This is a genomic window from Streptomyces sp. NPDC045846, assembly GCF_056431605.1.
Genome location: NZ_JBWKKJ010000007.1, coordinates 241,958 through 467,928, shown reverse-complemented (window position 1 = coordinate 467,928; position 225,971 = coordinate 241,958). Strand labels below are relative to the sequence as shown.

Sequence of the window (225,971 nt, the reverse complement as noted above, 5' to 3'; positions counted from 1 at the left end):
TAGACGGCCTGGCTCTCCGCCGACTCGGGGTGCATGACGGTGACGAGCAGCACCTTGCCGTTCCGCTCGGCGACCCCGGTGAAGGTGGCGCCCGCGTTGGTGGTGTTGCCGTTCTTGACGCCCGCGATGCCCTTGTAGGGGCTCAGCCCGAAGTCGCCGGTGAGCAGCCGGTTGGTGTTCTGGATCTCCAGGGTCTCGCGCTTCTTGTCCTTGCCCTCGGCGCCGGGGAACTTCGCGGTGGCCGTCGAGCAGTACTCGCGGAAGTCCTTGTTCTGGAGCCCCGAGCGCGCGAACAGCGTCAGGTCGTACGCGCTGGAGACCTGGCCCGGCATGTCGTAGCCGTCGGGCGAGACCACCCGGGTGTCCAGGGCCTGGAGCTCGTCCGCGTGGTCCTGCATGTCCTTGACGGTCTTGGGCACGCCGCCGTTCATCGAGGACAGCACGTGCACGGCGTCGTTGCCGGAGCGCAGGAAGACCCCGAGCCACAGGTCGTGCACGGAGTACGGCAGGTTCGGCTTGACCCCCACCATGCTGCTGCCCGGGCCCATCCCGGCCAGGTCGGCCGGGGTCACCGTGTACTGCTGGTCCCGGGGGAACTTCGGCAGCACGGTGTCCGCGAACAGCATCTTCAGGGTGGAGGCGGGCGGCAGCCGCCAGTGCGCGTTGTGCGAGGCGAGCACCTGGCCGCTCTCGGCGTCCGCGACGATCCAGGACCGGGCGGTCACGTCCTTGGGCAGCACGGGCGCCCCGGCGCCGAGCCGCGCCTGGGTACCGGCCTGGCCCAGCTGGTCCCCGCCCACCTTCGACATGTCGCTCGGCGGCGGGTCGTTGGCGGGCTTGCCCGGCGCACCCGGCGTGGCGGAGGCGGCCGGCTTCTCGTCCCGCGGCAGCGCGGCGGCCGGGACGGCGGCGAGTGCGGGCAGCGCCGCGGCGGCGGCCACGGCGACGGACAGGACGAGCCCGGCGGCCCTCTTCGACGCGTGCGGGCGCGCGGTGAGGGGATGCGGTGCGCTCTTCTTCGAAACGTTCACGGCAGACACGTTCGAGAACGTACAGGCTGCGGCCATCGATCCGATCATCGTATGGATGACCCGCCGTGAGCTCCCACCCGGCCGGAGGTGTCGGGAGGCGATGCTGAACACGGGACCGGCCCCGAGGACGCGGCACGGCTACGCGACGTCGGGGGCTGGAGCGAGTCAGCCCCGGCTGTCCCGACCGTCGTGGAGAGCGGACTCCTCCTTGTTCGCGCGGACCCCCCGGAGCCCGATGACGCCGATGACCGTCCCCAGGATGAACGAGACGATCGCGAGCGTCAGGTGGACCCAGAAGTACGCCGTGGGCCGGCCGTGGTCGAAGGCGAGCCCGCTGGCGTCGGCCCACAGGTTCTTCGCGAAGGTCACCCAGACCACCCAGGACCAGGCTCCGAACGCGAGCAGGAACCAGGAGACGCGGCGGCTGAGCTTCATGGGGAGTCCTTCGGGGTGGGCGTGGCGTTCACTGCCAGTATCGAACCGGCCCGGCCGGGCCCTGCGAGCGGGGCTCGGTCCAGTCGTGAAGAACCTGTGGAAGGACACCGGCGGGCCCGCGCTCGACGGGCCGGGAGCCACCGCCTCCTGCTGGGGGTCCTTCGCAGCTCGCCATCACCTGGTGTCCTCTGGGGACGGCCGTGGGAATGACCGGGTTCCGTTCGCCGCGACGACCGCGACGTGAACGCATGGCTACGGAGAGCTCCGTCACGCTCGGCTAACGAGTAGCTGTGAGAGGAAGGTTGACCCTTCCACAATGTGAAGGTCGTGTGATTGGGTGAGCGTCATCACAGGCGCAGCGTGCTGACTCCGCGCGCCGATCAGGGGTGGGGCGTTCCGAGGAGAGCACGGCGATGCGGTCGATCCGTATGCGAATGGTGGCCATAGGCGCGGCGGTGGTGGTCGCGGGGGTCGGTGGCTGGCAGCTGCTGCCGTCCGACCAGGGCAAGAAGGACCCCATCGTCGTCGGCACCACCGACGTGATCACCTCGCTCGACCCGGCGGGCGCCTACGACGCCGGATCCTGGTCGATCTACAACAACGTCTACCAGTCGCTGCTCACCTTCCGGCAGGGCAGCACCACCCCGGTCCCGGACGCCGCGAAGAGCTGCGCGTTCGTCGGGCAGAAGCTCCAGACGTACCAGTGCGTGCTGCGCGACGACCTCAGCTTCTCCAGCGGGCGCACGATGACAGCCGAGGACGTGAAGTTCTCCTTCGACCGGATGCTGAAGATCGCCGACAAGCTGGGCCCGGCCCCGCTGTTCTCCATGCTCGGCTCGGTGCGGGCCGAGGGGAACACGGTCACCTTCAACCTGAAGAGCAAGGACGCCACCTTCCCCTCCAAGCTCGCCACCGGCGCGGGCTCGATCGTCGACAGCAGCCAGTACCCGGCGGACTCGCTCCGCAAGGAGAACTCGGTGGTCGGCTCGGGGCCGTACGTGCTGAAGGCGTACGACAAGGACGCCTCGGGGCGGCCGGTCAGCGCCCACCTGGAGGCCAACCCCCGGTACAAGGGCGCGGTCACCAAGACGGGGCTGCCCGTCACGGTTCGCTACTTCGCCGAGGCCGACCAGCTCAACGCCGCCTGGCAGGCCAAGCAGGTCGACGTCACCCACCGCGAGATGCCGCCCGAGGTCCTCGCCAAGCTCTCGCCGGGGCCCGACCTGCGGATCACCACCTCGCCGGGCTACGACATCCGCGAGCTCAACTTCAACGTGAAGTCCCCGAGCCCCGTCTCCAAGGTCAAGGTGCGCGAGGCCGCGGCCGCCCTGGTCGACCGGGCCGCGCTGGCCACCGCCGTCTACAGCGGCACCGTCGACCCGCTCTACTCGGTGATCCCCCAGGGCTTCACCGGGCACAGCACCGCGTTCTTCGACGCCTATCCCAAGCCCGACGCGACCAAGGCGAGGGCGCTCCTCAAGGGCGAGCAGCTCCCGGTCCGCTTCAACCTGGCCTACCGCAAGCTGGGCGCGAACGGCGCGGAGGCCGAGCAGCTCAAGAAGCAGCTGGAGCGCGACGGCCTCTTCCAGGTCGACCTGATCGCCGAGCCGGACTGGCCGAAGATGCAGCAGAACTACGCGGAGGGCAAGTACGACGCGTACACCGCGGGCTGGCTCGCCGACTTCCCCGACCCCGACAACTTCGCCCAGCCGCTCGTCGGCACCGGCAACAGCCTCCACAACAACTACTCCGACAAGGGCGCCGACGAGATCATCCAGCGCACCCAGGAGTTCACCGACCGCGGCCGGGCCGCCGACGACTTCAAGGCGCTCCAGGAGAAGGTCGCGCAGGACGTCCCGCTGATCCCGCTGTGGCAGGGCAAGAACTACGTGCTCGGCAACAAGGACGTCAGCGGTTCGCAGTACCTGTCGGACGGCACGGGCGTGTGGCGGCTGTGGGAGCTGGGCTGGATCTGAGGCCCTGCCGGGCGGGCCGGGAACGGCGGCTTCCGGGTGACGGGTTTGGCACGCGGCTGTTCACCCAAAGGGCTTTTGTCCAAGGAGTCACCGGTTCTGCTCCATTGACCGCGCTCGGACACGCTGCTTCCGTCGGGGGATGCGCCTTTCCCGTCGTACGCTCCTGAGCTCACTCGCCGGATCGGCCCTCGCCCTCGGGGCGGGCACCGAGGCCGGGTACGCCACCGAGGCCGGGTCCGTGGCCGCCCGGGGGCCCGCCGCGCGGGCGCTGGCCCGGCTGCTGCCCGCCCACCGCGACCAGGTCACCTTCCGCACGGTGCCGCGCGCGGCCGGCCGCGACCGCTTCCGGGTCTTCGGCACGTCCGGCCGGATCACCGTCGAGGGCACTACCCCGGCCGTCCAACTGACCGGATTCCACACGTACTTGAGACAGGTCGGCCACGCCCACATCTCCTGGGCGGGCGAGCAGACCCGGCTGCCCGGCCGGCTCCCGGCCGTGGCGGATCCCGTCGAGAGGACCGCCAACGTCACCCACCGCTTCGTGTTCAACGACACCAACGACGGCTACACCGGTGCCTATCACGACTGGTCGTACTGGGAACGCGAGCTCGACATCCTGGCCCTGCACGGCTACAACGAGGTGCTCGTCTACCTCGGCGCGGACTCCGTCTACCACCGCACCTTCCTCGAACACGGCTACGCCGACGCCGAGTTGCGCTCCTGGATCCCCGGCGCCTCCCACCAGCCGTGGTGGCTGCTCCAGAACATGTCCGGCTTCGGCGGCCCCGTCTCGCGGCAACTGCTGGACCAGCGCGCCGAGTTGGCGGTCCGGATCGTCGGCCGTCTGCGCGAACTCGGCATGACCCCGGTGCTGCCCGGCTACTTCGGCACGGTCCCGCCCGGCTTCGCCACCCGCAACCCGGGCGCACACGTGGTGCCCCAGGGCACCTGGGTGGGCTTCACCCGGCCCGACTGGCTGGACCCGCGCTCCGACCACTTCGCCCGCATCGCCGCGACCTTCTACCGGGTGCAGAACGACCTGCTCGGCGCCACCTCCATGTACAAGATGGACCTGCTGCACGAGGGCGGCACCCCCGGCGACGTCCCGATCGGGGCGGCCGCCCGGGCCGTCGAGCACGCGCTGCGCACGGCGCACCCCGGGGCGATCTGGAACCTGCTCGGCTGGCAGGAGAACCCGCACCGCGAGATCATCGAAGCGGTCGACAAGACGAAGCTGTTCATCGTCGACGGCCTCTCCGACCGCTTCCCCTCCGTCACCGACCGCGAGCAGTCCTGGGAGGGCGCGCCCTACGCGTTCGGCTCCATCTGGAACTTCGGCGGCCACACCGCGATGGGCGCCAACACCCCCGACTGGGCCTTGCTGTACGAGAGTTGGCGCACCAAGCCGGACAGCGCCCTCGACGGCATCGCGCTGATGCCGGAGGGCGCGGACAACAACCCCGCCGCCTTCGCCCTCTTCTCCGACCTGGCCTGGACGGACGGCCCCGTCGACCTGGAGAACTGGTTCGCGGCATGGCCGGCCTACCGGTACGGCGCCGCCGACGCCCATGCGGTGGAGGCGTGGGACGTGCTGCGCCGCACCGCGTACGGCACCACCCGGGCCGACTCCTGGAGCGAGGGGGCGGACGGCCTGTTCGGCGCCCGCCCGAGCCTCACCACCACCTCGGCGGCCTCCTGGTCCCCGCCCCAACTCCGGTACGACTCAGACGAGTTCGACCGGGCGCTGCCAGCCCTGCTGGCGGTGGCACCCGCCCTGCGCACCAGCACGGCGTACCGCTACGACCTCATGGACGTGACCCGCCAGACCCTCTCCAACCGGTCCCGGGCGCTGCTCCCGCGGATCCGTGGCGCGTACGAGGCGAAGGACAGGGCGGGCTTCGCCGAGCTCACCGGCGCGTGGCTGCGCTGCCTGGCGCTGCTCGAACGGGTGGTGGCGACCGACCGGGGCCATCTGCTCGGCCGCTGGATCGCGGACGCGCGGTCGTGGGGGACGACCGCCGCCGAGAAGGACCGGCTCGCCCACGACGCGGTGTCGCTGCTCACGGTGTGGGGCCCGCGGGCCGCGGCCGACGGCGGGGGGCTGCGCGACTACGCCAACCGCGAGTGGTCCGGCCTGGTGGGCGGCCTGTACACGCTGCGCTGGCGCACCTACTTCGACACCCTGACCGCGTCCCTGGACACGGGCCGCCCCCCGGCGCCGGTCGACTGGTACGCCCTGGAGGACACGTGGGTGCGGACGCACCCGGCGTACGGGGTGGAACCGAAGGGGGACATCGTGGCGGTCGCGGGGGAGGTGAGGGCGGCGCTGGGGCTGTGAGCCGGCGCTCTACCGCTTCTCGCGCCCGCTCCTGCGGGAGGCGGCCGCCTGCGACATGCCGGGCAGGAAGTCGGTGAACAGCTCGTGCACCTCGTGGACGAGCGGCCGCAGCACCCGGAACCGGGCCAGCGCCACGCCCCGCGTGGTCAGCTTGGCGCCCCGCGCCGCGAGGCGGTAGCTCCGCTCGCGGCCGGGGGACCGGTCGAACACCCAGTACAGGACGAGCCCCATCTGGGAGAGCCACATCAACTCCGGCAGGACGTCGACGAGTTCGGCCGGCACCTTGGTCCTCGTGCCGGCCAGGACCTCCCGGTGCACCGAGATCGCCTCCTGCCGGGCGTGCTCGGACTCCGAGGAGAACGGGCTGAGCGGACTGTCCGGATCCGCCGCGTTCTTGAAGAATTGCGCCGCGAACTCGTGGTACGGCGAGGCGATGTCGAGCCACACCCGCAGCACCCCGGCGAGCCGGGCCTCCAGATCGGTCTCGGTGTCCAGGACCTCCCTGACCGCCGCCTGGTGCTCGGCCGCGATCCGGTCGTAGAAGCCCTGGATGAGGTGCTCCTTGCCGGCGAAGTAGTAGTACGCGTTGCCGACCGAGACCCCGGCCTCCTGGGCGATGGCCCGCATCGTGGTCTTGTCGTACCCCCGCTCCTGGAACAGCCGCATCGCGGTCTCCAGGATGAGCGTGCGGGTCTGCTCGCCCTTGGCGGGCCGGACCTCCGGCCCCTCGTCCCCGGCCGGCCCGGACGCGGCGGGGGCGGTCTCTTCAGGCGCGTTCTCTGCTGGCACGGCAAGAGCCTAATCGGCCACGTGTCGGCCGGGCTCGCTGGGCCCGTGCTCAAGTTCTTCGAGCACCCGGTCTCCCCGCTGGACGAGTGGGGCCGCCGACGGCGATCCCCGGATTCGGCGAACGGCGAGGGCCCCGCACCGGGAAGCGAACTTCCGGGTGCGGGGCCCTCGTCGGAGCCGTACGGGAATCAGAAGCGGCGCGTGATCAGGGCGCGCTTGACTTCCTGGATGGCCTTGGTGACCTCGATGCCACGGGGGCACGCGTCGGTGCAGTTGAACGTCGTGCGGCAACGCCACACGCCGTCCTTGTCGTTCAGGATCTCCAGGCGCTGCTCGCCCGCCTCGTCACGGCTGTCGAAGATGAAGCGGTGCGCGTTCACGATCGCGGCCGGGCCGAAGTACTGGCCGTCGTTCCAGAAGACCGGGCAGGACGACGTGCACGCGGCGCACAGGATGCACTTGGTGGTGTCGTCGAAGCGCTCGCGGTCCTCGGGCGACTGGAGCCGCTCGCGCGTCGGCTCGTTGCCCTTCGTGATGAGGAAGGGCATCACGTCGCGGTACGCCTGGAAGAACGGCTCCATGTCCACGACCAGGTCCTTCTGGACCGTGAGGCCCTTGATGGCCTCGATGGTGATGGGCTTGGACGGGTTGATGTCCTTGATCAGCGTCTTGCAGGCGAGGCGGTTCTTGCCGTTGATGCGCATGGCGTCGGAACCGCAGATGCCGTGGGCGCAGGAGCGACGGAAGGTCAGCGACCCGTCCATGTCCCACTTGATCTTGTGGAGACCGTCGAGCACGCGCTCCTTCGGGTCGATCTCCAGCTGGAAGTCCTCCCACGTCGCTTCCTCGGAGATCTCCGGGTTGAAGCGGCGGATGCGGAAGGTGACGGTGATGTACGGCGAGTCGGCGAAGCCGGGCTCCGGCGCGCCGGCCTTGTCGGCCTTGTCGAGAGTCGGGGTTGCCATCAGTACTTACGCTCCATCGGCTGGTAGCGGGTCTGGACGACAGGCTTGTAGTCGAGGCGGATCGAGTCCTTGCCGCCGTCCGCGACCTCGCGGTACGCCATGGTGTGGCGCATGAAGTTGACGTCGTCGCGGTTGGGGTAGTCCTCGCGGTAGTGACCGCCGCGGGACTCCTTGCGCGCGAGGGCGGAGACGGCCATGACCTCGGCCAGGTCGAGCAGGTTGCCCAGCTCGATGGCCTCCAGGAGGTCGGTGTTGAACCGCTTGCCCTTGTCCTGGACGGACACGTTCTTGTACCGCTCGCGCAGCTCGGCGATCTTCTCGACCGCCGTCTTGATCGTCTGCTCGGTGCGGAAGACCATGACGTTGGCGTCCATGGTCTCCTGGAGCTCCTTGCGGATGACCGATACGCGCTCGGTGCCGGTCGCCGACAGCAGGTTCGCGACCTGCGCCTCGACCATCGCCGCCGGGTTCTCCGGAAGCTCGGCGAACTCCGTGGTGTGCGCGTACTGGGCGGCGGCGATGCCCGCGCGCTTGCCGAACACGTTGATGTCCAGGAGCGAGTTGGTGCCCAGGCGGTTGGCGCCGTGCACGGACACGCAGGCCACCTCGCCGGCCGCGTACAGACCCGGCACGACCGTGGTGTTGTCCGCGAGGACCTCACCCTGGACGTTCGTCGGGATGCCGCCCATGGCGTAGTGCGCGGTGGGCTGGATCGGGATCGGGTCCGTGTACGGCTCGATGCCCAGGTAGGTGCGCGCGAACTCCGTGATGTCCGGGAGCTTGGCGTCGAGCTGCTCCGGCGGGAGGTGCGTCAGGTCGAGGTAGACGTGGTCGCCCTCGGGACCGCAGCCCCGGCCCTCGCGGATCTCGGTGTAGATCGAGCGCGAGACGACGTCACGGGACGCGAGGTCCTTCATGACCGGCGCGTACTTCTCCATGAAGCGCTCGCCGTCCTTGTTGCGGAGGATGCCGCCCTCACCGCGGGCGCCCTCCGTCAGCAGGATGCCCATGCGCCAGATGCCCGTCGGGTGGAACTGGAAGAACTCCATGTCCTCCAGGGGCAGCCCGCGGCGGTAGCACGCGGCCTGGCCGTCACCGGTCAGGGTGTGCGCGTTGGACGTCACCTTGAAGAACTTGCCGGTGCCGCCCGAGGCGTAGATGACCGACTTGGCCTGGAAGACGTGGATCTCGCCGGTCGCCAGCTCGTAGGCGACGACGCCGGCGGACTTCTTGACGCCGTCCTCCTCCACCAGGAGCTGGTCGAGGACGTAGAACTCGTTGAAGAACTCCACGCCCTCCTTGATGCAGTTCTGGTAGAGCGTCTGGAGGATCATGTGGCCGGTGCGGTCGCCCGAGTAGCAGGCACGGCGGACCGGGGCCTCGCCGTGGTTGCGGGAGTGACCGCCGAAACGGCGCTGGTCGATCTCACCCTTGGGCGTACGCCCGAAGGGCAGGCCCATCTTCTCCAGGTCGAGGACGGCGTCGATGGCCTCCTTCGCCAGGATCTCGGCGGCGTCCTGGTCGACCAGGTAGTCGCCGCCCTTGATCGTGTCGAAGGTGTGCCACTCCCAGTTGTCCTCCTCCACGTTGGCGAGCGCCGCGGCCATGCCGCCCTGCGCCGCGCCGGTGTGGGAGCGGGTGGGGTAGAGCTTCGTCAGCACGGCGGTGCGGCTGCGCTTGGTCGACTCGATGGCCGCGCGCATGCCGGCGCCGCCGGCGCCGACGATGACGGTGTCGTACTTGTGGATCTTCATCAGAGAATTCCTCAGTCCCTCAGCCCGTGGCCTAGCGGATGTTCGGGTCGAAGGTGAAGATCACCAGCGTGCCCAGCAGGACGGTGAACACCGTGGCGGTGTAGAGAAGCATCTTCAGCCAGAAGCGGGTGTTGTCCCGCTGCGCGTAGTCGTTGATGACGGTGCGCAGGCCGTTGGCGCCGTGCAGCATGGCCAGCCACAGCATGGTCAGGTCCCAGATCTGCCAGAACGGGGACGCCCAGCGGCCCGCGACGAACGCGAAGCCGATCTTGGAGACGCCGCCGTCCAGGACGAGCTGGATGAGCAGGTGGCCGAGGACCAGGACGACCAGCACGATGCCGGACAGCCGCATGAACAGCCAGCCGTACAGCTCGAAGTTGGTGCGGGTCGACTTCGGGGTCTTCGTGGTGCGCTTGCGCGGGGCCTCGATCAGCGGGGCCGGGTGATCGGTGTCGTACAGGCTCACGCCCTCGACCTCGCCGATCGCGGAAGCGGAAGAGGTTTCGGCAGACATTCAGTCCTCAGCTCCCGAACAGTTCACGTGCGGCGTGCCCGAGCACCGGGTAGAGCGCGCCCGCCATCAGCACGACCCAGATGACCACGACGGTCCAGAGCATCTGCTTCTGGAGACGCGGGCCCTTGGACCAGAAGTCCACGGCGATGATGCGCAGGCCGTTGAGCGCGTGGAACAGGATGGCGGCGACGAGGCCGTACTCCAGACACGCGACGATGGGCGTCTTGTAGGTGGCCACGACCTTGTCGTACGCCTCGGGGGAGACACGCACGAGAGCGGTGTCGAGGACGTGTACGAACAGGAAGAAGAAGATGAGGACGCCGGTGACTCGATGAGCCACCCAGGACCACATTCCTTCCCGGCCGCGGTACAGCGTTCCAGCCGGCACGGAAGAACCCTCCGGGAGCGGTGTTGAGGGCCGGCCGGCTTCAGTGTCGGTCTGACCCGGCCGGGTACGGTCCACCGGCCCCGGTCATCGTAGCGACGAGATGTCGGTTCCCTTGCGCCGGGTCCATAGGTGTGATCAAACAGGCAATCAAACAGGCTCGTACGGCCTAGAGAACGCGATGTGTGGGACTCGGGCTGTCTGGTTCGGGGTGGTTGGACATGAGATGGGCGAGTCGGGCGCGGGCGAGGCGGCGCAGTTCGTCGGCCGCGATCGAGTGCTCCTCGTCCCGTTCGTTGTTCATCCGCACCCGGATCCCGGCGAGCACCTCGTCCAGGTGCTCGGCCGGGCTGACCCCGTCGAGGCAGATCACGAAGGCGTGCCCGAAACTGCTCTCGTACCGCGCGTGCGCGGCGCCCAGCGCCATGTGGGCGGCCTGGGGCGCGCTCTCGTGCAGCCCCGGCGACGGCTCCTCGGCCAGCGCCTCGGCGAGGTCGCCGGCGGACAGGTCGTAGCTGGCCTCGTCGGCCGCCGCGAGCAGGGCGTCCAGGTCGGGGTAGGGGCGGTGGGCCGTGATCCGCGCGGCCCAGCGTCGGCTCGCGCAGCAGGAGAGCAGGGCCGCTTCGGCGGCGCCGACGGAGGCGCGGTTGAACCGGTCGAGCCCGCCGGGCGCCGGGGCGGCCGCCGGAACGGATGTGCCCCGCAGCTGATTCGGTATGGCCGCCCGCCCTTGGGCACGAGGAGTGTGATGGAGTGTCGGCGGTCGCTTCCGGGGGCCGGCGTGGGAATCGCTGGACAGCGTGGGCTCCTCGAACACTGCGCGGGACGCGGTAGTACGGAACGGGACGGGCTGCGGAGCACGGAGACTGGAGTGGCAAGGGAGGTGGGAGTGCCGCCACGCTATCCACGTGGAGCGGGAGGCGCCCGAAGGCCGCGCGAAGTTCACCCGGACGTGCGAGTCGGGTCGCGCGCGGTGGACGGGCGCCCGGGCACTTCGGCGTACCTTCACCCCAGTTGTCCGACCGCTGTCCGGGGTCTCCGGATCGCCCTTACTGTTGTTGGACGGGAGGTTTCTGAGTGATGTCGCGTTTCAGGATGTCACGGGCCCGGACGCCGGAGCCCGGTGACCCGAAGCGGTCGTCCTCGCCGTCGTCCGAGGCGCGCGCCTCCCGGCCGCGTACGCCCCGGTCCCGCCCCGCCTGGCTGCACCGGCCCCGCGGCCGGCGCGCCCTGGTCCTGAAGGTGGCCCTCGCGGGCCTCGTCGTGCTGGCGCTGATCATCGCGGTCTGGCCGGACGACGACACCCACGGCGGGCACGGCGGCCCGGTCGACAACAGGCCCGCCTCCTCGGTGCTGCCGTCCCCGTCGCCGATCTACCCGATCTCCTCGCCGCCCCGCACCATCCCCTCCGTACGCGAACACCGCCCCGCGCGCGGGCCCGGCTTCCGGCCCGTCGACTCGACGCGGGTGATCGTGGCGGCCGGCAGCGAGAGCCTCACCGACGAGGGCAAGCTGCTCGCGCAGGAGCTCGGCGCCGACTACGCGCAGGGCGGGCAGCCCCGCGAGGGCGACATCGAGCTGGCCCTGACCCCGCCGCCGAAGGGGCGTAAGGCGGTGGCCGACTCGTACACGCTGACCACGCGCGACCGCCGGGTGCGGATCGAGGGGCCCGACGACGCCGGGGTGTTCTACGGCACCCGCACCCTCAAGCAGGCGCTCAAGGGCGGCGGCGTGATGCCCGAGGGGGTGGTCGAGGACCGGCCGGACAAGCCCCAGCGCGGGCTCAACCTCGACATCGCGCGCAAGCCGTACAGCGCGGCCTGGATCGAGGACCAGCTGCGGCAGATGGCCGACCTGAAGCTCAATCAGCTCGGGCTGCACTTCTCCGACGACCAGGGCTTCCGCATCGAGTCGGCGAGCCACCCCGAGGTCGTCTCGCGCGAGCACCTCAGCAAGCGCGAGGTCCAGCGGATCGTGGCCCTCGCCACCAAGCTGCACATCACCGTGGTCCCCGAGATCGACTCGCCGGGCCACCTCGGCGCGGTGCTCGCCGCCCACCCCGACCTCCAGCTGCGCGACAAGGACGGCAAGCCGGTCAAGGGCGCCGTCGACCTCGCCAACCCCGACGCCGGGCGCATCGTCGACGACCTGCTCCGCGAGTACGCCGACCTGTTCCCCGGGGCGTACTGGCACCTGGGCGGCGACGAGTACCAGGCGCTGGCCGTGAAGGCCCCGGCCACGCCCGACACCGCGTATCCGGGTCTCGCCGACGCCGCCCGCGCCAAGTACGGACCCAGGGCGGGCATCCAGGACCTGGCCGCGGGCTGGCTCAACGACCGTGCCGCGACGCTCCGTTCGGCCGGCGCGGGCCGCACCTTCAAGGCGTGGAACGACGGCTTCTTCCCCGGCGGCAAGGTGGCCGCCGACCAGGGCCGCGAGGTGGAGTACTGGACCGGCAAGGAGCCCGGCGAGCGCGCGCCCGAGGAGTACCTCGCCGAGGGGCGCGCGGTGGTCAACCTCAACGACGAGTACCTGTACTACGTCCTGGGCGAGCCGGGGAGCTACAAGTACCCGACCGGCAAGCGGATCTACGAGGAGTGGACGCCGCTGGTGCTGCGCTCGACCAGGCCCGTGGACGCCAAGTACGCCGGGCAGGTCCTGGGCGGGCGGTTCGCCGTCTGGTCGGACGTGCCCGGCGCGCAGACCGAGGAGCAGGTGGCCCGGGGCATCCGGATGCCGCTGCGCGCGACGGCCCAGAAGCTGTGGGACGCGCGGACGCCGTCGATGGACTGGGAGGAGTTCAAGGCCCTGGCGGACCGCCTGGGCTGAGCCCGGCCGCGACCGGGCCGGGGTGCGGAGGACGACCGGGGCCGCCACCCCCCACAGGAGAGGCCCCGGCCGTCTTCCGGCGGGGCCGTTGTGGCGACCCCGTACCTCCTTCAGCGCCGTGCGTGCGTTTTCTGTCACACCCCGCTGTGTCAGCGGGTTGTTGCAGGTTGTACAAGTCATGGACTTATGGGGCGTCGAGGCCGTAGCGTGCTGACTCGCGTTTGGGGACGCGACGCGATGACCAGCGGTGACATCAGGACAAGTCAGTCAGACAGGGTGCAGGGATTGCTGGGGGACGACGCGGAGCTGACCGCCGCGGTGCTCAGGGCGCAGGACGGGGACGAGGAAGCCTTCCGTGCTGTCTATCGCGCTGTGCACCCGCGCCTGCTCGGCTATGTGCGCACGCTGGTCGGCGAACCCGACGCCGAGGACGTGACCTCCGAGGCCTGGCTCCAGATCGCCCGCGACCTCGCCCGCTTCGAGGGGGACGCCGACCGCTTCCGCGGCTGGGCCGCCCGCATCGCCCGCAACCGGGCCCTCGACCACATCAGGATGCGCGGCCGCAGGCCCGCCGTAGGCGGCGACGAGAGCGAGCTCGTCGCGCGCCCCGCCCCCTTCGACACCGCGGACGAGGCGATGGAGGCGCTCGGCACCGGACGTACGATGGCGCTCATCGCCCAGCTCCCCCAGGACCAGGCCGAGGCCGTGGTGTTGCGCGTGGTGGTCGGTCTGGACGCGAAGAGCGCGGCGCAGACCCTGGGCAAACGGCCCGGCGCGGTGCGGACCGCCGCGCACCGGGGCCTGAAGCGGCTGGCCGAACTGCTCGGCGCCGACGGCTCCGCCGGGGAGGGGGCCCAGGACGTGGAGGAACTGGGTGCCGTGCCGTCGCAGCGTGCGCCGGAACGCGGTGTGACGCAATCGCGCGCCCGGACGCAGAAGGACATGTGATGGCTGACGAGCGGCACGAGTGGCTTGACGGGGATGCCGTCGAGCGACTGCTGCGCGGCGAAGGGGTCGAGCCCGGTGACGAGCGGGCCCAGGCCGAGGCCGACCGGCTCGCGGCGCTGCTGAGCTCCCTCGCCCCCACCGAACCGGCCACCACCGAACTTCCCGGCGAGGCCGCGGCCCTGGCCGCCTTCCGCGAGGCTCGTCCCAAGGACGCCGAGGGGCTCGGTGTCGTACGGGTCGGTCGCGTCGCCGAGGTGCGCGAGGCTCCACGGCGCAGGCGCTTCGCGCCGGTGCGCCTCGGGCTCGCCGCGGCCCTCGCCTGCTGTGCGCTCGGCGGGGTCGCCGTCGCCGCGGGCACCGGTGTGCTGCCGGGGCCGTTCGCCTTCGACGAGCGGGATCCCGCGCCCGCGTCCAGCGTCTCCGCCGAGGCGACCCCGGGCACGGTCACCGCCTCGCCCTCGCACTCCCTGCCCCCGGGCTCCCCGACGCCCGATCGGCACGGCCCGTCGACCGGCGCCGGCACGCCCGGCGACCCCTCGCACCCGGCGAGCCCGGACGGCTCGCCCGCCGGCGGCAGTGGCGACCCGGGCACGAAGGACGGCGCCCAGACCGGTGGTTCGGGGGACGACAACGATGGCACGGGCAACGGACAGTGGCTCGCCAGAACGGCCGAGGACTGCCGGGACTACCGCTCGGGCCGGCTGGACCAGGACAAGCGCCGCAGCCTGGAGTCCGCGGCCCACGGCGCGGGCGCGGTGAAGGCGTTCTGCGACGTGCTGCTCGACGGCGACGGCGGCGGCAGGTCCGGGGGCTCGGACGACCAGGGCCAGGGCCAGGGCCAAGGCCAGGGGCAGGGCAAGGGCCACGGCAAGGGCAAGGGCGACGGTTCCGGCAACAAGAACGGTGGCGGGGGCGGCGACAAGCAGAACTCCGTGACCACCCGCCCCGGCAAGCTCCTGGACTGGATCAGGCCCGGCGCGCTCGGCTCCGCCGTCCCGCACTGACCTGGCCGCCGCGAGGCGCGCTTCCGCGGGCCCGGAGGCCCGGGACCACCAGCTCGGCGGGGCCTTGCCGAGGGCCGAATCCCACCGCCGAAGCGCAGGTCAGAACCCGGAGTAACGTTTTTTGAGACGGCGGCGCAGTACTGAGTGAGCCGACTGGTCATCGGCGGCGCAGAAGAGCCGGGGTTCCCCCCGTACCCATGGCTCCGCGCGAATGGCGCGGGCGGGACACGTTCCCCCGGTCCCGCCCGCGCCCTCCCTTCCTCGGACCGCGACCCGCGGGCCGCCCCCGGACCGGGTCACCAGTAGACGACGACCTTGTCGCCGATGCGCACCTGGTCGAAGAGCGCCGCGATCTTGCCCTTGTCCCGTACGTTGACGCAGCCGTGCGAGGCGCCGTTGTAGCCGCGTGCCGCGAAGTCCGACGAGTAGTGCACCGCCTGGCCGCCGCTGAAGAACATCGCGTACGGCATGGCCGTGTGGTAGATCGTCGAGACGTGGTTGCGGCTCTTCTCGAAGACCTTGAAGACGCCCTCGCGGGTCGGCGTGTACTGCGAGCCGAAGCGCACGTCCATCGTCGACTGCACCTTGCCGTTGACCACCCACGACAGCGAGCGGCTGGTCTTGCTGATGCACATCACACGGCCGGTCATGCAGCGCGGGTCGAGCTTGGCGGCCGGTTTGTTGACCGTCTGCCCCGCCAGCTCCTCGGCCGTCGGCTTCGTCGTCATCGCGAGCAGCCGGTCCCAGGTCACGCTGTCCGTCGTGCCCGTGGCGGCGAGTCCGCGCTTGTCCTGGAAGCCCTTGACGGCCGCGGTGGTCGCGGCTCCGTACGTGCCCGTCGGGGTGTCGTCGAACCAGCCGATCTGCGCGAGCCTGGCCTGCAACTCCTTGACCCGGTCGCCCTTCGCGCCGTTCGACATCAGGACCTGCGGCGCGGGCTTGGCCGCGGTCGTGGCCGAGGCGGGCGCGCCGACCGGCTTGTCGTCGGTGACGGCCGAGACGGGCGAGGCCGAAGGGGTCGGCGCCCCGGGTGTCGCGGGGGTGGCCGCGCCCGCCTTGTCGTTCCCCGGACTGCATCCCACGGCCACCGTGATGACGGCGGTCGCGGCGAGGGTCTTGGCTATGACAGTGGTGCGGTGGTTCCGGCGCATCGGTCGCCCCCCTGAATCTCTCGTGTCCCCAGAGACAGATTCCCGCGCCGAACGGTTGCAAAAGCATTCGGTCGCATCACGGAGGCTGTGAGCAAGCTCCCAGCGTGCGCCTCTCCACCCGCCGCACGCCCGCCGCTACAGTCCGTCGCGAGGGTTGGACCAGCCAGTAGAGCTCTAGCGGGAGGCACAGCACATGGCGCGCGAGTCGGAATCCGGGTTGCCCATCGAGCCGGTCTACGGGCCGGAGACCCTCGCCGGATGGGATCCCGCCGAGAAGCTGGGCGAGCCCGGCTCGTACCCCTTCACGCGCGGTGTGTATCCGTCGATGTACACGGGCCGGCCGTGGACGATGCGGCAGTACGCGGGCTTCGGCACGGCTGTCGAGTCCAACGCCCGGTACAAGCAGCTGATCGCGAACGGCACGATGGGTCTCTCGGTCGCCTTCGACCTGCCCACGCAGATGGGCCACGACTCGGACGCGCCGATCGCCTCCGGCGAGGTCGGCAAGGTCGGCGTCGCCATCGACTCGGTCGACGACATGCGCATCCTGTTCGGCGGGATCCCGCTGGACAAGGTGTCGACGTCGATGACGATCAACGCGCCCGCCGCCCTGCTGCTCCTGATGTATCAACTGGTGGGCGAGGAGCAGGGGGTTGCGGCGGATCAGTTGACGGGCACGATCCAGAACGATGTGCTGAAGGAGTACATCGCGCGGGGTACGTACATCTTCCCGCCGAAGCCGTCGTTGCGGCTGATCGCGGACATCTTCAAGTACTGCAAGGCCGAGATCCCGAAGTGGAACACCATCTCGATCTCCGGGTACCACATGGCCGAGGCGGGTGCCTCGCCCGCGCAGGAGATCGCCTTCACGCTGGCCGACGGCATCGAGTACGTACGCACCGCGGTCGCCGCGGGCATGGACGTGGACGACTTCGCGCCGCGTCTGTCCTTCTTCTTCGTCTCGCGCACCACGATCCTGGAAGAGGTCGCCAAGTTCCGTGCCGCGCGCCGCATTTGGGCCAAGGTGATGCGGGAGGAGTTCGGTGCGAAGAACCCCAAGTCGCTGATGCTGCGCTTCCACACCCAGACCGCGGGCGTGCAGCTCACCGCGCAGCAGCCCGAGGTCAACCTGGTCCGTGTCGCTGTCCAGGGTCTGGCGGCGGTGCTGGGCGGCACGCAGTCGCTGCACACCAACTCCTTCGACGAGGCGATCGCGCTGCCCACCGACAAGAGCGCCCGCCTGGCCCTGCGCACCCAGCAGGTCCTGGCGTACGAGACGGACGTGACCGCCACCGTCGACCCCTTCGCCGGGTCGTACGTCGTCGAGAGGATGACCGACGAGGTGGAGGCTGCGGCCGTCGAACTCATGCAGAAGGTCGAGGAGTTGGGCGGCGCGGTCAGTGCGATCGAGCACGGCTTCCAGAAGGGCGAGATCGAGCGCTCCGCCTACCGCATCGCCCAGGAGACCGACTCCGGCGAACGCGTCGTGGTCGGCGTCAACCGCTTCCAGATCGAGACCGAGGACCCCTACGAACCGCTCCGCGTCGACCCGGCCATCGAAGCCCAGCAGGCGGCCCGGCTGGCCACCCTGCGCGCCGAGCGCGACCAGGCAGCGGTCGACGCGGCGCTGGCCGAACTGAAGAAGGCGGCCGAGGGCGACGACAACGTCCTCTACCCGATGAAGGACGCCTTGAAGGCCCGCGCCACGGTGGGCGAGGTCTGCAACGCGCTGCGCGAGGTGTGGGGGACCTACGTGCCCACGGACGCGTTCTAGGGGGAGCCCGAGGACGCGTCCCCCTACGAGTGACCGGAGGCGGAACCAGGACGCCTCCGGTTACTCTCGGTGGAGAGTGGTCTCCCGAATGGAGGATGCCGTGGCCGTAATACTGAACGAGATGACGATCGGCGAAGCCGCCGACCGCCTCTCGGAGGCGCTGCCCGGACATCGCGTGGAGGTCCTCAAGGGGAGCATCGTCGTGACACCACCGCCTGACGGCCCGCATCAAGAGGCATTGGACGAGGTCGCCTACCTGTTCCGCCAGGCCGGGGGCCGGGACGCGGGCCTCAAGTCACTCCAGGGCATCGGCGTCTGGCTCGGTACGGGGCCCGACGACTACGCCGAGCCGGACTGGGCCATCGTCGACGCCGACTACAAGGATGCCCTGGTCACGAAGAACTGCTACGCGGCGAACGTCTTCCGCCTCGTCCTGGAGGTGACGTCGTCCAACTGGGGCAACGACCTGGTCACCAAGGCCGAGACGTACGCGGAGGCCCGGATCCCGGTGTACGTCGTCGCCGACCGCAAGCACGGCGAGGTCCTGGTGCTCACGGATCCGGTGGGGGACACGTATCGGACCCGCTCCCGCTACGAGCGGGGCGCGACCGTGGTCCTGCCCTCGTCCGTGGGGTTCGCCCTGGAGCTTCCCGTCGACGTTCTGCTCGACGGGGACGGCGACTGACCGGTCGGGGCGGCCCGGTCAGGACGGTGTGGGGGTCCGGGTCAGGGATCGGCGCAGCAGCGGCGTCGCCCAGCGCTCCACGTACCGGTTGAGCAGCCAGGCCAGGAGCAGCATCGCCGCGATGGTGAGGGCGAAGGTGGCCGGGGCGGGGATGTGCAGATCCTTGTGCAGCACGCCGACGACCACCCAGCCCAGGTGTTCGTGGACCAGGTAGAACGGGTAGGTGAGGGCCCCCGCCACGGTGAGCCAGCTCCAGTTCGCCCAGCGGAACCAGCCGAGCGCGATGGCGCCGACCAGTACGAATCCCAGGGTGACGATGGCGATGATCACCGAGGCGTGCCGGTTGGAGAAGGCCGCCGGGTTCGGCTTGTGCCACAGGCCCGCGACCGCCCAGTGCTGGCCGATCGCCCAGCTGACCGCGACGATGCCCCACGCGGTGACGTCGCGCCGGTTGCGGTGCAGCAGGTACAGGCCCATGCCGCCGATGAAGAAGGGCGCGTACTCGGGCATGAACACGGCGTCCAGGAACGGCTGTTTGGTCGTCGCGGTGAGCGCGGCCGCGAGCGTCCAGCCCGCGCAGAACAGCACGACGCGGCGACGGGTCGCGCCCGGCAGGACGACGCACAGGGCGAACAGGGCGTAGAAGCGCAGCTCGGCCCAGAGTGTCCAGCACACCCCGAGCACCCGGTGCACGCCGACCGGCATCTGGAGCATGGTCAGGTTCACCAGGAACTCGCTGGGCGTGACCGTTCTGTAGACGACCCACGGCAGCGCGAACACCGCGGTGACGATGACCAGCGCCGCCCAGTACGCCGGGTAGAGCCGGGCCACGCGCGAGGCGAAGAACGAGCGCAGGGGGCGGCCCCACCCGCTCATGCAGATGACGAAGCCGCTGATGACGAAGAAGATCTGCACGCCGAGGCAGCCGTAGGAGAACCACTCGTGGGTGGCCGGGAACAGCTTCTTGGGCGAGGCGCCCCAGCCCTTGCTGATGTCGCCGGACCGGCCGCCGTAGTGGTACAGCGCGACCATGAGGGCGGCGACCAGGCGCAGCCCGTCGAGCGCGCGGAGCCGGGAGACCGGGGCCGCGACCGGCGCGCGGCCGGCCGCCGGTGCCGGCCGCGGCTGACCGCCGGCGTCGCTTCGTACCCGCGGCAGGGTGTTGGTCACGGCTTTCCTCTTCCCGGCGTCCCGCTGCGGCCCGTCGGGCCTTGGCGTCGACAGAGTAGGACCGCCGCGGCCCGGAATAGGGGCCGCGGCGGTGGTGTTCCGCTGTCCGACGCGGCCCGTTCACCTCGTGCCGGAACGGGTTTGCCTGGGCGTCGATTTCGCCGTCGGGCGAGGCCCGCCGCTCAGTGGTGCCAGGCCTTGCCGTCCACGTTGTGGATCATGCGCTGGAGGACCTTGAGGGTGCGGACGTACTCCTCGTCCGTGATCCCGGCGTGGATCCGCTCACGCGTCTCGCCCTGCCGGGCGGCGCCCGTCGCGCGCAACTCCCGTCCCGCGTCCGTGAGTTCGAGGAACTCGGCGGGATCCTGGGTGAGCAGACCGCGGGCCACGAGTTCGTCGATGCCGTCCCCGATGACCGGGGCGCCCGCGTCCAGATAGCCCTTGAGGACGGCCACCACCTCGGCGCGCGGACGGCCGTCCGCCGCCTGGTTGAGGATCCACCACTGGGGCTGGGTGAGGCCCAGCTCCGCGAGCATGGCGCGGATGTGGGTGACCACCGCGATGTGGGCGGCCCAGCTCCAGTAGCCGATCGGCTGGGCGGCGAGCCCGGCGTCGTCGTGGGAGTAGGTGAAAGCGTCGGTTGGCGGGGTGGCCCGCGTGTCGGTGTCCATGGCTCAGGACCGTAGGACCTCAACCGCGCTTGAGGTCAAGGGCGTTGGGCGGCGCCCACTGCCGCGAGGTAGTCGTCGAGCCCGGTGGCGTCCTCGCCCGCCCAGCCGACGTAGCCGTCCGGGCGGACCAGGAACAGTCCGCGGCCGTACGCCGCGTACGGGGCCAGCTCGTACGTCCGCACCAGGTCCCCGGCGACGGCGGGGGCGGGGGTGTCGAAGGCGAGCAGGGTGAAGTGCGGGCCGCGCAGCAGGTCGAAGACCCTGCCTTCGGGCAGCCTGCCGTCCGGGGCGCGGTCACCGGCCTCCAGGGCGCCCGCCCGGCCCGTGGCGAGTGAGCCGCCGCGGTAGCCGAGGCCGAGCTGGCGGACCTCGGTGCCGCGCCGGCTGTTCCCGCCGATGACGCCCGTGCGGTGCAGCCGCGTGCTCATGCCGAGCACTCCCGCCGCGATGGGGCGGCGCTCCTCCTCGTAGCTGTCGAGCAGGCCCTCCGGGGCGCCGTGGCGGAGTACCTGGGCGAGCTTCCAGCCCAGGTTGTAGGCGTCCTGGACGCTGGTGTTGAGACCCTGGCCGCCGGCCGGGGAGTGGATGTGCGCGGCGTCGCCCGCGAGGAGGACGCGGCCCTCGCGGTAGCGGTCGGCGAGGGCCGCGCGGGGGCGGAAGTCGGAGGCCCAGTGCACCGTGGCGATCTGGTCCGCGGTGACGGCGGTGCGGGCGGCGACCAGCTTGCGTACGCCCGCGTCGGTCGTGTCCGGGACGGCGTCCTCGTCGGCGTACTGGGCGATCAGCTGGAACAGGCCCGCCTCGCCGGGCAGCGGGCAGAGCACCGCCCCGCCGTCCGGACCGCCGCTCCACACGTGCCAGTTGCGGTCGTCGACGACCGCGTCCGGGGTCACGCTCAGGTCCGCGACGAGCATCGGCTTGGGGTCGACGCTCTCGCCGTGCAGGGCGATGCCCAGGGCGCGCCGGAGGCCGGAGCGGCCGCCGTCGCCCGCGACGAGGTAGCGGGCGCGGACGGTCCGCCCGTCGGCGAAGGTCGCGGTGACGCCCTCGGAGTCCTGGGCGACCGCGGTCACCTCGGCGTTGAACACCACGTCCCGGCCGAGGCTCCTGAGGTGCGCGTACAGCAGCTCCTGGAAGCGGGCCTGGCCCAGGAGCAGGGTGTTGGCGTAGGGGGCCTGCTCGGTGGGTTCCGCGGGCGCGATCATGTCCCACTCGCGGCCGGGCTCGGTGCCGCCGGGGCCCGCCCATTCGCGCATCCGCGGGTAGTCGCGGCCCGCCTCCAGCGCGGCGTCGACGAGCCCGAGGTCGTCGAGCACCTCCAGGGTGCGGGGTTGTATGCCCTTGCCGCGCGAGCCGGGGAAGAGCCGGTCCGCCTTCTCGACGAGCAGGGCGGGGACGCCGCGGCGGGCCAGGTCGATGGCGAGGGTCAGGCCGGTGGGCCCGGCGCCGACGACGAGGACCTCGGTGGTGACGGGGAGCGGGCTCGCCGCGGCGGCGGTCGTGATGGTGGTCGCCGCAGCGGTGGCCGGGACCGTTTCCTTAACGCCGTTAAGTTCCATGTCCGGAAGCATCGACTTAACGGTGTTAAGTTGTCAAGGTGGCTACGACGAAGATCGACCGGACGCAGGTCGCCGACACCGCGCTGCGGCTCCTGAACGAGCTGGGCCTGGACGGCCTCACGCTGCGCGCCATCGCGAAGGAACTCGGCGTCCAGGCGCCCGCGCTGTACTGGCACTTCAAGAACAAGGAGGCACTGCTCGACGAGATGGCGACGGTCATGTACCGCCGTCTCATGGCGGACGGCGTGCCCGGCGCGGACGCGGACAGCTGGCAGGACATGATCCGGGGGGCCAACCGCGCCCTGCGGGCCATGGTGCTCGGCTACCGCGACGGCGCGAAGGTGTACGGAGGCGCCCGCTTTACCGGCACCGACCACGCGGAATCCCTGGAGGCGTACATCGGGACGCTGGTGCGGGCGGGCTTCGAACCCCGGGACGCGACGCGCGCCCTGGCGACGTCGTACGCGTACACCATGGGCTTCGTCGCCGAGGAGCAGGGCACGCGGCCGCGTCCGGGCGAGCGGGGCCCGGGGATCGACGTGGCCGACCGCGCGGTGCGGCTGGCCGCCTACCCGCTGGCCGCGGCGGCGGGAACGGAGCTCTTCGAGCACCTCGACGAGCGGTTCGACGAGGGTCTCGACGTGCTGGTGGCGGGCATCGAGGCGACCTATCCCCGGCGGGGCTGATCCGGCGCGGTCCAGCGGCTGTGCGACCCCGTGGAATGACCCTTCGGGGCGCACGGGAAGGCGGCTGCCGGGGAATTGGGCATGCCATCAATGTGAGGGTGAATAAGAGGGGCGCTTTTTCGGGGGCGTGCGTGGTTTAACTCGCAACCTCTTTGCGCTCCCGCGCGCCGCACCGTTCCTTGAATTCCGCCGGGGCCGTCGATACATCGGTGATAAAACTGTCGTTGTCCAGCTCGTCGGATGGTTCTACTAAAGCAAAGGTGGAGTCATGATTTCAGGTATCAAGCGAGCGATCGCTCTCGGCACCGCTACCGCCGCCCTCACCGCGGGAGTGGCTTTCTCCTCGGTCGGTGTCGCGGAAGCCGCGCCCTCCCACGCGGTCGCCGTCGCGGCGTTCCACGGGGGCAAGGAGAGGTGCCACGTGGTCAAGGGGTACTGGACGAAGACCTGGCACAAGCCCACTCGCGACCGGCACGGCAAGGTCCACCCCGGGTACTGGACGAAGACCTGGCACAAGGCGCGCAAGGTCTGCTCCCGCTGATTCGGGTGACCGTCGCAAAGAGTATGTGAGACCTCTTCAAAAAGGTCGTCAAAATGGGTGCGGGGCCTCCAGGAGAAAACCTCCGGGAGGCCCCGCACCCCTTTCCCGGCCCGATTCTGTGAATGCGCTGTGAATTGCCCGAGTCATGGGCTCGCGGTCGAAATATCTCTTCTTTTGTTTCCGAGCCCGAGGTGATGTGGGGCCCTTGGGGCTGAGGGGGCCCGAGTCGAATGCCCGGTTCATCGCTCGGGATTGCGGAAATCCTCTCATCGGGCGCGGGCAGAAAACGCGCCCCCGCCCTACGCCCCCCGCCGCACCACCGCCCGGGCCCGCCGGGCCACCCGGCGCACCGTCGCGTTGCGCGGGATGAAGGCCAGCTGGGACGGGATCGCGCCCGGCAGGGCGAGCGCGGTCAGGCGGCGGCGCTTGAAGTACCGCCAGGTGTGCGCGTCCAGGGATCGCGCCAGGTACTGCTCGGCCGCACCCCGCAGATCCGGGCGCAGCTCCGGCTGCATGGCGTAGCCCACCGCGCCGAGCAGCCCGGCCAGGTCCACGAAGGGGGTCGAGACCTCCCCCTCCAGGGGCGGGAGCAGCGCGTCGGCGATGGTCACCGGCACCCGGTTGCTGTTCTGGTAGGGCGCGAGCCGGTCCAGGAGGAGCTCGGTGCCGACCCGGGCGACCGGGATGTCGTAGAACGTCGACGCCGTGAGCAGCGCCGTGGAGAAACAGCCCACCACGAGCGCGGGGGAGATCCGCTCGTACAGCACCTCGGCCAGCAGCGGCCGCTCCAGCACGGTCAGTCGAACCTCCAGCGCCTGCGCCTCGCGGGTCAGGGCGTGTGACCACGCGGGCGGCGCCGAGGGATGCGGCTTGAAGACGATCCGGCGGTACCCCCGCTTCGCCGCACCCCGCAGCATGCGCAGGTGAAGCTGCTCCTCCTGCTCCGGCGTGAGGATGGACAGCGCGGAGAGGTACTGGCCGAGGAGCAGCGCCACCGGCTCGTTCGCGTCGGCGGTCACCTCCAACTCGGCTTCCGCAGCCGCCAGTTCACCCACGGTCTTGATGAACGCCGCCGTCGGCACCGTCTCGCTCCGCACCCCGAACTCGCCCAGCAGCAGTGGCCTGAGGCCCGGGACCAGATCCAGGTGGAGCACCCGCCGGACCCGTGACCCGATCAACGGGTCGAGCTTGTTGCGGGTGGGGCCGTACGTCATCAGGCCGTCCGCGTACACGGTCAGGGGTGCGTCCGGGAAGATCTGGGCGACCGCCTGGGCCGGGTTCACCTGGATGGACTCCAGAGCGAGCTCGACCCGGTCGTCGCCGAGGCCCCACAGGGCCCTCAACTGCCGCTCCCACAAAGGGACATCGTCCGGGCGGGGCGACCAACCGCCCGGATGGAAGGGGGCGATGGTGTCGTTCCAGGAGAGCACCCCGTCGAAGCGGCCGCGCAACTGCGCGAAGCCCGGCATGGTGTCGAGCGGGGCCGAAGTCTCCGGCACGGGCGCGTTGTTGCTGACGAGCAGCAGCCGGCGGTCCGCGGCCGGAAAGCAGTCGCTGTCGAGCGCTGCGGCCAGCGTGGCCACCCCGTACAGCGTCGACGCCGCGAAGATCTGGGTCGTGGGCATCAGGCGGCCGCCCCCGCCGAGGAGACGGCCGGGCGGTGGCGCAGTCGGCGCAGGCGGGCGGCGCGGCGGGAGTCCATCGAGTTCAGCGCGTCCTTGAGGTGGTCCTGCGGCATCCGCCGCAGGGCGGCCGCACTCATGGTCCGCAGTTTTCTCGCCACGGCCGGTTCGAACCTTTCGATGGTGCTCATGTGGTGGGAAATGATCGCGCAATACGTCCGTACCGCTTTCGGCAGCAGTTCGGCCGCGTCCGGGTCCTTCGCCGTGTCGGCGATTACCTGGTCGAAAGCGCGAATGAAATCGAGTTGTCGCACATCACCGATTTGAGTCAGTGAGGACGCGACCCCGCGGCGGTAGAAGACGCCGAGTTGTCCGGTCACCGCGAACGACTCCGCCTCGCGGTGCAGCCGCCAGATCCACGGCCGGTCCTCGGCGGTGCGCAGGCCGTCCGTGAAGTGCAGCAGACCGCGCTCGGCGAGCCTGCGGTGGTACATCCCGGCCCAGGCGTACGCGTAGTCCACCGAGGTCGAGCGGGTGGTGGGCAGTATGGCGTCCCGCGGCGACATCACCTCCCCGCGCCGGCCGTGCGGAACGCGGTGCACCGTGCGCTCCTGGCCGGTCACCTGGACGTGGTCGGTGCGGATGAAGTCGCACCCCAACTCCTCGATGGAGGACAGGAGTTGGGCGAAGTGGCCGGGCGCCAGCCAGTCGTCGCCGTCCAGGTACGTCAGGTATTCGCCGCGGGCCGCGTCCAGGCCGGTGTTGCGCGCGGTGGCGAGGCCGCCGTTGCGTTCGTGTCTCAGCAGCACCGCCCCCGGCAGCTCGCGCTCGGCGCGTTCGAGCAGCTCGATCGTGCCGTCCGACGAGCAGTCGTCGACGAGCAGGAACTCGAAGTCGTCGCGGGCGTTGGCGCGCAGACTTCGCAGGGTGTCGGGTGCGTAGGCGCGCACGTTGTAGAACGGCACGATGACGGAGAGCTTGACCACGGCGGTGACGCTATGGCGGCCGCCCGTCATTCGTCCTGTCCGGGACAGGGATGCGGGGTGAACGAAGAATGGCGGGACTGTTAACCGGCCCGTCCGCCCGTCCCGCACGCCTTTCGTAGTTGCGCTGTTAACCAGTTGTTGCAGTCGAGTTGGGCCGCGAATCCGCGGGGCTTTCTAGTTTCTACGGCGTGCCATCACGTACCGATTCAAGGCTGCGGATCGCGGTTCTCGCGGATTCGGACACCCGGTGGAAATGGGGTGCGCTCACCGCGCGCCGCCTCGTCGAACAGGCGCCCGGGGCCGAAGCCGCCGCCCCGGCGCCCGCCGCCCCCGAGCTCGACGGCTTCCTGCTGCGCGGCCGCGCCACCCCCACCCCTCGCCAGCTCGCCGAGGTGGGGGTCGCCACGGACGCCCTGCGTGAAGTGACGATGGCCCAATTCCTCGACGCGGCAAGTAAGTTGGACTCGGCGGACGCGTACGACGTCATCGTGCTCGCGCTCGTCGGCGGCGCCGCCCAGGCCGCGCTGCACGGGCTCGCCGCCCGGTGGCCGGGGCACACCCGGCGGCCCGTGATCGTCACCGGCTATGTGGGCGTCGTCTACGAGAAGCTCGCCGACGGTCTGCTCCTGCGGCACGGCGCGGACGTCGTGCTCGCCAACTCCCGCCACGACGCGGCGCGTTTCCGCGCGGTGTACGAGGGGGTGGGCGCGGACGCGTCCGCCGTTACGGAGGCCGCCCTGCCTTTCCTCGGCGGCGCCGCCTACGCGCCGGAGCCCGGCCGCGACACGGTCGTCTTCGCCGCCCAGCCCTCGGTGCCGGAGAGCCGCGCCGACCGGCAGTACCTGCTGCGCCGCCTGGTCGAGCACGCCCGGCGCCACCCCGGCCGCGAGGTCGTCCTCAAGCTCCGCTCCAAGCCCGGCGAGCACACCACGCACCTTGAGGAACACCCCTTCCAGAAGCTCGCCAAGGGCCTGGAGCTGCCGCCCAACTTCTCGCTCGCGTACGGGAACATGGGCGAGATCCTGGACCGCGCCGACCTCCTGGTGACCGTCTCCTCGACCGCCGCACTGGAGTCCCTGCACCGCTCGGTGCCCACGGCCGTCCTCACCGACCTCGGCGTCCGCGAGGTCCTCGGCAACCACCACTTCCTCGGCTCCGGCTGCCTCGCCTCCTGGGACCGGCTCGACGCCGGACACCGGCCCACCCCCGACGCCGACTGGCTCGCCGCCCAGGGCGTGGCCCCGGGCGAGGCCTACCACCGCGCCTTCGATCAAGTACGGGCGCGCATGGGCGAGTTGCTCGCAGAGGAAAGCCTGCCGCCCATCGCGCCCTACTACACCGCCGCCACCGCGCCCGGCTACCTCCCGGGCATCCTCGCCCGCCACCACCTCGCGCCCGACGGCACCCCGCTGCCGGGCGCGGCCCCCGCGCACGAGCCGACCGGCCTGCGCCGACTGGTCCGGGACGCCGTGCGCGACGCGGCCCGCGGCGCCTACCGCCACGGCGTACAGCGGGTCGCGCCCGTGATCCGCCGGATGGGAGAACTGTGATGCCCCCGACCAACGGCGCCACCGACGCCGCGAACCGGCCCGCCCCGCGGCCCCCCGCGCCCACCGCGCCTCCCAAGGTCCTTGCCGTCATCCCGGCCCGGGGCGGCTCCAAGGGCGTGCCCGGCAAGAACCTTGCCCCCGTCGCCGGGGTGCCGCTCGTGGTGCGGGCCGTGCTCGCCTGCCGCGCCGCCCGCCACGTCACCGACGTCGTCGTCTCCACCGACGATCCGGCGATCGCGGCCGCGGCCCGCTCGGCCGGCGCCGAGGTGGCCGACCGCCCGGCCGGGATCTCGGGCGACACCGCCACCAGCGAGGCCGCCGTGCTGCACGCCCTGGACGCGTACCCGGCCACCGACGTGGTGCTGCTCGTGCAGTGCACCAGCCCGTTCCTGACCCGCGAGGACGTCGAGGGCGTGGCGGCCGCCGTCGTCGAGGACGGCGCCCAGAGCGCGGTGACCGTCGCCCCCTTCCACGGCTTCCTGTGGCGCGAGGGCGAACTCGGCGAGGGCCAGGGCATGGGCCACGACAAGTCGGTCCGCCCGCGCCGCCAGGACCGCCCGCAGGACTTCCTGGAGACCGGCGCCGCGTACGCCATGGACGCCGAGGGCTTCCGCACGCACAAGCACCGCTTCTTCGGCCGCACCGCGCTCGTGCGCACCGACCCCGCCCGGGTCCTGGAGATCGACGAGCCGCACGACCTGGAGCGGGCCCGCGCGCTCGCCCCGCTCCTGGACCGCCCGGCCACCCCGGCCCGCGACGACGTCGACGCGGTCGTCCTCGACTTCGACGGCACCCAGACCGACGACCGGGTCCTCATCGACTCCGAGGGCCGCGAACTCGTCGCCGTGCACCGGGGCGACGGCCTCGGCATCGCCGCCCTGCGCCGGGCCGGACTCAAGCTGCTCATCCTGTCCACCGAGCAGAACCCGGTCGTCGCCGCCCGCGCGCGCAAGCTGAGGATCCCCGTGCTGCACGGCATCGACCGCAAGGACCTCGCCCTCAAGCAGTGGTGCGAGGACGAGGGCGTCGACCCCCAGCGCGTGCTCTACGCCGGCAACGACGTCAACGACCTGCCCTGCTTCGCGCTCGCCGGCTGGCCCGTCGCCGTCGCGGACGCCCACGACGCGGTGCGCGCCGCCGCGCGCGCCGTCACCCGCACCCCCGGCGGCGAAGGAGCGGTCCGCGAGATCGCCGCCTGGCTCCTCGGACCCGAGCTCGACCCCACCCCGCGGGCCCCGCGCCTTCCCCAGACCCACCGGGCCCCGCAGTCCGACCACACCCCCGCTTAGCTAAGGAACACCCTCATGAGCAACCGTCTGCGCACCCTCGGCAGCCGCACCGCAGGACCGGGCCACCCCGTCTACGTGACCGGCGAGATCGGCATCAACCACAACGGCGACCTCGACAAGGCGATCGCCCTGATCGACGCCGCCGCCGACGCGGGCTGCGACGCGGTCAAGTTCCAGAAGCGCACCCCGGAGATCTGCACCCCGCGCGACCAGTGGGACATCGAGCGGGACACGCCGTGGGGCCGGATGACCTACATCGACTACCGCCACCGGGTGGAGTTCGGCGAGGCCGAGTACCGCGCCATCGACGAGCACTGCCGCACCCGCGGGATCGACTGGTTCGCCTCGCCGTGGGACACCGAGGCCGTCGCCTTCCTGGAGAAGTTCGACGTCCCGGCCCACAAGGTGGCCTCCGCCTCGCTCACCGACGACGAGCTCCTGCGCGCCCTGCGCGCCACCGGGCGTACGGTCATCCTCTCCACCGGCATGTCCACGCCGAAGCAGATCCGGCACGCGGTGGAGGTGCTCGGCAGCGACAACATCCTTCTGTGCCACGCCACTTCGACCTACCCGGCCAAGGCCGAGGAGCTCAACCTGCGCGTGATCAACAGCCTGATGGCCGAGTACCCCAACGTGCCGATCGGCTACAGCGGCCACGAGACGGGCCTCCAGACCACCCTCGCCGCGGTCGCCCTCGGCGCCGCCTTCGTCGAGCGCCACATCACCCTCGACCGCGCCATGTGGGGCTCCGACCAGGCCGCCTCCGTCGAGCCCGGCGGCCTCACCCGCCTGGTCCGCGACATCCGCACCATCGAGGCCGCGCTCGGCGACGGCGTCAAGAAGGTGTACGACTCCGAGCTCGCCCCCATGAAGAAGCTGCGCCGCGTCGCCGGGGTCGTCGCCCAGGCGGAGGCCGCCGAGGCCGCCGACGTCCACGCCGCCGGGGGCCGCGCTCCGGCCGCGGTCTGAGGGGGCGGGCCCGCCGTGCCTCGGGACACCTCCGCCACCGTCGCCTTCGTGGAGAGCCCGGTCCAGCTGCTCAACGTCCTGGAGTGGGCCCATTCGCCGGGTCCGCTGCTCGACGGCGTACCCGCGCAGCAGCGTCCCGGGGCGCCGGACCTGTCGGAGCTGACCGTCGTCGTGCTCTCGCCGACCGACCCCATGTCGCGCGGCCAGCTGCGCCGGATGGCCGAACTCGCCCGCGACGCGGGCACCCGGGTGCGCTGGGAGGAGGCCCGCGGCGGGCTCACCGCCCCGCTGCACACGATAGGCGGGCTCACCCCGATGCTGCGGCGGGCCGACCGGATCGTCATGGGCGACCCGTTCTCGCGCTACGTACAGCTGCTGCTCACCGTCGCCCGCGCCCGTGACCTGGTGGTCGTCGACGACGGGACGGCCACCATGGAGTTCGTCTCCCAACTCGCCCGCGGCGAACGCCTGGTGCGCTGGCACCGGCGGGGCAGCCGGGCCGGCGCGCGCGACCTGCTGTTCGCGCCGGTCTCCGCGGCGGCCCGCCGCCGGCTCACCCCCGCGCCCCGCCGCGACGTCGAGGTGTTCAGCGCGATGCCGGTCGAGGCGCCCGAGGGCATCACCGTCACCCCCAACACCTTTGGCTGGACCCGGGCGAACTTCGGGCCGCCGCGCCTGACCAAGGGCGCCGACCTGGTGGGCACCTCCCTGGTGGAGACCGGCGTCGTCGACCCGGAGAGCTATCTCGCCGCCGTCGGCATGCTGGCCCGGGCCCACGGCGTGACCCGGTACTTCGCGCACCGCAGGGAGTCCGCCGAGAAGCTGCACACCCTGCACGCGCGCACCGGCCTGGAGGTCGTACGCCCCGACCTGCCGCTCGAACTCATAGCACGCCGGGGGCCGGTGGGCCGGACCGTCCTGAGCTTCCCCTCCACCGTCGTCCACACGCTTCCGCTCGCGCTCGCGGGCACCGGCGTCTCCGTGGTGGTCTGCGACATCGACCCGCGCTGGCTCACGGACAAGGCCTCACCTCGGGCGCAGGGCTTCCTCGACGGGGTGACCGGGACGGCCCGAGCGGCCCACGGCCTCGCCACGGTGGCGGCCTAGCCGGGATCTTCGCGCTGCGGTTCGCGCCCGCGTCTCCTACCCTGGGGAGTACGCCCCCTCATCCTCGGGGGGGGAACGCCAGTTCCAGGGCATCGGGCACAAGGACGAAATAGTTTACCCAGCCCACGCGATCGGCATGCGCCAGGCGACCAGGTTTCTTTCCCCTATGCGGCTGAACTTTTGTTGATCGCGCGCCAGTTGACCCTTCAAGAGGCCTACCCTCAACGAGTGAACCAGTTGATGTCCCGTGAGTCGTACGAAGCCGATCTGCCCGGCGAAGCACCGCTGCCCGGCGAGCTGAGCGAGGCCCTGTGTGCCGAACTCATCGCCTTCCGCCGGGACTTGCACATGCATCCCGAGCTCGGCAACCAGGAGTTCCGGACCACCGCGGCGATCAAGGCCCGGCTCGAGGCGGCCGGGCTCGAACCGCGCGTGCTGCCGTCCGGCACCGGGCTCATGTGCGACATCGGGACCTGGGACGGCGTACACCCGATGCTCGCCATCCGGGCGGACATCGACGCGCTGCCCATCCCCGACGCCAAGGCGGGCGTGCCCTACCGCTCCACCGTCCCCGACCGCGCCCACGCCTGCGGCCACGACGTGCACACCACCACCGTCCTCGGCACGGGCCTGGTCCTCGCCGAACTGGACCGTGAGGGGCTGCTGCCCGCGCCCGTGCGGCTGGTCTTCCAGCCCGCCGAGGAGGTGCTGCCCGGCGGCGCCGCCGACGCCATCGTGGCGGGCGTCCTCGACGGGGTGGGCCGCATCATCGCGGTGCACTGCGACCCGCGCGTGGACGCGGGCCGGATCGGGCTGCGCCACGGCGCCATCACCTCCGCCTGCGACCGCCTCGAAGTCTTCCTGGACGGCCCCGGCGGGCACACCGCGCGCCCGCACCTGACCACCGACCTGGTGACCGCCGTCGCGCGGGTCGCCTCCGACGTGCCCGCGCTCCTCGCCCGCCGCATCGACGCCCGCGCCGGGCTCGCGCTCACCTGGGGCCGCATCGAGTCGGGCCACGCCTGCAACGTGATCCCGATGCACGCCGAGCTGGCCGGAACCGTGCGCTGCCTGGACCTCTCGGCGTGGCGCGACGCGCCCGACCTCGTACACGCCGCGATCGACGAAGTGGCCGCCCTGCACGGCGCCAAATCGGAGATCAACTACGTCCGCGGAGTGCCTCCGGTCGTCAACGATCCGGTCGTCACCGAGCTGCTCCGCGACGCCATGACGGCGCGCCGCGGACCGTATGCGATCGAGGACACGGAGCAGTCACTGGGTGGCGAGGACTTTTCGTGGTACCTGGAGCATGTACCTGGGGCGATGGCCCGCCTCGGGGTCCGTACGCCCGGCTCGAATGCCCGGCTTGACCTCCATCGGGGTGATTTCGACGCGGACGAAGCCGCCATCAAGGTCGGGGTGGAGCTGTTCACCGCCGCAGCGCTCCTGGATGGCAACCGCTCGTAACCGGACACTTCATCCCCTGTTCGCGGCGATTCGATAACGGCTTCCGAACAGGGCTTTACGCGACATCTACGCGCGTTACGATCCGACGCGAAACCAGCGCCGGTAGGGGCGCCTCGGTTCAGGTTTGAAGGGACCTCCTCTTGCGCCGGGTATCCAAGATCGCTGCGGCCGGTATCGCCACCGCCGCGCTCGCGCTTTCCGCCACCGCCTGTGGCTCCACGTCCTCCCAGAAGGACTCGGGCACCTCGTCGTCCTCCGCGGGCGGCAAGGGCGTCAAGATCGGTGTCGCGTACGACGTCGGCGGCCGTGGCGACCACTCGTTCAACGACTCCGCCGCGCGCGGCATCGACAAGGCCAAGTCCGAGTTCGGCGGCTCCGTCAAGGAGCTGACCGCCAAGACCACCGACACCGAGGCCGACCGCGAGCAGCGGCTGACCGACCTCGCGGGCGCGGGCTACAACCCGGTCATCGGCATCGGCTACGCCTACGCGAACTCGATGAAGAAGGTCGCGGGCAAGTACCCGAACGTCACCTTCGGCATCGTCGACTCGGTGGTCGAGGGTCCGAAGAACATCGACAACATCGTCTTCACCGAGGAGCAGGGCTCCTACCTCGCGGGTGTCGCCGCGGCGCTGAAGACCAAGACGAACCACGTCGGCTTCATCGGCGGCGTGGACGTCCCCCTGATCAAGAAGTTCGAGGCGGGCTTCAACCAGGGCGTCAAGGACACCAAGCCCGAGATCAAGGTCGACAACCAGTACCTGTCGCACGGCTCGGACACCTCCGGCTTCGCCAGCCCCGACAAGGGCAAGGAAGCCGCGCAGGGCATGCTCGACAACGGCGCCGACGTGATCTACACCGCCGCCGGTTCCTCCGGCACCGGTGCGATCGAGGCCGTCGCGGGCAAGAAGGGCGCCTGGGCGATCGGTGTCGACTCCGACCAGTACCAGCAGGCCTCGCTCGACAAGTACAAGAACTCGATCCTGACCTCGGTCGTCAAGAACGTCGACATCGGCGTCTACGACCTGATCAAGTCGATCAAGGACGGCAAGCCGCTGGTCGGCACCAACAGCTACCCGCTGGCCAAGAACGGCGTCTCGCTCGCCACCAGCGGCGGCTTCATCGCCGACATCCAGCCGCAGCTCGACGCGGCCAAGAAGAAGATCGTCGACGGTTCGATCAAGGTCAAGACGACCCCGTGACCCACGGCGGTCGCTGACCGCCTCCCGTCACAACCGGCCCGGTGAGCAGGGACCGCCCTGCCCACCGGGCCGTAACGAAGTGTCAACTCTACGCGCGTAGGCCGGAGTTGGCGCGCCAGGAGTGTGCTGAACTACTACGCCGGGAGCCCGGCGTGGCACATCAGTACGCTTCCCGGCTTCCCCGGAAGCTCCCCGCCCCCCTGCTCCTGCCCACGAGGAGAGTGCGCCATCAACGCGTCCAGCCCTCCCGCCGTCGAACTGCGCGGCATCACCAAACGATTCCCCGGTGTCGTCGCCAACAAGGACATCGACATCACCGTCCGCAAGGGCACCGTGCACGCCCTGTGCGGTGAGAACGGCGCCGGCAAGTCGACCCTGATGAAGATCCTCTACGGCATGCAGAAGCCGGACGAGGGCACCATCACCATCGACGGCGCCCAGGCGTCCTTCTCCAGCCCGGCCGACGCCATCGCGCTCGGCATCGGCATGGTCCACCAGCACTTCATGCTGGCCGACAACCTGACCGTCCTGGAGAACGTCGTCCTCGGCGGCGAGAAGCTGTACGGCATCGGCTCCAAGGCCCGCAACAAGATCAAGGAGATCTCGGACGCGTACGGCCTCGGGGTCCGCCCGGACGCCCTCGTCGAGGACCTCGGGGTCGCCGACCGCCAGCGCGTGGAGATCCTCAAGGTCCTCTACCGCGGCGCGCGCACCCTCATCCTGGACGAGCCGACCGCGGTCCTGGTCCCGCAGGAGGTCGAGGCGCTCTTCGACAACCTGCGCGAGCTCAAGGCCGAGGGCCTGACCGTCATCTTCATCTCGCACAAGCTGGGCGAGGTGCTCTCGGTCGCCGACGAGATCACGGTGATCCGGCGCGGCACCACGGTGGGCACCGCCGACCCGCGCACGACCACCACCAAGCAGCTCGCCGAGCTGATGGTGGGCAGCGAGCTGCCCTCGCCCGAGACGCGCGAGTCGACCGTCACCACGGTCCCGATGCTCCAGGTCGACGGCCTCAGGCTCGCGGCCACCGACCCCGACGGCGTGGTCCGCGAGGTGCTGTCCTCGGTCTCGTTCACGATCCACAAGGGCGAAGTCCTCGGCATCGCGGGCGTCGAGGGCAACGGCCAGGCCGAGCTCGTCGAGGCCATCATGGGCATGCGCATCCCCGACGGCGGTGTCATCACCCTCGACACCGCCGACATCTCCACGGCCCCCACGCGCAAGCGCCGCGAGGACGGCATCGGGTACATCCCCGAGGACCGCCACCGCCACGGCCTGCTCCTTGAGGCACCGCTGTGGGAGAACCGCATCCTCGGCCACGTCACCGAGAAGCCCAACTCCAAGGGCGCCCTCCTCGACAACAAGGCCGCCCGCACCGACACCGAGCGGATCGTGCGCGAGTACGACGTGCGCACCCCCGGCATCGAGGTCACCGCCGCGTCCCTGTCCGGCGGCAACCAGCAGAAGCTGATCGTCGGCCGGGAGATGAGCCACAACCCCAAGCTGCTGATCGCCGCGCACCCCACCCGGGGCGTGGACGTCGGCGCGCAGGCGCAGATCTGGGACCAGATCCGCGAGGCCCGCCGTGAGGGCCTCGCCGTACTCCTGATCTCCGCCGACCTGGACGAGCTGATCGGCCTGTCCGACACCCTGCGGGTGATGTACCGGGGCCGTCTGGTCGCCGACGCCGACCCCGCCACGATCACCCCCGAGGAACTGGGTTCCGCCATGACCGGTGCCGCCACCGGCCACCTGGAGCACCAGCAGAACACTGGGGGAGAGGACCGATGAAGAAGCTCACCTCCCGCATCGACAAGGAGAAGCTGCTCCTCGCGATCGCGGCCCCCGTGCTCGCGCTCGTCGCGGCCCTTGTCGTCACCGCGCTGGTCATCCTCGCCACCGGCAGGAACCCGTTCCCGGCCTTCAACGACATGCTGTCGTACGGCTCCGCGAGCGACAGCCAGGTCTACATCCTCAACAAGGCGACGACCTACTACCTCGCGGGCATCGCGGTGGCCATCGGCTTCCGGATGAACCTGTTCAACATCGGCGTCGACGGCCAGTACCGTCTCGCCGCGTTCCTCGCCGCGGTGGTCGGCGGCGCGCTGAGCCTGCCCGGCATCGTGCAGATCCCGGTCATCATCATCGTCGCCATGCTGGTCGGCGCGGTGTGGTCGGCGGTCGCGGGCATCCTGAAGGTGACCCGGGGCGTCAGCGAGGTCATCTCGACCATCATGCTGAACGCCATCGCGACCGCGATCATCGCCTATCTGCTCCAGCCCGACCGGCTCGGCCAGCTCGACGAGGCGGGCACGCTCGTCTCGACCAAGCCGCTGCCCAGCTCGTCGTGGTTCTTCACCATCGACATGGGCCCGGCCGGCCAGCTGTGGGGCTTCATCATCGTGGCCGCGCTCGTCGGCGTCGCGTACTGGTTCACGCTCGGCCGCACCCGCTTCGGCTTCGACCTGCGCGCGGTCGGCCAGTCCGAGTCCGCGGCCGCGGCCAGCGGTGCCAACGTCAAGAAGATGATCGTCACCAGCATGATCATCTCCGGTGCGGTGGCCGGTCTCGTCGGCATGCCGACGCTGCTCAACGACAGCCACCAGTTCGACAACAGCTTCCCGCTCGGACTCGGCTTCACCGGCATCGCCATCGCCCTGCTCGGCCGCAACCACCCGGTGGGCGTCGCGCTCGCCGCCCTGCTCTGGGGCTACCTGGAGCGCACCACCGGCCACTTCGAGGTGATCGGTTACGACAAGGAGATCCTCGGCGTGATCCAGGGCGTCATCGTCCTGTGCGTCGTGATCGCCTACGAACTCGTCCGCCGTTACGGCCTCAAGCGCCAGCAGCAGCGCGTCGGCGCCGAGCTCGCGGCCCAGGCCGCCAAGACCGAGACGGAGGTGACGGCATGAGCGTCACGACTGACACGACCACGACCCCACCGCCTCCGGCCGGGGTCAAGCGGGGCAACGCCAAACGCAAGTTCTCGCTCGCGCAGGTCCTGATGATCATCGCGGGGGCGCTGATCCTCGTCTCCGCCGTACGCATGATCACCGGGGCCGACCAGCTCACCAGCGAGGGGCAGATCAGCGCCGCGCTCGGGCTCGCCGTGCCGATCGGGCTCGCGGGCCTCGCCGGTCTGTGGTCCGAGCGGGCCGGCGTGGTCAACATCGGCCTCGAAGGCATGATGATCCTCGGCACCTTCGGCGCCGGCTGGGTCGGCTGGCAGTCCAGCCCCTGGCTCGGCCTGCTCGCCGGTGTCGGCTTCGGCGTCGTCGGCGGTCTGATCCACGCGGTCGCCACCGTCACCTTCGGCGTCGACCACATCGTCTCCGGTGTCGCGATCAACCTGCTCGCGCTCGGTGTGACGCAGTACCTCGCCAAGCTCTTCTTCAACGGCGGCGAGGCCCAGGTCAAGGGCGGCAACCCCAAGCAGTCGCCGCCGGCCGACTCGCTGCCGAGCTTCAGCATCCCGGGCCTGTCCTCCGGTTTGGAGTCGGTCCAGAACCACCACTGGTTCCTCGTCTCCGACGTCGCGGGCATCCTCGGCGGCCTCTTCACCGAGGTCTCCTGGGTCACCGTCATCGCCGTCGCGCTGTTCGTCGGCACCTGGTGGGTGCTGTGGAAGACGGCCTTCGGTCTGCGCCTGCGCTCCTGCGGCGAGAACCCGATCGCGGCCGAGTCCCTCGGCGTGAACGTGTACTCCTACAAGTACGCGGCGGTCGCCGTCTCGGGCGGCCTGGCCGGCCTCGGCGGCGCCTTCCTCGCCCTGGTCACCTCGCACATCTACCTGGAGAACCAGACCGGCGGCCGCGGTTACATCGGCCTCGCCGCGATGATCTTCGGCAACTGGCGTCCGGGCGGCCTCGCCATGGGCGCGGGCCTGTTCGGCTTCTCCGACGCGCTCCAGCTGCGCAACGGCGGCACCACCGTGCACGCCCTGCTGCTCCTGCTCGTGGTGCTGCTCGCGGCGCTGGCCGGCTGGAAGGCGTACAAGAAGGCGATGCTCCAGGCCGCGATCAGCGCGGTGATGGCCGTGCTGATCCTGGTCTGGTACCTGGTGACCGACGACGTGCCCGGCGACTTCGTCGGCGCGACCCCGTACGTCGTGACGCTGCTCGTCCTCTCGCTCTCCGCGCAGCGCCTGCGGATGCCCAAGGCCGACGGCATGCGCTACCGGAAGGGCCAGGGCAAGTGACGCCCGACTGGGAGGCGCTGCGCACGGCCGCGCGCGAGGCCATGTCCCGCGCGTACGCGCCGTACTCGGGCTACCCGGTCGGCGCGGCCGCCCTGGTCGACGACGGGCGCACCGTGACCGGCTGCAACGTGGAGAACGCCTCGTACGGCATCGGCCTGTGCGCCGAGTGCGGGCTCGTCTCGGCGCTCCAGCTCTCCGGCGGCGGCCGCCTGACGCACTTCACCTGCGTCGACGGCCACGGCGACGTCCTGGTGCCGTGCGGCCGCTGCCGCCAGCTCCTCTTCGAATTCGGCGGCCCGGAGCTCCTGTTGGAGACACCGGGGGGCATCCTCAAGCTGTCCGAGATGCTGCCCCAGGCCTTCGGCCCGGACCACCTGAAGTAACCCCGCGGCCCCCGCACCTGGTGCGGGGGCCGCTCTCTCAACACCCCTCTATGCGCGTAGAGTCGCGTACGTAACGTGCACCAAGCCGGAAGGAATGCCATGGACGTCATCTCCGTCATCCGCACCAAGCGAGACCGGGGCGAGCTGTCTCCCGAGCAGATCGACTGGGTCATCGACGCGTACACGCGCGGCGTGGTCGCCGACGAGCAGATGTCCGCCCTGGCCATGGCGATCCTCCTCAACGGCATGAACCGCACGGAGATCGCCCGCTGGACCGCGGCCATGATTGCCTCTGGCGAGCGCATGAACTTCGACTCGCTCTCGCGCCCGACCGCCGACAAGCACTCCACCGGCGGCGTCGGCGACAAGATCACCCTGCCGCTCGCCCCGCTGGTCGCGGCCTGCGGCGCGGCCGTGCCGCAGCTCTCGGGCCGGGGCCTCGGCCACACCGGCGGCACCCTGGACAAGCTGGAGTCGATCCCCGGCTGGCGCGCGCTGCTCTCCAACGAGGAGATGCTGAACGTCCTGGACACCACGGGCGCGGTCATCTGCGCGGCGGGCGACGGCCTGGCCCCCGCCGACAAGAAGCTGTACGCGCTGCGCGACGTGACCGGCACGGTGGAGGCGATCCCGCTGATCGCCTCGTCCATCATGTCGAAGAAGATCGCCGAGGGCACCGGCTCCCTGGTCCTGGACGTGAAGGTCGGCACCGGCGCCTTCATGAAGAACATCGAGGACGCGCGTGAACTCGCCTCCACGATGGTCGCGTTGGGCACGGACAGCGGCGTGAAGACGGTCGCCCTGCTCACCGACATGTCCACCCCGCTCGGCCTGACCGCGGGCAACGCGCTCGAAGTCCGGGAATCCGTCGAGGTGTTGGCGGGCGGCGGCCCTGCCGACGTCGTCGAGCTCACCATCGCGCTGGCCCGCGAGATGCTGGACGCGGCGGGCATCAAGGACGCCGACCCCGCGAAGGCGCTGGCCGACGGCTCCGCGATGGACGTGTGGCGCCGGATGATCGCGGCCCAGGGCGGCGACCCGGACGCGACCCTGCCCGTCGCCCGCGAGCAGCACGTCATCACCGCGGCGTCCTCGGGTGTCCTGACCCGGCTCGACGCGTACGACATCGGCGTGGCCGCCTGGCGTCTGGGCGCGGGCCGGGCCCGCAAGGAGGACCCGGTGCAAGCGGGCGCCGGCGTGGAGCTCCACGCCAAGCCCGGCGACACGGTCACCGCGGGCCAGCCCCTGCTGACCCTGCACACGGACACGCCGGAGAAGTTCGAGTACGCCCTGAAGTCGCTGGAGGGCTCGTACGACGTGGCCCCCGCCGGAACGGAGTTCTCGGCCAACCCGATCGTGCTGGAACGTATCGCCTGACCTGCGGTTCCGCGGGTCTCGCGGGGTTTCACGGAAACGGGTGAAGGGGGCCGGAAGCGCCATACCAGCCCCCTTCGGCGTGCTGAAGTCGGTCCCACCGATGCGAGGGAGACCGTCGTGAGCACACCCGTCGTCGACCCGGAGCCCGGCCAGGCATGGGACGACCTCGTCCGGCTCTGGTTGGCGACGGAGGCGCCCAAGGGGTGCAAAGTGGAGATCGTCGAAGGGGTCGTCACCGTCGCGCCCCTCGTGTCGGTCAACCACCACTGCATCGCCGACGAGACGCAGAGAGCCCTCTACCCGGCGATCCGCGAGGACTGGGGCATCTACCAGAGGCTCGCGCTGGCCGTCCCGTCCCGGTACGGCATGTACGTCCCCGACCTGCTGGTGTTGCGCAGAGCCCTCTTGGGCACCGGCCTCTTCACGTCCGCGCACGCGGCCGAGCTGGTCGTGGAGATCACCTCGGAACTCAACGCGGGCCACGACCGCATCCACAAGGCGGCGGGCTACGCGGAGGCCGACATCCCGCTCTACCTCCTCATCGACCGCTGGGCTCACGGGGGCCCCACGGTCACGCTCTACGGGGAGCCCGAGCACGATGTCTACCGTGTCCTCCAAACGGGCGGGTTCGGCGCGCTGATTCGCCTTCCCGAGCCGTTCGGGGTCGTTCTGGATTCGGGAGTGTTCCCCGTCGACCACGCAGGGCCCGACCCGTGTCTTCCTCGTACGGGTGAACGGGACCGGTGGACCTCCGCCGGTCCCGTTCGGCATGCTGGACTGCGTGACGAACCGACGTAGGGAGACCGCCGTGGGCGCACTCACCGTCGACTACGACCCTGGTCAGGGCTGGGACGATCTGGTCCGCCTGTGGGGGGAGTCGAACTGGCCCGAGGGTTGCAAGGTGGAGATCATCGAGGGGATCGTCACCGTGTCACCAGCTCCGGCGAACCGGCACAACAGCATTGCGGCCAAGGTCCATCGAGCTCTCCTCGGTGTCATCCCGGACGACTGGAACCCGCACCAGACCCTGGGGGTGGCCGTTCCTTCCCGGCTCGGTCTGTACATCCCCGACCTCGTCGTCGTGCCGGACGCGGTGGTCGACGCCGAGCCGGGCAACTTCGTCCCGGCGGCCGCGGCCGAGCTGGTCGTGGAGATCACCTCGAAGGCGAATGCCGTCCACGACCGTGTGACGAAGGCGGCAGGCTATGCCGCGGCGGGGGTTCCGCTCTATCTCCTCATCGACCGGTGGGCCCCGTCCGGCCCCATGGCGACCCTCTACGGGGAGCCGAAGGGCGGCGTCTACCGGGTTCTGCAGGCGGCCAAGTTCGGCGAGGTGATCCGGCTTCCCGAGCCGTTCGGGCTCGCTCTGGACACGGGGGTGTTTCCCCTCGACTAGACGACGGACTCGGTGGTGTCGCCCCACCGATGAGTTCCGCGGCCCGCCCCGGTCTCATCGGTGTGGAAGCCATCGATCCCCCGGAGCAGCCCGCCGTCCTGTCCCTCCCCGACCCCCTCACCCTCGCCGACGTCCCCCTCCTGTGCGAGCGGCTGCTCGGGCTGTACGGGGACGGGGCGCGGGAGGTCGTGTGTGATCTCGGGGCGTTGACCCGGGCCGACCTCGCCGCCGTCGAGGCGGTGGCCCGGCTGCGGCTCACCGCCCGGCGGGCCGGGGGGCGGGTGCTGCTGCGCAATGCGGGGGCGGGCCTTGTGGCGCTGCTTGAGCTGACGGGGCTGGGGGGCGACTGAGGCGTTCGCAGGTCGTCCTCCGTCCGCCGTGCCTGCTACTCGCGCGGTTCCTCGCGCCCCCTCGCCGTACGGGTGGCGGTTCAGCGGGCCGGGGCCGGGTCGCCGTCCTCGTCCAGGCGGGCCGGGAGGTTGAACAGGGGGAACCAGCGGGGCGTGTCCAGGAAGGACGTGATGCCCGAGACCTTGCCCCCGCTCGTCTCCAGCACCATCAGGGCCCAGGGTGTGAAGCCGCCCTTCTCGTGGTCCGGGTGGTAGTGGGCGAAGGCCGGGGTCCCGTTGGCCACCGTCGGCAGCAGGCGGGAGCCGCGGCAGACCGAGCCCACCCCCAGCATCCAGCCCACGATGTCGTCGTGGCCGCGCAGCCACAGGTCGTACGGCGGCATCGACAACGTGGCGTCCTCGTGGAGGAGGGCGGTCAGGGCCGTCATGTCGTAACCCTCGAAGGCCGCCACGTACCGGTCGAGGAGCTTCTGCTGCTCCTCGTCGAGCGGATCCGCCGCGTCGGACTCCTTCGGCGCCGACTCCGCCAGCGTCGAACGGGCGCGCTGGAGCGCGGAGTTGACCGAGGCGACCGAGGTGTCGAGCAGCTCGGCGACCTCCGACGCCTTCCAGGCCAGCACCTCGCGCAGGATCAGGACCGCACGCTGCTTGGGCGGCAGGTGCTGGAGGGCCGCGACGAAGGCGAGCCGCACCGACTCGCGGGCCAGCGCCGCCTCGGCCGGGTCCTCCACGGTCGGCAGCACCCGGCCGTCCGGCACCGGCTCCAACCAGGTCACCTCGGGGCGGGAGTTGAGCTGTGCGTTCGCCACCGGCGTGGCCGCTGTCAGGTCCATGGGCCTGGCCCGCTTGTTGCCCGCGCTCAGCATGTCCAGGCACACGTTCGTCGCGATGCGGTACAGCCACGAACGCAGCGAGGAGCGGCCCTCGAACTTGTCGATGCTGCGCCACGCCCGCACCAGCGTGTCCTGCACCGCGTCCTCCGCCTCGAAGGCCGAGCCGAGCATCCGGTAGCAGTACCCCGTCAGCTCCGTGCGGTGTCCTTCGAGGCGTACGTCCAGGTCCGTCGCCGCTGCCAGATCACTCATCGGTCCACCCCATGTCGCGCCCTAGTGGTGCCAGCACTTCGGAAGCTACCGGACCCCACTGACAATCGCGCGGCTACGGGCAAAGGCGCAGGTCAGTGGCGGGCGTGCGCCAGCCGCAGCGAGTGGGTGCGGCGCTCGGCGCGGGCCGCGTGCGAGCCGTACAGGGTGACCGAGACGACGCCGAGCACGGCGAGGACGCCGAGCAGCACCGTGGCCGGCCAGCCCGCCGCGTGGAAGGCGACCGCGCCGAGCGTGCCGCCCGCGCTGGAGCCCAGGTAGTAGGCGGACTGGTAGAGCGCGGACGCCTGGGCGCGGCCCTGCTTGGCGGTGTGGCTCACCGAGGACGAGGCGACCGCGTGGCCCGCGAAGAAGCCCGCCGTGATGAGGACGAGCCCCGCCAGGATCGCGGGGAGCGAGGCGGCCAGCGACAGGAGCAGACCCGCCGCGGTCGTCGAGACCGCCAGGTACAGGGCGCCGCGGCGGCCCACCCGGGCCACCAGCTTGCCGGCCGCCGCGGAGGAGACCGTACCGACCAGGTAGACCAGGAAGATCGAGCCGATCAGGCCCTGCGGCAGGTGGAACGGCGCCGCGGTGAGGCGGTAGCCGATCACCGTGTAGACCGCGCCGAACACCGTCATGAACAGCGCGCCGATCGCGTACAGGCGGACCAGGAGCGGGTCCGCGAGGTGGCCGCGCACCGTGCGGGCCAGGGCGCGCGGGTTCAGCGAACCCGGCGTGAAATGGCGGGCCTTGGGCAGGAGCAGGCGGAACACCACGGCGCACACCGCGGCGAGCGCGCCCACCGCGAGCAGCGCGGCCCGCCAGCCCCAGGCCTGCGCGACCCAGCCGGTCAGGATGCGCCCGCTCATGCCGCCGATCGAGTTGCCCGCGACGAACAGGCCGATCGCCGCGACCAGCGCCTTCGGCTTCACTTCCTCCGCCAGGTACGCCATCGCCGAGGCGGGCAGACCCGCGATCGCCGCGCCCTGGACGGCGCGCAGCGCCACCAGCCAGCCCACGCCGGGCGCGAACGGGACGAGCAGGCCCACGGCCACCGCGACCGCCAGCGACACCGTCATCATCCGGGTCCGCCCGAACCGCTCCGACAGGGCGCTGAGCGGCAGCACGAACAGGGCGAGGGCGCCGGTCGCCGCCGACACCGTCCAACTGGCCGCGCTCGCCGTGGCTCCGAGGTCGGCGGAGATCAGCGGCAGCAGGGCCTGGGTGGAGTAGAGGAGGGCGAAGGTGGCGACACCGGCGGCGAAGAGCGCGAAGCTCATCCGGCGGTAGCCGGGGGCGCCCGGGGTGAGCTGGAGCGGGGACGGCGCGGGGGAGGCGCCCACGGTGGTGGACGCCCCGGTACTGGCAGGAGGCATGGGTCGACCGTAGGGCCGCCCGCATTCATGCGTCCAATGCACAGATGGGCGACAATCGATCCACTCCTGCATCAGTGAAGGTCAGAGGCGCGCGTGTCATCGAACAGTTACGAAGAATCCATGGAAGAGGCGGCGATGGCCCTCGCCCCTCGCCTCGCCTACTTCGCCGGGGTGGCGCGCCACGAGCACGTCACCCGGGCCGCCCACGAGCTCGGCGTGCCCCAGTCGACCCTCTCGCGCGCCATGGTCCGCCTCGAAGAGGACCTGGGTGTCGCCCTGTTCGCGCGCAAGGGCCGCACCGTCTCGCTCACCGCCGCGGGCCGCGCCTTCCTCGGCTCCGCCGAGCGGGCGCTCGCGGAGGTCGGCCGGGCCGCCGAGTCGGTGCGCGCGGACGCCGACCCGGCCGCGGGGCGGGTCGCCTTCGGCTTCCTGCACACCATGGGTTCCGAGACCGTGCCCGGCCTCATCCGCGCCTTCCGGGTCGACCATCCCCGCATCCGCTTCACGCTCGTACAGAACTACGGCGAGGCGATGATCGAGCGGCTGCGGGCCGGGGAGCTCGACCTGTGTCTGACCTCGCCCGTGCCGGACGCCCCCGACCTGGCGGCCCGGCGCCTGGACGAACAGCGGCTGCGTCTGGTGGTGCCCGACGACCACCGCCTCGCGAGCCGCAAGCGGGTGCGGCTGGCGGAGGCCGCGGACGAGACGTTCGTGACCCTGGAGCCCGGCTACGGGCTGCGCCGCATCACCGACGACCTGTGCGCGCAGGCCGGGTTCGCGCCGCGCATCGCCTTCGAGGGCGAGGAGGCCGAGACGCTGCGCGGTCTGGTGGCGGCCGGGCTCGGGGTGGCGCTGCTGCCGCCGCCCGCGGTCGCCCGGCCCGGGGTCGTCGAGCTGACCGTCACCGCGCCGCGCGCGGTGCGCGAGATCGGGGTCGCCTGGCTCGACGGGCACCCGGACACGCCGCCGGTCGCAGCCTTCAAGGCCTTTCTGCTGTCCCGGCGCGGAAAGCTCATTCCCCAGTAACCCGGCTACGGACGCAGGAACTTGCCGAAGCCCGCGGCCAGCGGCATCCGCAGCCCGAGGGGCGGGGGCGCGGCGAACGCGTCGGTGACCGGGCGGGCGTACGGGCGCGAGAACAGGGCGCCGAAGACGAAGTCCACGGCCAGCGCGTGGACTTCGGGCCGGTGCTGGCGCATCGCGTGACCGTCGGAGTGCACCTCGAAGCGGCAGGTGTCCCGGTTGGCCTTCTTGGCGCGCTCGGCCAGCCGGTAGGACAGCTCCGGGTTGCTGCGCGCGTCATTGGTGCCGTGCACGATCATCACGCGCCGGCCCACCAGCTGCTTCACCGGCTCCGGGTCGGCCGCCACGTCGTCCTCGGGGAGCCAAGGGGCCAGCGCGAGCACCGAGTTGACCGCCGGGTGGCCCGCCGCCCGCAGCGCCGCCCGGCCTCCCATGCCGTGTCCGGCCAGGCACACCGGCACGTCTCCGTAGCGGCGTACGACCTCGTCGGCGGCCCATTCGGCGTCCGTGGCGAGCCGTGCGTCGCCGCCGTTCCAGCCCTGGCCGCGGTAGTGCACGGCGTGCGTCACCAGGCCCTCCGCGCGGCCGTCCCTGGCCAGCCTGCGGGCCAGCGGCAGCGCGGCCGCGTAGGCGAGGGGGGAGGGCCGACGTGCCGAGACGGGGTCGCCGTCCGGGAGCACCAGGACCACACCGCCGACCGTCGCGCCGGCGCCGGTCGCACCGACGGCCCGTCCGAGCCGGGCAGCAGGCAGGGGAATCGCTTGCTGTGCCATGGCAGAACAGTCTCAGAAGCCGAGGTGTACGCCACCCGTCCGCGCGGTCACTGTTACGTATCGACGGTGTTCGTACGCCGGGCGATCTACGCGCGTAGGGGCTAGAGTGCGCAAATGACGAGCCAGACCGCATCCGTACCCACCCCGGATCAGATCAGCCGTGCCCCGAAGGTGCTGCTCCACGACCACCTCGACGGGGGTCTGCGTCCCGGGACCATCATCGACATCGCCCGCGAGACGGGCTACCAGGACCTGCCCGAGACCGAGGCCGACAAGCTCGGCATCTGGTTCCGCGGGGCCGCCGACTCGGGCTCCCTGGAACGGTACTTGGAGACCTTCGCGCACACCTGCGCCGTCATGCAGACCCGGGACGCGCTGTTCCGTGTCGCCGCCGAGTGCGCCCAGGACCTCGCCGAGGACGGCGTCGTCTACGCCGAGGTGCGCTACGCGCCCGAGCAGCACCTGGAGCGGGGGCTCACCCTCGAAGAGGTCGTCGAGGCCGTCAACGAGGGCTTCCGCGAAGGCGAGCGCAGGGCCCGCGCCAACGGCCACCGCATCCGCGTCGGCGCGCTGCTCACCGCGATGCGGCACGCCGCGCGCGCCCTGGAGATCGCCGAACTCGCCAACGCCTACCGGGACTCGGGCGTCGTCGGCTTCGACATCGCCGGCGCAGAGGCGGGCTTCCCGCCCACCCGGCACCTGGACGCCTTCGAGTACCTCAAGCGCGAGAACAACCACTTCACCATCCACGCGGGCGAGGCCTTCGGACTGCCCTCGATCTGGCAGGCGCTCCAGTGGTGCGGCGCCGACCGGCTCGGCCACGGGGTGCGCATCATCGACGACATCGAGGTCGCCGAGGACGGCGCGGTGAAGCTGGGCCGGCTCGCCTCGTACGTGCGCGACAAGCGGATCCCGCTGGAGATGTGCCCGACCTCCAACCTCCAGACCGGGGCGGCGACCTCGTACGCCGAGCACCCCATCGGGCTGCTGCGCAAGCTGCACTTCCGGGCCACCGTCAACACGGACAACCGGCTGATGTCGGGCACCAGCATGAGCCAGGAATTCGAGCACCTGACGAATGCCTTCGGCTACACCCTCGACGACATGCAGTGGTTCACGGTCAATGCGATGAAATCAGCATTCATTCCTTTCGATGAACGACTGGCCATGATCAATGACGTGATCAAGCCCGGTTATGCCGAGCTGAAGTCCGAATGGCTGTTCCAGCAGACCGCCACGACCAGCGGTTCTGCGGTCGCGGGCGGCTGATCTTAGGTATAGGAAAACCGCCGGGAGTGTGAACTCCCGGCGGTTTTCCCATGTTTGCGGCCGGGGCGGTCGTCTGACTAGCTTGGCGAGCCGCTCACCTTTCCCACCCCAAGGACACATTTCTGATGAAGCAGTCTGCCAAGACGCTCGGTGTAGTTGCCCTCGGTGCCGCCTTCGCCGCCGCTGCCGCCGGGACGGCGTCCGCCGCCCCCGCGCTCCCGATGGGAGCGCTGTCGACCGTGACCGCCGGGACCCCGCTCGGCATCGTCGCCAAGGCGCTGCCCGCCGCCGCCCCGCAGTCGGGTCAGAAGAGCACGAGCTCCGACCCGGTCTCGGGTCTGCTCGGCGGCCTGCCGACCGGCCCGGTGGCGAGCAACCTCGCCGGTGGCGGACTGCCGGGCGGCCTCGCCGGCTGACCCCAGCACCACGCGCCGCCGGGGCGCACACCCGTGAGCCGGGTGTGCGCCCCGGCGGTGTGTGAGTAGGGTCCTGATCATGCGCCCGAAGGCGTCCGTCCTCGCGACGGGGCTCACCGTGACCGCGTTGCTCGCCGCCGCGGCCTGCACCGGGCCGCCGGACGGCCCGGTCGAATCCGTGAGCGGCCCGGGCGGCACACCGGCCGCGCTGCGACGGGCGGCCCTCGAAGCGGGCGACGTGCCCGGCTACCGGATCTCCGGCGACGCCTCGCCCGGTGACACCCAGGGCACCCCGAGAGCCGACCGCGCCGCGTGCGCGCCGCTGGCCGAGGTGATGGGGGAGCGCCCCGACGACCGGGCCCGCGCCACGGTGAGCCGGGGCCTCGGCTCGCAGCGCACGCCGGGCCTCGCGGTGTCGGCCTCGCTGTCCGCCTACGCCGCGCCGGACGCCCACCGCCTCATGGCCGGGCTGCGCACGGCGCTCGCCCGCTGCCACGCCGGATTCGCCACCCTGCTGGACGGCCGCAGAGCTGTGTACCGCGAGGTGCGCGAGGCGCCGTACGCGGTGAAGGGCGACGAGTCCGTCAGCTGGACGGCGTCCGCGCTCGCCCAGGGGGCTCCGGCCCCGGTGCACATCGTCGTGGTGCGCCAGGGCACGACCGTCGTGCGGTTCATGGCGATCGACCTGTCCGGACGGCCGCCCTCGACGGTGACCGTCCCGCACGAGATCACCGACCGGCAGCTCGACAAGCTGGCCGGGACCCTCGGGGGCTGACTACCAGGCGGTGCGCGGCGCCTTCTCGGCGGGGATCAGCGCCCACAGGGCGAGGTAGAGCAGGAACTGCGGCCCCGGCAGCAGGCACGAGAGCACGAAGATCACGCGCATCGTGGTGGCGGAGGTGCCGAAGCGCCGTGCGAGCGCGGCGCACACCCCGCCGATCCGGCGGCCTTCGGTGGGGCGGAGAAGAGGGGCGCTCATGGAAGGCTCCTTCGGAGCTGGAGTGGGAGAGCCGCTCGTGGTGGGCTCCCTCGTGATGTCTCCATGGTCCCGCCCCGGCGCCGCCCGGCCGTCGGGCTACGGGGCGATCCCGACCCTGGGAATCCTCGGGGTGCGCCCCTGAGGGGTGTCATCCCGAAGGACGGGGGCGGGCCTTTCCCGCTGGTTCCTGCGGCGCAGCCCCCTGCGGCCGGCCGGCACCACCGCGAGGTGCGCGAGCGCGACGCCGGTCGTGTTCAGGAGCAGCGAGTCCACGTCGGGGACCTGGCCGGGCACCGCCGTCTGCAACAGCGCGATGCCGAGCGAGATCAGCGCGCCGGCCAGGACGGTGCGTACCAGCGAGGCGAGCGGGGAGACCTGGAGCCGGCCGCCCACCATGGGCAGCAGCACGCCGAGCGGGGCGAGCAGCAGCAGGCCCTCGCCGATCTGGTGCGCGGCCTCCAGCGGGCCGAGCGCGAGGTCGGCCTTGATGCCGGCGAACGGCGTCAGATTGGTGGCCGTCACCCACATCACGTTCCGTGGCCGCAGCGAGGTCCACGCCACGAGCAGCAGATGCGCGAGGAGGAGGACGAACCCCACCACGCGGAACCGGATGACGGCGCTGCCGCCTTGACCATGAAGCTGCTGCACGCCCCCCAAGACGCCGCCCGCGGCGGGAACGGTTCCGCCGCGGCCGGGTGATTTGGCCGGGCCGTTCCGTTAGGTGCGGGTGGGCCGGGGGATGTCACCCAGGGTCGCCGCGCTGTCCGGCCGGGACTTCATCTCCGACGTGCAGGTGTAGCCGCGCGCCGGGTCCTCGCCGGGCCCGCCGAGCACCACCTGCTGGCTGCCGGGCGCCGTGGGGGTGTTCTCCGCGTACGTGCAGACCACCTGCGACAGCGCGAGCGCGGAGAGGTCCGCCGGATTGCGGCTCAGCCGCAGCGCGCCCGCCGGATCGTTCTTGTGCGCCGCCGTGACGGTGAGCGGGCCCTTCACCTCGGTGGTGAACCCGGCGTCCTTCTCGTCGCCCGACGGCTGCGCGATGAGCTCGTCGAGCAGCGCCTGCGCGAAGCGGAGCCGGTCCGCGGCGCCCGTGCTCTCCGGGACGCGCACCGAGCGCCGGGCCGTGACGAGCTGCGCCCCGCACACCAGGTAGACCTGGGCGGTGACGCCCTCGAACTGCGGGGTGACCGCGTTGTCCGGCACCTCGCACGGCACTCGGGAAGGGGCCGGGCCCGCGTCGACCGGGACCGAGGTGGGCCGGATTCCGCAGCCGGTGGCGGCCGCGCCCAGCGCGAGCAGCCCGGCCAGCGCGATGGCTGCCCGGCGAAGTCGTCCTCTCACTGCGCCGCGCCTCCTTCCGGCGTCTCGGTGGTGGCGGGCGGGGTGGCGTCCAGCGGAAGCCGCAGCACGAACACCGCGCCGCCCTCGGGGGAGTTGGACGCGGAGATGTCGCCGCCGTGGATGTGCGCGTTCTCCATCGCGATGGACAGGCCCAGACCGCTGCCCTCGGAGCGCGGCCGCGAGGCGCTGGCCTTGTAGAAGCGGTCGAAGACGTGCGGCAGTACGTCCTCGGGGATGCCGGGCCCGTGGTCGCGCACCGCGATGACCAGCTCGTCGCCCTCGACGCGGACCGAGACCCGCACCGGGGAGCCGCCGTGCTTGAGGGCGTTGCCGATGAGGTTGGCGAGCACCACGTCCAGACGGCGCGGGTCGAGGCGGGCCATGATGCCGCGCTCGGCGTCCAGTTCGACGGCGTCCAGCCAGGCCCGGGTGTCGATGCACGCGGTGATCTGGTCGGCGATGTCCACGTCGTCCAGGACCAGGCGGGCGGTGCCCGCGTCGAAGCGGGTGACCTCCATCAGGTTCTCGACCAGGACGTTCAGGCGCCGGGTCTCGGAGACCACCAGGCGCACCGCGGGCGCGATCATCGGGTCGAGGCTGTCCTCCTCCTCGTCGAGGACCTCGGCGACCGCGGTGAGCGCGGTCAGCGGCGTACGCAGCTCGTGCGACATGTCGGCGACGAAGCGGCGGCTCGCCTCCTCGCGCGCGCTCATGTCGGTGACCTTCTTCTCCAGGGCCTCGGCCGTGCGGTTGAACGTCCGTGACAGATCGGCGAGTTCGTCCGTGCCGGAGACCCGCAGCCGGGTGTCGAGCTTGCCCTCGCCGAGCCGGCGCGCCGCGTCCCCGAGCCGCTGCACCGGCCGCAGCACGGTGGTGGCGGCCGCCTGCGCGAGCAGCGCCGAGGCGAGCAGCGCGAGGAAGGTGGCGATGCCGAGCGACCAGGCGAGCGAGTTGAGGTCGCGCCGCTCCTGGTCGAGCGGGGCCAGCATGTAGCCGGTCGGCCCGGCGCCGATGATCTTCGTCCCGCCGACCAGGTACGGATGGCCGTGCAAGGTGATCCGCTGCCAGAACAGGTGGTACGGGTAGGCGTTGTTCTGGGTGACCTTCTGCTTCTTGGTGACCGCCTCCTGGAGGGAGGTGGGCACGTCGTCGAGCGTGAAGCCGTCGACGTTCGACGCTCCTACGATCGGCTTGCCCGGGGCGCGCTCGGCCACCAGCAGCACGTTGTAACGGGAGTTGCTGCTGTCCGCCATCTGCTTGGCGGCCACCTGCAGATCGCGCTCGGTGGGCTGCAACGGCAGCGAGGCGGCCCGGTTCTGCATGCCCTGACGGAAGTCGTTGAGCGCCGAGTCCTGGGTGCGGACGAGAACGGCCTCACGGTTGAGCCAGTACGCGATGCCGGACGCGGAGACGGCCGCGGTGAGCGCGACGAGCGCGAACACGACAACGAGACGCAGCCGCAGACTGGTCCAGCGCAGACCGGCGAGTATCGCTCGCTTCACATGTCCTGCTTATCGGAGGTGCGGAGGTGGTGCGACAGGTTCACGAGGGGGTGTCCAGGCGGTAGCCCACGCCACGGACCGTACGGATCAGCGTCGGCGAGGACGGCACGTCCTCGACCTTGGCGCGCAGCCGCTGCACACAGGCGTCGACGAGCCGGGAGTCGCCCAGGTAGTCGTGCTCCCACACCAGCCGGAGCAGCTGCTGGCGGGAGAGCGCCTGGCCGGGGCGGCGGCTCAGTTCGAGCAGCAACCGTAGCTCGGTGGGCGTGAGTTGGAGGTCCTCGCCGTTCTTGGTGACGGTCATCGCGGCCCGGTCGATCACCACGTTGCCGAACGCCGCCGAGTCGGTGGCCTCGCGCTCCCCCCGCCGCAGCACCGCCCGGATCCGGGCGTCCAGGACCCGCCCCTGGACCGGCTTGACCACATAGTCGTCGGCGCCGGACTCGAGGCCCACCACCACGTCGATGTCGTCGTTGCGCGCGGTCAGCAGGATGATCGGCAGCTGGTCGGTGCGCCGGATCCGGCGGCACACCTCGAAACCGTCGATCCCGGGCAGCATCACGTCCAGCACGATCAGGTCCGGCCGCTGCTCGCGCAGCAGTTTCAGACCATCCTCGCCCGTCGCCGCGGTGGCCACACGGTGGCCCTGGCGGGACAGGGAGAGTTCGAGGGCCGTGCGGATGGCGTCGTCGTCCTCGATCAGCAACAGGAAAGGCACAGAGGTCATTCTGGCCCATGGGGGACAGGAGCACGACCCCCGTCCGGCCCCCGGCCCGCGACCACGTGCGACGCGGCCGCTGTGACAGGCCTGTGACACTCGGCGGACAGCTCGATGAAGTCGCCCGGGCAAGCTCTTCCTCGTAACCCAGCACGGCACGAAAAACAGACTCCACCGACGGGGGGCGCGAGATGAACGCACTGCACAGCACCAACTCCGGCGCAGTTGTGACGCGTCTCCACGACGTCGTACGGAGCACCGAGAAGTCCGGTGCCGCTGTGAGCGGGCGGGGGTGCGCTCGCGGCACCGGGCGCCAGCACACGTCATCTGCGCAGCAGGGGCTTCCGCCCTACATGACGGTGATGGACGCCTCCGCGGTTCCGGCCGCGGGGAACAGGCCGCAGGGCGGCGGGGAGGCGGCGTACCGGGAGGTCTCGGGGGAGCGGCAGAGCCTGTCGGAGGCGGAGTTCACCGCCTACGTCCAGGAGCGCCGCGCCTCCCTGTACGCGACCGCCTACCACCTGACCGGCGACCGCTACGAGGCGGAGGACCTGCTCCAGAGCGCGCTGTTCTCCACCTACCGGGCCTGGGACCGCATCAGCGACAAGGCGGCGGTCGGCGGCTACCTGCGCCGGACCATGACCAACCTGCACATCAGCGCCTGGCGGCGGCGCAAGCTCAACGAGTACCCGACCGAGGAGCTGCCGGAGACGGTCGGCGACACGGACGCGATGCGCGGCACCGAACTGCGCGCGGTGCTCTGGCAGGCGCTGGCCCGTCTGCCCGAGACGCAGCGCACGATGCTGGTGCTGCGCTACTACGAGGGTCGTACCGACCCGGAGATCGCGGAGATCCTGGACATCAGTGTCGGCACGGTGAAGTCCAGCATCTGGCGCTCGCTGCGCCGGCTGCGCGAGGACGAGGTCCTCAGCTTCGGGCGTGACGAGGAGGAGTCCTTCGGCGAGTTGGTGGCCTGAAGGTCTGGGGGAGGGGCACGGGAGGTCCACGGGGGGACACGGGGACCGCCCACGGGGGAACGGGGGAAGCGGCGGGGCCATCGGCCCCGCCGCTTCATTGTGTGCGCCCGCTCAGGCCGCGGCGGCCGTGCGGCAGCGTCCGGCCGCCGCGCCCGCGATCCGGCCCAGCGCCTCCTCCTTGCCGCAGGGGTGCGCGCCGAGCGCGGTCTGGCGGGCGACGATCGCCCGCTCGGCGCGCATCAGCCGCCAGCCGCGCCGCAGCAGGAACGCCACCGACTTGCGGCCCTCCTTCAGGTCGCGCAGCAGCCTGCGGCGGAAGGTGGTGGAGGGCCGGCCCCGCAGGCAGATCGCGTCGGCCAGCACCCCGAGCTCCTGGCAGCGGGCCACGATGTCGGCGGCGAAGATGCCCTCCGCGATGAACAGCGGGGTGCGGTCGATGCCGAGCGCGGTGGTGCCGGTGATCGAACTCGTCGCGATCGAGTAGACCGGCACCGCGGTGCGCCCCGTGCGGCACAGGTCGGTGATGGCCCTGATCGCGGCGTCCGCGTCCCAGGACAGCGGGGAGTCCCAGTCGATGTCCGAACTGCCCGCCACCAGCGGCAGGGTCGGGTCGTCACCTTCTTTGTAGAAGTCGTCGAGGCGCAGCACGGGCAGGTCCGTGCGGGCGGCGAGGGACGACTTGCCGGAGCCGGAGGGCCCCGAGAGCAGGACGACGCGCGTCGGAATGGCAGATGAACTCACGGGACACCAGTGTGGGCCATGCACCCGGGAGTGGGACCCCTCGGGGAGGCCGTTGGTATCCAGCATCACACCTCAACTACGCTTCGTGATCGCGTGATGACGCGCCCTTCGTACGAGAGTGAGTGGGATCCCATGGGACAGCACGAGGCCCCCGAACCCGCCAGGACCCGGCGCCGCCGGGCGCTGCTGCGGGCCGGGCTCACCGTCACGGCGGCCGGCGCGGCCCTGGTCGGCGCGGGATCGGCCGCCCAGGCCGCGCCGGTGGCCCCCGCGCCCGCAGTGGGCCCGAGCGCGACGGCCACCGACCTCGCGGCCGCCGCGGACGGGCTGACCGGTGCGGTCGGCCACGCGATCGGTCCCGCCAAGGGGCTGCGCCTGGACCCGCTGGCCAACACCGGGGTCGACCCGCTGACCAATGGCGTGGGCACCCAGGTCGCGGACTTCAAGCCGGTGTCGACGGCGATGGCCACGACCCCGCTGACCAGCGGCGGCGCCCTCAAGGACCTTCCGCTGGCGGGCTCGGTCACCAGCCTGCTGCCGGGCTGACGGGCGCATGCGAAGGGCCCCGCCGTCGACTCGACGGCGGGGCCCTTCACGCGGCTCAGTAGGCGGAGCCGGACGCGCCCAGGGAACCCGTGGGGTGCCAGACCGTCTTGGTCTCCAGGAACGCGGTGAGGCGCTCGGTGCCCGGGTCCGCGGTGAAGTCCACGGGCTTGGCGCGCACCACACGCTTGAGGTTGTCCGCCGCCGCGATCTCCAGCTCGCGCGCCAAGTCGGCGCCGGCGCCGGTCAGGTCGATCGCGTTGACGTCCTGGTGCGCGGCGAGCGGGGCCGCGATCTCGGCCGTCCTGCCGGACAGCACGTTGACCACGCCGCCCGGCAGGTCGGAGGTGGCGAGCACCTCGCCGAGCGAGAGCGCCGGGAGCGGCGCCTTCTCGGATGCGACGACGACCACGGTGTTGCCGGTCGCGATGACGGGGGCGATCACCGAGACCAGGCCCAGGAAGGACGACTCCTGCGGGGCGAGCACCGTCACGACGCCGGTCGGCTCGGGGGTGGAGAGGTTGAAGAAGGGGCCCGCGACCGGGTTCGCCCCGCCCACGACCTGGCCGATCTTGTCGGTCCAGCCCGCGTACCAGACCCAGCGGTCGATGGCCGCGTCCACGACCGCCGCGGCCTTGGACTTCGAGAGCCCCTCGGCCTCGGCGACCTCGCGGACGAACTGGTCCTTGCGGCCCTCCAGCATCTCGGCGACGCGGTAGAGGATCTGGCCCCGGTTGTACGCGGTCGCGCCCGACCAGCCGCCGAACGCCTTGCGGGCCGCGACCACCGCGTCCCGCGCGTCCTTGCGGGACGACAGGGGTGCGTTGGCCAGCCACTTGTCCTTGGAGTCGGTCACCTCGTACACCCGGCCGCTCTCGGAACGCGGGAACTTCCCGCCCACGTACAGCTTGTAGGTCTTGAAGACACTCAGTCGTGCCGGGGAATCAGACATCGAGGTAGCCCTCCAGACCGTGCCGGCCGCCCTCGCGGCCGAAGCCCGACTCCTTGTAGCCGCCGAACGGCGAGGTCGGGTCGAACTTGTTGAACGTGTTGGCCCAGACGACTCCGGCGCGGAGCTTGTTCGCGACCGCGAGGATGCGCGAGCCCTTCTCCGTCCAGATGCCGGCGGACAGGCCGTACTGGCTGTTGTTGGCCTTGGCGACGGCCTCGTCCGGGGTGCGGAAGCTCAGTACCGACAGGACCGGGCCGAAGATCTCGTCGCGGGCGATGGTGTGCGCCTGGGTGACGTTGGTGAAGAGCGTCGGCGCGAACCAGTAACCCGACGAGGGCAGTTCGCACGGGGCGGACCAGCGCTCGGCGCCCTCCGCCTCACCGGTCTCGGTGAGCGCGGTGATCCGGGCGAGCTGTTCGGCCGAGTTGATGGCGCCGATGTCGGTGTTCTTGTCCAGCGGGTCGCCCAGGCGCAGCGTGGACAGGCGGCGCTTGAGCGAGTCGAGCAGCTCGTCCTGGATCGACTCCTGGACCAGCAGGCGCGAACCCGCGCAGCAGACCTGGCCCTGGTTGAAGAAGATGCCGGTGACGATGCCCTCGACGGCCTGGTCGATGGGGGCGTCGTCGAAGACGATGTTGGCGCCCTTGCCGCCGAGCTCCAGGGTGACCTTCTTGTCGGTGCCCGCCACCGAGCGGGCGATGGCCTTGCCGACGGCGGTCGAGCCGGTGAAGGCGACCTTGTTGACGTCCGGGTGCTCGACCAGGGCCGCGCCCGCGTCGCCGTACCCGGTGAGGATGTTGACGACGCCCTTGGGCAGGCCCGCCTGGCGGCAGATGTCCGCGAAGAACAGCGCCGAGAGCGGGGTGGTCTCGGCGGGCTTCAGGACGACCGTGTTGCCGGTGGCGAGCGCCGGGGCGATCTTCCAGGCCAGCATGAGGAGCGGGAAGTTCCACGGGATGACCTGGCCGGCCACGCCGAGGGGGCGGGGGTTGGCTCCGAACCCGGCGTGGTCGAGCTTGTCGGCCCAGCCCGCGTAGTAGAAGAAGTGCGCGGCGACCAGCGGGAGGTCCGCGTCGCGGGTCTCCTTGATCGGCTTGCCGTTGTCCAGGGTCTCCAGGACGGCCAGCTCGCGGCTGCGCTCCTGGATGATCCGGGCGATGCGGAACAGGTACTTCGCGCGCTCGGAGCCGGGCAGCGCCGACCACTTCTCGAACGCCCGGCGCGCGGCCTTCACGGCGCGGTCCACGTCCTCGGCGCCCGCCCGGGCGACCTCGGACAGGACCTCCTCGGTGGACGGCGAGACGGTCTTGAAGACCTTGCCGTCGGCGGCCTCGGTGAACTCGCCGTCGATGAACAGGCCGTAGGACGGCGCGATGTCGACGACCGAGCGCGACTCGGGGGCCGGTGCGTACTCAAACAGGGATGCCATGGTGATCAGTCCACCGTCACGTAGTCGGGGCCGGAGTAGCGGCCGGTCGCCAGCTTCTGACGCTGCATCAGCAAGTCGTTGAGCAGCGAGGAGGCGCCGAAGCGGAACCAGTTGTTGTCCAGCCAGTCCTCGCCCACCGTCTCGTTGACCAGGACCAGGAACTTCACTGCGTCCTTGGTGGAGCGGATGCCGCCGGCCGGCTTCACGCCGACCTGGATCCCGGTCTGGGCGCGGAAGTCGCGTACGGCTTCGAGCAGCACCAGGGTGTTGGGCGGCGTGGCGTTCACGGCCACCTTGCCCGTGGAGGTCTTGATGAAGTCGGCGCCGCCCATCATGCCGAGCCAGCTGGCGCGGCGGATGTTGTCGTACGTCGACAGCTCACCGGTCTCGAAGATGACCTTGAGGCGGGCCCGGTCGCCGCACTCGGCGCGGACGGCCGCGATCTCCTCGTAGACCTTCAGGTAGTGACCGGCGAGGAACGCGCCCCGGTCGATCACCATGTCGATCTCGTCGGCGCCGGCCTCGACCGCGTCCCGTACGTCCGCGAGCTTGACCGGCAGTGCCGCGCGGCCCGCCGGGAAGGCGGTGGCGACGGACGCGACCTTGACGTCCGAGCCCTTCAGCACCTCCTTGGCGGTGGCCACCATGTCCGGATAGACGCAGACGGCGGCGGTGTGCGGGGTGGTGCGGTCGGTCGGATCGGGGTGGACGGCCTTGGCGGCGAGCGCCCGGACCTTGCCCGGGGTGTCCGCGCCTTCCAGCGTCGTCAGGTCGATCATCGAAATGGCCAGGTCGATGGCGTACGCCTTGGCCGAGGTCTTGATCGAGCGGGTGCCGAGGGACGCGGCGCGCGCTTCCAGGCCCACCGGGTCGATGCCGGGGAGCCCGTGGAGGAAGCGGCGCAGCGCGCCGTCGGACGCGGTCGCGTCGGCGAAGGCAGCTGCGGGTGCATTGGTGGGCATGGTCACCAGATGAGCATATCTACGCGCGTAGCTGCCTGTACAGCCCTCGCGGTGCAGGTGGCCGGGGGTGAGCTCTGTCACGCGCTCGTGACATGGAGCGGACGGTTCTCGCACGCATGATCCATAGATTTCTTCTTGCAGCCCCGCCCAGCCTCAACGGCCCCACCCGGCAGAGGAGGCGGCATGCAACCTCTCCTCCTTTCTCGTCTTCCGGCCGCTCGGCCGCCCTGCTTCACGGAGTCGTTCATGTCGACCTACGCCCGCACCCCGCTCCGCGCCGCCATCGCCACCGCCGCCCTCGCCGGAGCCCTCCTCACCCCGGCCGCCGCCTTCGCCGCCACCCCGGCCGGTTCGGCCACCTCCGCCGACGCCTCCTGCCACGTCACCAAGGACGTCGCCTCGGTCCAGCCGTTCCTGTTCGTCACGCTCACCAACGACCTGGCGAACGGCCCGAAGGCGGAACTGCGCAACGACCAGGGCACGGTCGTCGCCAGCGTCGACCGGGCACACCCCACCGACCTGAGCGCCGGCATCAAGCTCACGGCCGGCACCGGCGGCAAGGCCGTCTTCTTCCAGCGCAGCCAGGGCGGCGACACCCCCTGGAAGTCGCAGGACTTCCCGGCGCTGCCCAAGACCTGCACCGACCCGGGTGACGCCACGTACAAGCTGGTCGACGGCGAGACGCTCGCGGTGCACCGGTTCGCGACGAACCACTACCGCGCCGAGTTCCGCACCAACGGCAAGGTCGTCAAGGTCATGGAGACCGAGAGCGCGGAGCGCGACGAAGACGCGTACGTGCACGGCATGCACGTGACCCTCAACTCCCGTACCGGCAAGGTGAAGTCGGAGTACATCAGCGGGCGCTCCGGCTGCACCGTCACCGAGGTCGTGCCCAGCGTCTTCCACGACGGGATGTCGGTGAAGCTCACCCGCAGCCCCCAGGGCGTCAAGGCGGTGCTGCGCGACAGCGGTTTCGCCACGCTCGGCTCCGTCGACAACGCCGCGCCGGGCGAAATCGACCAGGGCATCCGCATCGAGAACGCGGGCACCGCCGCGCCCAAGCTCGGCCAGCGCACCCAGGGCGGCGACGCCCCGTTCACCTACACCGCCTTCCCGAAGCTCCCGGCCGGCTGCGCGAGCGGCACCGCCGGCACCAGCCCCGCCGCGGCCACCCCCGCCAACGCGCCCACCCAGAACGGCGGTCAGACCACCGTCGTGCCCAAGGGCGCCGTCGCGGCCGGTGCCGAGATCAAGCAGTCCGGTGACGACACGACCGCGCTGATCGCGGGCGGCGCGGGTCTCGCGGTCGTCGCGGCCGGTGGATACGTGGCGCTGCGCCGCCGCGCCGCCGCCCGCATCTGACCCCCGGGCGGGCCGCCACCCCGGCGGCCCGCCCTCCTCACGGCCCTTCCGGAGCACCCCATGTCCCGCACCCGTGCGGCCCGTTCGGCCGCCGCCGCCCTCTTCGTCCTCGCCCTCGGCGTCTCGGCCGCGGGCTGCGGCTCCGCATCCGCCAAGCCCACCCCGCCGCCGACCGTCTCGGCCGCCTCCAGCGCCCCCGCCGCCGCCAAGGCCCCGGCCGCGCTGCCCGCCTCCAAGCCGGTGCGGGTCGAGATCCCCTCGGCCGGGGTCGACGCGAGCCCCATCCTCGACCTCGGGCTCGCCGACGACGGCACCGTCGAGGTGCCCTCCGTCGCCGACGCCGACCGGATCGGCTGGTACGACAAGGGGGTCACCCCGGGCCAGACCGGGCCCGCCGTGCTCATCGGGCACTTCGACACGGTCAAGGGCCCCGCGGTCCTGAAGAACGTCTCCAAGGTCAGGGTCGGCGACCTCGTCTCGGTCGTCCGCGCCGACGGGAAGACCGCGAAGTTCACGGTCCGCGCGCTCGAACAGGTCGACAAGAAGACCTTCCCGACCCAGAAGGTGTACGGCAACACCGACCGTCCCGAGCTGCGGATCATCACCTGCGGCGGCGAGCTGACCGGCGGCCACCGCCCCGACAACATCATCCTGTACGCGGATCTGGTGGCCTGAGCACAACCGGCGCGAGGGGCGTGAGGCAGAATCGGGCCATGACGAGCCCCACGCCGCCCGCCGAGCCGGCCTACGCCGACCGGACCTACCGTTCCGCCCCCGGTATCGCCGGCGGCGCGCTGCTGCTCGTGATCGGCGGCTGGCTCGGCGTCGACGCCGTGCTCCAGGGCCACGGCAACGCCCCCTGGCTGGCCCTCGCCGTGCTGCTGTGCGCGGTGCCGCTGATCGTCGCCTTCAGCTTCCGCCCCGCGGTGTTCGCGAGCGCCGACCGGCTCCTGGTGCGCAACCCGTTCCGCACGATCACGCTGCCCTGGGCGGCCGTCGCGGACGTACGGGCCGGGTACTCCAGCGAGGTCTTCGACCAGTCGGGCGGCAAGTACCAGCTGTGGGCCATCCCCGTCTCGCTGCGCCAGCGCAAGCGGGCCGCCCGCCGCCAGGTGCGGGACGCGACGGTCGACGGGCAGATCGGGGTGTCCGTGACGGCCGACGTCACCGACGCCAAGGCGCGCATGGCGCCCACCGACCAGTCCATCCGGGACCTGCGCGAGCTCGCCGAGCAGGGCGCCGCGCGCGAGAGCGCGCAGGGCGCGGTGAGCGTGCGCTGGGCCTACGAGGTCATCGCGCCCGCGATCGCCGGCGCGGTCCTGTTCGTCGTGCTGCTCGCCATCGGCTGAGCGCGCTCACGGCGGGCCCGGCCACACCAGCAGCATGTACGCGCCGAGCCACGCCGAGGACAGGGCGGCGGCGCCGAGCGCCAGGACCGTGACCGTGCGGCGGGCCCGCGCGAGCCCCACCGCGACCGGGAGCAGCAGCGGGAAGGCGGGGACCAGGAAGCGGGCCCGCGGGAAGTAGACGCCGCCGCTGCCGAGGACCACGAACAGCAGGGCGCCCGAGAAGACCAGCAGGACCAGCGGCTGACGGTCGGCGAGCGAGAGCAGGTAGAGCGCGCCGGACAGGATCAGGACCAGGGTGACGAGCACCAGGAACAGCGGCGGCCGGTTCGCGTACACCAGGATCGAGCGGATGTCGCGCAGGGTGCCGATGCCGCCGTCCCACTCGTTGTCCCACAGCTTCTGCACCGCGAAGTAGCCGTCCCAGCGGCCGAGCCGCAGCCCCACCCAGGCCACGTAACCGCACCAGCCGACCGGCGCGAGCAGCCCGCCGAGCACCAGGCGCGGCTCGTACGCGCGGGCGCGTACGAGCGTGACGAGCGCGGTCAGCGAGACGGCGGCCGCGATCGCGATGCCGGTGGGTCGGGTCAGGCCCGCGAGCGCGGCGAGCGAGCCCGCCCACACCCAGCGCCGGGTGAGCACGCAGTACAGCGCCCAGGCCGTCAGCGCGGTGAACAGGGACTCGGTGTAGCCCATCCACTGCACGACGCCGACCGGGAGCGCGGCCCACAGGACCGTGAGCCAGGTGCCGGTGCGGCGGCCGTGCAGGCGGTCGCCGACGGCGAACACCCCGCACGCGGCGACCAGCGAGAACCCGATGGCGAGCAGCAGTCCGACACTGGCCCGCGAGCCCGGCGTGACGGCGGCGACGGCCTTCACCAGGTACGGGTACAGCGGGAAGAAGGCCAGGTTGTTCAGCTGCTGCGTGTACAGGGTGCGGACGTAGCCGTGGTCGGCGATGCCGAGGTACCAGTTGGAGTCCCAGGACGTGGCGAGCGCCGTCCAGACGCCGTGGTGGCGCACGTGCGCCCACTTCGCGAGGACGAGCACCCCGAAGAGGCGGACCGCGAGATAGCCGAGCAGCGCGGGCCCGGCATGTCCGAGCGCGGTGCGCACCCGCTCCCGCACCGGCGGCCGGCCGGCGGCGCCGAGCGGGGCCGGGTGGCGGCGGGCGGCGGGGACGGGATGGTGACGGACCGGGGTGGTCGCCGGTGACGGCGCGGTCGGTGGCACGGCGACAGCTCCTTGCTCGGGCGCGGCGAGAGGTACGGGTCACCCTTTCTCGCAAGTCCCGCCCGCTCGCCGCACCGCTGCGTCAACTGCCGTACGAAATCACCCGAAAGCAGGACCGGGGCGGTGGTCGTCCGACCACCGCCCCGGTCTTCGCCGCTCGGGTTCCTCGTGCGCCGCCGGTCAGATTCCGGCGGCCGCCGCGAGGTCCTTCTTGATGCCGGCCAGGAGCTCGGCGCCCCTGGCGCGGGCCGCGCCGAGCTCGTCGGCCGAGCCCACCGGGACCACGACCTCCAGGTAGCACTTGAGCTTCGGCTCGGTGCCGCTCGGCCGCACGATCACGCGCGCGCCCTCCAGGTAGTAGCGCAGGCCGTCGGTGGGCGGCAGGGACTCGGTGCCCTCGGTGAGGTCCTCGGCCCGGGTGACGGCGAGGCCGGCGAGCGAGGTCGGCGGCTGCTCGCGCAGCCGCGCCATCGCGTCCGAGATCACCGTCAGGTCCTCGACGCGGACCGACAGCTGGTCGGTGGCGTGCAGGCCGTGCGCCAGGGCCAGTTCGTCGAGCAGGTCCAGGACCGTGCGGCCCTGCTCCTTCAGGACGGAGGCGAGCTCGGCGAAGACCAGGGCGGCCGTGATGCCGTCCTTGTCGCGCACGCCCTCGGGGTCGACGCAGTAGCCGAGCGCCTCCTCGTAGCCGTAGCGCAGACCGTCCACACGGGCGATCCACTTGAACCCGGTGAGCGTCTCCTCGTACCCGAGCCCGGCGGCCTCGGCGATGCGGCCGAGCAGCGAGGACGACACGATCGACTCGGCGAACACGCCGGTCACGCCCTTGGCGACCAGGTGGGCGGCGAGCAGCGCGCCGACCTCGTCGCCGCGCAGCATCCGCCACTCGCCGTCCCGGTCCTTGACCGCGGCCGCGCAGCGGTCGGCGTCCGGGTCGTTGGCGAGGACGATGTCCGGGTCCGCGCGGCGGGCCGTGGCGAACGCCAGGTCCATCGCGCCCGGCTCCTCCGGGTTGGGGAAGGCCACGGTCGGGAACGCCGGGTCGGGCTCGGCCTGTTCGGCCACCAGCACCGGCTCGGGGAAGCCCGCCCGCGCGAACGCGGCGAGCAGCACGTCCTTGCCGACGCCGTGCATCGCCGTGTAGACGACGTTCGCGGTGCGCGGGGAGCCGGGGGTCAACACCGCGTCCGTACGCGCCAGATAGGCGTCCAGGACCTCTTCCCCGAGCACCTCCCAGCCGCTCTCGGGGCGCGGCACGTCGTGCAGCGAGGCGACCGCGGCGATCTCGGCGGCGATCTCCGCGTCGGCCGGCGGCACGATCTGCGAGCCGTCGCCGAGGTACACCTTGTAGCCGTTGTCCCGCGGCGGGTTGTGGCTGGCCGTCACCTCGACGCCGGCCACGGCGCCCAAGTGCCTTATGGCGTAGGCGAGTACGGGCGTCGGCAGCGGGCGGGGCAGGACCGTCGCCCGGAGCCCGGCGCCGACCATGACGGCCGCCGTGTCCCGCGCGAAGTCCGCGGACTTGTAGCGGGCGTCGTAGCCGATGACGACGAGGCCGTCGCCCTGGCCCTTCGCCTTCAGGTACGCGGCGAGCCCGGCGGCGGCGCGGATGACGACCGAGCGGTTCATCCGCATGGGGCCCGCGCCCAGCTCGCCGCGCAGCCCGGCGGTGCCGAACTGCAGCGTGCCGCTGAACCGCGCGGCCAGTTCCGCGGCGTGCTCGGCGTCCGCCGAACTCTCGATGAGCTTGGCGAGCTCCTCGCGCGTCTCGCTGTCGGGGTCCTCGGCCAGCCAGGCCCGGGCCCGCGCGATCAGGTCCTGCGTCACGTTGTCAGCCTTTCGCGAGAAGGGATCAGATGCGGTCGAGTACCCGGGTGAGCAGCTCGCCCATGCGCGCCGCCGAGTCGCGGCCCGCCTGGAGCACCTCTTCGTGGTTGAGCGGCTCGCCGGTCAGGCCCGCGGCGAGGTTGGTGACGAGCGAGATCCCGAGGACCTCCGCGCCGGCCTCGCGGGCGGCGATGGCCTCAAGGACGGTCGACATGCCGACCAGGTCGCCACCGAGCACGCGGACCATGTTGATCTCGGCCGGGGTCTCGTAGTGCGGGCCGGGGAACTGGACGTAGACGCCCTCTTCCAGGGTCTCGTCGACCTCCTTGCACAGCGCGCGCAGCCGCGGCGAGTACAGGTCGGTGAGGTCCACGAAGTTCGCGCCGATGATCGGCGAGGTGGCCGTCAGGTTGATGTGGTCGCTGATGAGGACCGGCTGGCCGGGGCGCATGCCCGCGCGCAGACCGCCGCAGCCGTTGGTCAGCACGACGGTCTTGCAGCCGGCGGCGACGGCGGTGCGCACGCCGTGCGAGACGGCGGCGACGCCGCGGCCCTCGTAGTAGTGCGTGCGGCCGAGGAAGACCAGCGCGCGCTTGTCACCGATCTTGTACGAGCGGATCTTGCCGCCGTGCCCCTCGACGGCCGGCGGGGGGAAGCCCGGCAGCTCGGTCACGGGGAACTCGGCCTCGGGGGCACCGAGGGCGTCGACGGCCGGCGCCCAGCCGGAGCCCATCACCAGGGCGACGTCGTGGGTCTCGGCGCCGGTGAGCTCGCGCAGGCGCGCGGCGGCGGCGTCGGCGGCGGCGTGGGGGTCCTGGAGCAGGTCCGGGGTGGCAGATGCGTTCACTGAGTCTCTCGCCTCGCGAAGGAACGTCGTCCCGCCCGGTGACTGTCCGGCCGGGTCCGGGGGTTTTCCCCCGGTAAAGAAGAATTACGCGCACGAGCGTAACCGCTGAAGTCCTACGCGCGTAGATGTGCAGGATAACGGACCTGTCCGATCCCTTTGTGGCTTCGCACGAGAGCGGCGTCGCACACGGGCGAGGCCCGGCCCCCACTCGGGGGCCGGGCCTCGGTCCGGCTCAGCAGGGCCGCTTGCGCAGTTCCATCACGTAGTCGTGCGGCGCGCCCGCGGACTCCGCCGCGTCGGCCAGCTCGCCCAGGTACCGCGCCGAGGGCAGGCCGCCCTCGTACCCGTTCAGGACGTACAGCCAGGCCGCCTCCTCGCCGTCGAGGGTGTGCACCCGCACCCGCATCCGGCGGTAGATGTCGAGCCCGACCCCCTCCCAGCGGTCCATCGACTCCTCGTCGAGCGGCGCGATGTCGTACAGGGCGACGAAGACCTGCGAGCGGGGTGCCTCGACGATCGTCGCGAGGGCGCCCTCCCAGCCCATCTGCTCCCCGCCGAACGTCAGGCGCCAGCCGTTGAGCCAGCCGGTGCCGCGCAGCGGTGAGTGCGGGGCGCGGCGGGTCATCAGCCGCGGATCCAGGTTGCCGGCGTACGCGGCGTAGAGCGACATGGTGACGAGGGTACGACAGTGGCCCGCGGGGGCACTTCGCGCGGCCCGTTCGCACCCGGGCCCCGCCGGATCCCGCCAGGGCGGCCGAATGGCGCCCCCGGGGCGAGGACACTTGAAGCGTGCGGGACAATGAGGTACGTACTGCGTTCCCCCGGGGCCCCGCCCCGGACCCCCGGCCGGGCGGGCAGGCAGGCCGGGATCGACACTACGAGGCGGACTTTTTCGTGACGCGGATCGTGATCATCGGTGGCGGACCGGGCGGATACGAGGCGGCCCTGGTGGGCGCCCAGCTCGGCGCGGAGGTGACCGTCGTGGACTGCGACGGTCTGGGCGGGGCGTCGGTGCTGACCGACTGCGTGCCGTCGAAGACCCTGATCGCGACGGCCGAGGTGATGACCACCTTCGACTCTTCGTACGAGGAGTTGGGCATCCTCGTCGCCGACGACACGCCTCCCGAGGAGCAGTCCGCCCGGGTCGTCGGCGTGGACCTCGGCAAGGTCAACCGCCGCGTCAAGCGCCTCGCGCTCGCCCAGTCCCACGACATCACCGCCTCGGTGACCCGCGCGGGCGCCCGGGTCATGCGCGGCCGCGGCCGGCTCGCCGGGCCGCAGGGCATCGACGGCACCCGCGACGTGATCGTCACCGCGGCCGACGGCACCGAGGAGATGCTCACCTGCGAGGCCGTCCTCATCGCCACCGGCGGAAGCCCGCGCGAGCTGCCCGACGCACAGCCCGACGGCGAGCGGATCCTCAACTGGACGCAGGTGTACGACCTGGACGAGCTCCCCGAGGAGCTCATCGTGGTCGGTTCCGGCGTCACCGGCGCCGAGTTCGCGGGCGCCTACCAGGCGCTCGGCTCCAAGGTCACCCTCGTCTCGTCCCGCGACCGGGTGCTGCCCGGCGAGGACCCGGACGCGGCCGCCGTCCTGGAGGACGTGTTCCGCCGCCGCGGCATGAACGTCATGGCCCGCTCGCGCGCCGAGTCCGCCAAGCGCGTCGGCGACCGCGTCGAGGTCACCCTCTCCGACGGCCGCGTCATCAGCGGCTCCCACTGCCTGATGGCCGTCGGCGCGATCCCGAACACCGCGAACATGGGCCTGGAGGAGTCGGGCGTACGCCTCAAGGAGTCGGGCCACATCTGGACCGACAAGGTCTCGCGCACCTCCGCCCCCGGCGTGTACGCGGCCGGCGACGTGACCGGCATCTTCGCGCTGGCCTCGGTCGCCGCGATGCAGGGCCGGATCGCCATGTACCACTTCCTGGGCGACGCGGTGGCCCCGCTGAACCTGAAGACGGTCTCCTCCAACGTCTTCACCGACCCCGAGATCGCCACCGTCGGCTACACCCAGGCCGACGTGGACGCGGGCAAGATCGACGCCCGGGTCGTCAAGCTGCCGCTGCTCCGCAACCCGCGCGCCAAGATGCAGGGCATCCGGGACGGCTTCGTCAAGATCTTCTGCCGCCCGGGCACCGGCATCATCGTCGGCGGCTGTGTGGTTGCGCCGCGCGCCAGTGAACTGATCCATCCGATCTCGATCGCGGTCGACAACAATCTGACGGTCGAGCAGATCGCGAATGCGTTCACCGTGTACCCGTCACTGTCCGGCTCGATCGCCGAAGTGGCCCGTCAGCTGCACACCCGGAAGAAGGCCGGGGAGGCGTAACTTCCCTGGTGGGACGGGGGGTTGTCGAGTGGGCGCCGGGCCACGTGGGTTTCCGGCGGGCATATACCACTCGGTGACCCCCTTTGGGTGCACCTTCTGTTATTCGGCGCAAACTGCTGAAAAGATTCGGCCGCCCAGGTTACTGTCAGTTTCGTGTTCGCTGCAGAACGTCGCCAATTGATCCTCGAAATGGTGCGCGCCAACGGTGCGGTATCGCTCCGTGAGCTCGCCCGCGTCGTCCAGACCTCCGAAGTGACCGTACGGCGGGACGTGCGGGCGCTGGAGGCCGAAGGACTCCTCGACCGCCGGCACGGCGGTGCGGTGCTGCCGGGCGGGTTCACCCGCGAGTCCGGCTTCCCGCAGAAATCCCATCTAGCGACCGCGGAGAAGACGGCCATCGCCGATCTCGCCGCCGGTCTCGTCGAAGAGGGCGAGGCCATCGTGGTCGGCGCCGGGACGACCACGCAGGAGCTGGCCCGCCGGCTCGCACGGGTCCCGGGCCTGACCGTCGTCACCAACTCCCTGCTGGTGGCACAGGCGTTGGCGCACGCCAACCGGGTCGAGGTCGTCATGACCGGAGGCACCCTGCGCGGCTCCAACTACGCCCTGGTGGGCAGTGGCGCCGAGCAGTCCCTCCAGGGCCTGCGGGTCTCGCGCGCCTTCCTGTCCGGGAGCGGGCTGACCGCCGAGCGCGGCCTGTCCACCTCCAACATGCTCTCCGCGAGCGTGGACCGCGCGCTGGTCCAGGCGGCCGCCGAGGTCGTGGTCCTGGCCGACCACACCAAGCTCGGCACCGACACCATGTTCCAGACGGTGCCGACCGACGTCATCACCCGCCTGGTCACCGACGAGCCCCCGGCCCACGACGACCGGGCCGTCACCGAGTTGCAGGCCCTCGCCGACCAAGGGGTGCAGATCGCCGTGGCGGGCCCCTCGGGCGCGGCCGGTGAGAACGGCCCGGGCCGGCCACCGCGCCGCGACATGCCGCTGCCCGGCCAGCGCCGCAGCCACGGACCCGGTGCGGGCCCGCAGTTGCGCAGCGCCGCGGCGATGGGCGAGCCGCAGGGGCCCGGCGAGCGGGCCCGCGTGGCGGACCTGCGACGGCGCTGACCCGGCTCAGTCCTTGAGGCCCCGGTAGGTCAGGGCCAGCAGCCGATCGGCCAACTCCGGGTCGTCCGGGGACTGTTCGGCCGCCAACGCGATGGCGTTGGTCAGCTGCATGAGGTCGGCGATGGTGACGCCTGCCCGTACGGAACCGGCCTCCCGGGCCCGTACGAGCAGGGCGTCGCCCGCCTCGCGCATCGGCTCGCTGCACCGGGAAAGGGCCGAACTCGCGTCGCCCGACGCCGACATGAGGGCCCGGGCCAGGCCTCGGTACACCCCCGCGTGCGTGATGGTGGCGCGCAGCCACTCGATGAGGGCGGTGCAGGGCTGCTCGGCGTCCAGCAACTCCCTTGACCGGGCCAGGAGTACGTCCACCTCGCTCTGGAACACCGCGCTCAGCAGGGCGTGGCGGGTGGGGAAGTGGCGGTACAGGGTGCCGATGCCCACGCCGGCCCTGCGGGCCACGTCCTCCAGGGAGGTGTCCGTGCCGTGTTCCGCGAAGGCGGTTCGGGCGGCTGCCAGCAGGCGGTCGTGGTTGCGTCGTGCGTCCGCCCGCAGGGGCCGGGCCCCTGCCCCCGTTTTCCCATCCATCCCCCCAGCATGCCACCCGGGCTCCCTGGGGCTCCGCCCCAGACCCCCTTCCGCTGAGCCACTCTGCGGCTCCGCCGCGTGGCCTCCGGGGGAAGACGCCCCTGGGGCTCCGCCCCGGGCCCCTTCGTCTGCGGACCGTGCGTGGTTGCTCGCGCAGTTCCCCGCGCCCCTTGGCAGTACCGGTGCTGGCCTGCATGGGCATCTTCAGCCCGTCCGGCATTTGAGGACGAGCGCCGTTCAGGCGCGAACGGGGGGGGCTGGGGGCGGAGCCCCCGGGGGTTGGAACGCGGGAGCCCCGGCCGAGGTCGGCCGGGGCTCCTGGGTGGGGCGGGTCAGTCCTTGATCTCGCAGATCATCGCGCCGGACGAGACCGAGGCCCCGACTTCCGCCGCCAGCCCCTTGATCGTGCCGGAGCGGTGCGCGTTCAGCGGCTGCTCCATCTTCATGGCCTCCAGGACGACGACGAGGTCGCCCTCCTTGACCTCCTGGCCCTCCTCGACCGCGACCTTGACGATCGTGCCCTGCATCGGAGAGGCGAGGGTGTCGCCGGAGGCGGCGGAGCCCGCCTTCTTCGCGGCACGCCGCTTGGGCTTGGCGCCACCCGCCGCGGCGGTCCGGGCCAGCGTCATGCCGAGCGAGGACGGCAGGGAGACCTCAAGACGCTTGCCGCCGACCTCGACGACGACCGTCTCGCGGCCCGGCTCCTCGTCCGTGTCCGCGTCGGCCGGGGCCGTGAACGCCGGGATCTCGTTGACGAACTCGGTCTCGATCCACCGGGTGTGGATACGGAACGGGTCGGCCGTGAACGCGGGGTCGGCGACGACCGCGCGGTGGAAGGGGATCGCGGTGGCCATGCCCTCGACGTTGAACTCGGCGAGCGCGCGCGCCGCGCGCTGGAGGGCCTGCTCACGCGTCGCGCCGGTCACGATCAGCTTGGCCAGGAGCGAGTCCCAGGCGGGGCCGATGACGGAGCCGGACTCGACGCCCGCGTCCAGGCGCACGCCCGGACCCGAGGGCGGCGCGAACACGGTCACGGTGCCGGGCGCGGGCAGGAAGCCGCGGCCCGGGTCCTCGCCGTTGATGCGGAACTCGAAGGAGTGGCCGCGCATGACCGGGTCGCCGTAGCCGAGTTCCTCGCCGTCGGCGATGCGGAACATCTCGCGGACCAGGTCGATGCCGGTGACCTCTTCGGTGACCGGGTGCTCCACCTGGAGGCGGGTGTTGACCTCAAGGAAGGAGATCGTGCCGTCGGCGCCGACGAGGAACTCGACGGTGCCCGCGCCGACGTAACCGGCCTCCTTCAGGATGGCCTTGGACGCGGCGTACAGCTCCGCGTTCTGAGCCTCCGTGAGGAACGGGGCGGGCGCCTCCTCGACCAGCTTCTGGTGGCGGCGCTGGAGCGAGCAGTCACGCGTGGAGACCACGACCACGTTGCCGTGCTGGTCGGCCAGGCACTGGGTCTCGACGTGGCGGGGCTTGTCGAGGTAGCGCTCGACGAAGCACTCCCCCCGGCCGAAGGCCGCGACGGCCTCGCGCACGGCGGAGTCGTACAGCTCCGGTACCTCTTCGAGGGTGCGGGCGACCTTGAGGCCGCGGCCGCCGCCGCCGAAGGCGGCCTTGATCGCGATGGGCAGGCCGTGCTCCCGCGCGAACGCGACGACCTCGTCGGAGCCCGAGACCGGGTCCGGGGTGCCCGCGACCAGCGGAGCACCGGCGCGCTGGGCGATGTGACGGGCCGCCACCTTGTCGCCGAGGTCACGGATGGCCTGCGGCGGCGGGCCGATCCAGGTCAGGCCCGCGTCGAGTACCGCCTGGGCGAACTCGGCGTTCTCGGAAAGGAATCCGTAACCCGGGTGGACGGCGTCCGCCCCCGAGTCGGCCGCGGCCGCGAGCACCTTGGCGATGTCCAGGTAGCTGGTCGCCGGGGTGTCACCGCCCAGGGCGAATGCCTCGTCCGCTGCCCGGACATGCAGTGCATCCCGGTCCGGATCGGCGTAGACGGCTACGCTCGCGATTCCGGCATCCCGGCAGGCCCGGGCAACGCGGACAGCGATTTCGCCACGGTTGGCGATGAGCACCTTGCGCACGATGGCTCCCTCCTTGAAACAAGCTGAGTTTAGGGAAGCCGCACACTGGCTTACGACCCATCCCCAATGGTGAGCTTGCCCACACGGAGTGTGATTCGAGGCACGCTCAAGTCGCGAAATCCCTTGTCGCACCACGGTACGCCGGGCTCCCGTACCGCACAGTAGCGGTGCGGTGTGGTCAAGGTCTCTGTCCCGGCGGCCAGCAGGTCCGTGCGTTTCTTTGTGGAGTCCCTACGAATGGCCGAATGATTCTTTGCGGCCCGGTGCCCGCGCGGCGAGGGGCGGGGTCGCGGACCGGCCACGGTTGTTGTCCAGACTCTTGTACGAAGCATTACCGGTTAGTAGCGTGCGCAACCCAGCCGTACTAGGGGTAACAGGGGGTGTCGCGCGGTGTTGCGCCGACCGATCGCCATCGTGGCCGCGCTCGTTCTCTTCGCCGAGGCGTGTGCCGTGGTGCTCGTCAACTGGGTGCTGGGCAAGGTCGCCGACAGTCAGCACATGTCGATGGCGGGCCTCGATCCGCACGCGATATCCACCGGAGCGTGGGTCGCGGGCGCCCTGTTCGGACTCTTCCTCGCCGCCTGCGGGGTGATCCTGCTGATCACCGGCGTACGCGACCGGGCCCCCGGCCGCGTCGCCCGCATCGCGGTGATCGCCTGCGCGGTGGTGCACGGCGTGCTCGGCGCGCTCACCGTGGGTCTGGTCGGCTGGCCCGCGTTCGCCTGCATGATGGTCGTGCTCGCCCTGCTGGTCTTCGTCCTCCTGGCGTACGTGAAGGAACGGCCGGTGCCGCAGGACGGGGCGCCGGACGGCACCCCCGCCGCCGCCTGAGCGGGGGCGTCAGGCCCAGAGGTCGGTGATCGAGACGCCGAGCGCGGCGAGCAGCCTGCGCAGCAGCGGCAGCGAGAGGCCGATGACGTTGCCGTGGTCGCCCTCGATGGAGTCGACGAAGGGTGCCGAGCGGCCGTCGAGCGTGAACGCCCCCGCCACGTAAAGGGGTTCACCGCTCGCCACGTACGCCGCGATCTCCGCGTCGGTGGGCTCGCCGAACCGTACGACTGTGGACGCGGTCGCCGAGGCGCGCTCGCCGGTCGCGGTGTCGATCACGCAGTGCCCGGTCTGGAGCACCCCGGACCGGCCGCGCATCGACTTCCAGCGGGCCGTGGCGTCCTCGGCGTCGGCGGGCTTGCCGAGCGCCTGGCCGTCCAGTTCGAGCACCGAGTCGCAGCCGATGACCAGCGCGTCGGCGGCCTCGGGGCGGACGGCCACCGCGTCGGCCTTCGCCTCGGCGAGTACGAGGGCGAGTTCGGCGGGGCTGGGCGCGGTCAGCGCGTCCTCGTCGACGCCGCTGACGATCACCTCGGGGGCGAGCCCCGCCTGGCGGAGCAGCCCGAGCCGGGCGGGTGATTGGGAGGCGAGGACGACGCGGCGCTGAGCAGTCATGGGCGCCATCGTAGGCGTCCCGGCCACCGCCGTGGGCCTCAGTGCAGGCCGACGACGAGCATCGCGGCCACCATGGCCAGCGCGAGGAACAGCCCCGCCCGGCGCATCATCGCCTGGGCGTCGCGCAGTTCCTTCGGCGGCTCGTTCTCCGGGTCTGACCACAGCATGCCCTCGATAGTGCGACCGGCGCTCGAAGTGCGCCTGAGTACGGGTACTCAGGCCGCCCGGTGTCCCGTACTTCATCTCCCGTTCGACCGGAGGCATTTACTCCCGTCCCGCTAAAAGGTTCCCAGGTTCCATTAGTCCGACGGGGCTGTTACTGTGCTGACTTAACGGAACCAGTGAACCGTTAGCGAGTGCCACGTCGGCGGTTCGCGGAAGGAACAGGGGAGATCCGCCATGAGTGAATCCGTGAACAAGTCGAGGAACGCGTACGTCCGCGCGGCCGGTCGCCGGGGCGCCGTGCCGCTCGCCGCCGGGGCCGCGGCCCTCGCCCTGCTCGCCGGGGCGCAGCCGTCCTCCGCGCGGCCCCTGGCTTGGGGTGCCGCCTGGGCCGCGTCCCCGCAGCTCGCTGCCACCGGGTTCACGCCCAACTGGTCGCAGGAGGGCTTCTCGCGGCAGAGCGTGCGCCAGGTCGTGCGCGTCACTGAAGGGGGCGACCGGATCCGCGTCCGGCTCTCCAACGCGTACGGCACCTCACCGCTCGCCCTCACCGGCGCCACCGTCGCCCGAGCGGGGAAGGGGGCGGACGTCGAGCCCGGCTCCGTAAGGGAGTTGACCTTCGGCGGCAGCAGGTCGGTGAGCATTCCGGCCCACGGCGAGCTGCGCAGCGACGCCGCGGCGCTCGGCGTCGAAAGGCTGGAGTCGGTCACCGTCACGCTCTACTTCGCCGGGACCACCGGGCCCGCCACCTTCCACGCCCAGGGCTTCACCGACACCTACCGGGCCGAGGGCGACCACCGCGCCGACCCGTCGGGCCGTGCCTTCACCGAGTCGAGCCGGTCGTGGTACTACCTCTCCGGCATCGAGGTGAGCGGCCGGACCAGGGGGAACGGCATCGTCCTGTTTGGGGACTCCCTCACCGACGGCTTCGGCTCCACCCCGGGCGCCAACCGGCGCTACTCCGACGCGCTGGCCGAACGCACCGGCCGGCCCGTCCTCAACGCGGGCATCGGAGGCAACCTCCTGCTCAACGACTCGGCCTGGTACGGCGAGCGGTCGGCCGCGCGGTTCGAGCGGGACGTGCTCGACCAGCCCGGCACCTCCACCGTCGTCGTCCTCGAAGGCCTCAACGACATCGGGTTCAGCGAGGCGCGGAAGGGGGCGAGGCCGCAGCCCACGTACCAGCCCGCGCCGGTCGTCTCCACCGCCCAACTCATCGCTGGATACCGGGAGTTGATCCGCCAGGCGCACGGCAGGGGGCTCCGCGTCGTGGGGGCCACGCTGCTGCCGCTGAAGGGGTCCGACCACTGGGGGGTGCACGCGGCGCGGGTCAGCGGCGAGGTCAACGACTGGATCCGGACGGCCGGTGCGTTCGACGCCGTCGTCGACTTCGACAAGGCGCTGGGCTCCGGGGGCGATCCCGACCGGCTGGCCGCCGCCTATGACTCGGGTGACGCGCTGCACCCCAACGACGCGGGGTACCGGGTCATGGCCGAGGTACTGGCCAAAGCCCTCTGACCCCCTGAGGGGCTCCGCCCCTCGAACCCCGGCGGGGGCTCCGCCCCCACACCCCCGTTCGCGCCTGAACGGCGCTCGTCCTCAATCGCCGGACGGGCTAAAGATGCCAGCACTGGCCCGCCCCAGTACCGCCAGGGGCGCGGGGAACTGCGCGAGAAGCGGGCACGGCGGGCGGACGAAAGCGGGTTTCAAGGGGCGCGGGGAACTGCGCGAGCAACCACGCACGGCCCGCAGCCGAAAGGGGGTTTGGGGGCGCGGGGAAGGCGCGAGCAAGCGGGCACGGTCCGCGGATCGTAGGGGGAAAGGGGCGCGGGGAACTGCGCGAAAGGCCATAGACGGCCCACCGTCGACAGGCCCGCACCCCTCAGCTCGGCGACGCCCTCAGCTCGGCGACGCCCTCACGCCGGCCAGTACGTCCTGGCCCAGGACCGCGCCCCCGGGCTCGGCAGCGCGCGCCGGGCTATCCGGGCCGGGTCGGACCAGCCCTCGGGCGGCTGTGGCGCACCGGGCGCGGCCGAAGCCGTCGCCGCGGCGCGCGCCTGGACCACCGCCAGGGCGGCGGCCAGCTCCTCCGGGGTCGGATTGCCCCGTACGACCTTGATCACAGCGGCTCCTTGCGGGGTGGCTAGAGGGGGATGTTGCCGTGCTTCTTCGGAGGGAGGGATTCCCGCTTCGTCCGCAGCTGACGCAGGCCCCGCACGATGTGGGCGCGGGTCTCGGACGGCATGATCACCGCGTCGACGTAGCCGCGCTCGGCCGCGATGTACGGGTTGAGCAGGGTGTCCTCGTAGTCCGCGATCAGCTCGGCGCGGGTCGACTCCTGGTCCTCGGCCGCGGCGATCGTGCGGCGGTGCAGGATGTTCACCGCGCCCTGCGCGCCCATCACCGCGATCTGCGCGGTCGGCCAGGCCAGGTTGAGGTCGGCGCCCAGGTGCTTGGAGCCCATGACGTCGTAGGCGCCGCCGAACGCCTTGCGCGTGATGACGGTGATCAGCGGGACCGTCGCCTCGGCGTACGCGTAGATCAGCTTGGCGCCGCGGCGGATGATGCCGCCGTACTCCTGGTCCACGCCCGGCAGGAAGCCCGGCACGTCCACGAACGTCAGCACCGGCACGTTGAAGGCGTCGCAGGTGCGCACGAACCGCGCGGCCTTCTCGGAGGCGTTGATGTCGAGGCAACCGGCGAACTGCATCGGCTGGTTGGCGACGATGCCGACCGGGAAGCCCTCCACCCGGCCGAAGCCGGTGATGATGTTCGGCGCGAACAGGGCCTGCGTCTCCAGGAACTCGCCGTCGTCCAGGACGTGCTCGATGGCCGTGTGCATGTCGTACGGCTGGTTCGCCGAGTCCGGGATGAGCGCGTCGAGCTCGCGGTCCTCGTCCGAGGTCTCCAGGTCGGCCTCCTCGGGGAAGGCCGGGGGCTCGCTCAGGTTGTTCGACGGCAGGTACGACAGCAGCGACTTGACGTACTCGATGGCGTCCTTCTCGTCGCCCGCCATGTGGTGGGCCACGCCCGAGGTGGTGTTGTGGGTGCGGGCGCCGCCCAGCTCCTCGAAGCCCACGTCCTCGCCGGTGACGGTCTTGATGACGTCGGGCCCGGTGATGAACATGTGCGAGGTCTGGTCGACCATCACCGTGAAGTCGGTGATCGCGGGGGAGTACACCGCGCCGCCCGCGCACGGGCCGACGATCAGCGAGATCTGCGGGACCACGCCGGAGGCGTGCACGTTGCGGCGGAAGATCTCGGCGAACAGGCCGAGCGCGACCACGCCCTCCTGGATGCGGGCGCCGCCGCCGTCGTTGATGCCGATGACCGGGCAGCCGGTCTTCATCGCGAAGTCCATGACCTTCACGATCTTCTCGCCGTACACCTCGCCCAGCGAGCCGCCGAAGATGGTGAAGTCCTGCGAGTAGACGCACACCGGGCGCCCGTCGACGGTCCCGTACCCGGTGACCACGCCGTCGCCGTACGGGCGGTTCTTCTCGATCCCGAAGTTGGTGGAGCGGTGCCGGGCGAACTCGTCGAGCTCCACGAACGAGCCCTCGTCCAACAGGAGCTCGACCCGCTCACGGGCCGTCAACTTGCCCTTGGCGTGCTGCTTTTCGATCGCGCGCGCGGAGCCGGCGTGGGTCGCCTCGTCGATACGACGCTGAAGATCCGCGAGCTTTCCGGCGGTGGTGTGGATGTCGACGGTGGCGTCGCTCTGGGCGTTTTCCGGCTCGGACATCGGGATGCGGCTCCCTGCCTGGTCACGGGGGTGGTGGCTACTGACTCGTAGGGTAGTGGCGCGGATACGGTTCGGCAGTGCGGCGTTTGCCACACCCGGGGCGGCTTGCAATTGCGGCCTAACCTGGCTGCATGACACCCCCGGACGCTTCCGACAGCCGCTGGTCCGACCTGGACCGGCCGCCCCTGAACACCACCGCGCTGCGCCGCGCCCTGCTGGGGCCGGACTCCCTGTGGACGTCCCTGGACGTGGTCACCGCGACCGGCTCCACCAACTCCGACCTCGCGGCCAAGGCGGACGGGCTCGACGAGGGAGCGGTCCTGGTCGCCGAGGAGCAGACCGCGGGGCGCGGGCGCCTGGACCGGCGCTGGTCGGCGCCGGCCCGCTCCGGGCTGTTCTTCTCCGTCCTGCTCAAGCCCGGTGCGTCGGTCCCGGTGGAGCGGTGGGGGTGGCTGCCGCTGCTCACCGGGGTCGCGGTGGCGACGGGGCTCGCGCGGGCGGCGGGCGTCGACACGGCGCTGAAGTGGCCCAACGACCTCCTGGTCACCGTGGGCGCCGAGGAGCGCAAGGCGGGAGGCATCCTCGCCGAGCGGGCGGGCGCGGAGGGCGTCGTCGTGGGCATCGGCCTCAACGTGACGCTGCGCGCCGACGAGCTCCCCGTGCCCGGCGCGGGCTCCCTCGCGCTCGCCGGTGCCGTCTCCACGGACCGCGACACCCTGCTGCGGGCGGTGCTGCGCTCCCTGGAGCAGTGGTACGGGACGTGGCGCGACGCTGCGGGCGACCCGGCGGCGTCCGGCCTCCAGGAGGCGTACGCCGCGGGCTGCGCGACGCTCGGCCGCTCGGTGCGTGCGGAGCTGCCGGGCGGGCAGTCGGTACGGGGTGAGGCGGTCGCGGTGGACGGGGACGGGCGCCTGGTCCTGGCCACGGAGGAGGGTGTCCGGCGGCCGGTGGCGGCGGGCGACATCGTGCATCTGCGCGCCGGGTGACGGGCGCCGCCTCTCCGCGCCGGAGGGCCCGCCCCACCGGGCCGCGCCCGCCGAGTGGCCGGGGGAGGCGCCCCCGCCAGGGGGAGGAGACGTGAGCTACGGCACACCTGCCGTATCGTTGAGCCCGATCCAGCGACAGATCGGCAGGGCAGTGCGCAGGCAACGGGCAGGAGGCGGCCGGTGACCGTCGACGAGACACGGTCCGGGGCGGGCGCCGGTACCGGTACCGGCGGCAGCTCCAAAGGCGCCTCCGGCACCCCTTCGGACGCCCCGGCCTCGGCGTACCCGACGCCGCACCACGCCGTCGACCACACCGCCGAGCCCACCGACGACCCGCTCGCCATCCGGCTCGAGCAGCTGATCCTCGGCGCGGACCGGCGCTACACCCCCTTCCAGGCGGCCCGTACCGCGGGCGTCTCGATGGAGCTGGCGTCCCGGTTCTGGCGGGCCATGGGGTTCGCCGACATCGGGCAGGCCAAGGCGCTCACCGAGGCCGACGTGCTGGCCCTGCGGCGGCTCGCCGGTCTGGTCGAGGCGGGGCTGCTCAGCGAGCCGATGGCGGTGCAGGTCGCGCGCTCCACGGGGCAGACCACCGCCCGGCTGGCCGAATGGCAGATCGATTCTTTTCTGGAGGGCCTGACCGAACCCCCCGAGCCGGGCATGACGCGTACCGAGGTCACCTACCCCTTGGTCGAGCTGCTGCTGCCCGAGCTGGAGGAGTTCCTCGTCTACGTGTGGCGGCGCCAGCTGGCCGCCGCCACCGGGCGCGTGGTGCAGGCCGCCGACGACGAGGAGATGGTGGACCGCCGCCTCGCGGTGGGCTTCGCCGACCTGGTCGGGTTCACCCGGCTCACCCGGCGCCTTGAGGAGGAGGAGCTCGGCGAGCTGGTCGAGGCCTTCGAGACGACCGCGGCCGACCTGGTCGCCGCCCATGGCGGACGGCTCATCAAGACGCTGGGCGACGAGGTCCTGTTCGCCGCCGACGACGCGGGCACCGCGGCCGAGATCTCGCTGCGGCTCATCGAGACGATGGCCGGGGACGAGACGATGCCCGCGCTGCGGGTGGGCATCGCGTTCGGCACCGTCACGACCCGGATGGGCGACGTGTTCGGCACCACCGTGAACCTCGCCAGCCGCCTCACCTCGATAGCGCCGAAGGACGCCGTCCTGGTCGACGGGGCGTTCGCCGAGGAACTGTCCCGCACCGGCGACGCCCCCGTCTCCGAGGCGCAGGCCGCGCAGGACGCGCTGGCCGCCGAGAAGGCCGGGAAGGAGGGCGAGGAGCCGGCCGCCCCCGCGAAGTACCGCTTCTCGCTCCAGCCCATGTGGCAGCGGCCCGTGCGCGGCCTCGGCGTGGTGGAGCCCTGGCTCCTGCACCGGCGCGAAGCCTAGGCACTGCCCGGAGGCCCATGGCCGCAGCCATCGCCACGCCCTAGGATCGCCCCCGACGTAACGTTCGTTAACGGAGGGGTTGCCATGGCTGAGCAGCGGTTCGGGGAGTTCGTCGTCGTGCGGCGCGAGGGGTACGTCGCCGAGCTGGTGCTCGACCGGCCCAAGGCCATGAACGCCGTCTCCACGGAGATGGCCCGCTCCATCGCCGCCGCCTGCGAGGCGCTCGCCGCCGACCCCGACGCCCGGGTCACCGTCGTGACCTCGACGAACGAGCGGGCCTTCTGCGTCGGCGCCGACCTGAAGGAGCGCAACTCCCTCACGGACGCCGAGCTCGTACGCCAGCGCCCCACCGCCCGCGCCGCCTACACCGGCGTACTCGAACTGCCCATGCCCACCGTCGCCGCCGTGCACGGCTTCGCGCTCGGCGGCGGCTTCGAGCTGGCGCTGGCCTGCGACGTGATCGTGGCGGACGCCACCGCGGTGGTCGGCCTGCCCGAGGTGTCGGTCGGCGTCATCCCCGGCGGCGGCGGTACGCAGCTCCTGCCGCGCCGGGTCGGCGCGGCCCGCGCGGCGGAGCTGGTCTTCACCGCGCGCCGCGTCGAGGCCGTGGAGGCAAGGGAGTTGGGGCTCGTCGACGTCCTGGCCGGGGACGCCCGGACCGAGGCGCTCGCGCTCGCCGGGCGCATGGCGGCCAACTCGCCGGTCGGGCTGCGGGCGGCGAAGCGGGCGATGCGGCTCGGCCAGGGCCTCGACCTGCGGGCGGGCCTGGAGGTCGAGGACGCGGCGTGGCGCTCGGTGGCCTTCTCCGGGGACCGCGCGGAGGGTGTCGCCGCGTTCAACGAGAAGCGGAAGCCGCAGTGGCCCGGGGAGTGATCCGGGTGGTCCAAGCACCCGCTGCCGTCCGGCCGCATGACGGCGTCCCGTGGGTCAAAACCTCCTAAACCTCCCTAAGCTGGAGGAATGGGTGGAGAGGATGCCCGGCTGCGGGCCGTGGTTTCGCTGGCACAGACCATGGCCGCGGCACACACGCCGCGCGAGTCGTGGCGCGCCGCGGCGCTCGGCGCGCGGGACGCGCTCGGCGGGAACTTCGCCGCGCTCTCGGTGTGGGAGCGCGAGCTCGGCCGCCTCCGGGTGCTGGTGAACGAGGGCGAACGGGCCCACGGGGAGGAGGAGTTCCCCGACGACGAGACGTACCCGGTGCACCAGTTCCCCGAGATCACCGAGTTCCTGCACGAGCGGTGGGCGGGCGGCGGCGAGCCCAACGCCTGGGTCGAGACCGCCGTCGCGCCGCCCGAGGGCGAGGTGGGCTACTGCCACGAGCGGGTGACCGCGCTGCGCAGGCGCGGCCGGGGCTGCTGCGTGGTCGCCCCGATCGTGCTGCACGGGCGGGCCTGGGGCGAGCTGTACGTGGCGCGTCCGGTCGGGGTGCCCGTCTTCGACGCGGCCGACGCGGACTTCGCCACCGTGCTGGCCTCCGTCGCGGCGGCGGGCATCGCGCAGACCGAACGCCTCGAAGAGGTGCGCCGCCTCGCCTACACCGATCCGCTCACCGGGCTCGCCAACCGGCGCGCGGTCGACATGAGGCTGGACGAGGCCATCGAGCGGCACCGCGCCGACGGCTCGGTCGTCAGCCTCGTCGTCTGCGATCTGAACGGGCTCAAGCGGGTCAACGACACGCTGGGCCATGCCGTGGGGGACCGGCTCCTGGAGCGCTTCGGCTCGGTGCTCTCGCTGTGCGGGGCGATGCTGCCCGGTGCGCTGGCGGCGCGGCTCGGCGGCGACGAGTTCTGCCTGCTCTCGGTGGGGCCCTCCGCGGACGAGGTCGTGGCCGTGGGCGAGGAACTCTGCCTGCGGGCGGGGGAGTTGGAGCTGGGGGAGGGGGTGGCGTGCGGGGTGGCCTCGACGGGGGACCCGATCGGGCCCGTCCGCTCGGCCCGCCGTCTCTTCCGCCTGGCCGACGCCGCCCAGTACCGGGCGAAGGCGGCTCGGTCGGCGAAGCCGGTGGTGGCGGGGCGGGACGGGGCGGTCCTGCGCCTCGCCGAGAACCCGCCCTCCCCTCCCCACGACCGCCGCCGCTTCCGCGGCCGAGGCTGACCCCCACGCCCTCCGTATCCGCGCCCCGCCTCGCGCAGTTCCCCGCGCCCCCGACCCCTCGTCCGCCTGCGGACCGTGCCCACTTCCCGCGCAGTTCCCCGCGCCCCTAACCCCGTTTTCGTCCGTCGACCGTGCCCGCCTCTCGCGCAGTTCCCCGCGCCCCTGGCGGTACTGGTGCGGGCCGGTGCTGGCATCTTCAGCCCGTCCGGCGTTTGAGGACGAGCGCCCTTAAGGCGCGATCGGGGGTCTGGGGGCGGAGCCCCCAGGAGCGTCTTCACCCCCGGAGGGTTTAGGGAAGGGGCGGGGTGGGGCCTCCGGGGTCTGGGGCGGAGTCCCAGGGGGTGGGTAAGGAGCTACCCGCCGCTCCGCTAGTGACATGACGGGATTCAATCCGTAGGGTGCTGAATATGGATATGCACACTGTCGTGGTGGGGACCTCCGAGACCACCCCCGAGGACGTCATCGCCGTGGCCCGCGGCAACGCGAAGGTCGAGCTCTCCGCCGAGGCGCTCGCCGCGCTGGCCAGGGCCCGCGAGATCGTCGACGCGCTGGCCGCCAAGCCGGAGCCGGTGTACGGCGTCTCCACCGGCTTCGGTGCCCTCGCCTCCCGGCACATCAGCCCCGACCTCCGCGCCCAGCTCCAGCGCAACATCGTGCGCTCGCACGCGGCCGGCATGGGCCCGCGGGTGGAGCGCGAGGTCGTCCGCGCGCTCATGTTCCTGCGCCTGAAGACCGTCGCCTCCGGGCACACCGGCGTACGCCCGTCGGTCGCGCAGACCATGGCCGACGTGCTCAACGCGGGCATCACGCCGGTCGTCCACGAGTACGGCTCGCTCGGCTGCTCCGGCGACCTCGCGCCGCTGTCGCACTGCGCCCTGACCCTCATGGGCGAGGGCGACGCCGAGGGCCCCGACGGGGTCGTGAAGCCCGCGGGCGAGCTGCTCGCCGCGGCCGGGATCACCCCCGTGGAGCTGCGCGAGAAGGAGGGCCTGGCCCTCCTCAACGGCACCGACGGCATGCTCGGCATGCTCTGCATGGCCATCGCCGACCTGAAGAAGCTCTACACCTCGGCCGACATCACCGCCGCGCTCTCCCTCGAAGCGCTCCTCGGCACCGACAAGGTGCTCGCCCCCGAGCTGCACGCCATCCGGCCGCACCCCGGCCAGGGCGCCTCGGCCGCCAACATGCTGGCGGTGCTCAAGGGTTCGGGCCTGACCGGCCACTTCCAGGAGGAAGAGGCGCCCCGCGTCCAGGACGCGTACTCGGTGCGCTGCGCCCCGCAGGTCAACGGCGCGGGTCGCGACACGATCGCGTACGCCCTGACCGTCGCCGAGCGCGAGCTGGCCTCCGCCGTCGACAACCCGGTGGTGCTGCCCGACGGACGGGTCGAGTCCAACGGCAACTTCCACGGCGCCCCGGTCGCCTACGTCCTCGACTTCCTCGCGATCGCCGCCGCCGACCTCGGCTCGATCACCGAGCGCCGCACCGACCGCCTCCTCGACAAGAACCGCAGCCACGGCCTGCCGCCGTTCCTCGCCGACGACGCCGGTGTCGACTCGGGCCTGATGATCGCCCAGTACACGCAGGCCGCCCTGGTCAGCGAGATGAAGCGGCTCGCGGTGCCCGCCTCCGCGGACTCCATCCCGTCCTCCGCCATGCAGGAGGACCACGTGTCCATGGGCTGGTCGGCCGCGCGCAAGCTGCGCACCGCCGTCGACAACCTGGCCCGCATCATCGCCGTCGAGATGTACGCGGCGACCCGCGGCATCGAGCTGCGCAAGGGCCTCACCCCCGCGCCCGCCTCGCAGGCCGCCATCGCCGCGGCCCGCGCGGCCGGTGTCCAGGGCCCGGGCCCGGACCGCTTCCTCGCCCCCGACCTGGCCGCCGCCGACGCCTTCGTACGCGAGGGCGGGCTGGTCGCCGCGGTGGAGCCGGTGACGGGTCGGCTCGCCTGACCGGTTCGCTACTACGGCAGGGGCCGCCCGGGATGTCACATCCCGGGCGGCCCCTTTCCTGTCGTCAACTCCCGTGTACCGAGCGGTAGTCGGCGAGGTCAGCAGGTCCGCGAGCGGCGGACCGAGTACGTCACGAACCCCGCCCCCAGCCCCAGGAACAGGGTGCCGCCGACCAGATAGGGGGAGGTGTCCGCGCCGCCGGTGTCGGCGAGGGCGACGGGGCCTTCGGAGGGGGCGGGGGCGGCCCGGTACGCGGAGTGCGCGGGGGTGGCCGAAGGGCGTTGCTCGTCCGTCGCGTTGGCGGACGGGACGAACCACAGGGCGCAGAGCAGGGTGCCCGCCGCGGTGGCGGTGAGCAGGGGACGACGAGCGACGGACAAGTGAGCGATCCCCTTGCGAGTACGTCGAATTGGCGGGATGCGCTGATGCTAGTGAAAGCAGCGGGTCGCGGGAAAGTCGAGGTTGGCTTGAGCCCTACGCTCCCTGGCATGAGCGAAGAAGAGACATCACGGTATGTGCGGCTCCGCGTCGATTTGGTCCTGGAGATCGAGGACGCGGACCAGTTGGCGGCGGCCGCTCTCGGACGGATCGCCGAGGACCCGGCGATGCGGCCCGAGGAACGCGCGCATGCCGAGGCGGCCGTACGGGAAGACGGAGCGGAGGCCCTCGCCTACCTCGTGGACCCCGTGGACCTCGTGGACGCGCTGCCGGGGGCGGAGCTGGTCCAGGCCTCCTGGAGCAGCGAGCGGGTCGGCTACGACCCCGACGACGAGGAATGGGACCTGGACGAGGAGGACAGCAATGACGAGGAGTGAACAGAGCCGCCGCGAACGGGCGGCGGCCTGACCACGACTGACCGGTGCGCGCGGCCGGTCGGGGCGGGAGGGGCCGGACGCCTTTCGGTGATCTTGCACCGTCCCGCCCCGACCCGTCCGCCCGCGCGTGGTGTGCCCCACATTCACCCCCCGCTGCGGAACCACGGCGAGCGGTCTGATGTTCTAGACGTGATGACTTTCGGGGGACGGCGACGATGGAGAAGCGTGTGAAGACGGAGAGTAAGCGGCGCAAGCAGGGTCTCGCGGCGGCGTGCGCGGTGCTCGGCGGCGTACTGGTCCTTTCTGCCTGCAACGGTGGCGGCGACAAGGGTGCCAAGGCCGACAGCTCGTCGTCGGCCCAGGCGGCGGCCGACAAGGCGGCCGCGAAGGACACCTCGGACGCCAAGATCACCATCACGCCGAAGAACGGCGCCACCAACGTCGGCATCAACAGCGACACCAAGGTCACCGTCGCCCAGGGCAAGCTGACCGACGTCACGCTGACCTCCGCCGACGGCGACAAGGTCACCGGGAAGATATCCGCCGACGGGCTGAGCTGGGCGCCCGACAAGCAGCTGAAGCGCTCGGCCACGTACAAGATCAGTGCGACCGCGGCGGACGCCAAGGGGCGCCAGGCGCACGAGAACGCCTCCTTCACCACCGTCTCCCCGAAGAACAGCTTCATAGGCAGCTTCACGCCCGAGGACGGCTCCACCGTCGGTGTCGGCATGCCGGTGTCGATCAACTTCGACAAGGCGATCACCAACAAGAAGGGCGTGCAGGCCAAGATCACCGTCTCCTCCAGCAGCGGCCAGGAGGTCGTCGGGCACTGGTTCGGCTCGCAGCGCCTGGACTTCCGCCCGCAGGAGTACTGGAAGGAGAACTCGACCGTCACCATGAAGATGGACCTCGACGGCGTCGAGGCCTCCAACGGCATCACCGGTGTCCAGGAGAAGACGGTCACCTTCAAGATCGGCCGCAACCAGGTCTCCACCGTGGACGCGAACACCCACACCATGACCGTCACCCAGGACGGCAAGGTCGTGAAGTCCATCCCGATCTCCGCGGGCTCCCCGGAGCACCCGACGTACAACGGTCAGATGGTGATCTCCGAGAAGTACAAGGAGACCCGCATGAACGGTGCGACGGTCGGCTTCACGGACGACGACGGCAAGGGCGAGTACGACATCAAGGACGTGCCGCATGCCATGCGCCTGTCGGCCTCCGGCACCTTCATCCACGGCAACTACTGGGGCGCCAAGTCGATCTTCGGCAGCGCCAACACCAGCCACGGCTGCGTCGGCCTGTCCGACACCAAGGGCGCCGGCGACGACGGCACCTCGGCCGCCTGGTTCTACAACAACTCGATCACCGGCGACGTCGTCATCGTCAAGAACTCCCACGACAAGACGGTCCAGCCCGACAACGGCCTCAACGGCTGGAACATGAGCTGGGACCAGTGGAAGGCCGGCTCCGCCGTCTGATCCACCACGGGCCCCCGGCGGGGGCCGTCAGTTCGCCGAGGGCCCCGCATGCCGGGGCCCTCGCCCGTGGCGGAGCCCTCAGGCCGCCCGCACCGGCTGGTCGGCGCTCCAGCTGCCGAGCAGCCGCAGCGACTCCTGTGACGCCGAGCCCGGCTCCGCGTGGAAGGTGACCAGCGACAGGTCGTGCGCGTCCGGCAGCTTCAGCGTCTCGTACGCCAGCGTCAGCTCGCCCACCACCGGGTGGCGCAGCCGCTTCACGCCGTGTCCCTTGTCGGCGACGGTGTGCGCCGCCCACATGGAGCGGAACTCCTCGCTCTTGACCGACAACTCCCCGATCAGCGCCGTGAGTTGGGGATCGTCGGGATAGCAGCCCGCGCACAGCCGCAGCACGCTCACCACGTCGACGGCCTTGTTGTGCCAGTCGACGTACAGCGAACGCGACGCCGGGTCGAGGAAGACGTGGCGCGCCAGGTTCCGCTCCTGCGGCGGCAGCCGGGACAGGTCGCCGAGCAGCGCGGCCGCCATCCGGTTCCAGGCGAGGATGTCCAGGCGCGGCCCGACGAGGTAGGCGGGCACGCCCTCCATCGCGTCGATGAGCTGCTGGAGCGCCGGACGGAACTCGTGCGCCCGGGCCGCCGAGGCGCGCTTCTTCTTCGCCTTGCCCTTGGCGAGGTGGGTGAGGTGGTTCTGCTCGGTGTCGTTCAGGCGCAGCGCCCGCCCGATCGCCTCCAGGACCTCCACCGACACGTTCTGCGCGTTGCCCTGCTCCAGGCGCGTGTAGTACGCCACCGACACCCCGGCCAGCTGAGCCAGCTCCTCCCGGCGCAGCCCCGGCACCCTGCGGTGGCGCCCGTGGTCGGGCAGCCCCACGTCCTCCGGCTTCAGCCGGGCCCGGCGGGAGCGGAGGAATTCGCTGAGTTCGGCGCGCTGGTCCATGACACCCCAGTATCCGTGGTCCCCGCCCTGGTCGTACGACCACGAGCCTGACCCTGTCAGTGGTACGCACGCTGGTCGTAGGCAGAACAGGTGTCTGGGTGGCGGGCGCCGACTGGGGCAGGCTGGATGGCGTACCCGAAGATCTGAGGAGAACGGCAATGACCACCGTCGCCGCCTACGCCGCCCCCGCCGCCAAGGCTCCGCTGGAGCGCACCACCATCGAACGCCGCCCGGTGGGCCCGAACGACGTACTCATCGAGATCAAGTACGCCGGTATCTGTCACTCCGACATCCACCAGGCCAACGAGGGCTGGGGCCAGGCCATCTTCCCGATGGTGCCGGGCCACGAGATCGCCGGTGTGATCACCGAGGTCGGCTCCGCCGTCACCCGGTTCCAGGTCGGCGACCGCGCGGGAGTGGGCTGCTTCGTCGACTCCTGCGGGGTGTGCGAGGCCTGCGTGTCGGGGCAGAACCAGTTCTGCGCCAACGGCACCTCCACCTACAACGCCGTCGGCAAGGACGGGCTGCCCACCTACGGCGGCTACTCCACCCACATCGTCGTGGACGCCGACCACACCCTGCGCATCCCCGACAGCATCCCGCTGGACGTCGCGGCCCCGCTGCTGTGTGCCGGGATCACCCTGTACTCCCCGCTCAAGCGCTGGCAGGCGGGCCCCGGCAAGAAGGTCGCCATCCTCGGGCTCGGCGGCCTCGGTCACATGGGCGTGAAGATCGCGCACGCGATGGGCGCCGAGGTGACCGTGCTCAGCCAGTCGCTGCGCAAGAAGGACGACGGCCTCAAGCTGGGCGCCGACCACTACTACGCGACCAGCGACGAGGACACCTTCAAGCAGCTCGCGGGCTCGCTCGACCTCATCGTCTCCACCGTGTCCGCGCCGCTGGACCTGGGCGCGTACCTCTCGCTCCTGAAGACCGGCGGCGCGTTCGTCAACGTGGGCGCCCCCGAGGAGCCGAACGCGCTCAACATGTTCGGCCTCATCGGCGGCAACAAGATCCTCGCCGGTTCGATGATCGGCTCCATCGCCGAGACCCAGGAGATGCTCGACTTCTGCGCCGAGCACGGCCTGGGTGCCGAGATCGAGCTGATCCGCGCCGACCAGATCAACGAGGCGTACGCGCGGGTGCTCGCCAGCGACGTGCGCTACCGCTTCGTGATCGACACCGCCACGATCTGATCCGCCCGGCCCGACCGCGCCGGATCGATCCGGCCCGGCCGAGCCCGCCGACGGCCCCGGAGGAACCCCCGCCTCCGGGGCCGTCGGCACGCCTGCCTTACCCCGGCGGTAATCGACCGCCCCCGCACGGCCGGGACATGATCGGAGCGTTCGCACGGAAGACCAACGCCAGGAGGACGACGTGACCGCTTACGCCATCGGCAACCTGCGCCCGCCCACCCACCTGGACGAGCAGGTCTTCGTCTACATGGAGCGCATCCAGGCCACGCTGGCCCCCTTCGGCGGCCGCTTCCTCGTGCACAACGCGCCCCTGGAGGTCCGCGAGGGCGCGTGGCCCGAGGCGCTCGTGATCATCGGCTTCCCGGGCATCGAGGAGGCGCGCGCCTGGTACGACTCCGCCGCCTACCAGGAGCTCATCCCGCTGCGCGCCGACCACATCCCGGGCGACGTGGTCCTCGTCGAGGGCGTCGCGGACGGCTATGACGCGGGGCGGACGGCCGCCGCGTTCCGCGCGGCGCAGCTCGCGGTCACGGCGGAGCATGGGTAGGGCCCGGCCGCGGTGAGTGCAGGCGCGAGCCCAAGTCCGGTGCTTGTTCAGGGAGTTCGGGCCGACGGCGACCGAGGGACGGGGACGTCCGCACCGGTCGGGACGGCGCCGGTCTCGACGGGGGCCGTCCGCTCGGGCGGCCGGTGCAGGGCGTGCAGGCAGAGCCCGCCGACGATGAGCGCGAGGCCCGCCCACGCGGTCGGGGCCGGGGTCGCGACGCCGGTCACCAGGGCCTCGCCCGCCAGCGTGAAGGGCACCTCGGCGGCCTGGGTCGCCTCCACCGCGCCGAGCGCGGCGGGCCGGTCCCGTACGAGGTCGGTGGCGCGGAAGAACAGGGTGGTCGCCACCACCCCCGACACCAGCGCGACGATCAGGCACTGGACCACCTGGTCCCGCCCCGGGGCACCGGCGCGCAGGCCCGCCGTGCCGGCCAGGGCCAGCCACAGCGGCAGCGAGCCGAGCGTCATGGCGAGCGTGCGCTGCACCCCGTCGAGGCCGTCGCGGCCGAGCAGCCGCCGGTTGCCGAGCGGGTAGGCGACGGCCGCGACCAGGACCGGCACGACGACCCGGGCCACCGAGCCCGCGTCCAGGCCGTGCGCGTTCTGGGTCTGGGCGAGCGCGACCCCGGCCACGATGAGCAGCGAGACCGCGAGGGTGCGGCGCGGCACCCGCCCGCCGATCACGATGCCCGCGACGATCACGAGCTGCCACGTCGCCGCGAGCAGCCACCCCGCACCCTCCCCGCTGGCCCAGGTGAGCGGCGCGTAGAACAGCCCGAACCCGACGGTCGACCAGCCGAGCCAGGTGCCGGGCCGGGCGCGCAGACTCCGTACGACGCCGGGCAGGCCGCCCCGTGCCCACACGAGCAGCACCAGCGGCGGCAGCATGAACAGATAGCGCAGGCTCGCGGTCCACAACCAGGAGCCGCCCGCCACGCTCATCTCGCGGTTGAGCACGAAGCTGGCGGCGAAGCACGCGGCCGCACCCACGCCCAGGGCCATGGGTGCGGCGGTACCGCTGTTCCTGCTCACGCCCGTACTCCCTGCGGCTCGCACCCGGCAACGGACTAAAATGTTAGTCGTGACCGCAGAACCCCCGGCCCCCGCCCCCTCCTCCGCGCCCGAGCGGCCCCGCCGACTGCTGCGCGACGCCGCGTACGAGGCGCTGCTCGCGTCGATCGTCTCGGGCGAGCTCGCCCCCGGCGCGAAGCTGAGCGACGTGGAACTCGCCGCCCGCCTCGGCCTCTCGCGCGCCCCGGTCCGCGACGCCCTGGCCCGGCTGGCCACCGAACGGCTCGTCGTCTCCAAGCCCCAGAGCTACACGCGGGTCGCGCCGCTGGTGGCCGAGGAGATCCGGGGGGCGCTGGCCGTGGTGGGCGCGATGCACACCCTCGCGGTCCGCGAGGCCCTGCCGCGCCTGCGGCCGGACGACCTGGCCCGGATGCGCGCGATCAACGAGGAGTTCGTACGAGCCGTGACCGCGGGCGACGTCGCGGCGGCGATCACCGCCGACGACGCCTTCCACGCCGTCCCGGTCACCGCGAGCGGCAACCGGCCGCTCGCCGACACGGTGGCCCGCTACACCCCGCTGTTGCGCCGCCTGGAACACCAGCGCTTCTCCAGCACGGCGGCCCGCGCCTCGGCCGCCCGCCACGAGGAACTGATCGCGGCGTGCGAGGCGGGGGCCGCGGACCGGGCGGCGGAGATCTCGTACGAGATCTGGGCGGAACTGGAGTGAACCGGGGGCGAGTTCGGGCGCCCGGGCGATAGCGGTGCTCGCCGGGCAGCGGGCGCGAGAGGCGGTCCTCACCGCGCCCGGCCTCGACGCGAGGGGCGAGGGGCGAGGCGATCGGCCTGCTCGCGATGGCGGCCGGGCTCGGCACGGGCATCCTGGTGGGCCGGCGGGACGCGGTGTCGGCGACGGAGGTGCTGAAGCCGCACCTTGCCCCGGTCTTCCGGGCGGGCCAGGAGGTCAGCGCCGGCGTCCCCGGGCGGGGTGGGGGTGGTGGCGGATCTCCACGTCGGCGTCCGTGGCCGCCGAGAGGTCCCCGCGCCCCCGCGCCGCCCGCCGCCGCAGCACCATCTCCGCGCACACGGCACACCCCTGCGCGGGCTGGGGCGGCGCGTGCGGCAGCGCGAGATGTACGGGGTCCCCCATGGTCGTCCTCGGATCGCTCACGCCTACCGCCTGTCCGGCCGATTGTCGCGGTCGCAAGCAATTCACCCGGACCCGCGCCCCGCTATGCCACGAACCGGCCGGACTCCCCCGAACGGTCCCCAGTCCTCGGCTCCGGTGGCCAGGTCGCGGCCCGGGCGGTCGGTCACCGCCCTGTGCCCATCGAGCGGAGGAGGGGACCCACCCCAGGGATCAGCCCTTGGGGAGCGGGCCCGCTCGTCCGGGGCGAAGGGGCCCAACCCCAGGGATCAGCCCTCGGCGCGGGCCACGCCGATCGGGCAGGACACCCCCGTGCCCCCGATCCCGCAGTACCCCGCGGGGTTCTTGTCCAGGTACTGCTGGTGGTACGGCTCCGCGGCGTAGAACGGGCGGCCCTCCGCGGGGAGGAGTTCTGTGGTGATCGTGCCGTGGCCGGAGCCCGTCAGGACCTTCTGGTAGGTCTCGCGGGAGGCCCGGGCCGTGGCTTCCTGGGCGGGGGTGTGGGTGTAGATCGCCGAGCGGTACTGGGTGCCCACGTCGTTGCCCTGGCGGAAGCCCTGGGTCGGGTCGTGGGACTCCCAGAACACCTTCAGGAGCTGCTCGTACGAGACGAGCGTCGGGTCGTAGACCACCCGGACCGCCTCGGTGTGGCCGGTCAGGCCCGAGCAGACCTCCTCGTACGCGGGGTTCACCGTGCTGCCGCCCTGGTAGCCGACCAGGGTCGTCCAGACGCCCGGCAGCTGCCAGAACTTGCGCTCGGCGCCCCAGAAACAGCCCATCCCGAAGTCCGCGATCTCCAGGCCCTCGGGGTAGGGCCCGGCCAGCGGGTTGCCCAGGACCGTGTGCCGGGAGGGCAGGGTGAACTCGGGCTCCGGGCGTCCCTTGAGGGCCTGCTCGGGGGTGGGCAGCTCGGGCGTACGGCGGCCGAAGATCATCGGGGGCTCCTCGAAGTGTGGATGCCTAGGGAGAACGTACGGCCGGGCCAAGAGATTCCGGCCACCGCACCAAGCCGCACCGGCCATCGCACCGGCCGCGACGGCACCGCATCGGCCAACCACCGGCCGCGACGGCACCGCATCGGCCATCGCACCGGCCGCGACGGCACCCCACCGGCCGCTACGGCCGCCGCAGCGTCGCCGGGCTGCCGCCGTTCGCCTCGTACCCCGCGACCGCCAGGGCACGGTGCAGCGCGTAGGCCGCCGCCGGGTCCTCGGAGACCGTCCAGGGGAGGGCTCCCACGTAGCCGTCCAGGGCCACGAACTGGTCCATCGCCTCCGACCAGCGCGCGGCGCCCACCAGGAAGTGGGCCAGCAGGTGGCGGACCTGGGGCAGGACCGGGTCGTCGGGGCGGGCCTGGTGGACGGCGTGCAGCGCGCCCTCCATGGCGCGGCTGACCACCGCCGTGCCGTAGAAGTCGTTCACCATGGCGTCCGTGGCGTGTTCGTACACCGCGAAGAGCGGCAGCGCGGCCAGCAGCGAACCGTGCGGGGCGCGGGCCGCGGAGGCCGTCGCGAACTCGTCGGCCTGGGCGCGCGAGCCGTGCCACTTCTCGCAGTGGTAGTGCAGCGCCGCGAGATGGGCGCCCATGTGGTGCGGGGCTCGGTCCATGACCTTGGCCCACAGCTGGTCGAACTCCGGGCGCGGATAGGCGAGTCCACGGGCCACGGCGAGCTCGATCACGTACGGAACCGGGTCGCCCGGGGCGAGCAGCGCGGCCTCGCCGCAGACCGTGCGCGCCTCCTCCAGGATGATCCGGAAGTCGTCCTGGCCGACCGACGAGGACCGCCAGGCCTGCTGGACCAGGAACTCCGCGTGCACCTGCGCGGCCCCCGCGTCCTTCGGCGCCTCGGAGCGCCAGGTGCGCAGCCAGGCACCGCCGACGCCGGGGCGCTGGGCGAGTTCGAGGGACGCGGCCCCCGCGAACGCCTGGACGCGCTGCCAGCGCCGCTCGCCCTCCTTCGGCGTTCCGGCGAGCAGCTGCGCGGCCGGCTTCCAGTTCTGGGTCTGCTGCACGACCGCGAGCACGTCGAGGAGATCCTGGTCGGGCCCGGGCATGCGGACGTCGAGCTCCTCCTGGAGCAGGAAGCCGTACGCCGCCGGGTCGGCCGCGTCCGGGGCTCCGGGCCGGGACAGCCGGATTCCGCCCCCGCCCCGACGGAACACGAACCGGCCGATGATCGCGAAGAGCACGCACAGCGCGAGCAGGGTCCACAGAATCTCCATGTCCACCAGCGAACCAGACGGCGGCGGGATATGACGAACCCGGCGGGTCGACGAACTAGGCTCTGGAGCCATGAGCCACAAGCACGCAGATGATGCGGTCAAGAGCTTCGAGACCCTCGCGATCCATGCCGGGAACACCGCGGATCCGCTGACCGGCGCGGTCGTACCCCCGATCTACCAGGTCTCCACCTACAAGCAGGACGGCGTCGGCGGCCTGCGCGGCGGTTACGAGTACAGCCGCAGCGCCAACCCGACGCGGACGGCCCTCGAAGAGAACCTGGCGGCCGTCGAAGGCGGCGTCCGCGGCCTCGCCTTCGCCTCCGGCCTGGCCGCCGAGGACTGCCTGCTGCGTACGCTGCTGGCCCCCGGCGACCACGTCGTGATCCCGAACGACGCCTACGGCGGCACGTTCCGCCTGTTCGCGAAGGTCGTCTCGCGCTGGGGCGTCGAGTGGTCGGTCGCCGACACCTCCGACCCGGCCTCGGTGCGGGCCGCGATCACCGACCGTACGAAGGTCGTCTGGGTGGAGACGCCCTCCAACCCGCTGCTCGGCATCACCGACATCGCGGCCGTCGCCGAGGTCGCCTCCGCCGCGGGCGCCCGGCTCGTGGTCGACAACACCTTCGCGAGCCCCTACCTCCAGCAGCCCCTCTCGCTCGGCGCGGACATCGTCGTGCACTCCCTGACCAAGTACATGGGCGGCCACTCCGACGTCGTGGGCGGCGCGCTGATCACCAACTCGGCCGAGATCGGCGAGGAGTTGGCGTACCACCAGAACGCGATGGGCGCGGTCGCCGGGCCCTTCGACTCGTGGCTGGTGCTGCGCGGCATCAAGACGCTCCCGGTGCGCATGGACCGGCACAGCGAGAACGCGGGCAAGGTCGCCGAGATGCTGACCCGGCACCCCAAGGTCACCCAGGTCCTGTACCCGGGGCTGCCCGAGCACCCGGGCCACGACGTCGCGGCCAAGCAGATGCGGGCCTTCGGCGGCATGGTGTCCTTCCGCGTCGAGGGCGGCGAGCAGGCGGCGGTCGAGGTCTGCAACCGTACGAAGCTGTTCACGCTCGGCGAGTCCCTCGGCGGCGTGGAGTCGCTGATCGAGCACCCGGGCCGCATGACGCACGCCAGCGTCGCGGGCTCCGCCCTGGAGGTCCCGGCGGACCTCGTCCGCGTCTCGGTGGGCATCGAGAACGCCGACGACCTCCTCGCCGACCTGCGGCAGGCGCTGGGCTAGAGCCCTTCGACGGGTGGCGTCACCGTAGAGGGCGGCGCCACCCACGGCTGGGCCGTCGAGGCCCAGACCAGAAAGGCGATCACCGCCACCGCGAGCAGCAGCCACAGCGTGCGGCGCACCACGCGCCGCCGGTGCAGCACGCGAAGCCCCAACTCGGCCGCCCGCGCGGCCAGTTCGACGGGGACGACCGGGTGCGGCCCGCTCTCCAGGAGCCTGCGGACCTCGGCGGTCTTGCGATCGGGCATGCTCATCGGCCGGCCTCCCCGTCCCCGTTCACGTGGCCACCCCGGGGGCCGGGGCGGCGGACGCGGGCGGGGTGCTGCGCATCGTGGCGATCGCCCGGGTGCAGATCGCCCGGACCCGGTCGACCGGCAGCCCGACCAGGGCCGCCGTCTGCTCCTCGGCGACCCCCTCGTACAGGCGCAGGACGAGGATGAGCCGCTCCTGCGGGGTCAGCCGCGCGAGGAGCCCGTCCTCGGCGGGCGGCCGGGCCCGGCCGGGCAGCGGCGGCCGGTGGTGGCGCCAGGCGGCCCGGGCGAACCGGGCGGCGAGCTCCTGCCGGGTGCGGTCGTAGGGATCCTCACCGCGCAGCCGGTGCCAGCGGGCGTACGTCTCGGCCAGGGCGGCGGTCAGCAGGCGCCGGGCGCGCGGGTTGTCGTGCGGGGACTCGGCGGTCAGCAGGGTGGCGGCATGCAGCAACCGGCCCCCCGCGCCCGCCACGTACGACTCGAACTCCCGGGTGCGGCGGCGGTGTTGGGTGAAATGCCGCTCGCGCATGAGCCTCATATGAGGGCAGGCGCGAGCCCCCGGTCAAGAGGTCGGCGCGGACGGCTCCTGTGCGGCCGACTGGCGGGCCGAGAGCGCCGAGTTGAAGCGGGTGAGCAGCGCGCAGAACGACTCGCGCTCCTGCTCCGTCCACCCGTCGGTGACCTGGGCCATCAGCTCGCGCCGCGAGGAGCGCACCTCTTCGAGGCGGGACTGGCCGCGCGGGGACAGCTGGAGCACGACCGCGCGGCCGTCCTCGGGGTGCGAGGTGCGCTTGACCAGGCCGGTGTCGACCAGCGGCGCGACCTGACGGGTCACCGTCGACGAGTCGATCCCCATGCCCGCGGCCAGCGCCTTGACCCCCATCGGGCCTTCCAGGTCGAGCCGGTTGAGCAGCAGGTACGCCGCCCGGTCCATCGAGTTGCGGACCTGTCCGACGCCGCCGAGCCTGGTCTGCTCGGCACGGCGGGCGAACACGGCCACCTGGTGCTGGAGGGCATCGAGGAGACCGGGTTCAAGCGGGGGAGTCATGTCCTGAACTGGGGGCATGGCCGGGGCTCTCTCGTGCGGGTGTCGGTGTGGTGGGGGACAGAGTACGCGGCCCGACCGGCATACGTACCGGCGGTGCGCAAACCTGTGGACAAGTCCCGCCCGGATCGGGATCCGGGCGGCCGGAAAGGGGCGTGAGCTGCGAGACTTGCGGTCATGAGCTTCAGTACGTCTGGCCCCTTGCACCACCTGATCCTCGATGACATCCGCGGCGCGCAGAAGATGCTGTCGGGAGTGGCCCGGGCCACCCCGATGGAGGGCTCCCGCCACCTGTCGTCGCTGGTGGGAGCGCCGGTCCACCTGAAGTGCGAGAACCTCCAGCGCACCGGCTCCTTCAAGCTGCGCGGCGCCTACGTGCGGATCGCCGGGCTGCGTCCCGAGGAGCGGGCCGCGGGCGTGGTCGCCGCGAGCGCGGGCAACCACGCCCAGGGCGTGGCCCTCGCCTCCTCGCTGCTCGGCGTGCGCTCGACGGTCTTCATGCCGATCGGCGCCCCGCTGCCCAAGGTCGCCGCGACCCGGCACTACGGGGCGGAGGTGATCCTGCGCGGCACGGTCGTCGACGAGACGCTGGCCGCCGCCGAGGCGTACGCCGCCGAGACCGGCGCGGTGTTCATCCACCCCTTCGACCACCAGGACATCATCGCGGGCCAGGGCACGGTGGGCCTGGAGATCCTGGAGCAGTGCCCCGAGGTGCGCACCATCGTCGTCGGCATCGGCGGCGGCGGGCTCGCGGCGGGCATCGCGGTCGCGGTGAAGGCGCTGCGGCCCGACGTCAGGATCGTCGGGGTGCAGGCGGCGGCCGCCGCGGCCTATCCGCCCTCGCTGGCCCTCGGCCATCCCGTCGCCATCGACCCGGCGCCCACGATGGCCGACGGCATCAAGGTGGGGCGGCCGGGCGACATACCGTTCGCGCTGGTCAGCGAGTTGGTCGACGAGGTGCGTACGGTCACCGAGGACCAGCTCTCCAGCGCGCTGCTGCTCTGCCTGGAGCGGGCGAAGCTGGTCGTGGAGCCGGCCGGGGCGAGCCCGGTGGCCGCGCTGCTCGGCGAGCCCGAGGCGTTCCGCGGGCCGGTCGTCGCGGTGCTCTCGGGCGGCAACGTGGACCCGCTCCTGATGCAGCGGATCCTGCGGCACGGCATGTCGGCGGCGGGCCGCTACCTCTCGCTGCGGCTGCGCCTGACGGACCGCCCCGGGGCGCTGGCCTCGCTTCTCGGGGAATTGTCAGTGCTGGATGCCAATGTGTTGGACGTGAGCCACGTACGGACCGATCCCCGGCTCGGACTCACGGAAGTGGAGGTGGAGTTGCACCTGGAGACCAAGGGCCCGGAGCACTGCGCCGAAGTGTCCGGCGCGCTGCGGGAGGCGGGCTACACCGTGCTGGGCTGAGGCCGGGACCCGCGCGTGGGCAGGGGGGCGAGGAAGCACGCGCAGGACCGCTGACAAGACGCGATGTATCGCGTTATGGTGTGGCTCGATGAAGGTTCCGCCGGGCGATCCCTGCCCGGAAAATCTAGGATTTGTCCAGTACATTCCGGAAAGTCACACCCAAACTGGGGGTACTCACATGCCAGGCGCCATATATGCCGAAGGCCTGGTGAAGACTTTCGGCGACGTCACGGCTCTGGACGGCGTGGACCTCGATGTCCCCGAGGGGACGGTCCTCGGCCTGCTCGGCCCCAACGGCGCCGGCAAGACCACCACCGTGCGTGTCCTGACCACCCTGCTCCAGCCCGACCGCGGCAAGGCCGTCGTCGCGGGCATCGACGTCCTCAGGCATCCCAACGAAGTCCGCCGATCCATCGGCCTGTCCGGCCAGTTCGCGGCCGTCGACGAGTACCTCACCGGCCGCGAGAACCTCCAGATGGTCGGCCGGCTCTACCAGATGAACGGCAAGGCGGCGAAGGCGCGCGCGGGCGAACTGCTCGACCGCTTCAACCTCGCGGACGCCGCCGACCGGCCCGCCAAGACGTACTCGGGCGGCATGCGCCGCCGCCTGGACCTCGCGGCCGCCCTCGTGGTCTCGCCGCCCGTCATGTTCATGGACGAGCCGACCACCGGCCTCGACCCGCGCAACCGGCAGCAACTGTGGGAAGTCATCCAGGAGTTGGTGGCCGGCGGCACCACCCTGCTGCTCACCACGCAGTACCTGGAGGAGGCCGACCGGCTGGCCCACGACATCTGCGTCGTCGACCACGGCAAGGTCATCGCCCGCGGCAGCTCCGACCAGCTCAAGGCCCGTACCGGCGGCGAGCGCGTCGAGGTCGTCGTCCACCAGAGCGACCAGATGACCCCGGCCCGCGACGTCCTGGCGGGCTTCGGCAAGGGCGAGGTCAAGGTCGAGGAGCACACCCGCCAGCTCACCGTCCCGGTCACCGGCGGCGCCAAGCTGCTCGCCGAGGTCATCCGCGAACTCGACGCCAGGGGAGTGGAGATCGACGACATCGGCCTGCGCCGCCCCACCCTCGACGACGTCTTCATCTCCCTGACCGGCCACGCGGCCGAGGCCGCCAAGGAAGAGGACGACGAGCCCACCGATCCCCATGCCAGCCCCAAGTCCCGCAAGGAGGCCGCGAAGTGAGCGCCACCACCGACGCCGTACCCGCACCCCGGGCCCGCGGCGGGATCGGAGGGTCCGTACGGGACTCACTGGTCGTCGCCCAGCGGAACCTGATCCGGATGACCCGGATTCCCGAGATCGTCCTTTTCGGCCTCATTCAGCCAATCATGTTCGTGGTGCTGTTCACCTACGTCTTCGGCGGCTCCATCAGCGTGGGCGGCTCCACGGATCCGAAGCTCTACAAAGAGTTCCTGATGGCCGGCATCTTCGCGCAGACCGTCACCTTCGCGACCGCCGGAGCCGGTGCGGGCATCGCCGACGACATGCACAAGGGCCTCATCGACCGCTTCCGCTCGCTGCCCATGGCGCGCGGCGCGGTCCTGACCGGCCGTACGCTCGCCGACCTCGTGCAGACCACCCTGACCCTGATCGTGCTCGCGGGCGTCGCCCTGCTCGTAGGCTGGCGCACTCACGAGAACATCGGCAAGGTGCTCTGCGGATTCCTGCTGCTGCTCCTGCTCGGCTACGCGTTCTCCTGGATCGGCGCCCTGATCGGCCTGACCGTGCGCACCCCCGAGGCGGCCACCTCCGGCGGACTGATCTGGCTGTTCCCGCTGACGTTCATCTCCAACGCCTTCGTGCCCGTCACCGGCATGCCCTCGTTCCTTCAGCACATCGCCGAATGGAACCCCTTCAGCGCCACCGTGGCCGGCGCCCGCGAGCTCTTCGGGAACACCATGCCCAACATGCCGAAGTCGATCACGGGCGCCTGGCCGATGGAACACCCGGTCTGGGCCTCGCTGCTCTGGTCCGTCCTGATCATCGTGGTCTTCCGCACCCTCGCGGTGCGCAAGTACCGCTCGGCCACCGCCTGACCTCGTACGGCACGGCGAAGCCCCCGGCCGCTCGATGGCGACCGGGGGCTTCGTGCCGGATGACGGGGGTGGGTCAGCCGTTGAAGGGGACGGCCGCGAGGATCTTCACCGAGGCCTTCTTGCCGTTCGGCAGCTCGTACTCGGCGTCCTCGCCGACCTTCTTGCCGTTCACGCCGGAGCCGAGCGGCGACTGCGGCGAGTAGGTCTCGATCTCCGTCGAGGCGTACTCGCGCGAGGCCATCAGGAATTCCAGGGTGTCGTCCGGGTCGCCGTCGAAGGCGATCGTGACGAGCATGCCGGGGGCCACCACGCCGTCGGCCGCGGGGGCCTCGCCGACCTTGGCGTGCTCCAGGAGCTGCGTCAGCTGGCGCACCCGGAGCTCCATCTTGCCCTGCTCCTCCTTGGCCGCGTGGTACCCGCCGTTCTCCCGGAGGTCACCCTCCTCGCGGGCCGCCGCGATCTTTACGGCGATCTCCGTGCGCGCGGGACCAGACAGGTACTCCAGCTCGGCCTTGAGCTGGTTGTACGCCTCCTGGGTCAGCCAGGTGACGTTGTCGCTGGTCTGGGTCACAGGTGCTCCTCGTCGGTACTGGGAATACAAAGCATCGCCCTACCCAGAAGCATGTGCCTTGTTGGGTGGGCGAAACCACGAGCCTAACAATTCAGGCGCCGTAGGGGGAGGACATAAACCGCTAGAACTTCATCAACGCAGGTCAGGGCCGGTGTGTCGGCAACGCTGATCGGCAACTTGAGCCATACGGGGCCCGGCCGGGCTCAGTCGGACTGGCAGCTGACCAGATCCGCGGCCGTCGCGCGCGAGGTCGTGGTGATCGTGACGACCTTGTCGACCTGCTTGACCGGCTCGTCGAACCGGAAGTCCGCCCGGCCCACGTCGTCGCCGCTGGTCTGCTGGGCGCGCAGGGTGCAGGTGCCCTTGGCGCCCTTGTCCTTGACGACTTCGAGGTGCACCTCGACCGACGTGTCCGAGACGACCTTGAACTTGATCACCTGTGCGGAGAGCGACTGCCCGCCCACGTAGTCGTAGCCGATCCAGCCGACCACGCCGAGCAGGGCGGCTCCGAGCACCGCGCCGACGATCTTCAGCTTGCGGTCCGCGCGCTGGTCCGCCGAGCGCCCGTAGCGCCCCTGAGGAAGCTGCTCGCGAACAGCGGCCATGATCGTCCTCCTGCTGGTGGGGGGTCACCGGAATTTTCCGCCCCCCGATTCGGTCACTATAGAAGCCGCCCGTCGCGCCGATCGACAGAGGGCGCCGCATTCGCTTACTGAGTAACCATTCACTTACTGAGTCACCGAGGATCGAGTCTTGACTGAGCAGCTGCGACTGATGGCCGTCCACGCGCACCCCGACGACGAGTCGAGCAAGGGCGCGGCCACCATGGCGAAGTATGTGTCCGAGGGGGTGGACGTGCTGGTCGTGACCTGCACGGGAGGCGAGCGCGGCTCCATCCTCAACCCCAAGCTCCAGGGCGACAAGTACATCGAGGAGCACATCCACGAGGTCCGCAAGAGAGAGATGGACGAGGCGCGCGAGATCCTCGGCGTCCGCCAGGAGTGGCTCGGCTTCGTGGACTCGGGCCTGCCCGAGGGCGACCCGCTGCCGCCGCTCCCCGAGGGCTGCTTCGCCCTGGAGGACGTGGAGAGCGCCGCGGGCCGCCTGGTGAGGTCCATCCGTACGTTCCGTCCGCAGGTCATCACGACGTACGACGAGAACGGCGGCTACCCGCACCCCGACCACATCATGACCCACAAGATCACGATGGTGGCCTTCGACGGCGCGGCCGACACCGAGAAGTTCCCCGAGGCCGAGTTCGGCCCGGCCTTCCAGCCGCAGAAGCTCTACTACAACCAGGGCTTCAACAAGCCGCGCACGGTCGCCCTGCACGAGGCGCTGCTGGCCCGCGGCATGGAGTCCCCCTACGGCGAGTGGCTGGAGCGCTGGAAGGAGTTCGAGCGCGCCGAGCGCACGCTGACCACGCACGTTCCCTGCGCGGAGTTCTTCGAGATCCGGGACAAGGCGCTGATCGCGCACGCCACCCAGATCGACCCCGACGGCGGCTGGTTCCGCGTGCCGCTCGACCTCCAGAAGGAGGTCTGGCCGACCGAGGAGTACGAGCTCGCGAAGTCGCTCGTGGACACTTCCCTCCCCGAGGACGACCTCTTCGCGGGCGTACGCGACAATGCCTGATATGAGCGCAAGCCTCGCAATGACGCACATGGTCCCGCTGGCCGCCGAAATCAACAATGACAAGGTGACGCCCGGCGTCCTCGGCTTCATCGTCTTCGCCGCCCTCGCCCTGGGCGTGTGGATGCTGATGAAGTCGATGAACCGCCACATGGGCAAGGTCGACTTCGAGGAGGCCCCGGACCCGTCCGCGGCGACCCCGGCGGCCTCCGCCCCCGGCAAGGGATCACCGAAGAACGCCTGACCCCCTCGGGTCCGCCGAGCGCCCCGCCGCGTCCTTCCCGGACGCGGCGGCGGGCGCCGTTCGGCCGTGGCGTCAGCGCCCGGACTTCACCGGCACCCCCATGACCTCACGGGCGTGCCGGTCCGGGACCATGCCCAGGTGCCAGGCCTGCCAGCCCGCCTCCAGGGAAACACCGCGCTCCAGCACGAGGGCGAAGGCCTCCGCGCAGTCCTCCAGCTTGCTGTCACGCGCGTCGTGCCGGGCGCGGATCAGCTGGGCCACCTCCTCCTGGGCGACCGCGGTGCCCACCTCCACGCCACCCGCGCCCGCGTACGGCAGCAGCGTGCAGCGCAGGAACCGGGACCAGTCGCCGCCGCGCCGGTCGTCGTACGAGGCGAACAGCGCCGTCGCCTCGTCGCACAGGGCGAGCGCCGGGCCCGGCCGGTTGTTGCCCGCGTCGATCAGGGCGAGCTCCAGACACGTCCAGGCCTCGCCGTGCGCCACCCCGATGCGGTGGAAGTCGGCGCGCGCGTCCACCAGGAGCTGGCGGGCGAAGCCGGAGTTGCGCAGGTTGCCGGTCTGGGCGGCCCGCTGGTCGCGGGTGACCCGGCCCGAGTGGTGGCGGGCGCAGGCCAGCCCGTACACGTCCCGCATCCGCGAGAACATCGTGCGCGCCCGCTCCAGCTCGCGCACCGCCTGGTCGCGGTCGCCGCGCTCCTCCAGGGCCTGGCCCAGGTAGTACAGCGTCCACGCCTCGCCACGCGCGTCCTCCTGCTCGCGGTGGCGCGACAGCGCCTGGCGGAGCTGGTCGACCGCGGCCGACGCGTCGCCGTCCACGAGGCGGGCGCGGGCCAGCTGGGTCATCGCCCAGGCCTCGCCGCGGCCGTCGCGGGTGCGCCCGTACAGGTCGAGCGCGGTACGCAACTCCTCGTCGGCGCGCGGCACTTCGCCGGTGCGCAGATACAGCTGGCCGAGCTGGAAGTGCGTCCAGGCCTCGCCGTGCAGCGACTCGTTCTCGCGGTGCAGGGCGAGGGCGGTGGAGAGCAGGGTCAGCGCGCCCGACAGGTTCGAGCGGTCGCGCTCCACGGCCGCGAGCGCGTGCAGCGACCAGGCGCGGTCGCCGGACAGCTCCTCGCCCGCCTGGAGGTCGATCGCCTCGCGCAGCCGCGCCGCCGCCTCCGCCAGATTGCCCTGGTGGTGCAGGGTGATGCCGAGCGAGCACAGGGCGAGCGCCTGGCCCGCGTCGTGCTGGGCCTCGCGGTAGAGGTTGACCACCGAGGACAGCGTCGTACGCGCCGTGTCGAGCTCGCCGAGCTGGCGGGCCGCGATGCCGGTGCGCCACTGTACGGACCGCACGAGCAGGCCCTGGTCGACGGCCTGCGTCAACTCGCTGATCTCGCCCAGGCGGTAGAGGTCACCGCGCAGCAGGCAGTAGTCGCACAGCGCGCCGAGCAGACTCAGGACGGCCTCCTGGTCGACGTCCTCGGCCTGTCGCAGGGCCGCCGTGATGAAGCTCGACTCGTCGTCCAGCCAGCGCAGCGCCGCGTCCAGGGACGGGAAGCCGTGGCCGCCGAACTGGCCGGCCCGGGTCGACATCTTGCCGTCGACCATGCGGCCCACCGCGTCCGCGAGCTCCGCGTAGTTGCGGATGAGCCGCTCCTGCGCGGCCACCCGCTCGGCCTGCTCCTCCTCGTCCGCCAGGCGGGCCTCGGCGAAGGAGCGTACGAGGTCGTGCAGCCGGTAGCGGCTGCCCCGCACGTGGTCGATGAGGCCCGCCGCGGCGAGCGCGGTGAGCTGGCGCTGGGCCTCCTGCTCGTCGGCGGCGAGCAGCGACGCCGCGGCCGCCGCCCCCAGCGACGCGCGGCCCGCGAGCGCCAGACGGCGCAGCAGCCGGCGGGCCGGCTCCGCCTGGTCGGTGTAGCGCAGCCACAGGGCCCGCTCGGCGGGCGCGACCGGTCCGTACGCCGCGAGGTCGGCGGCCAGTGCCCGCGTCGAACGCGGCCCGAGCGAGGACCCGGCGACGCGCAGCGCCAGCGGGAGCCCGCCGCACAACTGGCGTACCAGCTCGGTGGATTCGGCGTCGTAGGGCCCCGGCTCCTTCTCCTCCGCGGCCTCGCGGAGGAGCTCCTCCGCGCCCGCCGCGTCCAGCGGCTCGACGGCCAGCTGGTGCACCCACGCCGGGAAGTCGGCGGGCAGGTCCAGCGGTTTGGAGGAGGTGACGAGCACCAGGCTTTCGGAGCGCTGCGGCACCAGCGTGCTCACCTGCTCGGCGTCGTCGGTGTCGTCCAGGACGACGGTGACGGCGAGGCCCGTCAGGTGCTGGTGGTAGAGCTCGGCGAGGCGGCGCACCTGCTGCTCGGGGGACGACCTCTCGCGGAACAGGAGCTGTTCGCGCGGGGCGCCGAGCCGGTTCAGGAGGTGCAGGAGGGCGTCCCGGGTGGGCAGCGGGCCCTCGCCGGAGAGGCCGCCGCCGCGCATGTCGACATGGCACGCGCCGCGGAACTGGTCGCGCAGCGCGTGCGCCGCGCGCACCGCGAGGGTGCTGCGGCCCGAGCCCGGCTGCCCGTGCAGCACCACGACCACCGGCCGGGTCTGGGTCGAGGCCCGGGCCGCCTGCACCCACTGGCCGATCCGCGCCAGCTCCGCCCGGCGCCCCGCGAACGGGCCCCGCGGGTCGGGCAGATGGCCGAACGACTGCTCAAGGACCGACCTGCGGCGGGCCGCCGCGCTCTTGTCGGTGCCGCGCAGCTGGGTGGGCACCTTCTTCTGCGGCGGCTTGGGACTCACCGCCCGCTGCTGGTCCAGGAACGGCCGGATGCCGCGCACCTCCAGGGCGGTCAGCCACTGGAGGCGCAGCTGCTCCGGGCCGCCCGGCTGGCCCAGCGCGCCGGCCCGGCGGTGGGCGGCCGGCACGTGCGAGGCCGTCACCTTGGCGACCGTCCCCGCGGCCCCGGCCACCATCACGGCCGCCCCGGCGGCCACCGCGCCGCCCGCGCCGGTCCCGAGCGCCACATCGACGACGACGGCCGCGACCGCGCCGACTCCCGTGGCCAGCAGGCCCGTTGACCCGCCGTCGCGCCGGAAGCGCTCTCCGAACGAGAGCTGCCCGGCCGCCGCCTCGTCCAGGGCGTGGGTGTAGGCCGCGTACTCCTCCGCGGCGCTCTGGGCCAGCGCGTCGAGCGCGCCCCGGCCCCGGGAGAGCAGGGCGCTCCCGTCGGACCGCCCGCCGGAGCGCCGTACCTCTTCCTCCACGGCGCGTGCCAACAGCCGCTCGGCCTCGGCCCGATGGCTGTCCCGCATGTGCGTCCCCCTCCGAGAGCCCGTCGTCCGCCTGCGCCTCCAAGTGTCGTGGGTGACGCGCGTCGGCGCGAGGGAGTCGGCGGATCATCTCTCGTGTGGGGGAGTATGGGGTCATGCCGAACCGCCTCGCCCATGAGACGTCCCCCTACCTCCTCCAGCACGCCGACAACCCCGTCGACTGGTGGCCCTGGTCGCCCGAGGCCTTCGCCGAGGCCCGGGAGCGCGGGGTTCCGGTGCTGCTCAGCGTCGGGTACAGCAGTTGCCACTGGTGTCATGTCCTCGCGCACGAGTCGTTCGAGGACGAGGCCACGGCGGCCTTCATGAACGAGCACTTCGTGAACGTGAAGGTGGACCGCGAGGAGCGGCCCGACGTCGACGCCGTCTACATGGAGGCGGTGCAGGCCGCGACCGGGCAGGGCGGCTGGCCCATGTCCGTCTTCATGACCCCCGCCGGGGAGCCGTTCTACTTCGGCACGTACTTCCCGCCCGAGCCCCGGCACGGCATGCCGTCCTTCCGGCAGGTCCTCGAAGGCGTGCAGGGCGCCTGGGCGAACCGGCGCGACGAGGTCGCCGACGTCGCCCAGAAGATCACCCGCGATCTGGCGGCCCGCGAGCTGGACCACGGCGCGGGCGGGCTGCCCGGCGAGGAGGAGCTCGCCCAGGCGCTGCTCGGGATCACCCGTGAGTACGACCCGGTGAGCGGCTGGCTCGGCAGCGGCGACACGAAGTTCCCGCCGGGCATGGTGATCGAGTTCCTGCTGCGCCACCACGCCAGGACCGGGTCCGAGGCGGCCCTGGAGATGGCCGAGGGCATGTGCGAGGCCATGGCGCGCTCCAGCCTCTACGACCAGGTCGGCGGCGGCTTCCACCGCTATGTGCTGCGCCCGCGGCCGCAGGGGACGCTGGTGCCGCACTTCGAGAAGATGCTGTACGACAACGCCCTGCTGTGCCGGGTGTACGCCCACCTGTGGCGGACCACCGGCTCCGGCCTCGCGCGCCGGGTCGCCCTGGAGACGGCCGACTTCATGGTGCGCGAACTGCGCACCACCGAGGGCGGGTACGCGTCCGCGCTGGACGCCGACAGCGACGATGGTGCCGGGCACCATGTGGAGGGGGCGTTCTATGTGTGGACCCCCGCGCAGCTCGTCGAGGTCCTGGGCGAGCGGGACGGCGAGGCCGCGGCCCGGCACTTCGGGGTGACCGAGGAGGGCACCTTCGAGGAGGGCGCCTCGGTCCTTCAACTCCCCTCCGACGGCGGCCCGTTGGGCGATGGCGTACGCGAACGGCTGCTCGCGGCACGGGAGCTGCGGGAGCGGCCGGGGCGGGACGACAAGCTGGTGGCCGCCTGGAACGGGCTGGCGATCGCGGCGCTGGCCGAGGTCGGCGCGCTCTTCGACCGCCCGGACCTCGTCGAGCGCGCCACCGAGGCCGCCGATGTGCTCGTACGGATCCACATGGACGGCCACGCCCGCCTCGCCCGGACCTCCAAGGACGGTCAAGTCGGCGCCAACAGCGGGGTGTTGGAGGACTACGCGGACGTCGCCGAGGGCTTCCTCGCGCTCGCCGGGGTGACCGGGGAGGGCGTCTGGCTGGAGTTCGCCGGGTTCCTGCTCGACATCGTCCTGGACCAGTTCGTCGGCGAGGAGGGCGTCCTGTACGACACGGCGCACGACGCGGAGAAGCTCATCCGGCGGCCGCAGGACCCGACGGACAACGCGACGCCCTCCGGGTGGACGGCGGCGGCCTCGGCCCTGCTGTCCTACGCGGCGCACACGGGGTCCTCGGCGCACCGGGAGGCGGCGGAGGGGGCGTTGGGCGTGGTCCGGGCGCTCGGGCCGCGGGCGCCGCGGTTCATCGGGTGGGGGCTGGCGGCGGCCGAGGCGCTGCTCGACGGGCCCCGGGAGGTGGCCGTGGTGGGGGCGCCCACCGACCCCCTGACGGGGGCGCTGCACCGCACGGCGCTGCTGGCCTCCGCGCCGGGGGCGGTGGTGGCGGTGGGGTCGCCGGGGGACGAGTTCCCGCTGCTCGTGGGGCGGCCGCTGGTGGATGGGGGTGCGGCGGCGTACGTCTGCCGGCGCTTCACCTGCGACGCGCCGGTAACCACCCCGGACGCCCTGGCCAACGCCCTGACCTGACCCCGAGCCCCTCCGCCCCTCGAACGGCCCGGCGGGGGCTCCGCCCCCGCACCCCCGTTCGCGCCTGAACGGCGCTCGTCCTCAAACGCCGGACGGGCTAAAGATGCCCGCACTGGCCCGCCCCAGTACTGCCAGGGGCGCGGGGAACTGCGCGAGCAACCACGCACGGTCGGCATGCGAAGGACGGCCTGAAAGGGGGCGCGGGGAACTGCGCGAGTGGCCGCGCACGGTCTGCGGGTGAGAGCGGGGCTCAGGCCGGGGGGAGGCCCTGGTGGAGGGTGGTCATCGTGCGGGCGATGAGGTCCAGGAGGTCGTCCTGGTGCCCCCGCTCCGCCCAGTACACCGACGCCTCGTGCAACGCCCCCAGCACCGCCATCGCGAAGACCCGCACCTCCAGGTCGACGGAGTTCCGCCCCGCCCGCTCCGCCAGCACCTCGCACAGGAGCCGGCTCGTCGCCGCCATCGACTCCATCATGCGGGCCCGCAGCGCGGGCACCTCCGCGATCAGCCGCGTCCGCAGCAGCGTCTCCTCGCGGTCGTCCGCCAGCGAGAGGCGGGCCGCCTCGGTGACGACGTGCCGCAGCGACTCCAGCGGCGGCTCCGCCGCGGGCCGGGCCCGCATCTCCCGGAGGAGGATCGGGTCGAACTCGTCGGTGAGCACGATGTCCTCCTTGGTCGGGAAGTAGCGGAACACCGTGGAGGGGGAGACCTCCGCCGCCTCCGCGATCTGCTCGACCGTCGTGGCCTCGTACCCCTGCTCGGCGACCAGCCGGTAGGTGGCCCGGCGGATCGCGGTACGGGTCTTGATCTTCTTGCGTTCCCGCAGGCTCAACTGCGGCTGGAGGCTCTCCACGACGGACACGACCGAGTCGGCCGACTCGGCCGGGCCGACCGGCCCGGTCGGGGCGAGGGGCCCGGCCCCGTCGGACGGGTTGGGGGAGTCGGGCGCGGTGCGGGAGGTGGCGGCCATGGTGGTCATTGTCCGCCATCGGCCGCCGCCGGGGCGACCTCGCCGGGCGCCGGACCTGCGGATTCGGCCTTCGGGAGCAGGGCCGCGGCGAGCAGTGCGGTCGCCAGCGCGGCGACGGCGCAGACGAGCAGCACGACGCCCATGCCGTGCACGTACGCCGAGTCCGCGGCCGACAGGAGGTGCGGGTCACCGGTTTTCGCGGCCACCAGGTGGGCGGCGACCACGGAGTCGGCGGCCGCGTGCGGCGCCCCGGCGGGGAGCCCGTCCGCGTACACCCCGGCGAGCAGCGAGCCGAGCAGGGCGATGCCGACCGCGCTGCCCACCTGACGCACCGTCATGAGGAGCCCGGAGCCGCTGCCCGCGCGCTCGGGGGGCAGGGTGGCGAGGGCGGCCGTCATCGCGGGCACCATCGCGAAGCCGAAGCCGAGCCCGGCCAGCGAGAGCCACAGGGCGGTGAAGGCGTACGCGTCGCCGCTGCCGGTCCGGCTGCCGAGCAGCGCGGCGAAGGCGAGCACCACGAGCCCGGCGCTGATCACGCCCCGCGCCCCGAACCGCGCGCACAGGGACGGCGTTCCCTTCGCGGCGATCATCAGCCCGCCCATCAGCGGCAGCATCCGCAGCCCGGTGCCGAACGCGTCGTTGCCGAGGACGGCCTGGAGGTAGGGCGGCAGCACGAACATGAGGCCGGACAGGACGAACATCACCAGCGTCGCGGCGAGCGTGTTCAGCAGGAACGGCCGGTGGCCGAGCAGCTTGAGGTCCAGCATCGGGCGCGCAGCCCGCCGCTCGCGCACGACCAGGGCCGCGATCAGCCCCGCGCCCGCGCCAAGGGCGGCGAGGACCAGCGGGCTGCCCCAACCCCGGTTCGGCGCCTCGATGATGGCGTAGATCAGCGCCCCGAGCCCGGCCGCGGTCAGCACGGTGGACACGGCGTCGACCCTGGGGGAGGCCGGGTCGCGGGTCTCGGGGAGCAGGAACGCGCAGGCGGCCGTCCCGATGGCGACCATCGGGACGTTGATCAGGAAGACCGAGCCCCACCAGAAGTGGTCGAGCAGGAAGCCGCCCACGATCGGGCCGAGCGGCAGGCCGAGCGCGGAGGCCGCGGTCACGATGCCGACGGCCTTGCCGCGCTCGTCCGGGGCGAAGAGCGAGGGCAGCACCGCGAGCGCCAGCGGCATGACGAGCGCGCCCCCGACGCCCATGACTGCGCGGGCCGCGATGACCGGTGCGACGCTGCCCGCGAGCGAGCCGACGAGCGAACCCGCCAGGAAGATCGCGAGGCCGGTGATCAGCATGCGGCGGCGGCCGAAGCGGTCGCCGAGCAGCCCGGCGGGGAGCATGAGCGCCGCGAACACGACGACGTACGCGTCGGCCATCCACTGCTGCTGGCCGGTGGTGGCCCCGAGCTGGCCCGCCATCGTCGGCAGCGCGACGTTGAGGATCGTCAGGTCGAAGCCGAGCACCAGCATGCTCGCGACCATCGCGCCCAGCGCCCACCAGCGGCGGGGGTCGGGGACGGGTGCGGCCGTGCCGGAGGGCGCCGCGGCGCCGGTGAGGGGTGCGGGTGTGGTCATGGTTCGGCCCCCGTGGGTGAGTTCGTCGGGCTGCGCGGAGTCGCGCAGTGGAAGCTCATATCTTATGACAGTAGCTCTCAAAAGAGTGCGGGTGTCAATGGAGACGTCAACACGAAGGCCCCGGCGCTGGTGCGCCGGGGCCCTTGGAAGGTCGGGGTCGGGGGTTATCCGTGCTGGTAGGCGACGAGCGAGATGCCCACGTAGTGCACGACGAACGCGGCCAGGGTCAGCGAGTGGAAGACCTCGTGGAAGCCGAAGAAGCGCGGCGAGGGGTTCGGGCGCTTGATGCCGTAGATCACGCCGCCCGCGCTGTAGAGCAGCCCGCCCACGACGACCAGGACGAGCACCGCTATGCCGCCGGCGCGCAGGAAGTCGGGCAGGAAGAAGACGGCCGCCCAGCCCATCGCCAGGTAGCACGGGGTGTAGAGCCAGCGGGGGGCGCCGATCCAGAACACCCGGAAGACGATGCCGGCGGCCGCGGCCGCCCAGACCGCCCACAGCAGGACCCGGCCGGTGGAGCCGGGCAGCAGGAGCAGGGTGAGCGGGGTGTAGGTGCCCGCGATGATGAGGAAGATGTTGGCGTGGTCGAGGCGGCGCAGGATCGCCTCGCCGCGCGGGCCCCAGGTGCCCCGGTGGTAGAGACCGCTCACCCCGAACAGCAGGCAGGCGGTCAGGACGTAGATCCCGCAGGCGATCCGCGCCTTGGTGGAACCCGCGAGCGCGGTGAGCACCAGGCCCGAGATCAGTACGGCCGGGAACATCCCGGCGTGCAGCCAGCCGCGCATCTTCGGCTTCACCATCTGGGTCACCGGGTCGATCGCGGATGCCATCACCTGATCAGTCATGGTCCGCATGCTACCTACGGACCCGTAGGTTACGGATAGGTACGGCCGGTCACCGAGCGTCCCCCAGTCGTCTGGTAAGTGAACGGCAAATGGCAGTTAAGAAGGCGGTAAGTGGTGATGCTCACGTGAGAGGCCCCCTGGACATATGGGCGAACGGCGCGGAAGATCAGATGAGTGCGGTCGGCACCGGATGAGCGCCAACAGGATCCACGGGGTCAAGCATCCGGGTCGCAGCCCCCACGGGGCGGCAATGAAGCAGTACGTCAAAACCCTCCCAAGACCCTCATCAAGGAGCGATCGTGGCGCGCGATATCGCGGCTCCCCTCTCGGCCCCCACCAAGCACCAGGAACTGATCTCGTGGGTCAACGAGATCGCGGAACTGACCCAGCCGGACAGTGTGGTCTGGTGCGACGGATCCGAGGCAGAGTACGAGCGCCTGTGCGGGGAGCTCGTCGCCAAGGGCACGTTCAAGAAGCTCGACGAGGCCAAGCGCCCCAACTCGTACTACGCCGCCTCCGACCCCCGAGACGTCGCCCGGGTCGAGGACCGTACCTTCATCTGCTCCGAGAAGGAGGAGGACGCGGGCCCGACCAACCACTGGAAGGCCCCCGCCGAGATGAAGGACATCTTCGCCGGTGAGAAGGGCATCTTCCGCGGCTCGATGCGCGGGCGCACGATGTACGTCGTCCCCTTCTGCATGGGCCCGGTCGGCTCGCCGCTCTCCGCGATCGGCGTCGAGATCACCGACTCCGCGTACGTCGCCGTCTCGATGCGCACCATGACCCGCATGGGACAGCGCGTCCTGGACGAGCTCGGCACCGACGGCTTCTTCGTGAAGGCCGTCCACACCCTCGGCGCCCCGCTGGCCGAGGGCGAGGCGGACGTGCCGTGGCCGTGCAACTCCACGAAGTACATCTCGCACTTCCCCGAGTCGCGCGAGATCTGGTCGTACGGTTCGGGCTACGGCGGCAACGCCCTGCTCGGCAAGAAGTGCTACGCGCTGCGCATCGCCTCCGTCATGGCGCGCGACGAGGGCTGGCTCGCCGAGCACATGCTCGTCCTGAAGCTGACCCCGCCGAACGGCGAGCCCAAGTACGTCACGGCGGCCTTCCCGAGCGCCTGCGGCAAGACCAACCTCGCCATGCTGGAGCCGACGATCCCCGGTTGGAAGGTCGAGACGATCGGCGACGACATCGCCTGGATGCGCTTCGGCGAGGACGGCCAGCTGTACGCGATCAACCCCGAGGCCGGGTTCTTCGGCGTCGCGCCCGGCACCGGCGAGCACACCAACGCCAACGCCATGAAGACGATGTGGGGCAACTCCGTCTTCACCAACGTCGCGCTCACCGACGACGGCGACGTGTGGTGGGAGGGCATGACCGAGACGGCGCCCGCGCACCTCACGGACTGGAAGGGCAACGACTGGACGCCCGCGTCCGACACCCCGGCCGCCCACCCCAACGCCCGCTTCACCGTCCCGGCCGGCCAGTGCCCGATCATCGCGCCCGAGTGGGAGGACCCCAAGGGCGTGCCGATCTCGGCGATCCTCTTCGGCGGCCGCCGCGCCTCCGCGGTGCCGCTGGTGACCGAGTCCTTCGACTGGAACCACGGCGTCTTCCTCGGCGCGAACGTGGCCTCCGAGAAGACCGCCGCCGCCGAGGGCAAGGTCGGCGAGCTGCGCCGCGACCCGTTCGCGATGCTGCCGTTCTGCGGCTACAACATGGGCGACTACATGGCCCACTGGGTCAAGGTCGGTGCCTCCGCGGACGCCGCGAAGCTGCCGAAGATCTACTACGTGAACTGGTTCCGCAAGAACGACGCGGGCAAGTTCGTGTGGCCCGGCTTCGGCGAGAACAGCCGCGTCCTGAAGTGGATCGTGGAGCGCCTGGAGGGCAAGGCCGACGGCGTCGAGACCCCCATCGGCATCCTGCCGACGAAGGAGTCCCTGGACACCGACGGGCTCGACCTGCCGGACGCCGACCTGGAGTTCCTGCTCAAGGTCGACAAGGAGGTCTGGCGCGAGGAGGCGGCGCTGGTCCCCGAGCACCTCAACACCTTCGGCGACCACACGCCCAAGGAGCTGTGGGACGAGTACCGCGCCCTGGTGTCCCGCCTCGGCTGAACCGCCCCCGCTGAACCCCCTCCGGTCACGGCCGCCTGTCCTGGCCCGGCCGGAGGTGTTCGCGGCGGGTCGGTTCGACATCCGCCCTGACCTGTGGGGTCACTCGTGACCCGCCGCGCACGAAGGCCGGCCCCCGGAGTCCCCTCACGGCTCCGGGGGCCGGCCTCTTTTCGCGTACGCCAAGTCGGGCCGGCGTCAAGCGACTTGGGGATGTGTGGCACCCGGTCCGCGGACCTCCGCGGCTCGCGGACCGGGGCCGATCAGGGGCCGCCTCAGGAGGCGGCGGTGAGGGTGGCGGCCGCCGCGTGGACGTCCATGCGCTCGGCGGCGAGGATCGCGGCGGCGGTGTCGGCCCGCGAGGCGGCGACCACGAGGGCGCGGCCCGCGAGGGCGTGGGCGCGCGCGTGCAGGCTGTCGGCGTCGGCCCGGCTCAGACCCGCGTGCCGGACCGGCGGCAGACCGCCGCGCAGCCGGGCCACCTGCCGCGCGATGGCGTCCCCGGCCTCGGTGAGCCCGAGCTCGTCGGTGACGGCGAGCAGGGCCGAGAGGTGTCCGGCGAGCTGGATGTCGAGCTCGTCCTCGCGGGAGCGGTGCGGGATACCGGCGCTGCCGGCGGCCACCGTGCTGTGGACCGACTTGGTGCGGATCGGTTCGTACATGGGAATGGCCTCCTGGACGTTTCAGGAAGCCATCCTAGCTTAGATCCTGTCTAAAGTTGAGTCGGGCCCAGGTGTGCTCCCCGGGGCCCGGGCTACATCTGGCTGTAGCCCTCCAGGAACGTGCCGATCCGTGTCACCGCGTCCGCCAGGTCCTTCGCCGACGGCAGCGTCACGATCCGGAAGTGGTCGGGCTCGGGCCAGTTGAACCCGGTGCCGTGCACCACCATGATCTTCTCGGCGCGCAGCAGGTCGAGGACCATCTGCCGGTCGTCCTTGACCTTGTAGACGTTCGGGTCGAGACGCGGGAACAGGTACAGGGCGCCCTTCGGCTTCACGCAGGTGACGCCGGGGATTTGGGTGAGCAGCTCGTACGCGGTGTCCCGCTGCTCCAGGAGCCGCCCGCCCGGCAGCACCAGCTGGTCGATCGACTGCCGGCCGCCGAGCGCGGTGGCCACCGCGTGCTGGGACGGCATGTTCGCGCACAGCCGCATGTTCGCGAGGATGGTGAGGCCCTCGATGTACGAGGAGGCGTGGGCCTTGGGCCCGCACACCGCGAGCCAGCCGGAGCGGTAGCCGGCCACCCGGTAGTTCTTCGAGAGGCCGTTGAAGGTGAGCACCATCAGGTCGGGGGCGATCACCGCGGTCGGGGTGTGGGTGGCGCCGTCGAACAGGATGCGGTCGTAGATCTCGTCCGAGCAGACGACGAGGTTGTGGCGGCGGGCGATCTCGGTGAGCCCGCGCAGCATCTCGTCGTCGTACACCGCGCCCGTCGGGTTGTTCGGGTTGATGATGACGATGGCCTTGGTGCGGTCGGTGACCTTGCGCTCGATGTCGGCGAGGTCCGGCATCCAGTCGGCCTGCTCGTCGCAGCGGTAGTGCACCGCGGTGCCGCCCGCGAGCGAGACGGACGCGGTCCACAGCGGGTAGTCCGGCGCCGGGACCAGCACCTCGTCGCCGTCGTCGAGCAGCGCCTGCATCGACATCTGGATGAGCTCCGAGACGCCGTTGCCGAGGTAGATGTCCTCGACGTCGAGCTCGATCCCCTTGGTCTGGTAGTGCTGCATCACCGCGCGCCGCGCGGACAGCAGACCCTTCGCGTCGCCGTAGCCGTGCGCGCCCGCCAGGTTGCGGAGGATGTCCTCCAGGATCTCGGGCGGGCACTCGAAGCCGAAGGCCGCCGGGTTGCCGGTGTTCAGCTTGAGGATGCGGTGGCCCGCCGCCTCCAGGCGCATGGCCTCCTCGAGCACCGGGCCCCGGATCTCGTAACAGACATTGGCGAGTTTGGTCGACTGGATCACCTGCATGACGGCCACCTTACGGCCGTGTTTCCCGGGGCGCCTCGTTGTTCTGGGTCCGCTGGGGTGAGGCGCCACCGGGGCGGGCTTTCATCGCAATGCGCGGGTCGGGTCCGGGCCCGGGGAAGTGTGGTCGTGCGGGTGGCGGGGCTTCAAATGCGGGTGCGGGCCCGTGCGGGGTGAGATCTTCCCCACCCCGCCCCTTTCCCGATGGCGTCCGGCGGTTCGGGGCGGCCGCCCGGGCCCGTGCTCGCCCGAAGGGCGCCCGACCTCAAGCCCGCCCGAGTCCTCAACGGCCCGGGCGGGACCCTCGTGACGGCCCGGAGGCCGTGGCGGCGACCCAGGCCACCACCCCCGTGAGCCAGCCCAGCGCCAGCCCCCAGGCCGCACCGAGGACCGCGCCCGCCGCCCCGTACAGCAGCCAGCCCGCCGGGCCCGCCTCGACCATCCGGGCCGCCACCAGGCCCCGCCACGCCCCGGCCGCCGCCGCGCCCGCGATCAGGGCGGTCCAGCCCGCGAGCAGGCGGCGGGCGCGGCCCGCGGCCGGGCGCAGGCGCAGATGGCGCCGCATCCTCAGCGCGGCCACCGCCACCAGGACCGCCGCGGCGAAGTCCTCGCAGAGCAGCTGGGTCCAGCCCGTGCCGCCGAGCGGCACCGCGCGCAGCGCGGGCAGGGCGAGCGGCGCCCCGAGCGCGCTCGGCACCAGCACCGCCCCCTCGTGCGCGGTGACCGAGGTCAGCACCCTGGTGAGGCCCAGGAGCAGCGTGAGCAGCAGGCACATCCCGGCGACGGCGGCCACCGCCGCCTCGATTCTGGGCGGACGCATGGCCGGACCCTAGGGCACCCGGGAGCCGTTGAGAAGATGCTGAACAATTCTCAACTCTGGCTGTCATCAGGGGTGTTGAAGGCGCCGTCGAGCGCTTAGGGTCCGGCCATGCGGCTCTGGGGGACGTCACGGGCGATCGGGTGGGCGGCGGCGGGCGCGGCACTGGCGGTCGCCGCCACCCTTCTGGTGGCGGTCGGCCCCGCCGGGGCGGGACCCGCGCACACGGCCACGGGCCACCGCTGGATCACCGACGACCTGGGCCGCGCCCTCGTCCTGACCGGCCTCAACACCGCGAGCAGCGCCAAGTCCCGCCCGGACGGGCTCCCTTGGATCAAGGAGGCCGACGTCCAGCGCGAGTCGGACGCGCTCGGCTCCGACTTCGTCCGCCTGCTCATCCAGTGGCGCACCGTCGAGCCGAGGCCCGGCGAGTACGACGACGGCTATCTCGCCCAGGTCGCCGAGCGCGTGCGCTGGTACGGGGCGCGGGGCATGCACGTCATGCTCGACCTGCACCAGGACGTCTACGGCCCCGCCGTCAAGGGCAACGGCGCGCCCGCGTGGGCCACCGAGGCGGAGGGTCTGCCGGTCGCGGAACAGGGGCAGTGGGAGCTGAAGTACATCGAGCCGGGCACGGTGCGGGCCTTCGACAACTTCTGGGGCACGCGCCGGGCGAGCCGCGATCTGCGCGCCCACTACGCCGCCGCCTGGGCCCATGTGGCCGCGCGGTTCGCCCACGACCCGGCCGTCCTCGGCTACGACCTGATGAACGAGCCGTTCGGCGGCAGCGTCCAGGGCCCCGCCTTCGAAGCGGGACCGCTGGCCGCCCTCTACCGGCAGACCATCGCCGCGGTCCGCGAGGTCGACCGCGACTCCTGGATCTTCCTGGAGCCCGAGGCGGTGAGCGCCAACTGGGGCCTGCCGAGCGCCCTCCCGTACCTCAAGGACCCCCGCGGCGATGGGGCGGACGCACATATCGCGTACGCGCCCCACCTCTATCCGCTGCCGATGGACCTGGGCGGCGGCTATACCGGGGACGCCGAGACGTGGGTGGACCGCACACTCGTCTCCTGGCGCGAGCAGACCGAGAAGACCGCCCGGCGGCTGGGCGCTCCCGTGCTCATCGGCGAGTACGGTCTCGACACCACCCTCCCCGGCGCCCTGCGCTACGTCGCGAAGGTGCGAGCGATGGGCCGAGGACATGGGCGCGGGCACGGCGTACTGGTCCAACGACCCCGGGTCCTGGGCCCCTTGGGACCAGCGCCTCAAGCCCACCCCGCTCCTGCCGGTCCTGGACCGCCCCGAACCGAGGGCGATCGCGGGGGACCCGATCCGGTACGCCTGGGACGGGGCGAGCCGCACCCTGTCGGTGAGCTGGCGGCCGCGGGCGGGGGTGCGCGGCGACACGGAGGTGTACCTGCCCGCCCGGTTCTTCCCGCACGGCGGCGTGGTCACGGGCGGGGTCGCCGGAGACTGGGACGCCAAGTCCCGTGTCCTGCGGGTGAGTTCCGGGACGGGCGCGGACGGTGAGGTGTCGGTGCGGATCAGGCCGGGGGAGTGAGGGACGGGGGAGCGGCGCGGAATGAGCCACACCGCTCATCGGGGTGTTGTGCGGTCGGCCGGGGTGTTCCTAGCGTCCCGTACGTCCGCACTCCGAACGGCGCCGTCACGTCCGTCGCCCGCGAGCCCCAGGAGGCAGCCGATATGAACGACCGGTCCCGCGGGCGGCTGCGCTGGCGGGGGCTGCTGGCCGCCGCACAGCGGGAGTACGACGCCCCGGCCCCGCACTACGACAAGGTGGTCGAGCTCCTGGACCGCGTGGTGGGGAGCGCCGCCGTGCCCGGCGCGGCCCTGCGCAGCGCGAAGGCGCTCCAGGCCCTCGCGCTCACCCAGCTCGCCTACTCGGCCGACTACGGCCCGCTGCGCACGGTCTATCTGACGGCGGCGCGCGAACTGTCCACCGGGGCCCTCAGCGCACCCCGGGCGTCCGGCGCACCGAACGGCCCGCGAGCACACCGGTCCGCGTGCCGTCCTCGATGACGAACTTCCCGTCGATCAGGACGTGCGGAATGCCGACGGGCAGCGTGCGCGGCGACTCGAAGGTGGAGCCCGCCGCGACCGTGTCCGGGTCGAAGAGCACGAGGTCCGCGCGGTAGCCCTCGCTGACCAGGCCCCGGTCGGGCAGCCGCAGCCGGGCGGCCGGACGGGAGGTGAGGTGGGCGACGGTCTCCTCGAGGGAGAGGATGCCCAACTCCCGCGCGTAGTGCCCGAGATAGCGCGGGAACGTGCCGTAGGCGCGGGGGTGGGGCTTGTCGCCCTGGAGGATGCCGTCGCTGCCGCCGGTGTGCACGCGGTGCCGCATGATCGCCTGGACGTTCTCCTCGTGGCCGACGTGCTGGAGGATGGTGGAGCCGAGCCCGTCCTCGACGAGCAGCCGCCGGGCGGTGACCCAGGGCTCCTCGCCGCGCCGCGCGGCGGTCTCGGCGACGGTCCTGCCCACGTGGTCCGCGAGCGCCGGGTGGCTCACCCCGGAGATCTCGATGGTGGCCCAGTCGATGGGCACCCCGTGGCAGCCGTCCGCGCCGACGACCTCCATGTGGTGCCGGATGCGCTCGGCGGTGGTGTCGTCCCTGAGCCGGGCGAGGATCGCCTCGGGCCCGCCCTCACTGGCCCAACTCGGCAGCATCGCGACGAGCGTCGTACAGCCCGGGGTGTACGGATACGTGTCGAGCGAGATGTCGGACCCGGCGGCCAGGGCCTCGTCGAGCAGGGCCAGCAGCTCGGGCGCGCGGCCCTTGTTCACGCCGAAGTTCATGGTGGCGTGGGCGAGGTGCAGCGCGCAGCCGGCGTCGCGGGTGAGCCGCACCATCTCCCCGTACGCCTCCAGGGCGCCGGCGCCGTAGGAGCGGTGGTGGGGGCAGTAGTAGCCGTCGTAGCGCGCCACGACCCGGCAGAGCTCGGCGAGTTCGGAGTCGGGGGCGTACATGCCGGGCGTGTACGTCAGCCCGGACGACATCCCGACCGCGCCCTGCTCCATCCCCTCCGCCACCAACTGCCGCATGCGGTCCAGCTCCTGGGGTGTGGCGGCGCGGTCGTCCCACCCCATGGCGTACATCCGCACGGTGCCCTGCGGGATCAGGTAGGCGGCGTTGACGGCGATGCCGCGGTCCAGGCGGTCCAGGTACTCGCCGACGTCGCGCCAGTCGAAGTCGATGTCGCCGCCGTCGCCGTTCCACCCGGTGATGGCGCGGCGGACCTCGCCGAGCGTGCGGTCGTCGACAGGCGCGTACGAGAGCCCGTCCTGGCCGAGCACCTCCAGGGTGACGCCCTGGGCGGCCTTCGCGCTGTGGTCGGGGTCGCGGAGCAGGGCGAGGTCGGAGTGGGCGTGCATGTCGATGAAGCCGGGGGCGAGGGCGAGGCCGTGGGCGTCGAGCGTGCGGGTTCCGGTGAGCGGGGGCTCGCCCCGGCGCCGGATGTTCTCGATCCGGCCGTCGGTGAGGCCGAGGTCCGCGGGGTAGGAGGGGGCGCCGCTTCCGTCGATGACGCGGGCGTCCCGGATGACCAGGTCCATGCTGCCTCTCCTTGTCAGTGCTGGTGTTTCCCCCGCCCCGCCCCTTCCCGCAACCCTCCGGGGGAGCCCCGTCAGCCGCGGACCGTGCGTGGCCGCTCGCGCAGTTCCCCGCGCCCCTGCCTGCGTTCGACGTGCGGACCGTGCTCGCTTCTCGCGCAGTTCCCCGCGCCCCTGGCGGTACGGGTGCGGGCCGGTGCTGGCATCTTCAGCCCGTCCGGCGATTGAGGACGAGCGCCGTTCAGGCGCGAACGGGGTCTGGGGCGGAGCCCCAGGGGCTGCGGTCAGAAGTACGTGCGGAGGTAATCCGTGACCTCCCCACCCTCCGCGACCAGCGGAACGAGCTCCCACTTGTCGAACACCGTGCACGGATGCGAAAGCCCCATCCCCACCCAGTCCCCGACGGACAGCTCCACCCCCGGCTCCGTGCGGAGCCACCCGTGCTGGTCGGAGAGCCCCGTCACCGAGATGCCGGAGGCGTCCCGTACCGCACCGGTCCGCGCGTCCCGTACGACCTGCGCCTCGGGCAGATCGAGGTCGTACGCGGCGTCCCGCTTCCCCGCGTTGACGAAGGCCCGCTCCGGCGAGGGACGGGAGACGACCTGGGCCCACAGGCGGAAGGCGGGCCGAAGGGAGCCCTCCGACGGCACCCGGTTGAAGGGGGTCAGCCTGCGGTAGTGCCCGGAGTCGTGCGAGACGTACGCCCCGGAACGGAGCAACTTCAGGACGGGGAGGGAGAGTTCGGGAACACCGGCGAACACGTCCGCGACCGCGTCGAACCATCCGGAGCCCCCCGCGCTGAGCACGATCTCCTCGACGCCGGACGTCGCGAACCGCCCCGCCCGGTCGAAGTCCACCGCGAGCGAGACGAGCCGTCCGAGGTAGGCCCGCACCCGCTCCGGGTCGGGCCGCGGCACCTCGCCCTCGTACCCCGCGACGCCGACGAGCCGCAGCGTGTCCGTGGCCGCGACCGCGTCGGCGACCTCGGCGCACTCGGCCTCCGTACGCACCCCCGTGCGCGCGTCCTCGCCCGCCGCGAGCTCGACCACCACGTCCACGGGCCGGGTGCGGCCGCGCAGGGCCTCGTCCATGAGCTCGACCCCGCGCACGGAGTCGACGTAGCAGATGAAGCGGAACGCCTCGTCCCGCTCCAGCTCCCCGGCGATCCAGCGCAGCGCGGCCGCGTCGACGAGCTCGTTCGCGAGGAAGATCCGCTCGATGCCGAACGCCCGTGCCACGCGCACCTGGTGGGGCACGGCCAGGGTGATCCCCCAGGCGCCGTGCGCGAGCTGCCGGGCGAAGAGCTGCGGCGCCATCGAGGTCTTGCCGTGCGGCGCGAAGGCCAGGCCGTGGCGGTCGGCGTACGTCTCCAGAAGGGCGAGGTTGTGCTCCAGTGCCTCGGCGGACAGCGTCAGGACCGGCGTGGTGAAGCCGCCGGTGAACAGGGAGCGGCGCTCGGCGGCGAGCTCGGCCACGGTGAGGCCGTCCGCGTCCGGCGGCAGCCCCTTGAAGCGGTGGTCGACGCGTTCGGCGCCGAGCGCCGCAAGCCTGTCTTCGCGATCGGTGGCTGCCACGGAAACCTCGCCCTCCTCGGAAGGGTGTTGCATTCTCTGCAACACCCATTGCGCATATCGCTTGATGCTGTCTAACATCCGGGCCAACGCCGGGTCAATGACCAGCCTGTCCGCCCAGCACCGAGGAGCCAGCAGTGACCACCGGATCCCCAGCCGCCGCGGACCTCGACACCCCTGTCGACGTCGTCTGCCTCGGCGAGTCCATGGTCACCTTCCTGCCCGCCCGCCCGGGCCGCCTCGCCGACGTGCCCGCCTTCGCGCGGACGATCGGCGGCGCCGAGTCCAACGTGGCCTGCGCGCTGGCCGCCGCCGGGCACACCGCGAAGTGGGTCAGCCGGGTCGGCGCGGACGGGTTCGGCGACCACCTCGTCGAGGCCATCGGGTCGTACGGGGTCGATGTGCGCGCCGTGCGCCGCGACCCCGACCGGCCCACCGGCATCTACTTCCGCACCGCCGACGACCGGGCCGCCGACGGCCACGAGGTGCTCTACTACCGCGCCGGCTCGGCCGCCTCCGCGATGTCGCCGACGACCGTGCCCCACCGGGACCTGTGGGCCGGGCGCGTCCTGCACCTGTCCGGCATCACCGCCGCGCTCTCCGGGGACTGCCTCGCCCTCATGCGCGAGCTCCTGACCCGCCGCCCCGGCCGCCCCCTGGTCTCCTTCGACGTCAACTACCGCCCGGGGCTGTGGCGCGACGCGGCGGGCCCGCGCGTGCTGCTCGACCTGGCCCGCGGCGCGGACCTCGTCTTCGTGGGCGAGGACGAGGCGGAGTCGGCGTGGGGGCTGCGCGGCGCCGAGGCCATCCGCCAGGCGCTGCCGGAGCCCGAGGTCCTGGTCGTGAAGCTCGGCAGGGGCGGGGCCGTCGTCCTGGAGCGGGCGGACACGGTGGGCATCCTCGTGCGCCCGCCGGTCGTCGACGTCGTCGCCCCCGTGGGCGCGGGCGACGCCTTCGCCGCCGGGTTCCTCAGCGCCACCCTGCGCGGCCTGCCCGTACGCGACCGGATCCGGCACGGTCACCTCATGGCGGCCGCCGTGCTCACCGTGCCGGGCGACCTCACCCAGCCCCCGGCGCGCGCACACGCCGACCGGCTCGTGGCCCTGGACGAGACCGCCTGGGGGAGACTTCGTCTCGGCCCCGGGTGGACGGGGGAGGACCAGGAGGTACGTACGAGATGAGCCAGACCGTCGACCGGGCGCTGAGCATCCTGCCGCTGCTCGCGCAGGGCCCCGCCGACCTCGGGCAGGTCGCCGACCGGCTCGGGGTGCACAAGTCCACCGCGCTGCGGCTCCTGCGCACCCTGCACGAGCACGGGCTCGTCTACCGCCAGGAGGACCAGCGCTACCGGCTCGGCGCCCGCCTCTTCGCGCTCGCCCAGGAGGCCGTCGAGAACCTGGACGTGCGCGAGATCGCCCACCCCCACCTCGTCGCCCTCAACGAGCGGATCGGCCACACCGTGCACCTCGCCGTGTACGAGGAGGGCGAGGTCCTCTACATCGACAAGGTCGAGAGCCGCTACCCGGTGCGGATGTACTCCCGCATCGGCAAGCCCGTCGCCATCACGGTGGCCGCCGTGGCCAAGCTGCTCCTCGCCGACCTCCCGGAGGCCGAGCGCCGCGCCGTCGCGGAGAAGCTCGACTACCCCACCTACACGTCCCGTTCGACGCCCAACGCCGCCGCCTTCCTCAAGGAGCTGGCGACGGTGCGCGAACAGGGCTGGGCCACCGACCTCGGTGGTCACGAGGAGTCCATCAACTGCATCGGGGCCCCCATCCACGGTGCGGACGGCAAGGTCGTCGCCGCGATGTCGGTGTCCGCGCCGAACGTCGTCGTCACCGCCGAGGAACTCCTCACCCTGCTTCCCCAGGTGCGCCGCACCGCGGAAGCCGTCAGCCGCGAGTACTCCGGCACCGCGCCCAACACCCCATCCGCACAAGGAAGTTCCGATGACCGATAAGACCGCCATCACCCCCGCCACGCACACCGCCCCGCCCGCCAGGTTCTCGCACGGCGTGCGCAAGGGGAACATCCTCCAGGTCGCCGGCCAGGTCGGCTTCCTGCCCGCGGTCGAGGGCCAGGCGCCCACCCCGGCGGGCCCCACCCTGCGCGAACAGACCCTCCAGACCTTCGCCAACGTCAAGGCGATCCTGGAGGAGGGCGGCGCGAGCTGGGACGACGTGATGATGATGCGCGTCTACCTCACGGACGTGGACCACTTCGCGGAGATGAACGAGATCTACAACGCGTACTTCGACGAGCAGGGCCTCAAGGCCCCCGCCGCCGCCCGCACCACCGTGTACGTGGGCCTGCCCGCGGGGCTGCTCATCGAGATCGACGCCCTCGCGGTCCTGGACGCGTAGTTCCTTGCTCGCCTTAGTCCCACCGCTCGACCCGCCGCACGGTGCGGCGCCCCGGACCGCCGGGGCGCCGTGCCGCGGTCCCCCCTGCCCTGGAACCCCCCTGCTGTACAACGGAGTTGGCACATGTTGTTCCAAGCTGTCGCGGCCGCCGCCCCGCCCCCGCCCGTCCACACGGGCGGCATCCTCCCCCTCGTCGGCGGCACCGCCGGTCTGCTGACCGTCGCGGTCCTGGGCATCGCCCTGCTGCTCTTCCTGATCATCAAGGTCAGACTCCAGCCGTTCGTGGCCCTGCTCGCGGTCTCCATAGCCGTCGGCCTCGGCGCGGGCCTGTCGGTGACCGAGCTCTTCGGCACGGTCCAGAAGTCGGCCGCCGTCTCGGTCGTCGAGTCCGGCATGGGCGGCATCCTCGGGCACGTCGCGATCATCATCGGGCTCGGCACGATGCTCGGCGCGATCCTCGAAGTCAGCGGCGGCGCCGAGGTGTTGAGCAGCCGCCTGCTCCGCCTCTTCGGCGAGCGGCGGGCACCCCTGGCCATGGGTCTGACCGGCCTGATCTTCGGCATCCCGGTCTTCTTCGACGTCGGCATCTTCGTCCTCGCGCCGATCGTGTACGCGGCCGCCAAGAGGTCCGGCAAGTCGATCCTGCTGTACTGCATGCCGCTGCTCGCGGGCCTTTCCATGACCCACGCCTTCCTGCCGCCGCACCCCGGCCCGGTGGCCGCGGCCGGCCTCTTCCACGTCTCGCTCGGCTGGGTCATCCTGATGGGCGCCCTCGTCGGCGTCCCGTCCGTCCTCGCCGCCTGGGGCTACGCCGCCTGGATCGGCAAGCGCCTCTTCGTCGCCGTCCCGCAGGACATGCTGGAGGCCGCCGAGGAGGCCAAGGCCGCGGTGGCCGCCGAGCAGCGCGCCGCCGGGGTCACCCCGAGCGAGGAGCCCGCCCCGCTGGGCGCGGTCCTGGCCATCATCGGCACGCCGCTGATCCTGATCCTGGCCGCCACGTTCTCCTCGATCGCCCTCGACCCTTCGACCCTCCGCTCGGTCCTGGAGTTCTTCGGCAACCCGTTCGTGGCCCTGACCCTCGCGCTGCTCCTCGCGTACTACCTGCTCGGCATCCGGCGCGGCTGGTCCCGCAAGTCCCTGGAGACGGTGTCGACCTCGTCCCTCAAGCCGGTCGGCAACATCCTGCTCGTGGTCGGCGCGGGCGGCGTCTTCGGCGCGGTCCTGAAGGCCTCGGGCATCGCGGACGCCCTGGCCACCGCCTTCCACAACGTGGGCCTCCCGGTCGTCCTCCTGGCCTGGCTGATCTCGGTCGTCCTGCGCGTGGCCCAGGGCTCGGCGACGGTCGCGATCGTCACCACCGCCGGCATCGTGGTCCCCCTGGTGGAAGGCGCGGGCTACTCCCAGGCCCACCTGGCCCTGATCATCATGGCGATCTCGGCGGGCTCGATCTTCGCCTCCCACGTGAACGACGGCGGCTTCTGGATGGTGGCCAAGTACTTCGGCATCTCCGAACGCGACACCCTGAAGTCCTGGACGGTCCTGGAGTCCGTCCTGTCGGTGGCGGGCTTCGCGGTGGCGGGGGTGCTCAGACTGGTGATCTAGCGGACTCAGGGGGTGGCCGGCGGGGGTTGCCTTCCGCAGGTTGCTCCGGCCACACCCGGACAACTCCTTTTGTCCACTTGCCCGTTGACCAAGAAACCCTCAACAATGCGCATGACAAAACAGCACTCCTTCATCATCCGAGCACCCTCAAAAAGGGAACCCCCACATGAAGAAGTCCTTCGTCGGCGCACTCGGCGCCGTCAGTGCCCTGCTGCTCGCGGCCGCGGGCGCGGTGCCCGCCGTCGCCGCTCCGGTCTCCGACAGCAAGGCGGCCCCCGTCAAGGCGGTCAACTTCGCCGGGACGGTGGCGCTGAGCAACTGTTCGGGCTCCGTGATCCGTACGCCCAGCTCGCAGCCGAGCGACCCCGCGCTCGTGCTGTCCAACGGGCACTGCCTCGAAACCGGTTTCCCCGCCGCCGGTGAGGTCATCACCGACCAGCCCTCCTCGCGCTCCTTCTCGCTGCTCAACGCGTCCGGCTCCAAGGTCGCCACGCTGCGCGCCAGCAAGGTCTCGTACGCCACGATGACCGACACGGACATCTCGATCTACCAGCTCACCACGACGTACGCCAAGATCCAGAGCCAGTACGGGATCAGCGCGCTCACCCTCAACGACACGCATCCGACGCAGGGTTCGGCCATCAAGGTCGTCTCCGGGTACTGGAAGCGGACCTACAGCTGCAACGTGGACGGCTTCGTCTACCGGCTGAAGGAGGGCGACTGGACCTGGAAGGACTCGGTCCGCTACACCCCGTCCTGCAACACCATCGGCGGCACGTCCGGCTCGCCGGTCATCGACACGGCCACCGGCAAGGTCGTCGCGGTCAACAACACCGGCAACGAGGACGGCGAGAGCTGCACGGAGAACAACCCGTGCGAGGTCGACGAGAACGGCAACGTCACCGTCCGCCAGGGCATCAACTACGCCGAGGAGACGTACATCATCGTCCCCTGCATCGGCGCGGGCAACAAGATCGACCTGAATCGCGCGGGCTGCACCCTGCCCAAGCCGTGACCCGCTAGGCACGCGAGCGGCGCCTCCCGGGGGAGCGGGCGGCGCCGCTTGTGTGTGCGGGGTGCGGTTACGGCAGGGCGTGGACGTGCGGGCCCACCGCGCTCGACCAGGCGTTGCCCGACTTGGCGTCCCAGTTGGTGGACCAGGTCATCGCGCCGCGCAGCGTCGGGTACGTCCTGGACGGCTTGAAGGAACCGCAGTTCGTGCCCTGGGTCAGGCAGTCCAGGGCCGCGTTGACCACCGACGGCGAGACGTAGCCGCTGCCCGCGCCGGACGTCGACGCCGGCAGGCCGAGGCCGACCTGCGACGGGTCGAGACCGCCCTGGAGCTGGATGCAGGCCAGCGCGGTGAGGAAGTCGACCGTGCCCTGGGAGTACACGTTGCCGTCGCAGCCGTTCATCGAACCGCTGTTGTAGTACTGCATGTTGACGACGGTCAGGATGTCCTTGATGTTGAGCGCCGTCTTGAAGTACTCGTTCGACGGGGACTGCATGTCGATGGTCTGCGGGGCCATCGTGATGACGAGCTTGCTGCCCGCCTTGGCGGAGAGCGACTTCAGCGCCTGCGTCATGTAGGTGGAGTTGAGCCCGTTCTCCAGGTCGATGTCGACGCCGTCGAAGCCGTACGTCTGCATCAGCGAGTAGACCGAGTTGGCGAAGTTGTTCGCCGACGTCGCGTCGCTCACTGAGATCGTGCCGTTCTGGCCGCCGATCGAGATGATCACCGACTTGCCCGCCGCGTGCTTGGCGGCGATGTCCGCCTTGAACTGGTCGACGGTGTAACCGCCGAGCCCGTTGGTGTCGAGCGTGAAGCTCACCGCGCCCGGCGTGGTCGTGGCGTCCGCGAAGGCGACCGCGATGATGTCGTAGTTCGCCGGTACGTCGCTGATCCGCTGGACCGTCGCGCCGTTGTTGAAGTTCTGCCAGTAGCCGGTCACCGCGTGCTTGGGCACGCTCCCGCCGCCCGGGTTGCCGCCGGAGGCCGAGGTGGTGGCGGTCACGGCCGCCGACTTCGGGGACTCGCCCGCGCTGTTGGTCGCGGTCACCTGGAACTGGTACGAGGTCGACGCGTTCAGCCCGGTCACGGTCGCCGAACTGCCCGTCACCGACTGCACCTTGGTGCCGCCCTGGTAGACGTTGTACCCGGTCGCGTTGGACACCGCGCCCCACGACAGGTTCACCGAGGACGAGCCGACCGAGCCGACCGCGAGACCGCCGGGCGCCGCCGGGATCGTCGGCGCGGGGTCGCCGCCCCCGCCGCCGTCGGGCCCGTACACGGAGATGTCGTCGGCGTAGTACGCGGGCTGGCCGTACCAGCCGTGCGTGTAGATCTGCACCGAGGTCGTCGAGGCCCCGGTGGTGAAGGTCGTGGACAGCTGGCCGTAGCCGCTGCCGGTGCCCGGTGTCCAGGTGGAGACGTCGGTGGTGCCGGTGCCGCTCGCGCCGAGGTAGACGTAACTGCCCTGCACCCAGGCGCTGAGCGTGTACGTGGAGTTGGGCCGCACGGCGACGGTCTGCGCGCACTGCCCGGTGTCGGAGCCCGACGGAGTGGCCTTGAGGGCGGCGGTCCCGCTGTGCACGGGCGAGGAGACGGTGGTGCCGCTGCCCGCCGTACAGCTCCAGCCGCCGAGGCCCGACTCGAACCCGGCGTTCTTGACGTTGTTGACGTCGGCCGCCTGTGCGGTGCCGGAGAGCCCGGCCATCGACAGGGCACCGGCCGCGACCACGGCCAGGCCCAGCCTTGCATGTCTCGCGCGGTTCACTTGCTGCCTCCGGGAGGGGAGTGGGGAGGAAGGGGGAGTGGGGTGGGGCGCCTTGGTGGCACAACATGGTCCAGACCAATTGGGTTGTCAAGACCTGTGGCACGGACCCGGAAGTCCGGGTGGGCGCCGCGCGGCCCCGAGCGCGAAGGATCAATTCCGGCCGCCCCGGTGGCCGACTTCGAACGCACCTTCCGTCCCATGCGCACCAAAACCGGCCGCGGAAGCACACAGGAAAGGAGAAGACGGTTCTCCACCCGGTAGGTCGTGGATAAAGTGCTGAGGCAGGTGGGAATTGCAGGGATCAGTTGCGGTCGTGGGGGCTCGCACAGGCTCGCGCGTCCGCACGGAACGGGGGCCCCATGGCGGCGACCGCGATCAGTGAACGGGGGCCCGCGACGTGCCGACCGCGATAGCCGTCACCAGCCCTGACCTGGTGCTGCCGCCGACCGACCCGCAGACGCCGCTCGCGGCGCTGCTCCAGTCGCCCGACGCCCAGCCCCTCGACTCGGCCCTCGCCGACATGCACCGCCTCCTGGAACAGCACGGTTACGTCATCGCCTGCTATCCGGCATCCCTTTCCCCGGCCCACGAACACCGGCTGCATACCGTTCGGTCGCTCCTGGAAACCGATCGGATCACCCTGATCAAATCCGAACTTCCACCCCTCGGACTCGCCCTTCTGGTAAGGCAGTTGAGGCAACTCTCGGTCTGTGACTTCAGCCCCGGAGTGATCGCGTCGGCCGCCCGGCTGCTCTCGCACTACATCCACGCGGGAGCCGTCCTCAACTCCGTCACCCGCCTGGAGCGCATCCCGGTCGGCCTCACCGCGCACGCCAAGTCCTGGATGCCCGGCAGCCAGTTCGCCGTCGTGGCCCACCCGAGGCCCCAACTCGTCAAGGTCGGCCCCGCCGCCACCCTCACCGGGCCCGACTTCGCCTGCCACCTCCTGCTGGCGAGGGGCACCGCCCACGCCGACTGGGTCACCACCACTCTCGCCCCCGCCTGGCAGGTCAAGGCCGTGCAGGAAACCGCGCTGCCCGCCGACTCGGCCGCCTGGTGGGGCACCGGCAAGCTCACCGAGTTCGCCGCCTACCTGCCCGACATCTCCGTCCTCTACCAGCTCGTCGCCTCCGTTCGGCGCGAACAGTGCCGCTGGTGCGCCATGGAGCTCATCGGCGACCGCTGCGGATTCTGCGCCTCGCCCCAGCCGCCCGAGGAGGAGCACGAGGCCCCCCACGGCGCCGCCGCCCTCGGACCCGTCCCCGCCTCCGCCTACCGCGCCCGGCCCCTCACCCGGGCCGAACGCCGCCGCGCCATCGCCCCGGGCCCCTGATCCACCGCGCCTCAGCAGCCCGCCACTTGCCCGCTCTGCCCCACGTCAGCGAACGAGGTCGTACGGTCAATGAACTCCCGCCAGCGCCGCGGCATCATCCTTCTCCTCCTCTCGGTCCTGTGCGCCCTCGGCGCCTTCGCCGGGGTGCTCACGGTGATCAGCGACGTGAACTCCAAGGTCGGGCCCGAGGTGACGGCGTACAAGCTCAAGGACGACATCGACGCCTACGCGACCCTGAAGGCCGACCAGTTCGCGAAGACGAGCATGCCCAAACGGTGGCTCTCCCAGGGCGCGGTCACCGACCTCTCCGACGTGGTCGGCAAGATGGCCGCGACCCACCTCACCAAGGGCTCGCTGCTCCAGGACGGCATGTTCACCGACCGGCCCCAACTCAAGCCGGGCGAACAGGAGATCGCCATCATGATCGACGCGTCGACCGGGGTGGCCGGAAAGATCAACGGCAACGACACCGTCAACATCTTCGCCACCTTCGCCGCCACCAAGCAGGGCGACACACCCGAGTCCAAACTCATCGTCGCGGGCGCCCGGGTCATCGCCGTCGGCTCGCTCCAGGCCCTGAACCCGAGCGCGTCCGACAAGAACCAGGCCACCCAGGCCGTCCCGATCACCTTCGCCCTCAGCACCCTGGACGCCCAACGGGTCGCGTACGCCGAGTCGTTCGCCACCCATGTCCGCCTCGCGCTCGTCGGCCGCGGCAACGGCGACAGCACGATCCCGCCCGGTGACCGTACGTACCGGCTCGAAAAGGACCAGTGAGGTGCGGATGACCACCCGAATCCTTCCGGCCGTCGCCGACGCCGACGCCGCCCGCTCCGTCACCACCCTGCTCAGCCAGCTCCCCGACGCCGAACCCGCCGTCCCCGTCGGCGACTCCACCCAGCTCCTCGACACCCTCGCCAGACTGGCGGGGGAGTCGCTGGACGAACTCCCCGAGGTCGTCCTCGTCCACGAACGGATCGGCCCCGCCCCCGCCCTGGAGCTCATCCGCGAGGTCGCCCTGCGCTTCCCCGCCGTCGGCGTCGTCCTGATCTCCTCCGACGCCGGGCCCGCCGTCTTCTCCGCCGCCATGGACTCCGGCGCCCGCGGCCTGGTCGCGCTGCCCCTGTCCTACGAGGAGCTGGCGGTACGCGTCCAGGCGGCGGCCCAGTGGTCCGCGGGCGTACGCCGTCACCTGGGCGCGAGCCTCGACGTCTTCACCGGGCCCGGCGGCACCGTCACCACCGTCACCGGCGCCAAGGGCGGCGTCGGCACCACCCTCGTCGCCGTCCAACTCGCCCTGGCCGCACGGGCGTCCGGCCGCACCACGGTGCTGCTCGACATGGACCTCCAGGCGGGCGACGTCGCCTCCTACCTCGATGTGCAGTTCCGCCGCTCGATCGCCGACCTCGCCTCGATCACCGACATCTCACCCCGCGTCCTCGCCGACGCCGTCTTCAACCACGAGAGCGGCCTCGCCCTGCTGCTCGCACCCGGCGAGGGCGAACGCGGCGAGGAGGTCACCGACCGGGCCGCCCGCCAGATCATCGGCGCCCTGCGCACCCGCTACGAGGCCGTCGTCGTGGACTGCGGCACCCAGATGACCGCCGCCAACGCCGCCGCCGTCGAGATGGCCGACGTCGCACTCCTGGTCACCACCCCGGACGTCGTGTCGGTACGCGGCGCCAAGCGCACCGTACGGATGTGGGACCGGCTCCAGATCCGCAAGGCCGAGGAGACCACCACCCTGGTCAACCGGCACACCCGCAACACCGAGATCCAGCCCCCGCTCGTCCAGAAGATCACCGGCACCCGGGTCGCCCAGACCTCGGTCCCCGCCCACTTCAAGGAGCTCCAGGCGGCCGTCGACGCGGGCCGCCTCCACGACCTCGACAGCAAGAGCACCGTCAGACAGGCCGTGTGGGCGCTGGCTGGCGAACTCGGCCTGCTCAAAGCCCCCGAGGGCCGGGCGAAGGCGCGGGCCGCCCGGGGCTCCGGCCTGGTCCTCAGGCGCAGGGGCGGCTGATGCGGATTCCCCAGAGCGAGCGGGACCGTGGACAGACCGTGATCGAGTTCATCGGCGTGGTCCCGCTGATCCTGCTGCTCCTGGTCGCGCTGTGGCAGTGCGCCCTGGTCGGCTACTGCTTCGTCCTCGCGGGCAACGCGGCGGACGAGGGGGCACGGGCGGGGGCGGCGGCGGAGGGGGACGCGGTGGGCGCGTGCCGGACGGCGGCGCTGCGCGAGGTCCCGTCGTCCTTCGAAGCCGATCCGGCCTGCCCCGGCGATGGCGGCGGCATGTACCGGGTCACCGTCACCCTCAAGGTCCCCATCCTGATCCCGGGCGTCCTCAACGGCTTCCCCGTCTCCGGCACCGCAGCCCACGTGAAGGAGCGCTGAGCCGTGCGCATGCCTCCGCACCGAGAGCGCGACCGGGGCCAAGTCGCCCTGGAGTACATCGGGTTCGTCGCCATCCTGCTGCTCGTCGGGCTCGCGGCCATCCAGCTCGGGGTCGCCGCGTACGCCGCGAACCAGGCGGGCACGGGGGCGCGGGCGGCGGCCCGGGCGGCGAGTCTGGACGAGCCGAGACCCGGCGAGGCGAGGCTGGACCCTGTGGCCGCCGGCACGGCGGCGGTCAGCGGCTGGCTCAAGCCGGACGTCTCGCCTGCCGGGGGTGGGGGGGACGGGGTGACGTACACGGTGACCATCAAGATCCCCAGCGTCATCCCCGGCCTCGGCGACGGCTTCTTCGGCACCGCCACCCGCACCTCCACCATGCCGAAACTGCGGCACCGGAACTGACCCGAGACGACTGGAGACGAGACATGAGTCTGCGGGCCCGCATCGCCGCCCCCGAGGAGACCGGCCCCGGCCGGGAGGACGGCCACCTGGTCGCCTCCTACCGGGCCAAGCTCCTGGAGGAGATCGACCTCGCGGAGATGTCCTCGCTGGCCGCCTCCGAGCGCCGGGCCCGCCTGGAGCGGGTGCTCGGGCACATCATCAGCCGCGAGGGGCCGGTGCTCTCCACGGCCGAGCGGGCCCAGCTGATCCGCCGGGTGGTCGACGAGGCGCTCGGTCTCGGCATCCTCGAACCGCTCCTCGAAGACGCCTCCATCACCGAGATCATGGTCAACGGCCCCGACCAGATCTTCGTCGAGCGCGGCGGCCGGGTGGAGCAGCTGCCGCTCCGGTTCGCCTCGCACGAGCAGCTGATGCAGACCATCGAGCGGATCGTGTCGACCGTCAACCGGCGCGTGGACGAGTCGAACCCGATGGTGGACGCCCGGCTGCCGTCCGGCGAGCGGGTCAACGTGATCATCCCGCCGCTCTCGCTGACCGGCGCGACGCTCACCATCCGCCGCTTCCCGAGGTCGTTCACGCTCCAGGAGATGATCACGTTCGGCTCGCTCGACGAGCACATGCTGCTGCTGCTCGCCGGGCTCGTGCAGGCCCGGTTCAACATCATCGTGTCGGGGGCCACCGGCACCGGCAAGACCACGCTCCTCAACGCCCTCTCGGGGCTCATCCCGCCGTACGAGCGCATCATCACCATCGAGGACTCCGCCGAACTCCAGCTCCAGCAGGCCCACGTCATCCGCCTGGAGTCGCGGCCGCCCAACGTGGAGGGCAAGGGCCACGTCTCCATCCGCGACCTCGTCCGCAACTCGCTGCGCATGCGCCCCGACCGGATCGTCGTCGGCGAGGTCCGTGGCGGCGAGTCCCTCGACATGCTCCAGGCGATGTCCACCGGCCACGACGGATCGCTCGCCACCGTGCACGCCAACAGCGCCGAGGACGCCCTGATGCGGCTCCAGACGCTGGCGTCGATGTCCGAGGTGGAGGTCCCCTTCGAGGCGCTGCACGACCAGATCAACTCGGCCGTCGACGTCATCGTCCAGCTCACCCGCCACGCCGACGGCGCCCGCAAGATCACCGAGATCGCGATCCTCGAATCGCACGGCCGCGACCCGTACCGCATCACCACCGTCTGCCGTTTCGACGCCCAGCCGATGGCCGCCGACGGCCGCATCCACGGCCGCTTCCACTACTTCCCGCTGCCCCGCCGCGTGGCCGACCGCCTCTACCTCGCCAACCAGCCCGTCCCGCAGGCGTACGGAGTCGCCGCGCACGCCGAACAGCTCACCGTCCGCCACGCCAACTGAGTCCGCCGGGCCCCCGGGCCCGCCCACGACAACCGACAGGGAACGCGCAGATGAACCTCTCCTTCCTCACGCTCGGCGTCACCCTGCTCGCCGGGGTGCTGGCGGTCCTGGGGCTGCGCTCCTACGGTGCGGGCCGCGCCCAGCGCGAAGCCCTCATCGACCGGCTCAGCAACCCGGGCGCCCCGGCCGCGACGGGCCGGCACCGCCCGTTCCAGGGCGTGGACCGCAGGCTGCGCGGCACGACACTGGGCCGCCGCATCGAACTGAAGCTGGCCGCCACCGGCCTCGACCTCACCCCCGGCGAGTTCTTCGTGTACATGCTGGCCGGGGTGGCCGCCCTGTGGCTGATCGCCGCGTCCGTGCTGGCCGCGTTCTTCGGGCCCATCGCGGGACTCGCCGGGCTGTGGGGCGCCAACTCGTTCCTGAACTGGCAGCGCCAGAAACGCATCGAGCGGTTCATCAACCAGCTCCCCGAGATGTCCCGCATCCTCGCCAACGCCACGCAGGCCGGACTCGCGCTGCGCACGGCGATCGCGATGGCGGCCGAGGAGATGGAGGCACCGGCGGGCGAGGAGCTGGCCCGGGTCACCGACCGGCTCGCGATGGGGGAGTCCCTCGACGACGCGCTCGGCGAGCTCGCGGACCGGCTCCCCTCGCGCGAACTGGTCGTCCTGGTGACGACGTTGGTGCTGTCCAACCGCGCGGGCGGCACCGTGGTCAGCTCGCTGCGCAACCTCACCACGACCCTGGAGGAGCGCAAGGAGACCCGGCGCGAGGTGCGCACCACGCTGGCCCAGGTGACGGTCACCGCGTACGCCGTCCCCGGCTTCGGGATGGCCGCGCTGCTCATGCTGAACGCGGTGATGCCCGGCGCGCTCGACCGCATGACGGGAGCCCTGCTCGGCCAGGCGGCCGTCCTCGTGTCGATCGCCCTGTACGCCCTCGGGTTCTTCGTGGTCCGCCGCCTGTCCCGCATCGACGTATGACCCGGCAGCACGGGTACGGGCATCGGCGTACGAGCCCGCACAGCCGACCGGAGAGAGGGGAGTGAGCCGGACCATGGGACTGCTCTTCGCGGCCCTGATGGGCCTGAGCGTGTACGGGATGTTCCTCGGCATCCGCATGTACCGGGCCGAGGTGAAGCTCCCGAGCGACCTCGCGGTGGCCCTGGAGGTCGGGGCGACCCGCACCACGGCCGTCGGCTCGGCCGTCGACCGGCTCGGCATGCGCTGGGCGCCCGCCGTGCTGCGGATGATGGGCCCCGAGCGGGTCAACCGGAAGCGCCGCAGGATCGACCTCGCGGGAAACCCGGGCGGCCTCACCATCGACCGGTACGCGGCCCGCCGCGCGGTGTACGGGATCCTCGGCGCTCTGGCCGCGTTCGTCATGCTGCTCGGCGGCCACTGGATCATCGCCCTGCTGATGGTGGCCTTCGCCCTGTTCTGGGTGGAGGTCGGCATCTGGTCGGCCGTCCGGATCCGCCGCGACCACATCGAACGCACCCTGCCCGACTTCCTGGACGTACTCGCCGTGGTCGTCAGCGCGGGGCTCGGCTTCCGCCAGGCCCTGGACCGGGTGGCCGACAAGTACGAGGGGCCCTGGGCCGACGAGCTGCGCATCACCCTGCGCCAGATGGACATGGGCGTCAGTCGCCGCCAGGCCTTCGAGGAACTGCGCAGGCGCAACGACTCCGAGCAGGTCGCGATGTTCGTGACCGCGCTCCAGCAGGGCGAGGAGCTGGGCGCGCCGATCGTCGACACCCTGATCGCGATCGCCGCCGACATGCGCCGCACCGACGCGCAGAACGCCCGCCGCAAGGCGGCCCGAGCGGTCCCCAAGGCCACCTTCGCGGTGACGACCTTCCTGCTGCCGGGCACGCTGATCCTGCTCAGCGTGGGCTTCGTGTACGGCGCGAACCTGGACTTCGGCGGCTTCCTGGGAGGCCCCAAGTGACACTCCAATTAGCTTTTGGAACAGGGGCGTTGAGGATGTCGAGCCGGAAGGCGACCGGGACCCTGCCGCCCCCCACCCTCACCCTCCAGATCAACGCGCTCCAGGCGATGTGCCGCCAGGTGTTCGGATTCCGCCTGGCGATGATCGCGACAGGCGCTCCCTTCGCGCTCGCGGGCGCGGCCAAGGGCGCCCCCGGCCTGCTGATAGGGGCGGCGGTCCTGGTCACCTTCATGGGCTCGTACGTCCTGTTCCGCGACTGGGAGCGCTTCGGCCCGCAGCTTCTGCGCCACCCCTGGCTGCTGGCCGTGGACGCCGTGTTCGGCGCGCTCCTGCTGGTCACCGCGACCCCGGAGTCCCCGCTCGGCTACGTCACCATCTGCACCCCGCTGCTCGCGGGCCTGGTGTACGGCTGGCGCGGCGCGGGCGTCTTCGCGGGCCTCCAGGTCACGATCCTGACGGTGGTGTACGCGACGGGCCCCCGCCACCAACTGTCCGACGCATCCGCCCTGCTGCTCCCCGGCTTCTGCGTGATCGCGGGCGCGGTGGGGGTGACGATCCGCAACCTCCTGTTCCGCTTCGGCGCGGCGAGCCAGGCCCTCACGGAGACCCGGGCGCGGCTGGCCGTGCACGACGCCGTGGAGGAGGAGCGGGCGCGGCTCGCACGGGACATGCACGACTCGGTGGCCAAGACCCTGCACGGCCTGGCCCTGGCGGCCGACGGCCTGGCCGCGTCGGCCGACCGCATGGACCCGCTCACGGTGCGCCAGCGGGCCGAGCTGGTGGCCCGCTCCGCCCGCAGGGCCGCAGCCGAGTCCCGGGCCCTGCTGGCGGACCTGAGGCGGGCCCCCGGAACGGTGGATCTGATCCAGGAACTGGCGGCGGCAGTGCGGGACTTCACCGACCGAACCGGGATGCGGGTGGGGTGGACCGACCTAGGGGGCGGCCCGGTACCTGCCGTCCCGGCGGCGGTGGCCCGGCATCTGGTCACGATCGCGAGTGAGGCGATGGACAACGCGCACCGGCACGCCGAGGCGACCGGCATCGAGGTGTCGGCGGGCGTCGAGGGCACGATGTTCCGCCTCGGCATCCGCGACGACGGCCGGGGCCTGCCGCCCGGCACGACCCTGGACGACCTGAAGCGCACCGGCCACTTCGGCCTGGTGGGCATGGTGGAGCGGGCCGCCGCGATCGGGGCCCGCATCAGAGTGGGCCGCGGGGCGGCGCCGAGCGGCACGGAGGTCCGCGTGGAACTCCCCCTGGGCGCGGGCCCGTTGCCCGCTCCTTCGACCCCATGGACTCCTTGAGAGGGGGTGTCATGCCGGACGACATCGCGTACGGCCCGGGCCAGCAGCGGGCGCGGCGGGACCGGGCCCCGGGCCACGTCCCGCAGCACACCTCGGCGTGCCCGTCCGCGCTGGGCCCGGAGCGCACGGGCGGGGTGCCCGGCCCGGCCCGGCCGCTGCGGATCGTGATCGCGGACGACAACCCGGTCGTACGGGCGGGCCTCGCCGCGCTGCTGCACGGGCGCCACGACATCGAGGTCGCCGCGGAGGCCGTCGACGGCCGCGAGGCGTACGAGGCGGCGGTGCGCCACCGCCCGGACGTGATCCTGCTGGACGTCCGCATGCCGGGCGTCGACGGCATCGCGGCGCTGCCCCACCTGGTGGGGCTCGCCCCCGTCATGATGCTGACGTACAGCAGGGAGAGCGAGGTCGTGCGGGAGGCGCTGCGGCTGGGCGCCGGGGGCTATCTGGTCCACGGCGAGTTCACGGCCGACGAACTGATCGCGGCGGTACGGGCGACGAGGGAGGGCCGCCCCGTCTTCACCGCCACGGCGGCGAACGCCCTCCTCGCCCATCTGCGCGAGCGGCCGGACCCGCGACCTGCGACTTCTGTCCCATCTCTTTCGCAACTGCAATCGGTTGTGGCACAGTCTTCAACTGCACAGCGAGCAGTGTCCATGCGCAACAGGGAAGATTTCAGGCTGAGTTCGCGGGAGGCCGAGGTGATGGAGTTGATCGCGGCGGGCATGAGCAATCAGCAAATCGCGGCCACGTGCTTCATCAGCGAGAAGACGGTCAAGAACCACATCAACCGCATCTTCGCCAAGCTGCGGAGCACGACCCGCAGCGAGGCGATCGCCCGCTGGCTGGGGGTGAGCCATGCGTAACCCCCGCCTCTGGGCCCGGATTTGGGCCCCTGGGCCCTCGGCGACCCCCGAACCCCCGGCCTACGTTCCGGGTGACGTACGCGATGCCGCAACCGGAGGAGAGCCGCGACATGCCGCAGGACACGCTGCTGAGGACCGCCGTCGCTGCGCAGATGCGGGTGAGCGGCTGGAGGGACACGGCGATCACCCGAATCCGGCACCGGTACGCCGCGGGGGGCCGCGACCGGGGGCAGACCTCGTTCGAGTACCTGGGGATCATTCTGGTGGTGGTGGCGATCATCGCGGGGATCATGGCCACGGGGATCGGCAACAAGATCACCGATCGCATCAAGGACCAGATCGACAAGGTCAAGGCCGGCGGCTGAGTACAACCCTCCGCGAGGACCGAGGGCAGGCCTTCCCCATCTATGTCGTGATGGTGGCGGGCCTGCTCTTTCTCGCGTTCGCCTTCTTCGCGGTCGGTCAGGCATCCGCGACGCGCAACGGAGCCCAGGGTGCGGCCGACTCGGCGGCTCTCGCGGCTGCGCAACGCGCCCGGGAGGAGCTGGCCCCGAAATTCCTGGCGGCGCTCAAGACCCCCGGCGGACTGGGCGACATCTTCAATGACGAGACCGCCATCGCCCGTGCACATGCTGAGGCGGTGAACTACGCCGCGAAGAACCACTCCGATCTGCTGGAGTCGCGGTGGAACCCTCACCCCGGTCGCGCCGGGCAGTTCAAGTTCACCGTGGGTGTCGAGACGCGCTACACAGTGGGAAAGTCGGTCATCCCGGGTACCGAGCAGGACCACGCCACAGCCGACGCCACGGCCGTGATCGAGCTTCGATGTGATGTCCCGCCCATTGGTGGTTCCGTCGGCCCGACGCCATCAGAGCCCGTAACCATCACCTGCGATGGCAAGGACATGCCCGTCGATCCCCTGCCTGACCTGGAAAAGATCTTCACCGTGAAATTGGTCGACTGACTGCGAGCGATGAGCAGAGGAATGGACCTATGACTGTTCGGCATGCGTTGAAGGCCCGGAGGGGGGCCTTGGCGGCAGCGATGGCGGTCGCCGTGGCGCTCACCGTGGCCGGATGCGGAGACAGCGGTAAGGACAACAAGACGACCGCCGGCAGCTCCGGGCAGTCGAAGTCGGCCTCGTCCGGGACGGCTCAGCAGCCGGACGGGTCATCCTCCAAGAATCCCGCCGTCAAACTGGCGGAGGCCACCGGGCAGGGGGGAGTCGTCCTCACGGTCAACAGCGTGGCCCGTGACGCGGGTGGATTCATCACCGTCTCGGGGCAGTTCAGGAATTCGGGCAGCGAGAACTTCAATCACACGAGCGCCTGGGCCGGGAGCGAACGGGACGTCCTCGCCAGCGGCGACTCCGTTGCGGGGGCGACCCTCGTGGACAAGGTGGGCAAGAAGCGCTACTACGTGCTGCGCGACACGGGGGGCAAATGCCTGTGCACCATGGGGATTTCCAGCGTGGACGCGGGCCAGACCGTCCCCTTCTTCGCCCAGTTCCCCGCCCCACCCAACGGCACCAAGGACGTCGACTTCCAGCTGCCGACCTTCCCCACCATGACCGTCCCCGTCTCCGGGTGATCACGCCATGACCAGAACGATGACCAGAACCGTGACCAGGACCAGGCACGCGGCCGTGGTGGTCGCCGCCGCGCTCGTGCTGACCGCCGGCGCCACCGCCGCGTACGCCGACGAGACGCCGAGCAGTCCGCCGCTGCCCGGCACCGAGGCGACGAGCGACCCCTCGATGAAGGTCGACGCGACCTCGCCGAACCTGAAGCTCCCCGAGGGCGGCACGCTCGCGGCGCCGAAGGTGCTGGACATCAAGTCGATCGTCGAGGACCAGGGCGGCGAGGAGCGGCGGTCTGACACCAATACGAGCGTGACGTTCGCGTTGCAGGCCGAGGTGCTGTTCGCGATGGACAGCGCGGCCCTGTCGCCGGACGCGAACGACCGCATCCAGGGCATCGCCGCGGAGGTCAAGAAGCAGAAGGCGACCAGCGTGCGGGTGTTCGGCTTCACGGACAACCTGGGCACGCACGAGCACGGCGTGGTCCTGTCGAAGGAGCGCGCCGACGCCGTGCAGAAGGCGCTCTCCCTCTCGCTGGGCCCCGACGTCACCTTCGAGATCCGGGGTTACGCCGAGGACTACCCGATCTCCGACAACTCGACGGAGGACGGCCGCAAGAAGAACCGGCGGGTGGAGGTCAGCTTCACCCGGAGCAGCGGCTAGGTCCAGCCTCTTCAAAGAGTGCCCCAAAGGTCCCTCCGCCCGCCCTGCGTGTCCATAGAGTCGCCCGCGCACAGAGTCACCAGGCACCACCCGGGAACGTCGCAGGCGCATCAGCCATGGACCATGGGGGGTCTACATGCGTGTACGTGCACAACTGCGGTGCAGAGCAGGGCTGTTGGGGTTCACCTCGGCGGCGTTGTTGCTGCTGGTCGCCGGAACGGGGCAGGCGGCGGGGCAGCCCGTCGTGCTGGTGTCGCCCGGGGATCCGTACGCCGCCTGCGACATCGCGGCGGACGGCCCCGGGGTCAACTCCCCCTCGGCCGAGGTGGAACCGTACGTCTCGGCGAATCCGCGCGATCCGGGCAACGTCATCGGGGTCTACCAGCAGGACCGCTGGTCCAACGGCGGGGCGCGCGGGCTCTCCGCGAGCTACTCACGGGACGGGCGCCACTTCACCCAGATTCCGCTGCCCTACACCCACTGCGCGCCCGGCGGTCTCGACTACCAGCGGGCGTCCGACGCCTGGGTCAGCTTCGGGCCCGACGGGACCGCCTACTCCAGTGGGCTCGTCTTCGACTCCACCACGCCGCGCAACGGCGTCGCCGCCTCGACCTCGTACGACGGCGGCCGGACGTGGCGGAACACCACTGAGCTGATCAAGGACACGGACGCGGCGTTCACCGACGACAAGAACTCCGTGACCGCGGACCCGCTGCACCCGGGCACCGCCTACCAGGTGTGGGACCGGATCCAGCAGGTCACCAGCGGGCCGGGGGCGGTCTACGACGGCCCGGCGTATCTCTCCGTCACGCGGGACGGGGGCCGCACCTGGTCGAAGGCGCGTCCGTTCGTCGACACCAGCGTGGTGCCGCACTCGCAGACCATCGGCAACGTGATCGTGCCCGACCCGCGCACCGGCACGCTGTACGACTTCTTCGAGTGGCAGACGTACAGCGACGTCACCGCGAGCACCCCGACGGATCTGCACTTCGCCGTCGTCCGCTCCGACGACCAGGCGCGGACCTGGTCCAAGCCCGAGACGGTGGCGGTGGACACCTCCGTCCCCGAGGTCGACCCCAACGCGCCCGGGGACGCGAGCAAGGCGCTGCGCGCCGGGTCCGGGCTGCCGAACGCCGCCATCGACCCGCGGACCGGCGAGCTGTACGTGGCGTACGAGGGGAGCGAGTTCACCGGAGGGGCGTACGACGCCATCCAGCTCGTGCACTCCACGGACGGCGGGCGCACTTGGTCCGGGCCCACCCGCGTCAACCAGGCGCCCGGCGCTCCCGCCTTCAGCCCCTCCATCGCCGTGGACACCCACGGCACCGTGTCGCTGACGTACTACGACCTGCGCTACCTCACCCCGGGCAACACCACCACGCTGCCCACGGCGGCCTGGCTCCTCTCTTTCCCGCGCGGGGGCGAGGAGTACCCGAGCGAGCGGCGGATCAGCGGCGTCTTCGACTGGCTCCAGGCGCCCTACGCCGGCTGGGGGCACTTCCTGGGCGACTACGAGGGTCTGACCGTCGACGGGGGCGGCGTCCGGCCGATCCTCGTCGAGGCCAACGACAACCAGCCGCTGAACCAGACCGACGCCTACAGCGGGCTGTTCGCGCCCGGCGCCCCGGCCGCGGCGCGCCTTCCCGCGGCGGCGCCGCACGCGGTGACCGCGCAGCACGGACTCGCTCGCCCGACCCGGCGCTGAGGGGCTCAACTCCCGTACGGGCCGGACGGGTTGACCGTCCGGCCCGTACGTCGTTGCGCGGCGCCGTTCCGGGGTACTCCGGAACGGTGACGGCAGGACGGGGTGCCTGCGGGCGAAAGCGGCGTGACCGGCCGGTGCCGGGCGGCGGTCCGCCGGATTCGGCCGCTCCGCGCCCAGGCAACGCACAGGAGTGGTTGTTACGGTGCTGGGTATGAAGCCAAGGCTGGTACGGAGCCGTGCGGCGACGGCTGGGGTGTGTCTGATCGCCCTCGCGGCCGCGGCGGCGTGCGGGCCCAGTGGTGCGGGCGGCAAGGGCGAGGACGGGTCGGTGCGCGACACCGCGGCCGCGAGCGACGTCCCCAAGGCGAAGGCGGCCGGGGCGCTCACCAGTGAACAGCTCAGCGCGGCGGCCCTCGCGACCGGCGACGTCAAGAACTTCGCGGCCGAGCCGCTGGAGGGCGCCGCGCCGACCGGCAGTTCCAGGACGGTCAAGGCGGAGTGCATGCCGTTCGTGTCCGTCATCAACGGCACGCCCGAGCCCGCGCCCTCCGCGACCGTCTACCGCCGGCTCGTCGATTCGACCGAGGACGGGCAGTCGGACCAGACCGTCGTCACCGAGGTGCTGGGATCGCATCCCTCCGGGGCCCCCGACGTGCTCGCCCGGCTGCGCACCGCCATCGGCGCCTGCGCGGACGGGTTCCAGACCAAGGGCGGCGACCTGGAGCCGTCGGTCTTCACCGAGGTCAAGGAGCTGCCCGCGCCGAAGGCGGGCGACGAGGCGGTGGCGTACGAGCTGATGGGCGTCGCGCAGGGCGCCCCCGTGCCGATGGTCTTCCAGGTGGTGCGCAGCGGGACGACCGTGGTCACCTATTGCGCCGTCGACGTCACCGGGGACGACACGCCCCGGATCCCGGCCGAGCTCGCCGTTGCGCAGGCGGCCAAGCTCAAGTCCTGAGATCCTGCCCCGCCGCGATGACCACCCGCGCGCCCGGCCGCAGCCCCCACCCGGCCATCGCGCCCGCCTCCGCCTCCAGGACGTACCGGGCGCGCGGCCGGATCGCGCCGAGGCGGCCCGGGCGCATCGTGCGGACCGCGAGCACGCGCAGCCGGCGGTCCAGATGGGCCACGTCGATCGCGAACCGCATCCGGAACGTGTGCACGCTGCTCGCCGGGGTCAGCAGCAGTGCGCCCTCGATCCCGTCGCGGCCGAGCAGGCCCCGCGTGCGGGCCCGGTAGGACGCCGCGATCTCCAGCGGAATGGCCGCCCCGGCGCCGTCGAGCACGCTCAACTCGCCCGTTCCGTCCCTCCATCGGCCCATGGACAAAAGGTAGTGGCTCACGGGGCCGCCGCGTAGGGTCCGCAACATGGGCCGAAACATCAGGAATCACAACAACCGCCCCTTCGAGGAACTGATCGACGAGGCCGCGTCCGTCTCCGTCGACGGCTGGGACTTCTCCTGGCTGGACGGACGGGCCACCGAAGAGCGGCCGTCGTGGGGGTACGCCCGCGCGATGGCCGGGCGGATGGCCAGGGCCACCGCCGCCCTCGACATCCAGACCGGCGGCGGCGAAGTCCTGGCCGCCGTGCCCCAGCTGCCGCCGCTCGCCGTCGCGACGGAGGGCTGGGCGCCGAACGTCGCCCGCGCCACCGGCCTGCTCCACCCGCGCGGAGTGGCGGTCGTCGCCGACGAGGACAAGCCGCCGCTGCCGTTCGCCGACGGAGCCTTCGACCTCGTCGTCAGCCGGCACCCCGTCACCACCTGGTGGTCCGAGATCGCCCGCGTGCTGTCCCCGGGCGGCACCTACTTCTCCCAACAGGTGGGCCCGGCCAGCGTGTTCGAGCTCGTCGAGTACTTCCTCGGACCGCAGCCGCCGGAGGTGCGCGGCGGCCGCGACCCGGGCAAGGCGCGCAAGGAGGCGGAGGACGCGGGCCTGGAGGTCGTCGATCTGCGCCTGGAGAAGCTGCGCACCGAGTTCAACGACATCGGCGCCGTCGTCTACTTCCTGCGCAAGGTGATCTGGATGGTGCCCGGCTTCACCGTCGAGGAGTACCGCGACCGGCTGAAGGCCCTCGACGAGCAGATCCGTGCCGAGGGCCCCTTCGTCGCGCACACGACACGCTTCCTCATCGAGGCGCGCAAGCCCCTGAGGCCCGGCCACTGACCCCTAGCATCCGGATGCATGGGGACAATTGCTGACCAAAGGGTCGGGCGGCGCACACAGCCGCCGATCACGCCCGTACCCACCCTCTCCCGCATCCCACGTGTCCGCATCGGCCGGCCCGCCCTCCTGTGGTGGGGGTGGGCCGCCGCGCTCTTCCTGCTGTACGCGACCGTCTCGGGCCGACGCCAGGCGCTGGTCCGCACCACCGGCTACGACCTCGGCATCTTCGAGCAGGCCGTCCGCGCGTACGCCCACCTCGACGCGCCCGTCGCCCCGCTGCGCGGCGACGGCTTCAACCTCCTCGGCGACCACTTCCACCCCGTGCTCGCCGTCCTCGCCCCGCTCTACCGGCTCTTCCCCACCCCGTACACCCTGCTGATCGCGCAGGCCGCGCTGCTCGCGCTCGCCGTGGTGCCGCTCGCCCGGCAGGCCGCGCGGGTCCTCGGCCGCCGGGCCGCCCACGTCGTCGCCTTCGGGTACGGGCTGAGCTGGGGCATCGCCTCGGCGGTCGGCTTCGACTTCCACGAGGTGTGCTTCGCGGTCCCGCTCGTCTCCTACGCCCTCGAAGCGCTGGCCAACAGGCGGTGGCGCCGGGCCGTCGTGTGGGCGGTGCCGCTGCTGCTCGTCAAGGAGGACCTCGGGCTCACGCTGGCCGCGATCGGGGCGTACGTCGCCTGGCGGGGCCCGCGCCGGCTCGGCATCGCCACCGCCGTGCTCGGCCTCGTGGGCAGCGCGCTCGAATTCAAGGTCCTGATGCCGTTCTTCAACCCGGCGGGCACCTACGCGCACGCCGCCAACCTCGCGCCCGCGCACCACTCGCTGCTCACCACGCTCGCCCTCGCGCCGCTCGACGCGGTACGGCCCGAGGTGAAGGCCACCACGCTCGTCCTCGTCTTCGCGCCGGCCGCGCTCATCGCGCTGCGCTCGCCCCTGGCCCTGATCGCCGTGCCCACGCTCGGCTGGCGGATGCTGTCCACCAACGTCTTCCACTGGGGGACCGCCTTCCACTACACGGCCGTCCTGATGCCGGTGGTCTTCGCGGCCCTCACGGACGCGCTGCGGCCGTACGCCGCCGCGGGCGAGCCGCTCGCCCGGCGCCACGTGCGCGCCTCGATGGCGACGGTGCTGGGGGTGACGCTGGTCCTGGTCCCCTCCTTCCCCCTCGCCCAGATCGCCCACCGGTCGACCTGGCGCACCACCCGGCACGTCACGGCGGTGCGCGAACTGCTCCGCCTGATCCCGGACGGCGCGACCGTCGCGGCCTCCAACCGCCTTGTCCCGCAACTGACTTCGCGCACCACCGCCGTCCTCTTCCCGACCTACCCGGTGCACTGGACGCTGTACTCGACCGACGGGCCCGTCCCGCGTCCGACGGCGCAGTGGATCGCCTACGACCGGGTGCCCCCGGAGTCCTGGCCCTACCCGCCCGGCACCTGGCCCTACCCGGCCCCCCGCCAGGAGCAGGAGTACGCGCTGGCGCTCGCGAAGTACGGGTACGTACGGGTGGCGGAGGCGGACGGCGTCTCACTGCTGCGCCGCGCCGGGAGCGGGCGACCCGGGGCTCCGCCGCGTACACGGTGACACCGGACGGTCACGGGGCGCCGTCGCCTTGACCCAGTGGGGTGACGCGCGGCCGGAACGGATTTTCCGCCGCGATATCCGTCGCCGGGAGAGATGCCGAGGGCGCCGCGACCCCTCTGACCTGCACGGTCAAGGAAAGGCGAGGGGTTGGCATCACCCCTGCGAGGGACCGCCAAGGCGTACCGGCCCGGTTTCGGAGCGTAGTTCCGGAGCGCCGTGGCGCCCAGCACCACTTACGAAGGGTTATGGTGGAAACCCCCCCTCGGGCCGGTCCGTATCCCCCCCACGGACCGGCCCGTTTTTTCTTTCCCGGGGCTCCGCCAGGCCCGGACCACCGCGTCCCGACGGCCGAAGCCCCTCCTCCTCATCCGCCTCAGCCGCGGTCGGCCCAGATGTTGGTGCCCGCGGTGTCCACGGCGAAGGTGTCGATCTCCTTCAGCTCCGCGTCCGTGAGCGCCGGTCCGGCCAGCGCCGCCACGTTCTCCTCCAGCTGCCTGACGCTGGACGCGCCGATCAGCGCCGACGTCATCCGCGGATCGCGCAGCACCCAGGCCAGCGCCAGCTGCGCCAGCGACTGGCCGCGCCGCGAGGCGATGTCGTTCAGCCCGTTCAGGCGGCGTACGACCTCGTCGCTCAGCAGACCCGGGTCCAGGGACTTGCCCTGGGTGGCGCGGGAGCCCTCCGGGATGCCCTTGAGGTACTTGTTGGTGAGCAGGCCCTGGGCGAGCGGCACGAAGGAGATGCAGCCCATGCCGGCCGCCTCCAGGGTGTCGAGCAGCCCGTCCTCCTCCGTCCAGCGGTTGATCATCGAGTACGACGGCTGGTGGATCAGGGCCGGGACGCCCATCTCCTTGAGCAGCCGGGCGGCCTCGGCGGTCTGCTCACTGTTGTACGAGGAGACGCCGACGTACAGCGCCTTGCCCTGCTGGACGGCGGACGCGAGCGCGCCCATCGTCTCCTCCAGGGGCGTCTCCGGGTCGAAGCGGTGCGAGTAGAAGATGTCGACGTAGTCCAGGCCCATGCGGTTCAGCGAGGCGTCGAGCGAGGACAGCAGGTACTTGCGCGAACCCCACTCGCCGTACGGGCCGGGGTGCATCAGATAGCCGGCCTTGGTGGAGATGACGAGCTCGTCCCGGTACGGGGCGAAGTCCTGGCCGAAAATCTTCCCGAAGTTCAGCTCGGCGGAGCCGGCCGGCGGGCCGTAGTTGTTGGCCAGGTCGAAGTGGGTGACCCCGAGGTCGAAGGCGCGGCGCAGGATGGCGCGCTGGGAGTCCAGGGCGCGGTCGTCGCCGAAGTTGTGCCACAGGCCGAGCGAGACGGCGGGGAGCTTGAGGCCGCTGCGGCCGGTCCTGCGGTACTCCATGGAGTCGTAGCGGTCCGGGGCTGCGAGGAAGCGGAGCGATTCAGTCACGTTTCCCTGCTTATCACGGACTTGTGACAGACCGAGTTGGGCCGCCGTCGCCCGTCCGCAGTACTGTGCTTTCCCTGGGGCGGCCGGTGTGCGGGGCGGCGGCGGGCCCCCGGAAGGCAACGAGAGGGTGGAATCGGTGAGTTTGCGCGACCTGGTGTACAGGCTCTATGCGCGCCGGGTGGAAGGCCGCCTCGACCACGACCAGGTGCCCAAGCACATCGGTGTCATCCTGGACGGCAACCGGCGCTGGGCCAAGGCCTCGGCCCGCAGCCCCGAGCAGGGCCACCAGGCCGGTGCCAGCAAGATCCAGGAGCTGCTCGGCTGGTGCGCCGAGACCGATGTCGAGGTCGTCACCCTCTGGCTGCTCTCCACCGACAACCTGGACCGCCCCGAGGACCAGTTGATCCCGCTGCTCGGCATCATCGAGGACGCGGTGCGGGACTTGGCGGCGGACGGGCGCTGGCGCGTGCACCACGTCGGCAACGCGGACCTGCTGCCCGGGCACACGCAGGCCGTGCTCAAGGAGGCCGAACAGGCCACGCACGACATCGACGGGATACTGGTCAACGTCGCCGTCGGCTACGGCGGGCGGCAGGAGATCGCGGACGCGGTGCGCTCGCTGCTCCTTGAGCACTCGGCGAAGGGCACGTCCTTCGAGGAGCTCGCCGAGATCGTCGACGTCGAGCACATCTCGGAGCACCTGTACACGCGGGGGCAGCCCGATCCCGACCTGGTGATCCGTACCAGTGGCGAGCAGCGCCTCTCCGGATTCATGCTCTGGCAGTCCGCGCACTCCGAGTACTACTTCTGCGAAGTGTTCTGGCCCGCGTTCCGCAAGGTCGACTTCCTGCGTGCGCTGCGGGACTACGCGGCGCGGCACCGGAGGTACGGCACGTGAGGTCTGGGTCCTCTTTCTGACCCCCCTTTTGTCCTCAAACGCCGGACGGGCTCGTGTGCTCCCGTCCGGCTTGTCGCTGCCCGCAGTCCGTGGTTGCTCGCGCAGTTCCCCGCGCCCCTGGCAGCGCTGGTGCTGGGCGGCATGGGCATCTTCAGCCCGTCATGGGGGTCCCCCCTGGCCCTTAAGGCCTTGGGGGAGTTTGAGGACGAGCGCCGTTCAGGCGCGAACGGGGTCTGGGGCGGAGCCCCGGAGCGGCGGCCTCAACGCGCGATACGGGGTCTGGGGCGGGGCCCCGGCGGGAACTCCGGGCATATGACGGGGCATGGCTTCGCTTGTTCGAGGGCATAACCCACCCAGGTCGATGTCCGGTCCACGGATGTCGTATCTCAGTGGGCGGCAGCAACGCCGCCCGCCCGGGAGGCCCTTTGCACCAGGACGACCGCGCACCGCGCGCGGGCGACGTGGAGGGCCGGAGCTCGGCCCGCGCAGCGCGGTCGAAGCCCGGTCCCCGTTTCCGCGACGCCGTCGCACCCCGATCTCATGCGCCTCTTAAGAGGGGGTACGTCCTTCCGTGGTGACCAGCACAAAGCGCCGCATGCCCGACCGGCGCACCTACGTCCTCGACACCAGCGTCCTGCTGGCCGACCCCAACGCGATGACCCGGTTCGAGGAGCACGAAGTGGTGCTCCCCATCGTCGTGGTCACGGAGCTGGAGGCCAAGAGGCACCATCCCGAGCTCGGTTACTTCGCCCGGCAGGCCCTGCGCCTGCTCGACGACTTCCGGGTCCGGTACGGACGTCTCGACGCCCCCATCCCGATGGGCGAGCTAGGCGGCACCCTCCGTGTCGAGCTGAACCATTCCGATCCCGGCGTCCTGCCCGCCGGCTACAGGTTGGGGGACAACGACTCCCGGATCCTCGCCGTCGCACGCAACCTCCAGGCGGAGGGATACGACGTCACGGTCGTGTCCAAGGACCTGCCGCTGCGGATCAAGGCGTCGTCGGTCGGCCTGCTCGCCGAGGAGTACCGCGCCGAGCTGGCCATCACCGACTCCGGCTGGACCGGAATGGCCGAACTGCCGCTCAGCGGCGAGCAGGTGGACCTGCTGTTCGAGGAGGAGACGCTCTACGTTCCGGAGGCCGCCGGACTTCCCGTCCACACCGGGCTCGTGCTGCTCTCCGAGCGCGGCAAGGCGCTCGGGCGGGTCTCGCCGGACGGCAACGTCAAGCTGGTGCGGGGCGACCGCGAGGCGTTCGGCATCCACGGCCGCAGCGCCGAGCAGCGGATCGCGCTGGACCTGCTGCTCGACCCCGAGATCGGGATCATCTCGATGGGCGGCCGGGCCGGTACGGGCAAGTCGGCGCTGGCGCTCTGCGCGGGCCTCGAAGCCGTCCTGGAGCGCAGGCAGCACAAGAAGGTGATGGTCTTCCGGCCGCTGTACGCGGTCGGCGGGCAGGAACTCGGCTATCTGCCGGGCTCCGAGGCCGAGAAGATGGGCCCCTGGGCCCAGGCCGTCTTCGACACACTGTCCGCGGTGACGAGCCGTGAGGTGATCGAGGAGGTCACCTCGCGCGGCATGCTCGAAGTCCTGCCGCTCACCCACATCCGGGGACGCTCGCTGCACGACGCCTTCGTGATCGTGGACGAGGCGCAGTCACTGGAACGGAACGTCCTGCTGACCGTTCTGTCCAGGATCGGGGCCAATTCGAGGGTGGTGCTCACTCATGACGTGGCCCAGCGCGACAACTTGAGGGTCGGTCGGTACGACGGTGTCGTGGCGGTCGTCGAGAAGCTGAAGGGGCACCCGTTGTTCGCGCATGTCACCCTCACCCGGTCCGAGCGATCGCAGATCGCCGCCCTGGTGACCGAAATGCTGGAGGACGTCTCCATCTGAAGCGGTACGCACCAGTTGGCGCCGTCCGGCAAGCGCAGCAGCCTAGCCGGGCGGCGCCTTTTCGTGGGCGGGATTGGGAAAAACTACTGGGGTGAACGGGGTGTGAGGTTTCACACGCAACGGGGAATTGCCTCGCGGCATCGGCTTCCGGCAGAGTCTTGCATCCGTCAGGCCCCGCATACGGCACCCCTGTACCCCGGGTACCTCCGTACCCACGCAACTCAATAGCTGAGCCGTATGCCGCCCGCGCATCACGCGGCACTTCCCGCAGGGGAGTTGCCCATCGGGTCAGTTCCTCCCGTGGCCCAGTAGTTGGGAGGAGAGAGCCAGGGGCACGATTGCGTCCGCGAGGTCACCCGTGCGGACGCTGCTGGAAGGAAACCGTGTGAGCCGGATCTCGGTCCGGGGATTCGCGGTGGCGTCTGCCACTGCGGTCACCACCGTTGGCGCCGTCGTCGGCGTTGCCGCGGGCAGCCCCGCCGCTGCCTCGAACGACAACTTCGAGGCCACCGCCTCCGACACGACGCTTCTCGCCGACATCCCCGCCGGCCAGCAGGCCCAGGTGCAGACCGCTTCCCTGACGCAGCAGGCGGACGCCCAGTCCGCCCAGGCCAGCGCCGCGGCGAAGAAGTCCGCCGAGGAGGCCGCGCGCGTTCAGGCCGCCCAGGACGCGAAGGCCAAGAAGGACGCCGCCGACAAGGACAAGGCCGACAAGGACGCCAAGGCCCGCGACCTGGAGACCCAGGCCGCCAGCCGCTCGGCGAGCCGTGCCGACTTCCCGGTCCAGAGCTCCTACTCGGTCTCCGACGTGCAGGCGCTCGCCCGCCAGATCGTCCCCTCCGGTCAGTTCCAGTGCTTCAGCCACATCGTGAACAACGAGTCGAGCTGGAACTACCAGGCCACCAACGGCTCTTCCGGTGCGTACGGTCTCGTCCAGGCGCTGCCCGGCTCCAAGATGAGCTCCGCGGGCTCCGACTGGCAGACCAACCCGGCCACCCAGATCAAGTGGGGCCTCAACTACATGAACGAGCGCTACGGCAGCCCCTGCGGCGCCTGGTCGTTCTGGCAGGCCAACAGCTGGTACTAGCAGTCGGCCGGTGGTTCGGCCGGGCGAAGAAACCAGCCCGCGCCGCTCAACCTTCCGGAGCCCCGCACCGTCCTTCGGTGCGGGGCTTCGCCCGTGTACGGTCAGGTCCGGACGGCTCGGGGGTAAGCGGTGGGGAGACTCAGCGTCGGGGGAAAGGGAAATGGCGGGATCATGTCGAGAGTGCCCAGTTTGCTCGGACGGCTAGGCGCCGGACTGACCCGGATGGGAGAGCGCCTGGACGAGCGCCGGGCCGCGGCGGACGCCGAAGCCGGGCCCGGTCCCGTCGTCGACCCCGCGCCACCCGTCCACCGGGCCCCGAGCCCCGCGCCCGAGCCCCGCTCGGCCGAGGCCGAGGCGCCCGGGCCCGAACCGGATTCCAAGTCGCCGGTGCCGGTGGTGTCTTCGGACGAGCACGCCCCCGACCACGTACCCCCGCCGCCCGCGTACGCGCCCGCGGTGGCCGCCCGGCCCGACCCCGTCGACGCCGTGCCGTGGAGCATGCGGGTCGCGGCCGAGGTCGGCTGGCGGCTGCTCGTGCTGGCCGGGACGCTCTACGTGCTGACTCAGGTCATCAGCGCGATCCGGCTCGTGGTGCTGGCGTTCGTCGCGGCGCTGCTGATCACCGCCCTGCTCCAGCCCACCGTCGCCCGGCTCAAGCGGATGGGCCTGCCGCGCGGGGTGGCCACCGCGGTCACCGCGATCTCCGGGTTCGTCATCATGGGGCTCGTCGGCTGGTTCGTGGTCTGGCAGGTCATGGACAACCTCGACGATCTGTCCAACAAGGTGCGCGACGGCATCGAGGAGCTCAAGCGCTGGGCGCTGAACAGCCCCTTCCACGTCACCGAGGACCAGATCAACCAGATCGCCAAGAACCTCAGCGACACCATCGGGTCCAACACCAACGAGATCACCTCCGCCGGGCTCCAGGGCGTGACCGTGCTCGTCGAGGTGCTCACCGGCATCCTGCTCGCGATGTTCTCGACGCTGTTCCTGCTCTACGACGGCCCGAAGATCTGGCAGTGGGTGCTCAAGCTGGTGCCCGCCGCCGCCCGCCCGGGCGTCGCGGGCGCGGGCCCGCAGGCCTGGCGCACCCTCACCGCGTACGTGCGCGGCACGGTGATAGTGGCTCTGATCGACGCGATCTGCATCGGCGTCGGCATCTACTTCCTGGGGGTGCCCATGGCGGTGCCGCTCGCCGTGTTCATCTTCCTGTTCGCGTTCATCCCGCTGGTCGGCGCGGTCGTCTCGGGTGCGCTCGCGGTGGTGGTCGCGCTCGTCACCGACGGGGTGTTCAACGCCCTGATGGTGCTGATCGTGGTCCTCGCGGTGCAGCAGATCGAGGGGCACGTCCTGCAACCGTTCATCCTGGGCCGCGCGGTCCGGGTGCACCCGCTCGCGGTGGTGCTGTCGGTGGCCGCCGGCGGCCTGGTGGCCGGCATCGGCGGCGCTGTCGTGGCGGTCCCGCTGGTCGCGGTCACCAATACGGTGGTCGGCTATCTGCGGGCGTACGCCCGGGAGAACGCGATGCGCAGCGCCGTCGCCGTGGCGGAGGCGCCACCCGCCGTGGCCGCGGCCGACCGGGAGTAGCCCGGTCGGCCGCGGACAGACGGAAGGGCCCCGCCGGTGCGACACCGGCGGGGCCCTTCTGATGTACGTACGCCTGCTACTCGGCCGAAGCGGCCAGCGCGGCCTCGGAGTCGAGGGTGACGCCCACGGCCTGGATCACCGCGGCGATCTTGAAGGCCTCCTGGATCGTCTCGCGCTCGACACCGGCCTTGCGCAGCACCTGCTCGTGCGAGTCGAGGCACTGGCCACAGCCGTTCACCGCGGAGACGGCGAGCGACCACAGCTCGAAGTCGACCTTCTCCACGCCCGGGTTGCCGATGACGTTCATCCGCAGACCGGCCCGCAGCGTGCCGTACTCCGGGTCGGAGAGCAGGTGGCGGGTGCGGTAGAAGACGTTGTTCATCGCCATGACGGCGGCGGCCGACTTGGCGGCCGTGTACGCCTCGGGCGACAGGTTCGCCTTCGCCTCCGGCTCCAGCTCCCGCAGCACGATCGGGCTGCGCGACGCTATGGCCGTGGCGAGCACCGTGCCCCACAGCTGCTGGGCCGGGAGGTCGGAGTTCCCGATGACCGAACCGAGGTTCAGCTTCAGGTCCTTGGCGTAGTCCGGTACGGCGGACTTCAGCGCGTCGAGGGACATGGGTTACTCACCGGCCAGCAGCGCGACCGGGTCCAGGGTGTTCTCGCCCTTGGTCCAGTTGCACGGGCACAGCTCGTCGGTCTGCAGGGCGTCGAGGACCCGCAGGACCTCCTTGGGGTTACGGCCCACGGAACCGGCGGTCACCATCGTGAACTGGATCTCGTTGTTCGGGTCGACGATGAAGACGGCGCGCTGCGCGAAGCCGTCCTCGCCCTCGATGCCGAGGTCACGCATGAGCTCGTGCTTCGAGTCGGCGAGCATCGGGAAGGGCAGGTCGGTCAGGTCCGGGTGGTCCTTGCGCCAGGCGTGGTGCACGAACTCGGAGTCACCGGAGAAGCCGAGGACCTGGGCGTCACGGTCGGCGAACTCGTCGTTCAGCTTGCCGAACGCGGCGATCTCGGTCGGGCAGACGAAGGTGAAGTCCTTGGGCCACGCAAAAACTACGCGCCACTTGCCCTCGTAGGTCTTGTGGTCGATCTGCTGGAACTCCTTGCCGCTCTCCAGCGACACGCAGGCAGTCAGGTCGTACGTGGGGAACTGGTCACCAACAGTGAGCACGCGCTCTCCTTGCGAACGAGGAAGTCCGAATCGAGCGGATTCGGGAAGCTTCCTACGGGGTTGGACGGATTACCGATCCTGGCACACGGAGCATTGATCAGGGAAATAGCTAGACTGGGTCACCGTGATCGGAGGTGCCTATCAGTGGCCATGAGTAATAGGGGCAAGCAGCCCAGCCTGGCGCAGCTGCGGGCGTTCGCGGCCGTCGCCGAGCATCTGCACTTCCGCGACGCGGCGGCCGCCATCGGCATGAGCCAGCCCGCCCTGTCCGGGGCGGTCTCGGCCCTGGAGGAGGCGCTCGGCGTGCAGCTCCTGGAGCGTACGACCCGCAAGGTGCTGCTTTCGTCGGCGGGGGAGCGGCTGGCGGTGCGGGCCAAGGCGGTCCTCGACGCGGTGGGCGAGCTGATGGAGGAGGCCGAGGCGGTGCGGGCGCCGTTCACCGGGGTGCTCCGGCTCGGCGTGATCCCCACCGTCGCGCCCTATCTGCTGCCGGCCGTGCTGCGGCTCGTCCACGAGCGCTACCCGGAGCTCGACCTCCAGGTCCATGAGGAGCAGACCTCCTCGCTGCTCGAAGGGCTCGCCGCCGGGCGGCTCGACCTGCTGCTGCTCGCGGTGCCGCTCGGGGTGCCCGGCGTCACCGAACTCCCGCTGTTCGACGAGGACTTCGTGCTCGTCACCCCGCAGGACCACTGGCTCGGCGGGCGCAGCGGCATCCCCCGCGAGGCCCTGCGCGAGCTGCACCTGCTGCTCCTGGACGAGGGGCACTGCCTGCGCGACCAGGCGCTCGACATCTGCCGGGAGGCCGGGCGGACCGAGGGGGCGCCGGTGACGACGACCGCGGCGGGCCTGTCCACCCTGGTGCAGCTGGTGGCGGGCGGGCTCGGGGTGACCCTGCTGCCGCGTACCGCGGTGGAGATCGAGACGGGGCGCAACGACCGCCTGGTCACCGGGTACTTCGCGGAACCGGCCCCCTCGCGCACCATCGCCCTGGCGATGCGGACGGGTGCCGCTCGCCAGGGCGAGTTCGAGGAGTTCGCGGCCGCCCTGCGCGGGGCGCTGCGCGATCTGCCGGTACGCGTGCCGAAGTGAGGGGGCTCGCCAACTCCCTTGGTGGTCAAGGGAGTTCGCGACCGCGTCCTGGCTACTCCGTGCGCAGCCCGTCGGGTCGCATCAGCCGCCACAGCGGCGGCAGCGACAGGGCGGTGACCAGGACGACCACGCCCGCGCCGATGCCGACCATCGACACCGCCGGGACCCAGTCGACGGTCACCGAGCGGCCCACCATCCGCAGCAGGACCGAGCCGAGGCCGAGGCCCACCATCGCCGCGAGCGCGAGGCCGAGTGCGACCGGCACGGCGGTCTGCCACAGGACGGACCAGCTCAGCGTGGTGCGCCGGGTGCCGAACGCGATCAGCGCCGAGAGCAGCTTCTTGCGCTCGCGCAGCTGCTCCAGCATCGAGACGAGCAGGCTCGCGCCGATCAGCATCAGCACCGCCGCGGCCCCGATGTAGAGGCCCTTGCGGACTCCGGCGAACCGGGTCGAGGTCTGGAGGTTGTTCAGCGAGCGCGCCGAGGTCAGCGGGTCGAAGCGGGTGGCCGCGTTCAGGACCCGCTCCTTGGCGAGGGCGTCGCCCGGGGCGGTCGAGACGAACACCGTGGAGCGCGTCGGCACCTTCGCCCCCCGCGGGAGCGCGCCCGGGGTGATCAGGACGCCGCTGCGGCGCTGGCCCATCGGGTCGGGCCGGGCAGGGGCCTTGGTCACGGCGGCCGGAACGGTCCAGGGGACCTCCGCACCCCTGCGGACGGAGCCGCCGTTGGTCGGGTCGAGGTAGAGCGTGCTGCCCGGGGTCACGGCGCGCTCGCCCGCCCAGTCGCCGCCGGTCGTGAGGAAGGCGTCGCCGTCCTCGCAGGAGGCCAGGGTGGCGACCTCGCGCAGGTCCGCGCAGGTGCCGACGGTCAGGGAGGTGTAGTGCTGGGGCTCCTTGGCCTTCTCGCCGCCCTCCAGCGATCCGAGGGCGACCGCGTGGGTCACGCCCTCGGTGCTCCGCAGGCTCCGCACCTCACGGGCCTGCTGGTCGGGAGAGACGTTGCCGAGCGGCACGACCAGCTGGGCCCGGCCGGTGTCCTCGCCGCTCGCCTTGACGTAGTCGCCCTCGACGGCGCCGAAGAGCATCTGGAGCGCGATCGCGCCGGCCACCGCGACCGCGATGCCGTTCACCATCCGGGCCGCCGAACCGGACGTCAACTGGAGCCTGCGGACCGCCAGTTGCCAGCCCACCGAGCCGCCGCCCAGTCGGCGCACGACCGCCTCCACCAGCCAGGGGAGCAGCGCGGTGACGCCGATGAGCAGCAGCACCGTGCCGCCGATCACCTGGGCCTGGTTGAACGTCCCCCGGTCGCGGCCGCGGCCCATCATCGGGACGAGCAGGCCGAGACCGGCGAGCGGCGGAAGCACCCGCCACCACATGCGCCGCCTGCGCGGCACGGAGGTGCGCACCACGCCAAGGGGCTCGACGACCACCGAGCGCATCGCGAACAGGGTCACCGCGACCGCCGCCGCGGGCACCGCGAGCGCCACGCCCGCCGCGAGCAGCGGGCTCGGGTCGACGTCGGACGGGAAGACGTTGAGCCCGGCCACCGAGATGTCGCCCACGTACTGGCGGCCGATCAGGAAGAACAGCGAGCCCACCACGACGCCGACCACGGCTCCGGCCAGCGCCTCGCCGGCCGCGATCCACCGGGTCATCCGGCGGTCCGCCCCGGCCAGGCGCAGGGCGGCGAGCCGCCGGTCGCGCCGGTCGCCGCCGAACCGTACGGCGGCCGCGATGAACACGCCGACCGGCATGAGCAGCACCACGAAGATGATCACGATGAGCAGCGCCAGGACCGGGTCGAGCTTCTCCTGGGGCTGCTTGTTCACGAAGGCGTTGACGCGCAGCACCTCGCCGGGGCCGTCCGCCGCGTCCTTGCGCTGCTTGAGAGCGTCACTGCCCGCGTAGTAGGCCAGCTCGTGCGGACCCATCAGACCCTGGTCGGCGATGGTCGCGCTGATCCGGTACGGGAGCCGCTCGCGCAGCAGCGCGCCGTCGGGCGAGGCGAGCAGGTCGCGCAGGGCGGGCGAGACCACCATGGTGCCCGGTGCCGGGAGCGAGGAGACGCCCGGCGGCACCGGCGCCTTGGCGCCTTCGGCCTGGAGGAGACGGCCGCGTACGTCGTCGCCCCGGTACTGGGTGTCCGCGCGGCCGATGAGCAGCGTGTCGGCGGCCGGGCCCGAGTCGACCGAAGCGCCGTAGTCGTTGCGGGCGTTGTCGCGGTCGTGCCGGGCGTTCAGCGCGCCCGGCAGCGCGGTGGTGCCGAGCAGCAGGGCCACGCCGAGGCCGACGCCGACCGCGGTGAGCAGCGTGCGCGTCCAGCCCTCCCGGCCGCCCGAGAGGGCGAACCGGGCGCCGAGGGCGAGATCACGGAGCAGGCTCATACGGAGTGCTCCAGCATCATGTCGCGGGACTTTCCGTCCCGCACGACGATCTCGCGGTCCGAGTAGGCGGCCACCCGGGCCTCGTGGGTGACCAGGACGACCGCCGCGTTGGTGGAGCGGGCCGCCTCGGTGAGCAGCTGCATGACGCGCTCGCCGTTGAGCGAGTCGAGCGCGCCGGTCGGCTCGTCGGCGAAGACGACCCGGGGCTGGGTCACGAGCGAGCGGGCCACGGCCACCCGCTGGCCCTGACCGCCGGAGACCTCGCCGGGGCGCTTGTGCCCGAGGTCGGCGACCTCCAGGCGCTCCATCCAGGCCAGCGCCCTGCGCTCGGCCTCCTTGCGCTTGACGCCGGTCAGGCGCAGCGGCAGGGCGACGTTCTCCACGCAGGTCAACTCCGGTACCAGCTGGCCGAACTGGAAGACGAAGCCGAACTCGGTGCGGCGCAGCGCGCTGCGCTCGGCGTCCGGCATCGCGGACAGTTCGCGGCCGTCGTAGAGGATCTTTCCGGAGTCCGGCGTGACGATCCCGGCGAGGCAGTGCAGCAGCGTCGACTTGCCGGAGCCGGAGGGGCCCATCACCGCGACGACCTCGCCGGGGTGGATGGAGAACTCGGCACCGTCCAGGGCCGGGGTCGGGCCATAGGCCTTGTGCAGGTCCTGGGCGACGAGCAGGGAGCCGGCGGGTGTCATGCGCGTACCTCCGTGGCGAGCTGGGTGAGGCGGGCGGCGGTCAGTTCGAGCCAGCGCAGATCCGCCTCCAGGTGGAACAGGGCGTGGTCGCAGATCAGTTGGTCGCTGAGGTCGCCGCGCCGCTTGCGGTCGGTGAGCACGCGCATCAGGCGCAGGTGCTCGGCGCGCTGGGTGTCGAGCACGTCCCCGGCGTCGCGGCCGGTCAGCAGGGCGAGGACGACCTTGGTGTAGAGGGTCGACTGGAGGTACGGCTCGGGCTTCTCCGGCTGGCGGATCCAGGCCTCGACGTCGGTGACGCCTGCCTCGGTGATCGCGTACCGCTTCCGCTCGGGGCCGCCGCCCGCCTCCACGCCGTCGACCTCGACGAGGCCGTTCTTCAGGAGCCGGGACATCGTCGAGTAGACCTGCCCGTAGTGCAGGGGGCGGTCGTGCCCGAACTTCTCGTCGAAGGCGCGCTTGAGGTCGTACCCATGGCGTGGGCCCGACTCCAGGAGCCCGAGGAGGGTGTGGCCGATGGACATGGGGTGTTCCCTTCTTCTCAACTGCCGCGAGGTGTGGGTGGGTTGTGGAAGGTCATTCGGTGCGCAGCCCGTCGGGGCGCATCAGGCGCCACAGGGCCGGCAGGCTCAGCAGGGTCACCGCGCAGATCGCCGCGGCGCCCGCCCCGGCCAGCGGCAGGAAGAGCCACCAGTCGGTCACGGTCTTGCCGATGATCCGCAGCATCAGGGCGCCGAGCGCGAGGCCGCCCGCCACCGCGAGGCCGATCCCGAGGACGACCGGCACCGCGGTCTGCCACAGGACCGAGCCGGCCAGCGTGCCGCGCCGGGTGCCGAAGGCCACCAGGGCCGCCAACAGGCGCCTGCGCTCGCGCAGTTGCTCCAGCTGCGAGACCAGCATGGCGGCCGCGATCAGGCCGAGCGTGGCGAGGGAGGCGGCCTGGAGGCCGGTCCGGACGCCCGCGTACTGCTGGTCGCGTTCGATGGTGCGCACGGTCCTGACGTGCAGCTGCGGGGAGAGCTTCGCCGCGGTGTTGCGGATGTGCTCGGCGGCGTCCGGCACCTCCTGGTCGACGGTGAGCAGGGCGGAGGTGCGGGCCACCGACGCCATCAGGGAGGTGTCGATGGCGGCGGGCGTCGCGAAGATGCCGTACTGCACCTCGCCCGTGGGGTCCGGGCGGCCGACGACGGTACGGGCGGAGGCGGGCAGCGTCCACAGCTTCGGCGGGACGCCGGGCTCGTCCGAGGCGATGTTGACGGGCTTGCCCACCCGGGCGGTGCGGTCCACCCACGCGGCCCGGTCCGGGTCGTCCAAGGGGTGCACCACGAACGTGTCGCCGTCCTGGCAGGAGTCGATGCGGGCCAGCTCGCGCAGGGTGGCGCAGTCGCCGACGGTCAGCGTGGTGATGGGGCGGAGGTCGTCGGCGGGGACCGGACCGGGCCAGGACACGTAGCTGGTGACGGAGCCGATCGCCTTGCGCACGCCCGGGGTGTTCCGGAAGGACTCGGTCATCCGCTCGGCGAGCTTCGCGTCCGGATAGTCGGCGAGGACCGTGTACTGGGCGCGGCTCGCGTCGGCGCCGGTCGCCTTGTTGAAGTCGTCGTGGATGCCGACGGAGTACATCTGGAGTGCCACCGACCCGGCGACCGCGACGGTGATCCCGCTGACCGCGCGCGCCGCCGTGCCGCTGTTCAACTGGAGCCTGCGCACGGCCAGTTGCCAGGCGGGCGAGCCGCCGCGCAGCCTGCCCACCACCGCCTCGACCAGCCAGGGCAGCAGGGTGATGAGCCCGGCGAGCACGAGGGTGGCGCCGGTGGCGATGCAGATGGAGTCGAGGGAGTCGCTCAGTTGGATCCCGAGGGCCGTGGGCAGGACCGACAGCGGCGCCGTCCGGGTGTCGGGGTTCTGGGACACGAGGAGCAGCCCCACCCCGACGCCGGGCATGGCCAGGCGCCACCACAGCCTGCGGCGCCGGGCGCGAGCGCCCCGTACGACGCCGAGCGGTTCGATGACCACCGAGCGCAGCGCGGCCAGGGTCACCGTCACGGCGAGGGCGGGCACGGCGACGGCGACGAGCAGCGCCAGCCAGGGCAGGGGCCTGAGGTCGCCGGGGAAGAAGCCGAAGCCCCACAGGCCGAGGGGGCCGAGCACCTGGGCGCCGCCCAGGAAGAGCAGGCTGCCCGTCACGAGGCCGAGGGCCGCCCCGGCCAGGGCCTCGCCGCCGGCGATCCAGCGGGTGGTGCGGGCGTCGGCGCCGACCAGACGCAGCGCGGCGAGCCGCCGGTCGCGCTGCTCGCTGCCGAACCGTACGGCGGTGGCGATGAAGATGGCGACGGGCATCAGCAGCACGACACAGATCAGGATGACGAGCACGACCAGCATCGGGTCGAGCGGCTGCACCTCGCCGATGTTGCCGAAGCCGGCCGCCGAGGAGGCGCCGGTGTCGGGGGAGAGGGTGGCGCTGCCCGCGTAGTAGTAGAGCTCGGACGGATCGACCAGGCCCGCGTCGCCGATCGTCGCGGTGATCTCGTACGGGAGCCGCTGGCGCAGCAGTTCGCCGTCGGGGGAGTCGAGGAGGTCGCGCAGCGCGGGGGAGACGGCCATGGTGCCGGGGGCCGGGATCGCGCTCAGGCCGGGCGGGAGCACCGGGTAGGCGTTGGCGGGGCGCAGGAGCTTGCCGCCCACGGTGGCGTCGCGGTACTCGGTGTCGGCGCCCGCATAGAGGAGCGAGGCCTTCAGGCCGCCCGTGTTCTTGTCCGAGCCCGCCGAGAACGGCTGCCGGTCGTGGATGTGGTGCGCCCGCTCGTCGACGAGCCGCGGCACCGAGGCCGCGCCGAGCAGCAGGGCGACGCCGAGGCCGACCCCGACGGCCGTGAGCAGGGTGCGGACCCAGCCCTCGCGTCCACCGCCGAGGGCGAACCGTATGCCGAGGCCGAGATCGTGCAGGCGTCGCTTCATGCGGAGCACTATACGCACTAGGTATACCTGCCGTGTATACCCGGGGTGCATAGCACTCGGTGATCATTCCATTACCGGGCAAATCGGGGCAGCATCCGGAACTCTCGCAACCCTTGGCACCATTCAATCGTCGGTTCCCATGGGGCAGGTGCTCATTCTCACGTACGGAAAAGACGTGATCGAATCCGCTTTGTCCGTAGGTGCGGTGTTAGTTTTCTGAGCTGATCTGGCGAGTCTGGTGAGTCATATGAAGGCGAGCGACTGAGGTTATGGGCCGAGCGGAAGAGCGGCGTGCCCGGCAGAGCGGGGCACGCCGGGGCAAGCAGAAGGTGAAGAAGAAGGGCATACGCCGGTTCTTCACCTGGAAGAAGGTGCTCGGCACCTTCTTCGGCCTCTGCCTCCTCGCGATGGGCGCGTTCTACGTCATCTACCTGATGGTGCCGATCCCCACGGGCAACGACCAGACCCAGCTGGAGAGCAACGTCTACAAGCTCTCCAACGGCCAGGTGCTCGCCCGCTCCGGCAAGGTGAACCGCGAGACCGTCGGCCTCGACAAGGTCCCGGAGCCCATCCAGCACAGCTTCGTCGCCCTGGAGAACAAGACCTTCTACGACGACAAGGGCGTCGACTTCAAGGGCACCGCCCGCGGCATCCTCAAGACCCTGATGGGCAAGGGCGCCCAGGGCGGCTCGACGATCACCCAGCAGTACGTCAAGAACAACTACCTGACGCAGGAGCAGACGGTCACCCGCAAGCTGAAGGAGATCGTGATCTCCCTCAAGGTGGACCAGCGCCACTCGAAGAACGAGATCCTCGCCGGGTACATGAACACCAGCTACTACGGCCGGGGCGCCTACGGCATCCAGGCCGCGGCCCAGGCGTACTACGGCAAGGACGTCTCCAAGCTGACGCTGGAGGAGGGCACCTACCTCGCGGCGCTGCTCCAGGCCCCCAGCCAGTACGACTGGCAGACGGCCGGCCCGGTCGGCAGGGGCCTGGTGCAGGGGCGCTGGAACAAGGCCCTCGACAACATGGTCGAGATGAAGTGGCTGTCCCCGCAGGACCGGGCGAAGCTGAAGTTCACGCCGCCCATGGACGCCAAGCCCGCCCCCGGCATGGAGGGTCAGACCGGCTATCTGGTCGATGCCGCGAAGAAGGAGTTGCAGCGCAACGGCGTGGACGAGGCCGTCCTGGCCCGCGGCGGCTGGACGATCACGCTCAACATCGACCCGGCCAAGCAGAAGCTCCTGGAGAATGCGGTCAAGGCACAGCTGACCAGCAAGCTCGACCCGAAGAAGCGCAAGGTCGACGAGGACCTCCAGGCCGGTGCGGCCTCGGTGGACCCGAAGACCGGCTCGGTGGTCGCCCTCTACGGCGGCCAGGACTTCATCAAGCACCAGATCAGCAACGCCACCAACACCAGCTACCAGCCGGCCTCGACCTTCAAGCCGGTGATCCTCGCGGCCGCCCTCAACCAGGGGGCCGAGACGCAGGACGGCAAGCCGATCAAGGCGAACACCATCTACAACGGTGACAGCAGGCGGCCGGTCAAGGGCAGCGACATCGCCTTCGCCCCGCCGAACGAGGACGAGCACAGCTACGGCCCGATCACCGTCCAGGACGCGATGAACCAGTCGGTGAACTCCGTCTTCGCGCAGATGGGCGTCGACGCCCATCTCGACAAGGTGCGGGACACCGCCGTGGCCATGGGCATGACGTCCATCAAGGGCCTGAAGCCCGTGCCCGCCATGACGCTCGGCTCGTACGGCGCCAGCCCGCTCCAGATGGCCGCCGTCTACGCCACGCTCGACAACCACGGCAAGGAAGTCACGCCGTCGATCGTGAAGTCGGCCGAGCACAAGGACCACAAGTACGACAAGCCCGACCCCATCGGCAGCCAGGTCATCAGCCGGGACGCGGCGGACGCCGTCACCTCGGTGCTCACCGGCGTGGTCGACGACGGTACGGCCAAGACGTCGGTCGCCGAGGCCGACAACCGCAACGGCAAGCAGGTCGCGGGCAAGACCGGTACCTCCGACGACAACAAGTCGGCCTGGTTCACCGGCTACACCCCGGACCTGGTCACCTCGGTCGGGCTGTGGGGCCAGGCCGCCGAGGCGCGCACCGTCAAGGTCGACGGCAAGAACGTGAACATCCCTCCGGGCGGCCAGGTCAGCATGACCAACGGCGCCGGTGAGGACGGCCGCATCAACGGTGGCTCCATACCGGCCCGCATCTGGGCCGCGTACACCTTCGACGCGGTCAAGGACGGTGCCGACAAGTTCGACCTGGAGACCGACCAGGGAGCGGCCAAGGAGCCGGACTACACGCCGTCGGCCCCGGCGTCCCACGCGCCGTCCAAGTCGGCATCGGCCCCGCCCTCGCACACGACGTCCAAGCAGCCGTCGAGCCCGCCGGTGAACACGCCGTCGAGCCCGGTCAACTCGCCGTCCAACACGACCTCGCACAAGCCGAAGCCGCCGAACCCGACGACGTCGACGGGGACGGGGACCGGCGGGGCGAGCCCGCCGGTGGACCCGCTCGACCCCAACGGCGGCTGACACGGCCGACGGCCCCCGCCCGGGAAACCGGAGCGGGGGCCGTCGTCGTGCGGGGCCGGTGCGCGGGGACCGCGTCCACCCCTGCCTTCAGGCACGGGTGGGCAGCTCGAACCAGACCACCTTGCCGCCGGAGAGCCGGGTGGCGCCCCAGCGCCGGGCCAGGCGGTTGACCAGGAAGAGCCCGCGCCCGCCCTCGTCGGTCTCGCGCGCCCGACGCTGCCGGGGCAGCTGCGGGGAGTCGTCGCCCACCTCGCAGCGCAGTACGTCGGTCTTGAGCAGCCGCAGCGTGACCGGGCGCTCGGCATAGCGGACGGCGTTGGTGACGACCTCGCTCACCAGGAGCTCCACCGAGTCGGTCAGCTCCTCAAGGCCCCAGCGCTCCAGGGCCCTGCGGGCGAGCCGGCGGGCCCGGCCCGGGGCGGTCTCCTCCGGGTCGAGGAACCAGTACGCCACGTCGCTGGGCGCGATGCCGTCGAAGCGGGCGGCGAGCAGCGCGATGTCGTCGTCGCGGTCGCCGGGGCCCAGCATGTCCAGCACGTCGTCGCAGAGCGCCTCCAGCGGCGGCGAGTGGTCGGGTCCGGTCAACTGGGCGGTGGCGGCGAGCCGTTCACGCAGCTGCTCGATGCCGGTCCACACGTCGCGCAGCCGCGACTCGACCAGGCCGTCGGTGTACAGGAGCAGCGTCGCGCCCGCGGGCGCGTCCAGCTCGACCGCCTCGAAGTCGACCCCGCCCACCCCGATCGGGGCGCCGGGCGGCACCCGCAGGACCTCGGCGCGGCCGCCGAGGTGCAGCAGCACCGGCGGCGGGTGGCCCGCGTTGGCGATGGTGATGCGGTGCGCGACCGGGTCGTACACCGCGTACAGGCAGGTCGCCATGCGGTCGGTGCCGAGCCGCTGGGCCTGCTCGTCGAGGTGGTGCAGGACCTCGGCGGGCGGCAGGTCGAGACCGGCCAACGTCTGTGCCGTGGTGCGGAGTTGGCCCATGATCGCGGCCGAGGTCATGGAGTGGCCCATCACGTCGCCGACGACGAGGGCGACCCGGCTGCCGGGCAGCGGGATCGCGTCGTACCAGTCGCCCCCGACCCGCGCGGTCTCGGCCGCCGGCAGGTAGCGCGAGGCGAGCCGCACGCCGGTGGGCTGGGGGAGGCTGTCGGGCAGCATGGTGCGCTGGAGCTCGTCGGCGATGTACGCCTCGCGGCCGTACAGGACGGCCTTGTCGATGCCGAGCGCGGTGTGGGTGGCCAACTGGGCCGCCACCAACAGGTCGTTGGCCTCGAAGGCGGGTCGTTCGGGGCCGCGCACGAAGACGGCGGCGCCGATCACCCGCCGCCGCCCACGGAGCGGCGCGAGTATCGCCCGCCGCCCGCCGGGCACCGTACGGTCCGGGCCGAGCAGCTCGGCGAGGGCCGCGCGGGCGGCCGGGGACTCCGCGAAGACGGGCCGCACCCCGCGCAGCACCTCGTTCAGCTCGCCGCCGGTGCGCACCTCGCACAGCTCGGAGGCGGGGGTGAGGTCGGGGCCGGGGCCGCCGAGCACCGTGAGGCCCTCGGCCTCGGCGCTCTCGCTCAGCGCCTCGTCGACTAAACGCAGCCGGTCGGTACGGCGAAGGCGCAGCACGAACGGGGTGGCCGGGCGTTCGTCACCGACCGGCAGCGGGTCGCGCAGATGCACCAGGATGGCGTCGGAGAAGGTGGGCACGGTGGCCCGGCACAGGCCGAGGACGATCTCGTCGAGGTCTATGCCGCGGGCGATCCGCCGTGTCGCGGCGCCCACGAAGCGCAGCCGGTCGCCCTCGCGCCGGGCCACCGCGGCGGCCCCCTCGCCGGGCCCCGCGACCCCGGGCCCGTCACCCGCGCCGCCGCTCTCGCCGTGGCCCGCGGGCATACCCACCGAGGGCACGGCGGAGGCGGCCGCGGCGTCCCGGCCGCCGCGCTCGGGCTGGCCGGGCACGGAGGCGGTCACGCCGCCGCTCCGGTCGCCCGCGCGGGCGCCGAGCGGGCCGCGCCGGGCAGGGCCGCCCGGATCCTGGGCGGCCGCTGCCGGGGCTTCCGCATGGGGCCTCCCCTGCTCCTCAAGTGCGTGGGGAAGGGTCTGCTCGGAGGGCCGGGCGAGTTCCTTGCGCCGGCTCTCGTGCGAGGTGGGCTGGGGCTCCGTCACGCGTCGGGTTCCGTCCGTCCGGGATGAGACATCCGCCCTGCCGCGGGCGGCGGCAGTGGCAGCGACAGGGTAAGGATGCGCGATGCAGTCGCTCCACGCGGTATACCCTCCCCCACGTTCTCGAGGCGCGGGGCAGAATCCGTCCGGGCGGCGGCGACACCGGGCATGCTCCACCCCCCTGTGGTGACATACGGTCAATTGTTGCACCGGGGCCGCCGATCAGTGCCGGTGGCTCCTGCGCGGCCCTGCGGAGGACGATCCTACGTTTGAACCCCGGGGGCGCATCAAGGGTCTCACGACGTCATATGCGCCGGGGTGCGATCCCAGTCCGCCGGGAGTGCGGGAACGGGCCAGTGCGGATCGGGCCGCCACGCCTCCCAGCCGTCCGAGAACGGCCGCCCCCACGCCCTGATCACCTCGACCGCGGCCTGTCCGGCCGCGCGGACCCGCCCGGCCAGAGCATCGTCCATCAGGCCCACCCGCTGCGCCTGGGCGAACTCGTCCTCGTCCAGCCAGCGCCAACTGCGGTCCGGGGCAACGGAGATGTCGAGGAAGTGGTCCGTGGAGTCGATGCCGCCCGACCACCGCGCGCGCGGCTCCTCCAGGTTCACGTACCAGTTCTTGAAGCGCCAGCCCCGCTCCCAGAAGAGCCACACCGACCACGGCTCGCCGGGGCGCGCCAGCTTGAGCACCCCGCTGCCGAACCACTGGGAGCGCGCCGTGGTGCGCGGGGTGGTGTAGCGGGTGGCGAGGGGCTCCCGGTGCAGTGGGCGGCCGTCGGAGAGCACCGGGCGCACGCACTCGGTGCCGGGCGCCATCCACACCGCGAGCACCTCGTCGGTGTCCTCGACGACCGTGACCGGGCGGCAGATGTGGAACCGCCCCCCGGGCCCGCCCTCCAGGCCGGGGGCGTGATCGCGATAGCGCCAGAGGATCTGCTCCCCTGGCGCCCAGTGTGGGGTGCCGCCTCCTGTACCTGTCATGTGCAGATATTACGGAGTGCGGTCAAGGCCCCGCTGCGATACGGGTCACCCCGTCTCAGGGACGGGTCATCCGCAGCACGTCGAGCGCCTCGTCGAGCTGCTCGACGGTGAGGTCGCCGCGCTCCACGTACCCGCCGTCCAGGACCACTTCGCGGATGGTCCTGCGTTCGGCGAGGGACTTCTTGGCGACCTTGGCGGCCTCCTCGTACCCGATGTACTTGTTGAGCGGGGTGACGACCGAGGGCGAGGACTCGGCGTACTCGCGGGCCCGCTCGGCGTTCGCGGTGATGCCGTCGACGGTGCGGTCGGCGAGCAGCCGGGAGACGTTGGTGAGCAACCGGACGGATTCCAGGAGGTTCTTGGCGATCACCGGCAGCATCACGTTGAGCTCGAAGTTGCCGGCCGCCCCCGCCGTCGCGACGGTCGCGTCGTTGCCGACGACCTGGGCCGCGACCATGAGGACGGCCTCCGGAATGACCGGATTGACCTTTCCGGGCATGATCGACGAGCCGGGCTGGAGGTCGGGAAGGCTGATCTCGGCCAATCCCGTGCGCGGTCCCGAGGCCATCCAGCGCAGGTCGTTGGAGATCTTCGTGAGCGAGACGGCGATGGTGCGCAGCTGTCCGCTGGTCTCCACCAGGCCGTCGCGGGCGCCCTGCGCCTCGAAGTGGTCCCGCGCCTCGGTCAGGGGCAGCCCGGTGACCCGCGCGACCTCGGCGATCACGGCGGCGGAGAACCCGTGCGGGGTGTTGATGCCGGTCCCGACCGCCGTTCCGCCCAGGGGGAGTTCGGCCAGCCGGGGCAGCGCGGAGCGCAGCCGCTCGATGCCGTACCTGACCTGCGCCGCGTAGCCGCCGAACTCCTGGCCGAGGGTCACCGGGGTCGCGTCCATCAGGTGGGTGCGCCCCGACTTGACCACGTCCGCGAACTCGGCCGACTTGCGCTCCAGGGCGCTCGCCAGGTGGTCGAGCGCGGGGATCAGATCGCCGGTGACGGCGGCGGTCGCGGCGATGTGGATGGAGGAGGGGAACACGTCGTTGGAGGACTGCGAGGCGTTGACGTGGTCGTTGGGGTGCACGTCGCGGCCCAGCCGCTCGGTGGCGAGCGTCGCCACGACCTCGTTCATGTTCATGTTGGACGAGGTGCCGGATCCGGTCTGGAAGACGTCGACCGGAAAGTGCTCGTCCCAGCGTCCTTCGGCGACCTCCCCGGCCGCCTCCTCGATCGCGCCCGCGATGTCCTTGTCGAGCACGCCGAGTTCGGCGTTGACCTTGGCCGCGGCCGCCTTCACCCGGGCCAGCGCCTCGATGTGGGCGCGCTCCAAGCGCTGCCCGGAGACGGGGAAGTTCTCCACCGCCCGCTGTGTCTGCGCGCGCCACTTGGCCCGCGCGGGGACCCGCACCTCGCCCATCGAGTCGTGCTCGATGCGGTAGTCCTGTTGTTCCTTCTCGTCGGCCATCGCCGATCACCTCCACCTCGGACAGCACCCCGGACGCGCCCACTGTTCCCGCCGGGGCCACCCGGTGGCCGACGGGGCACCCCGGGCGCGCGCAGGTTCGTCCGGGCGGCCCAGTTCGGCGCCGGTTGGTAAAAGTTGAGCGGTTGTCTTGTTCTGGCTATTCCCAACACCCACTACCGGCCAGTAAATACCGGGGGTAACTACCCACCGGGGAGGCGCAATGACGCGCACCAGGCACAGACTTCGCTGTACGCTCGCGGCCGCCGTGGCCGTGGCGGCGGCCTTCGGGGGCATGGCGGCCGGCGCGACCACCGCGCAGGCCGCGGCCGCACCGTCCGGCTACTCCACCCCGCTCCCGCCCGAGCTGGAGAAGATCCGGGCGGCCGAGGCCATCCAGCTGTACGGCGACCCGGCCGAGCGGCCCATGGCCGACCGCAAGACCGGACTGATCTCGCTCGGCGACAGCGAGATCTCCGGTGAGGGCGTCGGCACCTACGAGGCCGGCACCAACGGCCCCGACAACTGGTGCCACCGCTCGCCCGACTCCGCGATCCACCGCACAGGCATCCCGGCCGACGAGACGTACAACGTGGCCTGTTCGGGCGCCTACACCGGCAACATCAGGATCGGCGGGACCAAGCAGTACGCCGACGAGCTCGTGCAGAGCGACAGCCTCGCCGTCAAGGCGCGCAACACCCGCATCAAGATGGTGCTGCTCGTGGCCGGGGCCAACGACGACCTCCAGTTCGGTCCGGTCATGACCGACTGCGTCGAGCGCTACCTGCTGCTCCAGGGCCCGTGCCAGCCCAAGTACGAGCCCGGCTGGCAGGCCCGGGTGGACGCCCTGGTGCCCAAGGTCGAGCAGACCGTGAGCGACCTCAAGACCGTGATGCGCGACGCCGGTTACGCCGACGGCTCGTACAAGCTCGTCGTGATGGGCTACCCGAGCCCCATCGGGCCCGACTTCCACGACAACCCGAACTTCCCGGGCAAGCTCGCCTGCGGCGGGCTCGGCTACGACTCCGACACCGTGTGGGGCCGCAACACCGCGGTGCCCGCCTTCGAGGTCGGCATGCGCAAGGCGGCCGAGGACACCGGAGTGACCTACCTCGACAACTCCAGGCTCTTCAACGGCCACGAGGTCTGCATGGAGGACACCTGGGCCCGCGGTCTCTACATCGACCTCTCCAAGCCGGGACTGCCGGACTCGAACTCGGTCCGCCAGTCCTTCCACCCCAACTACCGCGGCCACGGCGCCTTCGCGTCCTGCCTCACCCAGCTCTACGACTCCGGTGTCCGGGAAGGCAGTTGTGCCGACCCCGCCTCCACCGGCAGCCCGACGCTCTACCCGCTGGCCTGGGACGACGCGTACCGGCCGCTGAAGAACGAGGCCACCGGCACCTGTGTCGACGTCACCGCGGCCAGCAGCGCCAACGGCACGACGGTGGGCGGCTGGGACTGCCACGGCGGACGCAACCAGGGCTGGTGGTACGACAGCGACCGCAAGTCCGTGCACACCCAGCTCACCCAGGACCGCTGCCTGGACGTGCCGGGGGCGAACTACACCGCCGGCGCCAAGCTGATCATCTGGAACTGCTCGGGCTCCGCCAACCAGGAGTGGGTGCGCCAGTCGGGCACCCTGCGCCCGGCGGCGGCGACCGGTCTGTGCGCCACGCTCGGCGCCGCCAGGGACCCGCTCACGCTGCGGCCCTGCGACTCCACCGCGAGCCAGCGCTTCGCCTGACCCGCACGCCCGGCCCCGTCACGGACAGCCGTCCGCGGCGGGGCCGAGGTGTGCCACCTCGATGGCGGACGGGGACAGCGCGGCCGACACCCGGACCTGGGCGCCGAAGGCGAGCGGGGTGCGGGCCCGGGCCGCGTACTTCAGCGGCCTGCCCCGCACGGAGAACAGCACCTCGCCGTAGCCGCCCCGCGGGATCGGTGTGACCACCCGGCCCGCCTCGCCGACCAGCGCGTGGGCCGTCGGCGACGCCTTCGCGCGGCGCTGCGGCAGCACGCGGTCGAGCACCGCCAGTAACCCGCCGGGCCCGTTGATGATCCCCAACTGCGCCACCCCTCCTGGTGGTTGAACCGCCCCGGCCGATGCGGCGGCCGGGGCGATTGCGGACACATGCCAGGATAGGTGGCCAATTCGCCGGGCCCTTAGGGCCTTTGGACCCTATTCGGGTCCGTGCGCGGCTAGGCCTGACCGGCGCCGCGCACCGGGATGTTGAGGAACGTCGGCGGCTCCGCGGGGGCCTGGAAGAAGTCGTTGCCCTTGTCGTCCACGACGACGAACGCCGGGAAGTCCTCGACCTCGATCTTCCACACCGCCTCCATGCCGAGCTCCTCGTACTCGACGACCTCGACCTTCTTGATGCAGTCCTGGGCCAGGCGCGCGGCCGGGCCGCCGATCGAGCCGAGGTAGAACCCGCCGTGCGTACCGCACGCGTCGGTGACCTGCTTGCTCCGGTTGCCCTTGGCCAGCATCACCTTGGAGCCGCCCGCCGCCTGGAACTGCTCGACGTAGGAGTCCATCCGGCCGGCCGTGGTCGGGCCGAACGAGCCGGACGCGTAGCCCTCGGGGGTCTTGGCCGGGCCCGCGTAGTACACCGGGTGGTCCTTCAGGTACTGCGGCATCTCCTCGCCCGCGTCGAGCCGCTCCTTGATCTTGGCGTGCGCGATGTCGCGGGCCACGACGAGGGGGCCGGTCAGCGAGAGCCGGGTCTTGACCGGGTACTTGGTCAGCTCGGCCAGGATCGCGTCCATGGGCTGGTTGAGGTCGATGCGCACCACGTCGCCGTCGGCGTCCAGGTGCTCGTCGGTGGTCTCCGGCAGGAAGCGCGCCGGGTCGGTCTCCAGCTGCTCCAGGAAGACGCCCTCGGCGGTGATCTTCGCGACGGCCTGGCGGTCGGCCGAGCAGGACACGGCGATCGCGACCGGAAGCGAGGCGCCGTGCCGGGGCAGGCGCACCACGCGCACGTCGTGGCAGAAGTACTTGCCGCCGAACTGCGCGCCGATGCCGATCTTCTGCGTCAGCTCGAAGACCTTCTTCTCCAGCTCCTCGTCCCGGAAGCCGTGCCCCAACTCCGAGCCCTCGGAGGGAAGTTCGTCCAGGTAGTGGGCCGAGGCGTACTTCGCGGTCTTCAGCGCGAACTCGGCGCTGGTGCCGCCCACCACGATCGCCAGGTGGTACGGCGGGCACGCGGCGGTGCCGAGCGAGCGGATCTTCTCCTCCAGGAACTTCATCATGGAGGACTCGTTCAGGACGGCCTTGGTCTCCTGGTAGAGGAAGGACTTGTTGGCCGAGCCGCCGCCCTTGGCCATGAAGAGGAACTTGTAGGCGCCGCCGTCGGTGGCGTACAGCTCGATCTGCGCGGGCAGGTTGGAGCCGGTGTTCTTCTCGTCCCACATGGTGAGCGGGGCCATCTGCGAGTAGCGCAGGTTGAGGTTGAGGTACGCGTCGTAGATGCCGCGCGAGAGGGCCGCCTCGTCGCCGCCCTCGGTCAGCACGTTCTGGCCGCGCTTGCCCATCACGATCGCGGTGCCGGTGTCCTGGCACATCGGAAGGACGCCCGCCGCTGCGATGTTGGCGTTCTTCAGGAGGTCGAGCGCGACGAACTTGTCGTTGCCGGAGGCCTCGGGGTCGTCGATGATCTTCCGCAGCTGGGCCAGGTGGGCCGGGCGCAGATAGTGCTGGATGTCGTGGATCGCCTCGGCGGCCAGCTTCCGCAGCGCCTCGGGCTCGACCTTGAGGAACGTACGGCCGTCGGCCTCGAAGGTGGAGACACCCTCGGCGGTCACCAGGCGGTAGGGCGTGGTGTCCTCTCCCAGGGGGAGAAGGTCGGAGTACTGAAACTCTGGCATTGCGGCCATTCCTCACTCGGCAGACAGCTGCTGCACCTCCATTGACACAGCATCCACCAGCGTATGCCGCCGCCGGAGCGCGGTTCCTGTGAGGTAAGGCTCAGTTGCCGAGCTCGCCCCGTCCCGCGACTAGTCGCGATCTATCGCGTTTGGGTACGCTGACCCCGTGGACCTCGAAAAGCACGCTCAGCCGGACCCCGCGGAGCCCGCGAAGGCCGACCTCGTCAAGCATGCCGAGCCCCCGGCGCTGCGGGCCTCCGACGCCGACCGGGACAGGATCGCCGACATCCTGCGCGACGCCCTGGCCGAGGGCCGGCTGGACGCCGCGGAGCACTCCGAGCGCATCGACGCGGTCTACCGCGCCAAGACCGTGGGCGAACTGGAACCCCTGGTGCGGGACCTGCCCGCGCCCGGAGCCCGTCGGCGCCCGGTGGCCGCGCCCGACCCGCGCGAGGTCGCGGAGGCCGGGGCGCCCGTCGACGCCGAGAACCTCGTGGCGGTCTTCTCCGCCTCCACCCGCAAGGGCCGCTGGCGGATCGGGAGGCGCACCAACGCCTTCTCGCTGTTCGGCAGCGTGGAGATCGACCTCACCGAGGCGCTCTTCGAGCAGCGCCTGACGGTCATCAACGCGACTGCGATTTTCGGCAATGTGGAGGTGCGGGTGCCGGAGAATCTGAGCCTGCGCGGCAGCGGCACCGGAATCTTCGGCAACTTCGAGGTGCACACCCTCGAAGCCGACGATCCGGAGGCGCCGGTGGTCGTCATCAATGGATATTCCGTCTTCGGCAACATCGAGGCCAAGCCCAAGCGGGGCAAGCGCATCGCCGACCTCCACGACCGGCTGCGCAAGCGGCTCGAATCCTGACGGCCGGATCGGCGCGCGGCGGCGCCGGGTTCAGGCCAACGGCGCCCGAGCGAAGTTCCGCCCTACGGAACTCAGTGCATAGGCACGCGTACAGCGGGTAGGGACTGTCGCATCGTCGCTCGCTCGCGAAGCCGTCGTCAGGAGTAGACCGTGCTGCATCCGCCGCATCATTCCCTGCAGGTCGCCGCCGTTCCGCCGCAGCGTGGTCCAGCCAGGGAGGATCAGGCGGGCCCGTGGCACGCGGAGGCGGTCTGCCGCCGGGACGAGGCGGGTCTCTTCTTCGCCCCCTCCAAGGAACCGACGGCCGCCCGGCTCTCCCGCGAGGAGGCCGCCAAGCGCGTCTGCGCCCGCTGTCCCGTGATGGTGGAGTGCCGCGAGCACGCCCTGCTCATGCCCGAGCCGTACGGAGTGTGGGGCGGCCTGACCGCGGCCGAGCGCCGGGTGGTCATCGCCCGCAGGCGCCGGCGCGAGGTGGAGCTCAAGAAGGCCGCGTCCGCCGCATAGCCCGCGCGATCGGCTCTGCGTACGTGAAGGGGTGCCCCCGCCGCACAACGGGGACGCCCCTTCACATACGTACGAACTGCCTTGTTTCCGGGGTTACTTGGCCCGGTCGAAGTCGATCTGGCTGTAAGCGCGCAGCTTCGACAGGCGGTGCGTCGAGTCGATCTGGCGGATCGTGCCCGACTTCGAGCGCATCACGAGCGACTGGGTGGTCGCCGTCTCGGCCCGGTAGCGGACCCCGCGCAGGAGCTCGCCGTCGGTGATGCCGGTGGCGACGAAGAACACGTTGTCGCCGCTGACCAGGTCGTTCGTGGAGAGCGTCCGGTTCAGGTCGTGCCCGGCGTCGAGCGCGCGCTGACGCTCGGCCTCGTCCTTGGGCCACAGCTTGCCCTGGATCACACCGCCCAGGCACTTGATCGCGCAGGCCGAGATGATGCCTTCCGGGGTGCCGCCGATGCCCATGAGCAGGTCGACGCCGGTGCCCTCGCGCACGGCCATGATCGAACCGGCGACGTCGCCGTCCGAGATGAACTTGATGCGCGCGCCGGTCTCCCGGATCTCCTTGACGATGCCCTCGTGGCGGGGGCGGTCGAGGATGACCACGGTGACGTCCTCGGGCGAGGACTTCTTGGCCTTGGCGACCCGGCGGATGTTCACCGAGACCGGGGCGTTGATGTCGACGAAGTCGGCGGCCTCGGGGCCGGTGACCAGCTTGTCCATGTAGAACACGGCGGACGGGTCGAACATGGCGCCGCGGTCGGCGGCGGCGAGCACGGCGATCGCGTTCGGCATGCCCTTGGCGTTCAGGGTGGTGCCGTCGATCGGGTCGACCGCGATGTCGACCTCGGCGCCGGTGCCGTCGCCGATGCGCTCCCCGTTGTAGAGCATGGGGGCTTCGTCCTTCTCGCCCTCGCCGATGACGACCACGCCGTTCATCGAGACGGTGGAGACGAGGGTCCGCATGGCGTTGACCGCGGCGCCGTCCGCGCCGATCTTGTCCCCGCGGCCGACCCAACGGCCCGCGGCCATGGCGGCCGCCTCGGTGACCCGCACCAGCTCCAGGGCCAGGTTGCGGTCGGGGGCCTCGGGGGAGACCTCGAGTTCGGACGGCAGATGATGCTCGGTCATCGGAGCGCACCTTTCTGTACGGCGACGGCCGCAGGATAAGAGGGTGCTAGGACTCTATCCGCACGTCGACAAATTGAGCAGAGGGGCCCACGTATGAGCGGCGACATGACCTGAGAACATGGGGTCGTGGCAGGAACGCGCAGCAGCAAGCAGACAGTCCGGAACATGCTGCAGTCGCTGGCGGTGATCGGCATCGCGGCGGCTGTGATCTATGTGTTCATTCCGCACGACGAGTCGGACGCACCTCCGCTCAAGACCGTCGACTACAAGGTCGAGCTCACCACGGTGCGGCGGGCCGCGCCGTACCCGGTGGCGGCCCCCGTCGGCCTGCCCGACCAGGACAAGTGGCGGGCCACCTCGGTGTCGTACGACGGCGCCAAGAACAACGCCTGGCACCTGGGCTTCCTCGACCCGCAGAACCAGTACGTCGCGATCGAGCAGTCCACGGCGCCCTCGGACAAGTTCGTGACCGAGGTCAGCAGGAGCGCGACGAAGACCGAGAAGTCGCAGAAGATCGCGGGCGCGACCTGGACGTACTGGGACGGCCCCAAGTACGACGCGCTCGTCCGCCAGGACCAGGGTCACACGACCGTGGTGATGGGCACGGCGCCGTACGAGCAGCTCGTCACGATGGCGACCGCGCTGGAGTCGAAGAAGACGACCTGACGCCCGCCCGGCCACGTAAGACGAGGGCCGCCGCACCTTCCCGGTGCGGCGGCCCTCGTCTTACGAGCGGTGGCTCAGACGGTCGTGACGACGTCCTCGTAGGCCAGGCGCGGGCTGCGCGGGTACCACGCGTCCTCGCCCGGCTTGCCGATGTTGACGACCATCAGCGGGGTGTGGTCGTCGTCCAGGAACTCCTTCTGCACACCGGAGAAGTCCACACCGGTCATCGGGCCGGCGGCCAGACCGGCGGCGCGGACGCCGATGATGAAGTACGCGGCCTGCAGCGCGGAGTTGAGCAGCGCGGCACCCTCGCGGACCGGGCGCTCCGAGAAGAAGGCGTCCTTGGCGGCGGGGAAGTGCGGGAAGAGGGCGGGGAGCTCCTCGTGGAACTCGTTGTCCGCGGAGAGGATGGCGACCAGCGGGGCGGCCGCCGTCTTCGGACGGTTGCCCTCGGCCATGTGCTTCACGAGGCGCTCACGGGCCTCGGGGGAGCGGACCAGGGTGACGCGCAGCGGCGACTGGTTGAAGGCGGTCGGGCCGTACTTGACCAGGTCGTAGATCGCCTGGACCTGCTCGTCGGTCACCGGCTCGTCGGTGAACGTGTTGGCGGTACGGGCCTCGCGGAAGAGGAGGTCCTGGGCTGCGGGGTCAAGGACGAGGGACATCTGGAAACACCTTCCGGGCTGCTGATCAAGCGATGTCCCGACCGTACGGCAGATTTACGTTAACTTTCAACTAAATCCCGCAGGACGTGACCAGCCTCACAGAGGGGTGGGCTGTCCTTGGTCCGCGTCGGCCTGCGGACCGTGCCCGCTTCTCGCGCGGTCGGTCGGCATCTTCAGCCCGTCATGGGGGTCCCCCTGGCCGTTAAGGCCTTGGGGGAGTTTGAGGAGGAGCGCCGTTCAGGCGTGAACGGGGGTCTGGGGGGCGGAGCCCCCGGAGCCCTTCAACCCTGGGCGGGTTGAGGGAAGGGGCGGGGTGGGGGCCTCCGGGGTCTGGGGCGGAGCCCCAGGGGCCCCGGCGCCGGGAGGGCTCAGCCTTCCTCGGCCGGCTCCGCCAGCGCCGCGTCGAGACGGGCCCGGGCCCCCTCCAGCCAGCGCCGGCACACCTTCGCCAGCTCCTCGCCCCGCTCCCACAGCGCGAGGGACTCCTCCAGGGTGGTGCCCCCCGCTTCGAGCCGCCGCACGACATCGATCAGCTCGTCCCGCGCCTGCTCGTACCCCAGTGCCGCATCGCCCGACGCGGCCTCGTCCGTCTTGGCCATGCGCTCCACCCTATGTCCGCGGTACGACAGTGACGTGCAGTTCGCCCTCGGCGACCCGGGCGCGCAGATCGTCCCCGGGCGCCACCTCGCCGGGGGAGCGCACCACCTCGCCCCCGGCCCGCTGGAGCACCGCGTAGCCCCGCTCCAGGGTGGCCTTGGGCGACAGGGCCACCACGCGGGCGTGGGTGTGCGAGAGCTCCGAGTCGGCCCGGTCGAGGTGGTGGCCGAGCACCCGGCGCGAGCGGTGCAGCAGCGCGTCCACCTCGTCGGCCCGGTCGTCCACCATCCGCTGGGGCCGCTCCATCCAGGGCCGGGCGAGCATCCCCGCCAGGCCCCGCTCCTCGCGGTCGACGAGGCCGACGACATGGCGGCGCGCCCGGTCCCGCAGCAGCCGGACCCGGTCGAGCTCCTCGCCCACGTCCGGCACGACCTTCTTCGCCGCGTCGGTCGGCGTGGACGCGCGCAGGTCCGCGACCAGGTCGAGCAGCGGCGCGTCCGGCTCGTGCCCGATCGCCGAGACCACCGGCGTGCGGCACCGGCCGACCGCCCGCACCAGCTGCTCGTCCGAGAACGGCAGCAGGTCCTCCACGCTGCCGCCGCCGCGCGCCACGATGATCACGTCGACGTCCGGCCGCTCGTCGAGCTCCTGCACCGCCTGGACGACCTGCGGCACCGCGTGCACCCCCTGCACCGCCACGTTGCGCACCTCGAACCGCACCGCGGGCCAGCGCCGCCGCGCGTTCTCCAGCACGTCCCGCTCGGCCGCCGAGGCCCGCCCCACCACGAGCCCGACCAGCTGGGGCAGGAACGGCAGGCGGCGCTTGCGGTCGAGGGCGAACAGCCCCTCCGCGGCCAGGCTCCGCTTCAACTGCTCCAGCCTGGCGAGCAGTTCACCGATGCCGACCGGCTTTATCTCCACCGCCCGCAGCGAGAGCTGGCCGCGCGGCGCGTACCACTCGGGCTTGGCGTGGACGACGACGCGCGCGCCCTCGGAGACCACGTCGGCCACCGCGTCGAACACCTGGCGGTAGCAGGTCACGCCCACCGAGATGTCGTGCGAGGGATCGCGCAGGGTCAGGAACACCACGCCCGCGCCCGGCCGCCGCGAGAGCTGGGTGATCTGCCCCTCCACCCAGACCGCGCCGAGCCGGTTGATCCACCCCCCGATGAGGCGTGACACCTCGCCGACGGGGAGCGGCGCGTCCGCACTCGTATTCAGAGCCATGTACGCAGGCTAGCCCGCGCCACCGACAGAGCCGCCCGCCCCCGGCGGCTCCGGGTCGGGACCCGGGCGGTGGCCCCACTGCATCGCGAGGACCACCAGGCCCACCGCGAGCCAGCCCAGGCCGACCAGCTGGGCAGTGGCCGTCGCCTCCCAGATCACCGCCACGATGACGGCGGCGCCGAGCACCGGAACGACCACGTGGCTCAGCCAGTCGGGGGCGCCCTCCATGCGGCGTACCGCGTACCAGCCGACGACCGAGGCGTGCAGCAGGAGGAAGGCGGTCAGCGCGCCCATGTCGACCACCGAGACGAGGTGGTCCATGCCGTCGTCGCGGCCGGCCGCCCACACCGCGGCCACCAGCGTGATCACCGCGGCGAGCAGCAGCGCCGCGCGCGGCACCCCCGAGTCGGTCCGCGACAGGACGCGCGGCAGCCGCCGGTCGCGGGCCATCGCGAACACCAGCCGGCCCGCCGCCGCCTGCCCGGCGAGCGCCGCGAACGCCGCCCCGATGGCCTTGCTGACCGCGACCAGGGTGTGCAGCCAGCCGGCGACCGAGGTCTCGACGGTGTCGTAGAACGCCGAGCCCTGCTTGACCGGGTCGGCCGCCAGCTGGGCGGACGACATCGGTTCGAGCAGGGCCGCCAGATAGGACTGCACCACGAACAGGACCCCGGCGAGCACCAGGCAGAACAGCACCGCCCTGGCCACCTTCGCCGAGCCCCCGGTCACCTCCTCGGCGAACGTGGCGATGGCGTCGAAGCCCAGGTAGGACAGGACCGCCACGGAGACCGCGCCGAGCACCGCGCCCAGCGAGAATCCGGCGTCCCCGCCGAGCGGCGTCAGCCAGCCCCGCTGGGCGCCGTCGCGTACGAGCACGACCGCCGCCGAGGTCACGAAGACCAGCAGCACCACGATCTCCATCGCAAGCACCGCGAAGCCCACCCGGGCCGCGGCCCGTACGCCCCACAGGTTCAGGAGCGTGGTGATCACCACCGCGATGGCCGTCCACACCCAGCGCGACACGGACGGGACCAGGGAGTTCATCGCGATGCCGGAGAAGAGGTAGGCGACGGCGGGGATCAGCAGGTAGTCGAGCATCGCCATCCACCCGGCGATGAACCCCGGCCCCTCGCCGAGCGCCTTGCGGGCGTACGCGAACACCGACCCGGCCAGCGGCACGACCCGCACCATCTGTGCGTAGCTGTACGCGGTGAACCCCATGGCGACCGTGGCCACCACGTAGACAAGGGCGACCGCGCCGTGCGACTTGGCGTCCAGGGTGCCGAAGATGCCGACCGGGGCCATGGGCGCGATGAACAGCAGCCCGTAGACGACCAGGTCCCGGAACCCGAGACTCCGCCGCAGTCGCCCGGCGCCTTCGGCCACCTCGCCCGGATCGGTCTCCTCGCGTACGCCACTCATGCGGCCAGTCTCACCGGCTGGGCGATCTTTGGCCCGCGGGGCACGCCGGTCGGGCGCCCAGGGGTGTCCGAGTGCGCCCGTACCATGGACGGCATGACTGCTGCTACCGCTTCCCGCCGGGTCCTGCTCGCCGCTCCCCGCGGCTACTGCGCGGGCGTGGACCGTGCCGTGATCGCCGTGGAGAAGGCCCTGGAGCAGTACGGGGCGCCCATCTACGTGCGGCACGAGATCGTCCACAACAAGTACGTCGTGCAGACCCTGGAGAAGAAGGGCGCGATCTTCGTCGAGCAGACGGCGGAGGTGCCCGAGGGCTCCATCGTCATGTTCTCGGCCCACGGCGTCGCCCCGACCGTCCACGCGGAGGCGGCCGAGCGCAAGCTGGCCACCATCGACGCCACGTGCCCGCTGGTCACCAAGGTGCACAAGGAGGCCGTGCGGTACGCGAAGGAGGACTTCGACATCCTCCTGATCGGTCACGAGGGCCACGAGGAGGTCATCGGCACCTCGGGCGAGGCGCCGGACCACATCACACTGGTCGACGGCCCGGACGACGTGGCCAACGTCGAGGTGCGCGACCCGGACAAGGTCGTCTGGCTCTCCCAGACCACGCTCTCCGTCGACGAGACCATGGAGACGGTCGACGCCCTCAAGAACAAGTTCCCCAACCTGCTCTCGCCGCCCAGCGACGACATCTGCTACGCCACGCAGAACCGCCAGGTCGCCGTGAAGAAGCTCGCCGAGGACGCCCAGCTGGTCATCGTCGTCGGCTCCAAGAACTCCTCGAACTCGATCCGCATGGTCGAGGTCGCCCTCGACGCGGGCGCCCCCGCCGCCCACCTGGTGGACTTCGCCGACGAGATCGACGAGGCCTGGCTGGAGGGCGTCACCACGGTCGGCCTGACCTCCGGCGCCTCGGTGCCGGACGTTCTCGTCGACGGCGTCCTGGAATGGCTGGCCGCGCGCGGCTACGGCGACGTCGAGACGGTGAAGACGGCCGACGAGTCGATCACCTTCTCGCTGCCCAAGGAGCTCCGCCGCGACCTGCGCGCCGAGGCCGCCGAACTCTCGGGCGAGTAAGGCCGTCCAGGACGTCCTCCCCGGCGTCCGCCCGTACGGTGGATCTCATGAACGCCATGAGGAACGTGTTCGGAGTGGACGTCGGCGGATCGGGCATCAAGGGTGCCCCGGTGGACCTGGAGCGCGGTGACCTGGCGCAGGAGCGCCACAAGGTGCTCACGCCGCAGCCCGCGACGCCCGAGGCGGTCGCCGACGGCGTCGCGGAGGTCGTCGGCAATTTCGGCTGGTCGGGCCCGGTGGGCATCACCTTCCCCGGGGTGATCAGCGCCAACACCGTACGGACCGCCGCGAACGTCTCGAAGAAGTGGATCGGCGTGGACGCCGCCCGCCTGCTCGGCGAGCGCCTGGGCGGTCTGCCCGTCACCGTCCTGAACGACGCGGACGCGGCGGGCGTCGCCGAGATGCGGTTCGGCGCGGGCCGGGACCGCCGGGGCACGGTGATCCTGCTGACCTTCGGCACGGGCATCGGCAGCGCGCTCTTCACCGACGGCCAGCTGGTCCCCAACACCGAGCTCGGCCACCTGGAGCTGCACGGCCACGACGCCGAGAAGCACGCCTCCACCAAGGTCAAGGAGGACGAGGACCTGACCTGGCCGCACTGGGCCCACCGCGTCCAGAAGTACCTGGCCCACGTGGAGATGCTGTTCTCGCCCGACCTGTTCATCATCGGCGGCGGAGTCAGCCGCAAGGCCGACAAGTTCCTCCCGCTGATCGAGGGCATCGAGGCGGAGATCGTCCCGGCGCAGCTCCAGAACAACGCGGGGATCGTGGGGGCGGCGATGGTGGCGGCGGAGCGGTAGCCCCGCGGGGCCGGGGTCGGCCTATGGGGGGGTGGGGGCTTCGCCGGGGGCGGGGGTTGGGCGGGGCTGCGGTAGCCCCGCGGGCTCGGCGTCGGCCTATCGGGGGTTGGCTGCCTTGCCGGAACCGGCGGGCTTGACCGCCTTGCCGGGGGCGGCGGGTTTGGTGGGGGCGCGGCGGCGCCCCATCATCCGCACTTTCCGTACGGTGGCGACGACCCCGGCCACCAGGGTTCCGGCGTACAGCCAGCCCGCGTGCAGGGCGAGCGCGGTGACCACGGCCATCGCCTGCGTGCCGAAGCCGCCGACGCCGCCCGCGATCGGGATGATCCCCACGGCGAAGGCGATGGGGACGCAGATCGGGGCCGTCACCAGGTCGGCGGGCCGCACCCAGAGCGCCGTCACCGCGCAGACCGGCAGGAAGAGCACCCCGTACACCGCCGGGGCACCGTCGAAGAGCAGCCAGTCCAGCGTGCCGAGGACGAACATCAGAGCCGCCGCGAAGAGCCCGCCGCCGAGCCCGGTGAGCCGGGGGGAGGGCAGTCTGCGCAGCGCGAGAACGAAGGGCGGCACCCGGCGGGTGCGGCCGGCCGAACGGTAGACGGCGGCGCTCTCCCCGGTCACCGCCGCTCCCGCGGGCACGCCGAGGGGCGCCCGGGAGGATCCCGGCGCCGAGGTCCGTGCTCGCTGTCCGTGCTGCGGGGTGCGCGTCCTGTATTGCTCCACCGCACCAACGTAGGTCGCCACCGGGGAGGAACCGCCCCTAGGACACGCCCTTTGGCCGAGCTTGCGCGTGCGTTCGACGGTCGGGGGTGGGGCGGAAGCCCGGAGCCGGTGCGGGGCGGCTCTGCACTGGCGTCCGGCGGCCCGCGGTCCGGGGGCGGGGCTGGAGTGGCGCCGGGGCTGGCTCCGGTCCGGTGCTTGGTGGTGCCGCGAGGCGGTGGGTCGGTTCGGCGATCCGGGGCGGACCGGGTCGGCACCGGGCGGCCCGGATTGGTGTCGGGTGGTGCCGCGAGGCCGTGGAAGGGCCGGCGGTCCCGGGGCGGGCCGGAGCCGGTGCCGGGCGGCCCCGGGCTGGCTTCCGGTGGTGGCGCGAGGCCGTGGAGTGGTTCGGCGGACCGGGGCGGGCCGGAGCCGGTGCCGGGCAGCCCCCGGCCGATGTCCGACACCGCCGCGAGGCCGTGCGTCCGGGGCCGTCACGGCCGCCGACGCGCGCCCGTAAACTGGTGGGCGGTCCACTCTCCGGACCGTCCACCGCCCTCGTACCGGGAAGTCGCCACGTGTCGCTCACGATCGGAATCGTCGGTCTGCCGAATGTCGGCAAGTCGACCCTGTTCAACGCCCTGACCAAGAACGACGTACTGGCGGCCAACTACCCGTTCGCCACCATCGAGCCGAACGTCGGCGTCGTCGGCGTCCCGGACGCCCGCCTGGCCAAGCTCGCCGAGGTCTTCGGCTCCCAGCGCGTCCTGCCCGCCACGGTCGACTTCGTCGACATCGCGGGCATCGTGCGCGGCGCGAGCGAGGGCGAGGGCCTGGGCAACAAGTTCCTCGCGAACATCCGCGAGTCGGACGCGATCTGCCAGGTCATCCGCGCCTTCAAGGACGAGAACGTCGTGCACGTCGACGGCAAGGTCTCCCCGAAGGACGACATCGAGACGATCAACACCGAGCTGATCCTCGCCGACCTCCAGTCGGTCGAGAAGGCGGTGCCGCGCCTGACGAAGGAGTCCCGCCTCCAGAAGGACAAGATCGCGGTCCTGGCGGCGGTCGAGAAGGCGCAGAAGATCCTCGAGGCGGGCGACACCCTGTTCTCGCACGGCATCACGAAGGGCACGGAGCAGGGCGACCTGCTGCACGAGCTGCACCTGCTGACCACGAAGCCGTTCCTGTACGTCTTCAACGTCGACGAGGACGAGCTGGTCGACGAGGACTTCAAGAACGAGCAGCGCGCCCTGGTCGCCCCCGCGGAGGCGATCTTCCTGAACGCGAAGATCGAGTCCGAGCTGATCGAGCTCGACGACGACGAAGCGCTCGAACTCCTCCAGTCCATGGGCCAGGAGGAGCCCGGCCTCGCGACCCTGGGCCGCGTCGGCTTCGACACCCTGGGCCTGCAGACCTACCTCACGGCCGGCCCCAAGGAAACCCGAGCCTGGACGATCCCGAAGGGCGCCACGGCCCCCGAGGCGGCCGGTGTCATCCACACCGACTTCCAGAAGGGCTTCATCAAGGCGGAGGTCATCTCCTTCCACGACCTGATCGAAGCGGGCTCGGTCGCGGAGGCCCGCTCGCGCGGGAAGGCGCGGATGGAGGGCAAGGAGTACGTGATGCAGGACGGGGACGTTGTGGAGTTCCGCTTCAACGTGTGATCTTGCGACCACTGCGGGTTGGGCACTTGGTCAAGCGTGCGGGGCGAGAGGGGTCAGGCTCGGGTGAGCCCGGCCCCTCCCGTGCTCCCGTGGCGGCTCCTGGTCGCTCCCGCGGCGGAGTGAGCTTGTCGAGGCGGCCTAGTCGATTTCCCAGAGGTGGTGGGGCTCCGTGTCCGGGGTGCCTCAGGGCAGGTTCTCGGCGTGCTTGAGGCTGTCGGGGGAGTAGCCGTACATGACGGTCTGGGCATTGGAGGTGTCATTGCCCTCGTCGTGCACGAACTTCGGGCCGCCGTTGATCGCCGAAATCTTGCTCGCGGCCCGGTTCTCGGCGTCCCTGAAGGCACTTCCGCGGCGCTCACGCCGTCGATGAGCTCTTGGTGCCGGTTGACCTTGTGCTCGTCGTACGTCCAGTCATGGTCGTCGGCGACGCTGTCGGCGAACTCCCCCTCCTGCGCTCAGGGCTTCTGCTTGCCGCCAGCCTCCGCGAGGGTGTGGGCGACGAGGGCGTTGGCGTGGCCGTGTCCCATGCCGTGTTCGGTCTTCAGCCATCCGACCAGTTCCATGTGCTTGGTCAAGGGCGAAGCGCGGACCAGGTCCTTCCAATCGGCAATCGATCGGCCGTACTTCTTCTCGATCGACGGAAAGTAGCTGGCGGGGCCCTTCACTGTGTCAGTCATGTGCGCAGTCTGGCATCCGCCACTGACAACGCCACTTGCCCAAGAGGCGCTCCCGCTGGGAGGGGAGTGATGCGAGCCGTCGGCACTGACGTGTTGGCATTGAGAGGGGCCATCGTCAGGTCGGTGGGCAGCAGATCCCCGACGCGCCCGCCAGGTCCCTGAAGATGCGATGAAGATGCGGAAGGCCAAGTCCCGACCTCCGCAAGTGTCGCCCGTACTTCCAGGCATCCCCCGTCTGCTGCCGCATCGGTGCTCTGCTGGGCCTGGACGGTATCGACATGCGGCCGCCACCCATGGACCCGGAGTTCAACGGCTGCCCACAGGTGGGTAGTTGAGTGCGGGTCCCGAGAAGGTGCGCGCCTTCTCGGGTGGGCGCGTGCCGCGCTGGGTGGGCGACGGAGGGGCGTGGGATGGGAACGCTGGGGCTGCTAGGGGAGGTTGCGCGGCTCGGCCATGTCCTCGTGGTGCTCGGCGGTGTCCTGCTGGTGGCCCGGGTGGGGCGGGCTGTTGCCAGGGGGCTGGGGCAGCCCGAGGTCGTCGGGGAGATCGGGGTGGGCCTGCTGTCCGGGCCTGCCGTGATCGCTCTGTTCGGGCGGGCCGGTCTGGACGCCGTGCTGCCGGGGCCGGTGTTCGGCGTGGTCAAGCTGGTGGCCCAGGCCGGACTCGTGTTGTTCCTCGTCGGCCTCGCCCACCGGTTGGGGGCCGAATCCGGCGGGCCGTCGCGCCGCGGCACGCTGTGGGTGGCGGCCGGGGCCCTGGTGCCGCCGCTGGTGACCGGACTGCTCCTGGCCGGGCTGGTGATCGTCAGCGACGACCGCGCCGCGCGGGGCGGGGCGCCGCTCCCCGCCTTCGTCCTGATGGTGGCGGTGTCGATGTCCATCACCGCCGTACCCGTCATGGCCCGGATCCTGGCGGACCGGGGGATGACGCGGTCGGCCGCAGGGCGGACGGCGCTGGCCGCGGCCGTCGTGATCGACGCGGTCGGCTGGCTCCTGCTCACCCTGGCCATCGGTCTCGGCAAGGGGAGCCCGGCGGGCTCGCTGCACTCGGTGCGGGCGCTCGCGTTCGGCGCGGTGTGCGCACTGGCCGTCCGGGTCGCCCTGCGCACCCGGCTCGCCCGTACCGCCTGCGTACGGGTGCCGCGCACCGCGGCGGTGGCGCTCGGGGCGGCGGCCCTCGCGGTCGCGCTCGCCATGGAACGCCTCGGGATGACCGCGATCCTCGGCGCCGCACTGGTGGGCTTCGCGATCCCGAGGGGTGAGGACGCGCCCTGGGAGCGGGCCGTGACGTCGGTGGCGCGGGTGGGCCGGGCGCTGGCCCCGGCCTTCTTCGTGGTCACCGGGATCACCGTGCTCACCGGCTCGTTCGCCGACACCTCCTGGCTGCTGATCGTCGTCGCCGTCGTGCTCGGTTGCGCGGGCAAGGGGGTCGGCGGCTACGTGGGGGCCCGCCGCGGCGGGCTGCCCCCGGCCGCGGCACGCAGGGTCGCCGTCCTGATGAACACCCGTGGACTCACCGAACTCGTCGTCCTCCAGACGGGGTTGAGCTCAGGAATCCTGACGGGACCCATCGTCCTCGCGCTGATCGTCATGGCGCTCACGACGACGGCCATGACGGGGCCCCTCCTCGGTCTCCTCGCCCGGAGGGAGGGCCGCGGCGCCGTCGAGGCGTTCGCCGTGGCGGCCGAGGGCGGTGTCCGGCGGCCGAAGGCCCCGTAAAGGCCGAAGGCACCCCACCCGCACGCCGAAGCGGCGCACCCGGTGCCGCGGGTGCGCCGCTTCGGTGGGGCGGGGCTTCGCGTCAGACGTCGTAGTCCTGGTCGAAGCGGTCCTGCGCCTCCTGCTGGGCGCGCTGGCTCTCGCTCTGGCCCTTGTCCTGGGCCTGGCGTGCCCGCTCCTGCGCCTCGTCCTTCTTCGAGCCCATCGCCTGCTTGGCGTTCCGCTTGAGCTCCTGCGCCTTGTCGTCGAACTGGTCCTTGATGCCCATCTGGTTCACTCCTACAGGGGTGTGAGGGGGCGGGGAACCGGGGCCTTTCCCGCGGCTCCTCCGGGCCTCGACCAGCGTGGCACGGAGGGACATTCCGCGCATGTCCGACGATTACGGACCGTACCCGGCCCTCAGAATCCCTTGACGTACGCCACCGTGAACGGCGTCTCGGGGGTGCCGGGGCCCATGGGGCCGCCCTTGTCGAACTGGGAGCGGACCACCAGCGCGCGGCCGCCGGTGTGGACCAGGGTGGTCGGCACCTGGAGGGAGGCGTCCGTGATCCGGCGCTCCAGGCGGGCCGCGGTGCCGTCCGCCGAGAGGTGCCAGCGGGTCAGGGTGTTGGTCTTGTTCTGCGCCGCCCACAGCGTGCCGTGGGCCAGCTCCAGGCCGTCCCCGTTCACCAAGTCGCCCTCGCTGAGCGCCACTTGGCTCACCTTTCCGTCACCGAGGCCGACGCGGTAGAGACCGCCGCCGGTCATGTCGACGGCGAGCAGGAAGCGGCCCGCCGGGTCGGCGACGATGCCGTTGAGCGTGAAGCTGCCGGCCGGATGGGCGGGGACGGCGCCCGACAGGTCGTAGGGCGCGCTCAGTACGCTCCGGCCGCCGTGTGCCTCGGTGGCGGCGAGCTCGGACGGGGTGACCCGGTAGATCACGGGGCGGACGCTGTCGGTCAGGTAGGCGGTGCCGTCGGGCCCGATGGCCAGGTCGTTGAGGAAGTGGCTGCCCTCGGCGGGCAGGTCGAGGCGGGCCAGCAGGGCGCGGGTGCGCACGTCGTAGACGGTGACCCCCGCCGTCGAGTCGATCACCCACAGGCGCCCCGCCCGGTCGACCTTCAGGCCGTTGGCGGTGTGCCGCCCGTCGGTGCCCTCGGGCAGGAAGACCTCGGCGGCACGATGCCCGGGGGTCGCCCGGTAGACGGCGCCGGTCGTGTACGAGCCGACATAGACGTCGCCGGTGCGCGGGTCGGCGGCGATGCCCTCGGGATAGGCGCGGGCGCCCGGGAGTTGGTACGCGGTGGAGATCGTGGGCCGGTGGGCCGGTGCCGCCTGGGCCGTGCCGGTGAGCGGCAGCGCGGCGAGGACGGCCGCGGCGGCGGTCAGGGCGGCGAAGGCGCGACGGTGCTGGGTCGAACGGGACACGGGGTGCCTCTCGGTCGTGAAGCGAGTCGAATGGTCGAACGTGTGTGAATTTAAGTTAGAGCTCTAACGTCCGTCAATGGGTTAACTCCGAAGCGGATACTCATCGACGGATGGCCGGTAACATGCGGAGATGACCTCCCTGCCCGCCGCCGAGCGGCTCGGCGCGCACCTCAAGCGGGCCGAGCAGGCCCTGAACGCCACGAAGCACGCCGTCCTCAAGCCCGCCGGGCTGACCGTCGCGCAGTACGCGGCGCTGCTTCACCTGGAGGAGAGCCCGGGGATCTCGGCCGCCGCGCTGGCCCGGCTCTGCGGGGTCACGCCGCCCACCATGAACACGGTCCTGAAGAACCTCCAGGAGCGCGGCCTCATCGAGCGCACCCCGCACGCCTGGCACCGCAACGTCCTGGAGACCCGGCTCACCCCCGCGGGCCGCACCGTGATGGACGACGCGGACGCGCGGGCGGTACGGGTCGAGCGGGCGCTGGCCGCCGAGTTCACCGACGCGGAACGCGAGACGCTGATCGGGCTGTTGGGGCGGTGCGTGGAGCTTCTGGAGAAGGAGCGCCCGGGCGCCTGACCGGCGCGTAGGCCGACGCGGGCACGGGGTAGGGTCGAGGTCCGTGATCGAATTCCCACTGCCCGACGCACCCCTTCGCATCGCCGCCGCACAGGCGCAGGCCGTCCCGGGGGAGGTCGAGGCCAACACGGCCACCGTCGCCCGGATGGTGCGCGGCGCCGGGGACGGCGGAGCCCGTGTCGTCGTGTTCCCCGAGAAGTTCCTCAGCGGCTACGAGCCCGAGCTGATCCGTGCCGATCCCGAACGGTGCGCCGTCGCCCCGGACGACCCCCGGCTCGCTCCGGTGGCCGAGGCCTGCGCGGCGACCGGGGTCACCGCCGTGGTCGGGGCGGCCGTACGCGACGGCGGGGAGATCTACGTATCGGCCCTGATCATCGACGGAACGGGCGTCGTCGGACGCTACGACAAGCAGACCCTGTTCCAGCACGAGCGCGCGATCTACCGGCAGGGCTGCGCGGGGGCCACCCTCGAAGTGGACGGCTGGCGGCTGGGGTTGGGGGTCTGCTACGACTCCGGCTTCCCCGAGCACGCCCGCGCGGCGGCGCTCGACGGCTGCCACGCGTACGTCGTGGGCGCGCTGTTCGGCGAGGGCAACGGCCACCACGAGTCCCGCATCTGGTTCCCGGCGCGGGCCTTCGACAACACCGTGTACGCGGTGCTCGCCAACCACGTCGGGACGACCGGCGGGTGGCGTGCCTGCGGGGGCAGCGCGGTCTGGGGCCCCGACGGCCGCGTCGTCGCCGAGGGCAGCCCCACCGAGGAGGAACTCGTCTTCGCCGACCTGCTCCCGGAGCGGCTGCACGCGGCCCGCGAGGCGGAGCCGATGCTGCGCGACCTGCACGACACGGGGGCGGCGGCGCGCACCGCCCTGCGGACGGCGTCGGCGCGGTAGGCGAGCGCCGCGCCGCCGGGGAAGCCCCTGTCCGGCGCGGCCGGCATGCGCCAGAGTGGGGCCACCACGATCACGAGGAGCCGCGTCATGTCGTATCCGGAGCCCAGGTACTTCGGCGAGAAGGGTGAGGTCAACGCGGTGTTCCGGCCGGCGGACACCCCCGCCGAGCTGTCCGCGCCGAACGGGAGCCGTACGCACTACCTGGCCACCACCGAGTCCACGCAGGGAGAGTTCGGGCTCTACCGGCTCGACATGGCGGCGCGGGCCGGAGGCCCCAGCACCCACTTCCACCGCACGATCTCCGAGACCTTCTTCGTCCTCGACGGCACGGTCCGCCTGTACAACGGCGAGCAGTGGATCGAGGCCGAGAAGGGCGACTTCCTGTACGTCTCGACCGGCGGCCTGCACGGCTTCCGCAACGACTCCGACGCGGCGGCCTCGATGCTGCTGCTCTTCGCGCCGGGCGCCCCGCGCGAGGAGTACTTCGAAAAGGTGGGCCAGGTCGCGCAGTTGAGCCCGCAGGAGCGCACCGAGTTCTTCCTGAAGCACGACACGTACTGGACGGACTAGCCGGCCGCCCGCTCAGTACGCGTCGTAGACGTACGGAGCGGGCTCGGCCACCCACCCCGCGGTGAGGACCAGACGCGAGGTGCGGTGCACGGCGAGGAAGCCGAAGGGCCGGTCGAAGTCCGCCTCGATCCGGCGCACGAGGTGGGGCGGGGGAGGCGGTACGGAGCCCGCGTACAGCTCGACGGCGGTCACCGAGGCGGCACGGAAGCCCAGTTCGGTGAAGCTCGCCCGGGCCGTCTGGCGGGCCGAACCGACGGCGAGCGGGTCCGGGCTGATGCCGTCGAAGTGCCCCGCGGTGAGGTCCGTCGCGGCCGCCAGGCCGAACAGCCGCGCCGAGGCGAGCAGATCGTGCTCGGCGCCGAGCTCGAACGGCACGGTCGTGACGTCGAGTTGGGGCTCACGGCTGCTGCTCCGCACGTTCCGCACGGTCAGGCCGGGGCCCACCGCGCCGTACATCAGACGGTCCCCGGGCACGACCGGGCAGCGTCCCGCGAGTACGTCGATACCGCCGGACAGAACCTGACCGGCCGTCAACTCATCTGTGCCGAGTAGGAGATGGACATCCACCCCGGTGTCGCCGAGGACCTTGAGCACGGTCAGCGGGCCGTGGGCGGTCTCGGCGACCGCGACACGGTCGAGCAGCGCGGTGCGACGGAACAGGGAGATCAACTCACGACCCGCCCAGGGACCGGACTCCGGCTGCCCGACGCCCTCCCGGAAGGGCTGGAGCCACTGGGTCCGTACCGCCTGGGCGGCCGCTAGGACCAGCTCGGTGTCCTCGCCCAGCGCCACCGGCATGGCCTCGATCAACCCGTCCGTGTGCCGCGCCGCCCAGGCGTCCAGGGCCGCGCGGTCGCGTACGGGGTCACCCGTGAGCACCTCGTGCGTGCCCGGGGGCAGCTCGGCCGACCACTCGGGGCGCAGCGAAAGGGTCCGCCTGGTCCACAGCCCGGTCGCCGCGTGCACTCCGCGGATCGCGCCGAGGTGGGCCAGGAACTCGCGTGCGGCGCCGGCCGCCTCCGCCGGGTCCAGGCCCACCGCGTCGGCCAGTTCGGCCCGCGCCGCGCCGTGCGAACCGGCCGCGAGGAGGGCGAGCAGCGGCCAGACGCCCGCGGCCGAGAAGACCGTGTCGGTGGTGCCCGCGTGGGTGCCCGCCCACCGTGCCGTCAGCGCGTTGGCCGCTCGGATCGCGGCAGCTCTGGATGCCATCCCGCCCCTCATTCCCCGTGGTCGCCCGCGTACGATGCGCATTCGCGCAACCGTTCGCACAGCCCGATGAGGAGCACCGTACCCGTGGAGATACCGCCGCCGCCCGCGCCCGGGCAGCCCCAGCAGCCGCAACCGGGGCAGGGGTACGGCTGGCCGGCGCCGCACCAGGCGCCGGGGGGACACCCCGGTCCCTACCCGGGACAGCCGATGAACGGCGGGCCCTGGTACCCGTATCCGCCGGCGCCGCAGCGGCCGCCCGTGAGCGGCCTGGCCATCGGCTCCCTCATCGCCGGCATCGTGTGCTGCGTACCCCCGCTCGGTCTGCTCCTGGGCGCGCTCGCCCTCGGGCAGATCAAGAAGAAGGGGCAGCGCGGCAAGGGGATGGCCGTCACCGGGGTCGTGCTCTCGACGATCAGCACCCTGCTGCTGATCGTCTCGATCGCGACGGGCGGCCTGGCCGACGGCTGGCGGAGCTTCAAGGACGGCTGGAACAGCTCCACTTCGACGCGCAACACCCTCGACCTGCGCAAGGGGGACTGCTTCGACGTGCCGGGCGGCAAGCTGGAGCGCGAGGTCGCCTCCGTGCGGATCGTGCCGTGCGCCGGGCGGCACGACGGCGAGGTGTCCGGCTCCTTCCGACTGAACGAGACCGGCGCCTACCCGGGCGCGGCCGCGATCTCCGGCGAGGCCGACACGCGGTGCTGGGACGTGGAGCAGGCGTACGCCATGGACAGCTGGAAGATCCCGGCCGGGGCCGAGGCCTACTACTACACGCCGAGCCGGAAGAGCTGGTCGCTCGGCGACCACAGCGTCACCTGCGCGTTCGCCTCGCAGAGCGGCAAGCTGGAGGGCTCGGTGCGCAACGACGCCGGCACGCTGGACGCCGACCAGCTCGCGTTCCTGAAGACCGCCAACGACGTGGAGCGCACCCTGGCCAAGGCCCCCGACGAGGACCGGGTCGAAAGCGACCTGCCCGGGTTCCGCAAGTGGGCCGGGGAGATGACCGGCGTAGTGGGCCTGGGCGCACAGGACTTGGGCGCGCACACCTGGGCGGCCGGAAAGCTCGCGTCGGTGCAGCCGTACCTCAACGACCTGAAGGCCGCGCAGATGGAGTGGGTGCAGGCCTCGGGCGCCACCGACGCCGACTCCTTCTACCTGCACTCCGGGGCCGCCGACAAGGCGATGAAGCAGGCCGACGAGATCGCCGCGCGCCGCGCCCTCGGCCTCGCGACGACCCCGCCCGCCGCCGACGGGCACCCCGGCGGCGGCAGCGGCGGAACGGGCGGCGGCAGCGGGAGCGGTTCCGGAAGCGGTGGTTCCAAAAGCGTCTGAGAAGGTCTCGGGAGGGGCAGAACGTACCCGCTGTACCGCGGGTACGCCCTGGGTGAAGGCGCGTCATCACTTCGAGTGAATGTCTGGCCTTTGCTTGCGGTCGCCAACCCACGGTTGCCACGCTGTTGCAGTCTGTCAACCTGATGGGAGTGGCCCGTGACATTCGGTGAGCAGCCCGCCTATCTGCGCGTAGCCGGCGATCTGAGGCAGAAGATCGTGGACGGTTCGCTGCCGCCGCACACCCGGCTCCCCTCCCAGGCCAGGATCCGCGAGGAGTACGGGGTTTCGGACACCGTGGCCCTGGAGGCCCGCAAGGTCCTGATGGCCGAGGGTCTGGTCGAGGGCCGCTCCGGCTCGGGCACCTATGTGCGCGAGCGCCCGGTGCCGCGCCGGGTCGCCCGATCCGGCTACCGGCCCACGATGGGTGCGAGCCCCTTCCGCCAGGAGCAGGCCGAGGAGACGGCGCGGGGCACCTGGGAGTCCCGCAGCGAACAGGAGGAGGCGAGCGCCGAGATCGCCAAGCGGCTCGGCATCCGCGTCGGTGACCGCGTCATGCGCACGCGGTACGTGTTCCGCGACGCGGGCGAGCAGATGATGCTGTCCACCTCGTGGGAGCCGCTGTCCGTCACCGGCCGCACCCCGGTGATGCTGCCCGAGGAGGGGCCGCTCGGCGGCTGCGGGGTGGTCGAGCGGATGGCGGCGATCGACGTCGTGGTGGACAACGTCGTCGAGGAGGTCGGCGCACGGCCCGGGCTCGCGGAGGAACTGCTCGCCCTCGGCGGGGTTCCCGGCCATGTCGTGCTGGTCATCGAGCGGACGTACTACGCCTCGGGGCTCGCCGTGGAGACGGCCGACGTGGTCGTCCCGGCCGACCGGTACCGGATCGCGTACCACCTGCCCGTGAAGTAGCGGGCCCGGCCGGGCCGTCGGGTCTCCCGTCCCGCGGGGGTCGGGCGGGCGAACGGCGGATGAAGGGGGCGCACCCCAGGGGTGCGCCCCCTTTCGCATGTGCCGCCGTTGACCGAATTCGTATCTCTTTGTGTAAACGCGCATCCGCTGAGTAAAGGTCAGGCGTAGGCTCGGGCATATGCGGATTGCGGTTTCCTGGGGATGCTTACTGACCTGCACGCCGACGCCGGGAGAGATGCGATGAACGACAGTGGGGCCGTGCTCGCCTGGCAGGTGATACGTCAGGACGACAACGGCAACCAGTACCGCGTCGGCAAGTACGCCACGCGTGCGGAGGCCGAGCAGATCGCGGACCGGCTCGACGCCCGCGGGCACAAGCAGCTCTACTGGATCGAGCGCATCGGCGCCCCCGCCCAGCCGTAGCCCGCACGGGGAGGATGCGGGCGGCTCGGGGGAGCGCGTTACGCTCCGGCGCATGAACGAGACCGTGGTGGTGGCCGGGGCCGTGTACGACCAGGGGCGCCTGCTCGCCGCCCGTCGCAGCGCCCCGCCCGAGCTGGCCGGCCGCTGGGAACTGCCGGGCGGCAAGGTGGAGGAGGGCGAGAGCCCGCAGCAGGCCCTCGTACGCGAACTGCGCGAGGAACTCGGCATCGAGACCGAGCCGCTGGAACGGATCGCGGGAGAGTGGCCGCTCAGGCCCGGACTCGTCCTGCACGCATGGACCGCGCGCCTGCTCGACGGTGAGGCCCGCCCCCTCCAGGACCACGACGAACTGCGCTGGCTCGCGCCCGACGAGGCCGACGCCGTCGACTGGCTGCCCCAGGACCGCCCCGCCGTCGCGGAGGCCATGCGCATCCTGGGGACGCTGCGCCACTAGAGGTGCCCCATGGTCCGGGTGCCGCCATCCGCCCCACTTGGGGATAGGGCGTACCAAATATCGGGTATGTGCCTATTAATCGTTTACAAACCCCCCGAACCATCGGATGCGGGTGATCGGCGTGATCGACACCTCGGGCGAGTGCGCCGAGTGGACCTTCCCTGCTGAACCGGGGGCCGTACGGACCGCCAGGCACGCCGTCCGGGACGCCCTGCGCGGCTGGGCCCTCGACGCGGCGGCCGTGGACGTGGCGGTCCTCCTGGTGAGCGAGTTGGTGACCAACGCGCTGCGCTACGCCTCGGGGCCCATCGGGGTCCGGCTCGACCGGCTCGACAGCGCGACCCTGCTGGTGGAGGTCTCCGATCCGCTTCCGGATCCGCCGGTCGAACGCACGGCCGGAATCGACGACGAGGGAGGCCGGGGCATGCAGCTCGTGGCCTGTTCCGCCCGGCGCTGGGGAACCCGTCGTGGCAGAACAGGTAAGACCGTGTGGTTCGAGCTGGCTCTGCATGGTTAGAAGGAGGGAGGGACGGACGATCACGGGACCGGGTTCGCGACCCGGCCGGGAACGGCTGGAAAAGAACGAGACCGGGATGTGATCGTGAACGCCGTGTCGGCTGGGGCCGTAGTGCTGAATACTGCGGTCAAGGCCGGTCCGGTGCGGTGAGCTGGAGGGGACGGTCGCGTGAGCGAGATACCTGAGACGGCTGGCGATGTCGTGTGGCAGAGCAGCCCGCCTGGCTCGATCTATGACTACATCCGCGTCGCCTCGTTCTCGATCGGGCCCGACGGATTGATCGAGCAGTGGAGCCTGCGGGCCGAGGAGCAGTTCGGCCTGGCCGCGTCCGCCGTGATCGGCCGCGATCCCGTCGAGGCGTTCATGCCCCCCGAACTGCGCCCGCGCGGCCACCGCCGGGTCGCCGAGATCCTGGACGGCAAGGAGTGGACGGGCGTGGTCCCGTTCCGCATGCCGACGCCCGAGGGCGACGAACGGGCCCGGGGTCTCGCCGAGCTGTACGTCATGCCGAGCCGGACGGCCGCCGACGAACGCGCGGCCCTCTGTATCGTCGTCGACGTACGCGCTCTGCGCGGCATCGAGACCGACCTGGCCGCCTCGCAGGCCATTTTTGGTCAATCTCCCTATGGCTTCCTGCTGTTCGGTACGGACCTCACCGTGCTGCGCGCCAACCGGCGCTTCGCGACCGTCTTCGGCGGCGCTCCCGAGGAGCACCGCGGCCACACCGTCCACGACTACCTCTCGCGCCCCGAGGCCGACCGGATGTCCGCCGCCCTGCAACGCGTCCTGGACACCGGGGAGTCCGTCACCGACCTGCAGATCGTGGGCTCGGCGCCCGGCGGCAGCGACCGCCGGCACTGGTCCATCAACCTGTACCGGGTGCACAGCGGCACCGGACGCCCGATCGGCGTCGCGGGCCTCGGCATCGACGTGACCCGCCGTCACAACGCGGCCCGCGAGGCCGCCGACGCCCGCCGCAACCTCGCCCTCCTGAACGAGGCGGGCGCCCGCATGGGCAACACCCTCGACCTGGAGACCACCGCCCGCGAACTCCTCGACATCACCGTCCCCGGCTTCTGCGACCTCGCCTCCGTCGACCTCTACCAGACCCTGCTCTCCGGCGACGAGCCCGCATCCGGACCCGCCGACGGGCGCGGCGAACTGCGCAGGGTCGCCTTCGCGAGCGCCGTGTCGGACGGCCCGCTGGCCGGCGGCGAACGGGAGGTGGGCGTGGGCGACGTACACCGCTACCGGTTCCACTCCCCGTACGCGAGCGCGCTGCGCACCGCCCGGGTGCACACGGTGAAGGGCGGCGAGGGCGGGCTCGTGCACACCATCCTCGCCGTGCCGATGGTCGCCCACGACACCGTCGTCGGCCTCGTGCAGTTCGCCCGCGCCAAGGGCAGCGAGCCGTTCGGCGAACGCGACCGGGCGCTCGCCACCGAACTCGCCTCGCGCGCGGCCGTCTGCATCGACAACGCCCGCCTCTACCGCAGGGAGCACGAGCGCGCTCTGATCCTCCAGCGCTCCCTGCTCCCGCCCGGGGACCCCGAGGCCGCCGGGCTCGACATCGCCTGCCGCTACCTGCCCGGCAACGCCGAGTCCGAGGTCGGCGGCGACTGGTTCGACGTCATCGAACTGCCCGGACACCGCACCGCGCTCGTCATCGGCGACGTGATGGGACGCGGGCTGCGCGCCGCCGTCGCCATGGGCGAACTGCGCACCGCGGTACGGACGTTGGCGCTGCTCGACCTCGAACCGGCCGAAGTGCTCTCGCACCTCGACGAGATCGCCCGCGGCCTCGGCGCGCCCGGCGGCAGCCAGCAGGCCTCCCGGGTCGCCCACAAGTCCCGCGACGCCGACCTCTCCGAGGTCTACCTCGCGACCTGTGTGTACGCGGTCTACGACCCGGTCACCCGGCGCTGTACGTTCGCCAACGCCGGGCACCTGCCGCCCGTCCTGGTCGAACCCGGCGACGATCCCGGCGAGCCCGCGATGCTCCTGGACGTGCCGCCCGGGCTGCCGCTCGGCGTCGGCGGCGAGCCCTTCGAGGAGGTCGAGGTCGACCTGCCCGAGGGCGCGCTGCTCGCCCTCTACACCGACGGGCTCGTCGAATCGCGCGACCACCCGCTCGACGAGGGGCTCAACGCCTTCCGCAAGACCCTCACCGACCCGGACCGGCCCCTGGAGGACGTCTGCGACCAGGTCCTCGGCTCCCTCGACACCCGGCACGGCGAGGACGACATCGCCCTGCTGCTCGCCCGCATCCAGGGCCTGCCCTCCGACGCGGTCGGCGACTGGCGGCTGCCGCGCGAGCCCCGCTCGGTGGGCCGGGCCCGTGAACTCGCCCGCACCCAACTGCTCGCCTGGGACCTCGACGACCTCGTCGACACCACCGAGCTGCTGGTCAGCGAGCTGGTCACCAACGCGCTCCGCTACGGCGACGGGGAGATCCGGCTCCGGCTCCTGCGCGACCGCACGCTGGTCTGCGAGGTGTGGGACGCGGGCCTGATCCAGCCCCGCCGCCGCCGGGCCCGCGACACGGACGAGGGTGGCCGCGGGCTGCAACTGGTGGGTCTGCTCAGCGCGGCGTGGGGTGCGCGGCGCACGCCGCGCGGCAAGACGGTGTGGTTCGAACTCGCCCTCCCGGACGGGGGGTCGGCGCCGGTGGAGCTGACGGAGGAGCAGATCCTGAGCATGTTCTGAGGGGCCGGGCCCCTGCCCTTCCGCCGCGGCCGGGCCCCTGCCCTTCCGCCGCGGCCCGGCGGCCAGCCCTCTGCGCAGTTCCCCGCGCCCCTGAACCCGCTTGCGTGCGCGGGCCGTGGGTGGCTGTTCGCGCAGTTCCCCGCGCCCCTGGGTGCTGTGGTTGCCCCGGCTCCTGGCAGACCCTGGCCCCTGCGGGCCCGCGCTGGTGGATGCTTGTGTCCGCGGGCCGTGGGTGGCTGTTCGCGCAGTTCCCCGCGCCCCTGGGTCCGCTTGTGTCCGCGGGTCGTGCGTGGCCGTTCGCGCAGTTCCCCGCGCCCCTGGCGGGGTTGGGGGCGGGGGCGCCTCGCAAGGTGGAGGTCACGGCGCCTAAGGGGCTCGGTCTCGTCCCGGGGGGTGGGGGCTTTGGGCCGGGGTGGTGCGGGTGTGGGTGCGGTGCCTTCTCTTCAGGTACGCGTACGCCGCCGACGCGACCGCCACCACGATCACGGCTACGGGCAGGACCAGATCCCCGGCCCAACCCCCGGAATCATGCGTGCTGTTGGCTGAGGCGGCCGTGGCGCCGAACAGAACCCAGCCCACCGCAGCGAGCCCGACCAGAGCGGCTCGCTGCCTCGCTCTTGCGACGGGCGGCATCACGCTTGCCAGCGTATGGCTGGAACAAACCCCCCGCGACCGGAAACCACCCACATCCCCAGCCCTGCCAGGGGCGCGGGGAACTGCGCGAGCAACCACCCACGACCCGCACGGACGAGAGCGCCGGGGACTGGGGCCCGTGGGGGAGCGCTCGCCCCCAGTCCTGCCGGGGGCGCGGGGAACTGCGCGAACGGCCATCCACCGCCCGCACGGAGACGACCGCCTGGGGCTGGGGCCCGTGGGGGAGTGCCCGCCCCCAGCCCTGCCAGGGGCGCGGGGAACTGCGCGACCAGCCGTGCACGGTCCGCACGGATCAGAGTGCCGGGGACTGGGGCTCGGCGGGGAGGCCTGCCCCAGCCCTGCCAGGGGCGCGGGGAACTGCGCGACCAGCCCCGCACGGCCCGCACGGCCCGCACGAACCGCACGGCCCGCACGGCCCGCACGAACCGCACGGCCCGCACGAACCGCACGAACCGCACGGCCCGCACGAACCGCATGGCCCGCACGGCCCGCACGGACCCGAGCGCCCGGTGTGGGGCCGCGGACGGCCGCCCCGCGTGGCCAGGTCGCTAACCTGGGGGCAGCGCACCGGAGGGGAGTCGCGGAGTGGGTGGGATACGGACCTGGTGGGGCGGCCGGGGCGGCCGGTGGACCCGGCGTACCCTCGTGGCCGCCACCCTGACCCTCGTCGTGCTGGTCGCCGCGGCCGGAGTCGCCCTGCGCGCCCAGTACGCGGGGGCGCCCGGCGGGGACACCAGGACCCGGGGCCGCGACGCGTACTGGCTCGGGCACGCCTGGGTCGACGGGCGCAAGAGCGACAAGGACCTCGACGCGTTCGCGGCGAAACTGCGCGGCAGCGGCATCAAGGACCTCTACGTGCACACCGGCCCGCTCGACCACGACGGCACCCTGCCCGCCGCCCGCTACCCCAAGGCCCGCTGGCTGGTGGAGGGCGTGCACCGCAGGCTGCCCGACGTGCGCGTCCAGGCCTGGCTCGGTGACCAGCTGGCCAGTGAAAGCCCCGTCGGGCTGCGGCTCCACGAGAGCGCGACCCGCACCGCGATCGTCACGACGGCCCGCCAGGTGCTGGACGGCGCGCACTTCGACGGCGTCCACTTCGACCTGGAGCCGCTGCCCTCCGGCGACCAGGACTACCTCACCCTGCTCGACTCGCTGCACGCGCTGACCCGGCCCCGCGGCGCCCTGCTCTCCATCGCCGCGCACCAGATAGACCCGCTGCCCGCCCTGCACTCGGCGGCCGAGGGCCTCACCGGACACGGCAAGTGGTGGGCGCAGGCGTACTTCGGCCAGGTGGCCCGCCGGGTGGACCAGATCGCCGTCATGTCGTACGACACGGCGCTGCCCGTGCAGAGCCTGTACGGCGGCTATGTCGCCCGCCAGACCGCGCTGGCCCTCCAGGCCACCCCGAAGGAGACCGACCTGCTCATGGGGCTGCCGTTCTACGACGACGAGAGCATGTCCCACCACGGCTCCGCCGAGACGGTGGAGGCGGCCGTGCGCGGGGCCCGTCTGGGCCTGGCCCGCACCGACCGCCACCGCCAGCACTTCGGCGTCGCCCTGTACGTCGACTTCGCCGAGCGCGACCAGGACTGGGCCGCCTACCGGAAGGGCTGGAGCCCGCCGCAGAGTTGACGGCCTGTCAGGAATCCCGGCGCCGGATCCGACTGCCCAGCCACACCAGCGGGTCGTACTTGCGGTCCACCGCCCGCTCCTTCAGCGGGATCAGCGCATTGTCGGTGATCTTGATGTGCTCGGGGCAGACCTCCGTGCAGCACTTGGTGATGTTGCAGTAGCCCAGCCCGTGCTCGTCCTGCGCCGTGCGCTTGCGGTCCAGGCCCGCCTCGGACGCGGCGTCCAGCGGGTGCATGTCGAGCTCCGCGACGCGCATGAGGAAGCGGGGCCCCGCGAAGGCCGCCTTGTTCTCCTCGTGGTCGCGCACCACATGGCAGGTGTCCTGGCACAGGAAGCACTCGATGCACTTGCGGAACTCCTGCGAGCGCTCCACGTCGATCTGCTGCATCCGGTACTCCCCGGCTGCCACCCCCTCGGGCGGCACGAACGCCGGGACCTCGCGCGCCTTCGTGTAGTTGAACCCCACGTCCGTGACGAGGTCCCGCACAACGGGGAACGCCCGCAGGGGAGTTACCGTGATCACGTCCGCCGGGTCGAACACCGACATCCGCGTCATGCACATCAGCCGCGGCCGCCCGTTGATCTCGGCGCTGCACGAACCGCACTTGCCCGCCTTGCAGTTCCAGCGCACCGCGAGGTCGGGGGCCTGGGTCGCCTGGAGGCGGTGGATGATGTCGAGGACCACCTCGCCGTCGTTCACCTCGACCGTGAAGTCGGTGAGCTCACCGCCCCCGGTGTCGCCCCGCCAGACCCGGAAGCTCGCATCGTACGTACTCACTCGTAGAGCTCCTCTTCGGCGAGGTACTTGACCAGCTCCTCCTTCTCGAAGAGGGAGAGCAGGTCGGCACGGACGGGGTCGGTCTCCTCGCGGGCGAGCCTGATCTGGCCGCGCTCCGGGTCGGGGGGAGCCAGCCCCTCGGTGGGGTCGGCGAGGTGGCACAGCAGGTTCACCCGGCGCCAGGCGCGGTCCATCGCGGGCCAGTCCTCACGGGTGTGGCCGCCGCGGCTCTCGGTGCGTTCGAGCGCGGCCCGCGCCACGCACTCGCTCACGAGCAGCATGTTGCGCAGGTCGAGCGCGAGGTGCCAGCCCGGGTTGAACTGGCGGTGTCCCTCGACCCCCGCGCGCCGGGCCCGCACCCGCAGCTCGGCGAGCTTGCGCAGCGCCTGGTGCATCTCGCCCTCCCGGCGGATGATGCCGACCAGGTCGTTCATGGCCTGCTGGAGTTCCTGGTGCAGGGCGTACGGGTTCTCGACGGGCGAGCCGTCCTCGGGGGCCTCGGCGCTGAAGGGCCGCAGCGCCTCGGCGGCCGCCGTGTCGATCTGGATCTCGTCCACGACCGGGCGGGCGGCGAGCGAGTCGGCGTACCGGGCGGCGTGCAGTCCGGCCCGGCGGCCGAAGACCAGCAGGTCGGAGAGCGAGTTGCCGCCGAGCCGGTTGGAGCCGTGCATGCCGCCCGCGACCTCGCCGGCCGCGAACAGGCCGGGCACCGAGCGGGCCGCCGCGCTGTCGGAGTCGACCGCGATGCCGCCCATCACGTAGTGGCAGGTGGGCCCGACCTCCATCGGCTCCGCCGTGATGTCCACGTCCGCCAGCTCCTTGAACTGGTGGTACATGGACGGCAGTCGGCGCCGGATCACCTCGGCGGGCATCCGGGTCGACACGTCCAGGAAGACGCCGCCGTGCGGGGAGCCGCGGCCCGCCTTGACCTCGGCGTTGATGGCCCGGGCGACCTCGTCGCGCGGGAGCAGCTCGGGCGGGCGCCGGTTGTGGTCCGGGTCCTCGTACCAGCGGTCGCCCTCCTCCTCGGACTCCGCGTACTTCTCCTTGAACACGTCCGGCACGTAGTCGAACATGAAGCGCCTGCCGTCGGAGTTCCTGAGCACCCCGCCGTCGCCGCGGACCGACTCGGTGACCAGGATCCCCTTGACCGACGGCGGCCAGACCATCCCCGTGGGGTGGAACTGCACGAACTCCATGTTCAGGAGCGGCGCCCCGGCGAGCAGCGCGAGCGCGTGGCCGTCGCCGGTGTACTCCCAGGAGTTGGACGTCACCTTGAACGACTTGCCGATGCCCCCGGTCGCGAGCACCACCGCGGGGGCCTCCAGGACGAAGAAGCGGCCGCTCTCGCGCTCATAGCAGAAGGCCCCGGCCACCCGCTCGCCCTCCTTGAGGACCCGGGTGACGGTGCACTCCTGGAAGACCTTCAGGCGCGCCTCGTAGTCCCCGAACTCCCGCTTGTCCTCCTGCTGGAGGCTCACGATCTTCTGCTGGAGGGTGCGGATGAGTTCGAGGCCCGTACGGTCGCCGACGTGCGCGAGGCGCGGGTACTCGTGACCGCCGAAGTTGCGCTGCGAGATCCGGCCGTCGGCGGTGCGGTCGAACAGGGCGCCCCAGGTCTCCAGCTCCCAGACCCGGTCCGGGGCTTCGCGGGCGTGCAGCTCCGCCATGCGCCACTGGTTGAGGAACTTGCCGCCGCGCATGGTGTCGCGGAAGTGCACCTGCCAGTTGTCGCCGGAGTTCACGTTGCCCATGGAGGCGGCGATCCCGCCCTCCGCCATGACGGTGTGGGCCTTGCCGAAGAGGGACTTGCAGATCACCGCCGTACGCGCGCCCCGCTCGCGCGCCTCGATGGCGGCCCGCAGCCCGGCCCCGCCCGCTCCCACCACGACGACGTCCCACTGCTGCCGTTCGAGTTGTGTCATGTCTAGAAGAACCTCGGATCGTCGAACGCCCCGGTGGCGAGCAGGTACACGTAGAAGTCGGCGAGCGCGACGCTGATCAACGACGCCCAGGCGAGCAGCATGTGACGCTCATTCAGCTTTCCCACCCAGCCCCAGAGCCGGTAGCGCACCGGATGCTTGGAGAAGTGCCGCAGCCGCCCGCCGATGATGTGCCGGCAGGAGTGGCAGGACAGGGTGTACGTCCAGATCAGGGCGATGTTGACCAGGAAGACCAGGCTGCCGAGCCCCATGTGGCCCCACCGGTAGTGCTCGTCGCGGAACGAGAGGGCCGTGTCGTAGGTCAGGACCCCGGCGACCAGGACCGCGAAGTAGAAGAAGTACCGGTGGACGTTCTGGAGGACGAGCGGGAAGCGGGTCTCGCCCGAGTACTTCTTGTGCGGCTCGGCCACCGCGCAGGCGGGCGGCGAGGCCCAGAAGCCCCGGTAGTACGCCTTGCGGTAGTAGTAGCAGGTCAGCCGGAAGCCGAGCGGGAAGATCAGGATCAGCAGCGCCGGGGACAGGCCCCACCAGCTGCCGAAGACGTCCGCGTTCGGGCCGTGCCGCATCGGTGCGCAGTTGTCGGCGAGGCACGGGGAGTAGAACGGCGAGACATAGGGCGCGTGGTAGTAGTCCGCGTTCGCGAACGCCCGCCAGGTCGAGTACGCGATGAAGGCGAGCAGTCCCGCCGCGGTGACGGCCGGCGCCAGCCACCAGCGGTCGGTCCGCAGGTGGCGGGGCGCGATCGCGGCGCGCGAGGCGTCGTGGACGCCGGTGCTCGCCCCCGCCGGGGGAGAGGGTTCCGTGCCTGTGGCCAAGAGTGGCTCCAGTGGAGGTCAGGGGGTGCGCCGGCCGCGGGACCGGGTGCTCCCGAGCCCTTCGTCGTCCGAATCGGTCCAGAGCGAGGTGTCGTACGGGGTGTCGGGGATGGTGACCAGGTCGGGCCGGGCCGGGGCGCCGCCGGGCGGGGCCGCCTCGCGGAGCAGTGCGAGGCTCTCGCGCAGATGGTCGGCGTCGGTCCGCACCCGCCTGATGTCCAGGCCGTCCCCGACCTGTTTCTCCAGCCGTCCGACGGTGCGTACGAGGTCGTCGAGGCAGCGCTGAGCCGCCGTCAACTCGTCGTGCAGGGACATGACTTGCCCGCCTTTCGCCGGAGCGGGTGGCAATGTTCATGCGCCTGAGAGTGTCGCGCCTCACATGCGCGGTTGTGAAGGTGCGTGCACAGGGTCGTGGGGTTGCGGAATCGGGGCGCGCCCCCTATGGAGTCGCCCGCCGCGCTCCGGCCGGTCCGGCGGGGTTCGCGGGTGCGTTCGGCCGCACGGGTGGGGTTCGGGGCCCGCTGCGCCGTGTCGCCGCCCCGGCGGCGGGACCGTCCTCTTCAGTGGCTGGGATACGTGTGATCATCGCGAAATGGCATCAAATCCCATAAATCTGACGAAGAGGTACAAGCCATGTCCCACGTCGGTGACCCGAACGGGAAGGCGACCCGGATCCTCGCGGCGATCCGGACCGCGGCCTCCGTCCGGTCGCGTTCCGTCGCGCTCCTGACCACCGGGGTGCTCGCGCTCCCCGTGCTGACCGGCTGCGGCTCCGCCGACAGCGGTTCCGCGGTCGGAGCCGCGCCCCAGGACATCGGGGCCGCCGCCCGGCCGAAAGTCGCCGACGGGGGCACCCTGAAGTGGGCCGTCGACGCGATGCCCGAGACGCTCAACACCTTCCAGGCCGACGCCGACACCGCGACCCAGCGGGTCGCCCAGGCGGTGCTGCCCGCGCTGTTCACCCTGGACGAGCGGGGCCGGCCCCAGCGCAACGCCGACTACCTGGAGTCCGCCGAGGTGGTCCAGCGCGAGCCCAAGCAGGTCGTGCTCTACAAGCTCAACCAGAAGGCCGTGTGGAGCGACGGCCGCGAGATCGGCGCCCCCGACTTCGTCGCCCAGTGGCGGGCGCTGAGCGGCAAGGACTCGGCGTACTGGACGGCCCGCAACGCCGGGTACGAGCGCATCGAGAAGATCGAGAAGGGCGCCAACGACCTGGAGGTCAAGGTCACCTTCGCCAAGCCGTACGCCGACTGGCGCTCCCTGTTCAGCCCGCTCTACCCCAAGGACGTCACCGGCACCCCCGACGCCTTCAACGACGGCGCCCGTACGAAGCTGAAGGCGACCGCCGGCGCCTTCCGGCTCAAGGAGGCCGACCGCGCCAAGGGCACCGTCACCCTGGAGCGCAACCCCCGCTGGTGGGGGCACCCCGCCAAGCTCGACACGCTGGTCCTGGAGGCCGTGCCGCGCGACAAGCGGGCCGCCGCGCTCGCCGCGGGCACCGTCGACATCGCCGAGATCGACCGGACCGACGCCGACCGCATCAAGCTCGCCGAACGCGACCAGGGCCAGGCCGTCACCCACGGCCCCGGAGCCGCCATCACGCCGGCCTCCGCGCTGCGCTCCTGGGCGATCGCGCACAGCGGCGAGAGCGACAAGGCCGAGGCGGAACGGGAGGCCCGCCAGGAGAGCCAGGCGGCCATCGAGAAGTACGCCCGGGAGCAGGCCGGGCTGCGCGGATTCACCATCCGCAAGACGCTGGAGCCCGCCTACACCCAGCTCGCCATCAACGGCGCCTCCGGGCCGCTGTCCGACGAGCGGGTGCGGCGCGCCGTGGCCCGCGCGCTCAACCGCCAGGAGATCGCCGAGGCGGTCCTCAAGCCGCTGGGCCTGCCCGCCCAGCCCCCCGGCAGCCACCTCGCCCTCGCCGGGCAGGACGCGTACACCGACAGCAGCGACGCCCTGGGCAGCCACGACGAGAAGGAGGCGCGGGCGCTGCTCGCCGACGCCGGGTGGACGGTCGGCGGCGCCCGGCAGAAGCCGAAGCAGGACACCGCCAAGGCGGGCAGCGCGGCCGACGGCGAGCAGGAGGACGACGGCAAGCGCCAGGCGATGGGCAACCACCCCAACGACGAGGGCACCTACATCGTCGGCGACGACAAGCCGGGCAGCGCGGGCTCGGGCGCCGGATCGGGTACGTACGTCCTCGCCCCGGCCCGCGCGGCCGGCCTCCAGCAGGCCGCGCTGCTCCGGCAGGCCAGGGTCTTCGACGCCGAGCCCGCCGACCAGGCCCGCAAGGCCGCCGACCGGAACACCAAGACCGAGGCGCGCCTGAAGGGCGGCGGCGCCCCGGGCGCGTACGCGCCGAAGGGCACCGCGGCCCCGGCCCAGGGCGGCCCGCTCGGCAAGGACGGCAAGCCGCTCACCCTGCGCTTCGTGCTCCCCTCGGGACCCGGCTCCGAGTCGCTGCGGGCGGTGGGCGACAAGATCGTGGCCATGCTGAAGGACGTCGGCATCAACACCGAGATCGTCAAGGTCGCCGACGACAGCTACTTCAAGGACCACATCGCCTCCGGCAACTTCGACCTGGCCCTCTACTCGTGGCCCGGCACCGCCTATCCGGCCACCGACGACCGGCCGATCTTCGCCAAGCCGGAGCCCGCCGCCGACGGCTCGCTGCTCGTCGAACAGAACTACAGCCGGGTCGGCACCGACCACATCGACCAGCTCTTCGAGCAGGCGGCCGGCGAGCTGGACGAGGACGAGGCCCGCGACCTCGTCCAGAAGGCCGACGCCAGGATCTGGGCGGCGGCCGGCTCCATCCCCCTCTACCAGCGTCCGCAGCTGGTCGCGGTGAAACCGAACGTGGCCAACGCCGGAGCCTTCGGCTTCGCCGCCCCGCACTTCCAGGACATCGGGTTCAAGAAGCCGGAAACGGCGTCCGACGGGTCGGCGAACACCAAGAAGTAGAAAGGGAAACCAGCAGGTCAGACGCGGGCCGCGGGTGTGGCCCGAAGCTCAGAACCTGCTCAAGTCACTTGCCCGCCGGCCCCGCCGGCGGGCAAGGTCGTACACGCCCCTGACCCAGGCTCAATCACGACGTAGCCCCCTGCTCAAGATCGGCAGAATCCGGCCCGGGAGGCCGTCCGCGCGGCGGCCCCGTACCATGGGAGGCAGCCGTGGCCTGTCTGCCCGGCGGGCGGACGAGGACTCGACCGCGTCAGACGCCTGATCCCACGATCGAGAGAAGCGCCAGTCAGTATGCCCACGCGCCACGACATCCGTAACGTCGCCATCGTCGCCCACGTCGACCACGGCAAGACCACCCTGGTCGACGCCATGCTCAAGCAGGCCGGTGCCTTCGCCGCGCACGCCGCCGAGTCGCTCGACGACCGCATGATGGACAGCAACGACCTGGAGCGTGAGAAGGGCATCACGATCCTGGCCAAGAACACGGCCGTCAAGTACCACCCCAAGGATGGCGGCGACGTCATCACCATCAACATCATCGACACCCCGGGCCACGCCGACTTCGGTGGCGAGGTCGAGCGCGGTCTGTCGATGGTGGACGCGGTCGTCCTGCTCGTGGACGCCTCCGAGGGCCCGCTGCCGCAGACCCGCTTCGTGCTCCGCAAGGCGCTCCAGGCCCGGATGCCCGTCATCCTCTGCATCAACAAGACGGACCGCCCGGACTCCCGGATCGACGAGGTCGTCAACGAGACGTACGACCTGTTCCTGGACCTGGACGCCGACGAGGACCAGATCGAGTTCCCGATCGTCTACGCCTGCGCCCGTGACGGCATCGCGTCGCTGACCAAGCCGGAGGACGGCACCGTCCCGGCCGACAGCGAGAACCTGGAGCCGTTCTTCTCGACGATCCTGTCGCACGTCCCGGCCCCCGAGTACGACGAGACCGCCCCCCTCCAGGCGCACGTCACCAACCTGGACGCCGACAACTTCCTCGGCCGCATCGCGCTGCTCCGCGTCGAGCAGGGCGAGCTGCGCAAGGGCCAGACCGTCGCGTGGATCAAGCGGGACGGCACCATCTCCAACGTCCGCATCACCGAGCTGATGATGACCGAGGCGCTCACCCGCAAGCCGGCCGAGGTGGCCGGGCCCGGTGACATCTGCGCGGTCGCGGGCATCCCCGACATCATGATCGGCGAGACCCTGGCCGACCCGGAGAACCCGATCGCGCTGCCGCTGATCACGGTGGACGAGCCCGCCATCTCCATGGTGATCGGCACCAACACCTCCCCGCTGGTCGGCCGCGGCGGCACCGGCAAGGGCGCCCAGGCGAAGTCGGCGGTCAAGGACCGCAAGGTCACCGCCCGCCAGGTCAAGGACCGGCTGGACCGCGAGCTGATCGGTAACGTCTCGCTCCGCGTCCTCGACACCGAGCGTCCCGACGCCTGGGAGGTCCAGGGCCGCGGTGAGCTCGCGCTCGCCATCCTGGTCGAGCAGATGCGCCGCGAGGGCTTCGAGCTGACCATCGGCAAGCCGCAGGTCGTCACCCGGCTCGTCGACGGCAAGGTGCACGAGCCCGTCGAGCGCCTCACGGTCGACGTGCCCGAGGAGCACATGGGCGCCGTCACCCAGCTCATGGGTGTCCGCAAGGGCCGCATGGACAACATGTCCAACCACGGCTCCGGCTGGGTGCGCATGGAGTTCGTCGTCCCCTCCCGCGGTCTCATCGGCTTCCGCACGGAGTTCCTGACCAACACCCGCGGCACCGGTATCGCCCACTCGATCCACGAGGGCCACGAGCCGTGGTTCGGCACCCTGACGACCCGTAACAACGGTTCGCTGGTGGCCGACCGGGCGGGCGCCGTCACCGCCTTCGCGATGACGAACCTCCAGGAGCGCGGTGTCCTGTTCACCGACCCCGGCACCGAGGTGTACGAGGGCATGATCGTCGGCGAGAACTCGCGCGCCGACGACATGGACGTGAACATCACCAAGGAGAAGAAGCTCACGAACATGCGGTCCTCCTCGGCCGACTCGTTCGAGGCGATCGTCCCGCCGCGCAAGCTCTCCCTGGAGCAGTCCCTGGAGTTCTGCCGCGACGACGAGTGCGTCGAGGTGACCCCGGAGGCCGTGCGCATCCGCAAGGTCGTCCTGGACCAGAAGGAGCGCGGCCGCACCGCCTCGCGCGCCAAGCACAACTGACGTACCCGGCACACCCGGTAGGCCCGGCCCCGCGCGTTCGCGGGGCCGGGCCTTCGGCGTCCCCGGGGGTTTGCACGGTCGCGTACACACCTGCGGGCGATCAAGTTCAAAGGACTGTCAAAGAGCCCCGTGAACGATGCCGGAAGCCCTCTACGGTCAAGTTGTTTTAACCAGCACGCTGTTCGGATATCGACCGTCGCTCTCCGGAAGATGTGTTAACGGTCCGTTTCGGGTGTGTCTGTCTGTGCTCATTTTGTCCGGATTTCGGGCCGTTGACCGGTACTGATGTTGTCAAAACGAGACCCTTTAAGTGTGGTTTACAGCCCGGCCGTACTTAATAGTTGGCTCCATTGAGCTCGGGTCAATGGGTCACGCACTGTGGGGAGTGCCGACTCACGAGCACACTCGGGGTACTTGACGTCACAGCGCTGTCAGGGGTGTCAGCGCGCGTAGAAGTACCCCTCTTGTAGTGACAAGTGGACTCATGAGGAGGAAACCCATGCGTGGTGCTACGAGCGCCAAGTGGGTCGCGGGAGCGGCAATCATCGCCCTGGGCGCCACCGCTTGCGGCGGCGGCAGCGGCTCCGGCTCCGATGCGAAGGCCGCGGTGGACGCCCAGGGCGTCTACAGCTACCAGAGCAGCGAGCCGCAGCACCCGTTGCAGCCGGCCAACGCGATGGAGGTCGGCGGCGGCCGTATCGTCAAGAACCTGTTCCGCGGGCTGACGGACTACGACCCGACGACGGGCAAGCTGCGGAACCAGATGGCCGAGAAGATCGAGACCACTGACTCCCAGCACTACAAGATCACCATCAAGTCCGGCTGGACCTTCCACGACGGCACCCCGGTGACCGCCTCGTCCTTCGTGGACTCGTGGAACTGGTCGGCCAACACCAAGAACAACCAGGTCAACTCCAACTGGTTCTCGGACATCGCCGGTTACACCGACGTCCACCCCGAGAAGGGCAAGGGCGACCCGACGACCGACAAGATGTCCGGTCTGAAGGCGATCGACGACAAGACGATCCAGATCGACCTGGTCGCACCGGTCTCCTACTTCCCGTACAAGCTCGGCTACACGGCCTTCTCGCCGCTGCCGAAGGCCTTCTTCACCGACCCGAAGAAGTACGGCGAGTCCCCGATCGGCAACGGCCCTTACCAGTTCGTCAGCTGGGAGCACAACAAGGCCGTCACGCTGAAGGCGTACGCCGGCTACAAGGGCGACGACAAGCCGAAGAACGGCGGCATCGTCTTCAAGAACTACACCCAGGCCGAGGCTGCCTACAAGGAGCTCACCTCGGACACCCTGGACGTGCTCGACCAGGTCGACCCGACCGACCTCCCGAAGTACAAGGCGGACCTCGGCAACCGCGCCGTGGACCAGCCGATGGGTGGCATCACCTCCATCGCCTTCGCCATGTACGACGCCGGCTGGAAGGCCCCGGAGAAGGCCAAGGTCCGCCAGGGTCTCTCCATGGCGATCGACCGCGACACCATCACCAAGACGGTGCTCCAGGGTTCGCGTCAGCCCGCCGACAGCTGGGTCGCCCCGGGTGTCGCCGGCTACAAGCAGGGCGCCTGTGGCGACGCCTGCACGTACAACCCGGCCAAGGCCAAGGAGCTCATCGCCGCGGGCGGTGGCGTTCCCAACAACAAGGTCACCATCCTCTACAACGCCGACGGCGGTCACAAGGAGTGGGTGGACGCGGTCTGCAACTCCATCCGCCAGGCCACCGGCATCGAGTGCACCGGCGACCCGAAGCCCGACTTCAAGACCGCCCGTGACCTGATCGACGGTCACAAGGTCACCAGCATCATGCGGTCGGCGTGGCAGCAGGACTACCCGCTGAACGCCAACTTCCTGCGCGACATCTACGGGACGGGCGCCTCGGCGAACGACTCGCTGTACTCCAGCCCGGAGTTCGACAAGTTCTCGAAGGACGCCGACAAGGCGACCAACGTCGACCAGACCGTGGCGCTGTACCAGCAGGCCGAGGGCGTGCTGGCCAAGGACATGCCGTCCATCCCGCTCTGGTACTACAAGACCAACGCGGGCTGGTCGAACAACGTCCAGAACGTCAAGTACGACTCCTTCGGCGACCCGGTGTTCACCCAGGTCGAGGTCAAGAAGAAGTAACCAGGTCGGCATCCGGCCCACCCCCAAGCTCCGCAATCGCGGGGCAGGCACAGTGAAGACGCGGCCGGACGCTCCCCCCAACCTCGGGGGGAGCGGTCCGGCCGCCGTCGCGCCGACCCCATCTATGGAGGCACCATGGGGCGTTATGTCGCGAGGCGACTGCTCCAGATGATCCCGGTATTCCTCGGGACGACCCTGCTCATCTTCCTGATGGTGTACGCCCTGCCGGGCGACCCCGTCAGAGCCATGTGGGGCGACAAAGCGGCAGACCCCGCCCAGCTCGCCGCCATCAAGCACCAACTGGGCCTGGACCAGCCGCTGTGGAAGCAGTACTGGGACTACCTCTCCAACCTGGCCCACTTCGACTTCGGCATGACGATGTCGGGCCGCAAGGTCACCGACGTGATGAGTGAGGCCCTGCCGGTCACCGTCCGGCTCTCGCTCATGGCGTTCAGCATCGAGGTCATTCTCGGCGTGCTGCTCGGCGTGCTGTCCGGCCTGCGCCGCAACAAGCTCATGGACAAGCTCGTCCTGGTCATCACCCTGCTGGTGATCTCCGTGCCGATCTTCGTCCTGGCCTACGTCTTCCAGGCGGTCTTCGCGGACGGCCTCGGATGGGTCAAGCCGACCGTCCAGGACTCCATGGACCTGAGCCAGTTGATGCTGCCGGCGATCGTGCTCGGTTCGCTCTCGCTCGCCTACGTGGCCCGGCTCTCGCGCACCTCGATCGTCGAGAACCTGCGCGCGGACTACATCCGCACCGCCGTCGCCAAGGGTCTGCCCAAGAGCCGCATCATCACCCGCCACCTGCTGCGCAACTCGCTGATCCCGGTGGTGACCTTCCTCGGAACCGACCTCGGCGCCCTGATGGGCGGCGCGATCGTCACCGAGGGAATCTTCAACGTGCAGGGTGTCGGAAACGCGCTCTACCGCGCCATCAACGGCAAGGAAGGTGCGACGGTGGTCGGTTTCGTGACCGTCCTGGTCGTCGTCTACCTCCTCTCCAGCCTGATCGTCGACCTGCTCTACGCGGTCCTGGACCCGAGGATCCGGTATGCCTGACACCATCGAGAAGACCTCGGTCCCCGGAACGGCGGCCGTAAACGCCCCGGCCGACCAGGTCGACAAGCCGCGCAGCCTCTGGTCGGACGCGTGGGGCGACCTGCGCCGCCGCCCGGTCTTCATCCTCTCCGCGCTGCTCATCGTGCTGCTCATCGCGATCTCCATCGCGCCGAGCCTGTTCACCTCGGTGGACCCGCGCGCCGGTGACCTGCGCAACCACTACCTGACCACGCCGAACTGGGGCCACCTGTTCCAGGCCGACTGGTTCGGGTACGACGGCCAGGGCCGCAGCATCTACGCCCGTACGCTCTACGGCGCCCGGGCCTCGATCATCGTCGGCATCTGCGTGACCGCAGCGGTCACCATCATCGGTGGCATCACCGGCATGATCGCCGGTTACTTCGGCGGCTGGGTCGACACGGTGCTCTCGCGCATCACCGACATCTTCTTCGGCATCCCGCTGCTGCTCGGTGCGCTGGTGATCCTCAACGCGTTCACCAACCGCACCGTGTGGACCGTGGTGTTCGCCCTCGCGGTGCTCGGCTGGACGCAGATGACCCGTGTCATGCGCGGCGCCGTCATCACCGCGAAGGCCGCCGACTACGTCACCGCGGCCCGTGCGCTCGGTGCCGGCACCTTCCGGATCATGCTCCGGCACATCCTGCCGAACGCGGTCGCCCCGGTGATCGTGGTCGCCACGATCGCGCTCGGCGGCTACATCGGCGCCGAGGCGACGCTGAGCTACCTCGGCATCGGTCTGCAGGACCCGACGATCAGCTGGGGCATCGACATCTCGTCGGCCCAGCGCGTGATCCGCACGGCCCCGCACGCACTGTTCTTCCCCGCGGGCATGCTGAGCCTCACCGTCCTCGCGTTCATCATGCTCGGCGACGCGGTGCGCGACGCCCTCGACCCCAAGCTGCGCTGAGGAGGGCGTACGTGACCACTATCGACAAGACCCTCAACGTTCCGGCCCAGCGTCCCAACGGGGACGAGGCCGCAGCGCTGCTCGAAGTCCGTGACCTGCACGTGGAGTTCCACACCCGAGAGGGTGTGGCCAAGGCGGTCAACGGTGTCAACTACTCGGTGAACGCGGGCGAGACGCTCGCCGTGCTCGGCGAGTCCGGCTCGGGCAAGTCCGTGACCGCCCAGGCGATCATGGGCATCCTCGACATGCCGCCGGGGAAGATCCCGCAGGGCGAGATCCTCTTCCACGGCCAGGACATGCTCAAGATGTCCAACGAGGAGCGCCGCAAGATCCGTGGCCAGAAGATCGCGATGATCTTCCAGGACGCGCTCTCCGCGCTCAACCCGGTGCTGAACGTCGGCTACCAGCTCGGCGAGATGTTCCAGGTGCACCAGGGGCTGTCCCGCAAGGACGCCAAGCTCAAGGCCATCGAGCTGATGGACAAGGTCAAGATCCCGGCCGCCAAGGCCCGGGTCACCGACTACCCCCACCAGTTCTCCGGCGGCATGCGCCAGCGCATCATGATCGCCATGGCGCTCGCCCTGGAGCCGGACCTGATCATCGCGGACGAGCCGACCACCGCGCTCGACGTGACCGTCCAGGCCCAGGTCATGGATCTGCTCGCGGAGTTGCAGCGCGAGTACAACATGGGCCTGATCCTGATCACCCACGACCTCGGCGTGGTCGCCGACGTCGCGGACAAGATCGCGGTGATGTACGCGGGCCGCATCGTCGAGCAGGCCCCGGTGCACGAGATCTACAAGCGCCCCGCGCACCCGTACACCAAGGGACTGCTCGCCTCGATCCCGCGCCTGGACCAGAAGGGCCAGGAGCTGTACGCGATCAAGGGGCTGCCGCCCAACCTCCTGAAGATCCCGACCGGTTGCGCCTTCAACCCGCGCTGCCCGCAGGCGCAGGACATCTGCCGCGAGGAGGTCCCGGCCCTGCTGCCGGTGACCGGGCAGGACGGCACCGATCTGGTCGGCCGCGGCAGCGCCTGCCACTTCTGGAAGGAGACGATCCATGGCTGAGCTCGACAAGAAGGACGAGGCCGTGGACGCCACCCCCAACGTCACCGACGTCGTCACGGTGGACGCCTCCACGACCAGCGAGGTCGAGGCGATCCTCGACGCTCCGGTCGACCGGGGCGAGCCGATCCTCCAGGTCCGCAATCTGGTCAAGCACTTCCCGCTGACCAGCGGCATCCTGTTCAAGAAGCACGTCGGCGCGGTCAAGGCCGTCGACGGGATCTCCTTCGACCTGTACCAGGGCGAGACGCTCGGCATCGTGGGCGAGTCCGGCTGTGGCAAGTCCACCGTCGCCAAGCTCCTGATGACGCTGGAGCGGGCGACCGCCGGCGAGGTCTTCTACAAGGGCCAGGACATCACCAAGCTGTCCGGGCGCGCGCTGAAGGCGGTCCGCCGCAACATCCAGATGGTGTTCCAGGACCCGTACACCTCGCTGAACCCGCGCATGACGGTCGGCGACATCATCGGGGAGCCCTTCGACATCCACCCCGAGGTGGCACCGAAGGGCGACCGGCGGCGCAAGGTCCAGGAGCTCCTGGACGTCGTGGGTCTCAACCCGGAGTACATCAACCGGTACCCGCACCAGTTCTCCGGCGGTCAGCGCCAGCGCATCGGCATCGCCCGTGGCCTCGCGCTGAACCCCGAGATCATCATCTGCGACGAGCCGGTCTCCGCCCTGGACGTGTCCGTCCAGGCCCAGGTGATCAACCTGATGGAGAAGCTGCAGAACGAGTTCAACCTGTCGTACGTGTTCATCGCGCACGACCTGTCGATCGTGCGGCACATCTCCGACCGGGTCGGCGTGATGTACCTCGGCAAGATGGCCGAGATCGGCACCGACCAGCAGATCTACGAGCACCCGACGCACCCTTACACCCAGGCGCTGCTGTCGGCCGTTCCGGTCCCCGACCCCGACGCGCGCGAGCACCGCGAGCGGATCATCCTCACCGGTGACGTCCCCTCGCCCGCGAACCCGCCGTCGGGCTGCCGCTTCCGCACCCGGTGCTGGAAGGCGGAGGACCGCTGCGCGACCGAGCTCCCGCTGCTCGCGATCCCGGAGCGCTTCCAGGGCCTGGACAGCCCGGTGGCGCACGAGTCGGCGTGCCACTTCGCCGAGGAGAAGGACGTCGTCGGCGCGGCCTGACGACCAGCACCAACGGGTGGGCCCGCGGTTCCGGTCAGGAACCGCGGGCCCACCCGTTGGTGCGCCCGTACGGCGCCGGTCAACGTGCGCTCTGTCCGCTTCTGGGGTGATATTTGGGCCTAAGTGAGACTTGGGACTCAAGCGGAACCCTAGGAGGACTCCATGCGCGGAGCCACGCACGCCAAGTGGGCCGCAGCTGCGGTGGTCGTCGCCCTGGCGGCCACGGCCTGCGGTGGAGGGGGAAGCAGTGGCGGCGGTGGCGCCGAAGGGATCGTCAGCTCCTCCTGGGGCGACCCGCAGAACCCGCTGGAGCCCGCCAACACCAACGAGGTCCAGGGCGGCAAGGTCCTCGACATGCTGATGCGCGGCCTCAAGCGGTACGACCCGAAGACCGGCGAGGCCAAGGACATGCTCGCCGACAGGATCGAGACGTCGGACTCGGAGAACTTCAAGGTCACTCTCAAGGACGGCTGGACGTTCTCCAACGGCGAGAAGGTCACCGCCAAGTCCTTCGTGGACGCCTGGAACTACGGCGCGAACCTGAAGAACAACCAGAAGAACGCCTCGATGTTCGCCTACATCGACGGCTACGACCAGATCCACCCCAAGAGCGGCACCCCGTCCGCCGACACCATGTCCGGTCTCAAGGTCGTCGACGACAAGACCTTCACGGTCAAGCTCAACCAGAAGTTCTCCACCTGGCCCGACACCCTCGGCTACCCCGCGTTCGCCCCGCTGCCGAGGGCCTTCTTCGACAACCACGCGGCCTGGCTGTCCAAGCCCGTCGGCAACGGGCCGTACACGGTGGACTCGTACACCAAGGGCTCCAAGCTGTCGATGCGCAAGTGGGCCGGGTACATGGGCCCCGACAAGGCGCAGAACGGCGGGATCGACCTCAAGGTCTACACCGACAACAACACCGCCTACACCGACCTGACGGCCGGCAACCTCGACCTCGTCGACGACGTGCCCGCCTCCCAGCTCAAGAACGTCAAGGCCGACCTCGGCGACCGGTACATCAACACCCCGGCCGGCATCATCCAGACGCTCGCCTTCCCGTACTACGACGCCGCCTGGAACACCCCGAACGCGGCCAAGGTGCGCAAGGGCATCTCCATGGCGATCAACCGGCAGCAGATCACCGAGACCATCTTCCAGAAGACCCGCACCCCCGCCACCGACTGGACCTCCCCGGTCCTCGGCGCCACGGGCGGCTACAAGGCCGGGCTGTGCGGCGACGGCTGCTCCTACAACCCGGCCGAGGCCAAGAAGCTCATCACCGAGGGCGGCGGCATCCCCGGCGGGCAGCTGAAGATCTCGTACAACGCCGACACCGGCTCGCACAAGGAGTGGGTCGACGCGGTCTGCAACAGCATCAACAACGCGCTCGGCAACGACAGGGCGTGCGTCGGCGGACCCGTCGGCACCTTCGCCGACTTCCGCAGCCAGATCACCCAGTCCAAAATGAGCGGCCCCTTCCGGGCGGGCTGGCAGATGGACTACCCGCTGATCCAGAACTTCCTCCAGCCGCTGTACTACACCGGCGCCTCCTCCAACGACGGCAAGTGGACCAACGCCGACTTCGACAAGCTCGTCGACCAGGCCAACGCCGAGACCGACAAGGCCAAGGCGGTCGCCGACTTCCAGCAGGCCGAAGGGGTCGTACGGGACCAGATGGCGGCCATTCCGCTCTGGTACCAGAACGGCAGCGCCGGCCACTCGACCCGCGTCTCCAACGTCTCGCTGAACCCCTTCAGCGTCCCCGTCTACGACCAGATCAAGGTCAGCTGACGCCGTAGGGCGGCGGCCCGGCACCGGCGCCGGGCCGCCGCCCAGCTGAGTTCCGACGACCCGCGGAGGGCCTCATGGGACGGTATGTGATCCGGCGTCTGCTCCAGATGATCCCGGTCTTCTTCGGGGCCACGCTGCTGATCTTCCTCATGGTGAACGTGATGGGCGACCCGATCGCCGGGCTCTGCGGCGACAAGGCGTGCGACCCCGCCACCGCCGCCCAGCTCAAGCGGGAGTTCGGCCTCGACAAGCCCGTCTGGCAGCAATACCTCACCTACATGGGGAACGTGTTCACCGGCGACTTCGGGACCGCGTTCAACGGGCAGAAGGTCACCGAGCTGATGTCCGCCGCCTTCCCCGTCACCATCCGGCTGACCATCGTGGCGATCCTCTTCGAGATCGTCATCGGCATCAGCCTGGGCGTGGTCACCGGGCTGCGCCGCGGGCGGCCCGTCGACACGGTCGTGCTGATGCTGACCCTCGTCGTCATCGCCATCCCCGTCTTCGTCACGGGCCTGCTGCTCCAACTGCTGCTCGGCGTCGAATGGGGAGTCATCAGACCCACCGTCTCGCCCGAGGCCCCGTTCAACGAACTCCTCATCCCCGGCCTGGTCCTGGCGTCCGTGTCACTGGCGTACGTCACCCGGCTCACCCGCACCTCGATCGCCGAGAACGCGCGCGCCGACTACGTGCGCACCGCCGTCGCCAAGGGACTGCCCAGACGCCGGGTGATCACCAAGCACCTGCTGCGCAACTCGCTGATCCCGGTCGTCACCTTCATCGGCACCGACGTCGGCGCCCTGATGGGCGGCGCGATCGTGACCGAGCGGATCTTCAACATCCACGGCGTCGGCTACCAGCTCTACCAGGGCATCCTTCGCCAGAGCACCCAGACCGTGGTCGGCTTCGTGACCGTGCTGGTCCTGGTCTTCCTGGTCGCCAACCTCATCGTCGACCTCCTGTACGCCGTACTCGACCCGAGGATCCGCTATGCCTGAGCCCTACGACGACGGAGCCATCGCCGGAACGGGAGCCGGCGGCGCGATGGACCTCGCCACGAGCGAGGCGACCACCCTGGAGCGGACTCCGGGCGGCCCGCAGGGCACCGGCCCCACCGAGAAGGCCCGCTCACTCTGGTCCGACGCCTGGCGCGACCTGCGGCGCAATCCCGTCTTCATCATCTCGGGGCTCGTCATCCTCTTCCTGGTCGTCATCTCGCTCTGGCCCTCCCTGATCGCCGACGGCAACCCCCTCCAGTGCGACCTCGCCAAGGCGCAGGAGGGCTCCCAGCCCGGCCACCCCTTCGGCTACAACGGGCAGGGCTGCGACGTCTACACGCGGACCGTCTACGGGGCCCGCACCTCGGTCACCGTCGGCGTGTGCACCACCGTCGGCGTCGCCCTGTTCGGCTCGTTCGTCGGCGGGCTCGCCGGGTTCTTCGGCGGCGGCTGGGACGCACTGCTCTCCCGCGTCACCGACATCTTCTTCGGCATCCCGGTCGTCCTCGGCGGCCTGGTCTTCCTGTCGGTGGTCACCTCCTCCACCGTCTGGCCGGTCATCGGCTTCATGATCCTGCTCGGCTGGCCCCAGATCGCCCGCATCGCGCGCGGCTCGGTCATCACCGCCAAGCAGAACGACTACGTGCAGGCCGCGCGGGCGCTCGGCGCCTCCAACTCCCGCATGCTGCTGCGCCACATCGCGCCCAACGCGGTCGCCCCCGTCATCGTCGTGGCGACCATCGCGCTCGGCACCTACATCGCCCTGGAGGCGACGCTGTCCTACCTCGGCGTCGGCCTCAAGCCGCCAACCGTGTCCTGGGGCATCGACATCTCGGCCGCCTCCCAGTACATCCGCAACGCCCCGCACATGCTGCTCTGGCCGGCCGGGGCCCTCGCGATCACGGTGCTCGCGTTCATCATGCTCGGCGACGCGGTGCGCGACGCCCTCGACCCCAAGCTGCGCTGAGGAGTTGGACGCCATGCTGCTCGAAGTGCGCGATCTCCAGGTGGAGTTCACAACGCGGGACGGGGTCGCCAAGGCCGTCAACGGGGTCAACTACTCGGTCGGGGCGGGCGAGACCCTGGCCGTGCTCGGCGAGTCCGGCTCCGGCAAGTCCGTCACCGCGCAGGCCGTGATGGGCATCCTCGACATGCCGCCCGGGCGGATCGCGGGCGGCGAGATCCTCTTCAAGGGGCAGGACCTCCTGAAGCTCAAGGAGGACGAGCGCCGCAAGGTCCGCGGCTCCGAGATGGCCATGATCTTCCAGGACGCGCTGTCCTCGCTGAACCCGGTGCTGAGCGTCGGCGACCAGCTCTCGGAGATGTTCACCGTCCACCGCGGCATGTCGCGCAAGGACGGCCGGGCCAGGGCCGTCGAGCTCATGGACCGGGTGCGCATCCCGGCCGCCAAGGAGCGGGTCGGCCAGTACCCGCACCAGTTCTCCGGCGGCATGCGCCAGCGCATCATGATCGCGATGGCGATGGCCCTCGAACCCTCCCTCATCATCGCCGACGAGCCGACCACCGCCCTCGACGTGACCGTCCAGGCCCAGGTCATGGACCTGCTGGCCGAGTTGCGGCGCGAGCTCAACATGGGTCTGATCCTGATCACCCACGACCTGGGCGTCGTGGCCGACGTCGCGGACAAGATCGCGGTGATGTACGCGGGCCGCATCGTCGAGCAGGCCCCGGTGCACGAGATCTACCGCAAGCCCGCGCACCCGTACACCAAGGGCCTGCTCGAATCGATCCCGCGCCTGGACCAGAAGGGCCGGGAGCTGTACGCGATCAAGGGACTGCCGCCCAACCTGATGCACATCCCGCCCGGCTGCGCCTTCAACCCGCGCTGCCCGATGGCCCAGGACATCTGCCGCACCGAGGTACCGCCGCTGTTCGAGGTGGCCGCCGACCGGCAGAGCGCGTGCTTCTTCTGGAAGGAGACCCTCGATGGCTGAGGCCATTCTGGAGGTCAGGGAGCTGGTCAAGCACTACCCGCTGACCCAGGGCATCCTCTTCAAGAAGCAGGTCGGCGCGGTGAAGGCCGTCGACGGGGTCTCCTTCGACCTCGCGGCCGGCGAGACGCTCGGCATCGTCGGCGAGTCCGGCTGCGGCAAGTCGACGGTCGCCAAGATGCTGGTCAACCTGGAGCGCCCGACGGCCGGGCAGATCAAGTACAAGGGCGAGGACCTCACCCGGATGTCGGGCCGCGCCCTCAAGGCGGTGCGCCGCAACATCCAGATGGTGTTCCAGGACCCGTACACCTCGCTGAACCCGCGCATGACGGTCGGCGACATCATCGGGGAGCCCTACGAGATCCATCCCGAGGTCGCCCCCAAGGGGGACCGCCGCAAGAAGGTCCAGGACCTGCTCGACGTGGTCGGCCTCAACCCGGAGTACATCAACCGCTACCCCCACCAGTTCAGCGGCGGCCAGCGTCAACGCATCGGCATCGCACGGGGGTTGGCGCTCCGGCCGGAGATCATCGTCGCGGACGAACCGGTCTCCGCGCTCGACGTGTCGGTCCAGGCCCAGGTCGTCAACCTGCTGGACCGCCTCCAGAGCGAGTTCTCCCTCTCGTACGTGTTCATCGCGCACGACCTGTCGATCGTGCGGCACATCTCCGACCGGGTCGGCGTGATGTACCTGGGCCGGATCGTCGAGATCGGCCGCGACGAGCAGATCTACGACCACCCCACCCACCCCTACACCCAGGCGCTGCTCTCCGCGGTGCCGGTGCCCGACCCCTCCGCGCGCGAGCACCGCGAGCGGATCATCCTCACCGGCGATGTGCCCTCGCCCGCGAACCCGCCGTCCGGCTGCCGCTTCCGCACCCGCTGCTGGAAGGCGCGGGAGCGGTGTGCGCAGGAGGTGCCGCTGCTGGCCGTGCCGGCCGAGTTCCGGCACGTGGAGGGTCCGGCGCACCACCCCTCCGCCTGCCACTTCGCGGAGGAGAAGCGGGTCGTGCCACCGGCGGGGTGAGGTCGCGCTTCGGCCGCGGGCCGGTGGGGGCTGATCGCGCAGTTCCCCGCGCCCCTTGGGGGCGTGGTGGTGGGCTGTACGCCAAGGCCCGCGCCCGCGGTGGTGAACACGGGGTGTGCGGGCGCGGGACCCGGCTCCGAGTGGAGGCATCGAACTCGGGTCAACGGGTGGTGTCCGTCGCCTCCTCGATCGCGGCGAGAGCGGGGTCGAGGACGACGTCCTCGTCCCGCGCCGTGATCGTCGGTTCCTCGGGGAAGTGGCACGCGGTCAGGTGCCCCTCCCGGTTTCCCTCGATCCGCACCAGTGGCGGCGTCTCACTGGCGCACTTGTCCTGCGCCTTCCAGCACCGGGTGCGGAAGCGGCAGCCCGACGGCGGGTTCACGGGCGAGGGCACGTCCCCGGCGAGCCGGATGCGCTCGCGTCCCTCGCCCTCCTCCTCCACCACGGCCTCGGGCACGGCCGAGAGCAAGGCGTGGGTGTACGGGTGGCGCGGGCGCCGGTAGATCGACTCGCGGTCGCCGACCTCCACGATCCGGCCCAGGTACATGACCGCGACCCGCTGCGAGAAGTGCCGCACGATCGCCAGGTCGTGCGCGATGAACAGGAAGGCGATGTCGAGCTCCCGCTGGAGGTCCTGGAGCAGGTTGACCACCTGCGCCTGGATCGACACGTCCAGCGCGGAGACCGGCTCGTCGGCCACGATCAGCTTGGGTCCCATGCCCAACGCCCGTGCAACGCCGATGCGTTGGCGCTGGCCGCCGGAGAACTCGTGCGGGAAGCGGTTGTAGTGCTCGGGGTTCAGGCCGACGGTCTCCAGGAGCTCGCGGACCCGCCGCTCGATGCCGCCGGGCGGTTTGATGCCGTTGACCACCATCGGGTTGGCGATGATGTTGCCGACCGTCTGGCGCGGATTGAGCGAGGCGTACGGGTCCTGGAAGATCATCTGGATCTCGGACCTGATCGGTGCGAGCGCGCGGCGATTGGCGTGCGTGATGTCCTGGCCGGCGTAGGTGATCCGCCCGGCGGTGGGTTCGAGGAGCCGGGTGACCAGGCGCCCGGTGGTCGACTTGCCGCAGCCGGACTCGCCGACCAGGCCGAGGGTCTCGCCCCGGCCGATGCCGAAGTCGATGCCGTCCACCGCGCGCACGTCGCCGACGTGCCGCTTGAGGAGGAACCCCATGTTGATCGGGAAGTGCTTGACCAGACCGGCCACTTCGAGCAGCGGCGACGCGGCGGCGGGCCGGGGCGCGGGCACGGTGTCCCCGGCCGGGGCGACGCTGGTGGCTTTCTCACTCATGGCGATGTCCCGCATCCTTCTCAACGCAGCCGGGGGCGGATCTGCTCGGTGAAGACGGATTCCTTCTGCTCGTCCGTCAAGTGGCAGGCGGCGCCCCGCCGTTGGTGTTCGGGGAGTTCGGGGCGGACGGTGTGGCAGGCTCCGCCCGCGACCTGGTCGCTGAAGCCGCACCGGGGGTGGAAGGGGCAGCCCGGCGGTGGCGAGAGCAGGCTCGGCGGGGTGCCGGGGATCGGCACCAGCGGGGTCTCCACCGAGGAGTCCAGGCGCGGGATGGAGCTGATGAGGCCCCAGCTGTAGGGGTGTTGGGGCCGGTGCATGACGTCCTTGACGGTGCCGCGCTCCACGCAGCGGCCCGCGTACATCACCATCACGTCGTCGGCGGTCTTGGCGATCACCCCCAGGTCGTGGGTGATGATGATGATCGCCGCCCCGGTCTCCTGCTGGAGGTCCTTGAGCAGGTCGAGGATCTGCGCCTGGACCGTCACGTCGAGCGCGGTGGTGGGCTCGTCCGCGATCACCAGTTCAGGGTCGCAGACCAGTGCCATCGCGATCATCGCGCGCTGGCGCATGCCGCCGGAGAACTGGTGCGGGTAGTCGTCGACCCGCAGCTCGGGCTGCGGGATGCCGACCTTGCGCAGCATGTCCACGGCCCGCGACCGCGCCTCGCGGCGGGAGGCGCCGGTGTGCTTCATGAAGGGCTCGGCGATCTGCCGGCCCACCGTGTAGAAGGGCGAGAGCGCGGCCAGCGAGTCCTGGAAGATCATCGCCATCTTCTTGCCGCGCAGCCGGTTCAGCTGCCGCTCGGTGGCGCCGGTCAGCTCCTGCCCGTCGAGCAGGATCTCGCCCCGGATCGTGGTGTTGCGCGGGTTGTGCAGCCCCAGGACCGCGAGGTTGGTCACCGACTTGCCGGAGCCCGACTCGCCGACGATGCCGAGCGTGGAGCCGCGCTCCAGATCGAAGGAGAGGCCGTCGACGGCCTTGACGGTGCCGTCCTCGGTGGCGAAGTGGACGTACAGGTCCCGGACCGAGAGGAAGGCGGAGGCCGGTTGTGCGGCCGGCTCGGCCGCGGTCTGGCTCAACGTGGACACGGGCGGTTCTCCTGGAGGTCTACGGGCCTCAACTGAGCCTGATCCGGGGGTCGATGAAGGCGTACGCGAGGTCGACGACGATGTTGGAGACGACGATGAGGGTGGCGCCGATGAGCATGACCGCCATCTCCAGGGGCAGGTCGCTGCGGAGCACGGCCTCCACCGAGAGCAGTCCGAGGCCGTGCAGGCCGAAGGTGACCTCGGTGATGATCGCGCCGCCGAGCACCGCGCTCAGGTCCACGCCGAAGATGGTGATGATGGTGGCCATGGCGCCGCGCAGGGCGTACCGCAGGAAGACGTACCGGGACGACATGCCCTTGGCGCGGGCCGCCCTGATGTGGTCCTCCGAGAGCTGCTCGACCATCAACGACCGTGTCTGGCGGCTGTAGTTGGACCAGAAGATCACCGAGAGGACCAGACACGGCAGGATCATCCCGGAGATCGAGCCCAGGGCGTCGTGCTTCCAGTCCACGTCGTGGCCGCGGTCCAGCCAGCCCAGCTTGGTGGAGAAGAGCAGGATCGCGAGCGGCCCGATGAAGTAGATCTGCACCGACTGCCCGAGCAGCGAGGCGGAGCTGGCGATCCGGTCGAAGACCGTGCCCTGCCGCCAGGCCGAGACGAGGCCGAGCGAGACGCCGACGGTGAGGAAGACCGCCGCGCCGCCGACGGCCAGCGTCAGCGTCGTCGGGTAGCTGTCGGAGATCGTGCCCCAGACGGGCTGCTGGTTGGCGAAGGAGTAGCCGAAGCAGGGGGCCGGGCAGTCGCCGATGGGCATGTGGCGGCCGGCGAATATGCCCACCATGTAATGCCAGTACTGGGTCCAGATCGGCAGGTCGAGCCCGAGGTTCTTGCGGATCAGGGCCACGTTCTGCGCGTCACACTGCTTTCCGCAGGAAAGCAGGGCCGGGTCGGAGGGCAGGAAGAAGAAGAGGAAATAGGTGATCATGCTGATCAGAACCAGGATGACCATGGCACCGAGCACGCGGCGCACAAGGAAACGGAACATCGGCTGACTCTTCCGTCGCTATGCGGGGTTCCCGGCCCGGACCGGGCCGGGAACCCCGAGCCGCAGGTGCTATTGCTTCACGAAGATCGTGTTCGGGTTGATCGTTCCGTAGACCTGGTTGTAGGTCACGCCGCCGAGGCCGGAACCGTACACGTTGAAGTACTTGTCGAAGAGGAACGGAATCTGCGCCGAGTCGGTCTGGAGCACGTATTCGGAGAGGTTCTCCCACTCGGCGGCCTGCTTGGGCAGGTCGGTGATCATGCTGATCCGGTCGATCTCGGAGTTGACCTTCGGGTCGTTCAGGAACGGGTAGTTGTTGGTGCCGTCCGCGAGGTTGCGCCCGTCCATGGTGGGCGGGACGACCGTGGAACCGTTGGGCCAGTCGGCACCCCAGCCGGTGCGGTACATGTCGTACGGGGTGTCCAGCTTGCCGACCACCGTGTAGTACGAGGTCGGGTCGACGGCCTTGCGGTCCACCTTGAAGCCGGCCTTCTCCAGCGCCTTCTGGATGGTCAGCGTCACGTTGTCCCACTTGGGGGTGTTCGCGTAGGCCAGCGAGATCTTGTACGGGGTGGCGACTCCCGCGTCCTTCAGGATCTGGAGGGACTTATCGGGGTCGCCCATGGGCTTGGCGAGCTTGCCGAACGGGTCGAACTTCTTGTAGCCGGACACCGTCGGGCTGAGCAGCGAGGTGCCGATGTCGCCCTGCGCGCCGCCGCCCATGGCCTGCTGGACCTGCTGGAGCGGGAAGGCGTACTGAAGCGCCTGGCGGACCTTCGGGTTGGTGATCCGCTTGGTGTTGAGGTTGAACGCCTCGACGTAGGGCTGGTACTCGTTCACCGTCCGGCTCTTGTACTGCGGGTCGCCGGTCAGCGTCTGCATCTTCGACGGGTCGGCGGACTGCGACATGTCGATGGCGTACTTGTCGGTGCCGGTGTCCGCGGCGAGCCGGTTGGTGAGCCCGGGCTCCTGGATGCCGAGCTGGAACTCCCACTTGTCCGGGTAGGCGTTGCGGATCGGGTCGGTCTTCGGGTCCCAGTTGGTGTTGCGCACGAAGGACAGCGACTTGCCCGGCTTGTAGTCGGCGATCTTGTACGGGCCGGTGGAGACCGGGTGGTTGTTGTACTTCTGCTTGTCGTCCTTGGCCTTGGGGACCGGCGAGATGTTGGGCATCGCCATGGCGTAGGGGGTGTCCGCGTGCGGCTGGAGGAAGTGGAAGACGATCGTCTTGGCGTCGGGCGTGGAGATCAGCGAGTCCGGGATCTCCTTGCCGTCGTAGGGGCCTGCGTACTTCTTGCGGTAGTCGGGCCCGTAGATCCACTTCTGGACGTACTGCGGTCCCTGCGTCTGGTAGTCGGCGAAGAGCCGCTCGATGCCGTACTTGATGTCCTTCGTGGTGACCGGTGTCCCGTCCTCGAACTTGACCCCGTCCTTCAGGGTGTACGTCCAGGTCTTCGAGCCGTCCGAGGGGGTGCCGGTGTCGGTCGCGAGGTCGCCGACCACGACCGTCTTACCGGTCTTCGGGTCGATCTTGTAGCCGGTCAGGGAGCGGTTGTAGAGCAGCTGCACCGAGAGCTGGTCGCTCACGTACTGCTGGCCCGGGTCGAGGTAGTCGAAGCCCGCCTGGTCGAGGCTGTAGGCCGTGCCGCCCGACTTGGCGCCGTCGACCGCGACGGCCGGGCCGGTGGAGTCGGCCTTGGTGCCCACGCCGAAGTTCTGGACCTCGGCCTGTTTGCCCGGACCGGTGCTCTTGCCGCCGTCGCCGGCACCGCCGCTGCTGCACGCGGCCGTCAGCGCCAGTGCCCCGACCGCCAGCACCGCGGAGGCCTGGCGCGCCTTGTTTATTCTCATGGATTCCTGCCTGTCAGGATGATCGGACTTCAGCGGACGGTCTTGGGGTCGAGCGCGTCCCGGACCGAATCCCCGAGCAGGTTGAACGCGACGACGAAGACGACCATCGCGATGCCGGGGAAGAACATGAAGGTGAGATCGGAGTCGTAGTACGTGGCTCCGGACTGGAAGAGCAGGCCCCAGTCGGGAGTGGGGCTGTGGACCCCGACGCCGAGGTAGGAGAGGCCCGCCTCGGCGGTGACGTTGACCGGGAGCAGCAGCGTGGCCTGCACCAGCACCGTCGACCAGATGTTGGGCAGCAGCTCCTTGCGGATGATCCGCCAGCCCGAGGCGCCGCTGAGCCGGGCCGCCTCGATGAACTCGCGTTCGCGCAGCGAGAGGACCTGGGCGCGGATCAGCCGGCCGATCGTCATCCAGCCGAGGATCAGCTGCACCAGGATCAGTGCCACCACCCGGACGTAGGTCGGCTCCTCCTCGGTGGGGGAGACGAACAGGGCCACGATCACCGGAGTGAAGGCGATGAAGAACAACTGCTGCGGGAACGACAGCATCAGGTCCGAGAAGCGGCCGAGGAAGTAGTCGGCGCGGCCGCCCAGGTACCCCTGGACCAGCCCGATGAGGACCCCGATGACCACCGCGACCACGGTGACCGCGAGGGCGATGAGCAGCGACGTGCGGATGCCGTAGATCAGCAGCGTGAACACGTCGCGGCCCAGCCTCGGCTCCAGGCCGAACCAGAAGTCGCCGTCGATCCCGCCGTTGGGTTTGAGCGGAATGCCGTAACTGTTCAGCAGCCCGCGGTCCTGCCCGTACAGCTGGTAAGGATCTTTGCCGTAGAGCTTGGAGATGAGTGGAGCGGCCAGCGCGACCAGGATGAATCCGAGAACCGTAAAGGCACACAGGATTCCGACCTTGTCGCGTTTGAAACGGATCCAGGCGAGCCGCCCGGGAGAGCGCCCGACAAGTTCACCCGTCTTTGCTTCGATGCCGCCCGCCGAGTCGGGCGCGTCGCCCTCTTCGGGAAGTGGATCGGTTGGCTCCATGGCAGCTCTTGTGGAACTCGTCATTTCGCATTGCCCCCCGCACCGGAAGGATTCAGCAGCGCCGAGTGGCGTCATTTGTTGACCGGAAGATTCATCCGTGCGGCGACACGCGTCAAGGGTTTTGTGCGGGCCGGGGCGAAGTCGGCGCGTATCTTGGCCCAAGATTTCATTCTTTGGTGCGGACGCGTGCTTGACAGGCTTCCGTCATATCCGGAATCTGGCGCTAAATGTCCATCAACTTCCGTAACACGGAGGCAACTTGGGGGACCCCACGCCGATATACGGACATGGCACGGTGAGCACCGTACGGCCGTGCGGGTGCCGTGGGTCGGACGGGTCGCCTGAGGCGACCCGTCCGACCGTCCGCCGGCGTGGACCGGCTCGGACTAGCTCGGCGCGAGGCCCAACGAGCGGCGCAGGAAGTCGACTTGGAGCAGCAGCAGGTTCTCGGCGACCTGCTCCTGCGGGGTCATGTGCGTCACGCCCGTGAGCGGGAGCACCTCATGGGGGTGCCCCGCGGCCAGGAGCGCGGAGGACAGCCGCAGGGAGTGGGCCACCACCACGTTGTCGTCCGCCATGCCGTGGATGACCATCAGGGGGCGGGCCGGATCCGCCTGCCCGACCAACTGCCCGTCGTGGACGAGGGAGTTGGCCGCGTAGGCGTCGGCGTTCTCGGCGGGGAGTCCCAGGTACCGCTCCGTGTAGTGCGTGTCGTACAGCTCCCAGTCCGTCACCGGCGCTCCCGCGATGCCCGCGTGGAACACGTCGGGGCGGCGCAGCACGGCGAGGGCGGACAGGTAGCCGCCGAAGGACCAGCCCCGCATCGCCACCCGGCCGAGGTCCAGCGGGTAGGCCCCCGCGAGGCCGTGCAGCGCCTCGATCTGGTCGTCCAGGGCGAGCGTGAAGTCGTCCCTGACCGACTTCTCCCAGCCCGGGGAGCGGCCCGGGGTGCCCCGGCCGTCGGCGACGACCACCGCGAAGCCCTGGTCGGCGAACCACTGTGAGGTGAGGTGCGCATTGTGCGCGGCCAGCACCCGCTGTCCGTGCGGCCCGCCGTACGGATCCATGAGTACGGGCAGCGGCCCGTCCGCCTCGCGGTGGCCGGTGGGGAGCAGCACGGCGCACGGGATCCGCCGTGCGCCCCCTTCGGTCAGCCGGAGCCGCACCGAGAGGCCCGGTGTGGCGGCGTAAGACGCGATCTTGGCCAGTTCCTTGCCGTCCCGCAGCACCCTGACGGCCGTGCCGGGCCGGTCGGGCCGGGTGGAGCTGAGGACCGTGATCTCCCCGCGGCGCACGGCCGAGTGGACTCCCGCGCCGTCCGAGACGCGTTCCGTACCCAGCTCGTTGACCCGGTACACATGGATGTCGCCGATCCCGGGAGCACCGGACCCGGCCGGGGCGGCCTCGGCGCCCGCCGACGCGGAGATCAGTACGTCGCTCCCGCCGATGTCGAGCACCGCCCTGACGTGCACCTGCGGTCCGGTCAGCGTCCGGTCGCCCACGGCCAGGACCCGGGCCCCGCCCTCGTCGGCGATCCGCACCAGGCGGCCGTCGGGTGCCCAGGCCGGGACGCCCGGCAGGAGTTCGAGCCAGTCGGCGTCCTCGTCGACGTGCACGGTGCGCGTCGCGCCGGACGCGAGGTCCACGGCGAGGTGGAGCTGGGTGCGCTGGTCCCGGGACTGGACGAGCAGCAGCGGCGCCCCGTCCGAGGACCAGTGGACCCGGGCGAGATAGGGGTGGCGGGCCCGGTCCCAGACCACCTCGGTGCGGGTCCCGTCGAGGGCGTACAGGAAGAGCCGCACCTCCGCGTTGGGCGTCCCCGCGGCCGGGTAGGCGACCTCGGCGGGCCGCTGCTCGGGATGGGCCGGGTCGGCGATCCACCAGCGCCGCACCGGGGCGTCGTCCGCGCGGGCGACCAGCAGCCGGTCCGAGTCGGGGCTCCACCAGTGGCCGCGCGAGCGGGACATCTCCTCGGCGGCGATGAACTCGGCCAGCCCGTACGTCACTTCGGGCGACTCCGGCTCGGCCAGCGCCCGGTCGCCCTCGCCCTCGGCCCCCACGACCCGCAGCGCGCCCCGCGCCACATAGGCCACGTGGCGCCCGTCGGGGGAGGGGCGCGGGTCGAGCACGGGCCCCGGCACGGGCAGTTCGCGGGCCGTCCCGGCCCGCAGCTCCGCGGTGAACAGCCGTCCGGAGAGGGCGAAGGCGGCGAGTTCGACGGCCGCGTCGGTGGCATAGCCGACGATTCCGGCCGAACCCTCCCTGCTGCGCTCGCGCCGTGCCCGCTCCTGGGCGGAGAGCCGCTCGTCCTGGCCGCCCAGCAGTGCGCCGGGGTCCGCCGCGATCCGCTCCGTACCACCGCGCACCAGGTCGAGTACCCAGAGCCGGTTGCTGCGTTCGGTGCCCGAGGGCGAGCGCAGGAAGACGATCCGCTCGCCGTCGGGCGACACGGTGAAGGCGCGGGGCGCACCGAGGGTGAAGCGCTGGGTGCGTGCTGAGTGCCGGGGGAACGAGAGCTGTCCGGGGTCCTCTGGGTGCCTGGATGCGGTGGTCGTCATGAGGGGAACCTAGTCGCCCTCGGCGCGCACCGCCCGGGCGCGAGCCGCGTGCGCCCCTTGTGCGCCCGTGCCCCGATCAATGCGGTCCCACGGATAGTTATGATCCGTAGCGCTCGGTGGGTATGAACCTGCTGGCTGTATGCGCACTGCTGGGTCCGTCCGACCACCGGAACAGATGGAGGTGAACCGCCGTGGCACTCTCGATTTCGGCGGTGGTGCTGCTGGCGATCGTCGTCTTCCTGCTGGTCCGGAAATCCGGGCTGAAGGCCGGACACGCGGCGGTCTGCATGCTGCTCGGCTTCTATCTGGCGAGTTCCTCCATCGCCCCCACCATCAGCCAAGTCACCAGCAACGTGGCCGGGATGATCGGCGGGATCAAGTTCTAGGGGGCGCCCATGGCCCGTCCCCGACCCGGTGGCGCCCGGCTCCGGCGGCGCGGTCCGGCCCCGGCCTCGTAGGCTGGGGCCCATGTCGGAACTCCCCGCCCGCCGTCTTCTCCTGGTGCACGCGCACCCGGACGACGAGTCGATCAACAACGGCGCCACCATGGCCAAGTACGCCGCCGAAGGCGCGCACGTCGCCCTGGTGACCTGCACGCTCGGCGAGGAGGGCGAGGTCATCCCGCCCGGTCTCGCCCACCTCGCGCCCGACCGGGAGGGCGGCCTCGGCGCCCACCGGATCGGCGAACTCGCCGCCGCGATGAAGGAACTGGGCGTCACCGACCACCGCTTCCTCGGCGGCCCGGGCCGCTTCCGCGACTC

At 71.4% G+C, this 225,971-nt stretch carries 207 protein-coding genes and 1 pseudogene (2 of these 208 running past the window's edge); 118 read left to right on the top strand and 90 right to left on the bottom strand.

What is annotated here, in order from left to right; translation table 11 throughout:
- A protein-coding gene (locus AC07F3_RS22405) for a D-alanyl-D-alanine carboxypeptidase family protein (RefSeq protein WP_479116222.1) crosses the window boundary here: on the bottom strand, positions 1-1,031 show its 5' portion. Its footprint begins 274 nt before the window's first position; 1,031 of the gene's 1,305 nt are visible here — the first part of the coding sequence; its start codon is at positions 1,029-1,031; its stop codon lies off the left edge, out of view.
- Between the two features lie 165 nt (positions 1,032-1,196).
- Positions 1,197-1,466 carry an SCO4848 family membrane protein gene (locus AC07F3_RS22400; RefSeq protein WP_479116221.1) on the bottom strand — a complete coding sequence of 90 codons (270 nt, stop codon included), beginning with the start codon at positions 1,464-1,466 and terminating at the stop codon, positions 1,197-1,199.
- Between the two features lie 413 nt (positions 1,467-1,879).
- Between AC07F3_RS22400 and AC07F3_RS22395 the strand changes: the two genes are divergently transcribed.
- Both AC07F3_RS22395 and AC07F3_RS22390 read left to right on the top strand, forming a co-directional pair.
- Complete coding sequence (locus AC07F3_RS22395) at positions 1,880-3,442, top strand: ABC transporter substrate-binding protein (RefSeq protein WP_479116220.1); 1,563 nt, start codon at positions 1,880-1,882, stop codon at positions 3,440-3,442.
- Between the two features lie 139 nt (positions 3,443-3,581).
- Positions 3,582-5,780, top strand: a complete 2,199-nt coding sequence (locus AC07F3_RS22390; RefSeq protein ID WP_479116219.1) for an alpha-N-acetylglucosaminidase — start codon at positions 3,582-3,584, stop codon at positions 5,778-5,780.
- A 9-nt stretch (positions 5,781-5,789) separates the two neighbouring features.
- On the opposite strand, the gene AC07F3_RS22385 is transcribed toward AC07F3_RS22390, so the two are convergent.
- The 6 genes from AC07F3_RS22385 to AC07F3_RS22360 form a co-directional block, all read right to left on the bottom strand.
- The gene (locus tag AC07F3_RS22385; protein ID WP_479116283.1) at positions 5,790-6,446 is read right to left on the bottom strand and encodes a TetR/AcrR family transcriptional regulator; all 657 of its coding nucleotides are present in this window, start codon (positions 6,444-6,446) and stop codon (positions 5,790-5,792) included.
- Positions 6,447-6,757: 311 nt separating this feature from the next.
- Positions 6,758-7,534, bottom strand: a complete 777-nt coding sequence (locus tag AC07F3_RS22380) for a succinate dehydrogenase iron-sulfur subunit (RefSeq protein WP_479116218.1) — start codon at positions 7,532-7,534, stop codon at positions 6,758-6,760.
- Positions 7,534-9,288, bottom strand: coding sequence for a succinate dehydrogenase flavoprotein subunit (gene sdhA / locus AC07F3_RS22375; RefSeq protein ID WP_479116217.1), 1,755 nt, complete (start codon positions 9,286-9,288; stop codon positions 7,534-7,536). The genes AC07F3_RS22380 and sdhA overlap by 1 nt, the downstream gene beginning before the upstream one ends.
- Before the next feature lie 31 nt (positions 9,289-9,319).
- On the bottom strand, positions 9,320-9,802 hold the full coding sequence (locus AC07F3_RS22370; RefSeq protein WP_479116216.1) for a succinate dehydrogenase hydrophobic membrane anchor subunit: 483 nt from the start codon (positions 9,800-9,802) through the stop codon (positions 9,320-9,322).
- A 7-nt stretch (positions 9,803-9,809) separates the two neighbouring features.
- Entirely contained in the window at positions 9,810-10,190 is a 381-nt protein-coding gene (gene sdhC / locus AC07F3_RS22365) for a succinate dehydrogenase, cytochrome b556 subunit (protein ID WP_114037067.1), read from the bottom strand.
- 166 nt (positions 10,191-10,356) lie between these two features.
- On the bottom strand, positions 10,357-11,004 hold the full coding sequence (locus tag AC07F3_RS22360) for a 2-oxo-4-hydroxy-4-carboxy-5-ureidoimidazoline decarboxylase (RefSeq protein WP_479116215.1): 648 nt from the start codon (positions 11,002-11,004) through the stop codon (positions 10,357-10,359).
- Between the two features lie 278 nt (positions 11,005-11,282).
- Between AC07F3_RS22360 and AC07F3_RS22355 the strand changes: the two genes are divergently transcribed.
- The 3 genes from AC07F3_RS22355 (at position 11,283) to AC07F3_RS22345 (ending at position 14,968) form a co-directional block, all read left to right on the top strand.
- On the top strand, positions 11,283-13,016 hold the full coding sequence (locus AC07F3_RS22355) for a beta-N-acetylhexosaminidase (RefSeq protein WP_479116214.1): 1,734 nt from the start codon (positions 11,283-11,285) through the stop codon (positions 13,014-13,016).
- A 285-nt stretch (positions 13,017-13,301) separates the two neighbouring features.
- Positions 13,302-13,964: an RNA polymerase sigma factor gene (locus AC07F3_RS22350; protein ID WP_114037060.1), complete on the top strand. Its 663-nt coding sequence runs from the start codon at positions 13,302-13,304 to the stop codon at positions 13,962-13,964.
- Complete coding sequence (locus AC07F3_RS22345; RefSeq protein WP_479116213.1) at positions 13,964-14,968, top strand: hypothetical protein; 1,005 nt, start codon at positions 13,964-13,966, stop codon at positions 14,966-14,968. Before AC07F3_RS22350 ends, AC07F3_RS22345 begins: the two co-directional genes overlap by 1 nt.
- A gap of 296 nt (positions 14,969-15,264) precedes the next feature.
- Here AC07F3_RS22345 and AC07F3_RS22340 read toward each other — a convergent pair whose 3' ends face one another.
- Positions 15,265-16,119 (bottom strand): L,D-transpeptidase family protein, encoded by an 855-nt coding sequence (locus AC07F3_RS22340; RefSeq protein WP_479116212.1) that lies wholly within the window; start codon positions 16,117-16,119, stop codon positions 15,265-15,267.
- Between the two features lie 193 nt (positions 16,120-16,312).
- Between AC07F3_RS22340 and AC07F3_RS22335 the strand changes: the two genes are divergently transcribed.
- Both AC07F3_RS22335 and AC07F3_RS22330 read left to right on the top strand, forming a co-directional pair.
- On the top strand, positions 16,313-17,893 hold the full coding sequence (locus tag AC07F3_RS22335) for an acyl-CoA mutase large subunit family protein (RefSeq protein WP_479116211.1): 1,581 nt from the start codon (positions 16,313-16,315) through the stop codon (positions 17,891-17,893).
- A gap of 100 nt (positions 17,894-17,993) precedes the next feature.
- Positions 17,994-18,578, top strand: coding sequence for a Uma2 family endonuclease (locus tag AC07F3_RS22330; protein WP_479116210.1), 585 nt, complete (start codon positions 17,994-17,996; stop codon positions 18,576-18,578).
- Positions 18,579-18,596: 18 nt separating this feature from the next.
- Here the strand turns inward: AC07F3_RS22330 and AC07F3_RS22325 are convergent, their stop codons facing one another.
- The 3 genes from AC07F3_RS22325 to AC07F3_RS22315 all read right to left on the bottom strand — a co-directional run bounded on the left by AC07F3_RS22325 (position 18,597) and on the right by AC07F3_RS22315 (position 21,978).
- Positions 18,597-19,748 carry an acyltransferase family protein gene (locus AC07F3_RS22325; protein ID WP_479116209.1) on the bottom strand — a complete coding sequence of 384 codons (1,152 nt, stop codon included), beginning with the start codon at positions 19,746-19,748 and terminating at the stop codon, positions 18,597-18,599.
- A gap of 182 nt (positions 19,749-19,930) precedes the next feature.
- On the bottom strand, positions 19,931-20,419 hold the full coding sequence (locus AC07F3_RS22320; RefSeq protein ID WP_479116208.1) for a MarR family winged helix-turn-helix transcriptional regulator: 489 nt from the start codon (positions 20,417-20,419) through the stop codon (positions 19,931-19,933).
- Positions 20,420-20,454: 35 nt separating this feature from the next.
- Entirely contained in the window at positions 20,455-21,978 is a 1,524-nt protein-coding gene (locus AC07F3_RS22315; RefSeq protein ID WP_479116207.1) for an FAD-dependent monooxygenase, read from the bottom strand.
- A 38-nt stretch (positions 21,979-22,016) separates the two neighbouring features.
- On the opposite strand from AC07F3_RS22315, the gene AC07F3_RS22310 reads away from it, so the two are divergent.
- Both AC07F3_RS22310 and AC07F3_RS22305 read left to right on the top strand, forming a co-directional pair.
- A complete protein-coding gene (locus AC07F3_RS22310) occupies positions 22,017-22,664 on the top strand; it encodes a TetR/AcrR family transcriptional regulator C-terminal domain-containing protein (RefSeq protein WP_479116206.1) in 648 nt (215 codons plus the stop codon).
- 268 nt (positions 22,665-22,932) lie between these two features.
- Complete coding sequence (locus AC07F3_RS22305; protein WP_479116205.1) at positions 22,933-23,205, top strand: hypothetical protein; 273 nt, start codon at positions 22,933-22,935, stop codon at positions 23,203-23,205.
- 299 nt (positions 23,206-23,504) lie between these two features.
- On the opposite strand, the gene AC07F3_RS22300 is transcribed toward AC07F3_RS22305, so the two are convergent.
- Positions 23,505-24,830, bottom strand: a complete 1,326-nt coding sequence (locus AC07F3_RS22300) for an alpha-2,8-polysialyltransferase family protein (RefSeq protein WP_479116204.1) — start codon at positions 24,828-24,830, stop codon at positions 23,505-23,507.
- On the bottom strand, positions 24,830-25,813 hold the full coding sequence (locus AC07F3_RS22295; protein ID WP_479116203.1) for a glycosyltransferase family 2 protein: 984 nt from the start codon (positions 25,811-25,813) through the stop codon (positions 24,830-24,832). Before AC07F3_RS22295 ends, AC07F3_RS22300 begins: the two co-directional genes overlap by 1 nt.
- Positions 25,814-26,001: 188 nt before the next feature.
- Between AC07F3_RS22295 and AC07F3_RS22290 the strand changes: the two genes are divergently transcribed.
- From AC07F3_RS22290 to AC07F3_RS22225, 14 genes are all read left to right on the top strand, one after another.
- Positions 26,002-27,363: a DUF6716 putative glycosyltransferase gene (locus AC07F3_RS22290; RefSeq protein ID WP_479116202.1), complete on the top strand. Its 1,362-nt coding sequence runs from the start codon at positions 26,002-26,004 to the stop codon at positions 27,361-27,363.
- Entirely contained in the window at positions 27,363-28,652 is a 1,290-nt protein-coding gene (locus AC07F3_RS22285; protein WP_479116201.1) for a cytidylyltransferase domain-containing protein, read from the top strand. Before AC07F3_RS22290 ends, AC07F3_RS22285 begins: the two co-directional genes overlap by 1 nt.
- Before the next feature lie 15 nt (positions 28,653-28,667).
- Complete coding sequence (locus AC07F3_RS22280; RefSeq protein WP_479116200.1) at positions 28,668-29,621, top strand: N-acetylneuraminate synthase family protein; 954 nt, start codon at positions 28,668-28,670, stop codon at positions 29,619-29,621.
- A gap of 15 nt (positions 29,622-29,636) precedes the next feature.
- Entirely contained in the window at positions 29,637-30,728 is a 1,092-nt protein-coding gene (locus AC07F3_RS22275; protein WP_479116199.1) for a hypothetical protein, read from the top strand.
- 240 nt (positions 30,729-30,968) lie between these two features.
- Positions 30,969-32,195, top strand: coding sequence for an amidohydrolase (locus AC07F3_RS22270; RefSeq protein WP_479116282.1), 1,227 nt, complete (start codon positions 30,969-30,971; stop codon positions 32,193-32,195).
- Between the two features lie 140 nt (positions 32,196-32,335).
- Positions 32,336-33,397 carry a BMP family lipoprotein gene (locus tag AC07F3_RS22265; protein WP_469491125.1) on the top strand — a complete coding sequence of 354 codons (1,062 nt, stop codon included), beginning with the start codon at positions 32,336-32,338 and terminating at the stop codon, positions 33,395-33,397.
- Positions 33,398-33,625: 228 nt separating this feature from the next.
- Positions 33,626-35,191, top strand: a complete 1,566-nt coding sequence (locus AC07F3_RS22260) for an ABC transporter ATP-binding protein (RefSeq protein ID WP_479116281.1) — start codon at positions 33,626-33,628, stop codon at positions 35,189-35,191.
- Entirely contained in the window at positions 35,188-36,312 is a 1,125-nt protein-coding gene (locus AC07F3_RS22255) for an ABC transporter permease (protein WP_479116198.1), read from the top strand. Before AC07F3_RS22260 ends, AC07F3_RS22255 begins: the two co-directional genes overlap by 4 nt.
- A complete protein-coding gene (locus tag AC07F3_RS22250; protein WP_479116197.1) occupies positions 36,309-37,598 on the top strand; it encodes an ABC transporter permease in 1,290 nt (429 codons plus the stop codon). Before AC07F3_RS22255 ends, AC07F3_RS22250 begins: the two co-directional genes overlap by 4 nt.
- Positions 37,595-37,981, top strand: coding sequence for a cytidine deaminase (locus AC07F3_RS22245; protein ID WP_479116196.1), 387 nt, complete (start codon positions 37,595-37,597; stop codon positions 37,979-37,981). Before AC07F3_RS22250 ends, AC07F3_RS22245 begins: the two co-directional genes overlap by 4 nt.
- A gap of 99 nt (positions 37,982-38,080) precedes the next feature.
- Positions 38,081-39,358, top strand: coding sequence for a thymidine phosphorylase (locus AC07F3_RS22240; RefSeq protein ID WP_479116195.1), 1,278 nt, complete (start codon positions 38,081-38,083; stop codon positions 39,356-39,358).
- 117 nt (positions 39,359-39,475) lie between these two features.
- Positions 39,476-40,156 (top strand): Uma2 family endonuclease, encoded by a 681-nt coding sequence (locus tag AC07F3_RS22235; RefSeq protein ID WP_479116194.1) that lies wholly within the window; start codon positions 39,476-39,478, stop codon positions 40,154-40,156.
- A 10-nt stretch (positions 40,157-40,166) separates the two neighbouring features.
- Positions 40,167-40,754 carry a Uma2 family endonuclease gene (locus AC07F3_RS22230; protein ID WP_479116193.1) on the top strand — a complete coding sequence of 196 codons (588 nt, stop codon included), beginning with the start codon at positions 40,167-40,169 and terminating at the stop codon, positions 40,752-40,754.
- Between the two features lie 29 nt (positions 40,755-40,783).
- Positions 40,784-41,104, top strand: a complete 321-nt coding sequence (locus tag AC07F3_RS22225) for an STAS domain-containing protein (RefSeq protein ID WP_479116192.1) — start codon at positions 40,784-40,786, stop codon at positions 41,102-41,104.
- An 80-nt stretch (positions 41,105-41,184) separates the two neighbouring features.
- On the opposite strand, the gene AC07F3_RS22220 is transcribed toward AC07F3_RS22225, so the two are convergent.
- Positions 41,185-42,189: a sigma-70 family RNA polymerase sigma factor gene (locus AC07F3_RS22220; protein ID WP_479116191.1), complete on the bottom strand. Its 1,005-nt coding sequence runs from the start codon at positions 42,187-42,189 to the stop codon at positions 41,185-41,187.
- Positions 42,190-42,281: 92 nt separating this feature from the next.
- Positions 42,282-43,565: an MFS transporter gene (locus AC07F3_RS22215; RefSeq protein ID WP_479116190.1), complete on the bottom strand. Its 1,284-nt coding sequence runs from the start codon at positions 43,563-43,565 to the stop codon at positions 42,282-42,284.
- 135 nt (positions 43,566-43,700) lie between these two features.
- Here AC07F3_RS22215 and AC07F3_RS22210 point away from each other — a divergent pair, with 135 nt between their 5' ends.
- On the top strand, positions 43,701-44,591 hold the full coding sequence (locus AC07F3_RS22210; RefSeq protein ID WP_479116280.1) for a LysR family transcriptional regulator: 891 nt from the start codon (positions 43,701-43,703) through the stop codon (positions 44,589-44,591).
- Positions 44,592-44,596: 5 nt separating this feature from the next.
- Here the strand turns inward: AC07F3_RS22210 and AC07F3_RS22205 are convergent, their stop codons facing one another.
- Positions 44,597-45,361, bottom strand: a complete 765-nt coding sequence (locus AC07F3_RS22205) for an alpha/beta hydrolase (protein ID WP_479116189.1) — start codon at positions 45,359-45,361, stop codon at positions 44,597-44,599.
- 114 nt (positions 45,362-45,475) lie between these two features.
- Between AC07F3_RS22205 and AC07F3_RS22200 the strand changes: the two genes are divergently transcribed.
- The 3 genes from AC07F3_RS22200 to AC07F3_RS22190 all read left to right on the top strand — a co-directional run bounded on the left by AC07F3_RS22200 (position 45,476) and on the right by AC07F3_RS22190 (position 47,821).
- Positions 45,476-46,630, top strand: a complete 1,155-nt coding sequence (locus AC07F3_RS22200) for an adenosine deaminase (RefSeq protein ID WP_479116188.1) — start codon at positions 45,476-45,478, stop codon at positions 46,628-46,630.
- A 125-nt stretch (positions 46,631-46,755) separates the two neighbouring features.
- Positions 46,756-47,046 (top strand): hypothetical protein, encoded by a 291-nt coding sequence (locus AC07F3_RS22195; protein ID WP_479116187.1) that lies wholly within the window; start codon positions 46,756-46,758, stop codon positions 47,044-47,046.
- A 79-nt stretch (positions 47,047-47,125) separates the two neighbouring features.
- Positions 47,126-47,821: a hypothetical protein gene (locus AC07F3_RS22190; RefSeq protein WP_479116186.1), complete on the top strand. Its 696-nt coding sequence runs from the start codon at positions 47,126-47,128 to the stop codon at positions 47,819-47,821.
- Here the strand turns inward: AC07F3_RS22190 and AC07F3_RS22185 are convergent, their stop codons facing one another.
- The 5 genes from AC07F3_RS22185 to afsQ1 form a co-directional block, all read right to left on the bottom strand.
- Entirely contained in the window at positions 47,822-48,025 is a 204-nt protein-coding gene (locus AC07F3_RS22185; protein ID WP_114037035.1) for a PspC domain-containing protein, read from the bottom strand.
- A 96-nt stretch (positions 48,026-48,121) separates the two neighbouring features.
- Positions 48,122-48,673: a VanZ family protein gene (locus tag AC07F3_RS22180; protein WP_479116185.1), complete on the bottom strand. Its 552-nt coding sequence runs from the start codon at positions 48,671-48,673 to the stop codon at positions 48,122-48,124.
- A gap of 69 nt (positions 48,674-48,742) precedes the next feature.
- Positions 48,743-49,366 carry a hypothetical protein gene (locus AC07F3_RS22175; RefSeq protein WP_479116184.1) on the bottom strand — a complete coding sequence of 208 codons (624 nt, stop codon included), beginning with the start codon at positions 49,364-49,366 and terminating at the stop codon, positions 48,743-48,745.
- Positions 49,363-50,868, bottom strand: a complete 1,506-nt coding sequence (locus AC07F3_RS22170) for a sensor histidine kinase (RefSeq protein WP_479116183.1) — start codon at positions 50,866-50,868, stop codon at positions 49,363-49,365. The genes AC07F3_RS22175 and AC07F3_RS22170 overlap by 4 nt, the downstream gene beginning before the upstream one ends.
- A 40-nt stretch (positions 50,869-50,908) precedes the next feature.
- A complete protein-coding gene (afsQ1, locus tag AC07F3_RS22165) occupies positions 50,909-51,586 on the bottom strand; it encodes a two-component system response regulator AfsQ1 (protein WP_174248559.1) in 678 nt (225 codons plus the stop codon).
- A 191-nt stretch (positions 51,587-51,777) separates the two neighbouring features.
- Here afsQ1 and AC07F3_RS22160 point away from each other — a divergent pair, with 191 nt between their 5' ends.
- Positions 51,778-52,563: a SigE family RNA polymerase sigma factor gene (locus AC07F3_RS22160; RefSeq protein WP_479116182.1), complete on the top strand. Its 786-nt coding sequence runs from the start codon at positions 51,778-51,780 to the stop codon at positions 52,561-52,563.
- A gap of 111 nt (positions 52,564-52,674) precedes the next feature.
- On the opposite strand, the gene AC07F3_RS22155 is transcribed toward AC07F3_RS22160, so the two are convergent.
- The gene (locus AC07F3_RS22155; RefSeq protein WP_479116181.1) at positions 52,675-53,370 is read right to left on the bottom strand and encodes a uridine kinase; all 696 of its coding nucleotides are present in this window, start codon (positions 53,368-53,370) and stop codon (positions 52,675-52,677) included.
- A gap of 66 nt (positions 53,371-53,436) precedes the next feature.
- On the opposite strand from AC07F3_RS22155, the gene AC07F3_RS22150 reads away from it, so the two are divergent.
- Positions 53,437-53,850: a hypothetical protein gene (locus AC07F3_RS22150; protein WP_479116180.1), complete on the top strand. Its 414-nt coding sequence runs from the start codon at positions 53,437-53,439 to the stop codon at positions 53,848-53,850.
- 55 nt (positions 53,851-53,905) lie between these two features.
- Here the strand turns inward: AC07F3_RS22150 and AC07F3_RS22145 are convergent, their stop codons facing one another.
- The 3 genes from AC07F3_RS22145 to deoC are packed head-to-tail and all read right to left on the bottom strand — an operon-like array spanning position 53,906 to position 57,190.
- Positions 53,906-54,799, bottom strand: coding sequence for an aldehyde dehydrogenase family protein (locus tag AC07F3_RS22145; RefSeq protein ID WP_479116179.1), 894 nt, complete (start codon positions 54,797-54,799; stop codon positions 53,906-53,908).
- Positions 54,792-56,228 (bottom strand): aldehyde dehydrogenase family protein, encoded by a 1,437-nt coding sequence (locus AC07F3_RS22140; RefSeq protein WP_479116178.1) that lies wholly within the window; start codon positions 56,226-56,228, stop codon positions 54,792-54,794. Before AC07F3_RS22140 ends, AC07F3_RS22145 begins: the two co-directional genes overlap by 8 nt.
- A 5-nt stretch (positions 56,229-56,233) precedes the next feature.
- The gene (deoC, locus tag AC07F3_RS22135; protein WP_469835858.1) at positions 56,234-57,190 is read right to left on the bottom strand and encodes a deoxyribose-phosphate aldolase; all 957 of its coding nucleotides are present in this window, start codon (positions 57,188-57,190) and stop codon (positions 56,234-56,236) included.
- A 246-nt stretch (positions 57,191-57,436) separates the two neighbouring features.
- Here deoC and AC07F3_RS22130 point away from each other — a divergent pair, with 246 nt between their 5' ends.
- From AC07F3_RS22130 to AC07F3_RS22120, 3 genes are read left to right on the top strand one after another with little or no spacing between them, the layout of a single operon-like run.
- Positions 57,437-58,552 (top strand): hypothetical protein, encoded by a 1,116-nt coding sequence (locus AC07F3_RS22130; RefSeq protein ID WP_479116177.1) that lies wholly within the window; start codon positions 57,437-57,439, stop codon positions 58,550-58,552.
- Between the two features lie 60 nt (positions 58,553-58,612).
- Complete coding sequence (locus AC07F3_RS22125) at positions 58,613-59,227, top strand: class F sortase (RefSeq protein WP_479116176.1); 615 nt, start codon at positions 58,613-58,615, stop codon at positions 59,225-59,227.
- A 38-nt stretch (positions 59,228-59,265) separates the two neighbouring features.
- A complete protein-coding gene (locus AC07F3_RS22120) occupies positions 59,266-59,901 on the top strand; it encodes a PH domain-containing protein (protein WP_479116175.1) in 636 nt (211 codons plus the stop codon).
- Between the two features lie 6 nt (positions 59,902-59,907).
- Here AC07F3_RS22120 and AC07F3_RS22115 read toward each other — a convergent pair whose 3' ends face one another.
- The 4 genes from AC07F3_RS22115 to AC07F3_RS22100 form a co-directional block, all read right to left on the bottom strand.
- Positions 59,908-61,131, bottom strand: a complete 1,224-nt coding sequence (locus AC07F3_RS22115) for a hypothetical protein (protein WP_479116174.1) — start codon at positions 61,129-61,131, stop codon at positions 59,908-59,910.
- A gap of 180 nt (positions 61,132-61,311) precedes the next feature.
- Entirely contained in the window at positions 61,312-62,958 is a 1,647-nt protein-coding gene (locus tag AC07F3_RS22110; RefSeq protein ID WP_479116173.1) for a phospho-sugar mutase, read from the bottom strand.
- Between the two features lie 25 nt (positions 62,959-62,983).
- Entirely contained in the window at positions 62,984-63,805 is an 822-nt protein-coding gene (locus AC07F3_RS22105) for a purine-nucleoside phosphorylase (protein WP_479116172.1), read from the bottom strand.
- Positions 63,806-64,037: 232 nt separating this feature from the next.
- Positions 64,038-64,475, bottom strand: coding sequence for a gamma-glutamylcyclotransferase family protein (locus AC07F3_RS22100; protein WP_100575073.1), 438 nt, complete (start codon positions 64,473-64,475; stop codon positions 64,038-64,040).
- Positions 64,476-64,699: 224 nt separating this feature from the next.
- Between AC07F3_RS22100 and AC07F3_RS22095 the strand changes: the two genes are divergently transcribed.
- On the top strand, positions 64,700-66,139 hold the full coding sequence (locus AC07F3_RS22095) for an NAD(P)H-quinone dehydrogenase (protein ID WP_120721740.1): 1,440 nt from the start codon (positions 64,700-64,702) through the stop codon (positions 66,137-66,139).
- A 153-nt stretch (positions 66,140-66,292) separates the two neighbouring features.
- The gene (locus AC07F3_RS22090; RefSeq protein ID WP_479116171.1) at positions 66,293-67,249 is read left to right on the top strand and encodes a DeoR/GlpR family DNA-binding transcription regulator; all 957 of its coding nucleotides are present in this window, start codon (positions 66,293-66,295) and stop codon (positions 67,247-67,249) included.
- 6 nt (positions 67,250-67,255) lie between these two features.
- On the opposite strand, the gene AC07F3_RS22085 is transcribed toward AC07F3_RS22090, so the two are convergent.
- Positions 67,256-67,834, bottom strand: a complete 579-nt coding sequence (locus AC07F3_RS22085; RefSeq protein ID WP_479116170.1) for a TetR/AcrR family transcriptional regulator — start codon at positions 67,832-67,834, stop codon at positions 67,256-67,258.
- A gap of 332 nt (positions 67,835-68,166) precedes the next feature.
- Positions 68,167-69,921 carry an acetyl/propionyl/methylcrotonyl-CoA carboxylase subunit alpha gene (locus tag AC07F3_RS22080; protein ID WP_479116169.1) on the bottom strand — a complete coding sequence of 585 codons (1,755 nt, stop codon included), beginning with the start codon at positions 69,919-69,921 and terminating at the stop codon, positions 68,167-68,169.
- Positions 69,922-70,314: 393 nt separating this feature from the next.
- On the opposite strand from AC07F3_RS22080, the gene AC07F3_RS22075 reads away from it, so the two are divergent.
- Positions 70,315-70,752, top strand: a complete 438-nt coding sequence (locus AC07F3_RS22075; protein ID WP_479116279.1) for a hypothetical protein — start codon at positions 70,315-70,317, stop codon at positions 70,750-70,752.
- A 9-nt stretch (positions 70,753-70,761) separates the two neighbouring features.
- Here AC07F3_RS22075 and AC07F3_RS22070 read toward each other — a convergent pair whose 3' ends face one another.
- Together AC07F3_RS22070 and mmpB are read right to left on the bottom strand one after the other, a co-directional pair.
- Positions 70,762-71,373, bottom strand: a complete 612-nt coding sequence (locus tag AC07F3_RS22070) for a Maf family protein (RefSeq protein WP_114037018.1) — start codon at positions 71,371-71,373, stop codon at positions 70,762-70,764.
- A 29-nt stretch (positions 71,374-71,402) separates the two neighbouring features.
- Positions 71,403-71,531: a morphogenic membrane protein MmpB gene (gene mmpB, locus AC07F3_RS22065; protein ID WP_479116168.1), complete on the bottom strand. Its 129-nt coding sequence runs from the start codon at positions 71,529-71,531 to the stop codon at positions 71,403-71,405.
- A 232-nt stretch (positions 71,532-71,763) separates the two neighbouring features.
- Here mmpB and AC07F3_RS22060 point away from each other — a divergent pair, with 232 nt between their 5' ends.
- Positions 71,764-73,044, top strand: a complete 1,281-nt coding sequence (locus AC07F3_RS22060) for an SGNH/GDSL hydrolase family protein (protein WP_479116167.1) — start codon at positions 71,764-71,766, stop codon at positions 73,042-73,044.
- Between the two features lie 398 nt (positions 73,045-73,442).
- Here the strand turns inward: AC07F3_RS22060 and AC07F3_RS22055 are convergent, their stop codons facing one another.
- Positions 73,443-73,649 (bottom strand): acyl-CoA carboxylase epsilon subunit, encoded by a 207-nt coding sequence (locus AC07F3_RS22055; protein ID WP_479116166.1) that lies wholly within the window; start codon positions 73,647-73,649, stop codon positions 73,443-73,445.
- A 20-nt stretch (positions 73,650-73,669) separates the two neighbouring features.
- The gene (locus tag AC07F3_RS22050; protein WP_479116165.1) at positions 73,670-75,271 is read right to left on the bottom strand and encodes an acyl-CoA carboxylase subunit beta; all 1,602 of its coding nucleotides are present in this window, start codon (positions 75,269-75,271) and stop codon (positions 73,670-73,672) included.
- A gap of 131 nt (positions 75,272-75,402) precedes the next feature.
- Here AC07F3_RS22050 and AC07F3_RS22045 point away from each other — a divergent pair, with 131 nt between their 5' ends.
- The 5 genes from AC07F3_RS22045 to hutH all read left to right on the top strand — a co-directional run bounded on the left by AC07F3_RS22045 (position 75,403) and on the right by hutH (position 81,698).
- A complete protein-coding gene (locus AC07F3_RS22045; RefSeq protein WP_479116164.1) occupies positions 75,403-76,257 on the top strand; it encodes a biotin--[acetyl-CoA-carboxylase] ligase in 855 nt (284 codons plus the stop codon).
- A gap of 180 nt (positions 76,258-76,437) precedes the next feature.
- A complete protein-coding gene (locus AC07F3_RS22040; RefSeq protein WP_479116163.1) occupies positions 76,438-77,649 on the top strand; it encodes an adenylate/guanylate cyclase domain-containing protein in 1,212 nt (403 codons plus the stop codon).
- A gap of 84 nt (positions 77,650-77,733) precedes the next feature.
- Entirely contained in the window at positions 77,734-78,522 is a 789-nt protein-coding gene (locus AC07F3_RS22035) for an enoyl-CoA hydratase/isomerase family protein (RefSeq protein WP_479116162.1), read from the top strand.
- Between the two features lie 87 nt (positions 78,523-78,609).
- On the top strand, positions 78,610-79,743 hold the full coding sequence (locus AC07F3_RS22030; RefSeq protein WP_479116161.1) for a GGDEF domain-containing protein: 1,134 nt from the start codon (positions 78,610-78,612) through the stop codon (positions 79,741-79,743).
- 413 nt (positions 79,744-80,156) lie between these two features.
- Entirely contained in the window at positions 80,157-81,698 is a 1,542-nt protein-coding gene (gene hutH, locus AC07F3_RS22025; protein WP_479116278.1) for a histidine ammonia-lyase, read from the top strand.
- Between the two features lie 98 nt (positions 81,699-81,796).
- Here hutH and AC07F3_RS22020 read toward each other — a convergent pair whose 3' ends face one another.
- A complete protein-coding gene (locus AC07F3_RS22020) occupies positions 81,797-82,078 on the bottom strand; it encodes an LPXTG cell wall anchor domain-containing protein (protein ID WP_479116160.1) in 282 nt (93 codons plus the stop codon).
- Between the two features lie 108 nt (positions 82,079-82,186).
- Between AC07F3_RS22020 and AC07F3_RS22015 the strand changes: the two genes are divergently transcribed.
- On the top strand, positions 82,187-82,513 hold the full coding sequence (locus AC07F3_RS22015) for a hypothetical protein (protein WP_479116159.1): 327 nt from the start codon (positions 82,187-82,189) through the stop codon (positions 82,511-82,513).
- A gap of 215 nt (positions 82,514-82,728) precedes the next feature.
- A complete protein-coding gene (locus tag AC07F3_RS22010) occupies positions 82,729-83,997 on the top strand; it encodes a L,D-transpeptidase (protein ID WP_479116158.1) in 1,269 nt (422 codons plus the stop codon).
- Between the two features lie 78 nt (positions 83,998-84,075).
- Here AC07F3_RS22010 and AC07F3_RS22005 read toward each other — a convergent pair whose 3' ends face one another.
- Positions 84,076-84,933 carry a helix-turn-helix domain-containing protein gene (locus AC07F3_RS22005; protein WP_479116157.1) on the bottom strand — a complete coding sequence of 286 codons (858 nt, stop codon included), beginning with the start codon at positions 84,931-84,933 and terminating at the stop codon, positions 84,076-84,078.
- Between the two features lie 158 nt (positions 84,934-85,091).
- Between AC07F3_RS22005 and AC07F3_RS22000 the strand changes: the two genes are divergently transcribed.
- Both AC07F3_RS22000 and AC07F3_RS21995 read left to right on the top strand, forming a co-directional pair.
- Positions 85,092-86,129, top strand: coding sequence for an NAD(P)-dependent alcohol dehydrogenase (locus AC07F3_RS22000; protein WP_479116156.1), 1,038 nt, complete (start codon positions 85,092-85,094; stop codon positions 86,127-86,129).
- A 181-nt stretch (positions 86,130-86,310) separates the two neighbouring features.
- Positions 86,311-86,676 (top strand): DUF1330 domain-containing protein, encoded by a 366-nt coding sequence (locus AC07F3_RS21995; protein WP_479116155.1) that lies wholly within the window; start codon positions 86,311-86,313, stop codon positions 86,674-86,676.
- Between the two features lie 47 nt (positions 86,677-86,723).
- Here the strand turns inward: AC07F3_RS21995 and AC07F3_RS21990 are convergent, their stop codons facing one another.
- Complete coding sequence (locus AC07F3_RS21990; protein ID WP_479116154.1) at positions 86,724-87,707, bottom strand: DMT family transporter; 984 nt, start codon at positions 87,705-87,707, stop codon at positions 86,724-86,726.
- Positions 87,708-87,756: 49 nt separating this feature from the next.
- Here AC07F3_RS21990 and AC07F3_RS21985 point away from each other — a divergent pair, with 49 nt between their 5' ends.
- Positions 87,757-88,413, top strand: coding sequence for a GntR family transcriptional regulator (locus AC07F3_RS21985; protein WP_479116153.1), 657 nt, complete (start codon positions 87,757-87,759; stop codon positions 88,411-88,413).
- Positions 88,414-88,647: 234 nt separating this feature from the next.
- Here the strand turns inward: AC07F3_RS21985 and AC07F3_RS21980 are convergent, their stop codons facing one another.
- From AC07F3_RS21980 to AC07F3_RS21970, 3 genes are all read right to left on the bottom strand, one after another.
- Complete coding sequence (locus AC07F3_RS21980; RefSeq protein WP_479116152.1) at positions 88,648-88,833, bottom strand: hypothetical protein; 186 nt, start codon at positions 88,831-88,833, stop codon at positions 88,648-88,650.
- Positions 88,834-89,099: 266 nt separating this feature from the next.
- Entirely contained in the window at positions 89,100-89,765 is a 666-nt protein-coding gene (gene msrA, locus AC07F3_RS21975) for a peptide-methionine (S)-S-oxide reductase MsrA (RefSeq protein WP_479116151.1), read from the bottom strand.
- A 181-nt stretch (positions 89,766-89,946) separates the two neighbouring features.
- A complete protein-coding gene (locus AC07F3_RS21970; RefSeq protein WP_479116150.1) occupies positions 89,947-91,053 on the bottom strand; it encodes a hypothetical protein in 1,107 nt (368 codons plus the stop codon).
- Between the two features lie 70 nt (positions 91,054-91,123).
- On the opposite strand from AC07F3_RS21970, the gene AC07F3_RS21965 reads away from it, so the two are divergent.
- Positions 91,124-92,287, top strand: a complete 1,164-nt coding sequence (locus tag AC07F3_RS21965) for a cystathionine gamma-synthase (RefSeq protein WP_479116149.1) — start codon at positions 91,124-91,126, stop codon at positions 92,285-92,287.
- Here AC07F3_RS21965 and AC07F3_RS21960 read toward each other — a convergent pair.
- The 3 genes from AC07F3_RS21960 to AC07F3_RS21950 are packed head-to-tail and all read right to left on the bottom strand — an operon-like array spanning position 92,284 to position 93,601.
- Positions 92,284-92,538 carry a hypothetical protein gene (locus tag AC07F3_RS21960; RefSeq protein ID WP_479116148.1) on the bottom strand — a complete coding sequence of 85 codons (255 nt, stop codon included), beginning with the start codon at positions 92,536-92,538 and terminating at the stop codon, positions 92,284-92,286. The two genes, AC07F3_RS21965 and AC07F3_RS21960, sit on opposite strands and share 4 nt — an antisense overlap.
- Before the next feature lie 22 nt (positions 92,539-92,560).
- Positions 92,561-93,064, bottom strand: a complete 504-nt coding sequence (locus AC07F3_RS21955; protein WP_479116147.1) for a sigma factor-like helix-turn-helix DNA-binding protein — start codon at positions 93,062-93,064, stop codon at positions 92,561-92,563.
- A gap of 33 nt (positions 93,065-93,097) precedes the next feature.
- A complete protein-coding gene (locus AC07F3_RS21950) occupies positions 93,098-93,601 on the bottom strand; it encodes a MarR family winged helix-turn-helix transcriptional regulator (protein ID WP_479116146.1) in 504 nt (167 codons plus the stop codon).
- Between the two features lie 156 nt (positions 93,602-93,757).
- On the opposite strand from AC07F3_RS21950, the gene ilvA reads away from it, so the two are divergent.
- The 3 genes from ilvA (at position 93,758) to AC07F3_RS21935 (ending at position 97,033) form a co-directional block, all read left to right on the top strand.
- Complete coding sequence (gene ilvA, locus AC07F3_RS21945; protein ID WP_479116145.1) at positions 93,758-94,987, top strand: threonine ammonia-lyase; 1,230 nt, start codon at positions 93,758-93,760, stop codon at positions 94,985-94,987.
- Positions 94,988-95,165: 178 nt separating this feature from the next.
- Positions 95,166-96,179 carry an ATP-binding cassette domain-containing protein gene (locus AC07F3_RS21940; protein WP_479116144.1) on the top strand — a complete coding sequence of 338 codons (1,014 nt, stop codon included), beginning with the start codon at positions 95,166-95,168 and terminating at the stop codon, positions 96,177-96,179.
- On the top strand, positions 96,176-97,033 hold the full coding sequence (locus tag AC07F3_RS21935; protein WP_479116143.1) for an ABC transporter permease: 858 nt from the start codon (positions 96,176-96,178) through the stop codon (positions 97,031-97,033). The genes AC07F3_RS21940 and AC07F3_RS21935 overlap by 4 nt, the downstream gene beginning before the upstream one ends.
- Before the next feature lie 73 nt (positions 97,034-97,106).
- On the opposite strand, the gene greA is transcribed toward AC07F3_RS21935, so the two are convergent.
- Together greA and AC07F3_RS21925 are read right to left on the bottom strand one after the other, a co-directional pair.
- Positions 97,107-97,604, bottom strand: a complete 498-nt coding sequence (gene greA / locus AC07F3_RS21930; protein ID WP_100574820.1) for a transcription elongation factor GreA — start codon at positions 97,602-97,604, stop codon at positions 97,107-97,109.
- A 203-nt stretch (positions 97,605-97,807) separates the two neighbouring features.
- Complete coding sequence (locus tag AC07F3_RS21925) at positions 97,808-98,209, bottom strand: DUF4307 domain-containing protein (protein ID WP_479116142.1); 402 nt, start codon at positions 98,207-98,209, stop codon at positions 97,808-97,810.
- A gap of 148 nt (positions 98,210-98,357) precedes the next feature.
- On the opposite strand from AC07F3_RS21925, the gene mca reads away from it, so the two are divergent.
- Positions 98,358-99,239, top strand: coding sequence for a mycothiol conjugate amidase Mca (gene mca, locus AC07F3_RS21920; RefSeq protein WP_479116141.1), 882 nt, complete (start codon positions 98,358-98,360; stop codon positions 99,237-99,239).
- A complete protein-coding gene (locus AC07F3_RS21915; protein ID WP_388976466.1) occupies positions 99,232-99,480 on the top strand; it encodes a hypothetical protein in 249 nt (82 codons plus the stop codon). Before mca ends, AC07F3_RS21915 begins: the two co-directional genes overlap by 8 nt.
- Positions 99,481-99,552: 72 nt before the next feature.
- On the opposite strand, the gene AC07F3_RS21910 is transcribed toward AC07F3_RS21915, so the two are convergent.
- The gene (locus tag AC07F3_RS21910; protein ID WP_479116140.1) at positions 99,553-102,759 is read right to left on the bottom strand and encodes a tetratricopeptide repeat protein; all 3,207 of its coding nucleotides are present in this window, start codon (positions 102,757-102,759) and stop codon (positions 99,553-99,555) included.
- A 113-nt stretch (positions 102,760-102,872) separates the two neighbouring features.
- On the opposite strand from AC07F3_RS21910, the gene AC07F3_RS21905 reads away from it, so the two are divergent.
- The gene (locus AC07F3_RS21905) at positions 102,873-104,894 is read left to right on the top strand and encodes a thioredoxin domain-containing protein (protein ID WP_479116139.1); all 2,022 of its coding nucleotides are present in this window, start codon (positions 102,873-102,875) and stop codon (positions 104,892-104,894) included.
- 250 nt (positions 104,895-105,144) lie between these two features.
- On the opposite strand, the gene AC07F3_RS21900 is transcribed toward AC07F3_RS21905, so the two are convergent.
- From AC07F3_RS21900 to trhA, 3 genes are all read right to left on the bottom strand, one after another.
- Complete coding sequence (locus tag AC07F3_RS21900) at positions 105,145-105,864, bottom strand: TetR/AcrR family transcriptional regulator (protein WP_479116138.1); 720 nt, start codon at positions 105,862-105,864, stop codon at positions 105,145-105,147.
- A 5-nt stretch (positions 105,865-105,869) separates the two neighbouring features.
- Complete coding sequence (locus tag AC07F3_RS21895) at positions 105,870-107,438, bottom strand: MFS transporter (protein WP_479116137.1); 1,569 nt, start codon at positions 107,436-107,438, stop codon at positions 105,870-105,872.
- A gap of 164 nt (positions 107,439-107,602) precedes the next feature.
- The gene (trhA, locus tag AC07F3_RS21890) at positions 107,603-108,292 is read right to left on the bottom strand and encodes a PAQR family membrane homeostasis protein TrhA (protein WP_479116136.1); all 690 of its coding nucleotides are present in this window, start codon (positions 108,290-108,292) and stop codon (positions 107,603-107,605) included.
- 290 nt (positions 108,293-108,582) lie between these two features.
- On the opposite strand from trhA, the gene AC07F3_RS21885 reads away from it, so the two are divergent.
- Positions 108,583-110,406, top strand: a complete 1,824-nt coding sequence (locus AC07F3_RS21885; RefSeq protein WP_479116135.1) for a phosphoenolpyruvate carboxykinase (GTP) — start codon at positions 108,583-108,585, stop codon at positions 110,404-110,406.
- Between the two features lie 272 nt (positions 110,407-110,678).
- On the opposite strand, the gene AC07F3_RS21880 is transcribed toward AC07F3_RS21885, so the two are convergent.
- The 3 genes from AC07F3_RS21880 to AC07F3_RS21870 form a co-directional block, all read right to left on the bottom strand.
- Positions 110,679-111,065 carry an SCO4983 family protein gene (locus tag AC07F3_RS21880; protein ID WP_479116134.1) on the bottom strand — a complete coding sequence of 129 codons (387 nt, stop codon included), beginning with the start codon at positions 111,063-111,065 and terminating at the stop codon, positions 110,679-110,681.
- A gap of 92 nt (positions 111,066-111,157) precedes the next feature.
- Complete coding sequence (locus tag AC07F3_RS21875) at positions 111,158-112,369, bottom strand: pyridoxal phosphate-dependent aminotransferase (RefSeq protein WP_479116133.1); 1,212 nt, start codon at positions 112,367-112,369, stop codon at positions 111,158-111,160.
- 280 nt (positions 112,370-112,649) lie between these two features.
- Entirely contained in the window at positions 112,650-113,186 is a 537-nt protein-coding gene (locus AC07F3_RS21870) for a hypothetical protein (protein ID WP_479116132.1), read from the bottom strand.
- Positions 113,187-113,294: 108 nt separating this feature from the next.
- Between AC07F3_RS21870 and AC07F3_RS21865 the strand changes: the two are divergent.
- From AC07F3_RS21865 to AC07F3_RS21855, 3 genes and pseudogenes are all read left to right on the top strand, one after another.
- Positions 113,295-114,317, top strand: a pseudogene (locus AC07F3_RS21865) (glycoside hydrolase family 5 protein); the annotation flags it as partial.
- A 67-nt stretch (positions 114,318-114,384) separates the two neighbouring features.
- Complete coding sequence (locus tag AC07F3_RS21860; RefSeq protein ID WP_479116277.1) at positions 114,385-114,744, top strand: hypothetical protein; 360 nt, start codon at positions 114,385-114,387, stop codon at positions 114,742-114,744.
- 143 nt (positions 114,745-114,887) lie between these two features.
- Positions 114,888-115,223: an alkyl sulfatase dimerization domain-containing protein gene (locus AC07F3_RS21855; RefSeq protein ID WP_479116131.1), complete on the top strand. Its 336-nt coding sequence runs from the start codon at positions 114,888-114,890 to the stop codon at positions 115,221-115,223.
- Here AC07F3_RS21855 and AC07F3_RS21850 read toward each other — a convergent pair.
- The gene (locus AC07F3_RS21850) at positions 115,153-116,754 is read right to left on the bottom strand and encodes an N-acyl-D-amino-acid deacylase family protein (RefSeq protein WP_479116130.1); all 1,602 of its coding nucleotides are present in this window, start codon (positions 116,752-116,754) and stop codon (positions 115,153-115,155) included. The two genes, AC07F3_RS21855 and AC07F3_RS21850, sit on opposite strands and share 71 nt — an antisense overlap.
- A 281-nt stretch (positions 116,755-117,035) precedes the next feature.
- On the bottom strand, positions 117,036-118,325 hold the full coding sequence (locus AC07F3_RS21845; protein WP_479116129.1) for an amino acid deaminase: 1,290 nt from the start codon (positions 118,323-118,325) through the stop codon (positions 117,036-117,038).
- Positions 118,326-118,459: 134 nt separating this feature from the next.
- On the opposite strand from AC07F3_RS21845, the gene AC07F3_RS21840 reads away from it, so the two are divergent.
- The 5 genes from AC07F3_RS21840 (at position 118,460) to AC07F3_RS21820 (ending at position 123,302) form a co-directional block, all read left to right on the top strand.
- Positions 118,460-119,503 carry a sugar kinase gene (locus AC07F3_RS21840; RefSeq protein ID WP_479116128.1) on the top strand — a complete coding sequence of 348 codons (1,044 nt, stop codon included), beginning with the start codon at positions 118,460-118,462 and terminating at the stop codon, positions 119,501-119,503.
- Positions 119,500-120,282: an IclR family transcriptional regulator gene (locus AC07F3_RS21835; protein WP_479116127.1), complete on the top strand. Its 783-nt coding sequence runs from the start codon at positions 119,500-119,502 to the stop codon at positions 120,280-120,282. Before AC07F3_RS21840 ends, AC07F3_RS21835 begins: the two co-directional genes overlap by 4 nt.
- The gene (locus tag AC07F3_RS21830) at positions 120,272-120,685 is read left to right on the top strand and encodes a RidA family protein (protein WP_479116126.1); all 414 of its coding nucleotides are present in this window, start codon (positions 120,272-120,274) and stop codon (positions 120,683-120,685) included. The genes AC07F3_RS21835 and AC07F3_RS21830 overlap by 11 nt, the downstream gene beginning before the upstream one ends.
- A 123-nt stretch (positions 120,686-120,808) precedes the next feature.
- Positions 120,809-122,287: a GntP family permease gene (locus AC07F3_RS21825; RefSeq protein ID WP_479116125.1), complete on the top strand. Its 1,479-nt coding sequence runs from the start codon at positions 120,809-120,811 to the stop codon at positions 122,285-122,287.
- A 166-nt stretch (positions 122,288-122,453) separates the two neighbouring features.
- Positions 122,454-123,302, top strand: coding sequence for a S1 family peptidase (locus tag AC07F3_RS21820; protein ID WP_479116124.1), 849 nt, complete (start codon positions 122,454-122,456; stop codon positions 123,300-123,302).
- A gap of 67 nt (positions 123,303-123,369) precedes the next feature.
- Here the strand turns inward: AC07F3_RS21820 and AC07F3_RS21815 are convergent, their stop codons facing one another.
- Positions 123,370-125,004, bottom strand: coding sequence for a chitinase (locus tag AC07F3_RS21815; protein WP_479116276.1), 1,635 nt, complete (start codon positions 125,002-125,004; stop codon positions 123,370-123,372).
- A gap of 457 nt (positions 125,005-125,461) precedes the next feature.
- Between AC07F3_RS21815 and AC07F3_RS21810 the strand changes: the two genes are divergently transcribed.
- The 16 genes from AC07F3_RS21810 to AC07F3_RS21735 all read left to right on the top strand — a co-directional run bounded on the left by AC07F3_RS21810 (position 125,462) and on the right by AC07F3_RS21735 (position 139,579).
- A complete protein-coding gene (locus AC07F3_RS21810; RefSeq protein WP_479116123.1) occupies positions 125,462-126,397 on the top strand; it encodes a hypothetical protein in 936 nt (311 codons plus the stop codon).
- 69 nt (positions 126,398-126,466) lie between these two features.
- Positions 126,467-127,174 (top strand): Flp pilus assembly protein CpaB, encoded by a 708-nt coding sequence (cpaB, locus tag AC07F3_RS21805; RefSeq protein WP_479116122.1) that lies wholly within the window; start codon positions 126,467-126,469, stop codon positions 127,172-127,174.
- A gap of 7 nt (positions 127,175-127,181) precedes the next feature.
- Entirely contained in the window at positions 127,182-128,420 is a 1,239-nt protein-coding gene (locus tag AC07F3_RS21800) for a CpaE/TadZ family protein (protein ID WP_479116121.1), read from the top strand.
- Positions 128,420-128,791: a TadE/TadG family type IV pilus assembly protein gene (locus AC07F3_RS21795; RefSeq protein ID WP_479116120.1), complete on the top strand. Its 372-nt coding sequence runs from the start codon at positions 128,420-128,422 to the stop codon at positions 128,789-128,791. Before AC07F3_RS21800 ends, AC07F3_RS21795 begins: the two co-directional genes overlap by 1 nt.
- Before the next feature lie 9 nt (positions 128,792-128,800).
- Complete coding sequence (locus tag AC07F3_RS21790) at positions 128,801-129,193, top strand: hypothetical protein (RefSeq protein WP_479116275.1); 393 nt, start codon at positions 128,801-128,803, stop codon at positions 129,191-129,193.
- Between the two features lie 23 nt (positions 129,194-129,216).
- Positions 129,217-130,554: a CpaF family protein gene (locus AC07F3_RS21785; protein ID WP_479116119.1), complete on the top strand. Its 1,338-nt coding sequence runs from the start codon at positions 129,217-129,219 to the stop codon at positions 130,552-130,554.
- 50 nt (positions 130,555-130,604) lie between these two features.
- Positions 130,605-131,540 (top strand): type II secretion system F family protein, encoded by a 936-nt coding sequence (locus AC07F3_RS21780; RefSeq protein WP_479116118.1) that lies wholly within the window; start codon positions 130,605-130,607, stop codon positions 131,538-131,540.
- 73 nt (positions 131,541-131,613) lie between these two features.
- Positions 131,614-132,507 carry a DUF5936 domain-containing protein gene (locus AC07F3_RS21775; RefSeq protein ID WP_479116117.1) on the top strand — a complete coding sequence of 298 codons (894 nt, stop codon included), beginning with the start codon at positions 131,614-131,616 and terminating at the stop codon, positions 132,505-132,507.
- Between the two features lie 35 nt (positions 132,508-132,542).
- Complete coding sequence (locus tag AC07F3_RS21770; protein WP_479116116.1) at positions 132,543-133,811, top strand: sensor histidine kinase; 1,269 nt, start codon at positions 132,543-132,545, stop codon at positions 133,809-133,811.
- 11 nt (positions 133,812-133,822) lie between these two features.
- Complete coding sequence (locus AC07F3_RS21765) at positions 133,823-134,677, top strand: response regulator (RefSeq protein ID WP_479116115.1); 855 nt, start codon at positions 133,823-133,825, stop codon at positions 134,675-134,677.
- Between the two features lie 110 nt (positions 134,678-134,787).
- Positions 134,788-135,042 (top strand): hypothetical protein, encoded by a 255-nt coding sequence (locus AC07F3_RS21760; protein WP_479116114.1) that lies wholly within the window; start codon positions 134,788-134,790, stop codon positions 135,040-135,042.
- A 50-nt stretch (positions 135,043-135,092) separates the two neighbouring features.
- Complete coding sequence (locus tag AC07F3_RS21755; RefSeq protein ID WP_479116274.1) at positions 135,093-135,641, top strand: pilus assembly protein TadG-related protein; 549 nt, start codon at positions 135,093-135,095, stop codon at positions 135,639-135,641.
- Between the two features lie 68 nt (positions 135,642-135,709).
- Positions 135,710-136,267, top strand: coding sequence for a hypothetical protein (locus AC07F3_RS21750; RefSeq protein ID WP_479116113.1), 558 nt, complete (start codon positions 135,710-135,712; stop codon positions 136,265-136,267).
- A 19-nt stretch (positions 136,268-136,286) separates the two neighbouring features.
- Positions 136,287-136,919, top strand: a complete 633-nt coding sequence (locus AC07F3_RS21745) for an OmpA family protein (protein WP_479116112.1) — start codon at positions 136,287-136,289, stop codon at positions 136,917-136,919.
- Between the two features lie 136 nt (positions 136,920-137,055).
- Positions 137,056-138,624: a sialidase family protein gene (locus AC07F3_RS21740; protein ID WP_479116111.1), complete on the top strand. Its 1,569-nt coding sequence runs from the start codon at positions 137,056-137,058 to the stop codon at positions 138,622-138,624.
- A 211-nt stretch (positions 138,625-138,835) separates the two neighbouring features.
- On the top strand, positions 138,836-139,579 hold the full coding sequence (locus AC07F3_RS21735; protein WP_479116110.1) for a hypothetical protein: 744 nt from the start codon (positions 138,836-138,838) through the stop codon (positions 139,577-139,579).
- Here the strand turns inward: AC07F3_RS21735 and AC07F3_RS21730 are convergent.
- Positions 139,569-139,943 (bottom strand): DUF192 domain-containing protein, encoded by a 375-nt coding sequence (locus tag AC07F3_RS21730; protein WP_479116109.1) that lies wholly within the window; start codon positions 139,941-139,943, stop codon positions 139,569-139,571. The genes AC07F3_RS21735 and AC07F3_RS21730 overlap by 11 nt on opposite strands.
- Before the next feature lie 46 nt (positions 139,944-139,989).
- Here AC07F3_RS21730 and AC07F3_RS21725 point away from each other — a divergent pair, with 46 nt between their 5' ends.
- Entirely contained in the window at positions 139,990-140,787 is a 798-nt protein-coding gene (locus tag AC07F3_RS21725) for a class I SAM-dependent methyltransferase (RefSeq protein WP_479116108.1), read from the top strand.
- 18 nt (positions 140,788-140,805) lie between these two features.
- Complete coding sequence (locus AC07F3_RS21720) at positions 140,806-142,368, top strand: DUF2079 domain-containing protein (RefSeq protein WP_479116107.1); 1,563 nt, start codon at positions 140,806-140,808, stop codon at positions 142,366-142,368.
- Between the two features lie 373 nt (positions 142,369-142,741).
- On the opposite strand, the gene mgrA is transcribed toward AC07F3_RS21720, so the two are convergent.
- Positions 142,742-143,779: an L-glyceraldehyde 3-phosphate reductase gene (gene mgrA / locus AC07F3_RS21715; protein WP_479116106.1), complete on the bottom strand. Its 1,038-nt coding sequence runs from the start codon at positions 143,777-143,779 to the stop codon at positions 142,742-142,744.
- A gap of 136 nt (positions 143,780-143,915) precedes the next feature.
- Between mgrA and AC07F3_RS21710 the strand changes: the two genes are divergently transcribed.
- The 4 genes from AC07F3_RS21710 (at position 143,916) to AC07F3_RS21695 (ending at position 149,245) form a co-directional block, all read left to right on the top strand.
- On the top strand, positions 143,916-144,677 hold the full coding sequence (locus AC07F3_RS21710; RefSeq protein WP_479116105.1) for an isoprenyl transferase: 762 nt from the start codon (positions 143,916-143,918) through the stop codon (positions 144,675-144,677).
- Between the two features lie 571 nt (positions 144,678-145,248).
- A complete protein-coding gene (locus AC07F3_RS21705; RefSeq protein ID WP_479116104.1) occupies positions 145,249-146,571 on the top strand; it encodes a PhoH family protein in 1,323 nt (440 codons plus the stop codon).
- 385 nt (positions 146,572-146,956) lie between these two features.
- The gene (locus tag AC07F3_RS21700; protein WP_479116103.1) at positions 146,957-147,658 is read left to right on the top strand and encodes an aggregation-promoting factor C-terminal-like domain-containing protein; all 702 of its coding nucleotides are present in this window, start codon (positions 146,957-146,959) and stop codon (positions 147,656-147,658) included.
- A 171-nt stretch (positions 147,659-147,829) separates the two neighbouring features.
- Complete coding sequence (locus AC07F3_RS21695) at positions 147,830-149,245, top strand: AI-2E family transporter (RefSeq protein ID WP_479116102.1); 1,416 nt, start codon at positions 147,830-147,832, stop codon at positions 149,243-149,245.
- Between the two features lie 76 nt (positions 149,246-149,321).
- Here AC07F3_RS21695 and AC07F3_RS21690 read toward each other — a convergent pair whose 3' ends face one another.
- Entirely contained in the window at positions 149,322-149,864 is a 543-nt protein-coding gene (locus AC07F3_RS21690; protein ID WP_479116101.1) for an alkyl hydroperoxide reductase, read from the bottom strand.
- Between the two features lie 3 nt (positions 149,865-149,867).
- Positions 149,868-150,422: a peroxiredoxin gene (locus tag AC07F3_RS21685; protein WP_053726283.1), complete on the bottom strand. Its 555-nt coding sequence runs from the start codon at positions 150,420-150,422 to the stop codon at positions 149,868-149,870.
- 150 nt (positions 150,423-150,572) lie between these two features.
- On the opposite strand from AC07F3_RS21685, the gene AC07F3_RS21680 reads away from it, so the two are divergent.
- Positions 150,573-151,511, top strand: coding sequence for a hydrogen peroxide-inducible genes activator (locus AC07F3_RS21680; protein ID WP_479116100.1), 939 nt, complete (start codon positions 150,573-150,575; stop codon positions 151,509-151,511).
- A 52-nt stretch (positions 151,512-151,563) separates the two neighbouring features.
- On the opposite strand, the gene AC07F3_RS21675 is transcribed toward AC07F3_RS21680, so the two are convergent.
- The 4 genes from AC07F3_RS21675 to AC07F3_RS21660 are packed head-to-tail and all read right to left on the bottom strand — an operon-like array spanning position 151,564 to position 157,541.
- Positions 151,564-153,897: an ABC transporter permease gene (locus tag AC07F3_RS21675; protein WP_479116099.1), complete on the bottom strand. Its 2,334-nt coding sequence runs from the start codon at positions 153,895-153,897 to the stop codon at positions 151,564-151,566.
- On the bottom strand, positions 153,894-154,586 hold the full coding sequence (locus AC07F3_RS21670; RefSeq protein WP_479116098.1) for an ABC transporter ATP-binding protein: 693 nt from the start codon (positions 154,584-154,586) through the stop codon (positions 153,894-153,896). Before AC07F3_RS21670 ends, AC07F3_RS21675 begins: the two co-directional genes overlap by 4 nt.
- Entirely contained in the window at positions 154,583-155,107 is a 525-nt protein-coding gene (locus AC07F3_RS21665; protein ID WP_479116097.1) for a PadR family transcriptional regulator, read from the bottom strand. The genes AC07F3_RS21670 and AC07F3_RS21665 overlap by 4 nt, the downstream gene beginning before the upstream one ends.
- A 52-nt stretch (positions 155,108-155,159) precedes the next feature.
- Positions 155,160-157,541, bottom strand: coding sequence for an FtsX-like permease family protein (locus AC07F3_RS21660; protein ID WP_479116096.1), 2,382 nt, complete (start codon positions 157,539-157,541; stop codon positions 155,160-155,162).
- Between the two features lie 269 nt (positions 157,542-157,810).
- Between AC07F3_RS21660 and AC07F3_RS21655 the strand changes: the two genes are divergently transcribed.
- Positions 157,811-160,102 carry a transglycosylase domain-containing protein gene (locus AC07F3_RS21655; protein ID WP_479116095.1) on the top strand — a complete coding sequence of 764 codons (2,292 nt, stop codon included), beginning with the start codon at positions 157,811-157,813 and terminating at the stop codon, positions 160,100-160,102.
- Positions 160,103-160,189: 87 nt separating this feature from the next.
- Here AC07F3_RS21655 and AC07F3_RS21650 read toward each other — a convergent pair whose 3' ends face one another.
- The 3 genes from AC07F3_RS21650 to AC07F3_RS21640 form a co-directional block, all read right to left on the bottom strand.
- Positions 160,190-162,259, bottom strand: coding sequence for a SpoIIE family protein phosphatase (locus AC07F3_RS21650; RefSeq protein WP_479116094.1), 2,070 nt, complete (start codon positions 162,257-162,259; stop codon positions 160,190-160,192).
- Positions 162,260-162,552: 293 nt separating this feature from the next.
- Positions 162,553-163,242, bottom strand: a complete 690-nt coding sequence (gene fomD / locus AC07F3_RS21645) for a cytidylyl-2-hydroxypropylphosphonate hydrolase (protein WP_479116093.1) — start codon at positions 163,240-163,242, stop codon at positions 162,553-162,555.
- A gap of 55 nt (positions 163,243-163,297) precedes the next feature.
- Entirely contained in the window at positions 163,298-164,701 is a 1,404-nt protein-coding gene (locus AC07F3_RS21640; protein WP_479116092.1) for a class II fumarate hydratase, read from the bottom strand.
- Positions 164,702-164,921: 220 nt separating this feature from the next.
- Here AC07F3_RS21640 and AC07F3_RS21635 point away from each other — a divergent pair, with 220 nt between their 5' ends.
- Entirely contained in the window at positions 164,922-166,445 is a 1,524-nt protein-coding gene (locus AC07F3_RS21635; RefSeq protein ID WP_479116091.1) for a ricin-type beta-trefoil lectin domain protein, read from the top strand.
- An 18-nt stretch (positions 166,446-166,463) separates the two neighbouring features.
- Here the strand turns inward: AC07F3_RS21635 and AC07F3_RS21630 are convergent, their stop codons facing one another.
- Both AC07F3_RS21630 and AC07F3_RS21625 read right to left on the bottom strand, forming a co-directional pair.
- Entirely contained in the window at positions 166,464-166,775 is a 312-nt protein-coding gene (locus AC07F3_RS21630) for a hypothetical protein (protein WP_479116090.1), read from the bottom strand.
- A 125-nt stretch (positions 166,776-166,900) separates the two neighbouring features.
- Positions 166,901-168,568: a fumarate hydratase gene (locus tag AC07F3_RS21625; protein ID WP_479116089.1), complete on the bottom strand. Its 1,668-nt coding sequence runs from the start codon at positions 168,566-168,568 to the stop codon at positions 166,901-166,903.
- Between the two features lie 166 nt (positions 168,569-168,734).
- Between AC07F3_RS21625 and AC07F3_RS21620 the strand changes: the two genes are divergently transcribed.
- Both AC07F3_RS21620 and AC07F3_RS21615 read left to right on the top strand, forming a co-directional pair.
- On the top strand, positions 168,735-169,433 hold the full coding sequence (locus AC07F3_RS21620; protein ID WP_479116088.1) for a DUF1707 SHOCT-like domain-containing protein: 699 nt from the start codon (positions 168,735-168,737) through the stop codon (positions 169,431-169,433).
- A gap of 150 nt (positions 169,434-169,583) precedes the next feature.
- A complete protein-coding gene (locus AC07F3_RS21615; RefSeq protein ID WP_053726269.1) occupies positions 169,584-169,937 on the top strand; it encodes a WhiB family transcriptional regulator in 354 nt (117 codons plus the stop codon).
- 93 nt (positions 169,938-170,030) lie between these two features.
- On the opposite strand, the gene glpX is transcribed toward AC07F3_RS21615, so the two are convergent.
- Positions 170,031-171,062 (bottom strand): class II fructose-bisphosphatase, encoded by a 1,032-nt coding sequence (glpX, locus tag AC07F3_RS21610; RefSeq protein ID WP_479116087.1) that lies wholly within the window; start codon positions 171,060-171,062, stop codon positions 170,031-170,033.
- Between the two features lie 165 nt (positions 171,063-171,227).
- On the opposite strand from glpX, the gene AC07F3_RS21605 reads away from it, so the two are divergent.
- Positions 171,228-171,728: a DUF4245 domain-containing protein gene (locus tag AC07F3_RS21605; protein ID WP_479116086.1), complete on the top strand. Its 501-nt coding sequence runs from the start codon at positions 171,228-171,230 to the stop codon at positions 171,726-171,728.
- Between the two features lie 74 nt (positions 171,729-171,802).
- Here AC07F3_RS21605 and AC07F3_RS21600 read toward each other — a convergent pair whose 3' ends face one another.
- The 4 genes from AC07F3_RS21600 to AC07F3_RS21585 form a co-directional block, all read right to left on the bottom strand.
- Entirely contained in the window at positions 171,803-172,393 is a 591-nt protein-coding gene (locus AC07F3_RS21600; RefSeq protein ID WP_114038977.1) for a malonic semialdehyde reductase, read from the bottom strand.
- A gap of 368 nt (positions 172,394-172,761) precedes the next feature.
- Positions 172,762-172,992 (bottom strand): exodeoxyribonuclease VII small subunit, encoded by a 231-nt coding sequence (locus AC07F3_RS21595; RefSeq protein WP_053726341.1) that lies wholly within the window; start codon positions 172,990-172,992, stop codon positions 172,762-172,764.
- Positions 172,993-173,002: 10 nt separating this feature from the next.
- On the bottom strand, positions 173,003-174,217 hold the full coding sequence (gene xseA, locus AC07F3_RS21590) for an exodeoxyribonuclease VII large subunit (protein ID WP_479116085.1): 1,215 nt from the start codon (positions 174,215-174,217) through the stop codon (positions 173,003-173,005).
- Between the two features lie 9 nt (positions 174,218-174,226).
- Positions 174,227-175,639 (bottom strand): APC family permease, encoded by a 1,413-nt coding sequence (locus AC07F3_RS21585; protein WP_479116084.1) that lies wholly within the window; start codon positions 175,637-175,639, stop codon positions 174,227-174,229.
- Positions 175,640-175,723: 84 nt separating this feature from the next.
- Between AC07F3_RS21585 and AC07F3_RS21580 the strand changes: the two genes are divergently transcribed.
- Together AC07F3_RS21580 and ppgK are read left to right on the top strand one after the other, a co-directional pair.
- On the top strand, positions 175,724-176,716 hold the full coding sequence (locus AC07F3_RS21580) for a 4-hydroxy-3-methylbut-2-enyl diphosphate reductase (RefSeq protein ID WP_388976564.1): 993 nt from the start codon (positions 175,724-175,726) through the stop codon (positions 176,714-176,716).
- 47 nt (positions 176,717-176,763) lie between these two features.
- On the top strand, positions 176,764-177,516 hold the full coding sequence (gene ppgK / locus AC07F3_RS21575; protein ID WP_479116083.1) for a polyphosphate--glucose phosphotransferase: 753 nt from the start codon (positions 176,764-176,766) through the stop codon (positions 177,514-177,516).
- A gap of 96 nt (positions 177,517-177,612) precedes the next feature.
- Here ppgK and AC07F3_RS21570 read toward each other — a convergent pair whose 3' ends face one another.
- Entirely contained in the window at positions 177,613-178,239 is a 627-nt protein-coding gene (locus AC07F3_RS21570) for a DUF6542 domain-containing protein (RefSeq protein WP_479116082.1), read from the bottom strand.
- Positions 178,240-178,793: 554 nt separating this feature from the next.
- Between AC07F3_RS21570 and ychF the strand changes: the two genes are divergently transcribed.
- On the top strand, positions 178,794-179,882 hold the full coding sequence (gene ychF, locus AC07F3_RS21565; protein WP_479116081.1) for a redox-regulated ATPase YchF: 1,089 nt from the start codon (positions 178,794-178,796) through the stop codon (positions 179,880-179,882).
- A gap of 455 nt (positions 179,883-180,337) precedes the next feature.
- Here the strand turns inward: ychF and AC07F3_RS21560 are convergent, their stop codons facing one another.
- Positions 180,338-180,559: a DUF4287 domain-containing protein gene (locus AC07F3_RS21560; protein ID WP_479116080.1), complete on the bottom strand. Its 222-nt coding sequence runs from the start codon at positions 180,557-180,559 to the stop codon at positions 180,338-180,340.
- A gap of 410 nt (positions 180,560-180,969) precedes the next feature.
- Here AC07F3_RS21560 and AC07F3_RS21555 point away from each other — a divergent pair, with 410 nt between their 5' ends.
- Positions 180,970-182,277: a cation:proton antiporter gene (locus AC07F3_RS21555; protein ID WP_479116079.1), complete on the top strand. Its 1,308-nt coding sequence runs from the start codon at positions 180,970-180,972 to the stop codon at positions 182,275-182,277.
- A gap of 82 nt (positions 182,278-182,359) precedes the next feature.
- Here AC07F3_RS21555 and AC07F3_RS21550 read toward each other — a convergent pair whose 3' ends face one another.
- The gene (locus AC07F3_RS21550) at positions 182,360-182,545 is read right to left on the bottom strand and encodes a hypothetical protein (protein WP_479116078.1); all 186 of its coding nucleotides are present in this window, start codon (positions 182,543-182,545) and stop codon (positions 182,360-182,362) included.
- A gap of 131 nt (positions 182,546-182,676) precedes the next feature.
- A complete protein-coding gene (locus tag AC07F3_RS21545) occupies positions 182,677-183,684 on the bottom strand; it encodes an SMP-30/gluconolactonase/LRE family protein (protein WP_479116077.1) in 1,008 nt (335 codons plus the stop codon).
- 130 nt (positions 183,685-183,814) lie between these two features.
- Between AC07F3_RS21545 and AC07F3_RS21540 the strand changes: the two genes are divergently transcribed.
- From AC07F3_RS21540 to AC07F3_RS21530, 3 genes are all read left to right on the top strand, one after another.
- The gene (locus AC07F3_RS21540) at positions 183,815-184,261 is read left to right on the top strand and encodes a MarR family winged helix-turn-helix transcriptional regulator (RefSeq protein ID WP_479116076.1); all 447 of its coding nucleotides are present in this window, start codon (positions 183,815-183,817) and stop codon (positions 184,259-184,261) included.
- 43 nt (positions 184,262-184,304) lie between these two features.
- The gene (locus tag AC07F3_RS21535; RefSeq protein WP_479116075.1) at positions 184,305-185,153 is read left to right on the top strand and encodes a carbon-nitrogen hydrolase family protein; all 849 of its coding nucleotides are present in this window, start codon (positions 184,305-184,307) and stop codon (positions 185,151-185,153) included.
- Between the two features lie 87 nt (positions 185,154-185,240).
- Positions 185,241-185,723 (top strand): cupin domain-containing protein, encoded by a 483-nt coding sequence (locus tag AC07F3_RS21530; protein ID WP_479116074.1) that lies wholly within the window; start codon positions 185,241-185,243, stop codon positions 185,721-185,723.
- A 12-nt stretch (positions 185,724-185,735) separates the two neighbouring features.
- Here the strand turns inward: AC07F3_RS21530 and AC07F3_RS21525 are convergent, their stop codons facing one another.
- Positions 185,736-186,932: a serpin family protein gene (locus AC07F3_RS21525; protein ID WP_479116073.1), complete on the bottom strand. Its 1,197-nt coding sequence runs from the start codon at positions 186,930-186,932 to the stop codon at positions 185,736-185,738.
- 84 nt (positions 186,933-187,016) lie between these two features.
- Here AC07F3_RS21525 and AC07F3_RS21520 point away from each other — a divergent pair, with 84 nt between their 5' ends.
- The 7 genes from AC07F3_RS21520 (at position 187,017) to AC07F3_RS21490 (ending at position 195,559) form a co-directional block, all read left to right on the top strand.
- Entirely contained in the window at positions 187,017-188,264 is a 1,248-nt protein-coding gene (locus AC07F3_RS21520) for a DUF4190 domain-containing protein (RefSeq protein ID WP_479116072.1), read from the top strand.
- Positions 188,265-188,420: 156 nt separating this feature from the next.
- Positions 188,421-189,173 carry a GntR family transcriptional regulator gene (locus AC07F3_RS21515; protein WP_479116071.1) on the top strand — a complete coding sequence of 251 codons (753 nt, stop codon included), beginning with the start codon at positions 188,421-188,423 and terminating at the stop codon, positions 189,171-189,173.
- Between the two features lie 240 nt (positions 189,174-189,413).
- The gene (locus AC07F3_RS21510; RefSeq protein ID WP_469835216.1) at positions 189,414-189,596 is read left to right on the top strand and encodes an SPOR domain-containing protein; all 183 of its coding nucleotides are present in this window, start codon (positions 189,414-189,416) and stop codon (positions 189,594-189,596) included.
- A 52-nt stretch (positions 189,597-189,648) separates the two neighbouring features.
- Entirely contained in the window at positions 189,649-190,050 is a 402-nt protein-coding gene (locus AC07F3_RS21505) for a (deoxy)nucleoside triphosphate pyrophosphohydrolase (protein WP_114038951.1), read from the top strand.
- A 112-nt stretch (positions 190,051-190,162) separates the two neighbouring features.
- Positions 190,163-190,567, top strand: a complete 405-nt coding sequence (locus AC07F3_RS21500) for an ATP-binding protein (RefSeq protein ID WP_479116070.1) — start codon at positions 190,163-190,165, stop codon at positions 190,565-190,567.
- 168 nt (positions 190,568-190,735) lie between these two features.
- The gene (locus AC07F3_RS21495; RefSeq protein WP_479116069.1) at positions 190,736-193,273 is read left to right on the top strand and encodes a SpoIIE family protein phosphatase; all 2,538 of its coding nucleotides are present in this window, start codon (positions 190,736-190,738) and stop codon (positions 193,271-193,273) included.
- Between the two features lie 1,248 nt (positions 193,274-194,521).
- Positions 194,522-195,559, top strand: coding sequence for a glycoside hydrolase family 18 protein (locus tag AC07F3_RS21490; protein WP_479116273.1), 1,038 nt, complete (start codon positions 194,522-194,524; stop codon positions 195,557-195,559).
- Positions 195,560-195,566: 7 nt separating this feature from the next.
- Here the strand turns inward: AC07F3_RS21490 and AC07F3_RS21485 are convergent, their stop codons facing one another.
- The 4 genes from AC07F3_RS21485 to AC07F3_RS21470 are packed head-to-tail and all read right to left on the bottom strand — an operon-like array spanning position 195,567 to position 199,410.
- Entirely contained in the window at positions 195,567-196,337 is a 771-nt protein-coding gene (locus tag AC07F3_RS21485; RefSeq protein WP_479116068.1) for a succinate dehydrogenase/fumarate reductase iron-sulfur subunit, read from the bottom strand.
- The gene (locus AC07F3_RS21480; protein WP_479116067.1) at positions 196,334-198,262 is read right to left on the bottom strand and encodes a fumarate reductase/succinate dehydrogenase flavoprotein subunit; all 1,929 of its coding nucleotides are present in this window, start codon (positions 198,260-198,262) and stop codon (positions 196,334-196,336) included. Before AC07F3_RS21480 ends, AC07F3_RS21485 begins: the two co-directional genes overlap by 4 nt.
- Before the next feature lie 2 nt (positions 198,263-198,264).
- Positions 198,265-199,095 carry a hypothetical protein gene (locus tag AC07F3_RS21475; RefSeq protein WP_479116066.1) on the bottom strand — a complete coding sequence of 277 codons (831 nt, stop codon included), beginning with the start codon at positions 199,093-199,095 and terminating at the stop codon, positions 198,265-198,267.
- A gap of 18 nt (positions 199,096-199,113) precedes the next feature.
- Positions 199,114-199,410, bottom strand: a complete 297-nt coding sequence (locus AC07F3_RS21470) for a hypothetical protein (protein WP_479116065.1) — start codon at positions 199,408-199,410, stop codon at positions 199,114-199,116.
- Between the two features lie 318 nt (positions 199,411-199,728).
- Between AC07F3_RS21470 and AC07F3_RS21465 the strand changes: the two genes are divergently transcribed.
- The 12 genes from AC07F3_RS21465 to AC07F3_RS21410 all read left to right on the top strand — a co-directional run bounded on the left by AC07F3_RS21465 (position 199,729) and on the right by AC07F3_RS21410 (position 216,367).
- The gene (locus AC07F3_RS21465; protein WP_479116064.1) at positions 199,729-202,062 is read left to right on the top strand and encodes an ABC transporter family substrate-binding protein; all 2,334 of its coding nucleotides are present in this window, start codon (positions 199,729-199,731) and stop codon (positions 202,060-202,062) included.
- A gap of 291 nt (positions 202,063-202,353) precedes the next feature.
- Complete coding sequence (gene typA, locus AC07F3_RS21460) at positions 202,354-204,261, top strand: translational GTPase TypA (protein WP_479116063.1); 1,908 nt, start codon at positions 202,354-202,356, stop codon at positions 204,259-204,261.
- A gap of 499 nt (positions 204,262-204,760) precedes the next feature.
- A complete protein-coding gene (locus AC07F3_RS21455; protein WP_479116062.1) occupies positions 204,761-206,398 on the top strand; it encodes a peptide ABC transporter substrate-binding protein in 1,638 nt (545 codons plus the stop codon).
- 135 nt (positions 206,399-206,533) lie between these two features.
- Positions 206,534-207,460, top strand: coding sequence for an ABC transporter permease (locus AC07F3_RS21450; RefSeq protein ID WP_479116061.1), 927 nt, complete (start codon positions 206,534-206,536; stop codon positions 207,458-207,460).
- The gene (locus tag AC07F3_RS21445) at positions 207,453-208,388 is read left to right on the top strand and encodes an ABC transporter permease (RefSeq protein ID WP_479116060.1); all 936 of its coding nucleotides are present in this window, start codon (positions 207,453-207,455) and stop codon (positions 208,386-208,388) included. Before AC07F3_RS21450 ends, AC07F3_RS21445 begins: the two co-directional genes overlap by 8 nt.
- An 11-nt stretch (positions 208,389-208,399) precedes the next feature.
- Positions 208,400-209,458 (top strand): ABC transporter ATP-binding protein, encoded by a 1,059-nt coding sequence (locus AC07F3_RS21440; RefSeq protein ID WP_479116059.1) that lies wholly within the window; start codon positions 208,400-208,402, stop codon positions 209,456-209,458.
- A complete protein-coding gene (locus AC07F3_RS21435) occupies positions 209,451-210,599 on the top strand; it encodes an ABC transporter ATP-binding protein (protein ID WP_479116058.1) in 1,149 nt (382 codons plus the stop codon). The genes AC07F3_RS21440 and AC07F3_RS21435 overlap by 8 nt, the downstream gene beginning before the upstream one ends.
- A 162-nt stretch (positions 210,600-210,761) precedes the next feature.
- Positions 210,762-212,390 (top strand): peptide ABC transporter substrate-binding protein, encoded by a 1,629-nt coding sequence (locus AC07F3_RS21430; protein WP_479116057.1) that lies wholly within the window; start codon positions 210,762-210,764, stop codon positions 212,388-212,390.
- A 74-nt stretch (positions 212,391-212,464) separates the two neighbouring features.
- Positions 212,465-213,388: an ABC transporter permease gene (locus AC07F3_RS21425; protein ID WP_479116056.1), complete on the top strand. Its 924-nt coding sequence runs from the start codon at positions 212,465-212,467 to the stop codon at positions 213,386-213,388.
- Positions 213,381-214,355, top strand: a complete 975-nt coding sequence (locus AC07F3_RS21420; RefSeq protein WP_479116055.1) for an ABC transporter permease — start codon at positions 213,381-213,383, stop codon at positions 214,353-214,355. The genes AC07F3_RS21425 and AC07F3_RS21420 overlap by 8 nt, the downstream gene beginning before the upstream one ends.
- Positions 214,356-214,368: 13 nt before the next feature.
- Positions 214,369-215,343 carry an ABC transporter ATP-binding protein gene (locus AC07F3_RS21415; RefSeq protein ID WP_479116054.1) on the top strand — a complete coding sequence of 325 codons (975 nt, stop codon included), beginning with the start codon at positions 214,369-214,371 and terminating at the stop codon, positions 215,341-215,343.
- Complete coding sequence (locus tag AC07F3_RS21410; RefSeq protein ID WP_479116053.1) at positions 215,336-216,367, top strand: ABC transporter ATP-binding protein; 1,032 nt, start codon at positions 215,336-215,338, stop codon at positions 216,365-216,367. The genes AC07F3_RS21415 and AC07F3_RS21410 overlap by 8 nt, the downstream gene beginning before the upstream one ends.
- 160 nt (positions 216,368-216,527) lie before the next feature.
- On the opposite strand, the gene AC07F3_RS21405 is transcribed toward AC07F3_RS21410, so the two are convergent.
- The 6 genes from AC07F3_RS21405 to AC07F3_RS21380 form a co-directional block, all read right to left on the bottom strand.
- A complete protein-coding gene (locus AC07F3_RS21405; protein ID WP_479116052.1) occupies positions 216,528-217,664 on the bottom strand; it encodes an ABC transporter ATP-binding protein in 1,137 nt (378 codons plus the stop codon).
- 20 nt (positions 217,665-217,684) lie between these two features.
- Positions 217,685-218,752, bottom strand: a complete 1,068-nt coding sequence (locus AC07F3_RS21400; RefSeq protein ID WP_388976634.1) for an ABC transporter ATP-binding protein — start codon at positions 218,750-218,752, stop codon at positions 217,685-217,687.
- Positions 218,753-218,780: 28 nt separating this feature from the next.
- A complete protein-coding gene (locus tag AC07F3_RS21395; RefSeq protein ID WP_479116051.1) occupies positions 218,781-219,758 on the bottom strand; it encodes an ABC transporter permease in 978 nt (325 codons plus the stop codon).
- A 69-nt stretch (positions 219,759-219,827) separates the two neighbouring features.
- Complete coding sequence (locus AC07F3_RS21390; protein ID WP_479116050.1) at positions 219,828-221,609, bottom strand: ABC transporter substrate-binding protein; 1,782 nt, start codon at positions 221,607-221,609, stop codon at positions 219,828-219,830.
- A gap of 29 nt (positions 221,610-221,638) precedes the next feature.
- Positions 221,639-222,676 (bottom strand): ABC transporter permease, encoded by a 1,038-nt coding sequence (locus tag AC07F3_RS21385; protein ID WP_479116049.1) that lies wholly within the window; start codon positions 222,674-222,676, stop codon positions 221,639-221,641.
- Between the two features lie 362 nt (positions 222,677-223,038).
- Positions 223,039-225,210, bottom strand: coding sequence for a S9 family peptidase (locus AC07F3_RS21380; RefSeq protein ID WP_479116048.1), 2,172 nt, complete (start codon positions 225,208-225,210; stop codon positions 223,039-223,041).
- A 191-nt stretch (positions 225,211-225,401) separates the two neighbouring features.
- Here AC07F3_RS21380 and AC07F3_RS21375 point away from each other — a divergent pair, with 191 nt between their 5' ends.
- Both AC07F3_RS21375 and mshB read left to right on the top strand, forming a co-directional pair.
- Positions 225,402-225,596: a DUF2304 family protein gene (locus tag AC07F3_RS21375; RefSeq protein ID WP_053729969.1), complete on the top strand. Its 195-nt coding sequence runs from the start codon at positions 225,402-225,404 to the stop codon at positions 225,594-225,596.
- Between the two features lie 82 nt (positions 225,597-225,678).
- A protein-coding gene (gene mshB / locus AC07F3_RS21370; RefSeq protein WP_479116047.1) for an N-acetyl-1-D-myo-inositol-2-amino-2-deoxy-alpha-D-glucopyranoside deacetylase crosses the window boundary here: on the top strand, positions 225,679-225,971 show its 5' portion. The gene runs 598 nt beyond the window's last position; 293 of the gene's 891 nt are visible here — the first part of the coding sequence; the start codon lies at positions 225,679-225,681; its stop codon lies beyond the right edge, outside the window.

Excerpts from the sequence above, each read along its gene's own strand:
- AC07F3_RS21595 (WP_053726341.1), bottom strand. The coding sequence starts at position 172,992 with ATGGCCAAGACGGACGAGGCCGCGTCGGGCGATGCGGCACTGGGGTAC.
- AC07F3_RS22085 (WP_479116170.1), bottom strand. The coding sequence starts at position 67,834 with ATGGATGGGAAAACGGGGGCAGGGGCCCGGCCCCTGCGGGCGGACGCA.
- AC07F3_RS21415 (WP_479116054.1), top strand. The coding sequence starts at position 214,369 with ATGCTGCTCGAAGTGCGCGATCTCCAGGTGGAGTTCACAACGCGGGAC.
- AC07F3_RS22140 (WP_479116178.1), bottom strand. The coding sequence starts at position 56,228 with ATGGCATCCCTGTTTGAGTACGCACCGGCCCCCGAGTCGCGCTCGGTC.
- AC07F3_RS21855 (WP_479116131.1), top strand. The coding sequence starts at position 114,888 with ATGAACGACCGGTCCCGCGGGCGGCTGCGCTGGCGGGGGCTGCTGGCC.
- AC07F3_RS21455 (WP_479116062.1), top strand. The coding sequence starts at position 204,761 with ATGCGTGGTGCTACGAGCGCCAAGTGGGTCGCGGGAGCGGCAATCATC.
- AC07F3_RS21925 (WP_479116142.1), bottom strand. The coding sequence starts at position 98,209 with ATGGCCGCTGTTCGCGAGCAGCTTCCTCAGGGGCGCTACGGGCGCTCG.
- msrA (WP_479116151.1), bottom strand. The coding sequence starts at position 89,765 with ATGATCTTCGGCCGCCGTACGCCCGAGCTGCCCACCCCCGAGCAGGCC.
- AC07F3_RS21775 (WP_479116117.1), top strand. The coding sequence starts at position 131,614 with ATGGGACTGCTCTTCGCGGCCCTGATGGGCCTGAGCGTGTACGGGATG.
- AC07F3_RS22280 (WP_479116200.1), top strand. The coding sequence starts at position 28,668 with ATGAGCAACCGTCTGCGCACCCTCGGCAGCCGCACCGCAGGACCGGGC.
- AC07F3_RS21530 (WP_479116074.1), top strand. The coding sequence starts at position 185,241 with ATGTCGTATCCGGAGCCCAGGTACTTCGGCGAGAAGGGTGAGGTCAAC.
- AC07F3_RS22120 (WP_479116175.1), top strand. The coding sequence starts at position 59,266 with ATGACGAGCCCCACGCCGCCCGCCGAGCCGGCCTACGCCGACCGGACC.
- AC07F3_RS21510 (WP_469835216.1), top strand. The coding sequence starts at position 189,414 with ATGAACGACAGTGGGGCCGTGCTCGCCTGGCAGGTGATACGTCAGGAC.
- AC07F3_RS21940 (WP_479116144.1), top strand. The coding sequence starts at position 95,166 with ATGCCAGGCGCCATATATGCCGAAGGCCTGGTGAAGACTTTCGGCGAC.
- hutH (WP_479116278.1), top strand. The coding sequence starts at position 80,157 with ATGCACACTGTCGTGGTGGGGACCTCCGAGACCACCCCCGAGGACGTC.
- AC07F3_RS21760 (WP_479116114.1), top strand. The coding sequence starts at position 134,788 with ATGCCGCAGGACACGCTGCTGAGGACCGCCGTCGCTGCGCAGATGCGG.
- AC07F3_RS21880 (WP_479116134.1), bottom strand. The coding sequence starts at position 111,065 with ATGTACGAACCGATCCGCACCAAGTCGGTCCACAGCACGGTGGCCGCC.
- AC07F3_RS21770 (WP_479116116.1), top strand. The coding sequence starts at position 132,543 with ATGTCGAGCCGGAAGGCGACCGGGACCCTGCCGCCCCCCACCCTCACC.
- AC07F3_RS22045 (WP_479116164.1), top strand. The coding sequence starts at position 75,403 with ATGACACCCCCGGACGCTTCCGACAGCCGCTGGTCCGACCTGGACCGG.
- AC07F3_RS21830 (WP_479116126.1), top strand. The coding sequence starts at position 120,272 with ATGACCGATAAGACCGCCATCACCCCCGCCACGCACACCGCCCCGCCC.
- AC07F3_RS21450 (WP_479116061.1), top strand. The coding sequence starts at position 206,534 with ATGGGGCGTTATGTCGCGAGGCGACTGCTCCAGATGATCCCGGTATTC.
- ppgK (WP_479116083.1), top strand. The coding sequence starts at position 176,764 with ATGAACGCCATGAGGAACGTGTTCGGAGTGGACGTCGGCGGATCGGGC.
- cpaB (WP_479116122.1), top strand. The coding sequence starts at position 126,467 with ATGAACTCCCGCCAGCGCCGCGGCATCATCCTTCTCCTCCTCTCGGTC.
- AC07F3_RS21965 (WP_479116149.1), top strand. The coding sequence starts at position 91,124 with ATGAGCCACAAGCACGCAGATGATGCGGTCAAGAGCTTCGAGACCCTC.
- AC07F3_RS21950 (WP_479116146.1), bottom strand. The coding sequence starts at position 93,601 with ATGCCCCCAGTTCAGGACATGACTCCCCCGCTTGAACCCGGTCTCCTC.
- AC07F3_RS21395 (WP_479116051.1), bottom strand. The coding sequence starts at position 219,758 with ATGTTCCGTTTCCTTGTGCGCCGCGTGCTCGGTGCCATGGTCATCCTG.
- AC07F3_RS22145 (WP_479116179.1), bottom strand. The coding sequence starts at position 54,799 with ATGTCTGATTCCCCGGCACGACTGAGTGTCTTCAAGACCTACAAGCTG.
- AC07F3_RS21740 (WP_479116111.1), top strand. The coding sequence starts at position 137,056 with ATGCGTGTACGTGCACAACTGCGGTGCAGAGCAGGGCTGTTGGGGTTC.
- AC07F3_RS21385 (WP_479116049.1), bottom strand. The coding sequence starts at position 222,676 with ATGACGAGTTCCACAAGAGCTGCCATGGAGCCAACCGATCCACTTCCC.
- AC07F3_RS21585 (WP_479116084.1), bottom strand. The coding sequence starts at position 175,639 with ATGAGTGGCGTACGCGAGGAGACCGATCCGGGCGAGGTGGCCGAAGGC.
- AC07F3_RS21665 (WP_479116097.1), bottom strand. The coding sequence starts at position 155,107 with ATGTCCATCGGCCACACCCTCCTCGGGCTCCTGGAGTCGGGCCCACGC.
- AC07F3_RS21815 (WP_479116276.1), bottom strand. The coding sequence starts at position 125,004 with ATGGCCGGGCTCTCCGGCACCGCACAGGCGGCCGACGTCAACAACGTC.
- AC07F3_RS22345 (WP_479116213.1), top strand. The coding sequence starts at position 13,964 with ATGGCTGACGAGCGGCACGAGTGGCTTGACGGGGATGCCGTCGAGCGA.
- mmpB (WP_479116168.1), bottom strand. The coding sequence starts at position 71,531 with ATGCTGTGGTCAGACCCGGAGAACGAGCCGCCGAAGGAACTGCGCGAC.
- AC07F3_RS21910 (WP_479116140.1), bottom strand. The coding sequence starts at position 102,759 with ATGCGGGACAGCCATCGGGCCGAGGCCGAGCGGCTGTTGGCACGCGCC.
- AC07F3_RS21730 (WP_479116109.1), bottom strand. The coding sequence starts at position 139,943 with ATGGGCCGATGGAGGGACGGAACGGGCGAGTTGAGCGTGCTCGACGGC.
- AC07F3_RS21820 (WP_479116124.1), top strand. The coding sequence starts at position 122,454 with ATGAAGAAGTCCTTCGTCGGCGCACTCGGCGCCGTCAGTGCCCTGCTG.
- AC07F3_RS21955 (WP_479116147.1), bottom strand. The coding sequence starts at position 93,064 with ATGCGCGAGCGGCATTTCACCCAACACCGCCGCCGCACCCGGGAGTTC.
- AC07F3_RS22385 (WP_479116283.1), bottom strand. The coding sequence starts at position 6,446 with ATGCGGCTGTTCCAGGAGCGGGGGTACGACAAGACCACGATGCGGGCC.
- AC07F3_RS21960 (WP_479116148.1), bottom strand. The coding sequence starts at position 92,538 with ATGAGCATGCCCGATCGCAAGACCGCCGAGGTCCGCAGGCTCCTGGAG.
- AC07F3_RS21390 (WP_479116050.1), bottom strand. The coding sequence starts at position 221,609 with ATGAGAATAAACAAGGCGCGCCAGGCCTCCGCGGTGCTGGCGGTCGGG.
- AC07F3_RS22155 (WP_479116181.1), bottom strand. The coding sequence starts at position 53,370 with ATGCTGGATACCAACGGCCTCCCCGAGGGGTCCCACTCCCGGGTGCAT.
- AC07F3_RS22185 (WP_114037035.1), bottom strand. The coding sequence starts at position 48,025 with ATGAGCGCCCCTCTTCTCCGCCCCACCGAAGGCCGCCGGATCGGCGGG.
- AC07F3_RS22160 (WP_479116182.1), top strand. The coding sequence starts at position 51,778 with ATGAACGCACTGCACAGCACCAACTCCGGCGCAGTTGTGACGCGTCTC.
- AC07F3_RS21560 (WP_479116080.1), bottom strand. The coding sequence starts at position 180,559 with ATGACTGACACAGTGAAGGGCCCCGCCAGCTACTTTCCGTCGATCGAG.
- AC07F3_RS21505 (WP_114038951.1), top strand. The coding sequence starts at position 189,649 with ATGAACGAGACCGTGGTGGTGGCCGGGGCCGTGTACGACCAGGGGCGC.
- AC07F3_RS21835 (WP_479116127.1), top strand. The coding sequence starts at position 119,500 with ATGAGCCAGACCGTCGACCGGGCGCTGAGCATCCTGCCGCTGCTCGCG.
- AC07F3_RS21605 (WP_479116086.1), top strand. The coding sequence starts at position 171,228 with ATGCTGCAGTCGCTGGCGGTGATCGGCATCGCGGCGGCTGTGATCTAT.
- AC07F3_RS21870 (WP_479116132.1), bottom strand. The coding sequence starts at position 113,186 with ATGCGTCCGCCCAGAATCGAGGCGGCGGTGGCCGCCGTCGCCGGGATG.
- AC07F3_RS22060 (WP_479116167.1), top strand. The coding sequence starts at position 71,764 with ATGAGTGAATCCGTGAACAAGTCGAGGAACGCGTACGTCCGCGCGGCC.
- AC07F3_RS22355 (WP_479116214.1), top strand. The coding sequence starts at position 11,283 with ATGTCACGGGCCCGGACGCCGGAGCCCGGTGACCCGAAGCGGTCGTCC.
- AC07F3_RS21825 (WP_479116125.1), top strand. The coding sequence starts at position 120,809 with ATGTTGTTCCAAGCTGTCGCGGCCGCCGCCCCGCCCCCGCCCGTCCAC.
- AC07F3_RS22190 (WP_479116186.1), top strand. The coding sequence starts at position 47,126 with ATGCGCCCGAAGGCGTCCGTCCTCGCGACGGGGCTCACCGTGACCGCG.
- AC07F3_RS21915 (WP_388976466.1), top strand. The coding sequence starts at position 99,232 with ATGCCTGATATGAGCGCAAGCCTCGCAATGACGCACATGGTCCCGCTG.
- AC07F3_RS21795 (WP_479116120.1), top strand. The coding sequence starts at position 128,420 with ATGCGGATTCCCCAGAGCGAGCGGGACCGTGGACAGACCGTGATCGAG.
- AC07F3_RS21660 (WP_479116096.1), bottom strand. The coding sequence starts at position 157,541 with ATGAAGCGACGCCTGCACGATCTCGGCCTCGGCATACGGTTCGCCCTC.
- AC07F3_RS21695 (WP_479116102.1), top strand. The coding sequence starts at position 147,830 with ATGTCGAGAGTGCCCAGTTTGCTCGGACGGCTAGGCGCCGGACTGACC.
- AC07F3_RS22285 (WP_479116201.1), top strand. The coding sequence starts at position 27,363 with ATGCCCCCGACCAACGGCGCCACCGACGCCGCGAACCGGCCCGCCCCG.
- AC07F3_RS21410 (WP_479116053.1), top strand. The coding sequence starts at position 215,336 with ATGGCTGAGGCCATTCTGGAGGTCAGGGAGCTGGTCAAGCACTACCCG.
- deoC (WP_469835858.1), bottom strand. The coding sequence starts at position 57,190 with ATGCCCACCAATGCACCCGCAGCTGCCTTCGCCGACGCGACCGCGTCC.
- AC07F3_RS22000 (WP_479116156.1), top strand. The coding sequence starts at position 85,092 with ATGACCACCGTCGCCGCCTACGCCGCCCCCGCCGCCAAGGCTCCGCTG.
- AC07F3_RS22270 (WP_479116282.1), top strand. The coding sequence starts at position 30,969 with ATGTCCCGTGAGTCGTACGAAGCCGATCTGCCCGGCGAAGCACCGCTG.
- AC07F3_RS21900 (WP_479116138.1), bottom strand. The coding sequence starts at position 105,864 with ATGGCCGCCACCTCCCGCACCGCGCCCGACTCCCCCAACCCGTCCGAC.
- sdhA (WP_479116217.1), bottom strand. The coding sequence starts at position 9,288 with ATGAAGATCCACAAGTACGACACCGTCATCGTCGGCGCCGGCGGCGCC.
- fomD (WP_479116093.1), bottom strand. The coding sequence starts at position 163,242 with ATGACAGGTACAGGAGGCGGCACCCCACACTGGGCGCCAGGGGAGCAG.
- AC07F3_RS22030 (WP_479116161.1), top strand. The coding sequence starts at position 78,610 with ATGGGTGGAGAGGATGCCCGGCTGCGGGCCGTGGTTTCGCTGGCACAG.
- AC07F3_RS22400 (WP_479116221.1), bottom strand. The coding sequence starts at position 1,466 with ATGAAGCTCAGCCGCCGCGTCTCCTGGTTCCTGCTCGCGTTCGGAGCC.
- AC07F3_RS21580 (WP_388976564.1), top strand. The coding sequence starts at position 175,724 with ATGGACGGCATGACTGCTGCTACCGCTTCCCGCCGGGTCCTGCTCGCC.
- AC07F3_RS22125 (WP_479116176.1), top strand. The coding sequence starts at position 58,613 with ATGTCCCGCACCCGTGCGGCCCGTTCGGCCGCCGCCGCCCTCTTCGTC.
- AC07F3_RS22100 (WP_100575073.1), bottom strand. The coding sequence starts at position 64,475 with ATGTCGCTCTACGCCGCGTACGCCGGCAACCTGGATCCGCGGCTGATG.
- AC07F3_RS21670 (WP_479116098.1), bottom strand. The coding sequence starts at position 154,586 with ATGACACCCGCCGGCTCCCTGCTCGTCGCCCAGGACCTGCACAAGGCC.
- AC07F3_RS21540 (WP_479116076.1), top strand. The coding sequence starts at position 183,815 with ATGACCTCCCTGCCCGCCGCCGAGCGGCTCGGCGCGCACCTCAAGCGG.
- AC07F3_RS22035 (WP_479116162.1), top strand. The coding sequence starts at position 77,734 with ATGGCTGAGCAGCGGTTCGGGGAGTTCGTCGTCGTGCGGCGCGAGGGG.
- AC07F3_RS22200 (WP_479116188.1), top strand. The coding sequence starts at position 45,476 with ATGACGAGCCAGACCGCATCCGTACCCACCCCGGATCAGATCAGCCGT.
- AC07F3_RS22300 (WP_479116204.1), bottom strand. The coding sequence starts at position 24,830 with ATGCCCACGACCCAGATCTTCGCGGCGTCGACGCTGTACGGGGTGGCC.
- AC07F3_RS21790 (WP_479116275.1), top strand. The coding sequence starts at position 128,801 with ATGCCTCCGCACCGAGAGCGCGACCGGGGCCAAGTCGCCCTGGAGTAC.
- AC07F3_RS21860 (WP_479116277.1), top strand. The coding sequence starts at position 114,385 with ATGGGCGCGGGCACGGCGTACTGGTCCAACGACCCCGGGTCCTGGGCC.
- AC07F3_RS21465 (WP_479116064.1), top strand. The coding sequence starts at position 199,729 with ATGTCCCACGTCGGTGACCCGAACGGGAAGGCGACCCGGATCCTCGCG.
- AC07F3_RS22370 (WP_479116216.1), bottom strand. The coding sequence starts at position 9,802 with ATGTCTGCCGAAACCTCTTCCGCTTCCGCGATCGGCGAGGTCGAGGGC.
- AC07F3_RS22335 (WP_479116211.1), top strand. The coding sequence starts at position 16,313 with ATGGCGCGCGAGTCGGAATCCGGGTTGCCCATCGAGCCGGTCTACGGG.
- AC07F3_RS22150 (WP_479116180.1), top strand. The coding sequence starts at position 53,437 with ATGGGACAGCACGAGGCCCCCGAACCCGCCAGGACCCGGCGCCGCCGG.
- AC07F3_RS21690 (WP_479116101.1), bottom strand. The coding sequence starts at position 149,864 with ATGTCCCTCGACGCGCTGAAGTCCGCCGTACCGGACTACGCCAAGGAC.
- AC07F3_RS21755 (WP_479116274.1), top strand. The coding sequence starts at position 135,093 with ATGGTGGCGGGCCTGCTCTTTCTCGCGTTCGCCTTCTTCGCGGTCGGT.
- AC07F3_RS21600 (WP_114038977.1), bottom strand. The coding sequence starts at position 172,393 with ATGTCCCTCGTCCTTGACCCCGCAGCCCAGGACCTCCTCTTCCGCGAG.
- AC07F3_RS21635 (WP_479116091.1), top strand. The coding sequence starts at position 164,922 with ATGACGCGCACCAGGCACAGACTTCGCTGTACGCTCGCGGCCGCCGTG.
- AC07F3_RS21430 (WP_479116057.1), top strand. The coding sequence starts at position 210,762 with ATGCGCGGAGCCACGCACGCCAAGTGGGCCGCAGCTGCGGTGGTCGTC.
- AC07F3_RS22315 (WP_479116207.1), bottom strand. The coding sequence starts at position 21,978 with ATGGAACTTAACGGCGTTAAGGAAACGGTCCCGGCCACCGCTGCGGCG.
- AC07F3_RS21655 (WP_479116095.1), top strand. The coding sequence starts at position 157,811 with ATGGGCCGAGCGGAAGAGCGGCGTGCCCGGCAGAGCGGGGCACGCCGG.
- AC07F3_RS21800 (WP_479116121.1), top strand. The coding sequence starts at position 127,182 with ATGACCACCCGAATCCTTCCGGCCGTCGCCGACGCCGACGCCGCCCGC.
- AC07F3_RS21895 (WP_479116137.1), bottom strand. The coding sequence starts at position 107,438 with ATGACCACACCCGCACCCCTCACCGGCGCCGCGGCGCCCTCCGGCACG.
- AC07F3_RS22390 (WP_479116219.1), top strand. The coding sequence starts at position 3,582 with ATGCGCCTTTCCCGTCGTACGCTCCTGAGCTCACTCGCCGGATCGGCC.
- AC07F3_RS21905 (WP_479116139.1), top strand. The coding sequence starts at position 102,873 with ATGCCGAACCGCCTCGCCCATGAGACGTCCCCCTACCTCCTCCAGCAC.
- AC07F3_RS21785 (WP_479116119.1), top strand. The coding sequence starts at position 129,217 with ATGAGTCTGCGGGCCCGCATCGCCGCCCCCGAGGAGACCGGCCCCGGC.
- AC07F3_RS21970 (WP_479116150.1), bottom strand. The coding sequence starts at position 91,053 with ATGGAGATTCTGTGGACCCTGCTCGCGCTGTGCGTGCTCTTCGCGATC.
- AC07F3_RS21680 (WP_479116100.1), top strand. The coding sequence starts at position 150,573 with ATGAGTAATAGGGGCAAGCAGCCCAGCCTGGCGCAGCTGCGGGCGTTC.
- AC07F3_RS21725 (WP_479116108.1), top strand. The coding sequence starts at position 139,990 with ATGGGCCGAAACATCAGGAATCACAACAACCGCCCCTTCGAGGAACTG.
- AC07F3_RS22220 (WP_479116191.1), bottom strand. The coding sequence starts at position 42,189 with ATGAGTGATCTGGCAGCGGCGACGGACCTGGACGTACGCCTCGAAGGA.
- AC07F3_RS21380 (WP_479116048.1), bottom strand. The coding sequence starts at position 225,210 with ATGACGACCACCGCATCCAGGCACCCAGAGGACCCCGGACAGCTCTCG.
- trhA (WP_479116136.1), bottom strand. The coding sequence starts at position 108,292 with ATGCGGACCATGACTGATCAGGTGATGGCATCCGCGATCGACCCGGTG.
- AC07F3_RS21525 (WP_479116073.1), bottom strand. The coding sequence starts at position 186,932 with ATGGCATCCAGAGCTGCCGCGATCCGAGCGGCCAACGCGCTGACGGCA.
- AC07F3_RS21420 (WP_479116055.1), top strand. The coding sequence starts at position 213,381 with ATGCCTGAGCCCTACGACGACGGAGCCATCGCCGGAACGGGAGCCGGC.
- glpX (WP_479116087.1), bottom strand. The coding sequence starts at position 171,062 with ATGACCGAGCATCATCTGCCGTCCGAACTCGAGGTCTCCCCCGAGGCC.
- AC07F3_RS21850 (WP_479116130.1), bottom strand. The coding sequence starts at position 116,754 with ATGGACCTGGTCATCCGGGACGCCCGCGTCATCGACGGAAGCGGCGCC.
- ilvA (WP_479116145.1), top strand. The coding sequence starts at position 93,758 with ATGAGCTTCAGTACGTCTGGCCCCTTGCACCACCTGATCCTCGATGAC.
- AC07F3_RS21640 (WP_479116092.1), bottom strand. The coding sequence starts at position 164,701 with ATGGCCGACGAGAAGGAACAACAGGACTACCGCATCGAGCACGACTCG.
- AC07F3_RS21425 (WP_479116056.1), top strand. The coding sequence starts at position 212,465 with ATGGGACGGTATGTGATCCGGCGTCTGCTCCAGATGATCCCGGTCTTC.
- AC07F3_RS22255 (WP_479116198.1), top strand. The coding sequence starts at position 35,188 with ATGAAGAAGCTCACCTCCCGCATCGACAAGGAGAAGCTGCTCCTCGCG.
- AC07F3_RS21720 (WP_479116107.1), top strand. The coding sequence starts at position 140,806 with ATGGGGACAATTGCTGACCAAAGGGTCGGGCGGCGCACACAGCCGCCG.
- xseA (WP_479116085.1), bottom strand. The coding sequence starts at position 174,217 with ATGGCTCTGAATACGAGTGCGGACGCGCCGCTCCCCGTCGGCGAGGTG.
- AC07F3_RS21675 (WP_479116099.1), bottom strand. The coding sequence starts at position 153,897 with ATGAGCCTGCTCCGTGATCTCGCCCTCGGCGCCCGGTTCGCCCTCTCG.
- AC07F3_RS21550 (WP_479116078.1), bottom strand. The coding sequence starts at position 182,545 with ATGGGCATCAAGGACCAGTTCGACGACAAGGCGCAGGAGCTCAAGCGG.
- AC07F3_RS22015 (WP_479116159.1), top strand. The coding sequence starts at position 82,187 with ATGAGCGAAGAAGAGACATCACGGTATGTGCGGCTCCGCGTCGATTTG.
- AC07F3_RS22050 (WP_479116165.1), bottom strand. The coding sequence starts at position 75,271 with ATGTCCGAGCCGGAAAACGCCCAGAGCGACGCCACCGTCGACATCCAC.
- AC07F3_RS22070 (WP_114037018.1), bottom strand. The coding sequence starts at position 71,373 with ATGGCGCCCATGACTGCTCAGCGCCGCGTCGTCCTCGCCTCCCAATCA.
- AC07F3_RS22395 (WP_479116220.1), top strand. The coding sequence starts at position 1,880 with ATGCGGTCGATCCGTATGCGAATGGTGGCCATAGGCGCGGCGGTGGTG.
- typA (WP_479116063.1), top strand. The coding sequence starts at position 202,354 with ATGCCCACGCGCCACGACATCCGTAACGTCGCCATCGTCGCCCACGTC.
- AC07F3_RS21435 (WP_479116058.1), top strand. The coding sequence starts at position 209,451 with ATGGCTGAGCTCGACAAGAAGGACGAGGCCGTGGACGCCACCCCCAAC.
- AC07F3_RS22305 (WP_479116205.1), top strand. The coding sequence starts at position 22,933 with ATGATTTCAGGTATCAAGCGAGCGATCGCTCTCGGCACCGCTACCGCC.
- AC07F3_RS21480 (WP_479116067.1), bottom strand. The coding sequence starts at position 198,262 with ATGACACAACTCGAACGGCAGCAGTGGGACGTCGTCGTGGTGGGAGCG.
- AC07F3_RS22240 (WP_479116195.1), top strand. The coding sequence starts at position 38,081 with ATGGACGTCATCTCCGTCATCCGCACCAAGCGAGACCGGGGCGAGCTG.
- AC07F3_RS21470 (WP_479116065.1), bottom strand. The coding sequence starts at position 199,410 with ATGTCCCTGCACGACGAGTTGACGGCGGCTCAGCGCTGCCTCGACGAC.
- AC07F3_RS22005 (WP_479116157.1), bottom strand. The coding sequence starts at position 84,933 with ATGGACCAGCGCGCCGAACTCAGCGAATTCCTCCGCTCCCGCCGGGCC.
- AC07F3_RS22195 (WP_479116187.1), top strand. The coding sequence starts at position 46,756 with ATGAAGCAGTCTGCCAAGACGCTCGGTGTAGTTGCCCTCGGTGCCGCC.
- AC07F3_RS22205 (WP_479116189.1), bottom strand. The coding sequence starts at position 45,361 with ATGGCACAGCAAGCGATTCCCCTGCCTGCTGCCCGGCTCGGACGGGCC.
- AC07F3_RS22130 (WP_479116177.1), top strand. The coding sequence starts at position 57,437 with ATGTCGACCTACGCCCGCACCCCGCTCCGCGCCGCCATCGCCACCGCC.
- AC07F3_RS22320 (WP_479116208.1), bottom strand. The coding sequence starts at position 20,419 with ATGGACACCGACACGCGGGCCACCCCGCCAACCGACGCTTTCACCTAC.
- AC07F3_RS21780 (WP_479116118.1), top strand. The coding sequence starts at position 130,605 with ATGAACCTCTCCTTCCTCACGCTCGGCGTCACCCTGCTCGCCGGGGTG.
- AC07F3_RS21745 (WP_479116112.1), top strand. The coding sequence starts at position 136,287 with ATGACCAGAACCGTGACCAGGACCAGGCACGCGGCCGTGGTGGTCGCC.
- AC07F3_RS22380 (WP_479116218.1), bottom strand. The coding sequence starts at position 7,534 with ATGGCAACCCCGACTCTCGACAAGGCCGACAAGGCCGGCGCGCCGGAG.
- AC07F3_RS21735 (WP_479116110.1), top strand. The coding sequence starts at position 138,836 with ATGAAGCCAAGGCTGGTACGGAGCCGTGCGGCGACGGCTGGGGTGTGT.
- AC07F3_RS21625 (WP_479116089.1), bottom strand. The coding sequence starts at position 168,568 with ATGCCAGAGTTTCAGTACTCCGACCTTCTCCCCCTGGGAGAGGACACC.
- AC07F3_RS21765 (WP_479116115.1), top strand. The coding sequence starts at position 133,823 with ATGCCGGACGACATCGCGTACGGCCCGGGCCAGCAGCGGGCGCGGCGG.
- AC07F3_RS21405 (WP_479116052.1), bottom strand. The coding sequence starts at position 217,664 with ATGAGTGAGAAAGCCACCAGCGTCGCCCCGGCCGGGGACACCGTGCCC.
- AC07F3_RS22210 (WP_479116280.1), top strand. The coding sequence starts at position 43,701 with ATGGCCCTCGCCCCTCGCCTCGCCTACTTCGCCGGGGTGGCGCGCCAC.
- AC07F3_RS22010 (WP_479116158.1), top strand. The coding sequence starts at position 82,729 with ATGGAGAAGCGTGTGAAGACGGAGAGTAAGCGGCGCAAGCAGGGTCTC.
- AC07F3_RS22340 (WP_479116212.1), bottom strand. The coding sequence starts at position 16,119 with ATGCGCCGGAACCACCGCACCACTGTCATAGCCAAGACCCTCGCCGCG.
- AC07F3_RS21875 (WP_479116133.1), bottom strand. The coding sequence starts at position 112,369 with ATGCAGGTGATCCAGTCGACCAAACTCGCCAATGTCTGTTACGAGATC.
- AC07F3_RS22225 (WP_479116192.1), top strand. The coding sequence starts at position 40,784 with ATGAGTTCCGCGGCCCGCCCCGGTCTCATCGGTGTGGAAGCCATCGAT.
- AC07F3_RS22215 (WP_479116190.1), bottom strand. The coding sequence starts at position 43,565 with ATGCCTCCTGCCAGTACCGGGGCGTCCACCACCGTGGGCGCCTCCCCC.
- AC07F3_RS21980 (WP_479116152.1), bottom strand. The coding sequence starts at position 88,833 with ATGGGGGACCCCGTACATCTCGCGCTGCCGCACGCGCCGCCCCAGCCC.
- AC07F3_RS21445 (WP_479116060.1), top strand. The coding sequence starts at position 207,453 with ATGCCTGACACCATCGAGAAGACCTCGGTCCCCGGAACGGCGGCCGTA.
- AC07F3_RS21555 (WP_479116079.1), top strand. The coding sequence starts at position 180,970 with ATGGGAACGCTGGGGCTGCTAGGGGAGGTTGCGCGGCTCGGCCATGTC.
- AC07F3_RS22250 (WP_479116197.1), top strand. The coding sequence starts at position 36,309 with ATGAGCGTCACGACTGACACGACCACGACCCCACCGCCTCCGGCCGGG.